The 221,629-nt window shown below is 70.0% G+C and carries 229 protein-coding genes, 5 tRNA genes, 3 pseudogenes and 1 riboswitch (1 of these 238 cut by a window edge); of the genes and pseudogenes, 126 read left to right on the top strand and 111 right to left on the bottom strand.

Annotated elements, in window-relative coordinates:
* Both ACBJ59_RS13470 and ACBJ59_RS13465 read left to right on the top strand, forming a co-directional pair.
* Positions 1-457, top strand: partial view of a helix-turn-helix domain-containing protein gene (locus ACBJ59_RS13470; RefSeq protein ID WP_375110483.1) — the end only. Its footprint begins 887 nt before the window's first position; the window shows 457 of its 1,344 coding nt (coding positions 888-1,344); its start codon lies off the left edge, out of view; the stop codon is at positions 455-457.
* 99 nt (positions 458-556) lie between these two features.
* The gene (locus tag ACBJ59_RS13465; protein WP_375110482.1) at positions 557-1,231 is read left to right on the top strand and encodes a FadR/GntR family transcriptional regulator; all 675 of its coding nucleotides are present in this window, start codon (positions 557-559) and stop codon (positions 1,229-1,231) included.
* A gap of 102 nt (positions 1,232-1,333) precedes the next feature.
* On the opposite strand, the gene ACBJ59_RS13460 is transcribed toward ACBJ59_RS13465, so the two are convergent.
* Complete coding sequence (locus ACBJ59_RS13460; protein ID WP_375110481.1) at positions 1,334-1,621, bottom strand: antibiotic biosynthesis monooxygenase family protein; 288 nt, start codon at positions 1,619-1,621, stop codon at positions 1,334-1,336.
* 60 nt (positions 1,622-1,681) lie between these two features.
* On the opposite strand from ACBJ59_RS13460, the gene ACBJ59_RS13455 reads away from it, so the two are divergent.
* On the top strand, positions 1,682-2,140 hold the full coding sequence (locus ACBJ59_RS13455) for a MarR family winged helix-turn-helix transcriptional regulator (RefSeq protein ID WP_375110479.1): 459 nt from the start codon (positions 1,682-1,684) through the stop codon (positions 2,138-2,140).
* Between the two features lie 3 nt (positions 2,141-2,143).
* Here the strand turns inward: ACBJ59_RS13455 and dnaN (ACBJ59_RS13450) are convergent, their stop codons facing one another.
* The 3 genes from dnaN (ACBJ59_RS13450) to ACBJ59_RS13440 all read right to left on the bottom strand — a co-directional run bounded on the left by dnaN (ACBJ59_RS13450) (position 2,144) and on the right by ACBJ59_RS13440 (position 5,398).
* Entirely contained in the window at positions 2,144-3,241 is a 1,098-nt protein-coding gene (gene dnaN, locus ACBJ59_RS13450) for a DNA polymerase III subunit beta (protein ID WP_375110478.1), read from the bottom strand.
* A 79-nt stretch (positions 3,242-3,320) separates the two neighbouring features.
* Positions 3,321-3,971: a response regulator gene (locus ACBJ59_RS13445; RefSeq protein WP_375110477.1), complete on the bottom strand. Its 651-nt coding sequence runs from the start codon at positions 3,969-3,971 to the stop codon at positions 3,321-3,323.
* The gene (locus tag ACBJ59_RS13440) at positions 3,968-5,398 is read right to left on the bottom strand and encodes a sensor histidine kinase (protein ID WP_375110476.1); all 1,431 of its coding nucleotides are present in this window, start codon (positions 5,396-5,398) and stop codon (positions 3,968-3,970) included. Before ACBJ59_RS13440 ends, ACBJ59_RS13445 begins: the two co-directional genes overlap by 4 nt.
* Before the next feature lie 109 nt (positions 5,399-5,507).
* Here ACBJ59_RS13440 and ACBJ59_RS13435 point away from each other — a divergent pair, with 109 nt between their 5' ends.
* Together ACBJ59_RS13435 and ACBJ59_RS13430 are read left to right on the top strand one after the other, a co-directional pair.
* Positions 5,508-6,413 carry an ABC transporter ATP-binding protein gene (locus tag ACBJ59_RS13435; protein ID WP_375110475.1) on the top strand — a complete coding sequence of 302 codons (906 nt, stop codon included), beginning with the start codon at positions 5,508-5,510 and terminating at the stop codon, positions 6,411-6,413.
* Positions 6,410-7,138, top strand: a complete 729-nt coding sequence (locus ACBJ59_RS13430) for an ABC transporter permease (protein ID WP_375110474.1) — start codon at positions 6,410-6,412, stop codon at positions 7,136-7,138. Before ACBJ59_RS13435 ends, ACBJ59_RS13430 begins: the two co-directional genes overlap by 4 nt.
* A 44-nt stretch (positions 7,139-7,182) precedes the next feature.
* On the opposite strand, the gene ACBJ59_RS13425 is transcribed toward ACBJ59_RS13430, so the two are convergent.
* Positions 7,183-8,097: an SMP-30/gluconolactonase/LRE family protein gene (locus ACBJ59_RS13425; RefSeq protein WP_375110473.1), complete on the bottom strand. Its 915-nt coding sequence runs from the start codon at positions 8,095-8,097 to the stop codon at positions 7,183-7,185.
* A gap of 56 nt (positions 8,098-8,153) precedes the next feature.
* Between ACBJ59_RS13425 and ACBJ59_RS13420 the strand changes: the two genes are divergently transcribed.
* The gene (locus ACBJ59_RS13420) at positions 8,154-8,585 is read left to right on the top strand and encodes an Lrp/AsnC family transcriptional regulator (protein WP_375110472.1); all 432 of its coding nucleotides are present in this window, start codon (positions 8,154-8,156) and stop codon (positions 8,583-8,585) included.
* Positions 8,586-8,594: 9 nt separating this feature from the next.
* On the top strand, positions 8,595-9,086 hold the full coding sequence (gene soxR / locus ACBJ59_RS13415) for a redox-sensitive transcriptional activator SoxR (protein ID WP_375110471.1): 492 nt from the start codon (positions 8,595-8,597) through the stop codon (positions 9,084-9,086).
* A 27-nt stretch (positions 9,087-9,113) separates the two neighbouring features.
* Here soxR and ACBJ59_RS13410 read toward each other — a convergent pair whose 3' ends face one another.
* Positions 9,114-9,575 carry a universal stress protein gene (locus ACBJ59_RS13410; RefSeq protein ID WP_375110470.1) on the bottom strand — a complete coding sequence of 154 codons (462 nt, stop codon included), beginning with the start codon at positions 9,573-9,575 and terminating at the stop codon, positions 9,114-9,116.
* Between the two features lie 116 nt (positions 9,576-9,691).
* Entirely contained in the window at positions 9,692-10,261 is a 570-nt protein-coding gene (locus ACBJ59_RS13405) for a hypothetical protein (protein ID WP_375110469.1), read from the bottom strand.
* Between the two features lie 94 nt (positions 10,262-10,355).
* On the opposite strand from ACBJ59_RS13405, the gene ACBJ59_RS13400 reads away from it, so the two are divergent.
* A complete protein-coding gene (locus tag ACBJ59_RS13400) occupies positions 10,356-10,916 on the top strand; it encodes a GtrA family protein (RefSeq protein ID WP_375110468.1) in 561 nt (186 codons plus the stop codon).
* Positions 10,917-11,010: 94 nt separating this feature from the next.
* Here the strand turns inward: ACBJ59_RS13400 and dnaB are convergent, their stop codons facing one another.
* Entirely contained in the window at positions 11,011-13,176 is a 2,166-nt protein-coding gene (gene dnaB, locus ACBJ59_RS13395; protein ID WP_375110467.1) for a replicative DNA helicase, read from the bottom strand.
* A 283-nt stretch (positions 13,177-13,459) separates the two neighbouring features.
* Here dnaB and ACBJ59_RS13390 point away from each other — a divergent pair, with 283 nt between their 5' ends.
* Positions 13,460-14,761, top strand: a complete 1,302-nt coding sequence (locus ACBJ59_RS13390) for an MATE family efflux transporter (RefSeq protein ID WP_375110466.1) — start codon at positions 13,460-13,462, stop codon at positions 14,759-14,761.
* A 69-nt stretch (positions 14,762-14,830) separates the two neighbouring features.
* The gene (locus tag ACBJ59_RS13385; protein ID WP_375110465.1) at positions 14,831-16,303 is read left to right on the top strand and encodes an APC family permease; all 1,473 of its coding nucleotides are present in this window, start codon (positions 14,831-14,833) and stop codon (positions 16,301-16,303) included.
* A 47-nt stretch (positions 16,304-16,350) separates the two neighbouring features.
* Here ACBJ59_RS13385 and ACBJ59_RS13380 read toward each other — a convergent pair whose 3' ends face one another.
* The 7 genes from ACBJ59_RS13380 to rpsF form a co-directional block, all read right to left on the bottom strand.
* Positions 16,351-17,115 carry an amino acid ABC transporter ATP-binding protein gene (locus ACBJ59_RS13380; RefSeq protein ID WP_375110464.1) on the bottom strand — a complete coding sequence of 255 codons (765 nt, stop codon included), beginning with the start codon at positions 17,113-17,115 and terminating at the stop codon, positions 16,351-16,353.
* Positions 17,112-17,951, bottom strand: a complete 840-nt coding sequence (locus ACBJ59_RS13375; RefSeq protein ID WP_375110463.1) for an amino acid ABC transporter permease — start codon at positions 17,949-17,951, stop codon at positions 17,112-17,114. The genes ACBJ59_RS13380 and ACBJ59_RS13375 overlap by 4 nt, the downstream gene beginning before the upstream one ends.
* Positions 17,948-18,802, bottom strand: coding sequence for an ABC transporter substrate-binding protein (locus ACBJ59_RS13370; RefSeq protein WP_375110462.1), 855 nt, complete (start codon positions 18,800-18,802; stop codon positions 17,948-17,950). The genes ACBJ59_RS13375 and ACBJ59_RS13370 overlap by 4 nt, the downstream gene beginning before the upstream one ends.
* A gap of 399 nt (positions 18,803-19,201) precedes the next feature.
* Positions 19,202-19,648, bottom strand: a complete 447-nt coding sequence (rplI, locus tag ACBJ59_RS13365; protein ID WP_364111643.1) for a 50S ribosomal protein L9 — start codon at positions 19,646-19,648, stop codon at positions 19,202-19,204.
* A gap of 14 nt (positions 19,649-19,662) precedes the next feature.
* On the bottom strand, positions 19,663-19,899 hold the full coding sequence (gene rpsR, locus ACBJ59_RS13360) for a 30S ribosomal protein S18 (RefSeq protein WP_020543048.1): 237 nt from the start codon (positions 19,897-19,899) through the stop codon (positions 19,663-19,665).
* A gap of 63 nt (positions 19,900-19,962) precedes the next feature.
* Positions 19,963-20,529: a single-stranded DNA-binding protein gene (locus ACBJ59_RS13355; protein ID WP_375110461.1), complete on the bottom strand. Its 567-nt coding sequence runs from the start codon at positions 20,527-20,529 to the stop codon at positions 19,963-19,965.
* Positions 20,530-20,607: 78 nt separating this feature from the next.
* Positions 20,608-20,898, bottom strand: a complete 291-nt coding sequence (rpsF, locus tag ACBJ59_RS13350; protein WP_106242878.1) for a 30S ribosomal protein S6 — start codon at positions 20,896-20,898, stop codon at positions 20,608-20,610.
* A gap of 200 nt (positions 20,899-21,098) precedes the next feature.
* Between rpsF and ACBJ59_RS13345 the strand changes: the two genes are divergently transcribed.
* On the top strand, positions 21,099-21,407 hold the full coding sequence (locus tag ACBJ59_RS13345) for a hypothetical protein (RefSeq protein WP_375110460.1): 309 nt from the start codon (positions 21,099-21,101) through the stop codon (positions 21,405-21,407).
* Positions 21,408-21,531: 124 nt separating this feature from the next.
* On the opposite strand, the gene ACBJ59_RS13340 is transcribed toward ACBJ59_RS13345, so the two are convergent.
* Positions 21,532-21,711, bottom strand: a complete 180-nt coding sequence (locus ACBJ59_RS13340; protein ID WP_375110459.1) for a hypothetical protein — start codon at positions 21,709-21,711, stop codon at positions 21,532-21,534.
* 73 nt (positions 21,712-21,784) lie between these two features.
* On the opposite strand from ACBJ59_RS13340, the gene ACBJ59_RS13335 reads away from it, so the two are divergent.
* Entirely contained in the window at positions 21,785-22,528 is a 744-nt protein-coding gene (locus ACBJ59_RS13335) for a deoxyribonuclease IV (protein ID WP_375110458.1), read from the top strand.
* 63 nt (positions 22,529-22,591) lie between these two features.
* Here the strand turns inward: ACBJ59_RS13335 and ACBJ59_RS13330 are convergent, their stop codons facing one another.
* The 4 genes from ACBJ59_RS13330 to ACBJ59_RS13315 form a co-directional block, all read right to left on the bottom strand.
* Positions 22,592-23,656 (bottom strand): mannosyltransferase family protein, encoded by a 1,065-nt coding sequence (locus ACBJ59_RS13330; protein WP_375110457.1) that lies wholly within the window; start codon positions 23,654-23,656, stop codon positions 22,592-22,594.
* Positions 23,653-24,975, bottom strand: coding sequence for a glycosyltransferase 87 family protein (locus tag ACBJ59_RS13325; RefSeq protein ID WP_364111630.1), 1,323 nt, complete (start codon positions 24,973-24,975; stop codon positions 23,653-23,655). Before ACBJ59_RS13325 ends, ACBJ59_RS13330 begins: the two co-directional genes overlap by 4 nt.
* Before the next feature lie 8 nt (positions 24,976-24,983).
* Entirely contained in the window at positions 24,984-27,485 is a 2,502-nt protein-coding gene (locus ACBJ59_RS13320) for a transglycosylase domain-containing protein (RefSeq protein ID WP_375110456.1), read from the bottom strand.
* 232 nt (positions 27,486-27,717) lie between these two features.
* Positions 27,718-28,104, bottom strand: a complete 387-nt coding sequence (locus ACBJ59_RS13315; RefSeq protein WP_375110455.1) for a DUF5318 family protein — start codon at positions 28,102-28,104, stop codon at positions 27,718-27,720.
* 133 nt (positions 28,105-28,237) lie between these two features.
* Here ACBJ59_RS13315 and ACBJ59_RS13310 point away from each other — a divergent pair, with 133 nt between their 5' ends.
* Together ACBJ59_RS13310 and ACBJ59_RS13305 are read left to right on the top strand one after the other, a co-directional pair.
* The gene (locus ACBJ59_RS13310; protein WP_364111624.1) at positions 28,238-28,828 is read left to right on the top strand and encodes a PadR family transcriptional regulator; all 591 of its coding nucleotides are present in this window, start codon (positions 28,238-28,240) and stop codon (positions 28,826-28,828) included.
* A 13-nt stretch (positions 28,829-28,841) separates the two neighbouring features.
* The gene (locus tag ACBJ59_RS13305) at positions 28,842-29,921 is read left to right on the top strand and encodes an inositol-3-phosphate synthase (protein WP_375110453.1); all 1,080 of its coding nucleotides are present in this window, start codon (positions 28,842-28,844) and stop codon (positions 29,919-29,921) included.
* Positions 29,922-29,942: 21 nt separating this feature from the next.
* On the opposite strand, the gene idi is transcribed toward ACBJ59_RS13305, so the two are convergent.
* On the bottom strand, positions 29,943-30,527 hold the full coding sequence (idi, locus tag ACBJ59_RS13300) for an isopentenyl-diphosphate Delta-isomerase (RefSeq protein ID WP_375110452.1): 585 nt from the start codon (positions 30,525-30,527) through the stop codon (positions 29,943-29,945).
* Between the two features lie 105 nt (positions 30,528-30,632).
* Between idi and ACBJ59_RS13295 the strand changes: the two genes are divergently transcribed.
* A complete protein-coding gene (locus ACBJ59_RS13295) occupies positions 30,633-31,919 on the top strand; it encodes an MFS transporter (RefSeq protein WP_375110451.1) in 1,287 nt (428 codons plus the stop codon).
* Here the strand turns inward: ACBJ59_RS13295 and ACBJ59_RS13290 are convergent.
* Positions 31,899-33,299: a CCA tRNA nucleotidyltransferase gene (locus tag ACBJ59_RS13290; protein ID WP_375110934.1), complete on the bottom strand. Its 1,401-nt coding sequence runs from the start codon at positions 33,297-33,299 to the stop codon at positions 31,899-31,901. The two genes, ACBJ59_RS13295 and ACBJ59_RS13290, sit on opposite strands and share 21 nt — an antisense overlap.
* Before the next feature lie 149 nt (positions 33,300-33,448).
* On the opposite strand from ACBJ59_RS13290, the gene ACBJ59_RS13285 reads away from it, so the two are divergent.
* The 8 genes from ACBJ59_RS13285 (at position 33,449) to trxA (ending at position 42,360) form a co-directional block, all read left to right on the top strand.
* Positions 33,449-33,973: a YbaK/EbsC family protein gene (locus tag ACBJ59_RS13285; protein ID WP_364111614.1), complete on the top strand. Its 525-nt coding sequence runs from the start codon at positions 33,449-33,451 to the stop codon at positions 33,971-33,973.
* Positions 33,974-34,023: 50 nt separating this feature from the next.
* Positions 34,024-36,120 (top strand): DUF6049 family protein, encoded by a 2,097-nt coding sequence (locus ACBJ59_RS13280; protein ID WP_375110450.1) that lies wholly within the window; start codon positions 34,024-34,026, stop codon positions 36,118-36,120.
* Positions 36,117-37,721 carry a murein biosynthesis integral membrane protein MurJ gene (murJ, locus tag ACBJ59_RS13275; protein ID WP_375110449.1) on the top strand — a complete coding sequence of 535 codons (1,605 nt, stop codon included), beginning with the start codon at positions 36,117-36,119 and terminating at the stop codon, positions 37,719-37,721. Before ACBJ59_RS13280 ends, murJ begins: the two co-directional genes overlap by 4 nt.
* Before the next feature lie 163 nt (positions 37,722-37,884).
* Positions 37,885-39,405 (top strand): protein kinase family protein, encoded by a 1,521-nt coding sequence (locus tag ACBJ59_RS13270; protein ID WP_375110448.1) that lies wholly within the window; start codon positions 37,885-37,887, stop codon positions 39,403-39,405.
* A 15-nt stretch (positions 39,406-39,420) separates the two neighbouring features.
* Positions 39,421-40,056, top strand: a complete 636-nt coding sequence (gene sigM, locus ACBJ59_RS13265; RefSeq protein WP_375110447.1) for an RNA polymerase sigma factor SigM — start codon at positions 39,421-39,423, stop codon at positions 40,054-40,056.
* A complete protein-coding gene (locus ACBJ59_RS13260) occupies positions 40,046-40,957 on the top strand; it encodes an anti-sigma factor family protein (protein WP_375110446.1) in 912 nt (303 codons plus the stop codon). Before sigM ends, ACBJ59_RS13260 begins: the two co-directional genes overlap by 11 nt.
* A gap of 144 nt (positions 40,958-41,101) precedes the next feature.
* On the top strand, positions 41,102-42,034 hold the full coding sequence (gene trxB, locus ACBJ59_RS13255) for a thioredoxin-disulfide reductase (RefSeq protein WP_375110445.1): 933 nt from the start codon (positions 41,102-41,104) through the stop codon (positions 42,032-42,034).
* A gap of 11 nt (positions 42,035-42,045) precedes the next feature.
* Entirely contained in the window at positions 42,046-42,360 is a 315-nt protein-coding gene (gene trxA / locus ACBJ59_RS13250; protein WP_364111600.1) for a thioredoxin, read from the top strand.
* 98 nt (positions 42,361-42,458) lie between these two features.
* Here trxA and ACBJ59_RS13245 read toward each other — a convergent pair whose 3' ends face one another.
* Positions 42,459-42,836 (bottom strand): helix-turn-helix domain-containing protein, encoded by a 378-nt coding sequence (locus ACBJ59_RS13245; protein WP_364111598.1) that lies wholly within the window; start codon positions 42,834-42,836, stop codon positions 42,459-42,461.
* Between the two features lie 107 nt (positions 42,837-42,943).
* Between ACBJ59_RS13245 and ACBJ59_RS13240 the strand changes: the two genes are divergently transcribed.
* Complete coding sequence (locus tag ACBJ59_RS13240; RefSeq protein WP_375110444.1) at positions 42,944-43,309, top strand: DoxX family protein; 366 nt, start codon at positions 42,944-42,946, stop codon at positions 43,307-43,309.
* A gap of 67 nt (positions 43,310-43,376) precedes the next feature.
* On the opposite strand, the gene ACBJ59_RS13235 is transcribed toward ACBJ59_RS13240, so the two are convergent.
* Positions 43,377-43,994 carry a GNAT family N-acetyltransferase gene (locus ACBJ59_RS13235; RefSeq protein ID WP_364111594.1) on the bottom strand — a complete coding sequence of 206 codons (618 nt, stop codon included), beginning with the start codon at positions 43,992-43,994 and terminating at the stop codon, positions 43,377-43,379.
* 176 nt (positions 43,995-44,170) lie between these two features.
* On the opposite strand from ACBJ59_RS13235, the gene ACBJ59_RS13230 reads away from it, so the two are divergent.
* The 3 genes from ACBJ59_RS13230 to ACBJ59_RS13220 all read left to right on the top strand — a co-directional run bounded on the left by ACBJ59_RS13230 (position 44,171) and on the right by ACBJ59_RS13220 (position 48,520).
* A complete protein-coding gene (locus tag ACBJ59_RS13230; RefSeq protein WP_375110443.1) occupies positions 44,171-45,496 on the top strand; it encodes a PLP-dependent aminotransferase family protein in 1,326 nt (441 codons plus the stop codon).
* A 204-nt stretch (positions 45,497-45,700) separates the two neighbouring features.
* The gene (locus tag ACBJ59_RS13225; RefSeq protein ID WP_375110442.1) at positions 45,701-46,663 is read left to right on the top strand and encodes a D-alanine--D-alanine ligase; all 963 of its coding nucleotides are present in this window, start codon (positions 45,701-45,703) and stop codon (positions 46,661-46,663) included.
* 810 nt (positions 46,664-47,473) lie between these two features.
* Entirely contained in the window at positions 47,474-48,520 is a 1,047-nt protein-coding gene (locus ACBJ59_RS13220) for a threonine aldolase family protein (RefSeq protein WP_375110441.1), read from the top strand.
* Positions 48,521-49,518: 998 nt separating this feature from the next.
* Here ACBJ59_RS13220 and ACBJ59_RS13215 read toward each other — a convergent pair.
* From ACBJ59_RS13215 to rpmH, 8 genes are all read right to left on the bottom strand, one after another.
* Positions 49,519-50,481, bottom strand: coding sequence for a ParB/RepB/Spo0J family partition protein (locus ACBJ59_RS13215; RefSeq protein WP_375110440.1), 963 nt, complete (start codon positions 50,479-50,481; stop codon positions 49,519-49,521).
* A 1,875-nt stretch (positions 50,482-52,356) separates the two neighbouring features.
* Positions 52,357-53,292, bottom strand: a complete 936-nt coding sequence (locus ACBJ59_RS13210) for a ParA family protein (RefSeq protein ID WP_375110933.1) — start codon at positions 53,290-53,292, stop codon at positions 52,357-52,359.
* A gap of 137 nt (positions 53,293-53,429) precedes the next feature.
* A complete protein-coding gene (gene rsmG / locus ACBJ59_RS13205) occupies positions 53,430-54,101 on the bottom strand; it encodes a 16S rRNA (guanine(527)-N(7))-methyltransferase RsmG (protein ID WP_375110439.1) in 672 nt (223 codons plus the stop codon).
* A 395-nt stretch (positions 54,102-54,496) separates the two neighbouring features.
* A complete protein-coding gene (locus ACBJ59_RS13200; RefSeq protein WP_364111584.1) occupies positions 54,497-54,985 on the bottom strand; it encodes a R3H domain-containing nucleic acid-binding protein in 489 nt (162 codons plus the stop codon).
* Positions 54,986-55,005: 20 nt separating this feature from the next.
* Entirely contained in the window at positions 55,006-55,956 is a 951-nt protein-coding gene (gene yidC, locus ACBJ59_RS13195) for a membrane protein insertase YidC (protein ID WP_375110438.1), read from the bottom strand.
* Between the two features lie 4 nt (positions 55,957-55,960).
* Positions 55,961-56,242, bottom strand: coding sequence for a membrane protein insertion efficiency factor YidD (yidD, locus tag ACBJ59_RS13190; protein WP_375110437.1), 282 nt, complete (start codon positions 56,240-56,242; stop codon positions 55,961-55,963).
* Positions 56,239-56,601, bottom strand: coding sequence for a ribonuclease P protein component (gene rnpA, locus ACBJ59_RS13185; RefSeq protein WP_364111578.1), 363 nt, complete (start codon positions 56,599-56,601; stop codon positions 56,239-56,241). Before rnpA ends, yidD begins: the two co-directional genes overlap by 4 nt.
* Before the next feature lie 59 nt (positions 56,602-56,660).
* Positions 56,661-56,798: a 50S ribosomal protein L34 gene (gene rpmH / locus ACBJ59_RS13180; RefSeq protein WP_020547366.1), complete on the bottom strand. Its 138-nt coding sequence runs from the start codon at positions 56,796-56,798 to the stop codon at positions 56,661-56,663.
* Positions 56,799-57,245: 447 nt separating this feature from the next.
* Between rpmH and dnaA the strand changes: the two genes are divergently transcribed.
* From dnaA to ACBJ59_RS13135, 9 genes are all read left to right on the top strand, one after another.
* Positions 57,246-58,826 (top strand): chromosomal replication initiator protein DnaA, encoded by a 1,581-nt coding sequence (gene dnaA / locus ACBJ59_RS13175; protein ID WP_375110436.1) that lies wholly within the window; start codon positions 57,246-57,248, stop codon positions 58,824-58,826.
* Positions 58,827-59,369: 543 nt separating this feature from the next.
* Entirely contained in the window at positions 59,370-60,509 is a 1,140-nt protein-coding gene (gene dnaN / locus ACBJ59_RS13170; RefSeq protein WP_364111874.1) for a DNA polymerase III subunit beta, read from the top strand.
* Positions 60,510-60,554: 45 nt separating this feature from the next.
* Positions 60,555-61,499 carry a phosphogluconate dehydrogenase (NAD(+)-dependent, decarboxylating) gene (gene gnd, locus ACBJ59_RS13165; RefSeq protein WP_375110435.1) on the top strand — a complete coding sequence of 315 codons (945 nt, stop codon included), beginning with the start codon at positions 60,555-60,557 and terminating at the stop codon, positions 61,497-61,499.
* Between the two features lie 65 nt (positions 61,500-61,564).
* Positions 61,565-62,809, top strand: coding sequence for a DNA replication/repair protein RecF (gene recF, locus ACBJ59_RS13160; protein ID WP_375110434.1), 1,245 nt, complete (start codon positions 61,565-61,567; stop codon positions 62,807-62,809).
* The gene (locus ACBJ59_RS13155; protein ID WP_375110433.1) at positions 62,799-63,461 is read left to right on the top strand and encodes a DUF721 domain-containing protein; all 663 of its coding nucleotides are present in this window, start codon (positions 62,799-62,801) and stop codon (positions 63,459-63,461) included. Before recF ends, ACBJ59_RS13155 begins: the two co-directional genes overlap by 11 nt.
* Positions 63,462-63,834: 373 nt before the next feature.
* Positions 63,835-65,757 (top strand): DNA topoisomerase (ATP-hydrolyzing) subunit B, encoded by a 1,923-nt coding sequence (gene gyrB / locus ACBJ59_RS13150; RefSeq protein WP_375110932.1) that lies wholly within the window; start codon positions 63,835-63,837, stop codon positions 65,755-65,757.
* 21 nt (positions 65,758-65,778) lie between these two features.
* The gene (gyrA, locus tag ACBJ59_RS13145; RefSeq protein ID WP_375110432.1) at positions 65,779-68,277 is read left to right on the top strand and encodes a DNA gyrase subunit A; all 2,499 of its coding nucleotides are present in this window, start codon (positions 65,779-65,781) and stop codon (positions 68,275-68,277) included.
* Between the two features lie 3 nt (positions 68,278-68,280).
* Complete coding sequence (locus ACBJ59_RS13140) at positions 68,281-69,057, top strand: DUF3566 domain-containing protein (RefSeq protein WP_375110431.1); 777 nt, start codon at positions 68,281-68,283, stop codon at positions 69,055-69,057.
* A 125-nt stretch (positions 69,058-69,182) separates the two neighbouring features.
* Positions 69,183-69,256, top strand: a tRNA-Ile gene (locus ACBJ59_RS13135).
* 592 nt (positions 69,257-69,848) lie between these two features.
* Here ACBJ59_RS13135 and ACBJ59_RS13130 read toward each other — a convergent pair.
* The 3 genes from ACBJ59_RS13130 to ACBJ59_RS13120 form a co-directional block, all read right to left on the bottom strand.
* Positions 69,849-70,541, bottom strand: a complete 693-nt coding sequence (locus ACBJ59_RS13130) for an aspartate/glutamate racemase family protein (protein ID WP_375110430.1) — start codon at positions 70,539-70,541, stop codon at positions 69,849-69,851.
* A 131-nt stretch (positions 70,542-70,672) separates the two neighbouring features.
* Positions 70,673-72,043, bottom strand: a complete 1,371-nt coding sequence (murF, locus tag ACBJ59_RS13125) for a UDP-N-acetylmuramoyl-tripeptide--D-alanyl-D-alanine ligase (protein WP_375110931.1) — start codon at positions 72,041-72,043, stop codon at positions 70,673-70,675.
* A 5-nt stretch (positions 72,044-72,048) separates the two neighbouring features.
* The gene (locus tag ACBJ59_RS13120; protein WP_375110429.1) at positions 72,049-73,005 is read right to left on the bottom strand and encodes a D-alanine--D-alanine ligase family protein; all 957 of its coding nucleotides are present in this window, start codon (positions 73,003-73,005) and stop codon (positions 72,049-72,051) included.
* A gap of 590 nt (positions 73,006-73,595) precedes the next feature.
* On the opposite strand from ACBJ59_RS13120, the gene lepB reads away from it, so the two are divergent.
* The 3 genes from lepB (at position 73,596) to ACBJ59_RS13105 (ending at position 75,371) form a co-directional block, all read left to right on the top strand.
* Positions 73,596-74,138, top strand: coding sequence for a signal peptidase I (gene lepB, locus ACBJ59_RS13115; RefSeq protein ID WP_375110428.1), 543 nt, complete (start codon positions 73,596-73,598; stop codon positions 74,136-74,138).
* 156 nt (positions 74,139-74,294) lie between these two features.
* A complete protein-coding gene (locus ACBJ59_RS13110; RefSeq protein WP_375110930.1) occupies positions 74,295-74,669 on the top strand; it encodes a VOC family protein in 375 nt (124 codons plus the stop codon).
* A gap of 174 nt (positions 74,670-74,843) precedes the next feature.
* Positions 74,844-75,371: a DUF1062 domain-containing protein gene (locus ACBJ59_RS13105; protein ID WP_375110427.1), complete on the top strand. Its 528-nt coding sequence runs from the start codon at positions 74,844-74,846 to the stop codon at positions 75,369-75,371.
* A 45-nt stretch (positions 75,372-75,416) separates the two neighbouring features.
* On the opposite strand, the gene ACBJ59_RS13100 is transcribed toward ACBJ59_RS13105, so the two are convergent.
* The 3 genes from ACBJ59_RS13100 to ACBJ59_RS13090 all read right to left on the bottom strand — a co-directional run bounded on the left by ACBJ59_RS13100 (position 75,417) and on the right by ACBJ59_RS13090 (position 77,757).
* Positions 75,417-76,238 (bottom strand): MOSC domain-containing protein, encoded by an 822-nt coding sequence (locus ACBJ59_RS13100; RefSeq protein ID WP_375110426.1) that lies wholly within the window; start codon positions 76,236-76,238, stop codon positions 75,417-75,419.
* 228 nt (positions 76,239-76,466) lie between these two features.
* Positions 76,467-77,030 (bottom strand): hypothetical protein, encoded by a 564-nt coding sequence (locus ACBJ59_RS13095; RefSeq protein WP_375110425.1) that lies wholly within the window; start codon positions 77,028-77,030, stop codon positions 76,467-76,469.
* Positions 77,031-77,115: 85 nt separating this feature from the next.
* Positions 77,116-77,757 carry a TetR family transcriptional regulator gene (locus ACBJ59_RS13090; RefSeq protein ID WP_375110424.1) on the bottom strand — a complete coding sequence of 214 codons (642 nt, stop codon included), beginning with the start codon at positions 77,755-77,757 and terminating at the stop codon, positions 77,116-77,118.
* Between the two features lie 152 nt (positions 77,758-77,909).
* Between ACBJ59_RS13090 and ACBJ59_RS13085 the strand changes: the two genes are divergently transcribed.
* Positions 77,910-78,296, top strand: a complete 387-nt coding sequence (locus ACBJ59_RS13085; RefSeq protein ID WP_375110423.1) for an ester cyclase — start codon at positions 77,910-77,912, stop codon at positions 78,294-78,296.
* Between the two features lie 34 nt (positions 78,297-78,330).
* Here the strand turns inward: ACBJ59_RS13085 and ACBJ59_RS13080 are convergent, their stop codons facing one another.
* Complete coding sequence (locus ACBJ59_RS13080) at positions 78,331-79,161, bottom strand: helix-turn-helix domain-containing protein (protein ID WP_375110422.1); 831 nt, start codon at positions 79,159-79,161, stop codon at positions 78,331-78,333.
* A 135-nt stretch (positions 79,162-79,296) separates the two neighbouring features.
* Here ACBJ59_RS13080 and ACBJ59_RS13075 point away from each other — a divergent pair, with 135 nt between their 5' ends.
* Positions 79,297-80,079, top strand: a complete 783-nt coding sequence (locus tag ACBJ59_RS13075; protein WP_375110929.1) for an NADPH-dependent F420 reductase — start codon at positions 79,297-79,299, stop codon at positions 80,077-80,079.
* Positions 80,080-80,205: 126 nt separating this feature from the next.
* On the opposite strand, the gene ACBJ59_RS13070 is transcribed toward ACBJ59_RS13075, so the two are convergent.
* From ACBJ59_RS13070 to ACBJ59_RS13055, 4 genes are all read right to left on the bottom strand, one after another.
* Positions 80,206-80,736 (bottom strand): hypothetical protein, encoded by a 531-nt coding sequence (locus ACBJ59_RS13070; RefSeq protein WP_375110421.1) that lies wholly within the window; start codon positions 80,734-80,736, stop codon positions 80,206-80,208.
* A 94-nt stretch (positions 80,737-80,830) separates the two neighbouring features.
* Complete coding sequence (locus ACBJ59_RS13065) at positions 80,831-81,583, bottom strand: class I SAM-dependent methyltransferase (RefSeq protein WP_375110420.1); 753 nt, start codon at positions 81,581-81,583, stop codon at positions 80,831-80,833.
* A 34-nt stretch (positions 81,584-81,617) separates the two neighbouring features.
* Positions 81,618-82,169: a hypothetical protein gene (locus ACBJ59_RS13060; protein WP_375110419.1), complete on the bottom strand. Its 552-nt coding sequence runs from the start codon at positions 82,167-82,169 to the stop codon at positions 81,618-81,620.
* Between the two features lie 151 nt (positions 82,170-82,320).
* Positions 82,321-84,705 (bottom strand): ATP-binding cassette domain-containing protein, encoded by a 2,385-nt coding sequence (locus ACBJ59_RS13055; RefSeq protein WP_375110928.1) that lies wholly within the window; start codon positions 84,703-84,705, stop codon positions 82,321-82,323.
* Positions 84,706-85,129: 424 nt separating this feature from the next.
* On the opposite strand from ACBJ59_RS13055, the gene ACBJ59_RS13050 reads away from it, so the two are divergent.
* A complete protein-coding gene (locus ACBJ59_RS13050; RefSeq protein ID WP_375110418.1) occupies positions 85,130-85,882 on the top strand; it encodes an SAM-dependent methyltransferase in 753 nt (250 codons plus the stop codon).
* Positions 85,883-86,007: 125 nt separating this feature from the next.
* Positions 86,008-86,712, top strand: coding sequence for a hypothetical protein (locus ACBJ59_RS13045; RefSeq protein ID WP_375110417.1), 705 nt, complete (start codon positions 86,008-86,010; stop codon positions 86,710-86,712).
* A gap of 439 nt (positions 86,713-87,151) precedes the next feature.
* Here ACBJ59_RS13045 and ACBJ59_RS13040 read toward each other — a convergent pair whose 3' ends face one another.
* The 3 genes from ACBJ59_RS13040 to ACBJ59_RS13030 form a co-directional block, all read right to left on the bottom strand.
* Positions 87,152-87,478, bottom strand: coding sequence for an antibiotic biosynthesis monooxygenase family protein (locus tag ACBJ59_RS13040; RefSeq protein ID WP_375110416.1), 327 nt, complete (start codon positions 87,476-87,478; stop codon positions 87,152-87,154).
* Positions 87,479-87,548: 70 nt separating this feature from the next.
* On the bottom strand, positions 87,549-88,013 hold the full coding sequence (locus tag ACBJ59_RS13035; RefSeq protein WP_375110415.1) for a GbsR/MarR family transcriptional regulator: 465 nt from the start codon (positions 88,011-88,013) through the stop codon (positions 87,549-87,551).
* Between the two features lie 110 nt (positions 88,014-88,123).
* Positions 88,124-88,750, bottom strand: a complete 627-nt coding sequence (locus tag ACBJ59_RS13030; RefSeq protein WP_375110414.1) for an FMN-binding negative transcriptional regulator — start codon at positions 88,748-88,750, stop codon at positions 88,124-88,126.
* 34 nt (positions 88,751-88,784) lie between these two features.
* On the opposite strand from ACBJ59_RS13030, the gene ACBJ59_RS13025 reads away from it, so the two are divergent.
* Positions 88,785-90,113, top strand: a complete 1,329-nt coding sequence (locus ACBJ59_RS13025; protein ID WP_375110413.1) for an aminotransferase class I/II-fold pyridoxal phosphate-dependent enzyme — start codon at positions 88,785-88,787, stop codon at positions 90,111-90,113.
* Positions 90,114-90,504: 391 nt separating this feature from the next.
* Here ACBJ59_RS13025 and ACBJ59_RS13020 read toward each other — a convergent pair whose 3' ends face one another.
* The 4 genes from ACBJ59_RS13020 to ACBJ59_RS13005 all read right to left on the bottom strand — a co-directional run bounded on the left by ACBJ59_RS13020 (position 90,505) and on the right by ACBJ59_RS13005 (position 94,303).
* Positions 90,505-91,650, bottom strand: coding sequence for a Dyp-type peroxidase (locus tag ACBJ59_RS13020; RefSeq protein WP_375110412.1), 1,146 nt, complete (start codon positions 91,648-91,650; stop codon positions 90,505-90,507).
* Complete coding sequence (locus ACBJ59_RS13015; RefSeq protein WP_375110411.1) at positions 91,647-92,153, bottom strand: copper chaperone PCu(A)C; 507 nt, start codon at positions 92,151-92,153, stop codon at positions 91,647-91,649. Before ACBJ59_RS13015 ends, ACBJ59_RS13020 begins: the two co-directional genes overlap by 4 nt.
* Positions 92,154-92,268: 115 nt before the next feature.
* Entirely contained in the window at positions 92,269-92,805 is a 537-nt protein-coding gene (locus ACBJ59_RS13010) for an MFS transporter (RefSeq protein WP_375110410.1), read from the bottom strand.
* 130 nt (positions 92,806-92,935) lie between these two features.
* Entirely contained in the window at positions 92,936-94,303 is a 1,368-nt protein-coding gene (locus ACBJ59_RS13005) for an MFS transporter (protein WP_375110409.1), read from the bottom strand.
* A 148-nt stretch (positions 94,304-94,451) separates the two neighbouring features.
* Between ACBJ59_RS13005 and ACBJ59_RS13000 the strand changes: the two genes are divergently transcribed.
* Positions 94,452-95,171 carry a hypothetical protein gene (locus ACBJ59_RS13000; protein WP_375110408.1) on the top strand — a complete coding sequence of 240 codons (720 nt, stop codon included), beginning with the start codon at positions 94,452-94,454 and terminating at the stop codon, positions 95,169-95,171.
* Between the two features lie 22 nt (positions 95,172-95,193).
* Here ACBJ59_RS13000 and ACBJ59_RS12995 read toward each other — a convergent pair whose 3' ends face one another.
* The 3 genes from ACBJ59_RS12995 to ACBJ59_RS12985 are packed head-to-tail and all read right to left on the bottom strand — an operon-like array spanning position 95,194 to position 101,230.
* Positions 95,194-97,782: a LuxR C-terminal-related transcriptional regulator gene (locus tag ACBJ59_RS12995; protein ID WP_375110407.1), complete on the bottom strand. Its 2,589-nt coding sequence runs from the start codon at positions 97,780-97,782 to the stop codon at positions 95,194-95,196.
* A 48-nt stretch (positions 97,783-97,830) separates the two neighbouring features.
* The gene (locus ACBJ59_RS12990) at positions 97,831-97,992 is read right to left on the bottom strand and encodes a hypothetical protein (RefSeq protein WP_375110406.1); all 162 of its coding nucleotides are present in this window, start codon (positions 97,990-97,992) and stop codon (positions 97,831-97,833) included.
* A 40-nt stretch (positions 97,993-98,032) separates the two neighbouring features.
* Complete coding sequence (locus tag ACBJ59_RS12985; RefSeq protein WP_375110405.1) at positions 98,033-101,230, bottom strand: BTAD domain-containing putative transcriptional regulator; 3,198 nt, start codon at positions 101,228-101,230, stop codon at positions 98,033-98,035.
* Positions 101,231-101,337: 107 nt separating this feature from the next.
* Between ACBJ59_RS12985 and ACBJ59_RS12980 the strand changes: the two genes are divergently transcribed.
* Entirely contained in the window at positions 101,338-101,856 is a 519-nt protein-coding gene (locus ACBJ59_RS12980) for a universal stress protein (RefSeq protein WP_364111512.1), read from the top strand.
* Here the strand turns inward: ACBJ59_RS12980 and ACBJ59_RS12975 are convergent.
* Positions 101,812-103,209: a PLP-dependent aminotransferase family protein gene (locus ACBJ59_RS12975; RefSeq protein WP_375110404.1), complete on the bottom strand. Its 1,398-nt coding sequence runs from the start codon at positions 103,207-103,209 to the stop codon at positions 101,812-101,814. The two genes, ACBJ59_RS12980 and ACBJ59_RS12975, sit on opposite strands and share 45 nt — an antisense overlap.
* Before the next feature lie 67 nt (positions 103,210-103,276).
* Here ACBJ59_RS12975 and ACBJ59_RS12970 point away from each other — a divergent pair, with 67 nt between their 5' ends.
* Positions 103,277-104,440 (top strand): MFS transporter, encoded by a 1,164-nt coding sequence (locus ACBJ59_RS12970; protein WP_375110403.1) that lies wholly within the window; start codon positions 103,277-103,279, stop codon positions 104,438-104,440.
* Here the strand turns inward: ACBJ59_RS12970 and ACBJ59_RS12965 are convergent.
* From ACBJ59_RS12965 to ACBJ59_RS12955, 3 genes are all read right to left on the bottom strand, one after another.
* Positions 104,423-104,614: a cation transporter gene (locus ACBJ59_RS12965; protein WP_375110402.1), complete on the bottom strand. Its 192-nt coding sequence runs from the start codon at positions 104,612-104,614 to the stop codon at positions 104,423-104,425. The two genes, ACBJ59_RS12970 and ACBJ59_RS12965, sit on opposite strands and share 18 nt — an antisense overlap.
* Positions 104,615-104,713: 99 nt before the next feature.
* Complete coding sequence (locus ACBJ59_RS12960) at positions 104,714-105,673, bottom strand: hypothetical protein (RefSeq protein ID WP_375110401.1); 960 nt, start codon at positions 105,671-105,673, stop codon at positions 104,714-104,716.
* A gap of 90 nt (positions 105,674-105,763) precedes the next feature.
* On the bottom strand, positions 105,764-107,095 hold the full coding sequence (locus ACBJ59_RS12955; protein ID WP_375110400.1) for an MFS transporter: 1,332 nt from the start codon (positions 107,093-107,095) through the stop codon (positions 105,764-105,766).
* Between the two features lie 372 nt (positions 107,096-107,467).
* On the opposite strand from ACBJ59_RS12955, the gene ACBJ59_RS12950 reads away from it, so the two are divergent.
* From ACBJ59_RS12950 to ACBJ59_RS12940, 3 genes are all read left to right on the top strand, one after another.
* Entirely contained in the window at positions 107,468-107,587 is a 120-nt protein-coding gene (locus tag ACBJ59_RS12950) for a DLW-39 family protein (RefSeq protein WP_020542320.1), read from the top strand.
* Between the two features lie 15 nt (positions 107,588-107,602).
* Complete coding sequence (locus ACBJ59_RS12945; RefSeq protein WP_364111502.1) at positions 107,603-108,331, top strand: HAD-IA family hydrolase; 729 nt, start codon at positions 107,603-107,605, stop codon at positions 108,329-108,331.
* A gap of 15 nt (positions 108,332-108,346) precedes the next feature.
* A tRNA-Ala gene (locus ACBJ59_RS12940) sits at positions 108,347-108,422 on the top strand.
* A 341-nt stretch (positions 108,423-108,763) separates the two neighbouring features.
* Here the strand turns inward: ACBJ59_RS12940 and ACBJ59_RS12935 are convergent.
* Both ACBJ59_RS12935 and ACBJ59_RS12930 read right to left on the bottom strand, forming a co-directional pair.
* Positions 108,764-109,396: a response regulator gene (locus ACBJ59_RS12935; protein WP_375110399.1), complete on the bottom strand. Its 633-nt coding sequence runs from the start codon at positions 109,394-109,396 to the stop codon at positions 108,764-108,766.
* Positions 109,393-110,532: a sensor histidine kinase gene (locus tag ACBJ59_RS12930; protein ID WP_375110398.1), complete on the bottom strand. Its 1,140-nt coding sequence runs from the start codon at positions 110,530-110,532 to the stop codon at positions 109,393-109,395. The genes ACBJ59_RS12935 and ACBJ59_RS12930 overlap by 4 nt, the downstream gene beginning before the upstream one ends.
* Before the next feature lie 112 nt (positions 110,533-110,644).
* On the opposite strand from ACBJ59_RS12930, the gene lgt reads away from it, so the two are divergent.
* Positions 110,645-111,445 (top strand): prolipoprotein diacylglyceryl transferase, encoded by an 801-nt coding sequence (gene lgt, locus ACBJ59_RS12925; RefSeq protein WP_375110397.1) that lies wholly within the window; start codon positions 110,645-110,647, stop codon positions 111,443-111,445.
* Between the two features lie 568 nt (positions 111,446-112,013).
* On the top strand, positions 112,014-112,964 hold the full coding sequence (locus tag ACBJ59_RS12920; protein WP_375110396.1) for a hypothetical protein: 951 nt from the start codon (positions 112,014-112,016) through the stop codon (positions 112,962-112,964).
* 66 nt (positions 112,965-113,030) lie between these two features.
* Here ACBJ59_RS12920 and ACBJ59_RS12915 read toward each other — a convergent pair whose 3' ends face one another.
* Positions 113,031-113,357 carry a hypothetical protein gene (locus ACBJ59_RS12915; protein WP_375110395.1) on the bottom strand — a complete coding sequence of 109 codons (327 nt, stop codon included), beginning with the start codon at positions 113,355-113,357 and terminating at the stop codon, positions 113,031-113,033.
* Positions 113,358-113,546: 189 nt separating this feature from the next.
* Between ACBJ59_RS12915 and ACBJ59_RS12910 the strand changes: the two genes are divergently transcribed.
* The 4 genes from ACBJ59_RS12910 (at position 113,547) to ACBJ59_RS12895 (ending at position 115,625) form a co-directional block, all read left to right on the top strand.
* The gene (locus ACBJ59_RS12910; RefSeq protein ID WP_375110394.1) at positions 113,547-114,053 is read left to right on the top strand and encodes a hypothetical protein; all 507 of its coding nucleotides are present in this window, start codon (positions 113,547-113,549) and stop codon (positions 114,051-114,053) included.
* Positions 114,054-114,172: 119 nt separating this feature from the next.
* On the top strand, positions 114,173-114,442 hold the full coding sequence (locus tag ACBJ59_RS12905; RefSeq protein ID WP_375110393.1) for a hypothetical protein: 270 nt from the start codon (positions 114,173-114,175) through the stop codon (positions 114,440-114,442).
* 180 nt (positions 114,443-114,622) lie between these two features.
* Positions 114,623-115,087, top strand: a complete 465-nt coding sequence (locus ACBJ59_RS12900) for a hypothetical protein (protein ID WP_375110392.1) — start codon at positions 114,623-114,625, stop codon at positions 115,085-115,087.
* Entirely contained in the window at positions 115,074-115,625 is a 552-nt protein-coding gene (locus ACBJ59_RS12895; RefSeq protein ID WP_375110391.1) for a DUF3995 domain-containing protein, read from the top strand. Before ACBJ59_RS12900 ends, ACBJ59_RS12895 begins: the two co-directional genes overlap by 14 nt.
* Here the strand turns inward: ACBJ59_RS12895 and ACBJ59_RS12890 are convergent.
* Positions 115,598-115,834 carry a helix-turn-helix domain-containing protein gene (locus tag ACBJ59_RS12890; RefSeq protein WP_375110390.1) on the bottom strand — a complete coding sequence of 79 codons (237 nt, stop codon included), beginning with the start codon at positions 115,832-115,834 and terminating at the stop codon, positions 115,598-115,600. The two genes, ACBJ59_RS12895 and ACBJ59_RS12890, sit on opposite strands and share 28 nt — an antisense overlap.
* Positions 115,834-116,448, bottom strand: coding sequence for a DUF2975 domain-containing protein (locus tag ACBJ59_RS12885; RefSeq protein ID WP_375110389.1), 615 nt, complete (start codon positions 116,446-116,448; stop codon positions 115,834-115,836). Before ACBJ59_RS12885 ends, ACBJ59_RS12890 begins: the two co-directional genes overlap by 1 nt.
* Positions 116,449-116,569: 121 nt before the next feature.
* Between ACBJ59_RS12885 and ACBJ59_RS12880 the strand changes: the two genes are divergently transcribed.
* From ACBJ59_RS12880 to ACBJ59_RS12855, 6 genes and pseudogenes are all read left to right on the top strand, one after another.
* Entirely contained in the window at positions 116,570-117,235 is a 666-nt protein-coding gene (locus tag ACBJ59_RS12880) for an HNH endonuclease family protein (protein ID WP_375110388.1), read from the top strand.
* Between the two features lie 49 nt (positions 117,236-117,284).
* Positions 117,285-117,923 carry a maleylpyruvate isomerase N-terminal domain-containing protein gene (locus ACBJ59_RS12875; RefSeq protein WP_375110387.1) on the top strand — a complete coding sequence of 213 codons (639 nt, stop codon included), beginning with the start codon at positions 117,285-117,287 and terminating at the stop codon, positions 117,921-117,923.
* A gap of 132 nt (positions 117,924-118,055) precedes the next feature.
* Positions 118,056-118,622, top strand: coding sequence for an RNA polymerase sigma factor (locus ACBJ59_RS12870; protein ID WP_375110386.1), 567 nt, complete (start codon positions 118,056-118,058; stop codon positions 118,620-118,622).
* The gene (locus ACBJ59_RS12865) at positions 118,615-119,802 is read left to right on the top strand and encodes a CU044_5270 family protein (protein ID WP_375110385.1); all 1,188 of its coding nucleotides are present in this window, start codon (positions 118,615-118,617) and stop codon (positions 119,800-119,802) included. The genes ACBJ59_RS12870 and ACBJ59_RS12865 overlap by 8 nt, the downstream gene beginning before the upstream one ends.
* Before the next feature lie 260 nt (positions 119,803-120,062).
* Positions 120,063-120,167 (top strand): annotated as a pseudogene (locus ACBJ59_RS12860) (cytochrome ubiquinol oxidase subunit I); the annotation flags it as partial.
* 181 nt (positions 120,168-120,348) lie between these two features.
* The gene (locus tag ACBJ59_RS12855) at positions 120,349-120,789 is read left to right on the top strand and encodes a protein-tyrosine phosphatase family protein (RefSeq protein ID WP_375110384.1); all 441 of its coding nucleotides are present in this window, start codon (positions 120,349-120,351) and stop codon (positions 120,787-120,789) included.
* A 4-nt stretch (positions 120,790-120,793) separates the two neighbouring features.
* On the opposite strand, the gene ACBJ59_RS12850 is transcribed toward ACBJ59_RS12855, so the two are convergent.
* From ACBJ59_RS12850 to ACBJ59_RS12840, 3 genes are read right to left on the bottom strand one after another with little or no spacing between them, the layout of a single operon-like run.
* Complete coding sequence (locus tag ACBJ59_RS12850; RefSeq protein ID WP_375110383.1) at positions 120,794-121,060, bottom strand: hypothetical protein; 267 nt, start codon at positions 121,058-121,060, stop codon at positions 120,794-120,796.
* Positions 121,060-121,392, bottom strand: a complete 333-nt coding sequence (locus tag ACBJ59_RS12845) for an ArsR/SmtB family transcription factor (protein ID WP_375110382.1) — start codon at positions 121,390-121,392, stop codon at positions 121,060-121,062. The genes ACBJ59_RS12850 and ACBJ59_RS12845 overlap by 1 nt, the downstream gene beginning before the upstream one ends.
* Before the next feature lie 16 nt (positions 121,393-121,408).
* A complete protein-coding gene (locus ACBJ59_RS12840) occupies positions 121,409-122,767 on the bottom strand; it encodes a hypothetical protein (RefSeq protein ID WP_375110381.1) in 1,359 nt (452 codons plus the stop codon).
* A 187-nt stretch (positions 122,768-122,954) separates the two neighbouring features.
* On the opposite strand from ACBJ59_RS12840, the gene ACBJ59_RS12835 reads away from it, so the two are divergent.
* From ACBJ59_RS12835 to ACBJ59_RS12785, 11 genes are all read left to right on the top strand, one after another.
* Positions 122,955-124,760, top strand: a complete 1,806-nt coding sequence (locus tag ACBJ59_RS12835) for a flavin-containing monooxygenase (RefSeq protein WP_375110380.1) — start codon at positions 122,955-122,957, stop codon at positions 124,758-124,760.
* Between the two features lie 33 nt (positions 124,761-124,793).
* Positions 124,794-125,252, top strand: a complete 459-nt coding sequence (locus tag ACBJ59_RS12830) for a hypothetical protein (protein WP_375110379.1) — start codon at positions 124,794-124,796, stop codon at positions 125,250-125,252.
* Positions 125,253-125,282: 30 nt separating this feature from the next.
* Positions 125,283-125,927, top strand: a complete 645-nt coding sequence (locus ACBJ59_RS12825) for a TetR/AcrR family transcriptional regulator (protein WP_375110378.1) — start codon at positions 125,283-125,285, stop codon at positions 125,925-125,927.
* 3 nt (positions 125,928-125,930) lie between these two features.
* Positions 125,931-126,359 (top strand): acyl-CoA thioesterase, encoded by a 429-nt coding sequence (locus tag ACBJ59_RS12820; RefSeq protein ID WP_375110377.1) that lies wholly within the window; start codon positions 125,931-125,933, stop codon positions 126,357-126,359.
* Between the two features lie 39 nt (positions 126,360-126,398).
* Positions 126,399-126,929: a hypothetical protein gene (locus tag ACBJ59_RS12815; protein ID WP_375110376.1), complete on the top strand. Its 531-nt coding sequence runs from the start codon at positions 126,399-126,401 to the stop codon at positions 126,927-126,929.
* An 83-nt stretch (positions 126,930-127,012) separates the two neighbouring features.
* Entirely contained in the window at positions 127,013-128,179 is a 1,167-nt protein-coding gene (locus ACBJ59_RS12810) for a sensor histidine kinase (protein WP_375110375.1), read from the top strand.
* A 22-nt stretch (positions 128,180-128,201) separates the two neighbouring features.
* Positions 128,202-128,843, top strand: coding sequence for a response regulator (locus tag ACBJ59_RS12805; RefSeq protein WP_375110374.1), 642 nt, complete (start codon positions 128,202-128,204; stop codon positions 128,841-128,843).
* Between the two features lie 39 nt (positions 128,844-128,882).
* Positions 128,883-129,677 carry an MBL fold metallo-hydrolase gene (locus ACBJ59_RS12800; RefSeq protein ID WP_375110373.1) on the top strand — a complete coding sequence of 265 codons (795 nt, stop codon included), beginning with the start codon at positions 128,883-128,885 and terminating at the stop codon, positions 129,675-129,677.
* A 184-nt stretch (positions 129,678-129,861) separates the two neighbouring features.
* On the top strand, positions 129,862-130,434 hold the full coding sequence (locus tag ACBJ59_RS12795; protein WP_375110372.1) for a PadR family transcriptional regulator: 573 nt from the start codon (positions 129,862-129,864) through the stop codon (positions 130,432-130,434).
* Between the two features lie 118 nt (positions 130,435-130,552).
* Positions 130,553-130,930: an SgcJ/EcaC family oxidoreductase gene (locus ACBJ59_RS12790; protein WP_375110371.1), complete on the top strand. Its 378-nt coding sequence runs from the start codon at positions 130,553-130,555 to the stop codon at positions 130,928-130,930.
* A complete protein-coding gene (locus ACBJ59_RS12785; RefSeq protein ID WP_375110370.1) occupies positions 130,927-131,277 on the top strand; it encodes a hypothetical protein in 351 nt (116 codons plus the stop codon). Before ACBJ59_RS12790 ends, ACBJ59_RS12785 begins: the two co-directional genes overlap by 4 nt.
* 7 nt (positions 131,278-131,284) lie before the next feature.
* On the opposite strand, the gene ACBJ59_RS12780 is transcribed toward ACBJ59_RS12785, so the two are convergent.
* Positions 131,285-132,661 (bottom strand): sensor histidine kinase, encoded by a 1,377-nt coding sequence (locus ACBJ59_RS12780; protein ID WP_375110369.1) that lies wholly within the window; start codon positions 132,659-132,661, stop codon positions 131,285-131,287.
* Entirely contained in the window at positions 132,658-133,329 is a 672-nt protein-coding gene (locus ACBJ59_RS12775) for a response regulator transcription factor (RefSeq protein WP_364111413.1), read from the bottom strand. The genes ACBJ59_RS12780 and ACBJ59_RS12775 overlap by 4 nt, the downstream gene beginning before the upstream one ends.
* A gap of 124 nt (positions 133,330-133,453) precedes the next feature.
* Here ACBJ59_RS12775 and ACBJ59_RS12770 point away from each other — a divergent pair, with 124 nt between their 5' ends.
* On the top strand, positions 133,454-133,891 hold the full coding sequence (locus ACBJ59_RS12770) for a hypothetical protein (protein WP_375110368.1): 438 nt from the start codon (positions 133,454-133,456) through the stop codon (positions 133,889-133,891).
* Here the strand turns inward: ACBJ59_RS12770 and ACBJ59_RS12765 are convergent, their stop codons facing one another.
* Complete coding sequence (locus ACBJ59_RS12765) at positions 133,892-134,968, bottom strand: hypothetical protein (RefSeq protein ID WP_375110367.1); 1,077 nt, start codon at positions 134,966-134,968, stop codon at positions 133,892-133,894.
* Between the two features lie 99 nt (positions 134,969-135,067).
* Complete coding sequence (locus ACBJ59_RS12760; protein ID WP_375110366.1) at positions 135,068-135,505, bottom strand: YtxH domain-containing protein; 438 nt, start codon at positions 135,503-135,505, stop codon at positions 135,068-135,070.
* Between the two features lie 222 nt (positions 135,506-135,727).
* Between ACBJ59_RS12760 and ACBJ59_RS12755 the strand changes: the two genes are divergently transcribed.
* Positions 135,728-136,264, top strand: coding sequence for a peptidylprolyl isomerase (locus ACBJ59_RS12755; RefSeq protein ID WP_375110365.1), 537 nt, complete (start codon positions 135,728-135,730; stop codon positions 136,262-136,264).
* A 124-nt stretch (positions 136,265-136,388) separates the two neighbouring features.
* Complete coding sequence (locus ACBJ59_RS12750) at positions 136,389-137,249, top strand: rhomboid family intramembrane serine protease (RefSeq protein ID WP_375110364.1); 861 nt, start codon at positions 136,389-136,391, stop codon at positions 137,247-137,249.
* Positions 137,250-137,283: 34 nt separating this feature from the next.
* On the opposite strand, the gene ACBJ59_RS12745 is transcribed toward ACBJ59_RS12750, so the two are convergent.
* Positions 137,284-137,529 (bottom strand): cell division protein CrgA, encoded by a 246-nt coding sequence (locus ACBJ59_RS12745; protein ID WP_364111401.1) that lies wholly within the window; start codon positions 137,527-137,529, stop codon positions 137,284-137,286.
* Positions 137,530-137,673: 144 nt separating this feature from the next.
* On the opposite strand from ACBJ59_RS12745, the gene ACBJ59_RS12740 reads away from it, so the two are divergent.
* The 3 genes from ACBJ59_RS12740 to ACBJ59_RS12730 are packed head-to-tail and all read left to right on the top strand — an operon-like array spanning position 137,674 to position 139,014.
* On the top strand, positions 137,674-138,285 hold the full coding sequence (locus tag ACBJ59_RS12740) for a class E sortase (protein WP_375110363.1): 612 nt from the start codon (positions 137,674-137,676) through the stop codon (positions 138,283-138,285).
* A 1-nt stretch (position 138,286) separates the two neighbouring features.
* Entirely contained in the window at positions 138,287-138,445 is a 159-nt protein-coding gene (locus ACBJ59_RS12735) for a hypothetical protein (RefSeq protein WP_375110362.1), read from the top strand.
* The gene (locus ACBJ59_RS12730; RefSeq protein ID WP_375110361.1) at positions 138,442-139,014 is read left to right on the top strand and encodes an anthranilate synthase component II; all 573 of its coding nucleotides are present in this window, start codon (positions 138,442-138,444) and stop codon (positions 139,012-139,014) included. Before ACBJ59_RS12735 ends, ACBJ59_RS12730 begins: the two co-directional genes overlap by 4 nt.
* Before the next feature lie 155 nt (positions 139,015-139,169).
* On the opposite strand, the gene pknB is transcribed toward ACBJ59_RS12730, so the two are convergent.
* From pknB to ACBJ59_RS12695, 7 genes are all read right to left on the bottom strand, one after another.
* Entirely contained in the window at positions 139,170-141,038 is a 1,869-nt protein-coding gene (pknB, locus tag ACBJ59_RS12725) for a Stk1 family PASTA domain-containing Ser/Thr kinase (RefSeq protein ID WP_375110360.1), read from the bottom strand.
* An 83-nt stretch (positions 141,039-141,121) separates the two neighbouring features.
* Positions 141,122-142,483, bottom strand: coding sequence for a serine/threonine-protein kinase (locus tag ACBJ59_RS12720; protein ID WP_375110359.1), 1,362 nt, complete (start codon positions 142,481-142,483; stop codon positions 141,122-141,124).
* A 21-nt stretch (positions 142,484-142,504) separates the two neighbouring features.
* Positions 142,505-143,965 carry a peptidoglycan D,D-transpeptidase FtsI family protein gene (locus ACBJ59_RS12715; RefSeq protein WP_375110358.1) on the bottom strand — a complete coding sequence of 487 codons (1,461 nt, stop codon included), beginning with the start codon at positions 143,963-143,965 and terminating at the stop codon, positions 142,505-142,507.
* On the bottom strand, positions 143,962-145,350 hold the full coding sequence (locus tag ACBJ59_RS12710; protein ID WP_375110357.1) for an FtsW/RodA/SpoVE family cell cycle protein: 1,389 nt from the start codon (positions 145,348-145,350) through the stop codon (positions 143,962-143,964). Before ACBJ59_RS12710 ends, ACBJ59_RS12715 begins: the two co-directional genes overlap by 4 nt.
* Entirely contained in the window at positions 145,351-146,652 is a 1,302-nt protein-coding gene (locus tag ACBJ59_RS12705) for a Stp1/IreP family PP2C-type Ser/Thr phosphatase (RefSeq protein ID WP_375110356.1), read from the bottom strand.
* Positions 146,649-147,119: an FHA domain-containing protein gene (locus ACBJ59_RS12700; RefSeq protein ID WP_364111383.1), complete on the bottom strand. Its 471-nt coding sequence runs from the start codon at positions 147,117-147,119 to the stop codon at positions 146,649-146,651. Before ACBJ59_RS12700 ends, ACBJ59_RS12705 begins: the two co-directional genes overlap by 4 nt.
* A gap of 17 nt (positions 147,120-147,136) precedes the next feature.
* The gene (locus ACBJ59_RS12695; protein WP_043619792.1) at positions 147,137-147,877 is read right to left on the bottom strand and encodes a DUF3662 and FHA domain-containing protein; all 741 of its coding nucleotides are present in this window, start codon (positions 147,875-147,877) and stop codon (positions 147,137-147,139) included.
* 199 nt (positions 147,878-148,076) lie between these two features.
* Between ACBJ59_RS12695 and ACBJ59_RS12690 the strand changes: the two genes are divergently transcribed.
* Positions 148,077-148,159, top strand: a tRNA-Leu gene (locus tag ACBJ59_RS12690).
* A gap of 317 nt (positions 148,160-148,476) precedes the next feature.
* Here the strand turns inward: ACBJ59_RS12690 and ACBJ59_RS12685 are convergent.
* Both ACBJ59_RS12685 and ACBJ59_RS12680 read right to left on the bottom strand, forming a co-directional pair.
* Positions 148,477-149,493 (bottom strand): hemolysin family protein, encoded by a 1,017-nt coding sequence (locus ACBJ59_RS12685; protein WP_375110355.1) that lies wholly within the window; start codon positions 149,491-149,493, stop codon positions 148,477-148,479.
* Complete coding sequence (locus ACBJ59_RS12680; RefSeq protein ID WP_375110354.1) at positions 149,490-150,839, bottom strand: hemolysin family protein; 1,350 nt, start codon at positions 150,837-150,839, stop codon at positions 149,490-149,492. The genes ACBJ59_RS12685 and ACBJ59_RS12680 overlap by 4 nt, the downstream gene beginning before the upstream one ends.
* 244 nt (positions 150,840-151,083) lie before the next feature.
* Here ACBJ59_RS12680 and ACBJ59_RS12675 point away from each other — a divergent pair, with 244 nt between their 5' ends.
* Entirely contained in the window at positions 151,084-152,349 is a 1,266-nt protein-coding gene (locus tag ACBJ59_RS12675; protein WP_375110353.1) for an LCP family protein, read from the top strand.
* A gap of 10 nt (positions 152,350-152,359) precedes the next feature.
* Here the strand turns inward: ACBJ59_RS12675 and ACBJ59_RS12670 are convergent, their stop codons facing one another.
* Positions 152,360-153,013, bottom strand: coding sequence for a GPP34 family phosphoprotein (locus tag ACBJ59_RS12670; RefSeq protein ID WP_375110352.1), 654 nt, complete (start codon positions 153,011-153,013; stop codon positions 152,360-152,362).
* 23 nt (positions 153,014-153,036) lie between these two features.
* On the opposite strand from ACBJ59_RS12670, the gene ACBJ59_RS12665 reads away from it, so the two are divergent.
* Positions 153,037-153,642: a TenA family protein gene (locus ACBJ59_RS12665; RefSeq protein WP_375110351.1), complete on the top strand. Its 606-nt coding sequence runs from the start codon at positions 153,037-153,039 to the stop codon at positions 153,640-153,642.
* Between the two features lie 42 nt (positions 153,643-153,684).
* Complete coding sequence (locus tag ACBJ59_RS12660; protein WP_375110350.1) at positions 153,685-154,563, top strand: Fpg/Nei family DNA glycosylase; 879 nt, start codon at positions 153,685-153,687, stop codon at positions 154,561-154,563.
* Here the strand turns inward: ACBJ59_RS12660 and ACBJ59_RS12655 are convergent.
* Positions 154,556-155,929 (bottom strand): MFS transporter, encoded by a 1,374-nt coding sequence (locus tag ACBJ59_RS12655; protein ID WP_375110349.1) that lies wholly within the window; start codon positions 155,927-155,929, stop codon positions 154,556-154,558. The two genes, ACBJ59_RS12660 and ACBJ59_RS12655, sit on opposite strands and share 8 nt — an antisense overlap.
* Before the next feature lie 130 nt (positions 155,930-156,059).
* On the opposite strand from ACBJ59_RS12655, the gene ACBJ59_RS12650 reads away from it, so the two are divergent.
* Entirely contained in the window at positions 156,060-156,479 is a 420-nt protein-coding gene (locus ACBJ59_RS12650; protein ID WP_375110348.1) for a winged helix-turn-helix transcriptional regulator, read from the top strand.
* Positions 156,476-156,799 carry a rhodanese-like domain-containing protein gene (locus tag ACBJ59_RS12645; protein WP_375110347.1) on the top strand — a complete coding sequence of 108 codons (324 nt, stop codon included), beginning with the start codon at positions 156,476-156,478 and terminating at the stop codon, positions 156,797-156,799. Before ACBJ59_RS12650 ends, ACBJ59_RS12645 begins: the two co-directional genes overlap by 4 nt.
* Before the next feature lie 231 nt (positions 156,800-157,030).
* Here the strand turns inward: ACBJ59_RS12645 and ACBJ59_RS12640 are convergent, their stop codons facing one another.
* Complete coding sequence (locus ACBJ59_RS12640; protein ID WP_375110346.1) at positions 157,031-157,453, bottom strand: hypothetical protein; 423 nt, start codon at positions 157,451-157,453, stop codon at positions 157,031-157,033.
* Between the two features lie 79 nt (positions 157,454-157,532).
* On the bottom strand, positions 157,533-157,721 hold the full coding sequence (locus tag ACBJ59_RS12635; protein ID WP_375110345.1) for a hypothetical protein: 189 nt from the start codon (positions 157,719-157,721) through the stop codon (positions 157,533-157,535).
* Positions 157,722-157,977: 256 nt separating this feature from the next.
* Positions 157,978-158,090: riboswitch (TPP riboswitch) on the top strand.
* On the opposite strand from ACBJ59_RS12635, the gene ACBJ59_RS12630 reads away from it, so the two are divergent.
* On the top strand, positions 158,081-159,418 hold the full coding sequence (locus ACBJ59_RS12630) for a purine-cytosine permease family protein (RefSeq protein ID WP_375110344.1): 1,338 nt from the start codon (positions 158,081-158,083) through the stop codon (positions 159,416-159,418). Its footprint overlaps the riboswitch before it by 10 nt.
* On the opposite strand, the gene ACBJ59_RS12625 is transcribed toward ACBJ59_RS12630, so the two are convergent.
* Positions 159,378-159,956, bottom strand: coding sequence for a methylated-DNA--[protein]-cysteine S-methyltransferase (locus ACBJ59_RS12625; protein ID WP_375110343.1), 579 nt, complete (start codon positions 159,954-159,956; stop codon positions 159,378-159,380). The genes ACBJ59_RS12630 and ACBJ59_RS12625 overlap by 41 nt on opposite strands.
* A 95-nt stretch (positions 159,957-160,051) precedes the next feature.
* Between ACBJ59_RS12625 and ACBJ59_RS12620 the strand changes: the two genes are divergently transcribed.
* Entirely contained in the window at positions 160,052-161,920 is a 1,869-nt protein-coding gene (locus tag ACBJ59_RS12620; protein ID WP_375110342.1) for an ATP-binding protein, read from the top strand.
* A 151-nt stretch (positions 161,921-162,071) separates the two neighbouring features.
* The gene (locus ACBJ59_RS12615) at positions 162,072-162,494 is read left to right on the top strand and encodes an ATP-binding protein (RefSeq protein ID WP_364111355.1); all 423 of its coding nucleotides are present in this window, start codon (positions 162,072-162,074) and stop codon (positions 162,492-162,494) included.
* Here ACBJ59_RS12615 and ACBJ59_RS12610 read toward each other — a convergent pair.
* From ACBJ59_RS12610 to ACBJ59_RS12600, 3 genes are all read right to left on the bottom strand, one after another.
* Positions 162,478-163,119: a membrane protein insertase YidC gene (locus tag ACBJ59_RS12610; RefSeq protein WP_364111353.1), complete on the bottom strand. Its 642-nt coding sequence runs from the start codon at positions 163,117-163,119 to the stop codon at positions 162,478-162,480. The genes ACBJ59_RS12615 and ACBJ59_RS12610 overlap by 17 nt on opposite strands.
* Positions 163,120-163,203: 84 nt before the next feature.
* Positions 163,204-163,404, bottom strand: coding sequence for a DUF6412 domain-containing protein (locus ACBJ59_RS12605; RefSeq protein ID WP_364111351.1), 201 nt, complete (start codon positions 163,402-163,404; stop codon positions 163,204-163,206).
* A complete protein-coding gene (locus tag ACBJ59_RS12600; RefSeq protein ID WP_364111349.1) occupies positions 163,401-163,571 on the bottom strand; it encodes a hypothetical protein in 171 nt (56 codons plus the stop codon). The genes ACBJ59_RS12605 and ACBJ59_RS12600 overlap by 4 nt, the downstream gene beginning before the upstream one ends.
* Positions 163,572-163,665: 94 nt before the next feature.
* Here ACBJ59_RS12600 and ACBJ59_RS12595 point away from each other — a divergent pair, with 94 nt between their 5' ends.
* Positions 163,666-164,361: a response regulator transcription factor gene (locus ACBJ59_RS12595; protein ID WP_375110341.1), complete on the top strand. Its 696-nt coding sequence runs from the start codon at positions 163,666-163,668 to the stop codon at positions 164,359-164,361.
* Complete coding sequence (locus ACBJ59_RS12590) at positions 164,358-165,464, top strand: sensor histidine kinase (RefSeq protein WP_375110340.1); 1,107 nt, start codon at positions 164,358-164,360, stop codon at positions 165,462-165,464. Before ACBJ59_RS12595 ends, ACBJ59_RS12590 begins: the two co-directional genes overlap by 4 nt.
* 16 nt (positions 165,465-165,480) lie before the next feature.
* On the opposite strand, the gene ACBJ59_RS12585 is transcribed toward ACBJ59_RS12590, so the two are convergent.
* Complete coding sequence (locus ACBJ59_RS12585; RefSeq protein ID WP_375110339.1) at positions 165,481-165,753, bottom strand: hypothetical protein; 273 nt, start codon at positions 165,751-165,753, stop codon at positions 165,481-165,483.
* Positions 165,754-166,063: 310 nt separating this feature from the next.
* Here ACBJ59_RS12585 and ACBJ59_RS12580 point away from each other — a divergent pair, with 310 nt between their 5' ends.
* The 4 genes and pseudogenes from ACBJ59_RS12580 to mptB all read left to right on the top strand — a co-directional run.
* Positions 166,064-166,411 carry an STAS domain-containing protein gene (locus ACBJ59_RS12580; protein ID WP_364111341.1) on the top strand — a complete coding sequence of 116 codons (348 nt, stop codon included), beginning with the start codon at positions 166,064-166,066 and terminating at the stop codon, positions 166,409-166,411.
* Positions 166,408-167,163: a glycosyltransferase family 2 protein gene (locus tag ACBJ59_RS12575; protein ID WP_375110338.1), complete on the top strand. Its 756-nt coding sequence runs from the start codon at positions 166,408-166,410 to the stop codon at positions 167,161-167,163. The genes ACBJ59_RS12580 and ACBJ59_RS12575 overlap by 4 nt, the downstream gene beginning before the upstream one ends.
* Before the next feature lie 51 nt (positions 167,164-167,214).
* Positions 167,215-167,754 carry a DinB family protein gene (locus ACBJ59_RS12570; protein WP_375110337.1) on the top strand — a complete coding sequence of 180 codons (540 nt, stop codon included), beginning with the start codon at positions 167,215-167,217 and terminating at the stop codon, positions 167,752-167,754.
* 368 nt (positions 167,755-168,122) lie between these two features.
* Positions 168,123-169,466 (top strand): annotated as a pseudogene (mptB, locus tag ACBJ59_RS12565) (polyprenol phosphomannose-dependent alpha 1,6 mannosyltransferase MptB); the annotation flags it as partial.
* A gap of 325 nt (positions 169,467-169,791) precedes the next feature.
* On the opposite strand, the gene ACBJ59_RS12560 reads toward mptB, so the two are convergent.
* A complete protein-coding gene (locus tag ACBJ59_RS12560) occupies positions 169,792-172,473 on the bottom strand; it encodes a hypothetical protein (RefSeq protein ID WP_375110336.1) in 2,682 nt (893 codons plus the stop codon).
* A 58-nt stretch (positions 172,474-172,531) separates the two neighbouring features.
* On the opposite strand from ACBJ59_RS12560, the gene ACBJ59_RS12555 reads away from it, so the two are divergent.
* The 4 genes from ACBJ59_RS12555 to serS all read left to right on the top strand — a co-directional run bounded on the left by ACBJ59_RS12555 (position 172,532) and on the right by serS (position 176,710).
* Positions 172,532-173,737: a glycosyltransferase 87 family protein gene (locus ACBJ59_RS12555; protein ID WP_375110335.1), complete on the top strand. Its 1,206-nt coding sequence runs from the start codon at positions 172,532-172,534 to the stop codon at positions 173,735-173,737.
* 22 nt (positions 173,738-173,759) lie between these two features.
* Positions 173,760-174,179, top strand: coding sequence for a DUF4446 family protein (locus tag ACBJ59_RS12550; RefSeq protein ID WP_364111331.1), 420 nt, complete (start codon positions 173,760-173,762; stop codon positions 174,177-174,179).
* Between the two features lie 163 nt (positions 174,180-174,342).
* Entirely contained in the window at positions 174,343-175,263 is a 921-nt protein-coding gene (pheA, locus tag ACBJ59_RS12545; protein WP_375110334.1) for a prephenate dehydratase, read from the top strand.
* A gap of 181 nt (positions 175,264-175,444) precedes the next feature.
* Positions 175,445-176,710: a serine--tRNA ligase gene (serS, locus tag ACBJ59_RS12540; RefSeq protein ID WP_375110333.1), complete on the top strand. Its 1,266-nt coding sequence runs from the start codon at positions 175,445-175,447 to the stop codon at positions 176,708-176,710.
* On the opposite strand, the gene ACBJ59_RS12535 is transcribed toward serS, so the two are convergent.
* Both ACBJ59_RS12535 and ACBJ59_RS12530 read right to left on the bottom strand, forming a co-directional pair.
* The gene (locus ACBJ59_RS12535) at positions 176,671-178,047 is read right to left on the bottom strand and encodes a hypothetical protein (RefSeq protein WP_375110332.1); all 1,377 of its coding nucleotides are present in this window, start codon (positions 178,045-178,047) and stop codon (positions 176,671-176,673) included. The two genes, serS and ACBJ59_RS12535, sit on opposite strands and share 40 nt — an antisense overlap.
* Before the next feature lie 160 nt (positions 178,048-178,207).
* Complete coding sequence (locus tag ACBJ59_RS12530) at positions 178,208-178,411, bottom strand: cold-shock protein (protein WP_043619750.1); 204 nt, start codon at positions 178,409-178,411, stop codon at positions 178,208-178,210.
* Between the two features lie 223 nt (positions 178,412-178,634).
* Here ACBJ59_RS12530 and ACBJ59_RS12525 point away from each other — a divergent pair, with 223 nt between their 5' ends.
* A complete protein-coding gene (locus ACBJ59_RS12525; protein ID WP_364111323.1) occupies positions 178,635-179,432 on the top strand; it encodes a Cof-type HAD-IIB family hydrolase in 798 nt (265 codons plus the stop codon).
* Positions 179,433-179,677: 245 nt separating this feature from the next.
* On the opposite strand, the gene ACBJ59_RS12520 is transcribed toward ACBJ59_RS12525, so the two are convergent.
* Both ACBJ59_RS12520 and ACBJ59_RS12515 read right to left on the bottom strand, forming a co-directional pair.
* The gene (locus tag ACBJ59_RS12520; protein WP_375110331.1) at positions 179,678-180,199 is read right to left on the bottom strand and encodes a bacterial proteasome activator family protein; all 522 of its coding nucleotides are present in this window, start codon (positions 180,197-180,199) and stop codon (positions 179,678-179,680) included.
* A gap of 5 nt (positions 180,200-180,204) precedes the next feature.
* Entirely contained in the window at positions 180,205-181,161 is a 957-nt protein-coding gene (locus tag ACBJ59_RS12515) for an NAD(P)H-quinone oxidoreductase (RefSeq protein WP_375110330.1), read from the bottom strand.
* A gap of 153 nt (positions 181,162-181,314) precedes the next feature.
* Here ACBJ59_RS12515 and ACBJ59_RS12510 point away from each other — a divergent pair, with 153 nt between their 5' ends.
* Positions 181,315-183,420 (top strand): AAA family ATPase, encoded by a 2,106-nt coding sequence (locus ACBJ59_RS12510; RefSeq protein WP_375110329.1) that lies wholly within the window; start codon positions 181,315-181,317, stop codon positions 183,418-183,420.
* Position 183,421: 1 nt separating this feature from the next.
* On the opposite strand, the gene ACBJ59_RS12505 is transcribed toward ACBJ59_RS12510, so the two are convergent.
* Positions 183,422-183,508 (bottom strand) — tRNA-Ser (locus ACBJ59_RS12505).
* 51 nt (positions 183,509-183,559) lie between these two features.
* On the opposite strand from ACBJ59_RS12505, the gene ACBJ59_RS12500 reads away from it, so the two are divergent.
* Positions 183,560-183,886, top strand: coding sequence for an STAS domain-containing protein (locus ACBJ59_RS12500; RefSeq protein WP_375110328.1), 327 nt, complete (start codon positions 183,560-183,562; stop codon positions 183,884-183,886).
* 82 nt (positions 183,887-183,968) lie between these two features.
* Here the strand turns inward: ACBJ59_RS12500 and ACBJ59_RS12495 are convergent, their stop codons facing one another.
* The 8 genes from ACBJ59_RS12495 to ACBJ59_RS12460 form a co-directional block, all read right to left on the bottom strand.
* Complete coding sequence (locus tag ACBJ59_RS12495; RefSeq protein ID WP_375110327.1) at positions 183,969-184,814, bottom strand: NUDIX domain-containing protein; 846 nt, start codon at positions 184,812-184,814, stop codon at positions 183,969-183,971.
* A 170-nt stretch (positions 184,815-184,984) separates the two neighbouring features.
* The gene (locus ACBJ59_RS12490; protein ID WP_375110326.1) at positions 184,985-185,326 is read right to left on the bottom strand and encodes a DUF6300 family protein; all 342 of its coding nucleotides are present in this window, start codon (positions 185,324-185,326) and stop codon (positions 184,985-184,987) included.
* Positions 185,323-188,877, bottom strand: a complete 3,555-nt coding sequence (gene dnaE / locus ACBJ59_RS12485) for a DNA polymerase III subunit alpha (protein WP_375110325.1) — start codon at positions 188,875-188,877, stop codon at positions 185,323-185,325. The genes ACBJ59_RS12490 and dnaE overlap by 4 nt, the downstream gene beginning before the upstream one ends.
* Before the next feature lie 111 nt (positions 188,878-188,988).
* Entirely contained in the window at positions 188,989-189,714 is a 726-nt protein-coding gene (locus ACBJ59_RS12480; protein ID WP_375110324.1) for a M15 family metallopeptidase, read from the bottom strand.
* A 29-nt stretch (positions 189,715-189,743) separates the two neighbouring features.
* A complete protein-coding gene (locus ACBJ59_RS12475) occupies positions 189,744-190,223 on the bottom strand; it encodes a universal stress protein (protein WP_375110323.1) in 480 nt (159 codons plus the stop codon).
* A gap of 13 nt (positions 190,224-190,236) precedes the next feature.
* On the bottom strand, positions 190,237-190,473 hold the full coding sequence (locus ACBJ59_RS12470; RefSeq protein ID WP_375110322.1) for a hypothetical protein: 237 nt from the start codon (positions 190,471-190,473) through the stop codon (positions 190,237-190,239).
* Entirely contained in the window at positions 190,470-190,895 is a 426-nt protein-coding gene (locus tag ACBJ59_RS12465; RefSeq protein WP_375110321.1) for a hypothetical protein, read from the bottom strand. Before ACBJ59_RS12465 ends, ACBJ59_RS12470 begins: the two co-directional genes overlap by 4 nt.
* Positions 190,892-192,700 carry an MDR family MFS transporter gene (locus ACBJ59_RS12460; protein WP_375110320.1) on the bottom strand — a complete coding sequence of 603 codons (1,809 nt, stop codon included), beginning with the start codon at positions 192,698-192,700 and terminating at the stop codon, positions 190,892-190,894. Before ACBJ59_RS12460 ends, ACBJ59_RS12465 begins: the two co-directional genes overlap by 4 nt.
* A 97-nt stretch (positions 192,701-192,797) precedes the next feature.
* On the opposite strand from ACBJ59_RS12460, the gene ACBJ59_RS12455 reads away from it, so the two are divergent.
* The 3 genes from ACBJ59_RS12455 to ACBJ59_RS12445 all read left to right on the top strand — a co-directional run bounded on the left by ACBJ59_RS12455 (position 192,798) and on the right by ACBJ59_RS12445 (position 195,949).
* On the top strand, positions 192,798-193,355 hold the full coding sequence (locus ACBJ59_RS12455) for a TetR/AcrR family transcriptional regulator (RefSeq protein WP_375110319.1): 558 nt from the start codon (positions 192,798-192,800) through the stop codon (positions 193,353-193,355).
* Between the two features lie 139 nt (positions 193,356-193,494).
* Positions 193,495-194,838, top strand: a complete 1,344-nt coding sequence (locus tag ACBJ59_RS12450; RefSeq protein WP_375110318.1) for a glycoside hydrolase family 6 protein — start codon at positions 193,495-193,497, stop codon at positions 194,836-194,838.
* 118 nt (positions 194,839-194,956) lie between these two features.
* Positions 194,957-195,949 (top strand): LLM class flavin-dependent oxidoreductase, encoded by a 993-nt coding sequence (locus ACBJ59_RS12445; protein WP_375110317.1) that lies wholly within the window; start codon positions 194,957-194,959, stop codon positions 195,947-195,949.
* On the opposite strand, the gene ACBJ59_RS12440 is transcribed toward ACBJ59_RS12445, so the two are convergent.
* The 5 genes from ACBJ59_RS12440 to ACBJ59_RS12420 all read right to left on the bottom strand — a co-directional run bounded on the left by ACBJ59_RS12440 (position 195,946) and on the right by ACBJ59_RS12420 (position 201,365).
* Positions 195,946-196,383, bottom strand: a complete 438-nt coding sequence (locus ACBJ59_RS12440) for a hypothetical protein (RefSeq protein ID WP_375110316.1) — start codon at positions 196,381-196,383, stop codon at positions 195,946-195,948. The two genes, ACBJ59_RS12445 and ACBJ59_RS12440, sit on opposite strands and share 4 nt — an antisense overlap.
* 9 nt (positions 196,384-196,392) lie before the next feature.
* Positions 196,393-197,457, bottom strand: a complete 1,065-nt coding sequence (locus ACBJ59_RS12435) for a DUF6745 domain-containing protein (RefSeq protein ID WP_375110315.1) — start codon at positions 197,455-197,457, stop codon at positions 196,393-196,395.
* Between the two features lie 96 nt (positions 197,458-197,553).
* Positions 197,554-198,003, bottom strand: coding sequence for a hypothetical protein (locus tag ACBJ59_RS12430; RefSeq protein WP_375110314.1), 450 nt, complete (start codon positions 198,001-198,003; stop codon positions 197,554-197,556).
* On the bottom strand, positions 197,993-198,793 hold the full coding sequence (locus ACBJ59_RS12425) for a PAS domain S-box protein (protein ID WP_375110313.1): 801 nt from the start codon (positions 198,791-198,793) through the stop codon (positions 197,993-197,995). Before ACBJ59_RS12425 ends, ACBJ59_RS12430 begins: the two co-directional genes overlap by 11 nt.
* A gap of 10 nt (positions 198,794-198,803) precedes the next feature.
* Positions 198,804-201,365 (bottom strand): glycoside hydrolase family 2 TIM barrel-domain containing protein, encoded by a 2,562-nt coding sequence (locus tag ACBJ59_RS12420; RefSeq protein ID WP_375110312.1) that lies wholly within the window; start codon positions 201,363-201,365, stop codon positions 198,804-198,806.
* 92 nt (positions 201,366-201,457) lie between these two features.
* Here ACBJ59_RS12420 and ACBJ59_RS12415 point away from each other — a divergent pair, with 92 nt between their 5' ends.
* Together ACBJ59_RS12415 and ACBJ59_RS12410 are read left to right on the top strand one after the other, a co-directional pair.
* Positions 201,458-201,676, top strand: a complete 219-nt coding sequence (locus tag ACBJ59_RS12415) for a hypothetical protein (RefSeq protein ID WP_375110311.1) — start codon at positions 201,458-201,460, stop codon at positions 201,674-201,676.
* Between the two features lie 86 nt (positions 201,677-201,762).
* Complete coding sequence (locus ACBJ59_RS12410; protein WP_375110310.1) at positions 201,763-203,070, top strand: vanadium-dependent haloperoxidase; 1,308 nt, start codon at positions 201,763-201,765, stop codon at positions 203,068-203,070.
* A 65-nt stretch (positions 203,071-203,135) separates the two neighbouring features.
* Here ACBJ59_RS12410 and ACBJ59_RS12405 read toward each other — a convergent pair whose 3' ends face one another.
* On the bottom strand, positions 203,136-203,681 hold the full coding sequence (locus ACBJ59_RS12405) for an SMI1/KNR4 family protein (protein WP_375110309.1): 546 nt from the start codon (positions 203,679-203,681) through the stop codon (positions 203,136-203,138).
* Positions 203,682-203,846: 165 nt separating this feature from the next.
* Here ACBJ59_RS12405 and ACBJ59_RS12400 point away from each other — a divergent pair, with 165 nt between their 5' ends.
* From ACBJ59_RS12400 to ACBJ59_RS12385, 4 genes are read left to right on the top strand one after another with little or no spacing between them, the layout of a single operon-like run.
* Positions 203,847-204,158, top strand: coding sequence for a trypco2 family protein (locus tag ACBJ59_RS12400; protein ID WP_375110308.1), 312 nt, complete (start codon positions 203,847-203,849; stop codon positions 204,156-204,158).
* Between the two features lie 13 nt (positions 204,159-204,171).
* Positions 204,172-208,212, top strand: coding sequence for an AAA family ATPase (locus ACBJ59_RS12395; protein WP_375110307.1), 4,041 nt, complete (start codon positions 204,172-204,174; stop codon positions 208,210-208,212).
* 56 nt (positions 208,213-208,268) lie between these two features.
* Entirely contained in the window at positions 208,269-209,273 is a 1,005-nt protein-coding gene (locus ACBJ59_RS12390; RefSeq protein WP_375110306.1) for an ATP-binding cassette domain-containing protein, read from the top strand.
* Entirely contained in the window at positions 209,270-210,106 is an 837-nt protein-coding gene (locus ACBJ59_RS12385; RefSeq protein ID WP_375110305.1) for an ABC transporter permease, read from the top strand. The genes ACBJ59_RS12390 and ACBJ59_RS12385 overlap by 4 nt, the downstream gene beginning before the upstream one ends.
* Before the next feature lie 1,680 nt (positions 210,107-211,786).
* On the opposite strand, the pseudogene ACBJ59_RS12380 reads toward ACBJ59_RS12385, so the two are convergent.
* Together ACBJ59_RS12380 and ACBJ59_RS12375 are read right to left on the bottom strand one after the other, a co-directional pair.
* Positions 211,787-212,977 (bottom strand): annotated as a pseudogene (locus tag ACBJ59_RS12380) (BTAD domain-containing putative transcriptional regulator); the annotation flags it as partial.
* Between the two features lie 530 nt (positions 212,978-213,507).
* Positions 213,508-213,580 (bottom strand) — tRNA-Arg (locus tag ACBJ59_RS12375).
* A gap of 190 nt (positions 213,581-213,770) precedes the next feature.
* Between ACBJ59_RS12375 and ACBJ59_RS12370 the strand changes: the two genes are divergently transcribed.
* Positions 213,771-214,814 (top strand): tyrosine-type recombinase/integrase, encoded by a 1,044-nt coding sequence (locus ACBJ59_RS12370; RefSeq protein WP_375110304.1) that lies wholly within the window; start codon positions 213,771-213,773, stop codon positions 214,812-214,814.
* Between the two features lie 805 nt (positions 214,815-215,619).
* Entirely contained in the window at positions 215,620-216,015 is a 396-nt protein-coding gene (locus ACBJ59_RS12365; protein WP_375110303.1) for a hypothetical protein, read from the top strand.
* A gap of 71 nt (positions 216,016-216,086) precedes the next feature.
* On the opposite strand, the gene ACBJ59_RS12360 is transcribed toward ACBJ59_RS12365, so the two are convergent.
* Positions 216,087-216,572, bottom strand: coding sequence for a hypothetical protein (locus tag ACBJ59_RS12360; protein WP_375110302.1), 486 nt, complete (start codon positions 216,570-216,572; stop codon positions 216,087-216,089).
* A gap of 160 nt (positions 216,573-216,732) precedes the next feature.
* Between ACBJ59_RS12360 and ACBJ59_RS12355 the strand changes: the two genes are divergently transcribed.
* The 14 genes from ACBJ59_RS12355 to ACBJ59_RS12290 all read left to right on the top strand — a co-directional run bounded on the left by ACBJ59_RS12355 (position 216,733) and on the right by ACBJ59_RS12290 (position 221,591).
* On the top strand, positions 216,733-216,939 hold the full coding sequence (locus tag ACBJ59_RS12355) for a helix-turn-helix domain-containing protein (protein WP_375110301.1): 207 nt from the start codon (positions 216,733-216,735) through the stop codon (positions 216,937-216,939).
* Positions 216,939-217,244 carry a hypothetical protein gene (locus ACBJ59_RS12350; protein WP_375110300.1) on the top strand — a complete coding sequence of 102 codons (306 nt, stop codon included), beginning with the start codon at positions 216,939-216,941 and terminating at the stop codon, positions 217,242-217,244. The genes ACBJ59_RS12355 and ACBJ59_RS12350 overlap by 1 nt, the downstream gene beginning before the upstream one ends.
* Positions 217,245-217,268: 24 nt before the next feature.
* Complete coding sequence (locus ACBJ59_RS12345; protein WP_375110299.1) at positions 217,269-217,463, top strand: helix-turn-helix domain-containing protein; 195 nt, start codon at positions 217,269-217,271, stop codon at positions 217,461-217,463.
* Positions 217,460-217,690, top strand: a complete 231-nt coding sequence (locus ACBJ59_RS12340; protein ID WP_375110298.1) for a hypothetical protein — start codon at positions 217,460-217,462, stop codon at positions 217,688-217,690. Before ACBJ59_RS12345 ends, ACBJ59_RS12340 begins: the two co-directional genes overlap by 4 nt.
* Before the next feature lie 11 nt (positions 217,691-217,701).
* Entirely contained in the window at positions 217,702-218,109 is a 408-nt protein-coding gene (locus tag ACBJ59_RS12335) for a hypothetical protein (protein WP_375110297.1), read from the top strand.
* A complete protein-coding gene (locus ACBJ59_RS12330; protein WP_375110296.1) occupies positions 218,106-218,438 on the top strand; it encodes a hypothetical protein in 333 nt (110 codons plus the stop codon). The genes ACBJ59_RS12335 and ACBJ59_RS12330 overlap by 4 nt, the downstream gene beginning before the upstream one ends.
* Positions 218,435-218,707 carry a hypothetical protein gene (locus ACBJ59_RS12325; RefSeq protein ID WP_375110295.1) on the top strand — a complete coding sequence of 91 codons (273 nt, stop codon included), beginning with the start codon at positions 218,435-218,437 and terminating at the stop codon, positions 218,705-218,707. The genes ACBJ59_RS12330 and ACBJ59_RS12325 overlap by 4 nt, the downstream gene beginning before the upstream one ends.
* Positions 218,704-219,120: a hypothetical protein gene (locus ACBJ59_RS12320; protein ID WP_375110294.1), complete on the top strand. Its 417-nt coding sequence runs from the start codon at positions 218,704-218,706 to the stop codon at positions 219,118-219,120. The genes ACBJ59_RS12325 and ACBJ59_RS12320 overlap by 4 nt, the downstream gene beginning before the upstream one ends.
* The gene (locus ACBJ59_RS12315) at positions 219,117-219,404 is read left to right on the top strand and encodes a hypothetical protein (RefSeq protein WP_375110293.1); all 288 of its coding nucleotides are present in this window, start codon (positions 219,117-219,119) and stop codon (positions 219,402-219,404) included. The genes ACBJ59_RS12320 and ACBJ59_RS12315 overlap by 4 nt, the downstream gene beginning before the upstream one ends.
* Entirely contained in the window at positions 219,401-219,643 is a 243-nt protein-coding gene (locus ACBJ59_RS12310; RefSeq protein WP_375110292.1) for a hypothetical protein, read from the top strand. Before ACBJ59_RS12315 ends, ACBJ59_RS12310 begins: the two co-directional genes overlap by 4 nt.
* Positions 219,644-219,651: 8 nt before the next feature.
* Positions 219,652-220,761 (top strand): DNA polymerase III subunit beta, encoded by a 1,110-nt coding sequence (gene dnaN, locus ACBJ59_RS12305; protein ID WP_375110291.1) that lies wholly within the window; start codon positions 219,652-219,654, stop codon positions 220,759-220,761.
* Positions 220,758-220,934, top strand: coding sequence for a hypothetical protein (locus tag ACBJ59_RS12300; RefSeq protein WP_375110290.1), 177 nt, complete (start codon positions 220,758-220,760; stop codon positions 220,932-220,934). The genes dnaN (ACBJ59_RS12305) and ACBJ59_RS12300 overlap by 4 nt, the downstream gene beginning before the upstream one ends.
* The gene (locus tag ACBJ59_RS12295) at positions 220,925-221,257 is read left to right on the top strand and encodes a hypothetical protein (protein ID WP_375110289.1); all 333 of its coding nucleotides are present in this window, start codon (positions 220,925-220,927) and stop codon (positions 221,255-221,257) included. Before ACBJ59_RS12300 ends, ACBJ59_RS12295 begins: the two co-directional genes overlap by 10 nt.
* Before the next feature lie 109 nt (positions 221,258-221,366).
* Complete coding sequence (locus ACBJ59_RS12290; RefSeq protein WP_375110288.1) at positions 221,367-221,591, top strand: hypothetical protein; 225 nt, start codon at positions 221,367-221,369, stop codon at positions 221,589-221,591.
* Positions 221,592-221,629 lie beyond the last annotated feature (38 nt).

Raw genomic sequence — 221,629 nt, 5'->3', positions numbered from 1 at the left:
CGAGGGGCTCGTCTCGGCGGCCGTCAAGGCGTTCGCCGTGTTCCCCGCCACCACGCGCGAGCACGGTGAGAGCCTCATCGTCCACGCGCGGGTCAAGCTGCGCGCCGGTGACCCGGCGGGCGCGGGCGAGCTGGCCGTGGTGGCTCTGGGGCTCGCGCACGACCGTTCTGGCACGACTCCCGCCGAGGCTCACCTCGTGCTGGCGACCGTCGCACTCGACCAGGGCGGCGACGCCGCGACGCACCTGCGAGAGGCGCACGAGCTGCTCCAGACGCTCGACCGGCCGGTGTTCGGATCCGACCGGCAGGCCGCCCGCTGCTGGCGCGAGCTGGGCGACCTCTACGGCAGGGTCGAGGCGAGAGCACCGCAGACAGCCGCATATCGTAAAGCCCTCGAAGCTGCCGGAGTTCGCTCCGCCATGGCAGGGGTGACGATTGACGCCACAGTGTCTCGCTGATCCTCCGGGAGCTCCAGATTTGGCTTTTTGAGTCTGGAATAATTAGGGTCGACCAGTCATTGACTCATAGGATGATTGGTTTCCCGGAGGAGGCGGACTGTGAGTCTGCGTACGGCTCAGCGGGCTTCGCTCGTCGACCAGGTGATCGATCAGCTCAAGGAGCAGATCACCTCAGGGTCGTGGCAGATGAACGGCAAGATCCCCACCGAGACGGTGCTCGCCGAGCAACTCGGGGTGGGTCGCAACACGGTTCGTGAGGCCGTACGCGCGCTCACGCACGCGGGGCTGCTCGAGTGCCGTCAGGGGGACGGCACTTACGTCCGGGCGACCAGCGAGCTGTCCGGCGCGATGCTGCGGCGGCTGCGCCAGGCGGAGCAGCTCGAGATCCTTGAGGTACGCCGTGCGCTGGAGGTCGAGTCCGCGCGGCTGGCCGCCACCCGGCGTACCGACGAGGACATCCGGCGCATCGAGGCGGCGCTGGCCGAGCGCGACCGCGCCTGGGAGCTGGACGACCCCGACTTCTTCGTCGAGGCCGACCTGGCCTTCCACATGGCCGTCGCGCACGCCACGCACAACCTGGTGCTGATCGACCTGTACGAGGACTTCTCGGCGGCGCTGCGGGCCAGCATCACGGCCGCCGGGACGTCGCTCAACAAGAGTTACATCCCGCACGACGCGATCGCGCGGGCCATCGCGGCCGGCGACGCGGCGGCGGCCGAGCGGGCGGGGCACGCCTGCATGGAGCACATCCTCATCGCGCTCACCGACGCCTGACCCTCCGGTCCCTCCCGTGAGGGTGCGGGCCCTCCCCCGGCGCGCCGTGCAGGGCCGGGTCGCGCACCCGGTGACCTCAGCACGGCTCGGCCGCACCGCCGGTCACTGGCTGGTCCCCTCCTCGCTGGAGACAAGCTCGTCGATCAGGTCGAAGAAGGCCCGGATGCCGGGCAGGTTGCCGCCCTTCGCGCGAGAGTCGGCGAAGTCGGCGCTCGATCGCCACTCCACGATGTCCAGCCACTCGTCATCGGACACGCGGACCAGCTTGGCCCCCAGGAACCCGGCCCTGTCGGCCTCGAAGTCAGCGATCATCCCGGCCCGCGCCGCGAGCAGCTCGCCGGCGCGGTCAGGGGCCACCCGGAATCTGGTGAGTTCCACTGTCGTCGTCATACCACGGACATTATAGTAAGAATTAGTGACAATCAAGATTAGTGACCATGTGGAGAGTGCGTGGTGCGCAGGAGCCAGCGCAAGCAGCAGGATCCCGATCTCGGCGTGCTGTCCGGGCGGACACTTTTCAGCCTGCAGCGGGAGTTGTTCGCCGAGCTGGCCGAGCAGGGGCACCCCCGGCTGCGGCCCCGGCACGGCGCGGTGCTGGCCTACCTGGACGAGGAGGGCAGCCGGGCCACGGACCTGGCCGCGCAGTCGGGCCAGCACAAGCAGGTGATCGGGACGCTGGTGGACGAGCTGGTCGAGCTCGGCTACGTGGAGCGGCAGCCCGATCCGGCCGACCGGCGCGCCAAGCTGATCGTGCCCACCGAGAAGGGGCTCGACCACATGGCCAAGTCGGACGTCATCCTCGCCGACATGGAGGCGGCCCACGCGCGGGCCGTGGGCGAGCAGGCGTACGCGGAGTTCAAGCGGGTGTTCCGGCTGGTCGCCGAGCGCCAGACGGGGACCGGCGCATAGGGCTCAGGTCTGGCGCAGCGACATGACCAGGTAGCGGAAGGCGGGCTGGGCGTCGCCCGGCACGTCCTGGATGAGGGCGGGCCTGGTGGGCGACTCAAGGTTGATCCGGGCCAGCTCGGTCTCGATGCCCGTCAGCCCGTCGAGCAGGAACTGCGACTGGAAGGCGATCTGGATGTCGTCACCGCGCAGCTCGCACTCCACCACCTCGGCTCCGCGCCCGACGTCGCCGCCGCCGGCCTGGATCAGCACCTGACCCTGGCTGAACGACAGCCGGATCGCGGTGTTGCGCTCGGCCACCAGGGCCACCCGCTTGATCGCGCCGACGAACGGCGCCACGGCCACGTCGGCCCTGATCGACCAGTCGGAGGTCAGCCTGGCGCGGTAGTCGATGAACTGCTCGTCGAGCAGCCGCACGGTGGTGCTGCGCCCGACGCTCTCGAACCCGGCCACCCCGTCGCCCATCGCGATCGAGACCTCGCCGCCGCGCAGCGACTTGGCCACCTCGACCAGGACCCGCGCCGGGACCATGGCGGAGACGGCGGCGTCGGGGACAGCCGGGCGCCAGGTGAAGTCGCGGGCCGCGATGCGGTAGCGGTCGGTCGCCGCCATGGCCACCGACTCGCCCTCGATGTCGACCCTGATGCCGGTGAGCATCGGCAGCGTGTCGTCGCGGCTGGCCGCCGGCGCGACCTGGCCGACGGCCGAGGCGAACACGCCCCCACCGATGGCACCGATGCTCGGCGGCATCGTGGGCAGGGTCGGGAAGTCCTCGACCGGCATCGTGATCAGCCCGAACTCGGCGCTCCCGCAGGTCAGCACAGCCTCGGGGCCCTCGGTGACGATCTCCACGTCGTCGCCGGGCAGGCTCCGGCTGATCTCGGCCAGCAACCGGCCGGGGATCAGCACGCGCCCCTCCTCGGCCACGTCGGCGTCGATCGCGGCCCGCGCCGAGACGTCGTAGTCGAACGCGGACAGCGTCAGCTCCTCGCCCGCCTCGAGCAGCAGCCCGGCCAGGACGGGCACCACGGGACGGCTGGGCAGCATTCGGGCAGCCCATGCCACCGCATCTGCCAGAACATCGCGGTTAACCCGGATTTTCACCTGATACCACCTCTTCGTCGCGCCGTGCCTCTATGAAAATAGCCGGTACCACCGACAAGTCAGGGCGCTTCGAAGCAGGCTAACGGCTGTTGAGGTAGGCGAGAACGGCCAGTACGCGCCGGTTGTCGTCGTCGGACGGGACGAGACCCAGCTTGGCGAAGATGGCGGCCGTGTGCTTGGCCACAGCGCTCTCGCTGAGGTAGAGGCGCTGCGAGATCGCGGCGTTGGAGCGGCCCTCGGCCATGGCCTCCAGCACCTCGCGCTCGCGCGGCGTGAGCTCGGCCAGCGGCTCGTGCCTGGCGTTGCTGGCCAGCAGTTTGGCGATGACCTCCGGGTCCATGGCCGTGCCGCCCTGGGCCACCCTGCGTACGGCGTCGATGAACTGCTCGGCGTTGAAGACGCGGTCCTTGAGCAGGTAGCCGATCGCGCCCGAGCCGTCGGCCAGCAGCTCGCGGGCGTACAGCTGCTCGACGTGCTGGGACAGCACGAGGACGGGCAGCCCCGGCAGCTGCTTCCTGGCCGCGAGCGCGGCCTGCAGGCCCTCGTCGGTGAACGTGGGCGGCAGCCGCACGTCCACGATCGAGACGTCCGGGCGCAGCTCCAGCAGCCCCTTCAGCAGCTCGGGCCCGCTCTCCACGGCCGCCACGACCGTGAACCCGTGGGCCTGGAGGAGGTGGACCAGGCCGTCCCTGAGCAGGTAGAGGTCCTCGGCGATCAGTACGCGGTTCATCGGCACCAGGGCTTCACGAGGGTTCCCTCCGCCATGAGGCTGTCGCGGTCGTGCATGGTCGGAATGCGGTGGGCCATCACGTACATGATGACGCCGAGCGAGATCATGCCAAGGATCACCGGCCACTGCCAGACCTCGGGGAGGTGCAGGGCCAGGAACCAGGACTTCTCGTCAAATCCGATGATCTTGAAAATGGCGGGCACGATTCCCTGCGGGAAAGTGGGGCACCAGGCCGTGGCCCAGAAGAGGACGACCGTGGCCGCCTTCCAGCGCGGCAGGTTCGGCAGGGTGCTCGTCCAGTGCACGGGAAGCACGCGCGGCAGCTGCATGGTCACGGTGGTGGGGCCGCCCGGCGGGCTGTTCAGGGCCATCAGGCCGTCGAAGGCGGCCAGCCGCCGTTCGATCCCGGCCAGGCCGCTGCCCCTGGCCGGGTCGGCGCCGCCGAGGCCGTCGTCGGAGACCGTGACGCGCAGGTCGGAGCCGTTGGAGCTGATGTCCACGACCGCCTTGGACGCGCCCCCGTGCCGGGCGGCGTTGGACAGCAGCTCGCTGACCGCGAAGTACACCGCCGCCTCCACGGGCGCCTCCGGCCGGTGCGGCAGGTCGACGTCCACGGTCACCTGCAGCGGGCTGTCCATGGCCAGCGCCCGGACGGCGTCGGCGAGGCCGCGCTCGGCCAGCACCGGCGGGTGGATGCCGCGGATGACCCGGCGCAGCTCCGTGAGCGTCTCCGAGGAGGCATCCCTGGCCTTGGCGAGCAGGGCCTTGGCCGCCTCCGGGTTGGTGTCGACGAGCTGCTCGACCGCGCCGAGCGTCATGCCGATCGCCACGAGCCTGGCCTGCGTGCCGTCGTGCAGGTCGCGTTCGATCCTGCGCATCTCGGCCGCCTGGGAGTCGGTGGCCAGGCTGCGGGTGCGCCTGAGCTGGATCACCTGGCCGGCCAGGCGGCTGGCCGCGGTCGCGCCGAGCAGCAGGTCGCTCCAGAGGCCGTACACGCGCAGGCCGCGCTCGGGGATCACCAGGAACAGCGGCGCCAGCGCCACCTTCACCACCGGGTCGAGCAGCAGCCAGGCCTCGTCCCGCCAGGTCGCCGGGTCGCTGATCAGCCACTTCCACCGGTTGTTCCAGGCCGGCATGCGGGGCGTCTTGTAGAGCGTGCGCTCCGACCGGTACATCCCGTCGGCCTGCGGGACCGGAGGCGGGGGCGGGGGTACGTAGGGGGGCTCCACCTCGATGCCGGACCACCGCGACACCAGCCGCCGGTTGTGCTCCGCGAGCCGCCTGACCATCATCACCTGCGGCGGGAACAGGAAGACCATGCCCAGCGCGAAGGTCAGGAGCAGCATGACAGCCGTCAGGGCGATCAGGGGCACCTGGACGAGGGCGAGCGCGAGCAGCGTCGCGATCTGGCCGTACCTCCGAAGCATGCTCTCAGTCTGCGTCACCGGGGCGGCGGCGGTCACTGCACCTAGGTACACCCTTGCCGGGCAGCTAGCGAGATTCCGGGACAGGAGGCGTGTTCCTAGCGTCTAAGACATGAAAATCATCGAGGTCAGGAACCTGCGCAAGCAGTACCCGAACCACCTCGCGGTCGACGACGTGTCGTTCGAGGTGGCGGAGGGCGAGATCTTCGGCATCCTCGGCCCGAACGGCGCCGGGAAGACCACCACCGTGGAGTGCGTGGCCGGCCTGCGGTCACGCGACGGCGGCACCGTACGGGTGGCCGGGCTGGACCCGCAGACGGACCGGGACGGGCTGCGCCAGGTGCTGGGCATGCAGCTCCAGAGCGCCGCGCTGCCGGACAAGATCAAGGTGTGGGAGGCGATGGACCTGTACGCCTCCTTCTATCCCGACCCCGCCGACTGGGGGGAGCTGCTGGACAAGGTGGGCCTGGCGGACAAGCGCCACACCTATTTCAGGCAGCTGTCCGGCGGCCAGCGGCAGCGGCTGTCCGTGGCGCTGGCCCTGGTGGGCCGGCCCCGCGTGGCGGTGCTCGACGAGCTGACGACCGGGCTGGACCCGGCGGCCCGCAGGGACACGTGGGAGCTGATCGAGCAGGTACGCGACACAGGCGTGACCATCGTGCTGGTCACCCATTTCATGGAGGAGGCCGAGCGGCTCTGCGACCGGCTCGCCCTCATCGACGCCGGCAAGGTGGTCTCCACCGACACGCCCGCCGGGCTGATCAGGCAGGTGGGCTCGGAGCAGCGGCTGCGGTTCCGGCCGTCCGCGCCCATCGACGACGCCGTGCTGCTGGCCCTGCCCGAGGTGCGGGACGTCACCAGGAGCGGCGACCAGATCGTGGTGAGCGGCTCGGACAACCTCGCGACCGCCGTCACCCTCACCCTGGCCAACCACCAGGTCGTACCCGCGAACCTGCGGATCGAGCAGGCCACCCTCGACGACGCGTTCCTCGCGCTCACCGGAAGGAAGCTGTCATGAAGTTGCTGATCGTGGAGGCCAAGCTGCACCTGCGGGACTGGCCGTCCCTGCTGTTCACCATCGGGCTGCCGGTCGGGCTCCTGCTCGTGCTGGGGCTCAGCATCCCGACCATGACGCAGCAGCAGGAGTCCGGCCAGCGGGCCGTGGACACGCAGATGCCGAGCATGATGACGCTCCTCGCGCTGCTGACGCTGGCCTGCACCGTCCTGCCCGGGGTGCTGGCGTCGTACCGGGAGCAGGGGGTGTTGCGGCGGATGTCCACCACGCCCGTGCACCCGGGGCGGCTGCTGAGCGTGCAGTTAGTGATCAACCTGGCGGTCGGGGCCGTGTCCACGACCATCCTGATCGTGACGGCCGCGGCGGTGTTCGGCTCGTCGCCGCCGAAGCAGTGGGTGGGGTTCGTCCTGGTCTTCCTGCTCGGCACCGCCGCACTGATGGCCATCGGGCTGGTGATCGCCGCCCTCGCGCCGAACGGCAAGGTCGCGCCCGGGATCGGGTCGGCCGTGATGTTCCCGCTGATGTTCCTCGGAGGGATGTGGCTGCCGCGCGACTTCATGCCGGACGCGCTGCGCACGGTCAGCGACTATTCCGTGGCGGGGCCGTTCGCCCAGGCGCTCCAGGACACCTGGGCGGGCCACGCGCCGCAGCTCGGGCACCTGGCGGTGGTGGCCGCGGGGCTGGTGATCTTCGGCGGGCTGGCGATCCGGTTCTTCCGGTGGGAGTGAGCCCCTGCGACGGCCCGCCGTCACAGGGGCACGGCGGGCCGTCGTCAGCGCCTGGCCCAGACCGGGCGCGCTCCCGTGACGTTGGTCATCAGGGAGTAGAGCGAGGACGACGCCGTGATGAACACCCGGTTGCGCTTGGGCCCGCCGAACACCAGGTTGGCGGTGGACTCGGGCAGCCGCAGCCGGGCGATCAGGGTGCCGTCGGGGTCGTAGCAGAGCACCCCCTTGCCGGCCGCGGTCCAGACCCGGCCGGCATCGTCAAGCCGCAGGCCGTCGAAGTTGTCCTTCTCGGCCCCCTCGGCGAAGACCTTGCCGCCACCCAGCGTGCCGTCGTCGCCCACCTCGAACACCCGCAGGTGCCTGGCCTTCGTGTCGGCGATGTAGAGCCGGCGCTCGTCCGGCGAGAAGGCCAGGCCGTTGGGCCGGACGAAGTCGTCGGCGACGATGCGCACCTCGCCCGTGACCGGGTCGGCCCGATAGACGTGGCAGCCGTCGATCTCCTGCTCGGCGGCCACGCCCTCGTAGTTGCTGAGGATCCCGTAAGGCGGGTCGGTGAACCAGACGGAGCCGTCGGAGTGGACGACCACGTCGTTGGGGCTGTTGAACCGCCTGCCCTGCCAGCGGTCGGCGATCACCGTGATGGAGCCGTCGTGCTCGGTGCGGGTCACGCGGCGGTTGCCCTGCTCGCAGGAGATCAGCCGGCCCTCGCGGTCGAGCGTGTTGCCGTTGGTGTAGCCGGAGGGCTGCCGGAACGGGCCCACCGCGCCGGTCATCTCGTCCCAGCGCAGCATCCGCTCATTGGGGATGTCGCTCCAGACGAGGAAACGGCCGGCCGGGAAGTAGACAGGGCCTTCCGCCCAGCGGGTGCCGGTGTAGAGGATCTCGACCTTGTCGTCTCCGCCGAACCCGGAGGCCCGCTCGTCGAGTACCTCGAACTCTGTGGGGATCGTGTCCGTCATAGCGCTAACCATACGTGGTTTGGTTCGACTGGCATATCTCCAGATAACATTTGGCTGTGGATGAAATCGACAGGATGCTGGTCGGGTTGTTGCAGGAGGATGCGACGCGGTCCTACGCGGTGCTCGGCAAGGCGGTGGGGTTGTCCAGCGGGGCCGCGCACGAGCGGGTGCGCAAGCTGCGGGAGCGTGGTGTGATCAGGCGCACCACGATCGAGGTGGACCAGGCGGCGCTGGGGCGACCCGTGACGGCGTACGTGCTGGTCGACGGGGGGTCGTGGATGGGCGGCAGCGCGGAGGGGCTGGCGGGGATCCCGGAGGTGGAGGAGGCGCACGTCATCGCGGGGCCCGCGTCGGTGTTGCTGAAGATCCGTACGGCCGGTACGCGGGAGCTCCAGGACGTGCTGCGCCGGGTCTTCGAGGTGGAAAGCGTGACCGGGACGCAGACGATCGTCGTACTGGAGACGTTCTTCGAGCGGACCCTCAAGTAATCTCCAGGTATGACGAAGGTCGCCTGGAACACCAAGGAACTCACCGTCGGCCAGCTCGCCGAGCGCAGCGGCGTCGCCGTCTCGGCCCTGCACTTCTACGAGGCCAAGGGGCTCATCAGCAGCCGGCGCACGGCCGGCAACCAGCGCCGTTACCCCCGTGACAGCCTGCGCAGGGTCGCCTTCATCAGGCTCGCCCAGCGCATCGGCATCCCGCTCAAGGTCATCAAGGACGCCCTGGCCGAGCTGCCGGACGAGCGCACGCCCACCAGGGACGACTGGGCCAGGCTGTCGGCGGCCTGGCGCGGCGAGCTGGACGACCGGATCGAGCAGCTCCAGCGGCTGCGCGACGACCTCACCGACTGCATCGGCTGTGGCTGCCTGTCGCTGGACCGGTGCCCGGTGGCCAACCCGCACGACCGGCTGGGCGAGGAGGGGCCGGGCGCGCGGCGCATCGACACCCGGCTGGCCCCGCCCCAGAACTGCTGCGCCACCGCTTCCTAGCCTGTCCGGCTGTTCCTCTGGCTGTCTCTAGCCTTTCCTGGACTGGTCCTTGGCCGGCGGGACGATGAGGGTCGGCCGGTGGGCGTGGTGCAGCACGTGGTTGGAGACGCTGCCGAGCAGCACCGACCGGACCCCGGCCAGGCCACGCGAACCCGTGACGATCAGCGAGGCGTCGATCTCGTCGGCCACGTCCACGATCGTCTTCCAGATCGACTCGTTGTCGGCCACCGCCCGGTAGGTGACGTCGGCGAGCCCGGAAGCGATCGCCAGGTCGGCGCCTTCCCGGGCGTGCTGCTCGGCCTGGGCGTGCGACTGGTCCTCCGTGTCCTGGTCGAGCACGCCGGCGGCCAGCGGGTATTTCTTGAGCTGGACCAGCAGCGGCTCCCACACCGTGACGACGACCGTGGGCTCGGCGGCGAGGTGCTTGGCGGCGAACTCGATGGCGGCGCGCGAGTCGGCCGAGCCGTCGTAGGCGACGAGGATGGTCATGGCGTTCTTCCCTTCGCTTCTCTCCCTCGTTAGAGCACCGGAGAGATCACCTGCCATCCCCGTGGCGAATGTCTACTTCGTCACATGCAGGGTTCCGCGTCCCTGGCCATCAGGCCTCACCAGTTGTCCCATCCATGGTGGCCGAACCAGCGACCGCCGACGTGGCGGTACTCGTCGTCGACGGTCTCCGCCTCCGGTTCTCCATGAGGCACCAAGAGGAAGCCGGTGTTACTGTCGATGACCCATTCTTCGGTTCCCAGGTAGGCCGAGCCCGGGACCGGTTCCGACTCGACGTAGTGCGGAGCCGAGTAGCACACCCGATACAGACCGACCCACTCGCAGGGCGCGTCGAACCGCGACTGCTCCTTCACCGTCGCGGCATACGCCTCCATCTCGGGAAGGGAGATCGCGAACCTCAGCTGGAAGGGCGCGTTCGTGACGATCGCGAGTATCACGGCCAGGACAAGCAGCGGGGCTACCAGCCATCGCCATGGACGACCGCTGACCTGGCCCTGCAGCGAGGCCGCAATGAGGCGGCCGATGTAGATCAGCGGGCCCAAGATGAAGACCCCGAGCACGAACATCTCGATGCCATACCAGAACGGCACGCTGGCCCAGTAGAGCACGAGCAGGCGGGGAGCCAGCAGTCCGCTCAGGAAGATCCACCCCGGCGGCTTGGTGATCACGGAGATCATTGCGACACCTTAGCCAGATCGCCACCTACGCTGACGCCCCCGGGCGAGCCGTCTCCGTCAGTCTTGTCACCAGGGTGTTCGCCTGGTGAGAAGATCGGGGGTGCTCCGAATAGCAAACGCAGTACGCGCAAGACTGCCGGAACCGCTGCACGCACTTGCACTGAAGCACCGTGAACTGCTGAAGTTCGCGGTGGTGGGTGGAACAGCGTTCTTGGTGGACAACACGGTGTTCTATGGGCTGAAGCTGACCGTTCTGGAACCGAAACCGGTGACCGCGAAGGTCATCGCGGTGCTCGTGGCGACGATCGTGTCTTACGTGTTGAACCGCGAATGGTCGTTCCGGACCAGGGGCGGCCGCGAGCGCCGTCACGAGGCGGCGCTGTTCTTCCTGGTCAGTGGCGTCGGTCTGGTGCTCAGCTCCGCGCCGCTGTGGATCTCCCGGTACGCGTTCCGCCTGGAAACCCCGGACGTGAGCCTGGTGACCCAGGAGATCGCCGACTTCGTGAGCGCGCAGATCATCGGCACGCTGATCGCCATGGTCTTCCGCTTCTGGGCGCTCCGGAAGTGGGTCTTCCCCGACGAGAAGGCCCGGTCCGGCCGCGTGCGGCTGGCTCCCGCTCCCGATCCCGCGGACAAAGCGGCTTGATGGCCACGAATCCGGAAGCCGTTTCGGCGGTCGACTGAGTTCATGCCGCTGCTGCGCCCCACGGGTGCAGGGACCGCGGAACCCACAGCCGACGCTAGTGCTGGGCCATGTCCACGAACCGGCTGTAGTGGCCCTGGAAGGCCACGGTGACCGTGGCGGTGGGGCCGTTACGGTGCTTGGCCACGATCAGGTCGGCCTCACCGGCCCTCGGCGACTCGCGCTCATAAGCGTCCTCGCGGTGGAGCAGGATGACCATGTCGGCGTCCTGCTCGATCGATCCGGACTCACGCAGGTCGCTGACCTGGGGGCGCTTGTCGGTGCGCTGCTCGGGACCACGGTTGAGCTGCGAGATCGCGATGACCGGGACCTCGAGCTCCTTGGCCAGCAGCTTGATGGCACGCGAGATCTCCGAGACCTCGTTCTGGCGGCTCTCGGTCTTCTTCGGCGAGCTCATCAGCTGGAGGTAGTCGATGACCACGAACCTCAGGTCGTTGCGCTGCTTGAGCCGCCGGCACTTGGCCCTGATCTCCATCATCGACATGTTGGGCGAGTCGTCGATGAACAGCGGCGCCTCCGCCACCTCGCTCATCCGGCGGGCCAGGCGGGTCCAGTCGTCGTCGCCCATCATGCCCGAGCGCATGGCGTGCAGTGCCACGCGGGCCTCGGCGGACAGCAGACGCATGGTGATCTCGTTGCGGGACATCTCCAGGGAGAAGATGACCGTGGTCATCCCGTGCTTGATCGCCGCGGAACGGGCGAAGTCGAGGCCGAGCGTGCTGTTGTGGGTGGGGATGCACGCCCTGCTCGCGAGGTAGAGGTGGTCGGCGTTGTCGACCTCGACGCAGCGGACGGGACGCGACGGGATCGGGCGTACGGCCACGAGGTGGTGGACCGGCGTGGCGGGGTGCTCGGACTCCTGGGGGACCGCGAAGTCGATCACGTGGCGGCTGCGGCCGCCGGCCGCCTGCTCGGTGCGCATCGTCGCCCGGTGCCCGAGGGTCAGGACGAGCTCCAACGCGTCGTCCGCCAGGCGCCGGCCGGTCAGGGCGAGCTGGACCTGCCCGCCGGTGCTGCCGGGTTCCGGGCCGAGCAGGCCTGCCAGCAGGTCGAGCCGCTGCTTCTCCGAGGCGCGCAGGTAGCGCTCGGGGATGTGCTTGTCGTGGCGGACGCCCAGCTCGCGTAGGAGGTCCTGAACAGCGCTGTCGCCCTCGCCGGCGGCCAGCCAGGCGCCGAGCGAGTACGGCGGCAGCGGTAGGTCCTGCTCGGCGAGCTCGAAGGGGGCCGCGACCGCCACGGCGTGGCCCGGCCGGTCGTCAGGTGTCGGGCCGCGGAGCGAGGCGGCGAGCTCCTCGGTGGTGAGCACGCTCCGGTGAGCGGCCGTCGTGCGCCACTGGTGCTGGGCGTCGGCGACGATCACCGTACCGTCGTCGAACTCCACCTCGTAGCACGGCCGCCCGTGCAGCACCTCGGTCGCCGCGACCACCCTGGTCGGTCTCCCGTCGGCGCCGATGAGCCGGTCGCCCACCTCGACCTCGCCCATCGTCGTCCAGCCGGTCGGCGTGGGCAGCGGGGTGTCGAGGTCGAGGGCCTTGCCGATCGCGGGCCGGGCGGCCACGACGATCATCTGGCCCGGGTGGAGGCCGTTGGTGAGCTGGTCGAGGTCCGCGAAGCCGGTCGGCACGCCGACCATCTGGCCGCCGCGGCTGCCGATGGCCTCCAACTCGTCGAGGGCGCCGGGCATGATGTCGGCCAGCGGCGCGTAGTCTTCCGAGGTGCGGCGCTCGGTGACCTTGTAGATCTCCGCCTGCGCGCGGTCGACGAGGTCGTCGACCTCTTCGTTCTGGCCGCCGTAGCCGTAGGAGACGATGCGGGTGCCGGCCTCGATGAGGCGGCGGAGGATGGCCTGCTCACGGACGATCTTGGCGTAGTAGCCGGCGTTGGCGGCCGTGGGCACGACGGCGGTGAGGGTGTGGAGGTAGGCGGCGCCGCCCACCCTGGCCATCTCGCCGCGCTTCTGCAGCTCGTCGAAGACCGTGACCGCGTCGGCGGGCTCGCCCCGGCCGTAGAGGTCGGTGACGACGTCGTAGACCATCTGGTGCGCCGGGCGGTAGAAGTCGTCGGAGCGCAGGATCTCCACGACGTCGGCGATGGCGTCCTTCGACAGCAGCATGCCGCCGAGGACCGACTGCTCCGCCTCGATGTTGTGGGGAGGTGTGCGTTCGAAACCTGGGCCTCCGCCGGCCTCTTCGTCAATGCTCACCGCGCCCCCTCAACAAACTTGCAGGCGGTCGCACCACCCCCACTTGTAGTCGACCGGTCTGACAGTTTCGCGGAGTCGCGGCTCGTCGGCAACGTGGCCTGTGGACAACCCTGTGGTCAAGCTGTGCACTATCGCGCCGAGGGTGTGAACGGCCTGTGGACGGGCCTGGGGATAACTCTTGCGGATATCCACCGAAGCCAGTGTGAGCAGGGCGAACGGTGTCCACCGGCTGTGGAGGAAAGAAAGTTGGCCCGACACGCCGTGTAATGGCCATAATGGACAAATGCCCATTACATCCAGAGACCGGGAGATCCTGCGGCTGGCCGTGCCGGCGTTCGGGGCGCTGGTGGCCGAGCCGCTCTTCCTGCTCGCCGACTACGCCATCGTGGGCCACGGACTCGGCACCACGGCCGTGGGCGCTCTGGGCGTGGCCGGCACGGTGCTGGCGACGTTGGTGAACCTGTGCGTCTTCCTCGCCTACGGCACGACGGCGTCCGTGGCGCGCCAGACGGGTGCGGGCAACCACGCACGGGCCATGCGCAGCGGTGTGGACGGCATCTGGCTCGCGCTGGCCATCGGGGTCGCGCTGATCGTGGTGTGCTGGCCGCTGGCGCCGGCGATCGTGGAGCTGTTCGGGGCGGTCGGGACGCAGGCCGCGCAGGCCGTGACGTACCTGCGGATCAGCCTGCTCGGCACGCCCGGCATGCTGGTCGTGCTGGCCGGGACCGGGGTGCTGCGCGGGCTGCAGGACACGGTGACGCCGCTGGCGGTGGCCGTGGGGTCGTTCGCGGTGAACGCGGCGCTGAACGCCTGGTTCGTGCTGGGGCTGGGGTGGGGCATCGCGGGGTCGGCGTGGGGGACGGTGCTGGCGCAGACCCTCGGCGCGGCCGTCTACCTCGTGGTGGTGGCGCGCGGGGCGCTGCGGCTGGGGACGCCGCTCATGCCCAGCATGAACGGGGTCAGGCAGGCCGGTACGGCCGGGTTCGCGCTGCTCATCCGTACCCTTTGCCTGCGAATCGTGCTGCTGGTGGCCACCGTGATCGCCACCAGGATGGGCCAGGCCGAGCTGGCCGCGTACGCCCTGGCCACCCAGGTGTGGACGCTGCTCGCCTTCGCCCTGGACGCCATCGCCATCGCGGGCCAGGCCATCACCGGGCGCTCGCTCGGCGCGGGGGACGTCGCCGCCACCAGGGCCGCGACGAAACGGATGGTGCAGTGGGGCATCTGGTCCGGCGCCGTGCTCGGCCTGCTCGTCCTGGCCGCCAGGCCGCTGCTGCCCGGCCTGTTCGACGCCGATCCGCAGGTCGCCGAGCTGCTGCTGGCCCTGTTGTGGCCGGTTGCGCTGTTCCAGCCGGTGTGCGGGGTGGTGTTCGTGCTCGACGGCGTGCTGATCGGGGCGGGCGACCAGCGTTACCTGGCCTGGGCGGGGGTGTGGACGACGCTCGCGTACCTGCCGGCCGCCCTGCTCGCCGCCGGTCTGGGGGTCGTCGCCCTCTGGTGCGCGCTGGGCGTGTGGATGGTGGCGCGCCTGATCACCCTCGTCCGCCGCGCGGCCGGCCCTGCCTGGCTGGTGACCGGGGCGTGACTGTTTCGTGCTTGCCGTTGTCCAAGGGGTGAGACATTGTGGGCGAGTTCCCTGAGCGGGGTGTGTCCCTTGTCCACGATTCTGCGAAGACTGCCACCTTCTGAAGCGACCGGCCTGCGCACCGGCGCGCGGCACAGCCTCGCCGAGCTCTACCGCCCGGCCGACCTGGTGGTTCTCGGTCTCGGCGTGATGATCGGCGCCGGCATCTTCAGCATCGCCGGGGAGCAGGCCGCCACCGCGGCCGGCCCCGGGGTGATCCTCTCCTTCATGATCGCGGGCATCGCCTCTCTGCTCGCCTGCCTCTGTTACGCCGAGCTGTCGTCCACGATGCCGACCTCCGGCAGCGCCTACACCTTCACCTACGTCATCTTCGGCGAGGTCTGGGCGTGGATCATCGGCTGGGCGCTGATCCTCGAGCTGCAGTTCGCCGCCGCGGTGGTGGCCAGGGCCTGGGCCGGAATCGCGGTCGGGGCGGTCACCGCCTTCGGCGTCCGCGTCCCCCAGGAGGCGCTCGTCCAGGACCTCCTCGTGCTCGCCATCCTGGTGCTGCTCACCGGCATCGTGGCGCTGGGCGCGCGGATCGGGCTGCGGGCGCTGTGGATCATGGTGTCGGCCAAGCTGCTGGCGATCGGCGCGGTCATCGTCGTCGGGCTGGCGTACGTCGACGTGGCGAACTTCGGCGAGTTCTACGTGCCGCCGAAGCCGCTGGACACCGCGCCGGCCACCGTGCTGGGGATTTTCGTCGGGGAGGGTCAGGCGTTCGGCTGGTTCGGGATCTTCGCGGCGGCCTCGGCCATCGCGTTCGCGTACATCGGGTTCGACATCGTGGCCACCTCGGCCGAGGAGACCGTGAACGCGCCCAGGGCCGTGCCGAAGGGCATGATCCGCAGCCTGGTGATCGCCACGGTCATCTACCTGGCGGTGGCGCTGGTCATGGTGGGCATGGTGTCGTACACGAGGATCTCCGCGCAGGCGCCGCTGGCCAGCGCGTTCCGGGCGGTCGGCGTGGACTGGATGGTGCACGTCATCGACGTCGGGGCGGTGCTCGGGCTCACCACGGTGATCCTGGTGCTGATCGTGGGGCAGACGCGGGTGCTGTTCTCGATGGCCCGTGACGGGCTCATCCCGCGCGGACTGGCCTCGGTCAGCCGCCGCTACCACACGCCCACGCGGGTGACGCTGGTGATCGGGCTGGTGGCGATCGTGCTGGCCGAGTTCGTACCGGTGATCCAGATGCGGGAGCTGGTGGTGATCGGGACGCTGTTCGCGTTCGCGTTCGTGGCCGCGGGGGTGATCGTGATGCGGCGGCGCATGCCGCACCTGGAGCGGGGGTTCCGGGTGCCGCTCTCGCCGCTGCTGCCCGCGCTGTCGCTGGCGGCCACGCTCTGGCTCATGGTCAACCTGCGCGTGCTGACCTGGGCCTGGTTCGCCCTGTGGATGGCCTTCGGCCTGGCCGTCTACCTCGCGTACGGCCGCCGCCACAGCCTCCTGGCCCGCCCGCGCACCCCGGAGAGGCCGGCACACGGGCGGCACCGCCGGTAAGAGCCACCCGGATCGCACCGGCGCCGGACACCGCCCATACGGACGCCCTAGAACCGCCGGGACTCCAGCACGCTGCGCAGGAACTCCTGGGTCCGCTCGTGCTCGGGTGCGGTGAAGATCTGCTCGGGCGAACCCTTCTCCAGGAGCACGCCGCCGTCGAGGAAGCACACCGTGTCGGAGATGTCCCGGCAGAAGCCCATCTCGTGGGTCGTGAGGATCATCGTCATCCCCGACTCCTTGAGCTCCCTGATGATGCCCAGCACCTCCACGACCAGCTCGGGGTCCAGCGCCGAGGTGACCTCGTCGAGCAGCATCAGCCTGGGCTGCGTGGCCAGCGCCCTGACGATGGCCACCCGCTGCTGCTGCCCGCCGGAGAGCTGGTCGGGGTAGGCCCGCGCCTTCTCCGCCAGCCCGAACCTGGCCAGCAGGTCGTACGCCTGCTCCTCCGCCTGGCCCCGCGCCACCCGGTGCACCTGCCGGGGCGCCAGCGTGATGTTGTCCAGCACGGTCATGTGCGGGAACAGGTTGAACGCCTGGAACACGATGCCCAGCCGCTTGCGCACGTCGTCCACGTTCGTGCGGGGGGCGGTGATCTCCTCGCCCTCCAGGTGGATGGCGCCGTCGTCCACCGTCTCCAGCAGGTTGACGCAGCGCAGGAGCGTGGACTTGCCCGACCCCGAGGCCCCGATCAGGCTGACCACCTCGTGCGGGCGCACCTCGAGATCGATGCCGCGCAGCACGTGGTGGCCGTGGAAGTTCTTCCACACCCCCTCGATCGTCAGCAGGCTGTGTCCGATTGCCGGCTCGCTCATGCTCCGCGCCTCCTGCGGGTGCGGGCGGCCAGGTGGTCGGTGAACCTGGCCAGCGGGATCGTGAGCAGGATGAACAGCAGCGCCGCAGCCAGATAGGCCGTGTAGTCGAACGTCCTGGCCACGTGGATCTGCGCCTGCCTGAGCGCCTCCAGCGGCCCGATGGTGGCCACCAGCGCGGTGTCCTTCTGCAACGAGACGAACTCGTTCAGCAGCGGCGGCACGACCCTGCGGGTGGCCTGCGGCAGGACCACGAACCGCATGGTCTTGGCGTGGCTCAGCCCGAGCGAGCGGGCCGCCGCCACCTGGCTCGGGTGCACGGACTCGATCCCGGCCCGGAACACCTCCGCCACGTACGCGCCGTACGAGAGCGTCAGCGCGATGATGGCCAGCGTCACCAGATCGGTCGGGATGCCCTGGAGCCGGAGCGCCGGCAGCCCGAACCCGATGAGGTACACCACCAGGATGGTCGGCACGCCGCGGAAGATGTCGGTGTACAGCGTGGCCAGCGCCCGGATCGGGAAGAACGCCGGCGTCCTGATGCCCCTGGCCAGCGCCACCAGCAGGCCCACGACGAGGATCAGCGGCTCGGCGATGAGGAAGATCTCGATGTTGACCAGGAAGCCTTCCAGCACCTTGGGCAGCGCCTCGGCGAACTCATCGGCGTCGAAGAACGTCTCCTGCACCCGGGGCCAGCCCGGCGAGCTGGTGGCCACCCACACGACCAGGACGACGAAGATCACCGTCGAGGCCGTCGCGATCGAGGCCGAGCGGCGACCGTGCGACCTGCGTACCCGCTCCCGCTCGGCCTGCCGCTCCGACTTGACCCACTCGCTCATCGGAGCTCGGGAGCGCCCGCCGCCGAGCCGAGCCACTGCTGCTCGATCCTGGCCAGCTCACCCTTCGACTTCAGCGCGTCGACGGCCTTGTCCACGCACGGCTTGAGCGCGCTGCCCTTCTCCATGACCAGCCCGAACTCCTCCGGCGTGCCACCCGTCGAGCTGAACTGGCCCACGATCCTGGAGTTCTCCACCTGCGCGGCCGTCACGTAGAACGCCGTCGGCAGGTCCACGACCAGCGCGTCCACCTGATTGTTCTTCAGCGCGTTCACGGCGTCGATCTGCTCGTTGTAGACGTTGGGGTCGTCGGCGGGCTTGATGACGTTCTGCACCGCGTCGAGCGAGGTGGTGCCGACCTGTACGCCGATCTTCGCGTCCTTCAGCTCGGCCAGGCTCTTCGCCCCCGCGAACTTGCCGCTCTCGACCGTCACGACGGCCTGCTTGACCGTGTAGTAGCCCTTGCTGAAGTCGACCGCCGTGGCCCGATCAGGCGTGATCGAGACCTGGTTGACGTCGAAGTCGAACTGCTTCTCCCCCGGCGCGAACGCGGCGTCGAACTTCACCGTGTTCCACTGCACCTCGCTGCGGTCGAAGCCGAGCTCCCCCGCCACCGCGAACGCCACCGCGCTCTCGAACCCCTGCCCGTTGCTCGGGTCGTCGTCCTTGAACCACGGCTCGTACGCCGGCTTGTCGGTCCCGATGGTGAGCTTGCCCGGGTTGATGAGCTGGAGTTGCTCCTTGGTGCACGCGGTGGACGTCGTGGGGGCGGCGGCCGTGGTGGCCGGGTCGTCGACCGGTGCGCAACCCACCAGGGCCACGGCCAGCGCGAGCAGCATCAAGGGACGGGCCATGGCCGTGCCTCCAGGGGGAATGCCGAAAGAACGAGGGCATTCTACGCCGCCCGGATAGGGAATTACGTCCCCGGGTGCCCGCTCGCCACGGCGATCGGCCCACGTGGGCTCGCGTGACGGCGACCGGCCGGTGAAGGGTCAGAGGCCGTTTCCTGGAAGGCGCTCAGCCGAAGTGCGGCGGGTGGGTGGCCACGGCCCGCCGTGATGAATGGTTGGCCCGGACGCCCAGAACGGCGCGACGAGCCGGCCGCGAGCACTGCGAAGACCGCGAGAACCGGCTCGGAAGACTGCAAGAACCGCGAACATCCGCGACAACCGGCTCGGAAGACCGCGAGGGGCCGGCGAAAGCCGCGGGAAAATGAAAGGCCCCCGCGCGGAGCGGGGGCCTTCCGGTCGAACTCAGCTGGCGACGACCTCGACGTCCACGGAGGCGGAGACCTCCGGGTGGAGCTTGACGGTCACGCGGTGGGAACCGACGCTCTTGATCGGGTTGACGATCTCGATGCGGCGGCGGTCGAGGATCGGGCCACCGGCGGCCTTGACGGCGTCGGCGATGTCGCCCGTGGTGATCGAGCCGAACAGGCGGCCGGAGTCGCCCGCACGGGTGGCCAGGCGGACGCGCAGCGCGCCGAGCTGGCCGGCGACCTCCTTGGCGGTGCCGAGGTCGCGGATCTCGCGAGCGTCGCGAGCCTTGCGGATGGTCTCGATCTGCTTCTCGGCGCCCCGCGTCCAGCGCATGGCGTAGCCGCGCGGGATGAGGTAGTTACGGCCGTAGCCGTCCTTGACCTCGACGACGTCGCCAGGGGTGCCGAGGCCGGAGACCTCGTTGGTGAGGATGAGCTTCATATCGACAGGCCTCCTTAGCGCGCGGTGCTCGTGTAAGGCAGCAGGGCCACCTCACGCGCGTTCTTGATCGCGGTCGCCACGTCGCGCTGGTGCTGGGTGCAGTTGCCCGTCACCCGGCGCGCACGGATCTTGCCGCGGTCGGAGATGAACTTCCGCAGCAGCGCCGTGTCCTTGTAGTCGACGTAGGAGATCTTGTCGTGGCAGAACAGGCAAACCTTCTTCTTGGGCTTGCGCAGTGCCGGCTTTGCCATCGTGGTGCTCCTTTCAGAGCCCCGCCTTCAGGGCGGGAATGGACTCGGGCTTGTGGACTGGATTTAGAAAGGCGGTTCGTCGCTGAAGTCGTTGCCGCCGCCGCCGAAACCGCCGCCGCCGCCACCGCTCTGCTGACCGCCGCCGCCGAAGCCGCCGCCACCGCCCTGGTAGCCGCCGCCCTGGGGCGGGGCGGGCGACGCGGAGGCCCACGGGTCGTCGGCCGGACCGCCGCCGAAGCCGCCGCCCCCGCCGCCGCCTTGGCGGGAGGTGCGGTTGACCTTGGCGGTGGCGTTGCGCAGAGACGGGCCGACCTCGTCGACCTCGACCTCGTAGACCGTGCGCTTCTCGCCTTCCTTGGTCTCGTAAGACCGCTGCTTGAGCCGCCCCTGCACGATGACCCGCATGCCGCGCTGGAGGCTCTCAGCGGCGTTCTCCGCCGCCTGCCGCCACACGTTGCAGGTCAGGAAGAGGCTCTCGCCATCCTTCCACTCGTTGGTCTGTCGATCCATGAACCGCGGAGTGGACGCGATGCGGAATCGAGCCACCGCTTGCCCCGTCGGGGTGAAGCGCAGCTCCGGGTCGTCGACCAGGTTGCCGACGATGGTGATTACGGTGTCGCCTGCTGCCATGGCTAGCGCTCGCCTTCCTGCACGCCTTCGCTTGGGTTACGGCTCAGAGTACGGGGCTTCCCCGACAAAAGCCGGAGGTTAGTGCACGTCCGGACGCAGGACCTTGGTGCGCAGAATGCCCTCGTTGAGGTTCATCTGCCGGTCGAGCTCCTTGACCGTCGCGGGCTGCGCGGACAGGTCGATGACGGCGTAGATGCCTTCGGACTTCTTGTCGATGTCGTAGGCAAGACGGCGACGGCCCCAGACGTCGACCTTCTCCACGGTGCCGCCGTCGTTGCGGACCACGGTGAGGAACTGGTCGAGGGACGGCGCGACGGTGCGCTCATCGAGCGAAGGGTCCAGAATGACCATTACTTCGTAACGACGCATGCGGGACTCCAACCTCCTCTGGACTCTTGCGGTCACGACACTCTGCCGTGACAGGAGGACGCTGACGTCTGAACCCGGGCGGCCCCTTTCGGCACCCCGGGGCGATGGATCACCCATCACAACGCAGCTTGCCCAGGTTACCAGCCGCGAGTAGGTGGGAAGGCCTGTAGGAAACCAAGGGGGTGATGGTTGTGCCACACGTGCTTCAACCCTCCGAGAGGGAGCGGTTCAAGCTCACGCTCAACACCGACGGACGCCCACACCCGGTCGAGAACATGCTGGCCGTCGCCACGCTCGTGTGCGGTGTGGTCGCTTTCGTCGCGACGTTCTGGTCCTCGGCCCACATGATCGCGTCGTGGTTCGGCACGCTGGGTTTCGGTATGGGTCTCTATTCGCAGTACGTCTCGGCGACCACGCCGCAGCGCTCGCTCAACGTCGTCGGGCTCGTGGGCTCGTTCGTGGGCGCCGCGCTCGGCATCGCCCACGGCGGTTTCCTTCCCCACCCGTAAGCCCGCCCGCCCGTGAGCCCGTCCGTGAGCCCGTCCGTAAGTCCGCCCGTAAGTCCGCCCGTGAAGCTCGGCTCGCACAGCGACGGCCCCGGTGTACGTTCCCCGGGGCCGTTTGATATGTGACTCATCCACCGATGTGCAGATCTATCCCGAGCAGCACCAGGAACCACAGGAAGACCGCGAGCAACGCCTCCGCGAGATCCCTGAGCAGGCCCGGCGTGATGTAGTCGTACACCCAGGCGACATAGATGCCGATGATGACGTAGACCAATACGATCAGCGCTCGTAAGCGCCAGCGACTCATATGGCTTCTCCTCGGTAGGGGGTGCCAGCCGACTGCCCGTGGGCGCCCCCGCGAAACGGATAAGCTCGTTGACATGGTGCGCATCGGAGCTCATGTCGGTCAGGACGACCCCGCCGCCCACGCCGCCGAGGTGGGGGCCGAGGTGGTGCAGTTCTTCCTCGGCGATCCCCAGGGCTACGACAAGCCCGTGCTGCCCGCCAAGCCGGTCGAGGGCGTCGACATCTACATCCACGCCCCCTACCTGGTCAACGTGGCGACCACCAACAACCGCATCAGGATCCCCAGCCGCAAGCTGCTCGAGCAGCACCTGAAGGCGGCGGCCGGGCTCGGCGCCAAGGGCCTGATCGTGCACGGCGGCCACGTCAACAAGAGCGACGATCCGCAGATCGGCTTCGACAACTGGCGCAAGGTGTTCGAGCGCATGGAGTGCCCGATCCCCGTGCTGATCGAGAACACCGCGGGCGGCGGCAACGCGATGGCCCGCAAGCTGGATCGCATCGCCCGCCTGTGGGAGGCGCTCGACGGGTTCGACGTGGGCTTCTGCCTCGACACCTGCCATGCCCACGCCGGCGGCGAGGAGCTGATCGACGTGGTCGACCGGGTCAAGGCCATCACCGGCCGCATCGACCTCGTCCACTGCAACGACTCGCGCGACGACTTCGACTCGGGCGCCGACCGCCACGCCAACCTCGGCCAGGGAAAGATCGACTCCGAGCTGATCCTGGCCGTGTGCCGGGCCGCGGGGGCGCCGATCGTGGTCGAGACGCCCGCCGAGGGCCAGGCGGACGACATCGCCTTCCTGAGGAAGAACCTCTAGCGAATACACACAGCCTGTGGATAACTTCCCTGGATTACCAAGACGAGGAAACGGGTATAGAGATCAGCCCGCCCACGCGCCATCCAGGAACCTCAGGGCGTTCAGCAGCATGAGCGGCCCGGAAACAGCCGCATAGAGGACGAAGACCCACGCCCTCCTGGTCCCGACCTTGGCGAGCAGCACCCACAGCGGAAACCACAGCAGCAGCGAGCGCGGGATCGACAGGTAATAGGCCGACGTCATCAGGGCCGCCGCCTGCGTGCCGGTGTAGACGGCCTCGCTCCACCGCCGCAGGACCAGCAGCCACACCAGCGCGGCCACGACCACCACGACGCCGACAATCTCCATCCGGAAGGCCACCGAGAAGTCGTCGGAGCCCATGGCCGAGCGCCAGGTCGTCCGCCACGCCTCCCAGGGCCAGGCGAAGTCGCGTCCCCAGCCGGCCTCCTGGGCGTGCTTCCAGGCCAGCCAGTCGCCGGTCCGGCCGTACTGGTAATACGAGTACGCGGCCAGCGGCAGCACCGGCACGACCAGCCACCCGGCCCGCCGCACCGGCTCCGCCCGCATGACGAACTCCACCACCAGCGCCGCCGCGAGGAACAGCCCGGTGATCCGCACGCACGACGCCCCCGCGGCCAGCAGCACCGCCGCCGGCCAGCGCCCCTGCCGGGCGGCCAGCCACGCCGGGATCGCGAAGGCCAGGAAGAGCGACTCGCTGTAGCCCGCCGACAGGAACACCGCCATCGGGAACAGCAGCAGCCCCAACACGGCCATCCAGCCGTTCGCGCCCTCCAGCTCGGTCAGCCGGGCCAGGGCCACCATGGCCACCGCCCCCGCGACCAGCGAGACCAGCAGCCCGGCCGCCGCCCAGTCGTCCACCACGAGGTGCACGACCCGCAGCGCCATCGGCAGGCCGGGGAAGAACGCCGGCAGCCCGTCGTCCACAGGCCGGCCGGGCTCGCCGTCGTAGCCGTACTGGGCGATCGTGATGAACAGCGTGGCATCCCACTTGCGCCACCTGTCCGCGTACCCGGCCAGCGTCACGCCGAGCAGCGTGGCCACCAGCAGGCCGAACCGCGATCCGAACCAGAGCAGCAGCGCGTCCCGGCCGGCCGAGCGGGTGATCATTTGGTGACGGAGGCCAGCGTGAACCGGTCGGGGGCGTCGTCGAACACGCCACCCGCCTGGTCGTCGATGTCGGCCTGGCGTACCACGTCCTTCTCGGGACGCAGGATGTCACGCACCACGAACGCCATCATGATCCCGATCGTGATGATCCGGCCCCAGACGGCGGTGAAGTAGGTGTCGTCACCGATGCCCAGGTCGTCGCGGTCGAGCGGCGGCTGGGAGAGCAGGTAGAGCCAGATCGCGGCGAAGTACCAGACCTCGGCGAGCTGCCACAACGCCAGCGGCTTCCAGTTGGGCCTGGCCAGCACGGCGAAGGGCACCAGCCACAGCACGAACTGCGGCGACCACACCTTGTTCGTGATCATGAAGGCGGCCAGCGCCAGGAAGCAGATCTGCGCCAGCCGGGGCCGGCGCGGCGCGGCCAGCGTGAGCACGGCGATGCCCAGGCACAGGAGGGCGAGCGACACCATGCCCATCGTGCTCACGTCGCCCTCGCCCAGGACCGGCGTGCCCTTGGTCTGGAAGAACAGCCAGGCCGAGCCCCAGTCCACCCCGCGTTCCTGGGAGAAGACGTAGAACCTGCTCCAGCCCTCCCACGCGAAGATCATGAACGGCAGGTTGACCACGAGCCAGGCGACCGCGGCCGACCCCATCGTGACCAGGAACGGCCGCCATCGCGCGGTGCGCAACGTCAGCAGGAACAGCGCCCCCACGAACATCAGCGGGTAGAACTTGGTCGCGATCGCCAGCCCCAGCAGCACCCCGGCCGGCACCTGCTGACGCCGCTTCCAGGCCAGCAGCATGCCCATCGACAGCGCGCCGGCGACCAGATCCCAGTTGATGTAGGCGGCCAGCACCACGGCGGGCGAGATGGCGTACCAGAGCGGGTCCCACCGCCGCGTCGGCCCCGCCACCGCGGCCATCAGCAGCACGCCCACCACGAGGCAGATGCCGAGCAGGATCACCGTCAGGTCGTAGAACCGGACCGCCTGCGCGACCTTGTCCGGCGTCAGCGCCCGCGCGATCCAGCTGATCACCTGCATGACCTCGCCCAGGACCACCGGGTACTCGACCTGCTTGTCGAACGGCACCTGGGCGAAGTACGGGTTCTGGGTGTCCAGCGCCCGGTCGAAGTAGAGCGGGTAGATGTCGGTGTAACAGAAGTTGGTGTAGGTGGAGACCTGGTCGTTCCACCCGCCGGTGCGGCACGGCAGCCGCACCACGTACGCCAGGCTCGCCCCCAGGGCGGCGATCAGTCCCAGAGGCAGGTAGGGCACGGCACGCGCCACCCAGGGGGCGCGTGCCTCAGTGCTCGTCACTGGACTTGTCACTGGTCCTCTGGCCTGGTGGACCTCGGCTGCGTGCCGCTGGTTCTCGGGTCGGGCGCGGAGCCGCCGCCCGCGACCCCCGAGTCGTCGGCGGTCTGCGGGAAGCCGCCGCCGTCGTCGGTGGTCACGTCCTCGTCGGGAACGGTGGCGTCGCTGTCGTCACAGCCGATGAGGCAGTCGCCGTCGGTGCCGTCGTCGAACGGGTTGTCGCTGTCGAACGGGTTCTCGTCCGGCGTCGGCGTCGGCGTGGGCGTCGGGCTCGGCACGATGTTCTCCGGCACGCCGACCTCGGCCCGGTCCGGGAACTGCTCGACGGGCAGGCCCTCGTGGGCGAGCTGCATGAACTTCTGCCACACGATCGTGGGCGGGCCCGCGCCCTCGAAGCCCAGGGAGACCTCCTTGGGCATGGTGTACGGGTTGGTCGGGCCGTACTTCTTGCTGCCCTTGCGGCTGCTCGGGCAGTTGGAGTGCTGGGGCGGGACGACCTTGCCCGCCTTGGTCACGCACTGCTCGCGGTAGAACCCGACGGCGGTGGAGATCTGCGGCGTGTAGCCGACGAACCAGGCCTCCTTCTCGTCGTTGTTCGTGCCGGTCTTGCCGGCGGCCGGCCTGGAGCCCAGGCCCTTGCCCGCCGCGGTGCCCGACTTGAGCACCTCCTGCATGGCGATCGTGGAGTCGGCGGCGACGCCCGGGTCGATGACCGACTTGGCGGCGAGCTGCTCACCGTAGGCGAGCTTGCCGTTCAGCTTGACTTCCTTGACCACGTGGTAGCGGGTGTACTTGCCGCCGTTGGCGAAGATGGCGTAGCCCGCCGCCTGTTCCACCGGCGTCACCAGCGCGCTGCCGATGGCGAACTGGTAGTGGTGCACCTTGACGTCGTCCTGCATGCGCTTCTCGTTGAAGCCGGCCGCCTCGACCAGGTTCCTGACGTCCTTGAGCTGGTTCGGCAGCGCGTACGCCATCGACACGAACGCCGTGTTGACCGACTGGGCGGTGGCCTTGATCACGTCCACGGCCGCGCCGACGTTGTGGCTGTTCTTGATGCCGCCCTCCTGCTGGCCCGGCAGCTCCTTCGGCACCGTCTGGTTGCCCGGCACGTAGCTCTTGAGCGAGTAGCCGGCCTGCAGCCAGGCCGCCAGCACGTACGGCTTGAACGCCGACGCGGCCTGCTTGGTCGACTGGAAGGGCTCGTTCCAGGGGTCGGTGAGGTAGTCGTCGCCGCCGTAGAAGGCCAGCACGCGCCCGTGCTTCGGGTCCACCGCGGCCAGGCCGGCGTGGAACTCCGTGGACATGTTGTAGGCCTGCATCGTGCTCTTCACCGCGGTCTTCGCGGCCTGCATCAGCTCCCTGTCGAAGGTCGAGATGATGTCGTAGCCACCGCTCCTGACCTCGTCACGGGTCAGGCCGCGCCCCTCCAGCTCCTTCAGGACCTCCTCGACCATGTAGCCCTTCATGCCGGCCATCTCGTTGTTGCCGGCGGACTTGCGGGTCTTCGGGAACTGGGCGGTCTGCGGGAGGTTGCCGTACTTCTCCGGCCACTGCTCGGCCATGTACTGGATGACGGTCTTGAACCGTTCCTTGAGCTCGGGGGCGTCGTGGTCCCAGTTCGGCTGCTGGATGCGCGCGGCCAGGTAGGCGCCCTGCTCGGGGGTCAGCTTGGCGGCGGTGACCTTGTCGCCGAAGTACGCCTTCGCGGCGGCCTCGACGCCGTACGCGCGGCCGAAGTTGATGGTGTTGAGGTAGTTGGCCAGGATCTCGTCCTTGGTCAGGGTCTCGTCGAGCTTGACCGCGACGAAGATCTCCATGACCTTCCGCTTGATGGACACTTCCTGGCTGAGGCCGTCGTAGTAGTTACGGGCCATCTGCTGGGTGATGGTGGAGGCGCCCTGGAGCTGCTGCCCGGTCGCGGTCATCCACACGGAGCGGAACATGCCGGAGATGGAGATGCCGGAGTCCTCGTAGAACGTCTTGTTCTCGATGGCCACCGCGGCGTCCTTGACGTTCTGGGACATCCTCGAGATGGGCACGATCTCGCGCTTGAAGCCCAGCTGGGCGATCTCGTGCTTGCCGTCCCGGAAATAGATGGTGCTCTGCTGGGCCGTCGCCTCGGCCTGGGCGGTGGTCGGGACCGGGGTGTTGGCGTACGCCACCATGATCATGCCGAAGAAGCCGGCCGCGAGCACCACGACGCCGACCACGACGATCTTCCAGCTCGGGACGAATCTGCGCCAGCCGCCCCGGCCGCCGCCGCCCTTCTTCGTCGGGGGCCCCGGGGGGACGGGTGGCTCACCCTGCCCGCGCCGGCGCGACCGCCGCGGGGCGTCGCTAACGATCGTCTCCTGGTTACTCACCGTGTTCGTGTCCTGCCGGGCGCGGGAGCGCGCCGGCGGCTGCTCGGCGTGGCGCTGCGGCGGCTCCGGGCGGACCGGATATCGCTCGGTGCGGCCGGGCTGCTGCTCCTCGCGCCTCGGCGGCTGCTGGTCATAAGGCTGCGCGGCCATGGCGCCGGTCTGCTCATAAGCGGCTTCCGGACGACGCGGCGGGGCCGCCGCACCCCAACCCGACTCGCCGGTTTGGGGTGCTGGACCCTGGGGCAAAGAACGGGATGAGCTGGAGCGACGGCGCCTCCCCGGGCGAGCCGTCCCCTCGTTCATGCTGTTACTCACACGTCCTCGCAACGTCGTCGGAACAAAAACGGCGGTTGGGCGTGAGGTTTCTCGCCGCCCTCGATCTTCACGCTTGGCCGACGAGGTCAGGCGGTCCGTTCCCGAGGACGTACGAAACCGTCAGGTGATTCCAGGAACAACCTTGGCAGACCTCGACAACGTACACCCGGAACTCATCGTAATCATGAGCCATGGCGACGAGTTCTGATGTGACCTTTGCCTGACCGGCATGCCGTCCGAGGGACTCCCCGTAGACATAGGTCACGTTGGTGACGTTCTCCTTTTCGCAGACCGGGCAGAGGCGTTCGGTCGGCTCGCCGAAGTGGCGCGCCGCGCGAAGGAGGTAGGGCTGTGCGTCGCAGATGTCGCCGCGCGAGGCGTACCCCGCGCGCAGGGATCGGACCACCGCCCGTTTCGCGAGGCCGTAATCCACCACCCCTCTCTGTGACCACATGAGCGCCAGACTACGGCGTTTTACGGGTTCATCCCAACGGCTTGGCAGATTCGTAGATTGCGGCCATATAGCGACTCGACGTATCCTCAGGATGTATCGGCTCGATACATCGACGCGAGAGGGGGCGGTTCCATTGGCCAGCGGACAGGGCAGGGTCTTGGAACTGGCCGTGCTCGGGTCGCTGCACGAGACGCCGCTCCACGGCTATGAGCTGCGCAAACGGCTCAACGCCCTGCTGGGGATGTTCCGTGCGTTCTCCTACGGGTCGCTGTACCCCTGTCTGCGATCACTTCTGGCTCAGGGCCTCATCGCGGAGGAGCAACCCGCTCCCGCCACGATCGTCGGCGGCAGGTCGAAGATCGTCTACAAGCTGACCGCCGAGGGCAAGGAACGGCTGCAGGACATGCTGACCCAGGCCGGTCCCTCCGCCTGGGAGGACGAGAGCTTCGGCGTGCACTTCGCCTTCTTCCGGCACACGGAGGCCGAGGTGCGGCTGCGCATCCTCGAGGGCCGCCGCAGCCGGCTGGAGGAGCGCCTCGACGCGGTGCGCACCGCGCTGGCGCGCACCAGGGAGCGGCTCGACAGCTACACGCTCGAGCTGCAACGTCACGGGCTCGAGTCCGTCGAGCGCGAGGTGCGCTGGCTGAACGAGCTGATCGCAACAGAGCGTCGGGCCTCGTCAGAGGAGAGGCCCGAAAGAGATACCACGTCAACTGATGAGTAAGGGAGCGAGTGCGATGGGTTCGGTTCGCGTGGCCATTGTCGGTGTCGGCAACTGCGCGTCGTCGCTGGTCCAGGGCGTTCACTACTACAAGGACGCCGACCCGGAGACACGGGTGCCGGGCCTGATGCACGTGAAGTTCGGCGACTACCACGTCGGCGACCTCGAGTTCGTCGCGGCGTTCGACGTGGACGCCAAGAAGGTCGGCCGCGACCTGTCCGAGGCGATCGTCGCCAGCGAGAACAACACCATAAAGATCACGGATGTGCCGCCCACGGGGGTGACGGTCCAGCGTGGCCACACCTTCGACGGCCTGGGCGAGTACTACCGGGAGATCATCGAGGAGTCCGACGAGGAACCCGTCGATGTGGTCCAGGTCTTGCGTGACAACCAGGTCGACGTCCTCGTGTCGTACCTGCCCGTGGGTTCGGAGGAGGCCGACCGCTTCTACGCGCAGTGCGCGCTGGACGCGAAGGTGGCGTTCGTCAACGCGCTGCCGGTCTTCATCGCCTCCGACCCGGTGTGGGCGGAGAAGTTCACCCAGGCCGGGGTGCCGATCGTCGGTGACGACATCAAGTCGCAGGTCGGCGCCACCATCACGCACCGGGTGATGGCCAAGCTGTTCGAGGACCGCGGGGTGGAGCTGCTGCGAACGTACCAGCTCAACTTCGGCGGCAACATGGACTTCATGAACATGCTGGAGCGCACCCGCCTCCAGTCGAAGAAGATCTCCAAGACGCAGTCGGTCACCTCGCAGATCCCGCACGAGATGAGCAAGGCCGACGTGCACATCGGGCCGTCGGACCACGTGCCGTGGCTGGACGACCGGAAGTTCGCGTACGTGCGGCTGGAGGGCCGGTCGTTCGGTGACACCCCGCTGAGCCTCGAGTACAAGCTGGAGGTCTGGGACTCGCCCAACTCGGCGGGGATCATCATCGACGCGGTACGGGCGGCCAAGATCGCCCTCGACCGCGGGACCGGCGGGCCGATCCTGTCGGCCTCCTCCTACTTCATGAAGTCGCCGCCGAAGCAGTTCTCGGACGACGAGGCCCGTGACTACGTCGAGAAGTTCATCCGGGGTGAGGTCGAGCGCTGACCCCCTGCCGGCGGCGCGTCCTCAGAGGCGCGCCGCCGGGGGCAGCTCGTCCCGGGAGGCGGGCTGCCAGGTGAGCGGGTCGCAGCCGAGCTCCGCCAGCAGCGGCACCTGCTCCCGGCACCACGGCGAGATCGCCAGCAGCCCGTTCTGCGCCGCCTCGGCGAACTCCTTCCACGGCATCCACCACGTCTCCCCCACCTCCTCGGGGTTGGGCGAGACGGGCGAGTCGACGACGACCCGATAGACGGGGCACAGCTCGTGCTCCACGATGCCGTTGGCCATGACGGCGCGGTAGGAGAAGGCGGGCAGCAGCAGGTCGGCGCCGCCGGCGGTGAGCCCCAGCTCGTAGGAGAGCCGGCGCACGACCGCCTGGTCCAGCGGCTCGCCGGGCATCGGATGGCCGCAGCAGCTGTTGGTCCAGACACCCGGCCAAGTGATCTTGTGATCCGCCCTCCTGGTGAGCAGCACGCGGCCTTCACGGTCGAAGACGTAGCTGGAGAACGCCAGGTGGAGGGGGGTTTCCCGGCCGTGCACCGAAGTCTTGGGCGCGGTGCCGAGTGCGTGGCCGGCACGGTCAACCAGCACAACGTGTTCCTCGATCGTCACGCTATGAAGCGTACGAGATCATGGGCACCGCTCGGAACCCGTTGTTCACCTGCCGCACCAACCTCCGCGGATCCTGAAGGACTGGTACGGAGCTAGGCTGACGGCGTGTCTTTTGTCGCCGATCTCCGCGTCGTCCTGCGGGGCAGGGACTTCAAGCGGCTGTTCGGCACCCGGCTGGTCTCCCAGTTCTCCGACGGGATCTTCCAGTTCGGCGTGACCGGATTCGCCTTCTTCAGCCCTGAGAACCAGACGACCGCGCTGGAGGTCGCCGCCGGCCTGGCCGTGCTGCTGTTGCCGTACAGCGTGCTCGGTCCCTTCGTCGGCGTCTTCATCGACCGATGGTCGAGGCGGCAGATCCTGGTGGTGGCGCCCTTCGTACGCGGGCTGCTGCTGCTCGTGGCCGCCGGGCTGGTCGCCGCCGACGTGCCCGATCCGGCGTTCTACGCGGCGGCGCTGCTCGTGCTCGGCGTCAACCGGTTCTTCCTGGCCGCGCTCGGCGCCTCGCTGCCGCACGTGGTGCCCGCCGAGCGGCTGATCGCGGCCAACGCGGTCACGCCGACCTCGGGGACGGTGGCCACGTTCATCGGCGCGGGCGTGGGGTTCCTGCTCCGGGAGGTCCTGGGCGGCGGCGACCTGGGGGTGGCGCTGCTGCTGGCCACGTCCGGCGTGGTGTTCACGCTGAGCGCGCTGGTGGCGCGGACGATGGACCGTCAGCTCCTCGGCCCGTGGCCCGATCCGAACCGGCCGCAGGCGCGCCAGGCCCTGCGCAACGTGCTCACCGGCCTGACCGACGGCGCCAAGCACCTGGTGGGGCACCGGGTGGCCGCCGCGACGATGGGCGCGATGGCCACTCACCGCTTCCTGTTCGGCATGTCCACCGCGCTCGGCATCATTCTCTACCGCTACTACTTCACCGACGGTGACGCCGAGGCGGCGCTGCGCGGGATCAGCCTGGTGGTGATCGGCGCCGGCATCGGCACCGCCCTCGCCGTGATCATCACCCCGTACACGACCGAGTGGTTCGGGATCGAGCGGTGGGTGCAGATGGCGCTGGCCGGGGCCGGGGTCCTGACGGCGGCGCTGGTGCTGCCGTTCCAGGAGTGGGGCCTCCCGGTGGCCGGGTTCGTGCTGGGGCTGGCCGGGCAGAGCGTCAAGATCTGCGCCGACACGACCGTCCAGCGCGACGTGGAGGACATCTACCGGGGCCGCGCGTTCTCGATCTACGACATGCTCTTCAACGGCATGTACGTGCTCGCCGCGGCCCTGTCGGCGACCATCCTGCCGGCGGACGGCAAGTCGTACGTCGCCGTGGCGATCATCTCGCTCGGCTACCCCCTCGCGGCGCTGGGCTACCGGATGATCACTACGGCGTCACGTGCCAAGGCTGTTTGACCTGGCCCACTCCAGCAGCGCCTCGGTGGCCGCCTCCTTGCCGATCATGCCCTTGTCGAGCCTGAGGTCGAGCAGGAACTTGTAGGCCCGCCCCACCACCGGCCCCGGCCCGATCCCGAGCACCCGCTGGATCTCGTTGCCGTCGAGCTCGGGGCGGATCTTGGCCAGCTCCTCCTCGTCGGCGAGCCGGGCGATGCGCTCCTCGAGCTGGTCGTAGGTACGCGACAGCGCCGCCGCCTTGCGCTTGTTGCGGGTGGTGCAGTCGGCCCTGGTCAGCTTGTGCAGCCGGGCCAGCAGGTGGCCGGCGTCGCGCACGTAGCGGCGCACGGCGCTGTCGGTCCACTCGCCGGTGCCGTAGCCGTGGAAGCGCAGGTGCAGCTCGACCAGGCGGGAGACGTCGGCCACCACGTCCTTGGGGAACTTCAGCTCCGTCATCCGCTTCTTGGTCATCTGCGCCCCGACCACCTCGTGGTGGTGGAACGAGACCCGCCCCCCGGCCTCGTGGCGGCGCGTCTTGGGCTTGCCGATGTCGTGCATGAGCGCCGACCAGCGCAGGATCCGGTCGGGCTTGCCGTCCTCCTCCAGCGCGATGGCCTGGTCGAGCACGGTCAGCGTGTGGTCGTAGACGTCCTTGTGGCGGTGGTGCTCGTCGATCTCCAGGCGCAGCTTGGGCAGCTCGGGCAGCACGTGCGCGGCCAGGCCGGTCTCCACCAGCAGCCGCAGGCCCTCGCGCGGGTTGGCGCCGCAGATCAGCTTGTCGAGCTCGTCACGGATGCGCTCGGCCGAGACGATCTCGATGCGGTCGGCCATCGCGGTCATCGCCGCCAGGGCCTTGCCGTCCACGGCGAAGCCGAGCTGCGAGGCGAACCTCGCGGCCCGCAGCATGCGCAGCGGGTCGTCGTCGAAGGAGCGCTCGGGGGTGCCCGGCGTGCGCAGCAGCCTGGCGCGCAGGTCGTCGAGACCGCCGTACGGGTCGACGAACTCGTGGCCGGGCAGGCGTACCGCCATCGCGTTGACGGCGAAGTCGCGCCGCTCCAGGTCGGCCTCGAGCGTCTCGCCGTACATGACCTCGGGCTTGCGCGACTTGGGGTCGTAGGACTCGCTCCGGTAGGTCGTGATCTCGATCAGCCAGCTCCCCTTGCGCAGGCCGACCGTGCCGAAGTCGATGCCGATCGTCCAGACGGAGTCGGCCCAGTCCCTGACGATCTCGAGCACCCGCTCCGGGCGGGCGTCGGTGGTCAGGTCGAGGTCATTGCCGATGCGGCCGAGCAGGAGGTCGCGCACGGGCCCGCCGACCAGGGCCAGCTCGTGGCCCTGCGCGGCGAACAGGCGGCCGAGCTCGTCGGCCACCGGGGCGATCTTGCGGAACAGGTCGGTCATGGCCTGCTGCTGGCTTTCGGTCAGAGTTGAGTCGGACAAACTCAGTCGGTCCTTTTGCTTCCGGAACATATCCCCCGAGCCACACCAGGTCCGGGTTACCGTCGGTCAAGGGACCGTCGGGGGCCATGGAACAAGGCAAGGAGGACTATATGAAGGACGCCCTCGCGATCCACCGCTGGCTCCTCGCACACCAGGTCCATCATGAGATCGTACGCCTTCCGCGTCCCATGACATGCGCGGAAGAGCTGCCGGAGACGGTCTCCGCAGCACCCGAGAGGTGCCTGATGGTCACGGTGCTCGAAGTCACCACCAGGGTCGGCAGCGAGGTCGTCGTCGGGGTCACCTCCCCCGTCTCGTCGCCGCCCACGCCGGGAGCCGTCGGAGGGTTGCTCGGCGCGCGCCAGGTACGTCCCGCACCGGCACACGTGGTCAACACGACCACCGACTACGCCGACGGGCTGGTGTGCCCGCTGCTCCTGCCGGAGTCGCTCCAGATGCTCATCGACGATCGGCTGTCCATGGACACCGAGCCGATCTTCACCGCCACCGGCGAGCGGCACACGGCCCTGTGCATACGTGCGCTCGACCTGCTGGCCTTCCTGCCAGGCAAGATGGTCGACCTGAGCGGATCGCGCCCGAGAGGATCACGTGGGGCGGTCGCGCGACGGCACTGAACCCGTACCATTGCGGGCGTGCGTCGTCGTAGTCAAGCCCGGGCATCCGCGTGATCCGTAAGGCCACGCTGCTCGCCGCGCTGTCCGTCGCGTTGCTCGCCCCGGTGGTGGCGGCGGCGCCAAGCACCGCTGCCACGAAGGCGAGCACCGCCGCTCGGCAGACGCTCTCCGTGGCGATCACGTCGATCACGCCGGAGGTGCCGAAGAACCTGACCGATGTGATCAAGTTCACCGGCACGCTCCGCAACGACACGGGCTCGCCCCTCTACAACGTCTTCGTACGCCTGCGCTACGACGCGCAGCCGTTCACCGACCGCGCCGCCATGGCCGCCTACCAGGCCGACCAGAACACCGCGACCCTGCCGCGCAGCGTCTCCTCCAACTCGTCGACGGTGATCGCGTCGCTGGCCCCCGGCGCCTCGGCGCGCTGGGAGTTCACCGCGACCCCCGTGCAGCTCGGCTACCGCTCGTTCGGCGTCTACCCGGTCGCCGTCGACGTGGCGCCCAACGGCGTGTCCATGCAGACCCAGCGCACCTACCTGACGTACGCGCCGGCCACGGTGCCGAAGCCGCCGCGCAACAAGCTGGCCGTCGCGCTGCCCGTCATCGACCAGCCGCACCGGGCCACCGACGACGCCGTGTTCGTGGACGACAAGCTGAGCCAGTCGCTGGCCGGCAAGGGGCGCCTGGCCGACCTGGCGACCATCGCGCAGTCCGCCCCGAGCAGCGTCACCTGGGTCGTCGACCCGGCGCTGCTCGACGACCTCAACATGATGACCAAGGGCTACAAGGTCAAGACCAAGGACGCCGAGGAGGCCAAGCCGGCCAGCACGGCGGCCTCGCAGTGGCTGACGACCATGCGCACGGCGCTGGCCTCCTCTCCCGTGGTCGCGGTCCCGTACGCCGACCCCGACGTCGCGGCGCTGGCCCACCAGGGGCTGGACACGCAGACCAGCCGGGCGATCGAGCTGGGCGGGCAGACCGCCAAGGCGCTGCTCAGCGACAAAGCGAAGACCAACGTCAACTGGCCGGCCGCGGGCGTGATCGACGCCGACGCGCTCGACCTGCTCTCGGTCAGCAAGGTCGACACCGTCCTGCTCAACTCCACCAACCTGCCGCCGCAGCAGCCCGTCACCACCACGCCCGACGCCGCCGCGCGGCTCGACTCGGTGACCGGCCCCGTCACCGCCCTGGTCGCCGACGCCGAGCTGAGCCGCCTGTTCGAGCCGGCCTCCAGCACGTCGGTGCTGCTCAGCACGCAGCGCTTCATCGCCGAGACCGCGATGATCGCCACCGAGCCCGGCCAGACCAGGCCGCGGTCGCTGGTCGTCGCCCCCTCGCGGCGCTGGGACCCCAACCCGGCGCTCGTCACCGCCCTGCTGAAGGCCGCCACCCGACTGCCGTGGCTGCAGCTCACCACGCTGGAGTCCATCAAGCCGAGCAAGGCGTCCGTCCCGCGCGCCGGCCTGGCCTACACCGAGCAGAACCGCGGCGAGGAGCTGACCCGCAAATATCTGGCGCCGGTCAAGGACGCCTGGTCGAAGGCGCAGCTCACCGCGCTGATCAAGGAGGTGAAGACGAAGTCCGCCTTCGACGCGGCGGTGCTGCGGCTGACCTCCTCGGCCTGGCGCAACAGCACGCGCGCGGGCCGCGCGCTGACCAAGACGGTCAGCGCGGCCGTCAACGCCAGGACCGCCGCGATCCAGATCACCGGCCCCGACCGGCCACGCACGCTGGCGGGGAGCAACGGAGTGGTGCCCATCAGCGTGAAGAACTCGCTGAGCACCTCCGTCGAGCTCTACATCGACGTCAAGTCCAACAACCCCGACCTGCTGCAGGTCGACTTCGTGCAGGAGGAGCCGCTGCCGATCGGCGGCGGGCAGAGCGGCACCGTCCAGGTGCCGATGAACGCCTCCATCAGCGGCGACGCGACGGTGACCGTGCAGTTGCAGACCGCCGACGGCCAGCCGTACGGCGAGCCGCAGCGGCTGACCATCCGCACGACCGGCTACACCGGCATCGCGCTGGTGATCGTGGGCGCGGCACTGACCGTGATGCTCGCCGCCGTGGTCACGCGGCTGCTGCGGCGCAGGTCGGAGCGGAAGGTCGCGCGGGCCGCCAGGAACCGGGAGAGTGAGACCGTATGAGCCGCATGCTTCGGGCCAGCGCCATCATGGCGGCGGGCACCATGGTGTCCAGGGTCACGGGGTTCGTGCGGACGATGGTGCTCGCCTACGCCATCGGCACGGCGGCGCTGGGCGACGCCTACAACGCGGCCTACGCGATCCCCTACAGCATCCTCGACCTGCTGCTCCTGGGCGTGCTGAGCAGCGTCGTGGTGCCGATGATCGTGCGCGCCCAGCAGCACGACGAGGACGGCGGCCGGGCCTACGAGCAGCGGCTGCTGACGATCTCCACGGTCGCGCTGGTCGTGGTCGCGGCGGCCGCCGCGCTGGTCGCCCCGCTGCTGATCGACCTCTACACCGACTGGGACGCGGGCAGCAGGAGGTTCGAGGTCGCGGTCACGCTGGCCCGGTTCATCCTGCCGCAGCTCGCCTTCTTCGGCGTGGGCGCGGTGGCCGGCGCCATCCTCAACACCCGCGACCGCTACGGCGCCCCCATGTGGGCCCCGGTGGTCAACAACCTGGTCGTCATCGTGGTGTTCGTGATCTACGCCGTGATCGGCACGGGCGGCGACATCGACAAGGTGACCGACGGCGACCTGGCGCTGCTCGGCCTGGGCACCACGGCCGGCATCGTGGCCCAGGCGGTGGTGCTGATCCTGGCGCTCAGGCGGGCCGGGTTCTCCTTCGTGCCCCGGTTCGACCTGCGCAACGCGCGGCTGGGCGAGATGGCCAAGGCCGGCGTCTGGACGATCGGCTACGTGGTGGTCACGCAGCTCGGCTTCGTGCTGACGACCAACCTGGCCAGCTCGGCGGGCAACGTGGTCGATGGGCACGGCATCAGCCCGTACACGCTGGCGTTCCAGCTTTTCCAGCTCCCGTACGGCGTCATCGGCGTCTCGGTGATCACCGCCATGCTGCCGCGGATGAGCCGGGCGATCGCCGAAGGGCGGTTCGGGGACGTGCGCGGCGAGTTCGGGTCCAGCGTCCGGCTCGTCTGCTCGCTGATGGTGCCCGTGTCGCTGCTGCTGATGGTGCTCGGGCCGGCGATCACCGTGCCGATCTACGGCCACGGCGCCAACAGCGTGGCCGACGCCGTCTACATCGGCAACGTGCTGCAGGTCTACGGGCTGGCGCTGGTGCCGTTCGCGGTGTTCCAGCTCCTGCTCCGGGTGTTCTACAGCTTCGGCGACACCCGCACCCCGGTGTTCATCGGGGCGGGCACCACGGCGGTCAACGCGATGCTGATGGTGCTGTTCTACGTGGCGCTGCCGGCCCGGTACGCGGTGATGGGGCTGGCCCTGGCGTACGCGATCGCGTACGCGCTCGGCGCGGTCCTGGCCTGGTGGCTGGCCAGCCGCCGCGTCCAGGGGCTGGGCGGCTGGACCGTCGGCATGGCGCTGACCAGGATGTACATCGCGTCACTGCCCACGGCGGTGCTGGCGCTGGCGGCGGTCTGGGTGGTCACCGGGGTGTTCGGCGGGCTCGGTTTCCTCAACTCGATCATCGTGCTGGCGATCGGCGGCGGGCTGGGGATGTTGCTCTATCTCGGCGTAGCCCACAGAATGCGCATCCCGGAGGTCAACTCGATCGTTGGGATGGTCGCGAGGCGGGTAGGTCGGTAAAGAACGCGGGCGGAATCTACTCGGCACTACCATGGAGCCCGACACGCGCGAATGGAAGCAGGAGGGGCGTGGGCGGATCCACCCGGCATAGCGTGCCTTCGTGGGACACCACGCAGGTGAGACGAGTCATGAACACGCCCGATCGGCCTAGCGGAGTGAGCCAGTGAGCAGCACGTCGGCCGTGGAACCCGGCACCCGTCTCGCCGAGCGCTTCAGGCTCGAGGACCGCGTCAGCGAGTCCGACGGCGCCACGTTGTGGAAAGCCATCGACGAGATCCTTGCCCGCCCCGTGGCGGTGCACACCTTCGGACCCGACTTCCCGCGCGTCCACGAGGTCGTCACGGCCGCCCGCGCGGCGAGCAGGCTGACCGACCCGCGCCTGACCCAGGTCTTCGACGCAGCCGAGGACGACAAAGCCTCCTACGTCGTCAGCGAGTGGGTCACCGGCGAGTCGCTGACCGACCTGCTGAGCTCGGGCCCGCTGGAGCCCGAGCGCGCCGCCGGCCTCGTCGCCGAGGCCGCCGAGGCGCTCACGCACGCCCACGAGGCCAACCTCTACCACCTGTGCCTGCGCCCCTCCCACCTGGTGTGGACGACCGGCAACACGGTCAAGGTGCTCGGCGTCGCCGTGGACGCGGCGATGTACGGCCTCACCACCGACCACCCGGCCCTCGACGACGCCGAAGGGCTGGGGCGGCTGCTGTACGCCGGGCTCACCGGTCACTGGCCGGGCGACGAGGAAGAGGGCGGCCTGCCCGCCGCTCCCATGATCGACGGCCACTTCTGCTCGCCCCGGCAGGTCACCGCCGGCGTGCCCAGCTATCTCGACACGGTCACCGTGCGGGCCTGCCTGCCCGAGTCCCGCCGTGGGCAGAGCGCGCTGGCCAGCCCGTCAGACGTCGCCGAGGCGCTGGCCGACGTGGCCAGGCCCATGCCGATCCCGATCTCCTACCCCTCGACCCCCGCGGTGGCCTCCGCCTCCCACACCGAGGGCCTGGACATCGCCCACCGGCAGAAGTCCTCCTCTCCCCCGCGGCCGCCCTTGCCGCCGCGCCGGGTCTCCAACGGCGGTGGCGGCAGCACGCTCAACCGGGTGCTCATGACCCTCGTGGTGCTGCTGGTCATCGCCGCCGTCGGCGTCGGCGCCTGGACGATCGGCCGCAGCCTGGGCAGCCCGACCGCCTCCCAGACGGCCAGCGCCAGCCCCACGTCCTCCGCGTCGTCCTCGGCCGCCGCGGAGTCCGTCAAGCCGGACAAGGCCCAGGGCTTCGACCCGCTCGGCGACGGCGACGAGAAGTCCGACATGGCGAAGCTGGCCATCGACGGCAAGCCCAGCACACTGTGGAAGACCGAGACCTACACCAGCGCCGACCTGGGCCGCCTCAAGGACGGTGTGGGCCTGCTGGTCGACATGGGCAAGTCCATGCAGATCAGCGATGTGGTGGCTACGCTGTCGGAAGCCCAGGGCGCGACCGTCGAGCTCAAGGTCGGCGATTCCCCCGAGCTCAGCGCGCTGAAGACCGTGGCGACCAAGAAGAACGCCGCAGGTAAGACCACTCTCACGCCTGAACAGGCGACCAGCGGTCAGTACGTTTTGATCTGGTTTACGCGTGTTCCGACGGATGCAGGCACTTTTCATGGCACCATCTATGAGGTAGTGGTGCACTCTCCCGGATCGGCATAATCAGGAATCTCTCTTGTGAACTCCCCACCCGAGACACCCTCAGCAGCGGAGCGGCCGGCGGTCACAGACGCCGAGCTGCTCACCGCGCATATCAACGGGGATCCACACGCCTTCAGCGAAATCGTCAAGAGACACCGCGACCGCATGTGGGCGGTCGCCCTGCGTACGCTCGGTGACCCCGACGAGGCCGCCGACGCCGTGCAGGACGCCTTCGTCTCCGCATACCGCAAGGCCGCCACGTTTCGCGGCGAGGCGGCCGTAACCACCTGGCTGCACCGGATCGTGGTCAACGCCTGCCTCGACAGGATGCGCCGCAAATCGGTCCGCCCGGTCGCCGACGACGAGCTCATCGAGGCCGCGGAACGCGAGACCCCGCTGCCGGACCAGACCGTCGAGCGCGAGGTCTCGATGGAGGTTTCGGCTGCTCTCAAGCTGCTGCCCCCCGACCAGCGGGCAGCGTTGGTACTGGTGGACATGATGGGCTATTCAGTCGAAGACGCAGCTCAGGTGCTCCAGGTGCCGAGCGGCACGGTGAAGAGCCGGTGCGCCCGAGGGCGCGCGAAACTTGCCCCAATTCTTTCGCATCTGCGGAACCGAACGGACCTCAACCGCGTCTCATCCGCGAAGGGAGCAGAACTTCGTGACGGGTGATACGCACTACGATCTTGAGATCCTCGCCGAGTTGGCCGAGGACCTCTTGGACGTCGACACGGCGCGCCAGGTCCGCGAGCATCTCGCGGTCTGCGACCCCTGTGGGGAGCGGCTGGCCGACCTGGCGGCGGTTCGCGAGGTGCTGGCAGCGACCCCCACTCCGGCAATGCCGATGGGTGTCGCACTGCGCATCGACAAGGCCCTGGCCGCCGAGGCGGAGTCCAGGCGGGGCGGGGGTGTCGGCCTCGCGGAAACACCGGACTGGGATGAGCTCATGCGGGACGCCCCGTGGGAGCGGTCGGTTCCCGAGCCCGCGCGGCTCGGCTCCGACGAGGTCCACGAGCCGGTGCGCCTGGGCGTGGTCTCCGACGACGGCACCATCGTCCCGGCCAGGAGCCGTACATCGCGGCGACGCCGGTGGGCGATGCCCGCGGTCGCGGCCGCGGCGGCAGCCGTCGTGGTCGGCACGGCCGTGGCCTCCGCCAACTTGCTGCTGGCCAGCGGTGGTGACGGCGGCAGCACGAGCGTGGCGCCACCGGTCGCCCAGCCGCAGTCGTCCGAGCCGGCCAAGTCGCCGCTGAAGGCCAGGGCGTACGCGCTGACGGACAGCGGCCACAACTACAGCGACCCGGAGCTGCGGCAGCCGCTGGGGAGCTACCTGGCTCCCGCGCCCGCCATCCAGGGCGGCTCCGGCGACGCCGACCAGGTCGCCAAGTGCGTCACCGCGGTCTCCAACCGGTCCAAGCTCGACGTGTTCGCGGTGGACCAGGGGCAGTACAACGGGCAGGAGGCGCTCATCGTCGCCTCCTGGAAGCAGCAGGCCGCCAAGAGGGTCCGCATCGACATCGTCGATCCGTTCAACTGCAAGAACCTGCGTAAGCCCACCCTGGGCCGCTGGTAACGAAAGCCCACGTCAGGGCCCGCTTCGGCGGGCTCTTTCGTTTTGTCTCGGCGTCGGTTGAGCGTTGCTGGGTAGGGCTGGGAATCACGGCGGCCTAGGATCTGTTGACGCCGGTGCAACAGCAGACGAGGAAGGCGTGGAGCGTTGAGCGACGTTCGTAACGTGATCATCATTGGGTCCGGCCCAGCTGGCTACACCGCGGCCGTCTACTCCGCGCGCGCCGAGCTCCAGCCGCTGGTCTTCGAGGGCTCCGTCACGGCCGGCGGGGCACTCATGAACACCACCGACGTGGAGAACTTCCCGGGGTTCCCCGACGGGATCATGGGCCCCGACCTCATGGACAACCTGCGCAAGCAGGCCGAGCGGTTCGGTGCCGAGCTGGTGGCGGACGACGTCATCGAGGTCGACCTCAACGCCAACCCCAAGGTCGTCAAGACCCACTCCGAGACCTACTACGCCAAGTCGGTCATCCTGGCCATGGGCTCCGGCTACCGCGAGCTCGGCCTGGACAACGAGAAGCGGCTGTCCGGTCACGGGGTGTCCTGGTGTGCGACCTGTGACGGGTTCTTCTTCCGCAACAAGGACATCGTGGTCGTCGGCGGCGGCGACACCGCGATGGAGGAGGCCACGTTCCTGACCAGGTTCGGGCGCATGGTGACGGTGGTGCACCGCCGCGACACGCTGCGGGCCAGCAAGATCATGCAGGACCGGGCCCTGGCGAACGACAAGATCCGCTTCGTGTGGGACTCCGAGGTCGTCGACGTGCTCGGTGACACCAAGGTCGAGGCCGTGAAGCTGCGCAACGTCAAGACCGGCGAGGAGTGCGAGCTGGCGACCGACGCGCTGTTCCTGGCGATCGGCCACGATCCCCGTACGGAGCTGGTCAAGGGCCAGATCGACCTCGACGACGACGGCTACATCAAGGTGGCCGCCCCGACCACGGCGACCAACATCGACGGCGTGTTCGCCGCGGGTGACGTCGTGGACCACACCTACCGCCAGGCCATCACCGCGGCCGGCACCGGCTGTGCGGCCTCGCTCGACTCCGAGCGCTGGCTCGCCAACAACGAGAAGTAAAGGAGCGCACCGTGAAGGCTGTCACTGACGCCACTTTCGAGTCCGAGGTCCTCAAGAGCGACAAGCCCGTGCTGGTCGACTTCTGGGCCGAGTGGTGCGGCCCGTGCCGTCAGGTCTCGCCCATCCTGCAGGAGATCGCCAACGAGCACGGCGACAAGCTGGAGATCGTCAAGCTGAACATCGACGAGAACCCCGAGGTCCCGCGCCAGTACGGTGTGCTGCAGATCCCGACGATGAACGTCTACAAGGGCGGCGAGGTCGTGAAGCAGATCATCGGTGCCAAGCCGAAGGCCATGCTGCTGCGCGAGCTCGAGGGCATCATCTAACGGTGATCTCTTTTCGGGCGCGCTTCGACCCGTAGGTCCTCACATGCGAAGAGGCCCCGGCCCATTGTGGCCGGGGCCTCTTCGCGTCTTTCATGAGGTCATCCGGTCCGGGTCTCGTAGGCGGTTCTGCTGGCCTCGATGTCCGAGATGTGGTCGATGGCCCAGCTGGCGAGGGCCAGCGCGGGCGGGATGAGGCTCCGGCCGGTGGGGGTCAACGCGTACTCGACCCTCGGGGGGACCTCCGCGTACGCCGTCCGGGAGACCAGGCCGTCGCGCTCCAGGTTCCGCAGCGTCAGCGTCAGCATCCGCTGGGAGATCCCGGGGATCTGCCGATGCAGGTCGGTGAACCGCAGCCGCTCCTCGTCGAGCGTCGCCACGACCAGCAGGGTCCACTTGTCGCAGATCCGGTCGAGGATCGTGCGGATCGTCCGGCCGCCGTCTCCGCGGATCATGCAGGTGTGCTCGTACTGCGACATGACAGCCCCTTGTGCCTGACGCACACGCGTGTGCCTTTTGTAAGGCTCTCAATAGTGACGCATCATGAGGCAACTTACGAACGGTAACCAACTACCTCGGAGCCCACATGAACGTCGCTTACTGGATCGTTGCCGCGCTTCTGGCGGTGATGTACCTCTACGCCGGAGGCAAGAAGGTCGTCCAGAGCAAGGAACGGCTCCAGCCGATGATGGGCTGGGTCGACCGCGTTCCCATGCCGCTCGTCCGGACCATCGGCGTGCTGGAACTCCTCGGCGCCATCGGTCTCATCCTGCCGCCGCTCACCGGGATCGCGCCCTGGCTGGCCGTCGCCGCGGCGATCGGCCTCTTCCTGATCCAGGTCGGCGGCATCGCCCTGCACCTCTCCCGCGGGGAGGCCCGGCTGATCGGGCTGAACATCGTTCTGCTGGCCGCCGCGGGCGCGGCCGTCTGGCTGGGGACCACCTGGCTCTGAGCCGGTTCCTGGCCGGTGGCGGCGCTCCCCCGGCCAGGATCTTGGTCCGTGCGGCTCTGAGCGGCTCTCAGACGGGACGTAGGGCGCGTTCCGGGCTCATGGACCCCAGGAGCCGCTCCAAGGCCACCTCGACGTCCTCGCGCCATGAGACGGCGCTCTTGAGTTCCAGCCGGAGCCGCGGAAATCGCAAATGCGGACGAACGGTCTTAAACCCCACAGAAAGCAAGTATTCCGCTGGTACTACGCAACTAGGCTCTTCCCACTTGAGGTCCCCAAAAGCTTCAATGGCTTTCACCCCGCGCCGCGTGAGGTCTTTGGCCACTCCCTGGATCAGCATCCGCCCGAGCCCGCCACCCGAGAACTCGGGAATGATGTGCGCCGTCATCAACAGCACCGCGTCGGCGCTGACCGGGGAGGTGGGAAATGCCACGGAACGCGGCGTGTACAGCGGCGGGCTGTAGAGGACGAACCCCGCCGGCACCCCGTCGACGTAGGCGATTTTCCCGCAGCTCCCCCACTCCAGCAGCGTGCCGGAGAGCCAGGCTTCCTTCTCCAGCGTGGGATCGCCCGACTCCACCGCGCGTTCGCCGCTCATAGGATCGAGCTCCCAGAACACACACCTACGGCAGCGGCGGGGTAGATCTTCAAGATTGTCCAGGGTTATGTTGACCAGCCGGCGCGACAACTACGGCCCCTATCGTTGACCCGGAAAAGCGCGCGAAAACCGCGTCTACAGGTGGCATCGTAGCTCAGTGAAGATGCCGCCAGCGGACACCACGACGGTCGAGCCCGGTCACGTGCGACATGTCCGTCTGGCGTAATCTGGTATTTCAGTCCGATATGACACCTAGGAGGTGGGCCGTGACGGAAGAGCTGGATCACGGTCAGACACCCGCGACCCAAGGGTCGCGCATCGACGCATACGTCGATCGGTACGCCGCGCGAGCTACCGGGATGGTCGCCTCCGAGATCCGAGCTCTCTTCGCCGTCGCGTCGAGGCCCGAGGTGGTCTCGCTCGCCGGCGGCATGCCGTACGTCACGGCTCTTCCCCTCGACATGGTCGGCGAGCTGGTCTCCGACCTCGTCACGCGGCGCGGCCCGGTCGCGCTGCAGTACGGCTCCGGCCAGGGTGATCCGCATCTGCGGGAGCAGATCTGCGAGGTCATGCGGCTTGAGGGGATTCACGCCGGGGCGAACGACGTGGTCGTCACCGTCGGTTCGCAGCAGGCCCTCGACCTGATCACCCGGATCTTCATCGACCCGGGCGACGTGGTGCTGGCCGAGGGGCCCTCGTACGTGGGGGCCCTGGGGACGTTCTCCGCTTACCAGGCCAAAGTCGTACATGTCGCCATGGACGATCAGGGCATCGTGCCCGAATCTCTGGCGCAGACGATCTATGCCCTGGAGACGGCGGGCGCGCCCATCAAGTTCCTCTACACGATCCCGACCTTCCACAACCCCGGCGGCGTCACGCTGAACATCGCCCGCCGGCAGCAGGTGCTCGACATCTGCCAGCGGGCCGGGATCCTGATCATCGAGGACAATCCGTACGGGCTGCTCGGTTTCGACGGGGAGCCCATGCGCGCTCTGCGGGCCGACAACCCCGACGGCGTGGTCTACCTGGGCTCGTTCTCCAAGACGCTCGCCCCCGGCTTCCGCGTCGGCTGGGCGCTGGCGCCGCACGCCATCCGCGACAAGCTCGTGCTGGCCATGGAGTCCGCGGTGCTGTCCCACTCCTCGTTCACGCAGCTCGCCGTGGGCCAATACCTGACCACGCAGCCGTGGCAGGAGCAGATCAAGACGTTCAGGGAGCTCTACCGCGAACGCCGGGACGCGTTGCTCGACGCGCTCGAATCGCTGATGCCGCCCGAGGTCACGTGGACGCGACCTGGGGGCGGCTTCTTCGTCTGGGCGACGCTGCCGGAAGGGCTCGACTCGAAGGCGATCCTGCCGCGGGCCGTGGCCGAGCGGGTGGCGTTCGTGCCCGGGACCGGGTTCTTCTCCGACGGCAGCGGGGCCCGGCACATGCGGCTGTCGTACTGCTACCCCGAGCCCGACCGCATCCGCGAAGGGGTGCGCCGGCTGGCCGGGGTGATCGACCAGGAGATGCAGCTCAGGGACACCTTCGGAACGGCCACCGCGCGCGACCACCAGGGCGTGGACACGCCGGGGCCTGACCTGGCCTAGCCACCCACCGCCTCTCAGGGCCGGCGTCGCGCAAACCGCACGACGCCGGCTCTCTTTCACTGACGAATTTTCCTGGCGAACTCCAAGAATCCCTCTACCGTATGGCTGAGATGGGCTGGGATCGCCGGAGAAAGCACCTCCCGTACACCATTCGCCCCCGACGCCGGTACGGTTGGACAGCGTGCGATCAGCGAAGGAGATGTGATGAGCGATCTGGGCCACGTGCTCGTGCTGGCCGGAGGCCTCTCCTATGAGCGAGAGGTTTCCCTGCGCTCGGGTCGCAGAGTCAGTGAGGTGCTGCGCGCGGCGGGCGTCGACGTCGAGGCCCGCGACACCGACGCCTCCCTCGTCCCCTCCATCCTGGCGGACCCGCCGGACGCGGTGTTCGTGACGCTGCACGGCGGCGCCGGTGAGGACGGCGCCATCCGTTCCGTGCTGGAGCTCCTCAACGTCCCCTACGTGGGGGCCGACCCGGACGCCTGCCGGGTGGCCTTCGACAAGCCCACCGCCAAGGCCGTCGTCCGCTCGGTCGGCCTGCGTACGCCCGAGTCCGTGACGCTGCCGAAGGAGACGTTCCACGACCTCGGCGCCACGGTGGTCCTCGGCCGCATCGTGGAGCACCTCGGCCTCCCCCTGTTCGTCAAGCCGGCGCGCGGCGGCTCGGCGCTGGGCGCCTCGTTCGTCCGCACGGCCGAGGAACTGCCCGCCGCCATGGTCGGCTGCTTCGCGTACGGCGACACGGCGCTGATCGAGCGGTACGTCGAAGGCGTGGAGGTGGCCGTCTCCGTCGTGGACCTCGGGAACGGCCCGGTGGCCCTGCCCGCCGTGGAGATCGTCCCCGACGAGGGCGTCTACGACTACGCGGCCCGCTACACCGCCGGCCACACGGAGTTCTTCGCCCCCGCCCGCCTCTCGGCCCAGGCCGCGGCCGCCTGCGCGGAGACCGCGGTAACCGCCCACACCGCTCTCGGCCTGCGGGACATCTCCCGTACGGACCTGATCGTCGACGGTGACGGGGTGCCGCATTTCCTGGAGGTCAACGTGGCGCCCGGCATGACGGAGACCTCTCTCCTGCCGATGGCCGCCGAAGCCGCCGGCCGCGACCTGGGCGAGCTCTGCCGTACCCTCCTCCAGATCGCCGCCACCCGCACCCACACCACCCCCTGACCCCTCGGCTCTGACGCGGGCCCGCGCCCGCGGTACACGGCGCCATTTTCGGCACGCGCCACACCCCAACGCGCGGATCCAACACTCGGGTCGCAGAGCTAGGGCAACACCACGCAAGCAGCCACCGCGAACAACCCACCGCCCACCGTCCACCGCCCACTGCTCCCCAGCCGCCCAACCCGAGCCTTCCCACCGCCCACCACCCCAGCCACCCAACCCGAGCTTCCCACCGCTCCGAGCGTTCCGCCTCCGCCGCCCCCGCCTTCCGCCGACCTCAGCTCGCCTACCCGCCTCCCCTGCGTCTCCAATTCTGCGACTCATCCCCCCGCCGCCACCTCGCGCCACCGCCACAAGCCACCGGCCCCCTCTGCCGTCGTAAGCCACCGCCCCATCCGCCGCTCCAATCCACACTGCCATCTGCGCCCTAACCCACCGGCCCCAACCCCCCACCAAAGCCTTCCGCCGGCGACCAGACTGACTTGCGCTTGCCCGCCGCTTCCATCTCGCGACCCCCGCGACCTCGCTACCCACCACCACCCAATTTCCGTCACCACCGATTCCCCGCAGCCCAACCCCGCCACCGCCCGATGCCTCTCCCCCACACCCCCTTCGGCCGCCACCAAAGCTCCGCACGGCGCCGCATCCAACTCCGCCGCCACCTCTCCCACACCGGCGACTGCCACCCATCCCCCGTCGTCTCCCACCGCTACGCCAACCCACCAGCACCGGTCGGTCACCAGGGCAGGAGGCACCTGCCAGGACCGGCAGCCGCAGAGGTGCAAGCCACACCTCTGTAAGTAGCCTTACCGTGTGCTGATCGATTCGATGTACCCCAAGAGCTTCGCCAGCGACAACCACGCAGGCGTACACCCGGCGATCCTCGAAGCCATGGCCGCGGCGAACCACGGAGACGCGCCAGCTTACGGCGATGACAGTTGGACGTCGGCGTTCGAAGCCAAGATCAAGGAGACGTTCGGCCCAGGCGCGGACGGTTTCGCGGTCCTCAACGGCGCAGGCGCCAACATGGTAGGTCTGGCCCTGATGCTCGGCCGCTACAACGCCATCATCTGTGCCGACAGCGCCCACATCGCCACCCACGAGGCCGGCGCGGCGGAGCGTCTCCTCGGGGTGAAACTCATGACGGTCGCGACCCAGGACGGCAAGCTCCGCCCCGCCGACATCACGTCACGCCTGGGCGGGATCGGCAATCCCCACGAAGTGCAGCCGACGGTCGTCTCCATCTCCCAAGCCACGGAACTCGGCACCTGCTACTCCCCCGCCGAGATCGCCGCCCTCGCCGAAGCAGCACACGAGTCGGGCCTACGCCTCCACGTCGACGGCGCCCGGCTCGCCAACGCCGCCGCCTACCTTGAGTGTGACCTGAGGGCGATCACCACGGACGCCGGGGTGGACGTGTTCAGTTTCGGCGGCACCAAGAACGGCGCCCTGGCCGCCGAGGCCGTGGTGGTTCTCGATTCGTCGCTCGCACACGCCGTGCCGTTCCTGCGCCGCCAGTCTCTTCAACTCGCCTCGAAGATGCGCTTCATCTCGTCCCAACTCTCCGCTCTCCTGACGAACGACCTGTGGCGCCGCAACGCGCAGCACGCCAACCAGATGGCCGTACGCCTCGCAGATGGACTGGCGGACATCCCTGGCGTCTCGCTGGCGTACCCGGTCGAGTCCAACGCCGTCTTCGCGACCCTCCCGCCCGCCGTCGCCGAGACGCTCAGACAGCGTTACCTGTTCCACTACTGGGACGAGGCCGCCGGCACGGTTCGCTGGATGACCGCCTTCGACACGACCCCGGAACACGTGGACGACTTCCTCGACGACATCCACAAGGCCGCCGCCGTGTAACCCAGCCACCCTCTCCGCCGCCCACCAACCCCGCTGTTTCACGTGAAACACGCCGCCTTCCAAGGGCCGCTCTCCCACCGCGGCCACCACTTCCGTTGGCACACCAACAACGCCCCGACCCGGCCCAGCGACCGCGAACTTCGTCGCCCTCCACGCGCCCGGTCACTCCGCATGTTTCACGTGAAACGCCTCCACCTCCTCAGGCCGAGAAGGTGGCGCACAGCCGTCCAGCTCTTCAGCGAAAGCACTCAGCAGATTCCACAAGGGGACCCGGCACGCGCCCGCCCGCCAGCGAGCTGAGCTACCGCGCAACTCGCAACTCGCAACTCGCAACTCGCTCGCGCCATACCTCGCATCCCCGGCGAGTTACGGCGTCCGCCGTGAGGGATTGATCCACCGGGAGAGCTGTGGCATCCGAAAGTCCATTGCGTTCGGCCATCATCCGGTGGGGGTGAGCCGTAAGCCAAAGCACCTCAACCCACGTCCCTCGGCAAGGCATAACAACTGCCGAGCTACGCCGTTCCCGGTCGGAGACGCGGCACCCGACCGAAACGCGGCACTCGACCAGAACGCGGTACCCACCGGGACGCGACGCCCCGACCGGGACGCGACGCTCGGCGAGATCCGCGACGCCCGGTGAGGGGGTGCAGCTGCAGACAAGAGACGCGGCTCCCGGTGAGACGTTGCCATCCGCCGAGATGCTTGGCCCCAGAACTCATCGACCGGTAACGCGGGGAAGCGTCGCCAGACAACAACAGGGCAACCAACCCAACAACCACTGACGAAGAACCCTCATCCACGGCGACACTCGGGCCGGGGCGACTTGGCGGCGTGTTTCACGTGAAACAACGGAAAGCCGACCCCAGCCCACTAACTAACCAGCCCGCCCGCCAGTCCCATCAGCGCACCCACCCATCACCACATCAACCGCCGCATCAGCCGCCCGCTTCGTCAGCCCGCCAACCCACCCACCCATCGACTCACCCCACACCGGTCAATCAGTCCTCGGTTTCCCGCATCGCTCGAACTGCTTCCGGTGCCATGGTGCCGATGATGCGCTCAAGGTCGTCAATCGTGGCGAACTCCACGACGATGCGGCCCTTCCTCCGCCCCAGATCCACCTTGACCTTGGTCTCGAAGTGGTCCGAGAGGCGGTCGGCGAGATGGGTGAGGCCCGGCGCCGTGGGCTTGGCCGTCTGGCGCTCACGAGGCGCCTTCTGAGCCGCCTCGGCACTGCCCATGGCAACGATCTCCTCCACCGCCCGGACCGAGAGAAGCTCCGCCACAATCCGCTTGGCGAGCTTGATCTGCTCTTCCGGGCTGTTGAGCCCCAGGAGCGCCCGGGCGTGGCCGGCGCTGATGACCTGTGCGGCAACCTTGCGCTGGACTTCAGGGGGGAGGTTCAGAAGGCGGAGAGTGTTGGTGATGTGGGAGCGAGAGCGACCGACCTTCTTGGCAAGCTGATCGTGGGTTGCCTGAAAGTCGTCAAGAAGCTGCTGATACGCCGCCGCCTCTTCAAGAGCGTTCAGCTGCTCGCGCTGAAGGTTCTCGATAAGCGCGTCTCGGAGAAGGTCAGTGTCCTGGGTGTTGCGGACGATCGCGGGAACCGGATCCAAGCCAACCCGCTGGCACGCCCGCCAACGCCGCTCCCCCATGATCAACTCATACTGCCCGCCACCCACAGACCGGACCACGATCGGCTGCAGAAGACCGACCTCTTCGATGGATGCCGCCAACTCCTTGAGGCGCTCCTCATCGAAGACCTGACGCGGCTGGCGCGGATTGGGGACGATCGCTGCTAGAGCAACCTCCTTGAAGTACGCACCCGCAATCGGCTTCGGACCAGTCTCCCCCGTTGAACCGTTAGCCGGAGACGGCACCGCCCCCGTGCCGTCAACGATAGGACCGGTCGGGATGAGCGCCCCGAGTCCTTTGCCCAATCCCCGCCGCTGCTGACTCACTGCGTCTCCTCATCCACCCGGTCGATTCCGGTCACTCCAGGAGAGGTTACCGTCGCAGACCCGACGAGGCGTCTTCTCGCCACACACCGTCCCGTTGGATTTACACCGACACGGTCACAAATCTGCCCAACTCGTGACTGAGCCCCAAGATGCCCCGCCCTCGACCCAGCCATGCCCCAAAACCACCCCCCGCTCCGCAACTCCCACCATCCACCTTTGGGCCGACCTACGAAGGTTGGGTTGGCCTGAGCGGACGGTGCGGCGCCCGAGGATGGTGGGTGTGAGGCGATTGGAGTGGTCGGCACTGGTGGGATGGTGCGCTGATGGTGGGCCAGTGTCGAGGCGTCAGGACGGCGGGGGCGTCAGGACGGCGGGATTGCTAGGACAGTGAGGCGTTAGGACGGTGGGTGTGGCAGGGCGGTGGGTGTGTCAGGACGGTGGGTGTGTCAGGACGGTGGGTGTGTCAGGACGGTGGGTGTGTCAGGACGGTGGGTGTGTCAGGACGGTGGGTGTGTCAGGACGGTGGGTGTGGCAGGGCGGTGGGTGTGGCAGGGCGGTGGGTGTGGCAGGGCGGTGGGTGTGGCAGGGCGGTGGGTGTGGCAGGACGCTCAGTCCGCTCGGGCCGACGCGCCATCTCCCCTCTCCTACCGCCCCACTATCTCCCGGGACGGGCCGCCGCCCCTTGTTCCAACGCACCGGCCCAGCCTGCTCGCCCCCATCCCGGCTCGGTTCTGTCGTGCGAGGGGTCGGTTCGTTGTTGCCAGGCTGTGACCGCGCTCCGGCTCCCCTTTCATCCGCCGACTGCACACGCCGCACCCGGCGATGCACCGCCCCGCCCACTGCCAGCCACCCGACCAGTCGACGGCCGGCTGGGGCGGTACGTGCCCGCTCCGACCGTCCGGCGGATCACGGTCGGATGCCCCCGTCCAGACAAACGCAGCCAGCCAAACGCGGCGGGGGCGCGGCAACCGCGCGGAAGCGGCCGGACGGGAGCAGCCGGGCAAGGGCAGTCGGGTAGGGACAGCGGGGCAGGGGCAGTCGGAACGGCTACAGCCGCGCGGGAGTGGACCGAGCAGGGAGAGCCGCCAAGACACAGCCGCGCAGGAGCGGCCGGATGGGGCAACTGAACGGAGGCGGAAGTTGGAGGGGAACGGCCGGATGAGAGTAGCCCGGCTGACGTTGCTGGGCTGCCGGCCGTGCGCATGTCAGCACAAGTCCTGGATGATCGACGCACTGCCCTTGTGCCGTCGCGCAGCCTGACCCCGGCCTCGCAAGGCCCCTGCCAACGACAATGACCGCTACGCGCCTCCATGGTCACCACCATCAGCACCACCATCGACACCGCGAGCACGCAAGCTCACTCGACGACGCTCTACCCGTCACCACCCAGCGCAGCCCGGTATCGCTCCGGCTCGGTTCGTCGTGCCCCTGCGATTCACACCATCCGTCACGCGTGGCAGACAGCACCTCACGACGCCCCCGCGGCAGGCGTCCAGCTCCGGCGCCGCCCGGCCTCACCAGTTACGGGTCGGCCAGACCGCCGTACTCCCCCGCCCCGTCGCAAGCGTCAGGCAGATCACGTGAGACCGCCGCCCGTCGTAGCGTGCCGGCCAGGGCGCCCAGTCCTCCGTACGCGCCCGACTAGCCTCGCCTTGCTCCCCCGCCACACCTCATCGCCGTCGCCGAGCCCAACCCCTCTGAGCCAACCCCTCGGGCATGCCCGCACGACACCCCGCGGCCCGGCCACCGACCGAGACCGGACCGAGAGAAGGCCTCAGGCAGGCCGGGCGGCCGAAGCGTTCAGGCCGTCGCCGTGCGGCCTGCCCAGAGGGAGAAGTGACAAGATCGGCTCAGAGAAGGATCCCCGCAGAAAGGTCAGGCGACCATGGCGCGGTGGGCGATCTCGCGGGCCGCGTCCATGTACGCCATCGCTCCGCTGGACCCCGGATCGTACGTCATCACAGACTGCCCATAGCTCGGCGCCTCCGACAGCCGGACGCTGCGCGGGATCACCGTGTTGAGCACCGTGTCCCCGAAGTGCGCCCGCACCTCGTCCGCCACCTGCGAAGCCAGCCGGGTACGGCCGTCGTACATCGTCAGGACGATGGTCGAGAGCCGCAGCGTCGGGTTGAGGTGGGCCTTGATCAGGTCCACGTTCCTGAGGAGCTGGCCGAGGCCCTCCAAGGCGTAGTACTCGCACTGGATCGGGATCATGACCTCGTCCGCGGCGACCAAAGCGTTGACGGTCAGGAGGCCGAGGGAGGGCGGGCAGTCGATGATGATGTAGTCGAAGTCCATCGCTTCGTACGCCGCCAGCGCGCGCCGGAGGCGGGCCTCTCTGGCGACCAAGGAGACCAACTCGATCTCGGCACCCGCCAGGTCGATCGTGGCAGGCGCGCAATAGAGGTTCGGCATTTCCGGCACCTGCTTGACGATGTCCGCCATGGGCAGGTCGTCAACAAGCACCTGGTACACATCTGGAACGTCGCCACGGTGCTCCGTGGCCAGAGCCGTGGAGGCGTTGCCCTGCGGGTCGAGGTCCACCACAAGGACGCGCTCGCCATGCATGGACAGGGCGGCGGCGATGTTGACCGAGGTGGTCGTCTTGCCCACGCCACCCTTCTGGTTGGCCACCGCGATCACTCTCGTCTTGGACGGGCGCGGCCAGGTGCCGTCTCCGTCGCCAGCTGTCTCGCCGGGCTGGGCGGCCGTCTGGGTTGCAGATGTTTCACGTGAAACCACTGAGCTGAGCGCCTCTCGTACCAACGGCGAATCACCGGGGTTCAGGGGGGTCTGGGTCACGATGGCCATCCTTTCAACCAGTGGTGTGCCGGTGCCGGGAATTTGCTGTCGCGACACGCCCATTTCGGGCCAGCCAACCCCGGTTGGACTCTCAGACGGACGGCTGTCCGGCCAGCCAAGACCGCTTGACGCGACTGGCATAACCGTCACCTCCTTCGTCGCCGCCTATCTCGCTCCGGCGCGCGACCCGCTACCACCCGAACCAATGTTGCAGGCGGCTCGACCTTACCGTGCCCGACGGTCACAAGCTCGGCCGTTCGGGCTCCGCTGGCCCGCAATTGCGCCTCCGCCTCGGCGAGCTCGCCGGCGGCCCGCTCCCCCTTCATGGCGATCAGCTCGCCGCCCTCACGGAGCAGCGGCATGGCCCAGGTCAGGAGGCGGTCGAGTGGCGCCACCGCACGAGCGCTGGCGACGTCGAACTCACGTTTGCCCGCCAGCTCCTCGGCCCGGCCGCGCAACACCTCGACGTTGTCCAGCTTGAGCGCCTCGACGCATTCCTCCAGGAACACGGTACGGCGCAGCAACGGCTCCAGCAGCGTCACCCTGATGTCCTGCCGGACGATGGCCAGGACCAACCCGGGCAGCCCGGCACCGGAGCCGATGTCCACCAGCTGTACGTCCGGCGGCACGACCTCGGCCACGACCGCGCAGTTGAGCAGATGGCGATCCCAGATCCGCGGCACCTCCCGCGGACCCAGCAGCCCGCGGACGACACCGGGGCCCGCCAGCAGCTCGGCGAACGCGTGGGCACGATTCCAAGCCTCCCCCGCGAAGACGTCCCGCGCTATGTCCGGCGGCTCCGGAAGCTGATCGCTCACTGGTCGGTGGCCCTTTCTGGGGCTGGTGGCCCTTTGATCGGCGTGTCGGCACGGGATCGTCGCCCGGCTTCGATGATTCAGGGACAGGTCTAAGGATTCGAGTCCGGTCTCTACCCAAGGCTAAGGGTGAGATCACAAGGGAAGACTAGCGGGCCGGGGTAAAGGTGGCCGGTGAGCGCGCCGTCCGCACGGCTCCGCGCGGGAGCGTTAACAACGACATGTCAGCATTTAAGAGAGCATGAGCACAGCAAGCGCCTTACATGGGGACGAAGGCCCATAAATGCGAAACGGCCGTCTACCCCGCGCGACGGCGGGCAGACGGCCGGATCGAAGACAGGTGGCGGGCATCGAGTGGAGCCACCACGCCCTCAGTCGACGAGGCGAACCCCCGGCCCTCAGGCCGGCATCACCACGACGTACCGCTGCGGCTCCTCGCCCTCGGACTCGCTCCGGAGCCCGGCGGCGGCCACGGCGTCGTGGACGATCTTGCGCTCGAACGGGGTCATCGGGTGCAGCGACTTCGGCTCCCCCCGCTCCTTGACCTGGCTGGCGATCTCGGTGCCGAGCTTGGTCAGCTCCGCCCGCCGACGCTCGCGGTAACCGGCCACGTCGAGCATCAGCCGCGAACGCTCCCCCGTCTGCCGGTGCACGGCCAGACGGGTCAGCTCCTGCAGCGCCTCCAGGACCTCTCCCGCGGGCCCGACCAGCTCAGTGCCCTTGAGCCCCACGACGGAGACCAGCGCGCGGTCGCCCTCGACGTCCATGTCGATGTCGCCGTCGATGTCGGCGATGTCGAGAAGGCCCTCGACGTAGTCGGCAGCGATCTCGCCCTCCTGCTCCAGCGCAGTGAGATCAGGAGCCTTCTCCTGCTCGGCCTCGGTCATGGCCGGCCTCTCCTTCGTGTTCAAGACTTCTTGCTGCCGGTGCGCTTGCTGCGGGACTGCCTGCTCGGCTGCTGCCTGATGATCTTAGGCTCCGGAGGGGGCGGAGGGGCCTGTTCTTCCGGAGTGGTCTTGCGAAGTTTCGCGAGCAGACCGGGCTTCTCCTCGACCGGGATCACGTTGCCCTTGGCGTCGTACTGCGGCATCGGGTGCCGGCTGTAGAACCAGTGCTGCTGACCGAGCGTCCACACGTTGGTGGTGACCCAGTACAGGATCAGACCGAGCGGGAAGTTCAGGCTGAAGAACGCGAACAGCGGCGAGATGTACATCAGGATCTTCTGCTGTTGCGCCATGGGGTTGTCCGGCATCTGGGCGATGGAGCGGGTGACGCTCTGCCGAACGGTGAGGAACGTGGTCAGCGAGCTGACCGCGACGAAGATCGCCAGGACCACCTTGGTCTGTACGACGCCCGCGTCGAAGCCCGCGATGTCCGCGGAGGACATGAAGAAGTTGGCGGGCAGCGGCGCGCCGAAGATGTGCGCGGACCGGGCGCTGTCGACCAGCTCCTTGGTCATGCCGTACTTGGCGTGACCGTTGGCCATGTTCTGCAGCACAGTGAACATGGAGATGAAGATGGGGAACTGGGCGACGACAGGGAGGCAGCCGCCGAGCGGGTTGGCGCCCGCGCCCTGGTAGAGCGCCATGACCTCCTGGTTCATGCGCTGCTTGTCGTTCTTGTAGCGCTTACGCAGTTCCTGAACCTTGGGGGCGAGCTCCTGCATCTTCCGCGACGAGCGCATCTGCTTCAGGAAGAGCGGGAAGATCAGGATCCGCATGAACACGGTAAGCGTGATGATCGTCAACGCCCAGGTCAGCCCGCTGTCCGGGTTGAGGACCGTGCTGTATGCAGTATGGATCCAGATGATGACTTGGGCTACGGCTTGGTACAGCCAGCTCAGCCAGGACAGCTCCACCGAGCTATCTCCCTTGCGTTTCGTGGGACCGGACCGGGCGTGGGGGCACCGGGTCTATACCTCCGGGATGGAATGGGTGGCACCGCCCGATGCGCCGGACAGTCAGCCATGTGCCGCGCAATGCTCCATGTACGGCAATCGCCTCGAGTCCGTAAGCACTACACGACGGATAGAACCGGCAGCGTGGACCGAGCAGCGGGCTGATGAACGCCCGATAGAACCGGATGGGGATGATGAGCACCCGAGCAGCGATGCTCGGTGCCACCCCTAGCGGTTGCTCCGTCATATTTGTCCACCCGTCGAGGACTCGCGCCGCCTGAGCAAACGATCCAGCGCGACGTCGAGTTCGGCGGCCAGTTGCTCGAATCGCGCGGACGCGGCCGGTGGGTTGGCGCGTACCACAAGCAGGCTACCTCGCGGCAGCCGGTCGAGACGGTCCCGCATCAGGTGTCGGAGCCGTCGTTTGACCTTGTTCCGGGTCACGGCGCCACCGACGGCCTTGCTCACCACGAAACCCACCAGAGGTTGGTCTTCCCCGGAAATGGTGAAATGCACCACGAGAGTCGGGCGACCGGCGCGCTTGCCGCGCCTGACCGCCGCCTCGAACTCCTCCCCGCGTCGCATGCGGGATTGACGGGACAGCACCGTATACGTCTAACGCCCGCCGGCGTGAACCGCCGGCGGGCTGTTGTCGCGCAGGGCGATCAGGCCGACAGCTTCTCGCGGCCCTTACGGCGACGAGAGGCGAGGATGGCGCGACCGGCCCGGGTGCGCATCCGCAGCCGGAAGCCGTGGGTCTTCGCGCGGCGACGGTTGTTCGGCTGGAAAGTACGCTTGCTCACGGGTGGGCTCCAGGCTTGATGGTGCGCCGCAGGGGCGCCTAACACACATGGGTGGCCTGCCAAAGAAGCGAGGGCACGCGAAATAGCCGTCGCGTGACAAGCCGACCGTCGTACGTTACGGGCCAAGCACCGCCCAGGTCAAACCGGACGGGTCATCCACTATTCCACAGGCCACTTTTCCACCGGTGGCCCCACGTCCACAGTATGTGCACCCTCGTGCCACTAGGCTGTGGACAACGTCTTGAACACAGCTGTGCACATAGATACTGTCGGCCCTTTCGGGCCCGCTCAACCCCTGTGGACAGCTTGTGGATCTCCTGTGGAGGGCGTGGGCGGGAAGCCCGGCCGCCACGTGTGGACGAAGGGGTCGCCGAGCATCGTGGGCGGCCGTGCCATGTGGATAAACGATCGCGGGGGGCCGCGAGAGGAAGGAGGGGGAGCCGCACCATGAACGGTGTCGACCTCGGCACGGTATGGGCGAGGGCCCTGGGCAACTTCCTCAACGAGAACGTGCCGATCCAGCAGCGCACCTGGCTGTCGATGGTGCGTCCGATCGCGCTGGCCAACGACACGATCGTGCTCGGCGTCCCCAACGACTTCCTCAAGGACCTCATCGAGGGCAAACTGCGCCCGCTGGTCGCGCACGCGCTGTCGCAGGAGCTCGGCCGGACCATGCGGCTGGCCGTGATGATCGACACGACGGCCCCCGAGCAGCCGGCCATTGACCCCCATCAACAGCCTGTGACTCAGAGTTATCCCCAAGGTGTGGAGAGTCAGCTGCGTTATGCACAGCCGGTGCAACCGCAGCACAACCAGGCTTCGGAGCCGCCGCAGTTCTATTCTCCACAGCCGGAGCCACCCCAGATATCCACCGAATATCCACAGCCGGGCTTCTCTTTTGAACAGGCGCAGCCGTACACACCGCCTGTGGAGAAGGCGCCGGAACCGGCGCCGAACCGGTGGGAGGCGAAGAGCAACAAGCCCAGCGAACCGGCCAGGCTCAATCAAAAGTACACATTTGAGACATTCGTCATCGGTGCCAGCAACCGGTTCGCCCATGCGGCGGCCGTGGCCGTGGCCGAGTCGCCGGCGAAGGCGTACAACCCTCTCTTCATCTATGGAGACTCGGGGCTGGGGAAGACGCACCTGCTGCACGCGATCGGGCATTACGCCCAAAGCCTGTACGACGGCGCGCGGGTCAGATACGTGAGCTCCGAGGAGTTCACCAACGACTTCATCAACAGCATCCGCGACCACAAGGCCGACGGGTTCCGCGGCCGCTACCGGGCGATCGACATCCTGCTCGTGGACGACATCCAGTTCCTGGAGGGCAAGGAGCAGACGCAGGAGGAGTTCTTCCACACCTTCAACACGCTGCACAACGCCAACAAGCAGATCGTCATCTCCAGCGACCGGGCGCCCAAGCAGCTCATCACGCTGGAGGACCGGCTGCGCAACCGGTTCGAGTGGGGCCTGATCACCGACGTCCAGCCGCCGGAGCTGGAGACCCGCATCGCCATCCTCAGGAAGAAGGCCATCCAGGAGGGCCTGGCCGCGCCGCCCGAGGTGCTCGAATACATCGCCAGCCGCATCTCCACCAACATCCGCGAGCTCGAGGGCGCGCTGATCAGGGTGACCGCGTTCGCCAGCCTCAACCGGCAGGGCGTCGACCTGCAGCTGGCCGAGGTGGTGCTCAAGGACCTGATCACCTCGGAGTCCGACACCGAGATCACGATCGCGGCCATCATGAGCGAGACCGCCCAATACTTCGGCATCAGCATCGACGACCTCTGCGGCACCTCGCGCAGCCGGGCGCTCGTCAACGCCCGGCAGATCGCCATGTATCTGGCGCGCGAGCTGACCGAGCTGTCGCTGCCCAAGATCGGCCAGCAGTTCGGCGGCCGCGACCACACCACCGTCATGCACGCCGAGCGCAAGATCCGGTCGCTCATCGCGGAGCGCAGGTCGATGTACAACCAGGTCAACGAGCTGACAATGCGGATCAAGCAGACACAGCGTGGATCTTGAAGTCATACACAGCCTGTGGAAAACACTGTGGACCAGCGCAAACGCGAAAAGACGGCCGACGTTCGCCCCACAATGCCGGGAAAAATCCGTCCACATTGGCTGGGGACAGTGCTGGGGACATCCTGGGGAGAACTTGGGGACTACCAGTGGACAACGTGTGGACGGACTGTGAACAGTCGATCTGGGGCTCCAAAAGCGCCCCTTTTACCCCGTGGACAACCTGTGGAAACCTCGTGGATAACCCCCGGTTGGCCGTGGATGAAGGCACCAAGATCTGGGGACGGCCTGTGGGCGAAGAATCTCCATCCCCAGGCGCGAGAGTTCTCCCCAGGCTTCACCCACATCCCCAGTGGATGAAAATAGGGCCGCTGACCAGCCAGGACGCCGGTTGTCCACAGTTCCCACAGCCCCTAGTGTGATGACCTCTTATCTCTCTAACTAAGAAACTCAAAGACCCATAGAGGGGTTCTCCCGGAGCGCGAGTCCGGGAGGGTGGATCCTTGAGATCCTTGAATCAACGACGAACCCAGGAGGCTGATGACCGTGATGTTCCGAATCGAGCGAGACGTCCTCGCTGAGGCGGTGGCATGGACGGCACGCAGCCTCCCGGCGCGTCCGTCGGTGCCCGTACTCGCCGGCATGCGCCTGGAGGTCACGGAGGAGCAGCGGCTCAAGCTGTCCGGCTTCGACTACGAGGTCTCCGCCGAGGTGACGCTCGAGCTCCACACCGGCGAGCCCGGCGTCGTCCTGGTCTCGGGCAAGCTGCTCGCCGAGATCACGCGCGCGCTTCCCGCACAGCCTGTGGATTTCGTGGTGGAAGGCGCCAAGGCGGTCGTCACGTGCGGCAGCGCGCGATTCACACTCCTCACCATGCCTGTGGAGGACTACCCCTCCCTCCCGGCCATGCCGCCGGCCGCGGGCCGGGTCGGGAGCGACGTGTTCGCCTCGGCCGTGGGCCAGGTCGCCGTCGCCGCGGGCCGGGACGACACGCTGCCGATGCTCACGGGCGTACGCATGGAGATCGAGGGCGACACGGTGACCCTCGCCGCGACCGACCGCTACCGCCTGGCCGTACGCGAGCTGAAGTGGCAGCCGGGCCAGCCCGACTTCGCCGCCATCGCGATGATCCCCGGCAAGACGCTCGCCGACACGGCCAAGGCCCTGGGCGCGACCGGTGCCGAGGTGGAGGTCGCGCTCAGCTCGGCCGGCGGCACCGGCGAGGGCATGATCGGCTTCTCCAGCGCCGGACGGCGTACGACGACCCGCCTGCTCGACCCCGAGTTCCCCAAATACCGCTCGCTGCTGCCCACCGAGTTCTCCGCCCGCGCCGACTTGTCCACAGGCCCGTTCGTCGAGGCGGTCAAGCGCGTGGCCCTGGTCGCCGAGCGCAACACCCCGGTACGTCTGGCGTTCAGGAGCGGCGAGGTCGTCCTGGAGGCCGGCAGCGGCGACGAGGCGCAGGCCGTGGAGGCGCTGCCGGTGGACTACGAGGGCGAGGAGATGAACATCGCCTTCAACCACCAGTTCCTGCTGGAAGGGCTGGGGGCGATCGACTCCGACGTCGCGCGGCTGCAGATGACCACATCGACGAAGCCCGCTATCCTCACCGGTGGCAAGCCTGTGGAGGACGGAGCCGTTACCGACTACCGTTACCTGATCATGCCCATCCGCCTGTCAGGCTGAACCTGTCATCGGGGATGATGGAAGTCTGACAAGGGGGTAGGAGACATGCAGATCGGCATGGTCGGACTCGGCAAGATGGGCGGCAACATGGCCGAGCGCCTGCGCCGCGGCGGTCACGACGTCGTCGGTTACGACCGCGATCCCGCCATCAGCGACGTGGGCAGCCTGAAGGAGCTCGTGGAGCGCCTGGAGGCGCCGCGCGCGATCTGGGTCATGGTGCCCGCCGGCAAGCCCACCCAGACCACCGTCGACGACCTCGGTGAGCTGCTCGACGAGGGCGACATCGTCGTCGACGGCGGCAACTCCCACTACGTCGACGACCAGAAGCACGCCGCCGAGCTGTCCACGAAGGGCATCGGTTTCGTCGACTGCGGCGTCAGCGGCGGCGTCTGGGGCCTGAAGAACGGCTACGCGCTCATGTGCGGCGGCGACAAGGCCAACGTCGACCGGCTCATGCCGATCTTCGAGACGCTCAAGCCCGAGGGCGAGGACGGCTTCGTCCACGCGGGCGAGGTCGGTGCCGGCCACTTCGCGAAGATGGTCCACAACGGCATCGAATACGGCATGATGCAGGCGTTCGCGGAGGGTTGGGAGCTGCTCGAGGCCTCCGACGTCGTCAAGGACGTCAAGGGCTCGTTCAGCAGCTGGCGCACCGGCACCGTGATCCGTTCCTGGCTGCTCGACCTGATGGTGCGGGCGCTGGACGACGACGAGCACCTCGAACAGCTCCGCGGTTACGCACAGGACTCCGGCGAGGGCCGGTGGACGGTCCAGGCGGCCGTGGACCACGCGGTCCCGCTGCCGGTCATCACCGCCGCGCTCTACGCGAGGTTCGCCTCCCGCCAGGACGACTCCCCGGCGATGAAGGTCGTGGCGGCGCTGCGCAACCAGTTCGGCGGCCACGCCATCACCTCGGCGGAGGGCAGCACCGGCAAGGGCGCCGACGCGCCCGGCGCTGACGTGACACCGCCGCGCGAGATCGATCGCTAACGGTTTTCCACAGGAACGCATGCCGGTGACCCCGGTGACCCGCGGGGCCCACTAACCTTCGTGGGGTGCATGTCGCCCACCTCTCGCTGACCGACTTCCGGTCCTACGCGTCCGTGGAGCTCGGCCTGGAGCCGGGCGTCACGGCGTTCGTGGGGCCCAACGGCCAGGGCAAGACCAACCTGGTCGAGGCCCTCGGCTATGTCGCGACGCACTCCAGCCACCGGGTGGCGAGCGACGCGCCGCTCGTGCGGCAGGGGGCCGCGCGGGCGATCGTGCGCTGCGCCGTCCAGAGGGACGACCGGCGGGCGCTGATCGAGCTGGAGATCAACCCGGGCCGGGCCAACCGCGCCCGGCTCAACCGCTCCCCCGTGCCCAGGGCCCGCGACGTCGTCGGCCTGCTGCGCACGGTGCTGTTCGCCCCCGAGGACCTGTCGCTGTCCAAGGGCGACCCGTCCGAGCGCCGCCGCTTCCTCGACGACCTGCTGGTGGCCAGGACCCCCAGGTTCGCCGGCGTGCGCGCCGACTACGACCGGGTGCTCAAGCAGCGCGGCGCCCTGCTGCGCACGGCCGCGCAGGCCCGCAGGGGCGCCAGGAGCCCCCGGCGGCAGGAGAGCGACAGCGGGTTCGCCTCGGCGGGCGCTGGAGACGTGCTGAGCACCCTGGAGGTGTGGGACGCCCACCTCGCCCGGCACGGCGCCGAGTTGTTGCGGGCGCGGCTGGAGCTCATCGAGGCGCTGCGCCCGCTGGTGGCCGGGGCCTATGCCGCGCTGGCCCCGGCGAGCGCTCCCGCGACGCTGGCCTACCGCAGCACGTTGTCCACAGGTGGGGATGCGGCTGAGGGTGAATCGGAGGGCGAAGTCCCCGGTGAGCGGGGATCTTTCGATACACAGACGTTATCCACAGACTTGGGGAAAACCCTTGAAGAACGTCTGCGGGAGCGGCTATTGGAGGTCCGCCCGGCGGAGCTCGAACGAGGCGTGACGCTCGTCGGGCCGCACCGCGACGACCTGATCCTCGGGCTCGGCGATCTGCCCGCCCGGGGCTACGCCAGCCATGGGGAGTCGTGGTCGTTCGCGCTGGCGCTGCGGCTGGCCGCCTACGACCTGCTGCGGGCCGACGGAGGTGATCCCGTGCTGATCCTCGACGACGTGTTCGCCGAGCTCGACAGCCAGCGCAGGCGGCGGCTGGCCGAGATCGTCGCGCCGGCCGAGCAGGTGCTGATCACGGCGGCCGTGCCGGACGACGTGCCGCAGGAGCTGGCCGGGGGCAGGTTCGACGTCGCGGAGGGGAGCGTGACCCGTGTCCGGTGACGACGTGAACGGTTCGTCGAGCGCGCGTCCTGGGTCCGGTGACGGTCAGGCGGGTTCCGCGCGTACCGGGCGTGGCGAGGGGCAGGCGGGTTCCGCGCGTACCGGGCGTGGCGAGGGGCAGGCGGGTTCCGCGCGTACCGGGCGTGGCGAGGGCCGGGGCGGGGAGAACGCGACGGCCAAGGGCGTGGCCATGGCCAGGGAGAAGCTCGCGCAGGCCAAGGCCGACGCGGCCAAGCGCGGCCAGCTCCCCCGGCGCGAGCCCAGGCGCAAGAGCAGGGGGCCGAGCCGGGAGGGCGGCGATCCCCAGCTTTTCGGACGCGCGATCGCCGACCTGCTGGCCGATCGCGGCTGGGAGCGGTCGGCGGCGGTCGGCGCGGTGTTCGGGCGCTGGATCGACATCGTCGGCCCTGACCTGGCCGCCCACACCAAGCCCGAGTCGTTCGACGACGGCGAGGTGCTGGTGGTGGCCGATTCGACGGCGTGGGCGACGCAGGTGCGGCTGCTCGCGCGCACCCTCGTACGCAGGCTGAACGAGGAGCTCGGCGACGGAACGGTCAAGAAAGTCAAGGTCAGAGGCCCGCAGAACGCTCCGCGTCCATCTGGTGGATTGCGGGTGACCGGAAGCCGAGGCCCCGGCGACACCTATGGATAGCAGCGTCCAGCTGCTGCCCGCAGCAGGCACTTCCAGTGCCACGGTTAGGCGCCGAGGGGCGATCAGACAGCCGCAGACGCGAGAAGCCCCCTTTCCGGAGGGGGGATGCTTGCCTGGGGGCAAAACGAGCTAGAGGGCATCACAGGCGCGTTCATTGCCACTTTGGCCCTCCGGAAGCGGTAGAATGAAAAAGGATTCCGGACACGTCCGCTTGCGTGTCACCCCGGCAGCAAGCCGACTCCCCTGGGTGACCGCGCATCGGGGCACTCACGACGGTGACGGGCACGGCAGGGGCAGCTTTTGCAATCGATCGCCTCCCCCGCCGCGTGTCCGCGGCAGGAGGATTTCGCAGTTGTCCTACGACGCTAGCTCAATCACCGTACTCGAGGGGCTTGAGGCGGTTCGCAAGCGCCCGGGTATGTATATCGGCTCCACTGGTGAGCGCGGCCTGCACCACCTCGTCCAGGAGATCGTGGACAACGCGGTGGACGAGGCCCTGGCCGGTTATGCCAGCAGGATCGACATCACGTTGCTCGCCGACAACGGCGTTCGCGTGATCGACGACGGGCGCGGCATCCCCACCGGCATCCACCCGGTGGAGAAGCGCTCCGCCGTCGAGGTCGTGCTGACCACGCTGCACGCGGGTGGCAAGTTCGACAGCCAGTCCTACGCGGTCTCCGGCGGTCTGCACGGCGTCGGCTCGGCCGTCGTCAACGCGCTGTCCACCGCCATGGAGGTGGAGGTCAAGCAGAACGGCCACTACTGGCGCCAGCGCTATGAGATGTCCAAGCCCACGGCCCCCCTGGCCAAGGGCGAGGAGACCGACGAGACCGGCACCACGATCACGTTCTGGCCCGACCCCGACGTCTTCGAGACCACGACGTGGAACTACGAGACGCTCTCGCGCCGCTTCCAGGAGATGGCCTTCCTCAACAAGGGCCTGACGATCACGCTCACCGACGAGCGTCCCGACCACATCAACGGTGAGTCGCACACCGTCACCTACCACTACGAGGGCGGCCTGGCCGACTTCGTGCAGCACCTCAACGCCAAGAAGGAGCCGGCGCACGCGTCGATCATCTCCTTCGAGGAGGAGGGCGACGGGCTCGCGGTCGACATCGCGATGCAGTGGAACAACTCCTACTCGGAGTCGGTCTACAGCTTCGCCAACGTTATCAACACCGCGGAGGGCGGCACCCACGAGGAGGGCTTCCGCGCGGCGCTGACGTCGATCGTCAATCGCTACGCGCGCGAGCAGAAGTTCCTCAAGGAGGGCAAGGACGACAACCTCTCCGGTGAGGACGTCCGCGAGGGGCTGACCGCGATCATCTCGGTCAAGCTCTCCGACCCGCAGTTCGAGGGCCAGACCAAGACCAAGCTCGGCAACACCGAGGCCAAGTCGTTCGTGCAGAAGGCCTGCAACGACCACCTGCGCGACTGGTTCGAGCGAAACCCCGGCGAGGCCAAGGACATCATCTACAAGTCCCTCCAGGCCTCCCGCGCCCGCATCGCGGCCCGCCAGGCCCGCGACCTGACCAGGCGCAAGTCGCTGCTGGAGTCGGGCAGCGGGTTGCCGGGCAAGCTGGCCGACTGCCAGTGGAACGACCCCGAGAAGTGCGAGCTGTTCATCGTCGAGGGCGACTCGGCCGGCGGCTCGGCCAAGGGCGGCCGCGACTCGCGCTTCCAGGCGATCCTGCCCATCCGCGGCAAGATCCTCAACGTCGAGAAGGCGCGGATCGACAAGGTCCTCAAGAACAACGAGGTCCAGGCGCTGATCACGGCTCTGGGCACCGGCGTGCACGACGAGTTCGACATCGCCAAGCTGCGCTACCACAAGGTCATCCTCATGGCCGACGCCGACGTCGACGGGCAGCACATCAACACGCTGCTGCTGACGCTGCTGTTCAGGTTCATGAGGCCGCTGATCGAGGCCGGTCACGTCTACCTGTCGTGCCCGCCGCTGTACAAGATCAAGTGGGACCGCAAGGGCGAGGACGCCTCCTACGCCTACTCCGACAGCGAGCGCGACGCGGTCATCGCGGAGGGCATGGCCAACGGCAAGCAGGACCCGCGGCCGCGGGACAACGTACAACGCTTCAAGGGTCTGGGCGAGATGAACGCGGGCCAGCTCTGGGAGACCACGATGAACCCGGCGACCCGGCTGCTGCGCCTCGTCACGCTCGACGACGCGGCGCAGGCCGACGACCTGTTCAGCGTGCTGATGGGAGAGGACGTCGAGGCGCGGCGAGACTTCATCATCCGTAATGCCCGCGACGTGCGCTTCCTCGATGTTTAGCCACTAGAAGGACCTTTACCTGTGACGGACGTGAACACCACTCCCCCGGCTGACCGCATCGAGCCTGTGGACATCCAGTCCGAGATGCAGCGCAGTTACATGGACTACGCGATGTCCGTCATCGTGTCCAGGGCGCTGCCGGACGTGCGCGACGGCCTCAAGCCGGTGCACCGCCGGGTGCTCTACGCGATGTACGACGGTGGCTACCGTCCCGACCGCGGCTACTTCAAGTGCGCCCGCGTGGTCGGCGACGTGATGGGCACCTACCACCCACACGGCGACACCTCGATCTACGACGCGCTGGTCCGCCTGGCGCAGTCGTGGTCGCTGCGATACCCGCTGGTCGACGGGCAGGGCAACTTCGGCTCGCCAGGCAACGACCCGGCGGCGGCGATGCGCTACACCGAGTGCAAGCTCGCGCCCATCGCCATGGAGATGCTGCGGGACATCGACAAGGACACCGTCGACTTCCGCCCCAACTACGACGGCAAGTCGCAGGAGCCCGACGTCCTGCCGTCCCGTTTCCCGCAACTGCTGGTCAACGGCTCCGGCGGCATCGCCGTCGGCATGGCCACCAACATCCCGCCGCACAACCTGCGCGAGGTCGCGGCCGCGGTCAAGTGGGCGCTGGAAAACCCCGAGGCCGGCGACGAGGACCTGCTCGAAGCCTCCATCAGGCTGGTCAAGGGGCCCGACTTCCCGACCAAGGCGCTGATCGTGGGCCGGCGCGGGATCGAGGACGCCTACCGCACCGGGCGCGGCTCGATCACCATGCGGGCCGTGGTCGAGGTCGAGGAGGAGAAGGGGCGGCAGGCCCTGGTCGTCACCGAGCTGCCGTACCAGGTCAACCCCGACAACCTCGCCCTGAAGATCGCCGAGCTGGTCCGCGAGGGCAAGCTCACCGGCATCGCGGACGTACGTGACGAGAGCTCCTCGCGGGTGGGGCAGCGCCTGGTCATCGTGCTCAAGCGCGACGCCGTCGCCAAGGTCGTGCTCAACAACCTGTACAAGCACACCCAGCTCCAGGACACCTTCGGCGCCAACATGCTGGCGCTGGTGGACGGCGTGCCGCGGACGCTGCGGCTCGACCAGTTCATCCGGCACTACGTGGCGCACCAGATCGAGGTCATCGTCCGCCGGACGCGCTACCTGCTGCGCAAGGCCGAGGAGCGGGCGCACATCCTGCGCGGCCTGCTGAAGGCCCTGGAGCGGCTCGACGAGGTCATCGCCCTCATCCGGGCCTCGGAGTCCGCCTCGCACGCCCAGCAGGGCCTCATGGCGCTGCTGGAGATCGACGAGGTGCAGGCGCAGGCCATCCTCGACATGCAGCTGCGCAAGCTGGCCGCCCTGGAGCGGCAGTCCATCCAGGACGAGTACGACTCGCTGATGACGCAGATCGCCGAGTACAACTCGATCCTGGCCAGCGAGTCCCGCCAGCGGGAGATCATCAACGACGAGCTCGCCGAGGTCGTCGGCCGCTACGGCGACGAGCGCAAGACCGAGATCATCGCCTACGACGGCGACATGTCGATCGAAGACCTCATCGCCGAGGAAGAGATCGTCGTCACGATCACCCGGGGCGGCTACGCCAAGCGCACCAGGACCGACCTCTACCGGGCGCAGAAGCGCGGTGGCAAGGGCGTACGCGGTGCGCAGCTGCGCCAGGACGACATCGTCGACCACTTCTTCGTCACCACGACGCACCACTGGCTGCTGTTCTTCACGAACAAGGGCCGCGTCTACCGGGTCAAGGCATATGAGCTGCCCGACGCCGGTCGCGACGCCCGCGGCATGCATCTGGCGAACCTTCTCGCCATGCAGCCCGACGAAACAGTCATGGAGGTTCTCGACCTACGCGACTACAACGTCGCCCCCTACCTCGTCCTCGCCACCCGCAGCGGGCTGGTGAAGAAGACGCGCCTGGCCGAGTACGACTCCCCCAGGTCCGGCGGTCTGATCGCGATCAACCTGCGGGATGACGACGAGGTCATCGGAGCCCGCCTGGTCTCCGAATCCGACGATCTGCTGCTCGTCTCCAGAGGAGCGCAGTCGATCAGGTTCACCGCCTCCGACGAGGCACTTCGTCCCATGGGACGGGCGACCAGCGGTGTTATCGGCATGAGGTTCCTCGAAGGTGACGAACTTCTCGCCATGAATCGGATCGCCGACGGTCAAGATGTGCTTATCGCCACTAAGGCTGGGTACGCAAAACGGACGCCAGTGGAGCAGTATCCAGTTCAAGGACGTGGCGGTAGAGGCGTGCTTACTGCGAAAATCGTATCTTCCCGTGGCAAGCTGGTCGGAGCCGTCATGGTCAACCCAGAGGACGAGGTCTTCGCGATCACGTCTGCCGGCGGGGTGATCCGGACGAGTGCCGGCGAGATCAAGCAGTCCGGCCGCCAGACCATGGGAGTGCGATTGATGAATCTCGCTGAAGGCGACAGCGTGGTGGCCCTCGCCCGGAATGCGGAGTCGATGGAGACTTCGGTGGAGAGTGAGGAAGACGGGGGAGGAGAGTAGTTCATGAGCGCCCAGGGTGGCACCGCCAGGACAAAGGCGGCTTCGGGTAACGGACAGCAGCCGAAGAAGCCCACAGAACCCGAGATCTTCGACGCGGTCGACGAAGGTAAGGACACCTCGCCCGCACAGGGCAGGCCCAGGCCCGGCAAGGAGGACCACAAGCCTTCGCCGCCGCAGCAGGCGGGCCCGCCCGGTGCGGGCCCGGGTCCCGGCCCTGTCTCCGGTCCTGTTTCCGGCCCCGGCCCGTCCGGGCCGGGCGCGCCGCCTGCCCCGCCGCAGGGCGGGCAGCAGCCGGAGGGCAACGACACGGTACGCATCCGTCCGTCGCTGGCCACCGAGGCCCCGCCGGCCCTCGAGCTGTCCTCCAAGAAGAAGTCCTCGAACTCCGGCGGGGGCAGGCTCCCCCGCAAGGCCCACCTGGTCCTGCGCCGCGTCGAGCCGTGGTCGGCCATGAAGTTCAGCTTCGTGGTCTCCCTGGTCTGTTTCGTGGTGCTGTTCGTGGCGGTCGCCGTGCTGTACGGCGTGCTGTCGGCCCTGGGCGTGTTCGACTCGGTCGTCGACCTGGTCAACCAGCTCGGCCAGGGCGAGCAGGGGCAGAGCTCGATCCCGATCGACATCGCCTCCTGGTTCGAGCCGGTACGCATCCTCGGCTACACGGCGCTGATCGGGGCCGTGAATGTCGTACTGATCACTGCGCTTTCCACGTTGGGGGCGGTCATCTACAACATCGCCTCTGACCTGGTGGGCGGCGTTGAGGTGACCTTCAGCGAGGCCGAGTAGGCCCGGATGCTCGCGCCGTGCCTTCGGTTGGCACGGCGCGAGCAGCCTGCCGGACGCGGTAAGCTTTTCCTCGTCCGAACAACTGGTTCGCCTCCGTCCGACGGATGCGATAACGTTCGGTGCGCGGGGCTATAGCTCAGACGGTTAGAGCGCTTCCCTGATAAGGAAGAGGTCCCAGGTTCAAGTCCTGGTAGCCCCACAGAGTTTTCCAGTTCAGAGGCCGTTTCCCGGAGATCGGGAGATGGCCTTTTGCTTGTTTGCCACCAATTTGCCGCCAAGATCGTTTGGCATTGCCGGGGCTTGGATCAGTCGACAGGGTCCTCGACCGGTGGCGCGTTCGGTCGAAGCAACGCGCCCTACCTCCCGTCGATCAACGGCAAGAAGACGACCTTCAGCGTCTCCGTTTGCGTCACCCACCGCGTCTGAGAGCCGCCATTCGGGCCGCGTCACTCTTTGATGTTCGCCTTCGATCGGTACCTGTCCGGTCTACGTGGGCGGGCCCTGGCCGTGGAACTCGGGCGTCACGTTTCTGGGCGACGAGCTCGTAGGACCGGTTGGTGGCGGTGGGGTTGACGTTTCAGTGGTCCCCTGGATGCGCGCGCGGGCCCGCTGCTGGACTTCAGGGCGGTTGAATCGTCCGGTCACCCACGCGAACGCGGCATCCAGGCCCGGCCTGCAGACGAGCGGCGCTGAGATGTTCTACCTGGCCAACGCGGCCATCGCTTGATCTTCGGATCCATCACAGTGGTGATCCACCTCGGCCGCCACATCGCGTCGCGGCCGAGGGTGTGTCAGTCGGCCAGCGCGAAGCCCGCCGCTGCCTCCGCGTGCAGCCGGGCGCTCGGCAGCAGCGGGATGGCGGTGTCCTTCTCGCTGATCAGGAGCTCGATCTCCGTGCAGCCGAGGATGACGCCTTCGGCGCCGTCGGCTGCCAGATCGGCGACTATCCGGGCGTACGTGTCCCTGGACGATTCCCGGATCACCCCACGTACCAGCTCGTCGAAGATCACGCGATGGACGAGATCGCGCTGCTCACGCCGCGGGACGACCACGTCGAAGCCGTGGGCGGCCAGCCGGTCCCGGTAGAAGGGCTGCTCCATGGTGAAGGTCGTGCCCAGCAGGCCGACCTTGCGCATGCCCCTGGCGCGTACCTCGGCGCCCACGGCGTCGGCGATGTGCAGCACGGGTACGGTCGCCGCCCGCGCCACGTCGTCGCTCACCCGGCTGAAGGTGTTGCTGCAGACGAGCAGGACCTCGGCGCCGAGATCCTCCAGTTTCCGGCCCGCACCGGTCAGCAACGTGCTCACCTCGTCCCAGCGGTCGGCGAAGATGAGGTCCTCGACGGTCGTGTAGTCGACCGACCAGATGAGGCTGTTGGCGGAATGGCTGCAGCCGAGTCGCTCGCGTACCCGCTGGTTGATGATCTGGTAGTAGATCACCGTCGATTCCCAGCTCAACCCGCCGATGAGACCGATCGTGCGCATGGAACTCCGTTTCGCTAGCTTGTGCCGGCCGGCCGGTGCCGGCCGCGGTGAGGGTGCCGCCACTGGTCCGGTCGAGGTCGAGGTCGAGGTCGAGGCCGCGCAGGGCGGGCACCTCGGCGATGCCCCAACGGTCAGGCGACGGCCAGCGCACGGGCGCAGGCACTGAGTCCGATCTCGCTGGAGGCCTTGACGAGCACCACGTCTCCCAGTTCGAGAAGCGCGGTGGCCAGCCTGATGGCTTCGGGTACGTCCTCGACGGTGTGGACGGTCACGCCCTGGTCCGACGACTTCGCCGCCTCCGCCATCGCGAGCGGATCCCCTGCTCCGACCGCGATCAGCACGTCGAAGCGGAGGTCGGCGACGAGCCGGCCGATCTCCGCGTGCCGGGCGCGGGAGGCGTCCGCCTGCTGCCCCATCGCGCCGAGCACGGCGACGGTACGACGGGTGCCGGCCAGGGCCTTGGCCGCCCGCAGGCCGGCCCGCATGGACTCGGGGTTGGCGTTGTAGGCGTCGTTGACGATGGTGATGCCGTCGGGTCGTTCGACGATCTCCAGCCGGCCGGCGGAGCGCCGCTGTGCGGCGTTCAGCCCATCGGCGATGTCGGCGGCGCCCAGACCGAGCGCGGTGGCGACGGCGGCGGCGGCCAGGGCGTTGCTCACCTGGTGCTCGCCTATGAGGTCGAGCTCGACCGGGGCGCGGCCGGACGGCGTCACCAGCTCGAACGCGGTTCGCGCCCGATCGTCCATCCGCACGGCTTCGGCCCGCACCTGTGCCTCCGACGACCTGCCGTACAACAGGATCGGGGCCTTGGTGCGGCCGGCCATGCCCATGACGTACGGGTCGTCGGCGTTGAGCAGTGCGAACCCGTCGGCCGGAAGCGCCTCGACCAGCTCGCCTTTGGCCTCGGCCACGTCGGCCAGCCCGGCACCCATACGCTCCACGTGCGCGGTGCCGACATTGAGCACCAGCCCGATCTGGGGCGGTGCGAGCCCGGTCAGATACGTCAGATCGCCCTTCCGGCCCGCGCCCATCTCCAGCACCAGGTATCGGGTGGTGGCATCGGCACGTAGCACGGTGAGCGGCAGCCCGAGCTCGTTGTTGAACGACTTGTCGGTGGCGACCGTCGCGGCGTGCCGTTCGAGCACCTGGGCCAGCAGGTCCTTGGTCGTGGTCTTGCCCACGGAGCCGGTCAGGCCGATCACGGTCGGGTTGATGTGTTCGAGCAGGTGCCTGGCCAGCAGACCGATCGCGAGCTCGACGTCCTCGACCACGAGTGCGGGCACGCCGACGGGCCTCGATGCCAGCACGGCGACGGCGCCGCTCGCGACGGCACCGGCCGCGTAGTCGTGGCCGTCAACGCGGGCGCCGACCGTCGCGACGAACAGCCCGCCAGGCACCACCTCGCGGGAGTCGACCGCCGAGGGCGCCGTCACCAGCGCCTGCGGTTCGCGTACGTCGTGCAGGCTCGCGCCGACAACCTGCGCGATCGTGTTCAGCGTCATGGGGATCACGAGCCGCTCCTGGCGAACGCGAGGTCGATGAGGCGGCGCAGCAGGTCCGGGTACGGGACGCCGCTTTCGGCCCAGGCCCTGGCGTAGACGGACCGGGAGGTGAAACCGGGCATGGTGTTGATCTCCAGCACGTACAGGCGGCCCGTGTCCTCCTCGTAGAGGAAGTCGACGCGGGCCAGGCCGTAGCCATCGATCGCCCGGAAGGCACGCAGGGCCAGCTCACGCACGTCCTCGGCCACCCGTTCCGGCAGCACGGCGGGGATGGTGGCGATCTCGGCCTGGCTGAGGTACTTGGCCTCGTAGTCGAGCCAGTCGCCGGGCACGAGGAGCTCGCCGGGCACCGAAGCATCGGGCGTGTCGTAGTCGCCGAGCACGCCGCAGATGACCTCGCGCGCGGTCACGCCCTGCTCGACGACGACCACCCGGTCGTAGGTGAGCGCCAGATCCACACCCACGCGCAGTTCCTCCATGGAGGTGACGCGTGAGATGCCGATGGAGGAGCCCATGTTGGCCGGTTTGACGTACATCGGCCAGTCGAGCGACTTCACCAGACCCCAGTGGTCGGTGGTGGTGCGCCATTGGTGCTCGGTGAACCACACGTGCGGGGTGACGGGAATGTCCTCCGCCAGGAACGTGCGCCGCATCGCGACCTTGTTCATGGCCACGGCGGAGGCCATGACGCCGCAGCCCACGTACGGGATGCCCAGCGTCTCCAGGTGACCCTGGACGACGCCGTCCTCGCCGAACGGTCCGTGCAGCACGGGGAAGACCACGTCCGCCAGATCGCGTCGCAGCTCCACCGGCCACCTGCCCTGCCGGTCGATGATGACGGGGACGGGCTCGTACAGCTCCCTCGGCAGAGCGTCGAGCACAGCCTGCGCCGACTGCAGCGACACCTCATGCTCGGCGGACGGCCCACCCGCCAGCACAGCCACGCGCACGCGTTCGGTCACGATCAATCAGCCTTCCTCAGCGGGACGGAGACGGCCGGACCCGGCGCTTGCGAACAGGCGCCGGTCAGCCCATTCACTGTCGGCCGACCGTGTCCCCGCCTCGTCCGCGCCGTGTCATGGTTGTGTCACGGTCGCGCCGACCGCCGTCATCCCCGCTGGACGGCTCGACAGCGATCTCCTCGGTCCCGCGCAGCCGGTAGCGCAGGATCGCACGGTGGATGCACCGGCTTGCCGCGGTGAGCGTTTGATGTCGTCCGTGTTTGTCGAGGAGCTGTCGTGGCGCTGGCGCCGGGCGGCTTGGGCCGTTCTGCGGCGGCGCGGTCAGGTGTCGAACGGGACGGATCGCTCGTGGGCAGGTTGCCGATCTGGCCGGCGGACTGCGTGGTCTCCGGGGCTGCCCTGGCGCTGTCGGCCCAGGGGCCTCGTTGGCTCCCGAGGGCAGCGGCCAGGCCAGGGGGTGCAGCTGTTTTCCTCTGGTGTGTGTTCGATTGAGGAGGAGGAGAGCCGCCCCTGTAGGCCTGTGGCGCAGACCAGGCGATCACGTGCCGACGAGGGATGTCGTGGCACATCTCGTACGGGACACTGTTCGGGTGATTCGTCGACTTCCGGCAGTCCTGATCCTCGTTCTGCTGATGCTGCTGACCGCCAACTGCACTGTCGTCGACAGCGCTTTCGGCACCCTCACCATCACCTGGTCCAGCCAGTCCATGGAGCCGACGATCAAACAAGGCACGAAGGTGTCGGCGCGGCGCACCGAGGGCGGCTACACACCGCGCCGCGGGGACATCATCGTCTATCGAGCCCCCGAGGACTGGACCGCCCACCGCGCCGGCGGCACTTACCTCTCCCGGGTCATCGGCGTGCCAGGTGACAGAGCGGCATGTTGCGATAACCCCTCAGCGGCGCTTCAGGTGAACGGCGTACTCGTGAAGGAGCCGTTCATTACGCGTGGGGCAGCATCGGCGAGGTGGTTCGACATCACGGTGCCACCAGATCGCATCTGGGTCATGAGTGACAACCGCGATATCGCCCTCGATTCTCGTGCCGAGATGGACAAGGCCGGCGGCGGCACCATCGAGCGTTCGGCCGTTCTCGCCGTGGTGGAAGACGAGGACACACACCACGTCCCGTAAATCGCGCACCCCGGTAGATCATCGTTCGGCTACCTTCGTCAGGTTGCGGTCCATCCCGCGTCCGGGCGGCCCGCTGCTCCCGAGTGCCGGTGCGTGGCGGTCCTGGGCCGATTAAGGGTTGGCTGCGTGCGGTTGATGCCCGGTACTGTGCCGATCGTGGCTTGTCGTATTTCTGAACTGATAATCCCTTGCCGGGATCCGCAACGGCTGGCGGCGTTCTGGTGCGAGGTGCTGGGCTTCGTCGTGCTCGACACCGAGGACGACGGCGCGGTGGAGATCGGGCCACGGGAAGGGTTCGGCGGACTGCAGCCGACTCTGGTCTTCAGTCCCACTGCCGAGCCCAGGGCGGGCAGTCTGCGGCTGCACTTCGACGTCAATGCCACCGATCGCGATCAGGACGCCGAACTCGAACGCCTCCTCAAGCTCGGGGCGCGCCCGGCCGACGTCGGCCAGACCGGCGAGGAGTCCTGGCACGTCCTGGCCGACCCCGAGGGCAACGAATTCTGCCTTCTGCGAGCCCGCCTGAGCTGAGCATCGGCTCGCACCGGCAAACGACCCCTATGTGAGGACTTCGCGCGCATGACGCCGCCTGCTCTTTAGACCTGACACCTTCCCTGCGCATCGGTCGCCGACGACGCCGTCGGCTCTGTTTTCCGTGCTCTTCGTCAGGTCTTCAGAGAGATCATGTCTTCACATCCTCATATCGTGCTGCCCTGGGCGGTGCGGCGCACCCGCCTGCCTCTGATCGCCCTCCGGTGCGTGGCCTGCCCTTCCGGCCGCGCCACCATCGGCAACGGCAGGTTCCGCGTCAACGCCAACGGCAAACTGCTCGACGTCTGGCTCCTGGTCAACTGCGTTTCCTGTGGCCGGACCAGCAAGCTCACCGTCCACGATCGCGTCCCCGTCCGCTCACTGCCCGCTGACCTGCTGGCCGGTTACTCGGCCAACTCGCCTTCCCTCGTCGTGGACACCCTCCTCGACCCGTTGATCGCCCGGCGCAACCGGTTCGCGCTCGATTGGGACGGGTGCTGGGAACTCGACGCACCTCCCGTTCCCGAGGGTCCGTGGCCCCTTCGGATCACGGTCACCTTCCACGATCCCGTGCCGGTCCGTCCGGAACGGCTCATCGCTCATGGGCTGGGCATCAGCCGTCATGAGATCACTCGCAGGGTCAAGATCGATATCCCGCTGAACCGCAGGACGAAACTGGGCTTCTCCTTCGTCCTGGTGTAGTCGGTCCGCCAGAAGGTACGGCAAGCCCTGCGACGTCTATCCGTTTCAGGCCAGGACGGTGACCGGGTCGCCGAGTCGTAGTTCGCCTCGGCCTCGGGGGACCAGGCGGATGCCGAACCAGGTCTTGCCGTCCCAGCGGCGGTGGCGGGCGAGGGTGCGCAGGGGTTCCTTGCCCTTCTGGAAGGTGACCGGGTCGTAGGTGGTGGCGGCGCAGCGGTCGCAGTGTTCCGAGACGCGGAAGGCGACCGGGCCGATGCGGATCTCGCGCCAGCTGTCCTCGGCGTACGGGGGTGCGCCGTCGATCACGAGGTTGGGGCGGAATCTGGCCATGTCCAGGGGGGCGGGCGGGTCGTCCTGGCGTTCCATGGCGCCTTCGAGGATCCAGTCGTCCAGGTGGCGCAGTGAGGAGCGGGAGGTGAGCAGGATGGGGGCGTCCCCGGCGAGGCTGACGACTTCGCCGGGCAGGCCGCCGTGGGACGCCGGGACGGCGCAGCGGTTGGGGTCGTCGAGCCAGACCAGGCGCGCCGGTTTGCCGAGCAGCCGGGTGAACCAGGCGTGCGCGTCGGGGTCCGCGAGCACAACGCTGTCCACTTCGGCGAACCCCACGGGAACGCTTTCCCCGGTGGCCGGGGGGACCTTCAGCTGGGGCAGCCCCGGCGCGTCGAGCAGCAGCCCGTCCTCGTCCGTGACACTGGCGACGACGGACAGCAGCCGGGGGTTCTCCCCGAGCCAGTGAATATCGCCCTGCTCGTCCACGACGGCCCAGCGGCGGTCCTCCGCCAGCCCCCAAGGCTCCACGACCGCCGAATCCACCACCCACCCCGAAACCGACTTCACCGGATATTTCCGGATCTCAGCTAGCTCCATCCCGACACCGTACGTCCGAGAGAGCCCTTTCACGAGTGGGTTGGCAGCTGCCCGGGCGCACCGTCCGGAGGCCGCCTGTGCATATGTCGACCGTCTCGAACGGATGAGCTCCGGTCTTCTCGCGGCGACGTTGCTGCCGGAGCGGGTTCCGCGCGGGCGCCGTCCGAGTCGTGGCCTGAAAGGTTCATGGAGCCGCTGCGTGTCCTTCCGGTGTTCGGCCCCGCCGTTCTATTCCGGTGGATCTCCGCCGACCGCATGGAGCGCATCGATGTACCCGCCGCCGACGTCGAACCGGGTGATGTCCTTCGTCTTGTTCGTGCGGCACGTGAGCGCCCAGTCCGCCGCTGGGCCGATCTCCTGGAGACGCAGTCGCTTCTTCCGGGAAATCCCGCGGGCACGACCGATGTAGCAGACATGGGGGTCGATCTTCTCGATGTAGACCCCTAGAAGAGGAAACGCTGTGGTCAGGGTTTCGATCAGGCCCTTGGTGGAGTCGAGATCGATGTCTGGCAGAGGCCGGCACTGCTCCCCGCGAAGGGCGATGGCAAGGTGGGCCGTCATCGCGCCCTTCCAGCCCGAGCGCGATGCGCGCTCGATGTCGCGGAGGCGGATGGCCGCGTGGCCGTCGAGACGGAGTTCGTCGGTGACGGTGTGCAGCAGCACCCACTTGCGGCCGATGCCCGCCACGTAAGCATCGAGTCGATCCGCACCGTCGATCTCACGGCGGACTCTCACGGGCTCACCGGAACTTCTTGCCCCCTTCAGGTCCTTGAGCGCCGTTCCCTTGGCCATGATCCCGGATCATCCCAGTCTGGGTGCCTGATGCTCATCCGGTTTTCTGAGGGCAAGGCCGCTGTCCGCGATTCGGGGAGCGGCCTTACCCGCGGTTGTCGTCCACAGGGTTGTGGATACCCAGATGCGGTGCCTGGCGGGACTGGGGGCGCAGCCCGTCGAGGATGAGCTGGGCGATGTGCGCTGAGCGCGTGCGGCTGGTTTCGGCGCCGGCGTGGCGGATCGCGGCGAAGGCGCCGGCGACCAGTGCCATCACCTCCTCGACGGTGAGGTCGGGGCGTACCGTGCCGGCCGCGTGCGCGCGATCCAGCAGGTCTGCGACGTGGCGCGTGAGGTCCGCCGCGACGTCCGGTGCGGCGGTGCGGAGGTCGAACTCGGCGGCCACCAGCGCGCTCTTCACCGCCACGTTCTCGGCGCCGCCGGCCATCATCGCGGACAGCAGCGTGAACAGGGCCGCCGGATCGCTGGTCGTGGCAAGGGCTTCCGCCTGCGCCACCAGTTGCCTGAGCTGGTCGGTCGCGACGGCGAGATACAGCGCTTCCTTGGCCGGGAAGTGCCGGTGGACGGTGCCGGGGCCGACGCCTGCGCGGCGGGCGATCTCGTCGAGCGAGACGCCGAGCCCCTCCGTGGCGAACAGCTGCTGCGCGGTCCGCAGGACGCGCTCGCGATTGCGGCGCGCGTCGGCTCGCAGCTCCCGGTCGGTCCCGTGGGCTGCCGTCGGGTTCACTGGGGGCGGCTCAGGCGGTTGGTCGGACATGGCGGTATCAGCATAACCGGGGCGACGCACCGTATAGTGTGGCACTAACCGGGGCGGCGCACCGGTTAGGCTTCGCGCCGCTCATCATGGCGCGATTCGTCAGTCACGAGGAGACCAGGCCGATGACCACACGCGAGGACGCGAGCGCTCTGGTGCGCCGGATGCACGAGTGCTTCAACAGCCGGCAGTTCGACCAGGCCGCCGACCTGCACACCCCCGGCTTCTTCAGCCATCCGCTCGGCGCCACAGGGTTCGAGGCAGGCAAGGCCGCCTGGCACACGCTCGTTGCGCGGTTCCCCGGCATGCGCGTCGTCGCCCGGGACATCCTGGTCGACGGCGACAAGGCCGCCGTCCGCTCGACGGTCGAGGGGATCGCTGTCTCGGAGGGCGATGCGCAGCCGATGCTGTTCGAGATCTTCCGCATCGACGATGGCCGGTTCGCGGAGATGTGGGGGGCCAGTACGGGATTCCCGCCCGCAGCCAGCCCCGAGGACTTGGCCGTGGGGTGAGCTGATCGGTCGCCCTTCGCCCGCGCGGCGATTGTTACAGGCTGCCGAGTTTCCGCAGTGCCTGTTCGGAGGCGGAGCCCGGTTCGGCGGCGAACAGTTCGAGCCCGTAGCAGGACGGCTCGTCGGGAAGCTTGACGAGCTCGCCGTGCAGGGTCAGTTCGCCCACGACCGGGTGGCGCAGCGCGTACGTCCGGGACCGGGCCTGTGCGACCGGGTGTTCCGCCCACATGCGTGCGAAGTCCGCGCTCAGCTCCTGTAGGTGGTCGATGTGCGCCGCGAGTGCCGGGTCGCCGCGATAGCGCCCGTGCAGGACGCGGAGATGCGCCACGTGCTCGCGCGCCGCCCGTTCCCAACCCGTGTGGTGCAGCTCGCGCAGGTGGGGCTCGGTGAACAGCAGGTGCGAGAGCGTGCGGCGGCTCTCCGGCAGCGCCGGGAAGTCGCCGAACACCGCCACGGCGAGCTGGTTCCAGCCGACGATCTGGGTGTGCCGGCCCACCACCAGCGCGGGCGTCATCACGAACGACCGCAGCAGGTAGCGCAAGCTCGGAGGCACCGTCGGTGACCCCGCGGTCGCCGTGCACGGCTGGGGGCGCCGGGCGATCCGGTGCAGGTACGCCAGCTCGTCGGTGTCCAGCCGCAGCGCCGCGCCGATGGCGTTCAGAACCTCGTCCGAGACGCTGTCGCCCTTGCCCTGCTCCAGACGCGTGTAGTGGGCGATGCTCACGCCCGCCAGCCGGGCCAGCTCCTCACGCCGCAGGCCCGCGACCCGGCGCGGCCCGCCGTAGTCGCGCAGCCCGACGTCCTCCGGGCGCAGACGGGCACGGCGTGATTTGAGGAACCCGCTCAGCTCGGTCCGGTCGTCCACGCGACAACCCTACGTCCGAGCATCCGGCGGGTGATCACGCCGTGAGTACGCATACCACGGGCCTGGCCGGGGCACTCGCGGCGGCGCCACGCTGTCAGGCGAGCCGGCCACCGTACGCGACCGGCGCGCCGGCTCCTGTCCCGACATCCACCCGAACGAAGCGGAGAGACCGTGCCTCGAACACTGGGAATCATCGGCAGCGGAATGATCGGTTCTTCCGTTGCCCGCCTGGCCGTCGCGGCGGGCCTCGAGGTTGTCCTGAGCAACTCGCGCGGCCCGGAGACGCTTGCCGATCTGGTCGCCGGCCTGGGCGGGCGTGCCCGAGCGGCCACACCGGCCGAAACGGCGCGTGCCGCGGATCTGGTGGTGGCGGCCATCCCGCTGAAGGCGTACGGACTGCTCCCCGCCGAAGCGCTGGCCGGCAAGACGGTGCTGGACACGGCGAACTACTACCCGGAGCGGGACGGTCACCTGGCCGAGCTGGACGCGGGCGAGCTCACCTCCAGCGCTCTCTTGCAGCGCCACCTCGCGGGCTCCCGGGTGGTCAAGGCGTTCAACACCATCACCCCGCACCAGCTGGTCTCCCTCGCCCGGCCCACGGGCGCGCCGGACCGCAGCGCCCTGCCCATCGCCGGCGACGACGCGCCGGCCAAGGTGGAGGCCGCCCGGCTGCTGGACGTCCTGGGTTACGACCCGGTGGACATCGGTACGCTCGCCGGCAGCTGGCGCAGCGAACCGGACACGCCGGTCTACATCCGGCCCTATCTCGGTGACGTGCCCGCTCTGAACGTCGAGGACTTCCTCCGCTGGACCGCCCGGACGCCCGGCGTCGTCGTTCCCGCGGCGCAGGTTCGTGAGCTCGTCGAGATCGCGGTTCGCCGGCCGGCGGGCGAGGCCAGGCTCCCGAGCGACGCCTGACCCCGGGCACGGGCGATTACGCTGCTCGGGTGAGCCGTCGCCGACCTCGCCCCTGGTCTGGCCGAGCCACTTCCGGTTGCCGATCTGGAGCGGCGCGCCAGGCTCCTCGACGAGGTCCTGGCCTGATCACGGCTCCAGACGACGCATGTACCCGCCCAACCGCGCGTCCAGGTGTCTCAGCACTCGTTCGTGGATGACCCGGCGGATGCGCTTGCCCAGGTCGCCGATTCCGCGAGGCTGTGGACGCTGCTTGATGACGACTGTGGGCCGGTGAATCTCGACGTGCCTCAAGCGCTTCTTCTTGTGCGCCACGGCTCGCTTCGGCTGCCGGACCGGGGCGGGTTTCGACGTGGCCGTTGGTGTTCGGGCAGCGACCGGGCTCGAGGCAGCCGGGGTGGGAGCCGGTTTCGCCGGGGCGGGGCGGGCGACGGCGTGGCCCGGCCGCACGGCGTGGCCGACGGAGAAGCCGAGACCGGTGCTGAATGCCATGCTGACGGCGAACGCGAGCGCGATACAGATGGGTCCACGGGCTCGCCGGGGGTCGGCCGGCGCACTACGGACGAACGCGGACGGTGGATATTCACACATCTTGCCCCCCGAGATCGTGGCTTCCTCACGGAAGGTGATCACAGCGCGCTGTGCTGCATAGATCTCCATACGCGGGCGGCCGCAACCCTCGTTTGAGGACGTCCATACGAGATCGACGGGAGAGTTTCACCCGGCCGCCGGCTCCGTCGATGGGTGAGAGCGGTCAAGCGGCTCGGCGGGCGAGGCTGAGGTCGGTGACGAAGGTCATCTCCACGCCGTCGCCCAGCAGCCCGGCCAGCTCTCGCAGCAGGGGTTCCCGGAGGGCCGGGGCGAGGATTCGGTAGGCGGAGATGGTGCGGACCAGGTCCAGGTAGCGGTCGGCCGTGTACCGCTCCGTCCACGAGTAGGAGCGCTCGTCGAGGTCGGTGAAGCGGGGGTCGCCGGCCAGCAGGTGCTGGGATTCGTCGGCGCGATCCGGCTCTTCCTGGTGGAGGCTGGAGCTGGTCACGCCGTGGCGGTGGTCGGCTTCGGCGAGGGCGGCGCGCAGGCCGGGATCGTTGACGAGGTAGCGGTTCCAGAAGAGGGCCAGGGCTCCCGAAGAGGCCAGGGCTGCGTGGGCCAGGTCCCAGCGCCGCTCCGGGTCGACCCAGTGCCAGGCCTGCGCCGAGTAGAGCAGGGCGAACTGCCGGTCCGGGGTGTAGTCCTCAAATATCCCGTTTTCGACCCTTGCCCTGGGGCACTTCGCTGCCAGCGTCGCCGCCATCCTGGCGTCGGGCTCGACACACGTCAGGTCGACCCCGCGGGCGGCGAAGGCGGCCGTGGCCTTGCCCGTTCCGGCCCCGACCTCCAGCACCGGCCCGGCGGGCGCGTACGCCAGCACCTCGGTGATGAGTTGCTCGGGATATCCGGGTCGGGCCGATTCGTACAGGTCGACCGCTTCGCCGAACACCACACTTCGCTCACGGTCCACGGTCATGACACTCTCCCTAGCCAGAAGAGTGCCGATTCAATCACGCCGGCCTGAGCGTCCAGTTCTGGTCACCGTTCGTGGGGTCGCACGGGCTGCCGAAGACCTCGTTCCGCCGGCCGGCGTGCAGGCACGTCTCCTGGACCGGGCCCTGCCACTTGAGCGGTCGGCCCTTCCACTTGATCACGATCCGGTCGCCTCCCCACGCCTTCTGCACGGTGACGAAGGCGATGCGGTGGTTCTTGAGGTCGATGCCGCAGCGCTCCATCCGTACGAGGCCAGGGTCCTTGTTCGGCCGGCCGACGCACAGCTTGTTCCCGCTGTAGAGGCTGCGCAGCTCCGAGCGGGAGTTGCGGGTCCACACGTAGCCGTCCCTGGTGCCCGTGGGCTGGCAGTGGAAGGTGCGCAGGGAGTATTTCGCGCCGCTGTCGACCGGGGCCAGGCCCCAGGTCAGGCACATCGTGGTGCCGACGTTCCTGATCATGAACGTCTTGGGTGCGGCGAGGGCGGTGGCGGAGGCGGAGGCGGGTGTGGTCGCGGGGAAGACGGCGATGGCGATGGCGATGGCGAGCGTGCTGGATAAGCGTCCCTTCATGGGGCGGCATGGTAGCGACGGGGCCGGGGTGAGGTGGGAAACGCGGATTACCAGAGGAAGACGGACGGCTCACCGGTTCCGGTGGCGGGCCGGCAGGAGGGCGCGGGTGACGGCGTGAGCAGCCCGCGGGCCGGGCCCGCGGGCTGCTGCGTCAGGCGCCGACGTAGGCCGCGAGGTGCTCGCCGGTGAGGGTGGAGCGGGCGGCGACGAGGTCGGCGGGGGTGCCCTCGAAGACGATCCGGCCGCCGTCGTGGCCGGCGCCGGGGCCGAGGTCGATGATCCAGTCGGCGTGCGCCATGACCGCCTGGTGGTGCTCGATGACGATGACCGACTTGCCGGCGTCGACCAGCCGGTCGAGCAGGCCGAGCAGTTGCTCGACGTCGGCGAGGTGCAGGCCGGTGGTCGGCTCGTCCAGGACGTAGACGCCGCCCTTCTCGGCCATGTGGGTGGCCAGCTTGAGCCGCTGCCGCTCGCCGCCGGACAGCGTGGTGAGCGGCTGGCCGAGGCTGAGGTAGCCGAGCCCGACGTCGGCGAGCCGGGTGAGGATGGCGTGCGCGGCCGGCGTGCGCGCCTCGCCGGCGCCGAAGAACTCCGCGGCCTCGGTCACCGGCATCGCGAGCACCTCGGCGATGTCGCGGCCCCCGAGGCGGTATTCCAGCACCGAGGCGTGGAACCGCTTGCCCTCGCAGTCCTCGCAGGGAGTGGTGACGCCGGCCATGATCCCCAGGTCGACGTAGATGACGCCGGCGCCGTTGCAGGTGGGGCAGGCGCCCTCGGAGTTGGCGCTGAACAGCGCCGGCTTCACGCCGTTGGCCTTCGCGAACGCCTTGCGGATCGGGTCGAGCAGCCCCGTGTACGTGGCGGGGTTGCTGCGCCGGGAGCCGCGGATGGGCGCCTGGTCGACCGAGACCACGCCCGCCGAGGCGGGGACGGAACCGTGGATCAGCGAGCTCTTGCCGGAGCCGGCGACGCCGGTGACGACGCAGAGCACGCCGAGCGGGATGTCGACGTCCACGTCCTGCAGGTTGTGGGTGGTGGCGCAGCGGATCTCCAGCTTGCCGGTGGGGGTGCGCACCGACGGCTTGAGCGAGGCCCGGTCGTCGAGGTGGCGGCCGGTGATGGTGCCGGCGGCCCGCAGACCTTCGAGAGGCCCCTCGTAGCAGATGGTGCCGCCCGCCGTACCGGCGCCGGGGCCGAGGTCGACGACGTGGTCGGCGATCGCGATCGTCTCCGGCTTGTGCTCCACGACGAGCACCGTGTTGCCCTTGTCGCGCAGCCGCAGCAGCAGGTTGTTCATCCGCTGGATGTCGTGGGGGTGCAGGCCGATGGTGGGCTCGTCGAAGACGTACGTGGTGTCGGTGAGCGAGGAGCCGAGGTGGCGGATCATCTTGACGCGCTGCGCCTCGCCGCCCGACAGCGTACCCGCCGGCCGGTCGAGCGAGAGGTAGCCCAGCCCGATCTCCACGAACGAGTCGAGGCTCTGCAGCAGCGCGGTGAGCAGCGGCGCCACCGACGGCTCGTCGAGGCCGCGGATCCATTCGGCGAGATCGGTGATCTGCATCGCGCAGGCGTCGGCGATGTTGACGCCCTTGATCAGCGAGGAGCGCGCCTCCTCGCTGAGCCGGGTGCCCTTGCACTCGGGACAGGTGGTGAAGGTGACCGCCCGGTCCACGAACGCCCGGATGTGCGGCTGCATCGCCTCGCGGTCCTTGGCGAGGAACGACTTCTGGATCTTCGGGATCAGCCCCTCGTAGGTGAGGTTGACGCCGTCGACCTTCACCTTGACCGGCTCCTTGTAGAGGAAGTCGTGCAGCTCCTTCTTGGTGTAGTCGCGGATCGGCTTGTCGGGGTCGACGAAGCCCGACTCGGCGTAGACGCGTACCGTCCAGAAGCTGTCGGACTTCCAGCCGGGGATGGTGAACGCGCCCTCGGTGAGCGACTTGGAGTCGTCGTAGAGCTGGGTGAGGTCGAGATCGGTGACCGCGCCGCGGCCTTCGCAGCGCGGGCACATGCCGCCGATGCGGGTGAAGGTCTGCTTCTCGGTCTTGCGGGCGCCGCGTTCGACCGTGATCGCGCCGCTCGCCCGGACCGTGGGGACGTTGAAGGAGAAGGCCTGGGGTGAGCCGATGTGCGGCTGCCCGAGCCGGCTGAAGAGGATGCGCAGCATCGCGTGGGCGTCGGTGGCGGTGCCGACCGTGGAGCGGGGGTCGGAGCCCATCCGCTGCTGGTCGACGATGATCGCGGTGGTCAGCCCGTCGAGCACGTCGACCTCGGGCCGCGCCAGCGTGGGCATGAAGCCCTGCACGAACGCGCTGTACGTCTCGTTGATCAGCCGCTGCGACTCCGCCGCGATCGTGCCGAACACCAGGGAGCTCTTGCCCGAGCCGGAGACGCCGGTGAACACCGTCAGCCGGCGCTTGGGGATCTCGACGCTGACGTCCTTGAGGTTGTTCACGCGCGCGCCGTGCACGCGGATCAGGTCGTGGCTGTCGGCGACGTGCGGCGCCGGCGACTGCGTGTCCGTCCTCGTGGCCATGCTCATCGTTTCTCCATCTGTTGCGCGGGGCCCGGCCCTCGCTGACCAGCTCCGAGCAGGGTACGTCCGGTTTTCGGTTGTTCCGGCCAGCGGCGCTCATCGCCGGGACGGCCTTCATGGCCTGGATGCCGGGGTCACCGGTCGCTTCCGGGGTCGTTGACAGCCAGGCTAGGCGCGGCACGGGAGGCGGCGCTTCTCGAATCCTGACCGGTTGGCTCCGGCGCGGTGGAGTCGCGGTTCCGCACGCCGGTTCCGCCGCGCCAAAACCGGTGGACGGGAGGAGGGCGGCTGCTCTAGCGTCGCCCGGACGACAGGTTCCTGCCACGTGAAGAGGTGCATTTCATGAAGGTCCAGGCGCGTTCGGCCGGTGTCGTCCGGCCGGTTCTCGTACGTATCGCGTCTTCGACCGTAAGGAACCTCAGAAGTGGACCTTCCACGTAGCTTCACCATCCGCGAGAGCAGCCACTGCGTCCTCAACCCCATCACCGTTGACAAGCTCGCCGTCCTGGGCCACGCCCTCGACCTGCCGGCCGGCACCCGGATGCTCGACCTGGCCAGCGGCAAGGGGGAGATGTTGTGCACCTGGGCGCGTGACCACGGCGTGGCCGGCGTCGGGGTCGACATCAGCACCGTGTTCACGGCGGCGGCCCGGGAACGGGCCGTGCAGCTGGGCGTCGCCGACCGCGTCGCGTTCGTGCACGGTGACGCGTCCGGTCACGTCTCCGACGAGCCCGTCGACGTCGCGTCCTGCATCGGCGCCACCTGGATCGGGGGCGGCGTGCCGGGCACCGTCGAGCTGCTCGAACGCAGCCTCCGTCCCGGCGGGACGCTGCTGATCGGCGAGCCGTACTGGCGGCTCGACCCGCCGGACCAGGCCACCGTCGAGGGCTGCCACATGAGCCGCAAGGACGAGCTGCGCGACCTGCCCGGGCTGCTCGAACGGTTCGGGGAGCTCGGCTGGGACGTCGTCGAGATGGTCCTGGCCGATCAGGACAGCTGGGACAGGTACGCGGCGGCGCAGTGGCTGAACGTCCGGCGCTGGCTCGATCGGCATCCCGACGACGAGCTGGCCGGCGAGCTGCGGGCGGAGCTCGCGACCGCTCCGGTGCGGCATGCCCGTTACCAGCGTGAATATCTTGGCTGGGGGGTTTTCGCGCTCATGCGGCGCCCCGGCTGACCTGGTCGGGTCGGTGGTAGAGGTCCCGGTTCCGCCGGGGCCTCCGCCCGTCTCTTCGAGAATTTTCGATCTGAGCCGGGCGGTTGGCGGGCGGCGGTAACGTGCGGCCGGTGATGATCCAGAGGATGAGGCCCGTCGCCGTCGTGGGTGCCGTGGCGGCCACGGTGCTCGCGGGGATGACCGCGCCCGCTCAGGCGGCGGAGAACTACGGCGAGTACTCCCGGTTGGCCGAGCGCAGCGCCGGGCAGCACTGGGCGGACGGGCAGGCGGCCGGGCAATGGACGTGGAAGCCGCTTTCGTCCACGACGTCCGAGATCAGTTGGGGTGACCCGAAGAGCTGGCCGCCGGACTACGCGGAGAAGTTCGTCCGCGGTGGCGACTGGTTGCTGCTGGACGGGTGGCGGGACAACGGGACCTACTACACCCTCAGGGTCACCAAGGAACAGATCGGCGACGCCAAGTGCGGAAATTTGCGGACATTCGCCACCTCTGGCCGGCAGCACTACGTCAAGTGGGACATTCCTCCGCAGGGGTACTGCCTGAAGGCGTGGGGGACGATCACCGAGCAGTCCTCGGGCAAGGTCGTCGACTTCGGGCACACCCAGATCTGGTCGCCGCCCGCTCCCTGCTCGAACCGGTACCTGAGCCACCAGACCTGCATCAAGCAGTGGGAGTCGTGGTGGGACAACAACGGCAGTCCAGGCAAACCGATCATCCGGAAGCTTGAGCGCGACCAGTACATCGCCCGGGGGAAGGGGATGGCATTCATGATCCAGCAGTACTTCCCCAAGGAGTGGAAGTCGGAGGCGCGGTCGTACTGGAACTGGTGATCCCATTCCGATGACGGGGCGGGGTCGCGCGACCCCGCCGCGTGGTCTTTCACCACGTCGGCGCGTGCGGTCGTCCACAGGGTGTGCCTGCCGGGCGGTGAGCCTCTCGGGATGGGTGGCGGGGGAGTGGCCCGGCGTCGTCCGATGGTGGGATGAAGGGCTGCGGAGGTGTGGTAAAAGACGCCCCGGCCGTGCCGCCATGGCCGGTGCGACGGTGGGCTGCGGTGCTCTGGCCATGCTTTTGACCTGGGGAAACGTGCCGTCGGTGGGGTCGGGGGCCGGCTCGCGGGAGCGTAGTTCCGGACGGCTCCGGGGGCGCGGGTGGAGGCGCCGAGTTTCGTCCCGGTTCGGGCGCCGCCGGGCAGGTGGGCGGCCTTGTCGTGGGGTGCGGCGTTGTGAGGTTATCCACAGTCTGAGGGTGTTATCCACAGGTTGTGGGTCAGGGGGCGCCGGGCGGTTCCGGTGCGGCGATGATGACGTCGTGATGGCTGACGGTGGTGCCGTAGGTCAGGAGGGCGGCTTGGGCGTCCGGCTCGACGACCGCTGTGTCGATGCTCTCCCCGGCGAAGCCCTTGATCGCTTCGAGCGACTCCCAGAGGGTGACGACCTGGAGCTCGATGTGGTCTCCGGCGGCGCGCTGGAGGAGGTAGGCGCCGCGGTGGCCGTGGACGCCCTGGAGTTCGGGGAGGACGGCGTTGCTGAAGTGACGCTGATAGACCTCGGCTCCGGTCGGCGTGGCGGTGGCGTGCCAGATCCCGGCGATCATCTTCGACTCCTCTGCCTTCAGCCCGCTGGGTCGCGACGGGAGGGTCTCGTGCGGGGTCAGTCGTGCGGGGTCAGTCGTGCGGGGCCGCGGTCCGGTCGAGCGCCTCGGCCAGGGCGGCCATGGAGGTCCTGGCCGAGCGGATGCGTGCGGTCTGCGCCTCGTCGGTCCACCCCAGCCGCAGGCCCTCGGCCGCCAGCTCGTCGAACGCGGTGAACGCGGCGAGCTGCTGCCGGATGACCTTGGACCAGGCGTCGTCCTCGATCTGGTAGTAGACGTTGCGCTCCCCGGGCTTGCGGAACCGGCGGATGAGCTTGATGGACGTCAGGAGGTGCAGGTTCGTCGTCAGCGACGCGCGGCTGGCGCCGATGGCCCCGGCGATGTCGCCGGCGGTCTGCTCCGGCGGGTCACAGGCCATGAGCCAGCCCAGGACGCGGCCGGTGATCGGGGCGAGCCCCCACTCCGCGGAGACGAACGTCGCCACCCGCTCGACCCATTCGAGCACCTGCTCGCGCTCGGGGCCGTCCAGCGCACTCATGCGATCAGCCTAACCGTCACTGTTCTCACCAGTCGTTTCAGGCCGGGCTGAAACAACTGGCAGACAGGGAGGTGGCGGGTGACCCGGCCTGGCCGAAGGCCGGCGCGGGGTCAGGTGGTGGTCGTGGTGCTTCGGCGGCGCTGCTGGGTCAGGGCGCCGGCGTCCCCGGGCAGGGCGCGTTCCGTGAGCCCGGCGGCGACGCGTTCCCGGAGCTCGGGCCGGTGGTCGTCATACTTGAACTTGGCCCGCACGTCCAGCACCCGCAGCCGCAGGCCGCGGATCGCCGACAACATCTTGTGGTACGGCCCCGCGCCGGCGGACATCTCGCCATGGTCGCCGGCCGGCTGGTGGTGGGCGAGCTGGCGGCGCAGGATCTCCGCCTTGCCCTCCCTGTCGTCCACGATCTCGGCCCGGCAGACGAGCTGCACGGAGGCGTAATAGCTGGTCGGCACGCCGGTCTCGGGGGAGTCGGCGCGCCAGCCGGACGGGATGTAGGCGTAGTCGTCGTGCACGCTCACCACCGCCGTCGGGTTGGCCTCCAGCGCCGCCCAGATCGGGTTGGGCCTGGCCAGGTGGAGCACCACCTCGCTCTCCCCGTCGAACAGGAAGTGGGTCGGCACCACCACGGGCGCCGCGCCGTCCACACCGTTGACCGCGATCTGGCCGAAGTCGCGCGTACGCAGCCAGCTCCGCCACTCGTCGTGGTCGCGGGCGGCGTCCCAGGGGTGAATGAGCACACGAACCTCTTTGTATTAGTACATAATAAATTTTGTGCTAGGAACATACACGATCGCTGGTGAGACAGCCAGTGAGATCGCCGCGGGTGTCGAGGTCGCCGTGTCGGAAGGGCGGCTGCCGCCTGGGGCGATGTTGCCGCCGGTCCGTGAGGTGGCGGCGCGGGCCGGGGTCAGCCCCGGGACGGCGGCGGCCGCGTACCGGCTGTTGCGCGAGCGGGGCGTCGTGGAGACCGCCGGGCGGCGGGGGACGCGGGTACGGCCCCGGCCCGCCAGCACGTTCCGCGAGGAGATCCGTATCGACGTGCCCGCCGGGGCGCGCGACCTGGCCAAGGGCAACCCCGACCCCCGGCTGCTGCCGCCGCTGCACGAGGCGCTCGCCGCGGCGGCCCGGGCGCACGAGGAGCGGCCCGCCATGTACGGGACCGGCGACGACGACGAGCTCATCGCCCTGGCCGGCGAGCGGTTGCGGGCGGACGGCGTGCCCCCGGGGTCGCTGGCGATCACCTCCGGCACCCTCGACGCGGTCGAACGCGTCCTGGCCGTACACCTGCGCCCGGGTGACGCGATCGCCGTCGAGGACCCGGGCTGGACGGCGCTGCTCGACCTGGTCGCCGTCCTGGGGTTGCGCCCGGTGCCGATGCGGCTGGACGACGAGGGGCCGCTGCCGGAGGAGCTCGGCCGGGCGCTGAGAGCCGGGGTCCGGGCCGTAGTGATCACCGCCCGCGCCCAGAACCCGACGGGCGCCGCCGTCTCCGCCGCGCGGGCCGAGGCGCTGCGGGGGCTGCTGGCGGCCTACCCGGAGGTGCTGCTGATCGAGGACGATCACGCCTCCGGGTTCGTGGAAGTGCCCCTGCATCCGCTGGGCGGCGTCACGACGCGGTGGATCCTCACCCGGTCCACGGCCAAGGCGTTCGGGCCCGATCTGCGGCTGGCACTGATCACCGGCGACCCGGTCACGCTCGACCGGTTGCGCGGGCGGCAGCGGCTGGCCGCCGGGTGGGTGAGCCACCTGCTGCAACGCGCCGTCGCGCACCTCTGGCGGACGGGCGCGGTGGACACGGCGGCGGTGGCGGCGTCGTACGCGCGGCGCCGGGACGGCCTGGTGTCGGCGCTCGCCGGGCGCGGCGTACCGGCGCACGGCCGCAGCGGTCTGAACGTGTGGATCCCCGTCGCCGACGAGGCCACCGCGATCACCCGGCTGCTGGCCCGAGGGTGGGCGTGCGCGCCGGGCGCCCGCAACCGGATCGGCGCGCCGCCCGCGCTGCGCCTGACCGTCTCTTCCCTGGACCTGGAGGAGATCGAGCCGCTCGCCGACGACCTGACCGCCGCCCTCCGCCCCACCCTGACCGGCCGGTACGGGTAGGGCGTCCGCGTGTGCCCCGCTTGGCCCGCCCGCCCGCCAAGGCCGCCGCCCCGCCGCCCCGCCGTCTGCCCCGCCGCCCCGCCGCCTGCTCCGCAGGCCGCCGGAGCGGACGGCGGTGACCAGGCCCGCCGCAGCCTGGTCTGCCGCCTCCCCACCAGCCGGAGACGCGCTCCAGCCGAGGGTGCGGCCCGGCCGAAGGTCGCGTGATCCGGCCGGGCCGCACCCCCGGTCCGGCCGGAGGGCGCGTGGTCCGGCCGGGGGAGCGGCGCCCGGCGAGGCGTGGTCCGGCGGCGGGCCTGGGGGAGGGCGCCGGAGACATGGCCGGGGAGGCGGGTCCGGTGGCGGACCCGGGGGAGGCGGGAGGCGACCCTTCTCCCCGGCCGCCCGGCTGTCAGGTCAGTAGGCCCTCCCCGATCCAGCCGCCGGGTGCGCAACCCGGCGGGATGGCGAAGACGGCCGACCCGATGGTGGTGACCCACTCGTTGAGCAGGTCACCCTCGGCCAGCCGGCGCTGTACGGGGACGAACTGCCGGGCAAGGTCCGCCTGGTACGAGGCGAACAGCAGCCCCGAGTCCGACTCGCCCTTCTCGGTGAGGCCCTCGTCGTAGTTGTAGGGCCGCCGGAGCAGGCGCAGCGCGGGATCGGTCACGTGGGCCCGCCTGATGTGGGCGTACTCGGAGATGACCGGGAACCCGAGGTGGTTCTTCCGGGCGTAGTCGGGTTCGTCGGTCTCCGCCGCGCCCGTCAGCGGGGCGCCGGTGCCGAGGCGGCGGCCGATGGTGAACTCCCTGGCCACCCGGTCGGCCGCGTCCCAGGTCTCCAGCTTCATCCGGATCCGGCGCAGCACCATCGTGGTGCCGCCGCGCAACGGGCCCTGGCCGATCCACACGGCCCGGTCCAGCCGGTCGGTGGGGTTGACCGTGCCTTCGAGCTGGCCCATCAGGTTGCGCCGCGTGCCGCTGCGGAACCCGCGCTGCGTCCACCGTACGCGGGTGAAGGACCGCGCGTCCTTGACGATCATCCGTACGGCGTGCGCGACGGTCACGGCGTCGTCCGCGCACACCTGGACGAGCAGATCGCCCCCGCTCCACCGCTTCTCCAGCCGGTCCGTCCCGAACGCGGGCAGCGCGGCGACCGGCGATCCCACCCCGGCCGCCGTGAACAGCCCCGGCCCGAACCCGAACGTGACCGTCAGCCTGGCCGGGTTCGTGGCCAGCTCGGGCTCGGTGTCGGCCAGCGCCGGTCGCCCCTGGGTGAGGCGGGCCGCGTCGTCGGTGAGGAGCCGCAGCAGCCGTACGATCGCCTCCCGGCGGGTGTCCGGCAGCAGGTCGAAGCCCAGGAACACGGCGTGGGCCTGCGGCGTCGTGGCCACGCCCGCCTGGTGCGCACCGTGGAACGGCTCGACGCGCCCGGGCGACGGGACCTGGGCCTGCGGCCGTGCCGGGGCGGGCGGCTCGGCCCGCGCGGAGGACTCGGCCGCGAGGGCGCCGGCCGCGGTGGCGGCGCCCCCGGCGAACAGCCCTCTGCGGCTGATCACTTGTGCCCCGGCTGGTAGTCCTCCTCGCCGCCGGCGAAGTCCTTGCCGACGGCGGTGAACTCCAGTGGCTCGCCGTCCTTGACCTGGAGGGTGAACGGGATCCTGGCTCCCGGCAGCACCTCCTTCGTGACGCCCATCAGCATGATGTGGTCGCCGCCGGGCTGGAGCTCGTGGGTGCCGTGCGCGGGCACCACGAACCCGCCCTCCTTGGGCCGCATGACCATCTTGCCGCCGGACTCGACCACCTCGTGCAGCTCGATGGCCGGGGAGAGGGGTGAGGCGCCGGACACGACGGTGATCGGCGAGTCCCCGTTGTTGACCAGCGTCCCGAAGGCCGCGGTCATCCCCTTCCTGGTGGTCTTCACCCAGGGATCGGTGATGCTCAGTCCGGCGGTGACCGAGGCGGACACCGTGGGAGCGGCGGTCGGGGCGGCGGCGGGGGAGCCGCAGCCGGCCAGCGCCACGATGGCGGCGGCCAGCACGAGGGCATGACGAGAGAACATGGCAATGCCTTTCTCCGCCCGGCATGCCGAAGCAGACCCTGCCGGGCGGCGGGGGTCGTCTGAGAGAGGGACGTCTGCCTGCCCCCATGGCCAGGCGGCCGGAAGGGGAAGGGGGTCAGGCGGTGACGGCCCTTGGCGGGCCCCTTCTGCTGACGACGTGCCGCAGCACGGCCGAGCGCAGCACGGGCGGCTCGGTCGTACCCAGGGAGGTGGAGAAAGGTGTGGTGAGGAGCGGCAGGCAGATGACCAGCAGCCGTACGGCCAGGCGGCGCAGCAGCGCCCAGAGCGCGGCCTCGCCGCGCGCCAGCCACAGCGCGGTCAACCCGACCGCCAAGCCGTGGGCGACGAGCATGCCCGCACCGGGCACGAGCCCGGAGTGCAGGTGGGACGCCGGCATCTGCGGCGAGGCGGCGTGTGACAGGGAGAACAGCAGGTGGAGCAGCACCTGCAGCCCGGCGAGCAGCGGCAGGATCACCGTCAGCGACCGCTCGCGCCCGGCCAGCGGGTACGCCGCCGCGAACGCCAGCCCCAACGCCGCCACCATGGCCGGAGCCGGCACGGAGGCCCCGCCGAGCAGGTGCGCCGCCACGCCCAGCCCGAGACACGCCACGGCGAACACCGCGGTGCGGGCCAGACGGAACGGCACTGCCATACGCCCAGCATTCCACGCCACCCACGCGGTCCGGGCGCCGATCCCGCCCCGGGTCCCCGCCCCGGGTCCCCGCCCCAGGTCCCCGCCCCAGGTCCCCGCCCCGGCCTCAGACCCGGCCTCAGACCCGGCCTCAGACCCGGCTTTGATCGTGCTTCACGTGAAACCCCGTGTTCGCCGGGGTTCGGGGAAGCCGGAGAGCCAGCAGGCCGAGTGCCGCCGCGAGGAGCATCGTGAGTGCGGCCAGCGCCGCCGCGTCCCACCCACCGCCCAGCGCCCCGAAGAACACCGCCCCGGTGGCCGTGCCGCCGAGCACTCCCCCGGCCTCCTGCACGGTCCCGAGCACGCCGGCCGCCGCCCCCGCCCGCGAGGGCCGTACCGCTGACAGGACGGAGGAGAGCAGCGGCGACATCATCCGCCCCATCCCGGCCCCCGTCACCAGCAGCGCCAGCCCCACCTGGTACGGCTCCGCCGCCCCCGCCACCACGAGGTACAGCAGCCCCAGCCCCAGCACCAGCACCGGCGCCCCGAAGCGGCCAGGACGCAGGGAGGCCACGAAGAAGCCGGCGTTCAGCGCGGTGCACACGGCGCCGGCGGCGAGCGGGCCGAGCCCGAGCCCGTCCTGCAGATACAGGGCGAGCACGAACGACAACCCCGCCGACGTGCCGAACAGCAGCCCCACCGCGACCAGCCCCCAGGCGAACCCCTTCTCCGCGAACACGGCAAGATCGAGCAGCGGCACCCGGCCGGAGGCGGTCAGGTGCCGCTGGCGGCTGACGAAGGCGGCCAGCAACGGCGGCGCGGCGGCCAGGCACAGCCAGGTCCACAGCGGCCAGCCCTGCTCCCGCCCCTCGGCCAGCGGCAGCACCACCGCCACCAGCCCGGCCGCGACCAGCGCCGCCCCGGCCACGTCGAGGTCGCCGCGCGAGCCGCCGGTACGGGGGAGCAGCCGCCGGGACGCCGCCAGCGCCACCACACCGATCGGTACGTTGACCAGGAAGCAGGCCCGCCAGCCCAGCCCCAGGGGATCGGCCGCCACCAGCAGCCCGCCGACCACCTGGCCGCTCACCCCGGCCAGCCCGACGGCGGTGCCGTACCAGCCGAACGCCCTGGCCCGGTCCGCGCCCTGGTACAGCACGCCGAGCAGGGCAAGGACCTGCGGGGCGAGCAGCGCCGCCGCGACGCCCTGCGCGACCCTGGCCGCCACCAGCACCGTCGCGTCACCGGCCAGCCCGCACCCGGCCGAGGCCAGCGTGAACAGCGCCAGCCCGGCGGCGAACACGCGCCGGTGCCCGAACAGGTCGCCGAGCCGCCCGGAGAGGATCAGCCCGGCCGCGTACGCCAGCCCGTACCCGGCGATCACGAGCTGGACGGCGGCGTCGCCCGCGCGCAGGTCGGCGCGGATGGAGGGCACGGCCAGGTTCGCGACGAAGAAGTCGAGCGTGGTCACGAACACCGCGACCAGCAGCACGGGCAGGGCCGCCCAGCGGCGGGCAGTCATGAGGACTCCAGGGAGGCAGGGGAAAGGGGAGACAGCTGAGTGAGGCGGTGGGAGAACACCGGCAGGCGGCGGACGGTTGAGCTCACCCTGGAGCCGGAGCGTTACGATTCCCTGCGGATCCGCTACGGATCGCCGCATAATCAACGCGATGCCGAAATTTCAGGACCTGTCGGAATATGCGGCGGCACTCGCCCCGATCACCGGCGCAGTCCACGTCAACGTGCACGCCTCGGCCGCCAGAGCCGTCGCCGAGCTCGCCGAGACGTCGGGCGTGACCCCGGGACTCCTGTCCGACCTGCGGTTCACGCTCCCCCTGCGCCCCCTGACCCGGCCGGGACTGGCCACGATCGACCGGTACGCCGACGCGGCCGCCCGCGAGCGCGGCCTCCAGGAGCACCTGCGCGAGGGCACCCTGGCCGAGGACGGCGACGGGGTGCTGCGGCTGACGGGCAAGGGGCTGGAGTTCGTCCACCGGCTGTACGAGATCCACGCCGCCACGGCCGAGCGCGTCTGGGCGGGCAACGACCTGCCAGGGCTGGCCGGGCTGATGGGCAGGGTGCTCGACGGGGCCGAGCGGGTGCCGGGTGGGGCGCTGGCGCTGGTGGCGCCGCCGTACGAGCCGGACGGGGCGGCGCCCGGGTTGCTGCTGTTCAACCGGCTCGCCGCCGTCCGCTACCACCGCGCCGACGCCCACGCCGCGGCCTGGCAGGCGGCGGGGTTGTCCGCGGCCGAGATCGTCGGCCTGGCGGACGGGCCCCTGCGCGCCGGGATCGAGGCGGAGACGAACCGGCGGGCCGCGGCGCCGTACCGGATCCTGTCCGCCGGGGAGCGCGAGACCCTGCACGACGGGCTGCTCAAACTCGTCTAGAACAGCCCGTCGCCGGGCTCGGTCAGAGCACCGCGAGCAGGCGGCCCACCTGCGTGCGGTCGTTCACGCCGAGCTTGTCGTAGGCGGCCTGCAGATGGTTGGCCGCCGTCCGCGTGGACAGCGTCAGCCGGTCGGCGATCTGCCGGTTCGTCAACCCGGCCGCCGCGAGCTGGACGATCTCCCGCTGCCGCGGCGTCAGGTCCGGCGCGGCCAGCTCGACCAGCGCCGGGGTCGAGACCCCCGAGCAACCCCGGGCCAGCGCCCATGCCCGCGTCTGCGCGCCCCTGGCCAGGGTGCCCCGGCCGGCCTCCCGATGCGCGGCGGCCTCGTGCGCCGTGGCCTCGGCCGCGTACAGCGGCAGGCCGAGCCGCTCGAACTCGCCCGCCACCGCCCGCAGCGCGGACGCGTCCCCGAGCGCGTGCCCGTGCCGGGCGAGCACCTCGACCAGCGGCCCCTCCATCTGCCCGGCCAGCGCCCCGAGCCGCTCCACCGCCGGCTCCGGAGCGCCCAGCCGCACCAGGTCGTGCAGCGCGAACATCAGGTTGCCGCGCAGCTCGTGCCGCTCCGCGTGCTCGGCCGCCACCAGGCACAGCCGCACCGCCTCGGCCAGGTCGCCGGCCGCCGCCGCCACCCAGACCGCCGCGTGCAGCACGTGCTGCCGGGTGAACGCCCACCTGGCGGTCAGCTCCTCGGCCTCGGCCAGCGACTCCCTGGCCTCGTCGAGCCGCCCCAGCAGCGCGAGCGCGTGGGCCTGCTCGGCCACGCACCGCCCCAGGTACGGCTCCCGCTCGGGCAGCCGGGCCATGTCCTGCCGGCACCAGCGCACCGCCTCCTCCGCGTCGCCGCGCAACCTGGCCACCATCGCCCGGTAGGCCGCGAACCCGGTCACCGACAGCTCGGCGGCGGGCAGCTCCATGCCGCGCTCCGCGGTGCGCGCCGCCGCCTCCAGCCGCCCGGAGAACGTCTGCGCGGCGCACAGCGCGTCCAGGAACGTCGGCAGCGCGTGCGGGGCATCGTCCTGCCAGTCCTCGACGGTCGCCATGGTGCGATCGGCCACGGCCAGGCTGCGTTCGGTCCGGCCCGCGTACGCGTCCACCCACGCCTCCAGGGAGGCCGCGTGCGCCACGCCCCGCGGCGTCCCCGGCTCGCACGCGCGGGCCCTGGCCAGCGCCTGGGCCGCCCCGGTCAGGCGGCCGGCGAAGCAGTCGGTGACGGCGCGGTAGACGTACGCCTCCTGCCGCCAGCCGGGATCGGTCAGCGTCTCTGCGGCCACGTCGAGCACCCGGCACGCCTCGGCGTCCGCGCCCGCCCACGCCAGGTTCACGCCCAGGCTGTAGGCGTGCTGGGCACGCTCGCTCTCGGTCACCGCGTCCCTGGCCGCCAGCCGCAGCGCGGTCACCGCCGCGTCCGCGTCGCCCAGCACCATGAGCACCTCGCCGAGCAGCGCGACCGCCGCCACGCCCGCCCCGGCGTCGATGGCGGCCCTGGCCAGCCGCTCGGCCAGCCGGGGGTCCTGCCGGCCCCAGGCCAGCTTCGCGGCCGAGGCCAGCATCGCGGGGTCGGTGACCGAGCCGCTGTCCAGCCGCCACACGGCGGCCCGCAGCTCGTCCTCGCGCCGCCGCAGCCCGGTGGCCTCCAGCGCCCCGGCCAGCATCCGCAGCCGCCGCCGCGCCCGCAGGGTGCCGCAGTCGCCGCGGACCACCTCGCCGTAGAGCGGGTGGCCGAGCCGCAGGTGCTCCCGCCTGCCCTCGCCCATGGCCACGACCAGGCCGCGCGCCTCGACCCGCTCGACGGCCGCCGCCGAGGTCAGCCCCTCCAGCAGCTCGGTGCCCAGCGGCTCCCCGAACGCCACCAGCTCCAGCACCTCGCGCTCCGCCGGGTCGAGATGCCCGATCCGGTCGCCCACCAGCTCGCGCAGCCGGGTCGTCATGGACACCTCCCCCCGCCAGCGCCACACGCCGTCCCGCTCGGCCAGGCAGCCGGAGGCGCGCCCCGCGTGCACGACCTCGCGCAGGTACAGCACGTTCCCCTCGCTGACCCCCGCCAGATGCCGGACGGTCTCCGCCGCCACCTCGCCGCCGAGCGCCCCCGCGAGCACCTCCCCGACCTCCTCCACGGTCAGCGGCGGGAGCTCGATCCGCTCCAGCAGCTCGTCCTTCCACAGCGCGGTCACCGGGTCCGGCTGCGGCTCCCCCGACCTGACCGTCACCAGCAGCCGCGCCTGCCCGTTCCCGGCCAGGTAGTGCACCAGCGCCGCCGAGGCCGGGTCCAGCCGGTGCGCGTCGTCCACGCTCACCAGCAGCCGGTCGCGTCCCGCCCGGTCGCGCAGGTGACGCGCGGCCCAGCGCAGGAGGTTCTCGCCGCTGCGCGGCGGCCCCGTCAGGACGTGCGCGAACGCCCCGAACGGGATCATCGACGCGGTCTCCGTGCCCAGCGCGCGCACGACCGAGTACCCCGGTAACCCGGCCAGCGACTGCGCCGCCAGCCTGCTCTTGCCCACTCCCGCCGCTCCGGCGATCATCATGCCCGCCCCCGACCGCAACGCCTCCCGCACGGTCGTGAGTGGCCCCCCTCGCCCGACGAACGGCCAACAGCTCCCCTGCTCGCTCATCGTGCCTCCTCTCGCCACCCATCGTGGCGAGCGAGGTTCGCGGGAGGTTCAGGCCGGATCCCGGTCCAACCCGGCGGCGGACATCAGCAGGTCGATGACGGCTTCGGGGCCGCTGAACGGCACCGGCTCGCCCCCGACCTCTTCGAGCAGCCCGCGGAGCTGGCCGCCGGATTGCTCGGGCTCGACCAGCCGGACGATGACCGTTCTCATCTGAGCACGATCTCCCCGGGCGGTTCAGGTCTGGTTCAGGTCAGCCCGGATAGGGGGCGGGCTCGACCTCCAGCTCGCGCATGAGCTCCGCGTACAGCTGGTAGCGCCGGCGCGCGTCGCCCCGCCGACCCGCCAGGTCGAGGACGCGTACCAGGCCGAGGTGGGCGCGCTCGTCGTAGCGGTCGCGCTCCAGCAGCCGCAGCCAGTAGCGGGCGGCCTCGTCGTAGCGGTGCTCATCGGTCCTGGCGGTGGCGAGCCTCGCGGCCGCCTGCACATACGCCAGGCGAGCCTGCTCGCGCAGCCCGACCGCCCAGTCCGCGTACGGGTCCTCCTCGCAGAACTCCCCGCCGTACGCGCTCTCGGCCGCGGCCCACCGCTCCAGCGCCTCGGCCGCCCTGCCCGCCTGATCGAGCCGTACGCCCTGAGCCACCAGATCCAGAAATTTCTCGACATCGACCTCGACGTTGGACAGGTCCAGCCGCAACGTCCCCTCGTCCGACACCACGATCTCGTCGGCCGGCCACTCGTGCTCCGGGTCGAGCACGGCCCGCAGCGTGGACACCATGACGTTCAGCCGCCGCAGCCCGACCGCCTCGCCCTCCTGCTCCGGCCAGAGGATCTCGACCAGCCGCTCCCTGCCGATGCCGCTCCCCCTGCGGCTGACGAGGATCTTCAGCAGGTCACGGGCCTTGCGCGACTGCCAGGCCGTACGCGGCACCGGCACGGACCCCCGCGACACCCGGAACGTTCCCATGGTCTCGACGGCCACCCGAGCCCCGCGCGGGGGAGCGGCCCGGGCGACCAGCGCGTCGATCCGGCCGTCGAGGGCCCGGCAGCCGATCGCGTGCATGCGCTCGCGCACCGCCGCGGCCACCTCCCCGCCGGTCGCCGGATCGGCCAGGGCGGCCCTGACCAGCTCGGCCCTGGCGAGCCCGATCGGGTCGCCGAGCCGGGCCCACCGGCGTACCGCCTCGTCGGCCGCCGCGGGGTCTCCGTCGAGCTCGGCCCGCAGCTCCGCGATGACGGCCTGGGCGGCGTGGTCCCGGCGGCTCACCGCGACCGGTTCGGCCTCGTCGAGCAGCGCCCTGGCGTCCTCCCGCCGGCCCGCGGCCAGCGCCACCTGGGCCGCCACGACCCTGGCGGACACCCCGGCGATGCCCTCCACGTGCTCCAGCGCCCGCCGGGCCACCCGGGCGGCCTCCTCGGGATCGTCGTCGGCGAGCAGCTCCGCGAGCCCGTTGAGCGCCAGCGACAGCGCCTGGACCTCCCCCGACGGCTCCGACTCGGCGATGACCCGCCGGTAGAGGGCGGCCGCCGTCCCGCGGTCGCCGCGCAGGGCGTGCACGGTGGCCAGCCGGTTCAGGCCGGCGCCGGTCAGCCTGGAGCCCATCGTCTCCCACCTGGCCGCCGCGTCGGCGGCCTCGGCCGCGGCCTCCTCCAGGCGGCCCAGGCCGATCAGGGCCTTGGCGCGGTTGGCCACGTTCAGGGCGGCGAAGGGGGCGAACGGCACCAGGTCCGACAGCCGGCCGGCGATCTCCGTCTCGGCCAGGGCTTCGGCGTACGCGGCCTCGTCCAGGTGGCGGGAGGCCCGGTTGGCGTGGATGCGGATGAGCTGCACCATGTCGCCGGCCCGCTCGGCGTAGGCCAGGGCCCGCAGGTAATAGGCGTCGTTCGCGCGACGGTCGCCGTCGAGGGCGGCGAGCATGGCCAGGACCGTGTTGGCCATGGCCAGCGCGCCCGGATCGCCCAGGCTGCTGGCCTGCTCCATGGCCTTGTCCGCCAGCTCGGCGCAGCCGGAACGGTCGCCCTTCAGCCAGTGGACCGACGCCATGGACGCGGCGCACATGGCGGCGTCGGCGGGTGGCAGGCCGTGCGCGTAGCCCCGCTCGTACATGGCCAGGGCGGTGTCGAGCTCGCCGCGCATGTGGTCGATGAAGGCCAGCCGCCGGGCCACGTACGCGTCGAAGGCGGGGCCCTCGGCGGCCTGGGCGAGCAGCTCGCGGGCCCTCGTCCAGTGGCCGCGGTTCTGCTCGGCGATGCCGGCCAGCCTGAGCATCGGGGGAGAGCGCCGGGCGGGCTCGGGTAACAGGTCCAGCGCGGCCAGCACGTCCCCGCGCTCGGCCAGGGCCGGGCCGTGGGCGTCGAGCAGGGAGGCGGCCAGGGTGGTGTGGGCGGTCGCGACGGCGGCGCGCAGGGCCAGCTCGGGCCGGTCGTGCTCGGCGTACCAGCGGGCGGCGACCGCCGCCACGTCGTGGGCCTCGTGCCGGTCGAGGGGAGCGTGCCTGGCCAGCACGTGCCCGCCGGTGGAGGTCAGGCGGTGGCCGTCCTGGCCGGGCTCCAGGAAGATGCCCCGGCCGGCCAGCGAGTCGAGCGTGTCGGGCGGCGCGCCCAGCGTGGCGGCCAGGCCCGGGGTGAGCACCGGCAGCACGGTGGCCGCCCGCAGCAGCTCCCGCATGGGGGCGGGCAGGTCCTTGTACGCGGCCAGCGTCAGGCGTTCCAGTGTGGCGGAGCCCGCCGTCAGGCCCGCCACGATGCCGGGCCAGGTGGCGGGGTCCTCGCGGACCAGGGCGTCGAGCGCGGCCTGCACGGCGGCCGGCCAGCCGCCGCAGGTGCGGTGCAGCTCGGCGGCGATGGCCGCGCCCGCCTCGCCCAGCAGGTTCCGCGCCCACGCGGCCGTCTCGTCGGGGGCGAGCGCGAGGTCGATGGCGTCGAGGTCGAGCACCTCGTGGTCCTGCCGCAGCCGCGCGGTCGGGAACGGCAGCGGCGCCCGTGACGCGGTGACCAGGTGCAGGTGCCTGGGCGCGGCCCGGACCAGCGTCTCCACGTAGCGCACCGGGCCCGGCGCGCCCACGATCGCCTCGACGCCGTCGAAGACCAGGACGAGCCCGCGCCGCAGCCGCCCGGCCAGCGCCTGGGCCAGCGCGCCCGCCAGCGCCGCGGCCCTGGACAGCTCGTCGGCGTCGGGGCCGAGTGGGGCCGCGGCTGCGGTCACCAGATCGGTGGGCAGCTCGGGCACCTTGCCGGACAACGCGGAGGCCACCGCGCCGGCCAGCGTGGGCAGGTCGCGGTCGGCGGGCCCGAGCCGGTGCAGCACGCCGCCCACGGCCCGGCTCCAGCCGGTCAGCGCGGTCGTCTTCCCATAGCCCGTGGTGGCCACGAGCGAGGTGAGCCTGTGCGCGAGAGCCCCGTCGAGCCGCCGGTCGAGGGCGGGACGGGGATGCACCCACCCTCGTTCCACCCCCGCATGCTACGCGGGGTCCGTCAGGGACTCCAGAGTTCGCAAATTGCCACCTCCCGGTAACCGGTGGGTAGGCGCACTATGGTCGTACTTCGACAGGAGGCACCGTGGAACAGGATCTGCCCGGCGGTGCGCGGCTCATCGTGGGGGTCGACGAGTCCCCGGCCGCGCGCTGGGCTCTGGCCTGGGCCATCGGCGCGGCCAGGCTGCACCGGATGGCTCTCGTGGCCGTGCACGTCAGCCGTGCCCCCGTCCATCCCTTCCCCGAGGCGCTGCCCGTGCAGCACGCGGTCAGGCTGGGCGAGGAGGCGCGTTGCAACGAGGTGATCACGGGCGTGTTCGAGGACGTGGCGGGCGGGGTGCCCGAGGATCTCACCGTGGCCGTCGTCGGCCGGGTCGGCGATCCTGGATACCACCTCGTCGACCTCGCCCGCGAAGGCGACCTGCTGGTGCTCGGACGGGGGCGGCGCGGCCTGCTGAGCCGCATCTTCCTGCCCTCGACCAGCATGTACTGCGCACGCCATGCGCGCACGACGGTCGTGATCGTGCAGCAGCCCTCGCCGCCCGACGACCCGGAGATGTCAGGGGAGCGCAACCGCCGCTTCTGGACCCGCCGACATCCGTGACCTGAGCAGGCGCAGTCCCTCGGGGATGGCGTCCCGGCCGATCGCGCCGTAGCCCAGGACCAGGCCCGGCTGGGCCGGGGTCTGGCCGCAGTACGCCTCCAGCGGCTCCACCGCCAGGCCGGGCGCGGGACGTACGGTCACGCCCGGCGCGAACCGGGCACACAGGTGCAGGCCAGCCGTGGACGGGACAAGGCGTAGGCGCTCGTCCCCGGTCAGGGCCTCGGCGATCAGGGCGTGCCGGGCGGCGTACTCGCGGGTGGCCTTCCTGATGTGCCTGGCCAGCAGGCCCTCGTCGATGAAGCGGGCCAGGGCCGCCTGCGTGGGCAGCTCGCCGTGCCAGTCGGAGAGCTGCCTGGCCGCGCGCAGCGCCGGGCCGAGCGAGGCGGGGGCGACCAGGAAGCCGAGCCTGAGCATGGGGAGCAGGGTCTTGGAGAACGAACCCACGTAGACGACGCGGCCCGCGCGGTCGAGGCTCTGGAGGGGTTCGAGCGGGCGCTCGCCGAAGCGGAACTCGCTGTCGTAGTCGTCCTCGATCACCACCGCCCGGCGGGCTTCCGCCCAGGCGAGCAGGGCGGCGCGGCGGGCCAGCGACATGGGCGTGCCCAGGGGGAACTGGTGCGACGGGGTGACGTACACCAGGCGGGCCGAGCGCGGGAGGGCCCCGACGTCGAGGCCCTCGCCGTCCACCGGCACGCCGACGACCCGGGCGCCCAGCGAGCGGAACAGCAGCCGCGCCGGCGGGTAACCCGGCTCCTCGACGGCCACCACGGCGCCCGGCTCGATCAGGACGCGGCCGACGAGGTCCAGCGCCTGCTGCGCGCCGTTGGTGATCAGCACGTCGCCGGGGCCCGCGTGGACCGAGCGGCTGAGGCCGATGTGCCGGGAGATGGCCTCGCGCAGCGGCTCGTGCCCGGCCGGGTCGCCGTAGCCGGCGGCGCTCACCCGCAGCTCGCGGGCCACCAGGCGGCGCCACGTCTCCATGGGGAACAGGCGGGCGTCAGGGACGCCGACGCGGAAGTCGTACCGGGCGGGGGTCATGCCCTTCGGGAGTTCCAGGTCCTGCCAGACGGCACGCGGGCGTACGACGCCCTTCGGCGCGGCCCGGCCCCTGACCGGCTCCGCCGACACGAACGTGCCCGCGCCCGCCCGCCCCACCAGGAACCCGTCCGCGACCAGGCGGTCGTAGGCGAGGGCGACCGTGTTCCTGGAGATCTCCAGGCGGCCGGCCAGCTCCCTGGTCGGGGGGAGCCGCTCGCCCGATCTGAGCCGGCCGTCGAGTATGGCGTCGAGGAGCTGCCGGTAGACCTGTGCGGCCAGGTCACCACGGCCTTCGAGGCTGATGTGAACGTCCAACTTGGCCCAATCATCTCGCCGGAAATTGGAGCTTACACCGGGACAAGATGGCTTCGATGATGAGCATATGTCGAAATATCGGCGCATCTTGGCCCAGGCGCAGCTGGCGAACTCCATCGGGGACGGCGTCTACCTCGTCACCTCCGCGTTCTACTTCTCCACGATCGTCGGCCTGTCGGCAACCGAGATCGGCCTCGGCCTGACGCTGGGCTGGGCCGTCGGCGCGGTGGCCGGCGTACCGCTCGGCCACCTGGCCGACCGGCGCGGCCCGCGCGGCGTCGCCGTGCTGCTCGCGCTCACGACCGCCACGGCGGTCGGCTCGTTCCTGTTCGTACGCTCGTTCGCGCTGTTCGTCCTGGTGGCCTGCCTGTACGGCACCGCGCAGACCGGCCTGTCGGCCGCCCGCCAGGCGCTGCTCGCCGCCCTGATCGAGCCCGCCGAGCGGACCGCCGTACGGGCGGTCCTGCAGGCCACGCTCAACGCCGGCCTGGCCGTCGGCGCCGCGCTGGGCGGGCTCGCGCTGCATCTCGGCACGCGGGAGGGCTACCTGGCCGTGCTCACGCTCGACGCCGTCAGCTTCCTCGCCGCCGCCGCCCTGCTGCTCGCCCTGCCGCCGGTACGGGCGGTGGGGGCTCCGTCCGGGCCCCGGCTGGCGGTGCTCAGGGACCGGCCCTACGCGCTCATCACGCTGATCAACGCGGTGATGCTGTTCTACATGCCGCTGCTGAGCCTGGTCGTGCCGCTCTGGATCGCCGCCCGTACCAGCGCCCCCACCTGGGTGGTCTCGGTCCTGCTGCTGATCAACACGGGCGGTGTCGTGCTCTTCCAGGTTCGGGTGGCCAAGCGGGTGACCGGGCTGCGGGACGCCTCGGCGGCGGTGCGGCAGGCGGGGCTGGTGATGTTCGCGGCCTGCCTGGTATTTGCGCTGAGCCCGTACGGGTGGGCGTTCCTGCTCGTGGCGACAGTCCTGCAGGTGACCGCCGAGATGCTGCTGGCCTCCGGCGCCTGGGAGATCAGCTTCACCCTCGCCCCCGACGACCGGCAAGGCCAGTACCAGGCCTTCTTCGGCACCGGCGTGGCCGTGGCCAGGATGCTCGGGCCCGTCGTGCTCACCACGCTCGTGCTGGACGGCGGGACGCTGGGCTGGCTGCTGACCGGCACCATGTTCGCGACGGCCGGCGCCGCGATGGCACCGGCCGTCAGGTGGGCCAGGTCACTTCAACCGGCGTAGCCGCAGCACCGCCGTATACCCGGCCTTCTGCACCTCCGCGACCGGCACCGCGGGATCCACCCCGCGCGGAAAGCTGACCCGCGCCTGCTCCGCCGCGCAGTCCACCGTCGCCGTCACGCCGGCCAGCTCGTTCAGCGTGCGCTCGATCCGGTCCGCGCGGGACGCGCACGTCATGCCATCGGCCACCGGCCACCGGCCGCCGATCGCCGATCGCCGGCTCGACGGCCCGGCCCTCGGCGTTCGCCGTGAGGGAGGACATCACCTCTCCCCTCCTCAGTGCGTGTGGTCGTGCGTGGCGGAGGGCGCGTGCCCGTCGGACAGGGTGGCCGTGGCCGTGAAGGCCGCCGTACGGACCTTGCCCTCGTGCTGGAAGTCGAGGAACAGGCGGTAGTCGCCCCGGCTGGGGGCCTCGGCGTAGAACGTGATCTCCGGTCCCGCCTTGTCGCTCTTTTCCGGGTGCACGTGCAGGTAGGCCAGGTCACCGGCGCGGAGGGCGACCAGGTGACCGTACGCGCCCAGGTAGGGCTGCAGGTCGGTGACCGGCTCGCCGTCCTTGTTGATCGTCAGGGTGAGCTTCCCGGCCCGGCCGGGGACCAGATCTCCCGCGAGGTTGACGGTGTAGTCGTCGACGGCCGCCGTACGGCTGACGTGGGGCAGGGGCTCGGGCCGGTAGTCGCCCGCGGCCTGCAGGTCCGCGCCGAGCGTGAGCTTCTCCCCGCCCTTGGGGACGAAGTCGGCGAAGGCCTTGTACGCCCCCGCCTTGGGGAGCGTCAGCCTGACCGACCAGGTGCCGTCGGCGGCCAGGTCCGGGTGCACGTGCTGGAAGCTCGTCAGGTCGCGGGAGGCGACGATGAAGTGCAGCTTCTTGTCGTGCTCGACCTGGTAGTCGGTGACCGCCCTGCCTTCGGGGCCGATCACGGTGAACCTGAAGTCCGTCGGCACGCCGGTCGTGATGGAGGTGATCGGGTTGAGGGTGTAGCCGTTCTGCGACACTTGGAGCCCCCCGGGGGTATCGCTCGTCACTGGTTGCTGTGTGGCATGCTCGGCACCGGTGTGGCCGGTGGCGTGGTCGTCACCGGCGTGACCGGCGGCTTGGTCGTCACCGGTCCGGGTGTCCGCCGCCGTCGTGGTGCCGGCCGCCGTCGGCGTGATCATCCTGCCCACGCCCAGGGCGCCGCCGAAGACGACGGCAAGCCCCAGGGCGTACGAGCCGAGCTTGGCGGCCGTCCTCATGACCGGCCCGCCATGTCGTGGCCGCTGGCCGCGGTGCTCATCGCTGTCCGTCTCCTCGACACGTCTCTACCTCGTTCCGGGTCCAACACTTCAGATCGTGCTCTCCACTTGAGATACGGCCGGCTTGCGCATGAAGGCGGCACTGAGCACGGCACCGATTACGGCGATCACCGCCGCGCCCGCGAAGGCCGGCTGGAAACCGCTGGTCTGCGAGGTGAAGACGGCGGTCATGGCAGCCAGGCCCAGCGCGGAGCCGACCTGGTAGGTCGTGTTGACGATGCCCGAGGCGAGCCCGGCCTCCTCCGGCCGCGCGCCGGACATGGCCGACATCATCGCCGGGATGTACGCCAGGGACATGCCGACCGCCGCGACCAGGCTCGCCGGGAGCACGTTCGTGACGAAGCCGCCGGTGAACTGGAGCCCGGCCACGCCCGCCGCCAGCACCGCCAGCCCGGTCACGATGAGCGGCTTGGCCCCGAACCTGCCCAGCAGCCTGGCCGTGATGCCGATCATGAAGATCATGATGGCCACCGTCATCGGCAGCAGCGCCGCGCCGGCGGCGAAGGCGCCGTAGCCGAGGGACTGCTGCAGGTAGAGGTTGAGGAAGTACCACATCGGGATCCAGGCGGCGCCGAGCAGGGCCATCGCCAGGTTGGCCGTGGCCAGGCCGGGGGTGCGCCAGATCCGCAGGGGCATGAGGGGGTTCCTGGCCGTACGCTGCACGAGCAGGAACAGGGCCAGCAGCGCCGCGCCGGCGATCCCGGCGGGCCAGTTCGTGGCCACGATGGCGTACACGACGAGTGCGATGCCGGCCGTGACCGAGACCGCGCCGACGAGGTCCACCGAGCCGCGCCGACCGGCGGCCGCGGGGAGCAGCCTGGTCGCGGCCAGGGTGGCCAGGCCGATCGGGATGTAGATGATGAACACCCAGGGCCAGCTCAGGTACTCGGTGATCACGCCGCCCAGGAACACGCCCGCGGTGCCGCCCGCCGGGGCCGCGGCGCCGTACAGGGCCATGGCCTTGCCCAGCTCGCGCGAGTTGTGCCCGAAGAGCATCATCAGCAGCGTCATCGCGGCCGGCGCGATCAGCGCCCCGCCGACGCCCTGCACCGCGCGTCCCGCCACCTCTACCCAGGCGGTCGTGGCGGCCGCGGCGACCACGGAACCGCCGATCAGCACCGCCCATCCCGTGACGAACACCCTGCGCGCCCCGAACAGGTCGGCCAGCCGCCCGCCGAGCAGCAGCAGGCCGCCGAAGGTGACCACGTAGGCGTTGAACACCCACTGCAGGCCGCCGGGGGAGAAGCCCAGGTCACGCTGCATGTCGGGCAGCGCGACCCCGATGATCGAGGTATCCATGATCACCATGAACTGGGCGGCGGCCAGCACGACCAAGGCCCACCAGCGCTTGTTGTCAGTCATGTTCCTTGCCCTCCTTCCTTACCCCCTAGGGGTATCTGTCGGATCGCGAGGAACGTAATATACCCCTAGGGGGTATGTCAAGCCCGCAAGTCGGCCCCCTTGGCGGACCCCCGCGCTGCGCATCCCGGCTGGATATTTGGCATGATCGAGCTGTTGTCCACGTTGGGGTGCCCGGAACGTTGTTGACTGGGATGTTGTCCAAGATGGGACGGGTATAGCGGCCCCACCAGGGGTTGAACGCCCGTCCTTCGCACATTCCACACATCTGGTCCGTGCGCAACACAGGGAGCGCAGCCATACCTTGCTAGGCTGCTTGTCAACCGTTGGGTCTCACCCCGGCAGGTGAGGCCGTCGAAGAAGTGGGGTCACACCGTGAAGAAGCTGCTCGTACTGGCGCTGATCGCCCTTGGGGGGTTGCTGATCTGGCGTAAGGTGCAGGCCGACCGCGCAGAGCTCGATCTCTGGACCGAGGCGACCGGCAGCGAGAACTAACCGACCGGCGAGGCGATGAGTGACGTCGTCCCCATCAAGCTGGCGTGCCTGGACCTGGCAGGCACCACAGTCGGTGACATCGCCATGGTCGAGCGCGCCTTCGCCGAGGCGATCGCGACCCAGGGCATAGTGCCCGGGACCGGAGCGTACGCGCGTGCCATGGTTCACGTGCACCGGTCCCGGGGCTGCCCCAAGATCGATGTCTTCCGCGGGATCTTCCCTGGCAACGAGGCGCAGGCGCAGGCGGCGAACCTGACGTTCGAACGCTCCTACGAGGGTGCGTTGGAGCGGGCGGGTCTCGTACCCATGCCCGGAGTCCTGGAGGTCCTTGACAAACTCCGCGGCACCGGCATCAAGCTCGCCCTGATCACCGGCTTCAGCCGCACGACCCTGAGCCGGGTCCTGAGTGTCCTGGGCTGGCACGACAAGATCGACCTGGCCATCTCCCCCGAGGACGCCGGCGGCCGCGGCCGCCCCTGGCCGGACATGGTCCTGCACGCGGTGCTCCGACTGGGGGTGGATGACGTACGCCAGGTGGCCGTCATCGGCGACTCGGAGAGCGACATGCTGTGCGGCAAGCGCGCGGGAGCCTCGATCGTGGCGGGGGTGATGACGGGGGTGCACAGCCGCGAACGCCTGCTGAAGGGCGGGGCTACGCACATCCTGGACTCGATCGCGGATTTCCCGAGCTTGGTCCTTAGTGACGACCTTGGTACGACGCAGGTGGCTTCTTCCGCCCGGTAAGCTATCTTCGTCGAAGGGGCCTTAGCTCAGTTGGCAGAGCGCCTGCTTTGCAAGCAGGAAGTCAGGAGTTCGAATCTCCTAGGCTCCACCAGCGAAGGGGTCGGGTAGGTGGGCCGGGCTCACCCACCCGTTGCCTGGTTACACGGTGGGTTGGCTGGTGCCCGCCCCGAGCGGTCCTCGCTGTCGCTCGGGGTGTTCTTCCTGGGGCGCACCTCCGGCGCGCACAACGGTCTTCCCATGGGCGCTTCACACACGGAGCCCAGCCGTTGCTTCCAGTCGAGTGGAGCCTCCAACTTCGTATGCCTTCCCCTCGCTCAGACCCCCTCCCATATGCGCTTAGATCGTTCGCTCGTCCATGGTCCGTAGCCCTGGCCGGCTGGCAGCAAGCGCCCGGGAAACTGAGCAGGTCGGCGGAGGCTCGCTTGTCGCCCGTTATCCGCCGAGCCGGATGATGCCGCGGGAAGCGGCGACTGTCACCGCGGCCGTCCGGTCAGCCACGCCAAGCTTGGCGAAGACGTGCAGCAGGTGGGTCTTGACCGTGGCCTCGCTGATGCACAAGTGCCCGGCGATGGCCTTGTTGCTCATCCCTCGGGCGACCGCGCCGAGGACCTCGATCTCGCGGCCGCTGAGCGTATCGGGCGCGTCGGCGCGTGCCCACGACAGCACTCGCGTCACGATGGGCGGCGACAGGGTGCTCTCGCCTCGCGCCGCTGCCCGGATCGCGTCGAACAGCTGCTCCCGGCCGGTGTCCTTGAGCAGGTAGCCGATGGCTCCGGCGTGGATGGCGCGGGAGATGTCGCCGTCGGTGTCGTAGGTGGTCAGGACGATGACCTTGGCGTCCGGGTCGTGCTCACGGATCCGGCTGGTCGCCGTGGCGCCGTCGATCTCGGGCAACTGCAGGTCCATCAGCGTGACGTCGGGCCGCAGGGCGCACGCCAGGCGTACCGCGTCCGTGCCGGAGATCGCCTCCCCGACCACTTCCATGTCGTCCTGGGTGCCGAGCATCGCGCGGATGCCGTCGCGGACCACCGGGTGGTCGTCGACGATCAGGACCCTGATCGTCATCGTGCTCCGCTCAGCGCCACCGCGGGAAGGCGGGCCACGACCGTGGTGCCCGCCCCTGGGGCACTTTCCACCAGAAGGGTGCCGCCGAGGCGTTCCATGCGCTCCCGCATGATCGAGAGGCCGTGTCCGGAGGCAGCCCGTAAGGGCTCGAAGCCGTCGCCGTCATCGTGAACGTCCAGCACGATCAGATCCTCCATGTACGAAAGGGTGAGTGTGACCTGACCGGCGTGGGCGTGGCGGCGGGCGTTGGCGACCGCCTCCTGCGCCACGCGCAGCAGCTCCTCCTGGACCTGGGCGTCCAGCGGCCGGACCGTACCGGTGATCACGGTGTGCGCGTCGACGCCGGTCTCGTCCGACAGGCGGCCGGACAGCCCCTGCAGGGCCTCCGGCAGGCCGCACTCGTCGAGCTGGCCGGGCCGCAGGGCGCGTACCACCCGGCGGCTCTCCGCGACGTTCTCTCGCGCGGCCCGCAGCGCCTGGGTCAGATGCTTGTTGTCGGGCAGGGTCGCCTGCGCGGCCTCCAGCAGCATCACCACGCTCGCGAACCCCTGGGTCAAGCTGTCGTGGATGTCACGGGACAGCCGTTGTCGCTCGGCCGCCACACCCGCCTGCCGTTCGGCCGCCGCCCGCGCTTCCTGCGCGGCCTGCAACTGCTCGATGAGCCGCTTGCGCTCGGCGCTCTGCCGCGACACCGAACTGAAGTATCCGACCGCGGTCGCCGTGCTGATCGCGATCAGGCTGGCGATGGCGATCTCGGTCCAGGTGACCGCCCCGGTCGCGTGAAAGCGATGCCACAGCCACCCACCGGCGCACGACACCACCGCGACACGACCGACCCGCACGGCGTCCATGCAGTACGGCACGAGCACGGTCAGCGCGACCACCAGGAAGGAGGAGTCGATCACGAACAGCCCCAGCCAGATCAGCCCGCCGCCGAGCACGTACGGCAACGGCACGTCGTCCAGGGGCGGGGTGCGCAGCACGAACCACACGGCGTACCAGGCGGCCAGGCCGGCGACGAGCACCACCGGCAGCACCTGGCCGGCCTCCGTCAGGGGCCCGGCCGAGGTGAGCACCAGCCACGAGACGAAGAAGGCATGCTGCCACCGGCGCCGCGACCGCTCCCAGGTCTCCACACCGCTGAACATAATCAGCTGCCCGTCTGCCCGCCATCAACCAGTCGACTGATCGGTGAATCGGCGGACCGCTCGATGTGCGCGTTGCCGTGCCGGAACCAGACTCGATCCCGTGATCGCCATCCCCAGCCCCAGCCAGGCCGTCTGGCACCTCGGCCCGATCCCGATCCGCGCCTACGCCCTCCTGATGCTGCTCGGCGTCCTCGTCGGCATCTGGGTGACCCGGCGCCGCTGGGTCGCTCGCGGCGGCGAGAGCGGCACGATCGGCGACATCGCCACCTGGGCCGTGCCGTTCGGCCTCGTCGGCGCCCGCCTCTATCACGTGGCCACTGCCTGGCAGCAGTATTTCGGTCCCGGCGGGGAACCGCTGCGCGCCCTGGCGATCTGGGAGGGCGGCATCAGCATCTGGGGCGCCGTCGCCGGCGGCGCGGTCGGCGCATGGCTCGCCTGCCGTCGACGGGGCATCCCGTTACGCGACTTCGCCGACGCCGTCGCACCCGGGCTCGCGCTCGGCCAGGCGATCGCCCGCTGGGGCAACTGGTTCAACCAGGAGCTGTACGGCGGGCCGACGACCCTGCCCTGGGCGCTGGAGATCGATCCCGCGCACCGGCCCCCGGGCATGGAGTCCACGGCCACCTACCATCCGGCCTTCCTGTACGAGTCGCTGTGGAACCTGGCCGTGGCCGGATTCGTCGTGTGGGCCGAACGGCGATTCCGGCTCGACCGTGGCCGGACATTCGCGCTCTACGCCGCCGCCTACACCACCGGTCGCGCCTGGATCGAGTGGCTCCGTATCGACCCCTCCCCGCACCTCCTCGGCCTGCGCCTCAACGACTGGACCGCCCTGCTCTGCTTCACGGCCGCGATCATCTACCTCACCGTGAACCGGCCGCGGTCGTCCACCCTGTCGTGAGCTGTCCTTTGTATGCCATCGCTACGATGTGCCTGCTCGGCGATCTTCAGGGCGGACACCTTGTACGTGATTTATCGATCGTGGAATCAAGGGATATTGGGCAAGTCGGTACGGCACCTGGCCGAGCCGACGGTGCTGGGCTGGATCCGCGACGTTTGGCACGACGTTTCGGCCGAGGACGCCTATGACTGGCTCAACCGCGAGCTCGGCACGACCGTCTATGGGCTGGACGACCTTTTCTCCAAGGGAGAACCACCCCCGCAATCCATGCAGGAACTGCGTACCCTGGCCAGAACCCGGCTCCCGGACACCTACCAGTGCAACGTCGACGAGCACAGCATGCGCGTTCTCGCCAACGGGCTCGACTACGACGTGGCCTATTACCTCATGGATGACGCCGCCGTCGCGGCCGATCCCGAACGGTGGTCCTTCGCCGTACATGACGGGCCGCTACCCGAAGCGGCCGGCCCCCCGCCGGGGGCCGCGGCGTTCACGGCACCGACAAAGGTCACCGAATTGACCGACCGCCCGCCGCCCGCCGTCCGCGGAAGCGGAAGTGGAAGGGGAAGTGGAAGGGATCGTGTACGCCGTTCTGCTCACCTGCAAAGCAACGCACGACAGCATCGGGTGGAATCCCACTTACGCATTACCGGGTGTCCGACTCCCGCAGTTCGGCGCGGCGCTGCGCGATCTCGACACGTCCACCGAAGAATGGCCACTGGAACTGAAAGTTCTCCGCCTGCTGATCGGGCCCGCCGAGGACGGCATCGCGACCGCGCTCGAGCGTTGCAACCGCTGGCCTGACTACAGGGAAATCTCCAAGGACCAGCCTGGCCCGCCGGACTCCCATGCCGCGGCACTGCGCCTCATCGAGACCGTCCCACCCGAGCTTGCGAATCACCGCGAACGCACCGTCATCCAGGTGGGCGAGCAAGTGGCGCAGATGTTGATCCAGGACGGCCACGACTGCTTCGAGCAGTGGTTCTTCTTCGACGATCGATGGGCCGGCGCCCACCCTGACCTGGCCGCATCGCTGATCTGGTTCGCCTACCACTGGGATCCGCTCTGCTCGCGCCCTCACCTGTATCTGACCCCATGCTCCGACAACCGGATCCGGTACGTGGCCGTGGTCGGCGAAGACGGTCAAGCGTACGTTCGAGAGGCCGAGCCCCGGGACGAGCCGGGGGTGTGGGACCTTCGCCGATGGTCCTACGAGAATCGACCACCGGGGGACGTGACCACCGGGGAAGTGCTCGGCACCGTGGAGATCAAGCTCCAGGAGCCGTCACCTGACTCAGGTAAGTTCACCGAGTTCGAGATCACCCGCACCCGTCACGGGCAGGCAGTCGCCGCGATGCTCGCCCGTCATGTCCTCCGCGACCTGCAACGCGCCGGCGTCGCCCGCATCACCGGCTGGCTCCCCGACGACTCCCGATATCCGCACGGCCGCCGCTTTCTCCGCATGCTCGGTGAGATCCACAAGCCCGATGACGGGCGCAGCGTTCTGGTCATCCGGTAACGATTGGCGGGAACAGGGGTTGAGGCCCAGGCTTACTGCGGCCTCATCACGGGAAACATTGCAAGCTCACCCAAGGTTATTCTGTTGATATCTTCCGATCTCGCTGCGCACCTTCTGCGCCAGGTCCCCGTACTTTCTGATGGCTCCCATATCTTTTTCCCCACTCGCAGTAAAATCGCATTGGATGTCCTCGACTAATCCGAGTAGAAATTCAGCCACCGCGCGCCGGTCGGCGGCTTGTTCGATGAGAGGGAAGTTCACCCCCACCACATTGATATGTTCGTCGAACTTTTCACGGTCGGCCGGGCGCATCGAGGTGGCGGTTGAACGCTCCAGGATGGAGTGCCAGTTGTACGAGTTGATGAACCAAGGCTCATCTTCTGTGAAGATCACGACCGCGGACATCATGCAACCATCTCTGAGTATGGGGCTTCTCTCCTGGCCTTGGCATGGTAGCTGGCGAGAGCGGCAGATTTGCGGCCCCGGGCAGGGAGTGCTGACCACGGCTTTGGGTGTCGTGGCCATGAATGCGTGGATGGCCGGCCGCCAATTCGTGGCGACAGCCTGTGGTTTACTGGCGCGATGATCAAGTCGCCGCCGGCTCAGGGAATGACGAGGAACGTCTGGCTGATCCTGGTCCTCATCGGACTGAGCGCCGTCTTCCCTTCGGGCTGCACGGTCTTGGAGGTGGCTGTCGGCGAGGACCTTTGTCAGGAACGGGCGGATTACGAGAACGCCCTTGTTCGGGAGGTTCTTGGTCCCGTTCTTGCCCAGGCGGGATTGGCCGCGTCCATGGAAGACCAGAGCGACTGCGATTCCTCAACGTACGGATCGCATGTCTTTGTTCAGATTGAGAACGTGAAGCCGAAGGAGGTCGTGGCGGCTTTCCGGAAGGCCGGCTGGAGCAGCAGACCTGCCTCCGAGCGCGGCCAGGGCTGCGAGGCGGGTTGCGACGCATACGACCTGGCCAAGAAGTTCGGGGAGCGGGTTGTCGAGGCATCGATCGAGGGATCCCGCGAGGTGAATATCTGGTCCTCGGCGGCCGACGACTGCTGGGATTCCGACGGCTATAGGTGCCCCAACGGGTAGAGGCGCCCCGCCTTTGCTCCGTACGTGAATATGCGAGGGAGACCGAGACTGCCGCCGCATCCTGCTTGCTGGAACGGGCCCGCGAGCGGGAGGGAGTTGCTGGATCGGCCCTGCCGTGCGTGTCCGGCCGGCACGTCGGCCTCGAAGGCTACGACTACGCGCACCACGGCCGAGCAGGCACTCCCTCAACCGGCTTCGTCCCCGCCGGGATCGTCGACCAGGTCTGCCCGCTCGGCCGGTGCCCGCGCGTGTGGCTTCTGTCCGTTCTCGCGTCTCTGCACCTGAACGACGCCCTGACCGCCGCGTCGCAGCGCGGAGCCGCGATTCTCGGGATCGCAACCTCGGCGGGCGCCCGGTTCGAGTCCTTCGCCGAACCCTTCTCCCCGTGACCGAGGTCCGCCGGAAGGCCATCGAGCAGGGGGGGGCTGAATTTCGCCGCCGCGCGTAGGGCATCGGTGTGGGTGGCGGGTGGCCAGTGGCAGGACGTGGCGGCAATTCCCCCGTACAGGGGAGGTGCCTCCCTCTCGCACGGGAGTGAGGTCGCACGTGCGGTGGTTACGGTCGCAGGCATGGCTGATTCCGTTCGTCCACAGGCACGTTCGCGACGCTGGCCGGCGTACGCGCTGGCGGTGCTCTTCCTCGGGTACGCCGCCGGCAAGGCCGTCTTCGCCCTGCAGGCCCGGCTCGGGTTTCCGGGTGGGCCGCCCGTGTCGGCGGCCGAGACCGCGGGCTACTTCATGGACGCGGCCGTGGGGCAGTGGCTGGCGAGCGCGTCCGGCCTGCTCGCGGCCTGTGTGGCCGTCGCCACGGTCACGGCGTCGGGGCGCAGAGTGCCGAGAGGTTTGATGGTGTTCGTCCTGGGCGTGCTGCTGCTGGCCGTGATCGGTGGTGGGGGGACCATGGCTTTGGACGCGTTCGTCGGGATCGGCGTGGGGTGGCAGTGGTACCACGGGGTTCTTGGGGCGGTCGCGATCGGGCTGTCCCTGGAGATGGTCAGGTCCTACGTGGTGAGGACCCGACGTGGCGTGGCGTGATGGGGCGCGGCTGGGTGCGTACGGGGCGGCGGTGTGCTCCGCGCTCTACGGAGCGATGAAGCTCGCGCAGGCGTTGGGGGCCGACGCGCTGGCCGACAAGGATCCGCTGCCACCTGAGCTGCGCGAGCGGCTGCTCGCCCGTGATCCGCTGTTCGTGACGAGCCACTGGGTGCTGGCGGGTGCCGCGGTGGCCGGGATCATCGTCGCGCTGGCCACCGTACGGCCCTGGGGTGCGGTCGTTCCGCGCCGGCTGCTGCTCGCGATGACATGGACGGTGGGGATCTTCATGATCGCCCGGGCAGTCGGGGTCGTGGGGTTCGGCTTCGTCGGGGACACGTTGCTGCTGACCGGGGTCCGCCCCGCACCGGCCGGGCAGGCGGCACTGGCTGGTGAACTGGCACGCTGGGATCTGCTGCTGTGGTCGCCGTTCTTCCTGCTGTGGGGCGCCTGCTGGATGGCGGCTGGGCGGGCGCGGAGCGCTCACCGCGAGGGCGCGCGCCATCGCTCCGGTCAATCGGGGGAATCGGGGCAATCGTAGTGAAGGAGATCGCCGGGCTGGCAGTCCAGCTCGCGGCAGAGCGCGGAGAGGGTGGAGAAGCGGATCGCCCGCGCACGACCGTTCTTCAGGATCGACAGGTTCACGATCGTCACACCGACCCGCTCGGCCAGCTCGGTCAGGGTGAGCCCGCGTTCGGCCAGCAGCTTGTCCAGGTGGACGGTGATGCGGTGGTCGTCTTCGGGTGGCATCAGACCAGACCCTGGAGGTCGGCGCGGAGCCTGCTGCCCTGGCGGAAGAACTCGGCCAGGGCCAGGACGCCGAACCCGACGAACATGGCCCAGCGGTAGTCCTCCGCGGCGTGCAGGTCCGTTCCCTGCAGCGGGGTGCCGGCGACCAGCGTACGAAGGACCCATTCGTCCACTCCTGGGATCGCGGCGACGCCGAGCACGAGAAAGCCGATCACGGCGAGCCTTCTGGCGTTTTTCGGCGTGAAGGGATCGCCCGTGTGGAAGCTGCGCATCAGCCGGAGGAGGAACACCGCGACGACACAGAGCAGCAGCGTCAGCAGCAGCTCGGGCAGGATCAGGAGGAAGCTCTGCCAAGGGGTCGGCTCGGTGATGGTCAGGGTGGCGTTGAAGGCGGGCCTGACGAGGCTGACGGTGCCCGGAGGGCTGCTGGTCAGGGGTGCCGGGTCGCCGGCCGTCGTGGCGTTCGCGTAGACGTCGGTGGAGACGTGACGCGTGCTGGTCCTGGACTCGCTGAAGATCGCGTAGAAGGCGCCCAGGAGCATGACCATGGCGAAACCCAGTCCCAGCCAGGCGCTCAGTTCGAGGATCCGGATGCTCGTCGGTGGTTTGGCCATGGCGGGGCTCCTACGCTCGTATATCGACCATCGATAACAACGATAAACGATAATTGCCGCTGATGTGGGCTATCGCGACGGCGGCCGAATATCATCGGCGCCCGCGGGGATGTCGCTAGGCATGGGGAATAGCGCGAGCCTTCTGACGCGGGCAGTCCAGGTCGTCGTACTCACTCTTCTGATCAGCCCGATCACCGTGGTCCTCGCCACCGGGCGGGCGGCGGCGGAGCCGTACGAGCGATCCCGCGCCGCGGCCCTGGCCGCCCGCCAACTGGCCCAGCTGAAGGTCGCCAGGCCCTTATCCATCCGCGGCTACAGCCGCAAGCGGTTCCAGCCCCTGTGGGGACACCACAAGGGGAAGTGCGACACCCGCGAGACGGTCCTGGCGCGGGACGGGCGGCACGTACGCAGGAACGCCGCCTGCCACCCGGTGAAGGGCACCTGGTACAGCCCGTACGACGGCAAGCGCCTCAAGAGCGAGAAGCTGGTGGACGTCGACCATGTCGTGCCACTGGCGTACGCCTGGCGTTCCGGCGCCAAGAGGTGGAGCCCGGCCCGGCGCCGCGCCTTCGCCAACGACCTCGTCCGCCCCGAACTGATCACCGTCAGCCACTCCGCCAACATCGCCAAGGGCGGCCAGGGCCCGCAGAGCTGGCGCCCGCCGCGCCGCGCCTACTGGTGCCGCTACGCGACCTCGTGGATCACGGTGAAGCACCACTACCGGCTGTTCGTGACGCGGAAGGAGAGGACCGCCCTGCTCAACATGCTCCGCACCTGCCGCACCTGACGGTCGCACCGGCCAGACCAGAAGCTCCCACGTTGTTACGATCCTCCGCATGCGCAGCGCGGACACGGCGGTCGACGGAGAGGACGTGCGTCGAATCGTCATGCTGGCCATCGACGCTCTGAGGGGCACGGACCCCCAGGCGTGGGACGCCAAGGCCGGCACCCTGGAGTGGACGTGCTGGGAGACGCTCGAACATCTGGCCGACGACCTGTTCACCTATGCCGCCAGGTTCGGGCCGGCGAAGCCGCCGATGTCCGCGTTGCTGCCGTTCCGGACGAGCAGCGACCGGACCGGCGGACCGGCGAACGTCTTCTTCGTCGACCGGGCCGCGGGCCCCGATGGCCTCATGGCCATCGTGGAGGCGTGTGCCGGCCTGCTCGCTTCCGTCCTGCGCACCGCGCCCTCGACCACCGTCGCCTACCACGTCTTCGGCCCGTCGGACCCGGCGGGCTTCGCCGCGATGGGCGTGGTCGAGACCCTCGTCCACACCCATGACGTCGCTCAGGGGCTGAACGTCGAGTGGTCACCGCCGAGGGAGCTGTGCGAGCGGGTGCTGAGGACGCTCTTTCCCCATGTCGCCATCGACGGTGACACCTGGGAGGTCCTGCTGTGGGCGACCGGCCGCGTCGCCCTTCCCGACCGCCCGCGACTCACCGAGTGGCGCTGGTACGGCACGCGGCGCGGATGACCGCCCGCCACGCGGCCCCACGAACGAACGCAACCCGCGAGCCCCCTTCGGGATAGAGAAGGTGTCCAGCACCCTCAACACGGAGGAAGCGCTCATGAAGGGACCCACCACCCCACGGCTACGGCGAGAGTGGTGAGTCGGCCCGCGGAGAAGCTCGACGACGCGGAAATCGTCGCCGCCTCCTTGGAGGACCCCGAGGCGTTCGGCGAACTGTTCCGCCGCCACGCGCCGCGACTTCACGCCTACCTCAAGCGCCGCCTCGGGCTCGCGCTCGCCGATGACGTCGTGGCGGAGGCGTTCGCCACCGCGTTCCGGCAGCGGGGGCGGTTCGACGGGCGGGCGGAGTTCGCCGCGTGGCTCTGGGGCATCGCCGGCAATCTGATCGCCAAGCACCACCGGCAGGAGACCCGGATGTACCGGGCGTTCGCCCGAACGGGCGTGGACCCCGCGGAGGACGGCGTCGCCGAGCTGGTCAGCGACCGGATGGCCGCCGCGGCGTACGGCCCTCGCCTGGCGAAGGCGCTCGCCTCACTGAGCTCCCAGGACCGCGACGCCGTTCTGCTGCTGGCCTGGGGCGAGCTGTCGTACGCCGAGATCGCGGCGATCCTGGAGCTGCCCCTCGGCACCGTCAAGGCCAAGATTCATCGGGCTCGGACGAAGCTCCGCAAAGCCCTACCCGGGGAGAACAACGATGGATGAGCTCGACGCGCTCCGGCAACTGCGGACGACCCTGGCCCGCGAGGAGACCCCCGAACGCCTCGCCCTGCGTACGAACTGGCGATCCGACCCCCCGCCCCGCATCCGCCGCACGCTCAGAATCTCCCTGGTGAGCGCGATCGCGACGGCCGCCCTGGTCGCGGGATCCATGGCCGCCGTCTCCCTGGCGCCGCCCGGCGACCGGCCGATCCGGCCGATCCGGCCGAGCGAGAGTCCGCCCGGCAACGCGCTGCTGGTGGCCGCCGCCAACGTACGGAAGGGTCCGCTCGGCGCGTACTGGCACACCACCCGTATCACCGGAAAGATCTACGCGGTCGGCGACAGCGCGGCGGACCACTACAAGGTCGAGTCGAGGATGCGGTACGACACGTGGACCGACCGCAGCGGCGCGGCCTGCCGCACCCACGAGGACCTGCCCGCCCGCCCGTGGACCGCCCACGACAGGCGGAAATGGCAGGAGGCGGGGTCCCCCATGAAGGTACGGGTCCCGACCCCGCAGGGGCGGGGCACCCTCTTCCTGGAAGCCGCGAACCGGGAGCCGGCCTGCCGCAGGGCCGCCGATCAACGATTCTTCGGCCTGACACCGCGGCAGCTCGCCGCCCTCCCCACCCAGCCGGAGCAGCTGGAGAACGCCCTGCTGAACCTCAAGGGCGACTGGGAGGCGTACGCCCCGAAGGTCACGAGGCAGCCGATCCGGGCCCTGCCGGAGGACAAGCGCGTCCGGGCCCTGAGCGACGTGGCCGGCACGCTGCTGGCCGGGGCACCCGTCCCGCCGGAGGTGCGGGCGGCCGCGTTCCGGATGCTCGCCACCCTGCCCGGCGTAAGGGTCGAGGGCAGGGCGGCCGATCCCTTGGGCCGCCCCGGAGTGGTGATATCCCTCCCGCTGGAGACCACCATCCCCCTCGGCCTCTCCACCGCCCCCGAGCAACTGGGCACCTACCGACGCCAGTGGATCATCAACCCCGACGACGGAACGCTGCTGGCCATGCGGGACCTCGTGGCCACCCCGCCCCGGGGCTCCCGGAGCCTCCCGCCGGGCGACGACGGCCGGCCCCGCCGCCTGACCGTGGGAAGCCAGCCGGACCGCTTCCACCAGCCTGGCGAGGTGTCGGAGTACGAGACGTACGAGATCACGGAGTGGACCGACACGGCACCGAACTGAACGGCGACGGCTTCGTACGGTGTCTGCTCGTTGATTTCGTGAAGGCGGCACGTCCTCGATCGTGACGGCGTAGGTCGCCGGTGGGGTGGTGACCTGGGGGAACGGCGGCGCTCCCGGGAAGTCCTCCGGGGCGGGCGCCCGGCCGCCGAAACGGTGAGAATTGCGCCGGCGGGCCCGGTGCTGGAAGAAGTAGCAGGCCACGGACACGGCGTGCAGGGGCGCCCACGGCTCCCGTGTTCCGGCGGGCCCGGCGCTGAGGCATGGACGCGCTCTCCCTGGCCCGGCTGGAGTTCGGGCTGACGACGAGCAGGCATTTCCTGTTCGTCGCCCTGACACTCGGTCTCGCGCCACTGATCGCGTTCCTGCAGACCGTCTGGGTCGTGCGGGGCGAGCCCCACTACGAACGGCTGACGAAGTTCTGGGGGGCAGATCTATCTCGTCAACTACGGCCTCGGCATCATCTCCGGGCTGTGCCGGGCAGTGGGCCGTTTTCGCCCTGCGATGAAGCCCACCGGCCGGGCCGTGGCGGGCGGCTAGCCTCGCAGCATGACCTGGGAGCCCACCGCAGCCGGCGTGCTGCGCCTGCCCTCGGGCCGCCTCGTCCGCGGCCGGGGCCTGAGACACCCGCTGCCGCCCGGCCCGCGACCCACCTTCGCCCTCTACCTCCTGGGCAAGCGCCCGTCGCAGGTCGAGTGGGAGCACCGGTGGGTGCGCTGGCCCGACTTCCGGCTCCCCACCGATCGCGAGGCGGCCGCCGAGGCCCTGCGCGAGGTGTGGGAGCGGGCCGCCTCCGAGCGCGTCGAGATCGCCTGCGGCGGCGGGCGCGGCCGCACCGGCACCGCCCTGGCCTGCCTGGCCGTGCTCGACGGGGTCCCGAACGACCAGGCGGTGGCCTACGTGCGCGAGCACTACGCGAAACAGGCGGTCGAGACCCCGTGGCAGCGCCGCTACGTCACCCGATTCCCACCGACCACGAACAGCCTGTGACCGGCTACTCGACCGTCCGTAAGATCTTCTCGATCGCCGCCGCCCGGGAGCGCAGCTCCGCCAGGTCGGCGGCCACCCGCTGCTGGGCGTCCATCGTGTTCTCGGCCAGCTGCTCGAACCGTTGCACGAGGCGGCGCAGGTCGTCGGCCTGGTCGGCCTGGAGCCTGGCCTTGCGGGCGTCGAACATGCCCACGACGAACAGGCTGATCAGGAACGTGACCAGGATCAGCACGCCGAGGTAGAAGATCACCTCGGGCCAGGACAGTGCCATCAGGAGCCCTCCTCCGGGTCCGGTCTGGTGAGTGTCTTGGCCGCCTCGGCCAGCGCCGGCGCGGTCAGGTGCAGACTGAAGTCGGTGACCTCGTAATACTTCATGGCCTTGCCGTCGTTCGACAGCTCCAGGCTGCCGGTGATCAGACCGGCGGCCTCCAGCCGGCGCAGGTGCATGTGCAGCAGCGGGCGGCTCACCCCGATCACGCGGGCCAGGTGGCTCACGTAGTCGCGCCCCTCGGCCAGCTCAGCGATGATGCGCAGCCGCAGCGGGTTGGCCAGCGCCGCCAGCATCTCGACCAGGGCGTCGCCCGTCGGCCCGGCCTCGGTCATGGCATCCCGTCACGTGTCAGCGCTGCTGTACACGTGAAACCGTAGCAGCGGGCGCCGATGATCGACCATCTGCGCGGGCGGCCCGGAACGGCGTCCGGGCGCCGAGCGTCAGCCCCACCGCCAGGCACACCAGCGGGATCGCCGGGATCACGTACCGCACGTCGAAGGCCGCCAGGAACGGCGGCGAGACGACCAGCGCGAGCGCGGCGACCCCGGGCAGCAGCGCGTCCCACCGTCGTCGGACCAGCGCGGCCACCAGCGTCCCGCCCAGGGCCAGCATGAGCAGCGGGAACGGCACGTACCCGAACCGCTGGTACGCCCGCAGCCACCCGGCGAACGGCTCCACCACCCGCGTGGCCGCCGGACCCCCCTCGTACGACTCAGCCACGCCCCGCACCGACTCGCTCAGCGGCCGCTCGGCGGAGGGAAGCTTGTACGGCGTCTTCTCGTCCACGGCCGTACGCTCCCAGCGCAGCAACTGCTTGAGATCGGTCGCGACCGCCCCCAGGTAGTCACCCGGCTGCGCGAGGATCGCCGCCCTGGCGAACTCCCCGGCGAGCTGGTTGCGGTTGGCCGTCCCGGGCACCTTGAGCAGCGGCGAGAAGCTCTCCCACAACCAGTACGGCGGATAGGGCCGCTGCTCGACCGGCATGTTCGGGCACAGCACGGCCAGCCGCTCGGGCGGCTTGATCACCGCGCAGTCGGCGAAGCTCATGGTCCTGGACCACAGGAAGTTCCCGTCGGCCTCGGTGAGGCCGAACTTGTCCTTCTCCACCTTCATCCAGGTGGCGTACGCGCCCAGCGGGATCGCCCCGGCCACCAGCAGCGCCACCAGCGGACGCCAGCCGTACCGCCTGATCAGCAGGTACGCGGCCGTCAGGAGCAACAGCGGCAGGCCGACCGTCCTGGTGATCCCGGCCAGGCCGAGCAGCAACCCGCCCACGGCGGCCGTCGTGGGCGTGACCCGCCAGACGATCAGCGCGATCGCGACCGTGATGAGCGCGACGAAGATCGCGTCCGCCATGATCATGTGTTCGAGGAGCACGAGGAACTCGTCGTACAGCAGCGGCGTCACCAGCAGCGCGGCGCCCCAGCCGGGCAGGCCGCGGCGGCGCAGCAGCGCGTACACCGCCACCGCGAGCGCCAGTCCCAGCAGGTGCTGCAGGACGGTCACCAGGGTGAGGCTGTGCGCGGGCCGCAGCAGGGCCAGGAGCAGGGAGTATCCCGAGGGCCGTGTCGTCCCGGGCGTCAGCTCCTCGCGCAGGAAGGCGAAGGAGTCGCCGTAGAACAGCAGCGCCGGAGGGAAGCCCAGGACGGCGAGCACGCGCAGCCCGATCGCGGGCAACATGGCGATGACCAGGGCGCGATGGGACAAGACAGATCCGCTTCCTCGTGTGTCGGAGCCCCCACCCTACGGAACCCCCACAGTACGGGCCCCCACAATAGTGGACAGAACCCGCCGATCGGCCGGCGCCGTTGCCGCCCGGAGAGCCTTGTCGCGGACATTACCGAATGACATTCTGGAATTGAGTATGGTGCCGCGCAATCCTCCGGAGGGATGCATGACCGTCGCCGACCGTCCCAGCATCGACAAGGACGCCCTTCGCCGGAAATATCGCGAAGAGCGCGACAAGCGGCTTCGACCGGACGGCAACGACCAGTACCTCCGCCTCACCGGCCGCTTCGCCCACTACCTCGACGACCCGTACACCCCCGTCACCGAACGCGCCCCGAAGACCGACCACGTGACGGTCGCGTTCATCGGCGGCGGCTTCGCCGGGCTCGTCACCGGCGCCCGCCTGAGGGAGGCCGGGATCGAGGACGTGCGCATCGTGGAGAAGGGCGGCGACTTCGGCGGCACCTGGTACTGGAACCGCTACCCGGGCGCGCAGTGCGACACGGCCTCGCTCGTGTACATGCCGCTGCTCGAGGAGACCGGCCACATGCCGACCGAGAAGTACGCGCACGCCCCCGAGATCCTCGAGCACTGCCGCCGCATCGGCAAGCACTTCGGCCTGTACGACAACGCGCTGTTCCACACCGAGGTGGTCGACCTGACCTGGGACGAGACGCGCTCACGCTGGACCCTGCGGACCAACCGCGGCGACGCGTTCACCGCCCAGTTCGTCGCCATGGGCATCGGCCCCCTCCACGTGCCCAAACTCCCCGGAATCCCGGGCATCGAGGACTTCCGCGGCCACTCGTTCCACACGAGCCGCTGGGACTACGCCTACACGGGCGGCGACCCCTCGGGTGCGCCCATGGACCGGCTGGCCGGCAAGCGGGTGGCCGTCATCGGCACGGGCGCGACGAGCGTGCAGTGCGTGCCGCACCTGGCGCGGGCCTGCGAGGAGCTGTACGTCTTCCAGCGCACCCCGTCGAGCGTGGACGTGCGGGACAACCGGCCGATCGACCCCGGCTGGTTCGCCACGATCGCGACGCCGGGCTGGCAGCAGCGCTGGCTGGAGAACTTCACGGCCAACCAGACCGGCGGCCCGGCCGACGAGGACCTGGTCATGGACGGCTGGACCGACATCTCCCGCCGCTTCCGCAGCAGGATCGGGGCGATCCCGCCCGAGGAGCTGACCCAGGAGAACATGCTGGCCGCGTTCGAGGACGCGGACTTCGAGAAGATGGAGGAGATCCGCGCCCGCGTGGACGCCGTCGTCGCCGACCCGGAGACCGCGCGGGGGCTGAAGGCCTGGTACCGCCAGCTCTGCAAGCGGCCCTGCTTCCACGACGAATACCTCCAGGCGTTCAACGTCCCCGGCACCCACCTGGTCGACACCGACGGCAAGGGCGTCGAGCGGATCACGGAGAAGGGCGTGGTGGCGGCGGGCCGGGAGTACGAGGTCGACTGCGTCATCTACGCCTCGGGCTTCGAGGTCGGCACCCACTACACCCGCCGCGCCGGCTACGACATGACCGGGCGCGGCGGGGTCCGGCTGTCGGACCACTGGGCGGAGGGCATGCGCACGCTGCACGGCATCCACGTGCACGGCTTCCCGAACGCCTTCCTCGTACAGCCGACGCAGGGTGCCAACCTCATCTCCAACATCCCGCACAACCTGACGGAGGCGGGCAGGACCATCGCCACGACGGTCAGGCATGCCCTCGACCACGGCTACGCGGTGGTCGAGGCCACGGCGGAGGCCGAGGAGTCCTGGGTGCAGCTGATCCTGTCGGGGGCCGGCCGGCTCCTGGGCTCCCCGGACTGCACGCCCGGCTACTACAACAACGAGGGACAGGAGCTGGGCAGGCAGGGGCAACTCTTCGTCGGCCACCCGCACGGGGCGATGGCGTACTTCGCCTTCATCGACCGGTGGCGCGCCTCGGGCGCGTTCGAGGGCCTCGAGTTCAGGCCCTAGCGGAGCCGGCCCCGGCTAGTACCTTCGTCCAGCATGAGCTACGACCTGTATTTCGCGCGCCGCGAGCCCGGCCAGTCCTGGGACGCGGCGCTGGAGGCGATCGACGAGCGGGAGGAGCCCCTGCCGCCCGACCTCGCCGCCTGGGACAAGATCGTCACCCGGACCCGCGAGCTGCTCGGCGAGGTGCGCATCGTGGAGTACCCGCCGAACTGGGAGCTCGATCACGAGGCGACCGGCATCTCGGTGAACCACTGGGAGGGCGACTGGGAGATGAGCGTTCCCTACTGGACCCATGGCGACGAGGCGCGCCGGGTCCTCGGGCTGCTGTACGAGGTGGCGTCCGTGGTGGAGCGCGAGTCCGGGCTCGAGTGCTTCGACCCGCAGCTCGGGATGCCGGTGTCGGAGGTCACGGACCCGGGGCGGGCGGTGGCGATGTTCGACGCCGTGGCGGACCGGTTCGGGCGGCGGGGGAGCGTGGAGGCAGGTATCTGAACGATCGGTCGTTCATGTAGACTCCGGGGCATGGCGGAGAGCAGAGAGGACGGCCGGCGCGAGCGCGGCCGGCGCAGCCGGGAGGCGATACTCGCGCAGGCGGTGTCGCTGGCCTCGGTGGACGGGCTCGACGGGCTCACCCTGGGCAGGCTGGCGGCCGCCGTTGGGGTGAGCAAGTCCGGATTTTTCGCCCATTGGCGGGATAAGGAGCAGCTCCAGCTCGACGCCGTCGAATGGGCCGCCCGCCAGTGGGTGGACGAGATCGTCAAGCCCGCGCTGCTGACACCCCCGGGCGTGGGCCGCGTCCTGGCCCTCCACGAGGCCCGCCTGCGCTTCTACGAGGCGAAGGTCCTGCCCGGCGGCTGCTTCTTCTTCGTGGCCCAGGTCGAGTTCGACGACCGCCCCGGGCCCGTGCGCGAGCGCGTCGCCAGAGCGCTGACCGACTGGCTCGGCCTGGTCGAGCGGGTCGTGCGCGAGGCGGTGGAGCTGGGCGAGCTGCCGGCTGACACCGACACGGCGCAGCTCGCGTACGAGATCGACGCGCTCGGCGAGGCCTCGATCACCCACTCGCGCCTGCTGGGCGGCGACAGCGGCACCTACGACCGGGCCCGTCGCGCCGTGCTGCGGCGGCTGCGGGCCCTGACCACCGACCCCACGCTCCTCCCGGAGGGCTGAACGTTGCCGGAAACCCGTCCCGCCCAGGTCCACTTCGACGACCTCGACGCCATGGGCCTGCTGCACAACTCGCGCTACGCCCTGCTCGTCGAGCGCGCGATCTCGGCCTTCTGGGCCGAGCAGGGCTGGAACTTCGACCCGGCGGTCTCCCGCTTCAAGGACGTCTACCTCGCCGTACGCGAGTTCAAGATCACCTATAACGCGCCCATCGTGGGGGCGGGCGAGGTCCTGGTGGACTTCTGGATGGACCGCATGGGCCGCACCAGCGGCGTCTACGGCTTCCGCGTCCTGTCCCCGGACCGCTCGGTCGTGCACGCCGAGGGCTACCGCGTGAACGTCAACCTCGACCCCGCCACCTTCCGCCCGGCGCCGTTCAGCTCGGAGCTGCGCGCCGCGGCCGAGCCCCTCCTGCTGCCCGCCGCCATCGGTTGAAAGCCTGACCCCGGCGTTCGACAAACATATCCGCGGGGTGTGCATTTCGTGCGCGCGGCGATCCGGCGGGGTAAAACCGAGAATGTGACTAATGGAAGCCGGAAAGCTGCGCGCGAAGTCGACGGCCGCCTTTATGTACGGTTCCAGGTCCGCTATTACGGACGGCTGGGCGTGCCGGTGGGCATCTTCGCCGCCTGCCATCACCTCCGCCACGGCGGCCGCCTCACCCCGGAGGACGACGAGTTGTTCACGGAGGTGGACGACTGGTTCCTCGCCCATTTGCCATATCCACCCTTTTATGCCGATGGAAACACCGTCCGCGCGGTCCCGTGGTTCAAGCCGAACGCGACCGACCTCATCGCCGCCCTGGCCCCCCTGGAGGACCTCCTCCATCGTTATGCCGTGCCGTACGACGTCGTACGCTCGCCCGACCCCGGGACGATCATCTACGAGGACGAATTCCAGATAGGCGTCCTGCCCTACGCCAGAATGGCCGGAGAAACCCGCATTAATTCCCCGGCCGGCGGGGGAAACGGCCGGCTGGATTCGCGTTACGCGCCGTACGAATGAGCGGCCGCCTCCGAGCGGCACCACCGTGAAACCTACACCCAGCACTAGTGCCCGCCCCTGTCACCAGCGGATACGGTCACAATGTGCTCAACAGGACCGCGCTGGAAGCCCTTACTCAGCGACCCATTCCGTTCCTCGCCTCGGCCTGGCCGTGGCGCAGCGCGGCGTACCTGATGTCCAGCGTCGTCCCGGGCGTGGCCGCCGGGCTCACGGCCGCGGCCGCCGTCAGCGGCACGCTCGTCTCCCCGGCGCTGGGCATCGCGGCGGGGCTGGCCGCCCTGGCCCTGCTCATCCCGCTCATCGCCCCCTTCGAACGCCTCCGGCTCCGCCTCGTCGACGTCGCCCCCCTCCCCACGGCGCCGGACCGGCGCAGGCGGGACGCCGGGCTGGCGATCATGACTGTGCTGGCGATGTGGTGGATCGACCTGGTCATGCTGGCGTTCACCATCGGCGGCCCGCTGGTGCTGGCCCTGTCCCCGATCCTGCAGCCCAGCGTGGCACCGCTGATCGGGGTCCTCGCCTTCGTCGCCGGACTCCTGCTGTTCCCCGTCGCCGCGTACACGATCACCGCCTGGGGCGGTGCCAGAGGGGCCATGGTGCGGGCGATGCTGGCCCCGCAGAGCACCCAGCTCAACGAGGTGCTGCGGTCGCGGGCGCGGCTGGTGGACGCGTTCGAGATGGAGCGCCGCAGGATCGAGCGCGACTTGCACGACGGCGCCCAGCAGCGGCTGGTCGCCCTGTCGATGACGCTCGGCCTGGCCAGGCTGGACCTGCCCGGCGACTCCGAGACGGGCCGGCTCATCGGGCAGGCCCATGACGAGGCCAAGCAGGCGCTGGCCGAGCTGCGCGAGCTGATCAGGGGCGTGCACTCCCAGGTGCTCACCGACCGGGGGCTGGCGGCGGCGGTCCACGACGTGGCGGGGCGCTCGCCCGTGCCCGTCGACGTGCGGATCGACCTGCCGGGGCGCCTGCCCGCCCCGGTCGAGGTGACCGCCTACTACGTCGTCAGCGAGGCCCTCACCAACCTGACCAAGCACAGCCGGGCCGGCCGCGGCCTGGTCACCGGCCGGGTCGAGCGCGGCACGCTGGTCGTCGAGGTACGCGACGACGGCATCGGCGGTGCCGATCCGGGCAAGGGGACGGGGCTGACCGGACTGGCGGACCGGCTGGCCGTGGTCGGCGGGAGACTGTCACTGTCCAGCCCGGCCGGCGGCCCGACCCTCCTCCGGGTGGAGATTCCCGGCACATGACCAGGATGGAGATGAAGAGCCCGTGCGCGTGGTGATCGCCGAGGACGCCGTCCTCCTCCGTGAGGGCCTGGTGGGGCTGCTCGAACGTTTCGGCCAAACCGTCGTCGCCTCCGTGGGCGACGCGCCGGCGCTGATCGAGGCCGTCGCCGAGCACCGCCCGGAGGCCGTGGTGACCGACGTGCGGATGCCGCCGGGCTTCTCCGACGAGGGGCTGCGGGCCGCCCTGGAGCTGCGGGCGCGGCACCCGGAGCTGGCGGTGCTGGTGCTCAGCCAGTACGTGGAGCAGACGTACGCGGCGGAGCTGCTCGAGTCGGGCGCCGGCGCCGGCATCGGCTACCTGCTCAAGGACCGCATCGGCGACATACGCGAGTTCGTGGACGCCCTCGACCGCGTGGCCGCCGGCGGCACGGTGGTGGACCCGGAGGTGGTGCGCCAGCTCCTGAGGCGGCGGCGCGACCCGCTGGGCCGGCTCACCCCGCGCGAGCAGGAGGTGCTCGGCCTGATCGCCGAGGGACGGTCGAACGCGTCGATCGCCAAGGAGCTGTTCGTCACGGAGGCGGCCGTGGCCAAGCACATCGCCAACATCTTCACCAAGCTCGACCTCCCGCCCGCGGCCGACGGGCACCGGCGGGTCCTGGCGGTGCTGACGTACTTAAGGGATTGATCACGACAAAAGTAGGCCGGAAAAGTAAAGTCGAGTGGCATGAACGAGCAGTGGCAGGAGGTCGGCGACCGGGTCTACGTGCGGCGGCACCAGTCGTTCGACCTGAACACGGGACTGGTCGTGGGCGACGGGCACTGCCTGGTGCTCGACACGCGCGGCTCTCACAGGGAGGCGGCGGACCTGATCGCGGCGATCCGGAAGGTCACCGCCTACCCGTGGACGGTCGTCAACAGCCACTCCCACTTCGACCACTACTTCGGCAACGCGCTCTTCCGCCCCGCCGAGATCTGGGCCCACGCCAGGTGCGCCGAGGAGATCGAGACGTACGGCGAGGAGCACCGCGCCGGCCTGATCGAGCACCGGCCGGAGCGGCGCGAGGAGCTGGAGGAGGTGACGATCGTGCCGCCGGACCAGACGTTCACGGCCGCGGCCGGCCTGGACATCGGCGGCCGCATCGTGCACCTGCGGCACTTCGGGCTCGGGCACAGCAGCAACGACATCGTCGCGCACGTGCCGGACGCGGGCGTGGTGTTCGCCGGGGACCTGGTGGAGGAGGGGGCGCCGCCGGCGTTCGGTGACTCGTACCCGCTGGACTGGCCCGCCACCGTCGCCGGCATGCTGGCGGAGATGCCCGAGCCGGTGATCGTGCCGGGGCACGGCGCGGTCGTGGACCGGGCGTACGCGCAGGCGCAGCACGCCGAGCTGGCGCTCGTGGCCGACCTCGCCAAGCGGGCCCACGTGGAGGGGCTGCGCGACGTGATCAGGCACTTCCCCTACCCCGAGGACGTCTCCCGACAGGCCATCGCCCGCGCCTTCATGCAACTCGACGCCTGACCCCACGGCCCGTCCCTCTCGCCCGCCCGCTCCCCGGAACCCGCCCGCTCCCCGGAACCCGCTCGCTCCCCGGAACCCGCCCGCTTCCCCGGACTCGCGCGTTCCCCTCGCCCCTCCTCCCATTCGCTCGACAGACTCGGCGCGCCCGCGTTATAGTGCATTTTGCAATATAGAGGGAGGCGCTATGGCGAGACGCCACGACCTGGTCGGCCTGACCGTGCTGGCCCTGCTCAGCGTCCGTCCCAGCCACCCCTACGAGCTGCACCGATTCATCGTCGACACGCACAAGGACTACATCACCGGCCTGCCCCGCAGCCTCTACCACGCGGTCGAGCGACTGGCCAAGGACGAGCTGATCGCCCCCGCCGGCACCGGCCGCGAGGGCCGCAGGCCCGAGCGCACCGTCTACGAGATCACCGGCGAGGGCCGCGAGGAGCTGCGCACCCGCCTGCGGCAGCTCCTGGAGAAGCCCGATCCCGACCGGCGCGCGTTCGTCGCGGCGGTCTCGCTCATCGGCTGCCTGCCGCTCGCGGAGGCGCAACGCGCGCTCCGGGCCCGCGCGGCCACCATCGAGGGCCTGCTGGCCGGGATGGAGGCCCACCTCCGCGCCGTGGCCGACAGCGGCCTGCCCGCGATCCTCACGCTGGAGGTCGAGATCGAGCGGGCGCTCTACACGGCCGAGCTGAAGTGGATCAAGGACCTGTTCGACCGCCTCGACAAGGGCGAGCTCGACTGGGAGACCACGATCGAGATGTAGGAGAAGAAACGGCCGCCAGGGTGCGCCAACACCCCGGCGGCCGGAAATCCGAACAAGGCGCCTGCCCTGCCCGAACTCGCATTCACAGGATAGGCGCCGCGACAGAGGGAGCAGTGCCATGTCCACAGAGATCGTCCGCCTGCTCGGGCGGATGGCCGAGACCTGGAACGCCGGCGACGCCGCGGGCTACGCCGGCCTGTTCACGGCGGACGCCGACTACATCACGTTCTTCGGCCTGCACCTGCGGGGCAGGCAGGCCATCGAGGAGACCCACCGGGAGCTGTTCAGGACCCCGATCAAGCTCACCGGGGGCGGTGGCGAGCCGGTGATCAGGCCGCTCACGGAGGACGTCGCCCTGGTGATCTCGGGCGGCTCCTCGTCGGTGGACGGCCGGCCCGATCCTGGCCGGGATTCGATGATCACGCTGACCGCGCTGCGCACGCCCGAGGGCTGGCGCTTCGCCTCCTTCCAGAACACCCGGGTGAGCCGGCCATGAGGAAGACGCTCATCACCGAGGTCGCCGGCGTGGTCGAGGCGCCCGTGGAGCAGGTGTGGCGGATCCTGCTCGGCGACCGCCCGGAGCACGAGACGAAGGTCGAGCTCGGCGAGCACACCGTCGCCTACCAGGGCGGCTGGTGGTACCGCGGCGAGTGGTCGGTCGCCCCCGACCCGGAGGGCACGCGCGTGGTGCACCGGGTCTACAACGTGGCCGAGTGGATGCGCTGGGGTGTTCCGCTGGCCAACCGGTTCTTCATCGGGTTCGACGAGCGCACGCGCACGGCGTTCGCCGACGGCCTGGCCCGCATCGGAACCCGGCTGGGGTGCCCGGCCCGGCTGGCCTGACCGGGGCCTAACCGCCGTGCAGGGGGAACCGCGCGACGAAGCCGGAGCCGTCGTACACGAGTGACCCCTCGTGCAGGAGCGCGATGTCACGCGCGATCGGCAACCCGAGCCCGGCCCCGCCCGCATCCCTGGCCCGGGCCTCGTCCAGCCTGGTGAAGCGGTCGAACACGGCCTCCCGCTGCTCGGGCGGGATGCCGGGGCCGTCGTCGCGCACCTCCAGCACCGCCCGGTCCGCCTCGGCGGCCACCCGCACCCGTACGGTCGAGGCGGCGTGCCGCACGGCGTTGTCGGCCAGGTTCGTCACCAGGCGGTCGAGGTGCGCGCTCGAGCCCTTCATCACCACGTCGGGCTCGACCTCCAGCTCCACCCGCACCTCCGGCCGCCGCCTGGCCCGCAGCGACGCCTCGGCCGCCACCTGGCCCAGGTCCAGCTCCTTCGCGCGCAGCGGCTCGCCCGCGTCCAGCTTGGCCAGCAGGAGGAGGTCGGCGGCCAGGGACTGCAGGCGTTCGACGTCGGCCAGGGCCTCCTTGGTGAGCTCGCTGGGCTCGGCCAGCTCCAGCCGGGCGCGCAGGGTCGCGATGGGGCTGCGCAGCTCGTGCGCGGCGTCGGCGACGAACCTCTTGTGCCGCTCCACGGCCGTCTCCAGCCGGTCGAGCGTGCCGTTCACGGTGGTCGCCAGCGCGGCGATCTCGTCCTTCGAGCGTGGTACGGGCACCCGCTGGTTCAGGTCGCGGGCCGTGATGTCGGCGACCTTGGCCCGGATCGCCGCCACGGGGTTGAGCGCGCGGCCCACGGAGAACCACGTCATCCCGGCCACCACGGCCAGCAGGGTCGGCACACCGGGCAGCAGCATGCCGTACAACGTGTGCAGCGCCTGCTCCGCGCCCTCCAGCGAGGCCCGCCCCCACACCATGGCGGGCCCGGCGGCGGTGGCCACCTTGACCCCGGCGACGGCGTACTCGCCCGGCTGGGCCCACTCCGCGGTCGAAGCCACCTTCTCCCCGGTCAGCAGGACGTCCTTGTCGACGAACCGCGCCACCGTCCCGTCGACCAGGTACACCTGCCCGTTGACCTTCTCCAGCCTCTCGGCCGGAGCCATCTCCCCGGGGGGCAGGGCCCTCGTCGGCTCCGTGCCGAAGGGCCCCATCTGCAGCGTCTTCGCGTACGGTGCCGCCTCCGAGGCCTTCTTGGCCGCCTCGGCGTCGGCGCTGCTCACCAGGCTGCTGCGCAGCACCACCACCAGCACCAGCGCCGCCACTCCCAGGGCGAGGGCCACCACGAGCGTGGCCGCCGCGGTCGCCCGCAGCCGCACGGAGGAGAGCCCCGTCGCCGGCGCGGGCAGCCGCAGCGAGGCGAGCCCCGCCGGCATCCGCGGCCGGATCACGCTGCCTCCAGCCGGTACCCGGCCCCGCGGACCGTCATGAGCGTCGTCCTCCCGAAGGGCAGGTCGATCTTGCGGCGCAGGGCGCTGATGTAGACCTCGACGATGTTCGGGTCGCCGTCGTAGGAGAAGTCCCACGCCTGCGCCAGCAGCTCGCTCTTGGAGACCACCTCACCGGGCCGGCGCGCCAGCGCGTGCAGCACCGCGAACTCCTTCGGCGTCAGCCCGATGTCCACCTCGCCCCTGCGGCAGCGCAGCCCGGCCGGATCGATCACGAGGTCGCCCACGTTGATCGACACCGGCCGCTCCCGCCCGCCCCGCCGCACCAGCGCGCGCAGCCTGGCCAGCAGCACCACGTACGAGAACGGCTTGGCCAGGTAGTCGTCGGCCCCGTTGTCCAGCGCCTCGGCCTCGTCGTAGATGCCGTCCTTGGCCGTGAGCATCATGATCGGCGTCCAGTCGCCCGCCTCGCGCAGCCTGGAGCAGACGGCGTACCCGTTCATCCTGGGCAGCATCACGTCCAGGACGATCACGTCGTAGGCGTTCTCGGTGGCCATCCACAGCCCGTCGCGCCCGTCGTGGGCCACGTCCACCGCGAAGCCCTCGCCCGCCAGCCCGCCCTTGACCAGGTCGGCCAGCCGCTCCTCGTCCTCCACCAATAAGACTCGCACGCTGTCCAGAGTGCCTCAGCGGACCTAAAGCCAACCTGAAGATCATTTAGGGCCTCTTCAGGGTCGCTTCAGGTAGCACGCGCCAGGCTCGGGGCGTTCGATCGCACCCCATTGAGGAGAATCCATGTTCAAGCGTCGTCTCGCGGTGCTCGGCGCCGTCGCCGTGCTCGCCATCACCGGCCTGGCCGGCTCGGCCATGGCAGACGAGCCCGCTCCCACGGCCGGCTCGAAGGTGGTCTGCACGACCAGCGACGGCACGACCATCGAGCTCACGGAGGCGTTGCCGGCCAAGAAGGGCATCGTGACCAAGCGCGAGGGAAAGGTGATCGTCGCGCCGGACGGCACTCCCTCCGAGGCGGTCAAGGTCGAGGATCTCCCTGAGGGCGTGGAGCCGGGTGAGATCAAGAAGCACGTGCTCGAGCCGGGGGACAAGGCGGAGGCGGTGCCCGCCCTGCCCGCTCTGCCCGCCGAGCCGGGGGACATGGTCCAGTTCGGCGACGGCCAGGCCCCGCCGGAGGGCACGGCCAAGACCGTCAAGATCACCTGCAAGAAGCCGGAGTAGTCACCCGGTGAACGACGGGTGCGGCCCCAGGGCCCAGTACTCGTAGAGCCCGTGGCCCACGAGCCCGTCGTACTCGAAGCGCCCGACGGCGTCCACCAGGCCCCACATCCTGGCGGCGTCGTCGGGCAGCCGGTACGTCACGCCCTGCACGACGGGCCCCTCACCCTGGTACATCCCGTGGCGCCACTCCTGCTCCAGCCCGTAGCCGGTGCCGACCATGAGATGCACCGGCAGCAGCGGCGTACAGCGCACGTCGAACGGCTTCCCGCCGGGCGGCGCGAACGTGATCGTGGCCTCGACGACGTCGCGGGTGCCGGGGGCGTAGACCGGGCGGTACTCCGGTCTGCCGAGGTATTCCTCCTCCCGGCCGTCGGACCACACGCGGACGGCCTCCTCCAGCATCCGCCGGCCCCGCTCGTCCTCCTGGATGATGCAGAGGATGGCGTGGTCGTCGAACCGCATGGGCGTGTAGAGCCAGTAGAACGTGCCGGAGTTCTTGGCCTGGATGCCGGGCGGCTCGGGCTCGCCGACGGGCCTGATGCCCCAGCTGCGGTCTCTGGTGCCCATCCAGCGATCGGGGGTGACCGGTATGTCCTCATCACCGATCCTGATATTTCCGGACCACTGCCCAGTCTGCGCCAGGCGTACGGAGTCGAACACCACCCGCTCCTGCCACCGCAGGAAGTGCCGGGGCTCCAGCACGGCCGGGATCGTGCCCTCCCACAGGAGGTCGAAGGACAGGCCGTGCTCGTTCGGCTCCAGGACCACCCTGAGCCGCTTGAGCCCTTCGACGACCTCGACGCGGAAGGGGCCGACCCGGGTGTCCATCCGGTCGGCGCCCAGCTCGCGGGAGGCCCGTACGACGCGGTGCACATCCGGCGTGCGCAGGCAGGCGAAGGCGTCGGTGACGCCGAGGTTGGGGTACTGGCCGAGGCCGACGATCAGCATGAGCTCGTCGGAGGCGGCGTGGCAGTTGAAGTAGTAGCGGTCGTAGAAGTTGCGGTCGCCGGTGGTCACGTGCCGCATGACCTGCGCGGCCTGGTGCACGGGATAGTCGTCGAGGGGTGACAGCGCCATGCCCCGGGTTGTAGCAAGCGCTTGGTCTTACGTCAACAGTCCCCCGGAGACGGCGAAGCGCGCCCCCGTTCCGGTACGAGGGCGCGCTTCCCGGCGGAATCACGACATCTTGCGAGACGCTTCATCCGCTCTGTTCGACACGTTGGCCGCCATTCGGTCCGCGGACTCCGAAGTCCTGTCCGCCTTCTCATTGACCCAACGTGAGGCATCGGAGGCGGAGTCCTTCATGTGCTCGGTCCACTGCTGTGCGTTGCGGCGGTAGAACATGTAACCGATCGTCCCCACCGCGAGGCCGGTCAGCAGCATGAACATCGGCCACCGCCTCGACCGTGACGGCGTGGGATCGATCTTCCTGGCGGCCGTGGTCAGCATCGAGCTGACCCGCGGTGCCACCTGGTCCTCGAACCCGTGCGCCGCGGACTCCAGCCGCGGCGCCGCCCAGTAGCGGGCGTCTTCGATGCGCTGGGCGGCGACCACTTTGGCCTGGTCCGCCATCGGCGCCATGCGTTGGCCGGTGTGTACGGCCCGGGCCTTCACTCGGCCCATCCACGTGGCGGGTATTTCTATGACCACGCGGCGTCTTCTCAGTGTCAGGGACACGACAACCTCCCCTGTCGTTGGGGCCCCGAGCCTGACCTTCCCTGGACAAGGCGGCTCAATCATGGCCGTCCATGGGAGGATGGCTCGGAAGGCCCTTAGGGCCATAGTCCACAAAACATCACAGAACCAACCCTGTGCATAGAGGGGGGCAGCTGTCTCGTGGCTGAGAAGCTGATCGCAAACCTGCAGACCAACCGCGGCAATATCAAGGTAGAGCTCTTTCCCACCAAGGCGCCGAAAACGGTACGGAACTTCGTCGAGCTGGCTGAAGGCTCCCGCGAATGGACGCACCCGGGCACCGGCGAGAAGAGCACCGGCCGCTACTACGACGGCACGATCTTCCACCGGGTCATCTCCGGTTTCATGATTCAGGGCGGTGACCCGCTGGGCCAGGGCATCGGCGGCCCGGGCTACGAGTTCGACGACGAGATCCACCCGGACCTCTACTTCAACCGGCCCTACCTGCTGGCCATGGCCAACGCGGGCATCCGCTTCGGCAAGGGCACCAACGGCTCGCAGTTCTTCATCACGGTCGTGCCGACGCCGCACCTCAACGGCAAGCACTCCATCTTCGGCGAGGTCATCGAGGGCCAGGACGTCGTCGACGCCATCGCCAAGACCCGTACCGACCGCCGCGACCGGCCGGCCGAGGACGTCGTCCTGGAGTCGGTCACCATCGACCGCGTCCCCGCCTGACCCCGGCGGAGCCGGCCCCCCGCCGTACCCCCTCCTGACGGGGCACGGCGGGGTGCGGAGGCCCGCGGCGGCCGGCGGTGGAGAGGCCACGCGGCATGCCCGCACAAGCCATAGGCTTTCGGTCATGACCAGCCAGCCGCCGCCGCCCCCGCAGCCCGAGCAGCCCGCTGAGGCGGTGCCCACGTGCTACCGGCACCCCGACAGGGAGACCTGGGTCCGCTGCCAGCGTTGTGAGCGTCCCATCTGCCCCGACTGCATGCGTGACGCGGCGGTCGGCTTCCAGTGCCCCGAGTGCGTGGCCGCGGGCAACAAGGGCATCCGCCAGGCCAGGTCCACGTTCGGCGGCAACGTCGTACGCACGCCGATCGTCACCTACGCCATCCTGGTCATCAACGTCCTGGTCTTCGGCGGCCAATATCTCAGCGACGCGATCGTCGGCCAGCTCGCCATGTGGCCCGCCGGCGTGGCCCTGGGCGACCAGTACTACCGCCTGATCAGCGCGGCCTTCGTGCACGGCGGAGTTTTCCACATCCTGTTCAACTGCTGGGCGCTCTATGTGATCGGCCCCTACCTGGAGCGCGCCTTCGGCCACGTCCGCTACACCGCGCTCTACCTGATCAGCGCGCTCGGCGGCTCGGTGCTGGGTCTCTGGCTCGACCCGCTCACCCAGCCCACCGTCGGCGCCTCCGGGGCCATCTTCGGGCTCTTCGGCGCGGTGTTCGTGGTGGGCCGCAGGCTCAACTTCGACGTGCGCGGCATCGCCGTGCTCATCGTGATCAACCTGGCGATCACGTTCCTGGTCCCGGGCATCAGCTGGACCGGGCACATCGGCGGGCTGATCACCGGATCGCTGCTCGCGGGCGCGCTGGCCTACGCCCCCAAGAACAACCGGACCCTCTGGCAGGTGCTGGTGATCGCGGGAGCGCTGGCGGTGCTGGCCGTGCTCGTGATGGTCAGAGTTTCGGCCATCCTGAGCGCGGCCTAGCTTCCCCAGGCTGTGGAAAAGACTGTGGAAAGAACTAACGCCAGCGGGTGGAAAGAACCACACCGAAGATGATGAAAACAAACCCGATCAGCAGGTTCCAGTTCTGGAGGTCGCTGAAGAACGGCGCCTGCGGTGCGACGTAGTAGATCGCGATCCACAGGATGCCGACGATCCATGCGACGACCATCGTGGGTGCCAGCCAGCGCGGGCTGACCTTGACCTGCTGAGATCTCTGCGGCGGGGTGTAAACCGCCTTCTTGCGAGCCTTGGACTTGGGCACTGGGTAACTCCTGCTGAGGGCCTGGGCATCCGGATCGTCCACAGGCTCTTCGTTAAGCGTAGTTGAAGCGTGCCCCAGGATAGTCGCCACGCGCACGACATGGCGATCCCCAGGGGCCCTATCGTGGCCGAATACGCTGATCGGATGCGGGCCACGCTCCGGGCCGTGGGGGAGACCAGCATCACCGCGGGCCTGATCCTCATGCTGTTCTGCGCCTACCTGCTCTGGGGCACCGGCGCCTACACCGAGAGCCGGCAACTGCTGCTCCAGCGCGAGCTGGCCGCGAAAGACCGGGGCCGCCTCGACCGGATCGAGCCCGGCCAGGCCCTCGCCCTGCTGCGCATCCCCGAGCTCGGCCCCGACTACCGGTACGCGGTGATCGAGGGCGTCGGCGCCGCGCAGCTCAGGAAGGGCCCGGGCCACTACCCCGACAGCGCCATGCCGGGCCAGGTCGGCAACTTCGTCCTGTCGGGGCACCGCACCACGTACGCGGCCCCGTTCAACGAGCTCGACGAGCTCGAACCCGACGACGAGATCGTCGTGGAGGCCCGCGAGGCGCGCTACACCTACCGCGTGACGTCCCAGGACATCGTGCGGCCCGACGAGGTCGACGTGCTCGCCCCCGTGCCCGGCAAGCCCGGTCTCCGTCCCGTCCGCGCCCACATCACGCTGTCCACCTGCCACCCCGAATACTCCGCCGCCGAGCGGCTCATCGTGCACGGCGTCCTCCAGCGGAGCGAACCCCGCGAGGAGTGACATGTACGCCTGGCTCTGGCGCAAGCTCCCCGGCCGCCCGCTCATCCGGGCCCTGACGGCCGCCGTGCTGGTCGCCGTGGCGGTGGCCGTACTCTGGTATGTCGTGTTCCCGTTCCTGGAGCCCCTGGTGACGCTGGACGAGGTGACGGTGAGGAAATGAGCCGCGTGCTCGTCGTGGACAACCACGACAGCTTCGTGCACACCATCGTGCAATACCTGCGCGAGCTGGGCGCCGAGTGCGACGTGCGGCCGCGCGACGACGTACGCGTCCACGACGCCGACGGCTTCGACGGCGTCCTCATCAGCCCCGGCCCCGGCACACCCGAGGCGGCCGGCGTGAGCGTCCCCCTGGTCCACCACGCGGCCGTGAGCAACCGGCCGCTGCTCGGCGTCTGCCTGGGCCACCAGGCCATCGCCATCGCCTACGGCGCCACCGTGGCCCGCGCGCCCGAGCTCTTCCACGGGCAGACCAGCGCCATCTCCCACGACGGCAGGGGCGTCTTCGAGGACCTGCCCTCACCCGTGCTGATGACCCGCTACCACTCCCTGGCCGTGCTGCCCGAGACCGTGCCCCAGGTGCTCGACGTGACCGCCCGCACGGACGACGGCGTCATCATGGGCCTGCGGCACCGCGTGGCGCCCATCGAGGGCATCCAGTTCCACCCCGAGTCCGTGCTGTCCGAGCACGGCCACCGGCTGCTGCGGAATTGGCTGCGCGAAATCTTGTAACAAACGTCTCGCGTAGAGCGACGTACAAGTGAGCGTCCCCGCCGTTGCCCCCGAGCGGCGGGGGCGTTCTTTGTTTTCCGCAGGTCTTCCCTCAGCAGCACGGAGAAGGGCCGCCCCGGAGGGCGGCCCTTCCGCGCGTGCGGGACGTGCCGGGCTCAGCCGCCCACGCCGCCACCGAGGCCGTCATCACCGATCGGGTTGTCCTCGGTCGGCTCGTCCGACGGGAAGTCGTCGGTCGGCTCGTCCGTCGGGACGTCCTCGGTCGGGAAGTCGGTGTTGGCGGGTGGCGCCGTGTCCTCGGGGCCGGTGGACACCACGATCGTGACCGTCGTGTTCGCCGGGTATTTGGTGCCCTCGCCCGGGTTCTGCTGGACGACCGTGCCCTCGGGCTCGTTGCTGGACTGCTCGGAGACCTTGACCTTGAAGCCGGCGGACTTGAGCTGGGCGGTGGCGTCCTCCACGGTCAGGCCGATCACGCTGGGCACCTCACCCAGCTCCTTCGGGATGAAGAGGGTGACCGTGCCGCCCTTCTCGACCTCAGCGCCGGCCTTGGGCTCGGTGGCGATGACCGTGCCCTGCGGCCTGCTGGAGTTTCTGGTCTTGATGACGCCGCGCAGCTCGTTCTCCTCCAGGAGCTTGGTGGCCTCCTCCTGGGACAGGCCGACCAGCCCGTCAGGAACCTTGATCTTCTCCGTGCCCTTGGAGACGACCAGCTTGACCGTCGACTCCTTGTCGACCTTGGTGTTCTCGGCGGGCTCCGTCTTGATCACGGCGCCCTTCTCGATGTCGGAGCTGAACTCCTGCACCACCTGCACGTTGAGCCCGAGCCCCTTGAGCTGGTCCTCGGCGTACTGCCGCTCCTGCGAGGCGAGGGACGGGATCGTCACCTGCGTGTCGGTCGGCGTGTCCTTGCCGCCGAAGACCATGTAGCCGACCGTGATGAAGCCACCGATGATCAGCAGCGGGATGATGACCCACAACGCGGTCTTGACGGCGTTGTTGCCGCCGCCTCCCGCCCGGCGCCGGCCCCCGCGGCCACCACCGCCGTCACCGTCGCCGTAGTCGTAAGGCGGGATCGCGCCCGTGCGCTGCGTGGCCGGGCCGGCGGCCGACTGGGTCGCGGTCATCATGCGCGTGCCCTGGCCCATGTTGCCGGACATCGCCATCGTCTGCGCGTCGGTCGGCATGCCGGACATCGCCCGCTGGATGTCGGCCCGCATCTCGCTCGCGTTCTGGTAGCGGTGCGCCGGGTCCTTGGCCATGGCCTTGAGCACGATCGCGTCGGCCCACGGCGGGATGTCGCGGTCGATCTGCGACGGCGGGATGGGCTCCTCGCGCACGTGCTGGTAGGCGATCGCGACCGGGGAGTCGCCGGTGAACGGCGGCTGGCCGGTGAGCAGCTCGTACAGCACGCAGCCGGTGGAGTAGATGTCGCTGCGCGCGTCGACCCGCTCGCCCCGCGCCTGCTCGGGCGACAGGTATTGGGCGGTGCCGATCACCTGCGCCGTCTGCGTCATCGTGGCCGCCGAGTCGGCCATCGCGCGCGCGATGCCGAAGTCCATCACCTTGACGTCGCCCGCCCGCGTGATCATCACGTTGGCCGGCTTGATGTCACGGTGCACGATGCCGCCGCGGTGGCTGTAGTCGAGCGCCCGCAGGATCCCGTCCACCAGCTCCACCGCGCGCTCGGGCAGCAGCCGCCGGTCCTGGCGCAGCAGGTCGCGCAGCGTCCTGCCGTCGACGAACTCCATCACGATGTACGGCACGGGGGTGCCGTCGGTGGCATCCTCGCCGGTGTCGTAGACCGCGACGACGGCCGGGTGGTTCAGGGAGGCCGCCGACTGCGCCTCACGGCGGAACCGGGCCTGGAAGGTGTGGTCACGCGCCAGGTCGGAGCGGAGGGTCTTGATCGCGACTATGCGGTCCAGCCGGATGTCTCGGGCGCGATACACCTCGGCCATGCCGCCGCGCCCGACGACACCGTCGAGCTCGTAACGACCTCCGAGTAGCCGAGGCTGAGTCATTTCCTGCACTGTCCCTTACCGTTCATCTTGGGTACCGGCCTGCTCGGGGGGCCGCCGGTGTCCATCATCGACCCCATAGCGCATCACGTCTCCTCTTTGGGCGGGTTTGTATCACCCGGGTCCGGCGAGGCGGTAGGTGTCGGAGTTGTGGGTGAAGTGGTGGGCGTTGGGGTCGGGGTGGGCGTAGGGGTTCGGGTGGTCGGCGTCGGTTTCGGTGTCGGCTTCTTGGTAGGAGTTGCCGACTTGCTTACCGTAGCCGAACGCGAGGGTATCGGCCTCGGTGACTTCACCGGAACCACCGGAGGTCGCCGCGTGCGCGTTTTGGTCTTCGTCGGTCTGACCTGATCGGGCGGCGGCGCCACCGTCGCGGACCCGGACGGCTCGGCCACCTCGGGCTTCGGCGCCGGCGGCTGCCGGTCGGCGAACGTGATGGCGGTGAGCCCCACCGCCGCCACGCAGCCCGCCGTGGCGACCAGGGCCAGCGTCCGGGCGCCCTTGTGCCGCTTGCCTCCAGGCCGTTCCTGCAGCGTGGTGGCCCGAGGGAGGTTGTCGGTCTCCCGCTCGTCCTCGGGGGCCGGCTCGCGTACCCGGAAGCCCCCCGGGTCGGTGAGCATGCTGAGCTCGGCGCCGTGCTCGACGGTGGCCAGCGACTCGCGCAGCACGTATGCCCGGTCGGCCACCTCCAGCGCCGTGGCCGGGCGCTGCTCGGGCTCCTTGGCCAGCAGCGCCATGACCAGCTCACGCACCGGCGCGGGCACGTCCACGCCGAGCGGCGGCGGCTGCTCGTTGAGGTGCTGCAGCGCGATCGCCACCTGGCTGTCCGCCCGGAACGGCGTGCGCCCCGCCAGGCACTCGTACGCCACCACGCCCAGCGAGTAGAGGTCGGTCGCCGGAGTGAGCGGGAAGCCCTGCGCCTGCTCGGGGCTGACGTATTGGGCCGTGCCCAGCACGGTGCCGGTCTGCGTCACCGGCGCCGCCTCCAGGGCGCGCGCGATGCCGAAGTCCGTCACCTTGATGGTCCCCTCGGGGGTGACCAGCAGGTTGCCGGGCTTGATGTCGCGGTGGATGATCCCGGCGGAGTGGGCCGCGTGCAGCGCCTTGGCCGTCTGGTGCACCACGTCGAGCGCCACCTCGGGCCCGATGGCGCCGTTACGCGCCAGGATGGCCGACAGCGGCTCGCCGTGCACCAGCTCCATGACGAGGTAGGCCACGTCGCTCTGCTCGCCGTAGTCGAAGATCTGCGCCACTCCGGGGTCGGCCAGTGCCGCGGTGATCCGGGCCTCGTTCCGGAACCGCTCCCGGAACGTGAGGTCGGCGTAGATGTGGCTGCGCAGGATCTTCACCGCGACTTCGCGCCCGAGCAACTCGTCACGGGCACGCCACACCTCTCCCATACCGCCCGTGGCGATGCGGGAGAGCAGGAGATAGCGGTTACGGAGCCGCATGACCCAGCAGGTTACCGTCACTCACTTGTTCAGCACCGCCTCCAGCACGGCCTTTGCGATCGGCGCGGCGGTGTGCCCGCCGGTCGCCTCCGCGCCGACCTTGGCCGCTCCGGACTCGACGATGACCGCGAGGGCCACCTTCGGGTCCTCGGCGGGCGCGAAGGAGATGAACCAGGCGTGCGGAGGCTGCCCGTTCGAGGTCTCCGCAGTGCCTGTCTTACCCGCTACTTGGACGCCTGGGACCTGCGCCAGGTTGGCGGTGCCGTTGTTCACGACGCTCACCATCATCTCGCGCAACTTGCCCGCCGTCTCGGAACTGACCGCTTCGGTCAGCTCATCGGGCTTGGCCTCCTCGATCGTCTCGCCCTTGGCGTCAGTGATCTTGTTGACGAGGTACGGCTTCATCACCGTGCCGTCATTGCCGATGCCCGCGGCGATCATGGCCATCTGCAGCGGCGTCATCCGGTTGCTGCGCTGCCCGATCGAGGCCATCGCCAGGGCCGCCTTGTCCTCCTCGGGACCGAAGTCGCTCGCGGCCACCGACATCGGCACGGCGAGCGGCTCGCCCATGCCGAACTTCTCGGTCTGCTCGTTCATCTTGGCGTAGCCCAGCTCCATGCCCATCGAACCGAAGGGCGTGTTGCAGGACCTCTCCAGCGCGTAGATCAGGGTGACCTGGCCGCTGCCGCAGGCCGCGCCGCCGTAGTTGGGCAGGCTGATGTTGGTGTTGGGCAGCGGCAGCCGCTGCGGGGCCTCCACCGTGGTGTCGGGGCCGCGCGAGGGGTCGTCCTCCAGGAACGCCGCCGCCGTCACGACCTTGAACGTCGACCCGGGCGGGTATGTCTGGCCGATGGTGCGGTTGAGCAGCGGCTGGCTCTTGTCCTTGGCCAGCTCGTCATAGCGCTGGAAGACCGGGCCCTTCTCGGTGCCGGACAGCTCCGCGGGGTCGTACGTGGGCAGCGACACCATCGCCAGGATCGCCCCGGTCTTCGGGTCGAGTGCCAGGACGGCCCCGCGCCTGCCGCTCTGCCGCAGCGCGTCGTAGGCGGCCTTCTGCGCCTTGGGGTTGATCGTGAGATCGACGTTGGCGCCCTTGGTGGGCTCGCCCGTGAACAGGTCGATGCTCCGCCGCAGCAGCAGGTCAGCGCTGGAGCCGTCGAGCAGCTTGTTCTCGGTGCCCTCGATCGCGCTCGCGCTCTCCGGCGAGAAGAAGCCGGTGACGTGCGCGTAGAGCTTGCCCTCGGCGTATTTCCTGACGAACCGGAAGTTGTTGCTGTCCGTCTCGACGGACTGCGCGATCACCTTGCCGCCGGCCGTGATGCGGCCGCGCTCGATGGCGTAGCGGTCGTAGTAGTTGCGGGTGTTGCGCGCGTCGGTACGCAGCCCCTCGGACCGCACGGCCTGGACGATGTTCACGTTGATCATCAGGAGCGCGAACATGGCCAGGCAGGCCACGGCCACGCGCTTCAGGGTGCCGTTCATCGCTGGAACACCTGCGTCAGTCCTTCGTTCTGGATCGCCTGGGGTGGGGGGCGTCTCGCGGCATCTGACGTTCGTACCAGGAGCGCGATAAGGATCCAGTTAGCGAGCAGCGCCGAGCCGCCCTGGGACATGAACGGGGTCACCAGGCCGGTCAGCGGGATGAGGTTGGTCACGCCGCCGACGATGATGAACACCTGCCAGGCCAGGATGAACGACAGGCCGCCCGCCAGAAGCTTCGAGTAGGGGTCGCGGGCCGCGAGCGAGGTGCGCAGGCCACGCTGGACGATCAGCGCGTAGATCATCAGGATCGCCATCAGCCCGGTCAGGCCGAGCTCCTCGCCGGTGGCGCTGAAGATGAAGTCGGAGAAGGCCAGCGGGATCAGGTCGGGGTGACCCTGCCCCAGGCCGGTGCCCAGGATGCCGCCCGCCCCGAGGCCGAACAGGCCCTGCATGATCTGGAAGCTGCCGCCGAACCTGCGCTCGTAGTATTCGCTCGCACCCGGGTTGAGCCAGACGTCGAAGCGGTCGCCCACGTGGGAGAAGATCTGACCGGCCAGGAACGCGCCGCCGACGAACAGCAGGATGCCGATCAGCACCCACGAGGTGCGCTGGGTGGCGACGTAGAGCATCACCACGAAGCCGCCGAACAGCAGCAGCGACGAGCCCAGGTCCTTCTGCAGCACCAGCACGCCGATGGCGATCGCCCAGGTGATCAGCACCGGACCGAGGTCGCGGGCCCGGGGCAGGTCGATGAACAGCAGCCGCCGCCCGGCCAGCGCCAGCACGTCACGCTTGGCGACCAGATAGCCGGCGAAGAAGATGACCAGCGCGATCTTGGCGAACTCGGCCGGCTGGATCGTGGCGGCGCCGAACCCGATCCAGATGCGCGCGCCGTTGATCTCCTTGCCCAGCCCCGGCACCAGCGGCGAGATGAGCAGCACGACGCCGATCAGCCCGGCCGTGTAGGTCAGCCGCTGCAGCGTGCGGTGGTCGCGCAGCACCAGCAGCGTCACGGCGAAGAGCACCACGCCGATGCCGGTCATGATGATCTGGTTGGTGGCCGAGGCGCCCGCCTGCATACTGGCGCCGGAGTTCTCCAGCCGGTAGATCATCACCAGGCCGATGCCGTTGACCAGCGTCACCAGCGGCAGGATCAGCGGATCGGCCCACGGGGCGAACTTGGCGAGCACCAGGTAGGCGGCCAGCATCAGACCGCCCAGGCTCAGGCCGTACGTCAGCATGCCCGCGGGCACCCGGCCGTCCATCGCCAGGCCCACGTTCGCGTACGCGCCCATGACGATCAGCACCGCGAGCGCGAGCATGACCAGCTGAGCCCCGCGCCGTTTGGCCGGCATCGGGACGGGGGAGACGGCGACTTCGCTCATCTACTGCTGTTTCGTCTTGGTCGCGGTGGCGGTGGGCGTGGGGGTCGCGCTCGCCCCCGTGGAGGTCTCGCTGTCGTCCTTCGTTTCCTGGGAGAACTTCAAGCTGTTGATCCTCGTGATGCCTTCGGCGAGGGTGGTGACGGGAATGCCGCTCTTGATCAGCGCCTGGTCGGCCTCGGACAGCTGGGAGAGCTGCTTGCCCGTGGGCTTGGAGACGTGGAAGAGCGGGAACGGACCGACCTCCCTCTTGATCCCCTGGTACACGACCACTTCGTCGCCCCTAGCGCCGACGAAGAACTGGTCCTGAGTCCACTGGTATCCAAAGTAACCGCCGACGCCGGCGCCGACGATGCCTATGCCGAGCACGGTGACCAGCACGGGCCACACTCGACGACGCTTCCGGGACCGCCGGGGCGCCGTCTCGGCGACCGGCTCATCGAATTCGTCGTCGGTGAGCACCGGCTGGGGTGCGGTCACCGCGCCGGCTCGCCCCGGCGAGGTGTCCTGCGGATTCCCGCGCAGCCGGTTCATCCCCGCGGCGCCGACGACGGCGGCCTCCACGGGCACCAGCTGCCCATCGGTGATCTCCAGCACGTCGGCCAGGACACAGGTGATGTTGTCGGGCCCGCCACCCCTGTTCGCCAGGTCGATGAGCTGGCGGACGACCTCCTCCGGGTCGTCGATGTTGGTGAGCGTGGCGTGCAGCGTCTCCGCGCTCACCACACCGGACAGGCCGTCGGAACACAGCAGGTAGCGATCGCCCACCTGCGCCTCGCGGAGCGTGAGATCGGGATCGACCTCGCCGCTTCCGTCGAGCGCGCGCAGCAGGATCGAGCGCTGCGGATGTGTGGCCGCCTCTTCCGGCGTGATGCGCCCGTCGTCGACGAGTTGCTGCACCAGCGTGTGGTCATGCGTGATCTGGTAGAGCTCCCCGCGTCTGAGCAGGTAGGCGCGCGAGTCGCCGACGTGCACCAGGGCGACCTGGGTGCCGTGCCAGAGCATGGCCGTGAGAGTCGTGCCCATGCCTTTGAGGCTGGGATCCCGCCCCACCATTTCGTGCAGCTTGCGGTTGGCGTCGCGTACCGCTGCCTCGATGGCGTTGAGCAGGTCACCCCCCTGTTGGGCCTCTTCCAGAGAGGCCATGGCGGCGATGGCGACTGAGCTCGCCACCTCGCCGTGTGCGTGCCCGCCCATGCCGTCGGCGACAGCGAGCAGGCGGCCGCTAGCGTACGCCGAGTCCTCGTTCCCTTCGCGGAGGAGGCCGACGTCCGAGCGGGCGGCGTAGCGGAGTGCGATGGTCATTTGCGCAATTCAATGACTGTCTTGCCGACGCGGATCGGAACACCGAGCGGCACCGGGGTCGGGCGGGTGACTTTCGAGCGGTCGAGATACGTGCCGTTGGTGGACCCAAGATCTTCCACGATCCATTGACCGTCCTGAGGGAAGAGCCGGGCATGCCGGCTGGAAGCGTAGTCGTCGGTGACTACCAGCGTGGCGTCATTGGCCCGGCCAATGGTGATGGGCGTCTCCGTGAGGTTAATGGTGGTGCCTTGGAGAGGGCCACCCGTAACGATGAGCTGGCGTGGCTCGCCCTTTTTGCTCTTGGGCTTGGCCACCGGTTTGGCGGGTTTCACGGCTTTGCGTGCACCCGCGGAAGCCGTGCGTGAACCGAACAAGTCAGTCCGGATCACGCCGACTGCGGCAATGACGAAGAACCACAGCACCGCCAGGAAAGCGAGCCGGATCAGCAGCAGCGTGAGCTCGGACATGGACCGTCTGTCTACCCCTAATCGCGCCGGAACACCAGAGTCGTACGCCCCAGAGTCACTCGCGTGCCGTTCTGGAGCTCGATCCTGCGTACCGGCTGGCCATTGACAAAAGTACCGTTCGTCGACCCCAGATCGACCAGGACCACGAGCTGGCCCTCGACGCGTAGCTCCGCGTGGTGCCGCGAAACGCCGGGATCGACCAGACGAAGATCGCAGTCGGTGCCCCTGCCGAGCAAGGTCACCGGAGTGGTCAGCTCGTAAGAGCGGTCACCCTGCGGGTCGTCCTGGGTGGAGACGAGCAGCCGCGGCCGCCCGTTGAACGCGTGCGGTCTCGACGGAGGCAGGTCGCTCGCCGGCTGGCGGATCTCGTCCTGCTCGACCGTCGCGCCGCGGATGACCCCCGACCGGATGCGGAACAAGCCCACAGCCAGATCGCCGGCGGTCTCGAAGCGGACCCGGACCGGTCCCACGAAGGAGTAGCCCTGCTCCTTGGCGTACTCCCTGGCGAGGTTGGCCAGTTCGTGGCTGATGCTGTCGGCGTAGACCTCAAGCCGTTCGCTGTCGGTCGTGGACAGCTCAACCACGAAGTCGTTGGGCACGAGCGTGCGACCTTGAGCGACGATCGCCGCACGCTCATCCATCTCCCGCTGAACCGCGCTGGCGACCTCGACCGGCTGAAGGTCAGATTTGAACGCCCGCGCAAAGGCTCCCTCAACCAAGCCTTCGAGCCTTCGCTCGAAGCGCTGAAGGACTCCCACCGGGTACCTCCCTTCCTCCGTGCATATGATCGCGGCCCCCAGACGCTTCCGGCGCCCGGTTTCCGCCCGTTCCACGGGACGGTGTCCCTGGCGCTCGTCGGCAGTCGCGCCCAGCTCCTCCGCTCCCGTGTCTTATGCGATCGTATCCGGGTTCAGTACCAGTGGCTGTTCCGTGCTAATGTTCTTTCCGCACCCACAAGGGCGGGTGGCGGAACGGCAGACGCGCACGGTTCAGGTCCGTGTGTCCGAAAGGACGTGAGGGTTCAAATCCCTCCTCGCCCACTCGGTGACTGGGGACTCTTGGTCGCGAGCCTTATGGCTTGCTCCCTCGGGTCCCCTCGTCATATCCAACCGGGGGATGACCCCCGGACCCCCAGCATTTATCGCTGGCGCTCCTGGGGACTTTCGCCCCCAGACCCCCGACACACCCTCGCGGTTGCGTCCTTGGCAGCTTGGCGAAGTGCTGGGCGGATCGCAAGGGTGCGGGTCTTTCTTTTCAAGAACCTGTTGGTAACGGCTGTGGCCGCCCTTCGGACTGTAGGGCCGGGTGGTTGCAAGGTGGTTTCTTGGCACTTGCGTCCTGCCCGGCCCTCTGTGTTTTAGGTCACAGCCGCTCTTGTGTCCAGTAGTTCGCCCACCAGGTCGGTGAGGCTCACCATTCCGATGACTGTCTTCTCCTGATTCGTCACCAAAGCCAGGTGGGATCTCTGCTCCTGCAAGATCGTCACTGCTTCCGGGACCTGGGTGGTGCAGGGGAGCTTCGGCAGGGGCCGCGACAGGTCGCTCGCCTTGCTCGAGGGGTTCAGGAGGGCGTCTCGGGCGTGCAGGGCGCCCTCCACGCCTGTCGGGCCCTCCACCAGGAGCCTCAGGTGGGTGCTGCCCGCTGCGGTGGATCTGATCTGGGCCGCCGTCGCGGTCAGAGGGACCTTCGTCGCCTGGTCTATGGGGACCATCAGGCGTTCTATGCCCTCGTCGTCCAGCCTCAGGGCTCTGGTCAGGAGGTCGTGCTCCTCCCTGTCCAGGAGGCCCATCCGGCCTGATTCGCCTACCAGCATGGCCAGCTGGCGAGGGGTTCTCGTGGTGGCCAGTTCGTCTCTCGGCTGGACGCCGAAGAGGTGGAGGATGAGGTTGGTCAGGGCGTTCAGGGCCGAGAGCAAGGGGCGCATCGCCGTGGTGAAGGCCCTGAACGGGAAGGTCAGGAGCAACGCCGCGCGCTCCGGGTGGGTCAGCGCCCATGACTTGGGGGCCATCTCGCCGATGACCATGTGCAGGAACGTGACCAACGCCAGGGCTATCACCAGGGCGATCGGTACGCGCATGGCCTCCGGGATCCCTATGGCGGCGAAGACCGGCTCCAGGTAGTGCTCGATCGCCGGCTCTGTCACCTGGCCCAGGCCCAGGGTGCACAGGGTGATGCCCAGCTGGGCGCCCGCGAGCATCAGGGAGAGCTGGCGGCTGCCGCCGGCGGCCGATTTCGCGGCCAGCCTGACCAGGCGGTTGCCGCCCACCGCCATCTCCTCCAGGCGGTGGCGCCGTGAGGAGACGAAGGCGAACTCGGCCGCCACGAAGAGGGCGTTGAACGCCAGGAGGGCGAGGCTCAGGATGATCATGGTCATCGGCGGGTCGCCTCCGCGTGCTGGACCGGTGTCAGGCGGACCCACTCGGGGACCCTGCGGTTCAGCGACATCACTGTCAGCTCCGCCAGGTGCTCACCCGTGTCCTGGGTGAACGGATCCGTTTCCGGGGTCACCGGGACCGTGATCGTGTCGCCGGCGTTCGGCATCCTGCCCAGCCTGGCCAGGACCAGGCCGGCGAGGGTGTCGTAGTCGCCGCTCTCCGGGAGCGCGATGCCCGTCGCGCGTTCGACCTCGTCCAGGCGCAGCCGGCCCGGGACCTCCCAGATGCCACCGGGGTGCTCCACCGCGCCGGCCGGCTCCGGGTCGTTCTCGTCCACCAGCTCGCCGACCAGCTCTTCCGCCAGGTCCTCGACGGTGATGACGCCCGCCAGGCCGCCGTACTCGTCCATGACGCAGGCTATGTCGTCCTTCGACGCTCGCATCCGGTCCAGGACCGCCGGCAGCGGGACCGAGTCGGGGACCAGGAGCGCGGGGCGGGTGATGGTGGCGATGCGGCCCTCGTCCAGGCCCGAGGCCAGGAGCTCGCGGACGCCTGTCACGCCCACCACGTCCCCGTCGTCGCCGAGGACCGGGTAGCGGGAGTGGCCGCGGGTGCGCATGGCGTCGAGGAGGTCAGAGATGGGCTGGGAGGCCCGCAGGACCACGACACGGGGGCGCGGGACCATGATCTCCTCCGCCGTGCGGTCGCCGAACTCCAGGGCTCGTTCGAGGAGGTCGGAAAGTCTCGGTGGCAGCTCGCCGGCCTGGGTCGACTCCGCGATGATGCGGGAGAGCTCCTCAGGGGTGGCGCCGTGCTCCACCTCCTCGATGGGCTCGATGCCGACGCGCCTGAGCAGGCCCGTGGCGGCCGAGTCGAACAGCCGCACCACCGGGCCCACGACCGCGAGGTAGACCAGCGTCGAACCGGCCAGGAACTTGGCCACCGGCTCCGGCCTGGCGATGCCCAGGTTCTTCGGGGCCAGCTCGCCGAAGACCATCTGCACGACGGTCGCCACGAAGACGCCCAGCGCCACCGAGATGCCGGTGACCATGGCGTCGGACAGGCCCGCGTCGGTCAGCCACGGCCGTACGAGGGTGGCGATCGCGGGCTCGGCCAGGAAACCGACCAGCAGTGCCGTGACCGTGATGCCCAGCTGGGCGCCGGAGAGCATGAAGGACAGGCGCGAGGTCACCTGGAGCGCCTTCGCGGCGGCGGCGTCACCCGCGGCGGCCTGCTCACGAAGCAGGCCGCGGTCGGCGGCGACGAAGGCGAATTCCTGGGCGACGAAGTAGCCGGTCGCCGCGGTGAGGAGCAGGAGGGCCAGCAGCCCGAGATAGGCGCTCACCGTGGTGAGCCCTCAGAGGAACCCGTGCCAGAGCACGGGCGAAGACTCCAGGGGTCCGGATCGGACACGATCATCCCTTCGATAGAGGTCGTCCATAACCGTAACGATGCTGGTGGCATCTATGTTTCCGCAGTGACTCTCCGCTGGTTCCGCGTACTTTTCCGTGGGAAAACCTTGGCGGAACGTCTTCACTGCTGGGGGGTTGGACGTAGCGTTTATGACAAAGCGAAGGGAAGAAGGCGAAGTGACCGAGGACGACCGGACACGAGCCATGCGCTCGCCAGGCGACGGCCGCCCGCTGCCACCACGGCCTGGTGACGGCCTGCGTTCCGGGGGCGCGCCCGCGCACCGGATGCCCGCCGGAGGGCCGGGAGCACCCACGCACAAGCTTCCCGCCGCCTCCCCGATTCCCGCGGAAGCCCCACCCGGGGCGGAGCCGCCCAGGGGCAGCTCGCGGGTGTACGGCCGGGAACGCGCCGGCAGCAGCCCCGTCAAGCCGTTGAAGTCGCGTGGCGAGCCCACCCCGAAGGGGCCGCGGGGGCCGCGCAAGCGACCGTCGGGGAAGACCATCCTGACGATCGTCGCCGGGTTCCTGGTGGTGGTGCTGGTGGCCGCCGTGGGCCTGGTCTTCTGGATCGACTCCAGGCTGTCGGGCATCGACGGCGTGCTCGACGACTACACGGGCCGGCCCGCCGACACCCCGGGCACCAACTGGCTGCTCGTCGGCTCCGACAGCCGCAAGGGCCTGACCGCCGCCCAGCGCAGGAAGCTGGCCACCGGCCGGGCCGCCGGGCAGCGTACGGACTCGATGATGCTGCTGCACATCCCCGAGGGCAGCGACAAGCCGACCCTGGTCAGCCTGCCGCGCGACTCGGCGGTCACCATCCCGGGCAAGGGGCGCGACAAGCTCAACTCCGCCTACGCCATCGGCGGCCCCAAGCTCCTGGTCCGCACCGTCGAGACGGTCACCGGGGTGCATGTGGACAACTACATGGAGATCGGCTTCGCCGGGTTCGTCGAGATCGTGGACGCCGTCGGCGGGGTCGAGATCAACGTCCGCGCGGCCGTGGACGACCCCAAGGCGGGCCTCAAGCTCAAGAAGGGCACGCAGCTGCTCACCGGCGGCCAGGCCCTCGGATACGTACGCACCCGCAAGGGTGGCGCGCTGCCCGACTTCGAGCGGACCAAGCGGCAGCGGCAGTTCCTCGGCGCGGTCGTGAAGAAGGCGGCCAGCCCGGGAGTGCTGCTCAACCCGTTCACCGCGATCCCGCTGGCGATGAGCGCCACTGACGCGGTCGTGGTCGACTCGGGCACGGGCGTGTTCAACATGCTCTCGCTGGGGCTGGCCATGGGTGACAGCCCGGTGACCACGGTCGTGCCGTTCGGCGGGAACGAGGTCATCCCCGCCGGTGGCACGGCGGTCAAGTGGGACCGGGCGAAGGCCCTGGCGCTGTTCAACGCCCTGAAGGAGGACAAGCCGGTGCCCAAGGAGGTCGTGGACGCCGGCTGAGCCGGTTTCGTCAGCTGCTGCCGGCGGCCCCCGCCGTGGCCGCCGCGGTGACGGCGACCATGGCGGCGGCGTTGATGGCGGCGATGGTCTTGGCCACCGCGTCGGCCGCCCAGGCGCCCTCGGCGATCTCCTTGATGCGCGCCTTGTCGGCGCCGGGGAACGCCTTGCGGTCCAGCTTGGCCGCGTGCGTGATCGCGATCAGGACGGCCGTGCGGGCGTCGGGGTCGGCGCCCGCCAGGACGGCGGAGACCCGCTCCCTGACGTTCGCCTCGACCCCGGGGTGGGCCTCCGGCCAGCGCGAGACAGGGAAGATGCCCATCACCTTGACCCGCTCCTCCGTCAGCACGCCGGATGCGGCGAGGCGGGTCAGCAGGCGGTTGCGCAGCTTGCCCGACTGCAGCTTCTGCACCCACCAGGCCGGGTTCCTGGTGCCGCCCTTGGCGGTGATGAGGGCCAGGGCGGCGTCGAGCTCCTCGTCACCCAGTGGGGTCGGGTCCTTGACCGCCAGCTTCTTCTTCGACAGCTCCACCCGGTCGTGGACGGCCAGCTCGGCCAGGATCGCGCCGGCGAGGGCAGGATCGAGCTGGATGGCGCTGATCAGCGGCTTGCCCTGGTCTTCGCTGTGGGCCAGGAGGAGGAGCTCCTCGGCGATCGTCACCGTCATGCTTCGACACTAACCTCCCAGCCATGACCATCTCCGAAAAGTTGCACGCCATCGGGCGCCCGCTGCTCCAGGCCCAGATCGAGCACCCCACGGTGGCCGGGATCGGGCGCGGTGACCTGCCCGAGCCGGTGTTCCGGTCGTGGCTGGAGCAGGACTACCTGTTCCTGCTGGACTACGTGCGGGTGTTCGCCCGGCTGGCCTGGCAGGCGCCCGCGGCGCATCTGGGCGATCTCGTGGATCTGGCGCACACCACGTACCACGACGAGCTGAGGCTGCACCGGACGATGTCGGCGGAGTTCGGGGCCGATCTGGAGGGGGCGGTGAAGGGGCCGGCGTGCGCGGCGTACACGGCGTTCCTGCTGGAGTCGGCGGGGTCGTACGGGGAGGGGTTGGCGGCGCTTTATCCGTGCATGTGGGGATATTCGAGTCTTGGACGGATTTTGGCGGAGAATCCGCCCGCTGAGCCGAGATATCGGGCCTGGGTGGACACGTACGCCGACCCCGGGTTCGAGGCGCTCACCGTGCGGATCGCGCAGATGATCGACGAGGCCGATCCCGACCCGGCGCGTGCCGAGGCCCTGTTCGCGGCGGGGATGGCACACGAGCTGGCCTTCTGGGACGTGCCCTAGACAGTACGGCCGGCACCGTACCCGGCACCGTAGTCTGGTGGCATGCCCGAACTTCCCGAAGTGGAGTCTCTCACCCACTTCCTGCGCGAGCGGGCGGTGGGCCGCACGATCCTGGGGGTCGACGTGGTCGCCTTCCAGGCGCTCAAGACGTTCGACCCGCCGGTCACGGCGCTCGGCGGGCTGACCGTCACCGGCGTGACCAGGCACGGCAAGTTCCTCGACCTCGACTGCGACGGCCTGCACCTGGTCATCCACCTGGCCCGCGCGGGGTGGCTGCGCTGGCGCGACGACCTCTCGGGCGCCAAGCCGGTGCGCCCGGGCAAGGGGCCGCTGGCGGTGCGGGTCAGGCTGGCGCCCGACGAGGAGGGCCTGGCGCCCGGGTTCGAGCTGACCGAGGCGGGGACGCAGAAGCGCCTCGCCGTCTACGTCACGAAAAATCCGGACGATGTCCCCGGCATCGCCGCCCTCGGCCCCGACCCCCTGGCCGATACGTTCACCGTCGACGCGCTCAAGCACATCGTGGGCGGCAACCGCACCCAGATCAAGGGGCTGCTGCGCGACCAGAAGATCATCGCGGGCATCGGCAACGCCTATTCGGACGAGGTGCTGCACGCGGCGAAGATGTCCCCGTTCAAGATCGCCGCGACGCTGACCGACGTGCAGGTCGCCGACCTGCACGAGGCCATCGTGACCACGCTGAGAGACGCCGTCGAGCGCGCGCACGGGCTGGCGGCCAAGGACCTCAAGGCGGAGAAGAAGTCGGGGCTGCGCGTCCACAACCGTGCGGGACAGCCCTGCGACGTGTGCGGCGACACGATCCGCGAGGTCTCGTTCGCCGACTCATCGCTGCAGTACTGCCCCACGTGCCAGACAGGCGGCAAGCCGCTGGCCGACCGCCGCCTGTCCAAGCTGCTCAAGTAGCGCTGCCGCTCAGCACCCGGTTCTCGTCGCGGACCCGGGAACGCAGGCCGGCGGCGGCGATGATCGCGGCCAGCAGGGTCGCCGTCACGGGCACCACCAGGGCCGTCCGCATCGCGGCCAGGCCCGCCTCGGCGCCCGTCGCCGTGCCCAGGGCGGCCACGTTGACCGCGGTCACCAGGGACAGACCCAGGGCCGCCCCGAACTGGAACGAGGAGTTGATCAGCCCGCCGGCCAGGCCCTGCTCGTGCTCGGCGATACCGTCTGTGGCCACGATCGTCAGCGGGCCGTAGACGAAGGCGAACATCAGGCCGATCAGCAGCATCGACGGCAGCATCGCCGCGTACGCCCAGTCCAGGCCCACCCCGAGGAACAGCGCGTACGCCAGCAGGCCCGACAGCAGGCCACCGAGCACGACCTTGGCGTTGCCGAACCGGTTGACCAGCCACGGCGTGAGCGTGGGCGCGAGCACCACGTCGGCGGCGGCCGCCAGCAGGGCCAGGCCCGTCTGGATGGTGGACCAGCCGCGCAACTCCTGGAGGTAGAGCGTGACCAGGAACTGGAAGCCGAAGAACGAGGCCGTGAGCAGGGCGGCCGTCAGGTTGGCCCGGACGAGCGGGCCCGAGCGCAGGATGCCGAGGCGGACCAGCGGGACGGCGGAGCGGCGCTCGACGGCGACGAAGGCCGCGACCAGCGCCAGGCCGGCGGCGAAGACCGCCACGGTCAGGGGCAGGCCGTCGGACGGGTGCTCCAGGCGTACGACACCGTAGACCAGCAGCATCATCGCCCCCGTGATGCTCACCGCGCCCGCCACGTCGAACCCCCGCACCGCGGGGCGGTCCGTGGCCGGCTCCTTGAGCAGGGGGATCGCGGCCAGCAGGATGACCAGCGAGAGCAGAACGGGGGCGAAGAACACCCAGCGCCAGCCGATCGCGGTCAGCAGGCCGCCGATCACCAGCCCGAGCGCGAACCCGCCCGCCGCCGTGCCCGCGTAGATGAGCAGGGCCCGGTTGCGCTGCCTGCCCTCGGGGAAGTTCGTGGTGATCAGGGACAGGCCGGCCGGGGTCATGAACGCGGCGGCCACCCCCGTGACGAACCTGGCCAGCAGCAGCACCCAGCCCTCGGTCGCGAAGCCGCCGAGACCGGAGAAGAGCAGGAACACCACCAGCCAGAGCAGGAACATCCGCCGCCGGCCCAGCAGGTCGGCCGCCCGGCCGCCGAGCAGCATGAAACCGCCGTACCCCAGCACGTACGCGCTGACGACCCCGCTCAGCATGCTGGTGGAAAGCCCGAGGTCGGCCCGGATGGACGGGAGGGCGACGTTCAGCATGGCCACGTCGATGCCCTCCAGGAAGATGGCACCGCACAAAACGATCAGTACGCCCCAGGAACGGGCGGGCACAGACACAACAAACCCCCGGTTACTTCTCGGCATGTCAGTTCTCTCTTGTAACCGTCCACATCATGGGCCAGGATGAAATGTCGTGGAAGACGGCACTTTGAGATCACTCAGTTACTGCGAAGGCACCGTGGACGACGACTACGACGTACGCCAGTGGGACACCCGCGAGGACTGCGAGGTCCGGCAGATCCTCGACCGCATCGCGGACAAGTGGTCGCTGCTGGTGATCGCCCTGCTCGACTGCCAGAGCCTGCGCTTCACCCAGCTCCGCCGCGAGATCGACGGCGTCAGCCAGCGCATGCTCAGCGTCACCCTGCGCCAGCTCGAACGCGACGGCCTGGTCACCCGCACGGTTCACCCCGTGGTGCCGCCCCGGGTGGACTACGCGCTGACGCCGCTCGGCCGTACGCTGCACCAGACCATCAAGTCCCTGGTCACGTGGACCGAGGAGCACCAGGCGGAGATCGCGGAGGCGCGTGCGGCCTACGACTCGCGGCGCGAGATGATGGAGCCATGACCGTTCCTGAGATCGAGGCCAACGCCGTTCCCGCCGACGCTTACCTGCTCGACGTCCGTGAGCAGGACGAATGGCTGGCCGGGCACGCGCCCGAAGCCGTGCACATCCCCATGACGCAGATCCAGGGCCGGGTCGACGAGGTGCCCGGCGACCGGACGGTCTACGTCGTGTGCCGGGTGGGCGGCCGTTCGCTGCAGGTCGCGGCCTGGCTCAACCAGCTCGGGCGCGACGCGGTCAACGTCGGGGGCGGCATGCAGTCGTGGGAGTCCGCGCGCCGGCCGATGGTCAGCGAGACGGGCCAGGAGCCCTTCGTGGCATGAGGCGGCGTTACCGCGGTGCGGCACCGGGCCCGGTCGATGGAGATCGCCTTCGAGTAGTTGCAGCGCGAGATTCACCATCCACGCCGCCTTCTCCTCCGACGGCGAGGCCGAGCTCGGCAGGCCGGCGGCGTACGTTCCAGCTTCGCTTCCGGTCACGGCGAACTCGCCCTGCTCGCCGACGCCTTCGGTTACCGCCTACGCCGACCAGCTGAGAGCCTGAGCGTCAGCGGCTCAGGTGTACTGGTTGTCTCGGGACAGGCTGTAGTCGCAAGCCAGGTGCTGGCCTGATCGCTTGTAGATGCACACCCTCACGCGGACCACCCGTATGGGTTTGGGGCCGGTGCGGACGAAGTTTCCGAAGTTGGTGCCGTGGGAGCCGCAGCTGGTGTCCACCTTCCAGGCGCTGTACCCGGTGGTCAGGTCGGTGTGCGTCCACTCCATCTGGGCCCGCACCCCATGGTTGTCAGCGGGGCAGATGTCGCGCACCGTGAAGTTCCGAAAGACGACCCTCGTCCGGCTGACGAAGTCGACGGTCGTCCGGACGTACCCGGCGCCGGCTCTGTCCGGGTTTTCCACGCGGGCGGAGGACACTCCGTCGGCCGCCTGCGCCGGGCTTGCCACCAGCAGCCCGCTCAACGCTGCGATTCCCAGCACGGCGCCCAGAATGCGTGTCTTCAACAGTCCTCCAGCAAGAGATGTCTCGGTTGGTTCGGTTGGCCGTGGAACGTGAACTTCAGCTCTCCCGCGTGGCCGCGGGGGAGACGTGCGAGGTGACGTCTTCGAAGGCGGTGAGCACCGCACAGGTGGCGCCGGGGTGCCGGATGTCGTCGTCTCTGATGACGATGGGCTTTCCGGCCACACCCGGGCGGGTCAGGGTCGCCTCGCCTGGTTCCAGGGGGGTGGAATACGGCCCGAGGTTCACCGGAGCGATCGTTGCACTCCTCGGCAGCACCGTGGAATATGCCGGGAATATGCCTGGTCGCCCGGCAGTGATGTACAGCGTGGCTTGGAGAATGCGTGCGTGGGCAGCCCGCCGACGCGGTGCGAGAGGCCAGCTGTTCGTCCTGCGGACCTGCACGGACTCTCCCGAGGGCGCGATGGCAGCTACCCGGTGGTGGCCGATCTAGGACGAATGGTGCATCATGGGGGCGCGAGCTGGGATGATCCCGGCTTCGTGTACCAACCCCCGCGGGAGCTTGGGGCAACCAGGCTGAGAGGGTAGCTACTGCTGCTGCCGACCGCATGAACCTGTCCGGGTAATGCCGGCGTAGGGAGTGTGCGATGACGCATGGCGTCGAAGAAGTTCCGCTGACCCTCGAAGGCCGCCCGCCGAAGACCCTCGGCGTGCTCGACCAGGGCGCTCTCTGGGCGAACCTCGGGGTCAGCCTCCTCGGCTTCTCCGGAGCCCTGCTCCTGCTCAACCCGCTCGGCGACGCCCCGCTCAGCCTGGCCGCGGTGCTGGTGGCCACGGTGGTGGGCAGCCTGATCGGCACCGCCATGGTGGGCCTGTCCGCCATCCCCGGCACGCAGACCGGGCAGCCGGCGATGGTGCTGCTGCGCGGGCTGTTCGGGGCCAGGATCTCCTACGTGCCCACGGTGCTGAACATCGTGCAGATGATCGGCTGGGGGGCCTTCGAGCTCTGGGTGATCGCGAAGGGTGCCACCGCGATCTTCGGCTCGGTGCCGTACCAGGTGTGGGTGGTCGTGGCGGGGGTGCTGACCACCGCGCTGACGATCTGGCCGCTCGGGTCGATCCGGCTGCTGCGCCGGTACGTCACCGTCGGCGTGATCATCGCGATGATCTGGTTCACGGTGTTCTTCCTGCGCGACGCCCCCTCCCCGGAGGGCGGGAGCTGGACGGCCTTCCCCGCCGCGGTCGACTACGTGATCGCGCTCTCGGTGTCCTGGGTGCCGATGGCCGCCGACTTCGCCCGCCACTCGCGCTCCAGCAGGGCCGCCTTCACCGGCGTGGTCGGCGGATACACCCTGGCCCAGGTGGCGTGTCTGGGGCTGGGCGTGTACGCGGTGGCCCTCGCGGGCGCCGCCGGGGTGCAGGCCGACCAGACGTCGGTGTTCGGGCCGTTCGTGGCGGTGCCGCTGGGCGCGCTGTTCTTCGGCATCCTGGTCCTGCGCGAGACCGACCAGTCCTTCGCCAACGTCTACTCCACCACGGTCTCGCTGCAGAACCTGATGCCGCGGATGGACCGGCGCGTCTTCTCCGTCGGCATCGGCGTGCTCACCGTGGTGATCGCCCTGCTGGTGGACGTCACCTCGTACGGGGTGTTCCTCGGCCTGATCGGGGCGGTGTTCGTGCCGATGTTCGCGGTGCTCGCCGTGGACTACTTCCTGCTGCGCCGCGGCACGGGCTGGAACACCGCGGAGGACGCGCCCTCGCGCTGGTCGATGCTGGTGCCGTGGGCGCTGGGCTTCGCCGCCTACTGGCTGACGACCTCGACGCCGACGATCCCCCAGTGGGACGCGTGGTGGGCGGGCGTGCGCGAGGTCCTCGGCTTCGTCCGGCAGCCGTGGATGAACGGCGCCCTGGGCGGTGCCTTGGTGGCCGCGCTGGTGACGCTGCTCATCGGGCTGCTGGCCCGGCGGTCCGCCGCTCGACGTTGAGCAGGTGCTGCTTGGCGGCCGCGCCCCCCGCGTAGTCGCCGAGCGCGCCGTCCTCGCGCACCACCCGGTGGCAGGGCACGATCACGCAGATGGGGTTGGAGGCCAGCGCGTTGCCGATCGCCCGCAGCGCGCGCGGCCGGCCGATGCTCTCGCCGATCTGCTCCAGCGTGGTGGTGGTGCCATAGGGGACCGCCATGGTCTTCTGCAGCACCGTGCGCGCGAAAGTCGTGGCCAGCGTCAGGTCCACCGGCGTGGCGAACGCGCGCAGCCGCCCCGAGAAGTAGGCGTCGAGCTCCCTGCGCACCGGGTCGAGGCGTCGCGCGTCGGGCCCGATGAACCTGCCCACATGCCTGCTGACCAGCTCGAAGACGTCGTTTTCCGGCTCGAAGCTGCAGGCGGCGATGCCCTTGCCGGTCACCGCCAGCACCATCCTGCCCACGGCCCCGTCGTAGGTGCCGAAGGCGATGTCCGGTGGTGTGTCACCCCGATAGGTGCTGGAGGTCACCCGCAGCAGGGCATCGAGATCGTTGCTCGACATACCCCTCACCCTCCCACCCGCCAGGAATTACCGTGACCGCAGCGTATCGGACGGATCGCCCGACGCACCCACCGCGCCACGTGCACTATGGAGGTGTGGGGGACGAATGGGCCGGTAGTGACGATGAGATCGCTCGCGCGGCGCTCGCCAGCTCGCCCAACGCCGTCGTGGCGCTCGATCGGGACCAGAGCGTGCTGGTGTGGAACGCCGCGGCCGAGCGCGTGTTCGGGTGGCCGGCGGAGGAGCTGCTCGGGCGCAGGGCGCCGATCGTGCCTGACGAGCTGACCGCCGAGCACAACGCCGTGCTGGAACGCGTACGCACGGGGGAGCCCGTGTCGTTGCGCACCAAGCGCGTGCGCAGCGACGGCACGGTGCTCGACCTGCGGGTGGACATCAGCGCCCTGCGGCTGGGCAACGCCGTGGGCGGTTACGTGTGCGTCTACCACCCCGCCCGGGCCGACGAGGTGGCCAGGAACCGGATGGCGCGCCGGGCCAGGCTCGTGCGCCGGCTGACCGACGTGGTCGGCGACATCAACTCCGAGCTGGAGCTGTCGGCCGTGCTCGACCGGATCTCCGCCAACCTCACCGAACTCACCGGGGCGGACGCGGGCGGGTTCGTGCTGATCGAGGGTGACAGGTTGCGGGTGGTCAGCACGTACCAGTTGCCGGACACGATCAGGGGCGCCACCAGCGACCTGCGTACGAGCCTCGTGGACAAGCTTTTACGCACCGGCAAGACCGTGATGCTGGAGTCCGACGGGCTCGACGACCTGGTGTGGGCGCGGCTCAACGGCCTGCACACGATCGCGCTCGGCCTGGCGGCGGTCGGCGGGCGCCCGTACGGCGCGCTCTACTCGCTGTTCGCCCGGCGCAGGCCGGGGCACCTGGAGCTGGAGCTGCTGGAGCTGCTGGCCGGGCATGCGGGGATCGCCGTCGGCAACGCGGTGGCCTACCAGGAGGCGGTGCGGCAGCGGGCGCACGAGCGGGCCGTGTTCGACGCCAGCGCCGACGGCATCGCCGTGCTCGACCAGGCCGGCCACGTGGTGCGGTGGAACCCGGCCGCCGCCGAGCTGACCGCGTTGCCCGCCGCGTCCGTGATCGGCGGGCCGCCGCCGTTCCCGCTGCCCAAGCCGGGCGAGAAGGTCACCTCCCAGATGGACAACGGGCGGTGGCTGGACGTGGTGAGCGCGCAGATCGAGGAGACCGGCGAGGTGGTCGTCGACTTCCGCGACGTGACCGCGGCCAAGGAGCTGGAGGAGGCCAAGGACCTGTTCCTGGCCACGACCAGCCACGAGCTGCGTACGCCGATCACGATCGTGCGGGGGTTCGCCAGCACGCTGGACTCGCGCTGGGACAAGATGGGCGACCCCGAGCGCCGCTCCGCCGTGCACACGATCGCCGAGCGGGCCAGGTCCCTGGGCGAGCTCATGGACCACCTGCTGCTGGGCGCCAGGGCCGGGGCCGACGAGCTCAAGGTGCGGATCGAGGAGTTCGACCTGGCCGAGCGGATCGACGCGGCCACGCTGGGGCTGCCCGCCCTGTCTGACCGGCACCGGGTCGAGGTGGTCATGCCGGACGGGCTGCCGTACGTGCTGGGCGACGCGCTGGCCACGGACATCGTCCTGGGGCAGTTGCTGGAGAACGCGTTCAAGTACTCGCCGAAGGGCGGGCTGATCAGCGTCGAGGCGTGGCCGGAGGACGACAACGTCGTCGTGGTGGTCGACGACGAGGGGGTCGGCATCGCCCCGGCCGACAGGGAGCGGATCTTCGAGCGCTTCGTCCAGGTGGACAGCGGCGACCGAAGACGGTTTGGTGGAGTGGGGCTCGGTCTCTACATCGTCCGCAGTCTCGCCAGGGCGCAGGGCGGAGATGTCAGCGCTCATCCGAGGCCTGGAGGAGGCACCAGAATGCGGCTCGTACTGAGATGCGTTTCCACTATCGGATCCGACACACCGATGCGGTAACGAGGTGGTCACGGTTGAGCTGATCTATCGTCCAATGTGTACAAGCTGTGATCGAGATGCGGTTTCTGGGATTGAGTAACGGGGCATTTCGGTCGTACCGGGGAGTGTTCCCGCGGGGGGCACAGGTAACGGGGAGGTGGGTGTGTCAAGCGTGGTGCTGCTGCCGTACGCGCCGTCCAGCGTTGCCGTCGCCCGCCAGCGTCTGAGCACTGACCTGCAGGACAGTGGGGTCTTTTCCGCCGCGATCGACGATGCCGTGCTGGTGGTGAGCGAGTTGCTGAGCAACGCGCTGCGGCACGCGCATCCGCTGCCGTCGGGCATGGTGAGGGTTGCCTGGCTACGCAGTGACGATCACATCGAAGTGGCGGTGAGCGATGGGGGTGCGGCCACCGAGCCGCGGGCGGGCCGCCCGACCCTGTCCTCGCTCGGGGGCCGGGGGCTCGGCATCGTGGAATACGTGGCCGAGAGCTGGGGGGTCAGGCACGACGGGGACACGACGACCGTATGGGCCATCCTGCCCGCCCCCAGTCAATCGATGAACGGGCAGGTGGCGGCACTCAGAGAGGCCGGCTAGCGAGCACGGCCCGCTCGCTGACGGTCCAGGCCGTGGAGACGAGCAGATAGAGGCCGGCCGCCAGGGGGAGCACCAGAGCGGCCAGCACGGAGCCGTACGGCAGCAGCCGCATGATCTTCTTCATCAGCTCCGGCTGCTCTTCCTGAACCTTGATCTGCCGGGCGGAGAACCACGCCACCGCCACGATCAGCAGAATGACCAATACAAAGACCAAAACCGGCATGCTGACCAGACCGTAATTGGCTACCAACCCCGCCACCTGCTGCCCCAGCGGAGCCCCGAAAAGGTCGTGCCCGGCGAGCGCGGTCGGATGCGTGGCCACCCGGTACATCAGCCACATGAACGGCAACTGCGCCAGCATCGGCATGAACCCCGCGAACGGCGACGTGCCTTCCTTGGCGTAGAGCGCGGACAGTTCCTTCGACAGGCGCTCCGGGTTGCGCCCGTGCCGCTGCTGCAGCTCGCGCAGCTTGGGGGCGAGCCGCTCGCGGATCTTCATCGTACGGGCCTGGCGCACGTTGAGCGGCAGCAGCAGAAGGCGTACGGCCAGCGTGAACAGCACGATCCCGAGCGCGGCGCTGCCGCCGGACATGCCGATGACAAAGGTGACGAGAGAATCGATCATGAGCCCTTGTTCCCTAGGAGAGGCGGACGAGGGGCTCACTCGTCTCACAGAGGGAGCCCCGCCTTACTGGAAAGCGGGGCATGCCTAGGGGGCTCGCGGGCGCGAACGACCGGCCGCGTCCGGATCGCGCTGCCGCTGGAAGGCCGTGCGGCGCGCATAGGTCAGCGGGAAGCTCGGCGGCTCTCCGCTGAGCGTGGGCAGCAGCGTGGCCGCCCACGTGGCCAGCAGCAGGATCGCCACCATGGTGATCCCCACCAGCCACGGATCGAACAGGATCTGCGTCACTGCGAGCGCGACTTGCCCACCACGGTGACCGCGACGAAGACGAGCAGAGCGACCACACCGACGATCAAAGCGAGCTTGACCAGGCCGACCAGCATCGGCAGCAAGAAGTTGAACAGCACGAAGAGACCCAGCAAGGTCCCTATGACGAGCATCACGACTCTACCCATGAGGCAACCGTACGTCCTGGGGACATGATCCGCGAGCCTTACGAACCAATGACGTACATGTCACTTACGTGCACCACGGCCGTACCGTGAAGTCGTGAACACGCGCATCCTGGTGGTGGACGACGATCCCACGGTCTCCGAGGTCGTGGCGCGCTATCTGGAGCGCGACGGGCACGAGGTCGAGTGCGTCGGCGACGGCGTCGAGGCGCTGCGCAGGGCGCTGGCGAACCCGCCCGACCTCATGGTGCTCGACCTGATGCTGCCCAAGATCGACGGGCTGCAGGTGTGCAGGAAGCTCAGGGAGCGCTGGCCGGTCCCGGTGATCATGCTGACCGCGCTCGGCGAGGAGATCGACCGGGTGGTCGGGCTGGAGACCGGGGCCGACGACTACGTCACCAAGCCGTTCAGCCCGCGCGAGCTGGCGCTGCGCGTGCAGTCGGTGCTGCGGCGGGCGCGCGGGGCCTCCGTCACCGGGGGCACGGGGGTGCTCCGCGACGGCGACCTGGTGGTGGACGTGGGGGCCCACGAGGTACGGCGGCGCGACGCCGAGGTGATGCTGACGGCCCGGGAGTTCGACCTGCTGGCCTACCTCATGCGTAACCCGCGGCAGGCGTTCAGCCGGTCGGCGCTGCTCAACCAGGTGTGGGGATGGTCGTTCGGCGACTCGTCAACCGTGACCGTGCACGTGCGGCGGCTGCGGGAGAAGATCGAGCCCGACCCGACCGAGCCGCGCAGGATCGTCACGGTGTGGGGGGTCGGCTACCGGTACGAGCCGCTGGAGGGCCCATGATGCCCAAGCCGGGGGACCTGCCCATGGTCGTGGGCGTCACGGCCGGGCTCGGGCTGCTGGTCGCGCTGGCGGGCATCTGGGTGATGTGGCGGCTGCGTACCAGGTCCATCGGGGTGATGCTGGCCGTGGTCGTGGTGGTCGCGGTGGCGGCCACGCTGGCGGGCGTCGTGGCGATCATCACCAAGATGATCATCGAGGGGCCGACCAAGGACTTCGTGCTGAGCGTGGTGGCCGTGGGCGGGCTGGTGGGGCTGGGGGTGGCGTTCGTGCTGGCCAAGCGGGTGGTCGGGGAGAGCAGGCGGCTGGTGGCGGCCGTACGCGACCTGCCGTTCGTCGCGCCCCAGGGGCTGCCGGCCGAGCTGCAGACGATCGCGAACACCCTTGAGGAGGCGTACGCGCGGGAGCGGGCCCTGGAGGGGGCGCGGCGGGAGCTGGTGGCGTGGGTGAGCCACGACCTGCGTACGCCGCTGGCCGGGATGCGCGCCATGGCCGAGGCGCTGGAGGACGGGGTGGTGTCCGACTCCGGGACGGTCGCGCGCTACCACAGGCAGATCAGGCTCGAGGTGGAGCGGCTGTCGGGGATGGTGGACGACCTGTTCGAGCTGTCGCGGATCCACGCCGGGTCGCTGCGGCTGTCGCGGGCCAGGATCGGGCTGGCCGACCTCGTCGCCGACACGCTGGCCGGGGCGGAGCCGCTCGCCCGGGCCAAAGGGGTGCTGCTCACGGCCGAGGCGGCGGCCGCGGTGCCGGTGGAGGCCGACGCGGGGGCCCTCGGCCGGGCCCTGGGCAACCTGGTGGTCAACGCCATCCGGCACACGCCGTCCGACCGGGCCGTGGTGCTCAGGGCCGGGGTGGATGCGGAGGGGATGGCCTGTTTGTCGGTCACGGACTGTTGCGGGGGGATACCCGAGGAGGATCTGCCTCGGGTGTTCGAAGTGGCCTTCCGGGGGGAGGCTGCTCGTACTCCTACCGCCGATGGAGGGGCCGGGCTGGGGCTGGCCATCGCGCAAGGGATCGTGGAGGCGCACGACGGGGTGATCGGGGTGGTCAACGACGGGCCGGGGTGCCGGTTCGAGATCCGGCTTCCCCTGGTCAGCGGCTGACGGCCGGTCTTGCCCCTCAGGCGCTCTCCGGCAGATCCCGCGATGCACCGAAGGACTCCGACATTGCCCGAAATGTCGGGCAAGGCCAGCGCCACATGCAGCTCCGGCACCGCAGGATCGGGTGGGCGGTGTCGCTCGTGATGCCCCCCGCGTCCCGCGGCTGGTGGAGATCGAGCAACCTGAGCCCCAGCTCCGTGAACCTGAGCAGCTCGGTGCGCGCCCCGGCGAGGAACTCCAGGTCCTCGATGGCGAGCCGGGTGCGGATGGGGACGTAGCCTTCGTGGTTCACCAGGCCGCGCAGGCGCCCCGCTTGGTCATGCCATGACGTCGCCTTCTCTGTGCTGATGAGGATGGTCTCCAGGCGTTCTCGGAGCCCCTGACGCTGTGGATCTTCGGGTTTGTCGGCCTTCATCGATGCGGGGCCCGTCGCGCGTGCCCCAGCCCCTCCCTCTCCGTGAAGCGTTGCCGGTTCCGGTGTCACGCTGTCAAGCTTCGCGTACTCTCCGTTTTCATGGAGCCCAAACGCAGGACAAAAACCTGTCGTTCCCCTATCGGCGTGACAACGTGACCGGAAGCCTTCGCGCCGCTAGCCTGCCCATGTGGAGCTCAAGGTCTCGACTCGATCACATGCCGGGTGCGCGCTAGTCGCGGTCACCGGAGAAATCGACCTCTACACGGCGCCTCACCTGCAGTCCGAGTTCACTCGGCTGCTGCAGGAGGGGCCCAGCCGGGTGGTCATCGACATGTCCGCCGTGGATTTCTGCGACTCCACGGGGATGAACGTGCTGCTCTCGGCGCTCAAGCGCATGAAAGAGCAGGGAGGGTCGCTCGAGGTGGCTTCCCCGCGTCCCGCCGTACGCAAGATTCTGCAGGTCACCGGGCTCGACTCGGTGTTCACCGTGCACGATGAGGTGCCGCAGGAGTTCCTCATAACAGAGGGATCATGACGGAACCTCTGAGTGCGGATCGGAGCGGCGGCGACACGGCGGTCATCATCCCGGCCGCCAATGAGGCCGACCGCATCGCGGCCACCGTCAAGGCCGCCGCGGCGCTGCCCGGGGTCGATCTCGTCGTGGTCGTGGACGACGGCTCGGCGGACCAGACCGGCAGGGTGGCCCGCGCGGCCGGGGCCCGGGTGGTGCGGCACAGCCGCAACCGGGGCAAGGCCGCCGCGATGGAGACGGGGGCCGAGGCGGTGCGCCTCCTCGACGAGGACGCCACCCCCCGCCACCTGCTCTTCCTCGACGCCGACCTGGGCGGGACGGCCCAGGCCGCGGCGCCGCTGATCGAGCCCGTACGCCAGGGCACGGCCGACATGACGATCGCGGTGTTCACGACGAGGGTGAAGCTCGGCGGGCACGGCTTAGTCGTCCGCCTCTCGAAAGAGGGCATCCGCCGGGCCACCGGCTTCGACCCGGCCCAGCCGCTCAACGGGCAACGCTGCCTCACCAGAGCGGCCTTCGAGGCGGCCCGGCCGCTGGCGCACGGGTTCGGGGTGGAGACGGCGCTGACGATCGACCTGCTGCGCAAGGGCTACCGGGTGACCGAGGTCGAGGTGGACATGTCGCACCGGGCCACGGGCACGGACCTGCGGGCCCAGCTCCACCGGGCGCGGCAGTTGCGGGACGTGGCGCGGGCGCTGGCCGTACGCGAGCCTCTGGTCGTCCAGAACCTCGACCGGCTCCGTCCGAAACGCTGACCCGATTTGGCCGCAGGGCTCTGTTCGCCCTGGACCCTAAACTCACCGCCCATGACCGATATTGACGAGCAGGGCCGTCCCGAGCCTCCCCTCGCGGCCGACGAGACCGACACTCTCGTGGGCTACCTGGACTATCAGCGCGCCACCCTGGCGTGGAAATGCTCCGGGCTGGACGAGGCCGGGCTGAGGGCGACCGTCGGGGTGTCGTCGATGACGCTGGGCGGGATCCTCAAGCACATGGCCTTCGTCGAGAACCACTGGTTCGCCCGCTACCTGCACGGGCGCGAGGGGCAGCCGCTCTGGACCACGGTGGACTGGGAGGCCGACCGTGACTGGGAGTGGAACTCGGCCGCCCAGGACTCGCCCGAGGAGCTGCACGCGCTCTGGGAGGACGCGGTTTCGCGGTCGCGGGCGCTGGTCGAGGAGGCGCTGGCGGGCGGCGGTCTTGGACAGCCGGCCCGGCGAACGTGGCCCGACGGCCGGGCGCCGAGCCTGCGGTGGATCCTCGTCCACATGATCGAGGAGTACGCCCGGCACAACGGACACGCCGACCTCATCCGGGAGTCGGTGGACGGGCTCACCGGGGAGTAGCGGGGGCGCTCGCCGCCACCGGGCGGCCCAGCCGTTTGCCGAGCCGCCCGTCCAGCCCTTTTGCCGGCCCGCTCGCTCAGCCGCCCGTCGGGACCTTTGCCGGCCCGCTCGCTCAGCCGCCCGTCGGGACCTTTGCCGGCCCGCTCGCTCAGCCGCCCGTCCGGACCTTTGTCCACAGGTATCCACAGGCCAGATACCAGGGAGGACGGGGGTTGGGGACCTGGTTATCCACAGGAAGTCACAGCTCGGCCCCGTTATCCACAGGCAGGACCGGATCGGGCGAAGGTGTCTTGCGGGTGTGCTGGAATTTCCCGGTGACTTCGGAGACGCGGCACGGACAGGCACGAGGCCGGCTGGCCGGGGCGGCCATGGCGGCGATCGGCGTCTCGATCCTGCTGACGGTCACCATCGGGCTGCTGGGCCCGTCACCACTGGTCCCAACCCTGAGCGGCCCCGCCTGGCACCCGCCCTATTCCCTCGACCTCAACCCAGAGCCTCATCTGACGGTCGCCCTGGCGGCAGCCGCCCTCATCCTCGGCGGCCTCGGCCTCCTGACCACCCTGCTGCTTCTCCGCCGCCCTGGCGGGCGAGACCCCATCACCTCACACCCGCCTGCCGCAGAGCCGGGAGACCCCTCCGCGCCCACCCGAGGTGCCGCCCCCGCCACACCGGCCCAGGGCGGTTCGTCCGGGCAAGAGCCGGACGGTGGATTCCCGGGACGACGGGGGCCGGATACCGGCTCGGTCGGGCAAGGCTCCGGCGATGGAGTCGAGCGAGGCCCGGGCGCTGGATCCGCTGAGCCACCCCTGACCGGCGAACCGTCCCATATGCCCTCCGGGTGGCCGTGGCGCCTGTCGGCCGGCGCTCGGTGGCTGCCCAGCGCCCGGTTGCTGGTCCTCATCGGCTGCGTGGCCGCCGGCGTCCTGGCGTTCCTTCCCCCGTCGGGCTCCGGCGACCATCTCAACTACGCCGCGTACGGCCGCATGGTGACGCTGGGCCTCAGCCCGTACACGCATGGCGCGGCGGACCTGCCGGGCGATCCCGTCGCCGACGCGGTGGAGGAGCCGTGGCGTGAGGAGCCGAGCGTCTACGGGCCCGTGGCCACGGCCGTGCAGGCGGTGGCGAGCTGGGTGGGCGGCGACTCGCTCCGCCTGACGATATTCGTGCTGGCCCTGTTCAACTCCGCCGCGTTCATCGTGACGGGCCTGCTCATAGACCGTTTCACCAGGGACGACCCGGCCAGACGCCTCAGGGCGGCCCTGCTGTGGACGGCCAACCCCCTTCTGCTCTACCAGCTGGTCGCGGGCCTGCACGTCGACACGCTGGCCATCGCCTGCATGGTGGCCGCGCTCCTGGCCAGGAGCCGGCCTGTCGGCTCGGGCGTCCTGCTTGGGCTGGGGGTGGCGATCAAGGTCAACGCCGGCCTCGTGGCCCTCGGTCCGGCCTGGGAGCTACGGCGTCGGCCTGCCCGCCTGGCGCTCATGGCGGGTTGCGCCGTCGTGGTGGTCGCGGTCGGGTACGCGATCGTCGGCCCGGACGCGATCGCGCCGATGACCCGGACGAGCAAGTCGATCTCCCATGCCTCGTTCTGGAAGCTCGTCCAGGGCTGGCTCCAGTCGATCGTGGGCACCGGGAGCGCGTACCGGGGGGAGATCCAGATCGGCTCGCTCCTGGTGCTCGGGCTCATCGCCTGGTCCCTGCTGCGCTGGGCCGCCCGCCGAAGGTCGTCGACCGGCGACCCGGTGCGTGGCGCGTCGGTGGGCGGCGGTTCATTGGGCGGCGGCTCATTGGGCGGTCGGCCCTCGGGCGGGGGGTTGGGCGCGCCGGTCGTGGCAGCGGGGCTGGTGGTGGCGTACGTGTTCGCGACGCCGTACATCCTGCCCTGGTACGACGGGCTGGCGCTCGGGCTGCTGGCGCTCGTGGGGGCCTCCGCGCTGGACGGGTTCGTGGTCGCGCACCTGCTGGTGCTGTCGCTCGCGTACCTGCCGGCCAGGGTGGAGGGTCAGCCCGCCGACCTGGAGTGGCTCAGAACCGTGCTCAGGCCTCAGCTCGCCTGGGTGCTGCTCGCTCTGGCTGCGGCGCTGGTGGTGTGGGCTTGGCGAGCTGCAGGGCCCGAACGCAGGCCGCGAGCGTCAGCGGCACCGCCACCGTCAGTGCCATAGCGGGGATGGCGATGCCGGAGTCGTTCATGAGGAAACCGATGAAGGCGCACGTGAGGGCGCCGAAGAGGCCGGCCCTGAGCGTCGGGGCCAGCCTGTAGGCCTGGCCGAGGGCGGAGGCGCCCCAGCGGGAAGGACGGGCCAGCACCAGGAACAGGAAGGCCAGCGCGACCAGCGAGAGGAGGGTCAGTGACCAGTTGCCGACGGTTACGCCGATCATGGCGCCGAACTTGCGCCCGATGACGGTCCAGGCCTGACCGTCGATGATCTGCTGGACGAAGTTGCCCAGGTGGGTTCGCTGGGCGTCGGGACGCAACCAGTCGAACACCGAGAGGGCACCCACGAGCACGGCCCCGATCAGGCCCACGATCAGGAGCCTCAGCAGGGACACCCGTTTGCCGGAGAGCAGGATCAGGAAAACGGCCAGGCCGACCACGAACGCCGGGACACCACCGAAGTCCGCGCCCCAGGAGGGCCACCCGTCCGCGAAGACCGCGAATCCCCCGTACAACCCGCACAACGTCACCACCACAGCCCTCGACATCCCCCTGCCCAGCAGCCACTGAGCCACCCCGGCCAGGCCGAGGACGGTGCCCGTGGCGTAGACGGCGAAGGCGATGTTGCTGAAGCCGTAGAAGCGGCCGCCGGTCACGGGCTCGTAGCCGGTGACGGCGTTCACCTGGAGGCTGGAGCCCGTCATGACGTCGAGGAGGAGGGCCAGCGAGGTGATGGCGGCGACGGCGGCGAGGGGGCCGAGCACGTGCGCCCGCCAGGGGCCGCCGAAGGCGACGGCGGTGATGAGACCGGCGATGGCCAGGATCGTCAGGATCACGGAGAGCATGGGCACCGGCAGGGTCCACCAGGGCACCAGCTGGGCCAGGAACGTGGAGACGGCGATGGCACCGCTGACCACGGCGACGACCTGGATGGAGATGAGGAGCTTGGAGGTGCTCGCGTCTTCCACGGGGGTGGTGGAGGGCGTTGCCGTGGTGGCCGACTTTTCGTGGCGTTTTTCGGCCTTGGCGCTGTCTCCAGGGTGTTCTGCGGTGGCGGTGTCTTCGGGGTGTTCCGCGGTGGGGGTGTCTTCAGGGTGTTCCGCGGTGAGGGCGGCGGGTGTCGTGGTGGCGGCGTTCCGCTCGCTCTTCGTGGCGGTGGCGGTGGCGGCGGGATGCCTTGAGGGGTTTGGGCGGGTGGTTGAGCGGCGGCGGCGGAGGGCGAGGGCGGCGAGGGCGTAGAAGAGGAGCTGGAGCGTGACCAGGACGGTGAAGAACGGGCCGCGTACCTCTCGCAGGACCTGGCTGGCCAGGTCTCCGTCCGCCAGTTCGGTCACCGTGCCGGACGCGGTGGCCGGGGCGGAGCCGCCGGGTTGCCAGGGGCGGCCGACGACCTGGCGCGGGGCGGGCAGGCCCAGGAGCTGGATGGTCGTCGCGGTGAGGTCGGTGATCGTGACCAGGGCGTCCTGGCGGGTGGAGGTGGCGGTGAGATAGCCGTGTGGGTACGGCGTTCCGTCCGGGCCGGGGCCGACGGCGATCGCCACGTGGAGGTGGGCGTTCGGGGTCACGTCCGAGACGCCTGCCAGCAGGACCGTGGTGTCGGCGGGAAGCCGCTCGACCAGGGTGCCGATCTGCCGGTCTGCCCGGGTGACGGCGGCCTGGCGGGCCGCCGGGGTGAGGGAGGTGGGGACGCCGTACTCGTCGGGGGGCTGTTGCAGCCAGGCGTTCGCGAGGTCGGCGGCTTCGAGGACGATCAGGTTGTAGGGGGTTGGATCGCCCAGGGCATCGGGAGTGGGGGCGTATTTGGCGATATTTCCGGACTTGTCGGCGGCGGCCAGCGCGGCGCCCGGGCCGATCGCGGCGACCTTCCCGCCGTTGTCGGTGACGAGCTGGCCCAGCGTGCCCAGTTGGGCGTCGTAGCCGGTCTCCGACTGGTGCGCGGCCAGGGCCTTCCAGTCCTGGATCGTGGCGCCTTGGCCTGTTTGCCCGTCCTGCCCGGTTTGCTGATCGGGCTGGGGGGTGGGTGGAGGCGGGCAGCCCTTGCCCGGCGTGCCTGCTCGCTGGCCCGCTGAGACGGTGAGCCATCCGGCGGTGGGGCAGGTGGTGCCGCGATCCGGGGGTGGTACGGCTCGGGTCGAGAGTGAGGCGGAGGCGCCTTCGCCCACGAGGCGCCACAGGTTGGGAGTCCTGGTCCGGTCCAGGTCGCTCCACTCCAGGCCGGGAACGCCGATCAGGGCCACTCGTCCCCGGGGTGCGGCGGGGGCGGCTGCCGCATGCGTGCCGCCGGTGATGGCCGATCTGAGGTGCGGGGTGGTGGCGATGTTGGTGCGAGTGCCGTCGGAGGCCGGATGAGCGGTCGTGATGGGGGTTCTGGGGGCGGTCGCTGCGTGGAGGGAGGCTTGAGGGGCTGCGGTGGGCGCGTAGGTGGCTTGGGCGGGGGCGGTGGTGAGGAGGGTGGTCAGGGGCACGGTGAGGAGGGCGGAGGTGAGGGTGCCGGCGATGCGGCGGCCGAGGTGGTGGCGCTCCGCGTACCGGCCCTGAGGCGGGTACGGCGTGGCGTTCGGCATGTACGGACCCCCAGTGTGTGCCCCTCGATCAACAACAGCCACGGTAACGTGCCACACCGTGACAAGTGGCGAGGTGCGGGTGATGCGGCGGCAGTGGTGGGCATGGGTGCTCGCGGCGCTCGTCGTCGTGGCGGCCGTGGCGCCGCTGGTGTACGGGTGGCTCACCAACCCCGACGACCAACGGCTCGTCGACCTGGACGTTTACCGTACCGGGGGGCAGATGCTCCTCGAAGGACGGCCGGTGTACGACTACGTCACGCCAGCGCCGCAGTTGTTGCCGTTCACCTACCCGCCCATCGCCGCGATGCTGGCCGTGGTGCTGGCGAAGATGTCCTGGCTCACGGCGCAGTGGGTGTGGACGGCCGGGATTTTCGTGGCGCTGGCCGTGACGGTGTGGTTCTCGTTCCGTCAGGTGCTGGAGGGGGAGACGCTCAGGAAGTACGCGCCCTGGGTGTTCGCGCTGCTCATGGTGCTGTGCACGTACCTGATGCCGATCAGGGACCAGGTGCGGTTCGGGCAGGTGGACATCCTGCTGGTCGCCCTGTGCGTGGCCGACTGCGTGGCCCGGCGGCCCTGGTGGCCTCGCGGGTTCCTGATCGGGCTGGCCACGGCGGTCAAGCTGACTCCGGGTGTCTTCCTGATCTATCTGCTGGTCACCAGGCAGTGGCGGACGTTCTTCATGGCGGCGTTCGCGGCGGCGGTGCTCACGCTGCTGCCGTTCGGGGTGATCCCGCAGGACGCCTCCGACTTCTGGTTCTCGGCGCTGCTCGATCCCGAACGCCTCGGCGCGAACGCGGCCACCACCAACCAGTCGATCCGCGGCATGCTGATCCGGCTGTACATGCCCGACCTGCTCACCTCCGCGATCTGGGTGGTCATCGTGGCCGTGGTCGGGTGGTACGGGTTCAGGGGGGCGCGGGACGCGTACAAGGCGAATGATCCACTCACCGCGGTCGCGCTCGTCGGGCTGATGGCCGTGCTGCTCTCGCCGGTCGCCTGGATCCACCACCTGGCCTGGGTGGTCGTGGTGCTCGCGGCGATCGTGGGCGACGGGCGCGACACGGTCAGGCTGCGGGTGGCGGCGGTCGTGTGGCTGTATTACGTGATGACGGTCCCGTGGTGGGGCGTTTCGCTCAAGCAGGCCGACATCCCGGGGGTGAGCCTGGTGCTGGGGAAGATCGTTCAGAACGGGTTCGGGCTGGGGGCGCTGGCTCTGGTGTGGATGTTGGTGTCCTGGCTGCCGAAACGGCGCGAGCCGGCTTGACCGAACCATTACTCTCGGTGCCGTGCTCGTTACCACATGGGTGATCGTGGGCGTCGTCGCCGGGGTCAGTGGCGTATTGATCGGTTATCTGGCGCTGCGGCAGGCCAGAGCGACGGTGGAGGACTGCCAGCGCATGCTCTCCCGGCAGATCAGCGAGGGCCGGGGCGATCTCAAGGCCATCAGGGACGTCGCCGTGTGCCGTTATGACGCGCTCTCGGAGATGACCGGGCGGTTGTCGTTCTCGGTGGCGATGATCAACGGGCTGGGTGACGGGATCGTGCTGACGTCCATCAACGGGCGTAGCGAGACGCGTACGTACGTGCGGCCCGTGGTGGGCGGGAAGGGGCAGCAGCAGCTGTCGCCGGAGGAGGAAGAGGCGGTACGCGCGGCCAGGCTCGGCCTCGGGCCCCTCATCGCCTCCCGGGCCTCCGAATCGTTGTGAGGGGTTTCCCAGGGAAGGTCCCGAGCTGTCCGAGGAGCTTCCAGGAGGTGCCGCGAGTCGTTTGCGAGGAGGTCAGGAGGCGGCCCGTGCCCCGGATCGGCCGCGGATACGCCGTCGGGTGAAAGGGCCGCGTGCCCCGTTCACCTGCGGATACTCTGTATGCATGCCCAGACTCGCCTATCTCGGACCCGAAGGGACCTTCACCGAAGAGGCCCTGCGGCTCCTCGACCCCACCGCCGAGCGGTTGCCCTGCGCCAACGTGCCCGCCGCGCTCAACGCCGTCCGCACCGGTGACGCCGACGGCGCGGTGGTGCCGCTGGAGAACTCGATCGAGGGTGCGATCACCACGACGCTCGACGAGTTCGCCTGGGGCGACCCTCTGCTGATCAACGCCGAGTTGCTGCTCCCGGTGCAGTTCTCGCTGCTGGCCCGGCCGGACACCGAGATTCGCCACATCAAGCGGGTCTACACGCATCCCGCGGCCACCACCCAGTGCCGCGCCTTCCTCACCCGCGAACTGCCCGACGCCGTCGTGGTGGCCGCGCCCTCGACGGCGGCCGCGGCGCAGGAGGTCTCGCTGCCCGGCTCGCCGTACGACGCCGCCATCGCCGCCCGCATCGCCGGCGAGCACTACGGGCTGGTGGAGCTGGCGGCCGACGTCGGTGACAGGTCCGACACCGTGACCAGGTTCGTCAAGGTCGGCCGTGCCGGGCCGCTGCCGGAGGCGACCGGCTCCGACCGCACGACGCTCGTGGTGTTCCTGGCCGACGACCACCCGGGCGCGCTGCTGGAGATGCTGACCGAGTTCTCCGTGCGCGGGGTCAACCTGACGCGCATCGAGTCGCGGCCGACCGGTGACGGCATCGGGCGCTACTTCTTCCACTTCGACTTCGAGGGGCACATCGCCGACGCCCGGGTCGGGGAGGCCATCGCCGGGCTGCACCGCATTTGTGGCGAGGTGCGCTTCCTCGGCAGCTATCCGCGGGCCGACGGCATCGCGCCGCAGATCAAGCGCGGCACGTCGGACCCGGACTTCGCGGAGGCGGGCGACTGGCTGGCGAGGATTCGGGCCGGGCGGGTCTGACGGTTCCGAGGCGGGTTCGGGCGGGGCGGGTTCGGGCTGGACGGTCTGACGGTTCCGGGGCGGGTTCGGGCTGGCGGGGCCTGGGGTGTGGTGCCGGGCGCAAGGGCTTCGGGACGGGTCCTGGAGCGAGGGCCGAGAATCCAGGGGCGGGGCGCACCCGTACGCCGGTAGCCTTTTCCTTGTGATTGACCTGCGTACCCTTCGTGAGGACCCCGACCGGCTACGGGCGTCGCAGCGTGCCCGCGGTGAGGACGACGCCGTCGTCGACACGCTGCTCGACCTCGACGAGCGTCGCCGATCGGCGCTGACCTCGTTCGAGTCTCTGCGCGCGGAGCAGAAGAGCATGGGCAAGTCGGTCTCCAAGGCGCAGGGCGAGGAGAAGGCCGCGCTGCTCCAGCGGGCCAAGGACCTCTCGGGCCAGGTCAAGGCGGCCGAGGCCGAGGCGGAGAAGCTGGCGGCCGAGCTGGACGAGGTGCTCCAGACGGTGCCCAACATCGTCGAGGAGGGCGCGCCGGCCGGCGGCGAGGACGACTACGTGGTGCTCGAGACGTACGGCGAGCCCCGCACGTTCGACTTCGAGCCCAAGGACCACCTGGAGCTGGGCGAAGGGCTCGACTGCATCGACATGGAGCGCGGCGCCAAGGTGTCGGGCTCGCGGTTCTTCTTCCTCAAGGGCGTCGGCGCGCGGCTGCAGCTCGGCCTGCTCAACATGGCCATCCAGCAGGCGATTGAGGCCGGGTTCATCCCGATGATCACTCCGGTGCTCGTCAAGCCGGAGACCATGCAGGGCACCGGCTTCCACGTGGCCCACGACAAGGAGATCTACCGGCTGCCCGAGGACGACCTCTACCTGGTCGGCACCTCGGAGGTGTCGCTGGCGGGCTACCACGCCCAGGAGATCCTCAACGCCGACGACCTGCCGCTGCGTTACGCGGGCTGGTCGTCGTGCTTCCGTCGCGAGGCGGGCTCGTACGGCAAGGACACCAGGGGCATCATCCGGGTCCACCAGTTCGACAAGGTCGAGATGTTCTCCTACGTGCGTCCCGAAGACGCTCACGAGGAGCACCTGCGCCTGCTCGCCTGGGAGAAGGAGATGCTGGCCAAGATCGAGGTCCCCTACCGGATCATCGACACCGCGGCCGGCGACCTCGGCATGTCGGCCGCCCGCAAGTTCGACTGCGAGGCGTGGATCCCCACCCAGGGCCGCTACCGCGAGCTGACCTCGACCTCCAACTGCACCGAGTTCCAGGCGCGCAGGCTCGCCGTCCGCTTCCGCGACAAGGACGGCAAGCCCCAGCACCTGGCCACGCTCAACGGCACGCTCGCCACGACCCGCTGGATCGTGGCGATCCTGGAGAACCACCAGCAGGCCGACGGCTCCGTGGTGGTTCCCGAGGCGCTGCGCCCCTACGTGGGGCTCGACGTGCTGGTGCCGTCGAAGAAATAGGCGTTCGCGCGGCGGGCGTCGTTCCTGATGAGGACGGCGCCCGCCACCACGACGAGGGCGGTCAGCAGCATGGCGAGCGCGGCCGCCACGAAGTATGACTCCGGCGTGCCCTGCGCCCAGCCCGAGAAGGGCAGGTAGACGCTCGCGTAGACCAGCGGCGCCCCCAGCAGGCCGACCGCCGCCGGCACGGGCCGTGCCCGGCCCGCGATCGCCAGCACGAAGCACACCACGGTGCCGATCAGCAGCGCCGTCAGGCCGACGAGGGGGAGCGGGAACGCGCCCGTGTCGACGTACGGGAAGTCGGTGTCCGTCCCGACCAGGGCCAGGAGGCCGAGGCAGGCGGCCGTCGCGAAGCCCGTGTACACCCCGGTGAACTGACGCAGGCCCGCCCCGGCGCCGCCGAACAGCATGCAGGCGGCCAGGAAGAGCGCCACGCTCCACTCGGGGTCCAGGTCCACCGCGGTGGCCTCGGCCCCGGGCCAGCCCACGCGCCGCCACGTGCCGGACGGGTCGCGGACCACGATGCCGTCCACGCCGTTCGCCACGACGACGACGTGGCCGCCCGGTCGCGCCTGTACGCCCAGGGCCATGGCACGCAGGTCGCCCGGCTGTTCGTGCTGCCTGGTCAGCCGCTTCAGGTCGTCGCCCGACAGCGCCCAGGACGGCTGCCACGTGCTGCCGCCGTCGTCCGACTGCTCCACGGCCATCCGGTCCTGGGCCACCCGGTAGCACCGCGTGGCCTGGCCCGGCGTGCACTGGGCGCTCTGGCCCGGTCCGGTACGGTCCGCGGTCGTCTCGTCCCAGGTGCGGCCGCCGTCGTGGGAGACCCACGACGTCGTGGTGTTGGTGTGGACGACGATCCGGCCGCCTCTGTCCACCTCCACGGCCTCCGCCGAGGCCGGCGGCGCGGCAGCCGCCGTGGCGGTGACCGCGAGCACGGCCAGCGGCATCGTCACGATGATCCGCAACCGGGCGAGCCTCGACCGCAGTACGCGGGGGCGGTCGGGCGTGCGGCGGCGTACCCACCAGGCCAGGGCGAGGGCAGGTAGGGCCAGGAGATCCGTAGGATCGGCCAGGACGCGCGACGGACCCGCCACGAGGGTCCAGGCCTGGGTGGCGACCTCAGCGCCCGTCTCCGTGCATTTCACGACCGCGAAGAGCGCTCCCGTCAGTACGGTCGCCGCCAGGTCGGCCCGCCGCCAGAACACCAGCGCCACCAGAGCGGGCGCCACCAGGAGCCCCGCGACGTCACTGAGCTTGCCCGTGACGAACCCGGGCCAGGCCTGCTTGAGCAGGTGGTCGTTGACCAAAAGCACCAGTACCCCGGCAACGGTCACGGGGTGACATAACCACGCGTACCTCATACACAGGTCGATGGCTGGACGGGCGCGACGGTTCAAGGGGTGTGTGAGTCGAGTCACACCCGTGACCATCCCGACACACGCAAAAGACCGGAGCCCGCTGGAAGCGAACTCCGGTCTGTCTCGCTGCTACAGGTCAGATGGCTCGGACCTGAGAGGCCTGCGGCCCCTTCTGGCCCTGCGTGATCTCGAACTCGACCCGCTGGCCGTCTTCAAGGCTGCGGTAGCCGTTGCCGACGATCTCGGAGAAGTGCACGAACACGTCCGGCGCACCGCCGTCCGGGGCGATGAAGCCGAAGCCCTTCTCGGCGTTGAACCACTTGACGGTTCCCTGAGCCATAAAAGCTCTCCCTCAGGATGTGAATCTATGGGACCCACACCTCGTGGGTCCCGGTGTGTCGTACAGCAAGCACCCGGGGTGGCTCAGACAAAGTCATGCTGGTTTTCACTACGGGATCAGCTAATACAACGCCATCACATCTAACACCATTCTGGCGCGTTGGTGTTCCCGTCCCTAGGAAGATTTCTGTCAGGCGGCATCACCGGGCAAACTGGAACCTGTTATGCAGAGCCTTCCCGCGCCCCGTCTTGTGGCCACCGACCTGGACGGAACCGCGTTGCGCACCGACGGAACCGTGTCTCCCCGCACGGTTGCCGCCTTCGGCAAAGTCGAGGAATCCGGGGCTGTCCTGGCGTTCGTGACCGGACGTCCGCCCCGGTGGATGGGTGGGGTGGCGGGTGCCGTGCGTCACCGTGGGCTGGCGATCTGTGCAAACGGAGCGCTGATCTACGATCTCCATACCGAACGGATAGTGGAATCTCACCTGATCACCACGGACGTACTCGAGGAAGTCGTCGCTCAGCTAAGAGCGAACGTGGCCGATCTCGTATTTTCGGTCGAGTATGAAGCCGGTTTTGCGCATGAGTCAGATTTCCTGCTCGGCGGCTTGGACCGAGGGGCCGGAGCAGCCCGGGTCGCCTCGGTGACCTCGCAGCCGTGCGCCAAGTTGCTGGCCCTCCACCCGGCCATGGGCGCGGACGAGCTCCAGGCGACCGTGCACGAGCTGGTGGGGCATCTGGTGACGGCCACGCACTCCAGCAGCAGGGGCCTGATCGAGATGAGCGCACAGGGCGTGACGAAGGCGACGGCCCTGGCGGCGCTCGCGGCACAGCACGAGATCAAGCCCGCCCAGGCGGTGGCGTTCGGTGACATGCCGAACGACCTGCCCATGCTGAGCTGGGCAGGCACGTCGTACGCGGTCGCGAACGCCCACCCCGACGTGCTGGCGGCGGTCGATCACGTGACCGCGACCAACGACGACGACGGCGTCGCCCGAGTGATCGAGAAGCTCTACGGATAGCCGCCGCGTCCAGCGGCTGTCCACAGCGGGCGCGCAGACCTCCTGTGGATGGCCACGCTCAGCGGCTGTCCACAAGCGGGTGCACAACCCGTGCCACGTCCAGCCACTGTCTGCAACAGCCGCTGGACCCGCTCCAGATAGCCGCGTTCAGTGGCTGTCTGCAGCAGGCGCTGCACCCCGCTCCAGATGGCCGCGTTCAGCGGCTGTCCGCAGCAGGCGCTCCGCGCCGCTCCAGATGGCCCCGACTACAGATAGGGCCCCGACCCGCCGTGCGGTCGCTGGCCGGGCTCGTCGCCCTGCGGCACGCCCGGCAGCGCTCTGCGCATCTGCTCAAGCTGCGCCCGGGCCGCCATCTGCTGCGCGAACAGCGTGGTCTGGATGCCGTGAAACAACCCTTCGAGCCATCCGACCAGCTGGGCGTGCGCGATGCGCAGCTCGGCCTCGCTCGGCGGCGTGCCGTTCTCGTCGGTGAACGGGAGCGAGAGCCGCTCCAGCTCGTCGACCAGCTCCGGCGCCAACCCGTCCTCGAGCTCCTTGATGGAGGACTCGTGGATCTCCTTCAACCGCTTGCGGCTGGCCTCGTCGAGAGGAGCCGCCCGGACCTCCTCGAGGAGCTGGCGGATCATGCTGCCGATACGCATCACCTTGGCGGGCTGCTCGACCAGGTTGGTGACCGACCGATCGTCCTCGCCGTTATCGCCCTGACCGCCTTGGAAGTCGGGGCCCACCACCACGATGTGGGGGGTGTTGTTGTCCTCAGCATTCATAACACTCACCGTACTAGCAGGATCTTGCCGACGTGCTCTCCTGAATCCAACATTCGGTGAGCTTCGGCGGCCTCGGACATGGGGACCTCGGCGTACACGACGGGCCGCACCGCACCCGCCCCGACCAGGGGCCAGACGTTGTCGACGACACTTCTTACGATGACGCCCTTCTCGTCCACGGGACGCGAGCGGAGGGCCGTGGCGTGCACGGAGGCGCGCTTGGCGAGCATGGCCCCGAGGTCGAGCTCGGCCTTGCGGCCGCCCTGCAGCCCGATGATCACCAGCCGGCCGCCGGTCTTGAGCGCCTGGACGTTGCCCGCGAGGTATTTGGCGCCCATGATGTCGAGGATCACGTCGGCGCGTACTTTGTCGGCGAAGTCCTCTTCGCGGTAGTTGATGATCTCGTCGGCGCCCAGCTCCTTGACCCGCTCGCCCTTGGCGGCCGAGCCGACGGTCGTGATGACGTGCGCGCCGAGCGCCTTGGCGAGCTGCACCGCGAACGTGCCGATCCCGCTGGCCCCGCCGTGCACCAGCAGCGTCTCGCCCTTGCGCAGCCGCCCGACCATGAACACGTTGGACCAGACCGTGCACGCCACCTCCGGCAGCCCGGCGGCCTCCCGCAGGGACACCCGCTCCGGTACGGGCATGACCTGCTGCCAGGGCACGGATACGCGCTCGGCGTAACCGCCGCCCCCGAGCAGCGCGCAGACCTCGTCCCCGGGTGTGAACTGCTCCACGTCCTCCCCGACCTCGACCACCACGCCCGAGACCTCGAGCCCCGGGTACGGTGACGATCCTGGAGGCGGGTCGTAAAATCCTTGCCGTTGCAGGACATCGGCACGATTCACCGCCGAGGCGACCACGTCGATGAGCACGTCTCCGCGCTCGACGTGCGGCTCCGGCACTTCGTGCCACTCCAGCACCTCTGGTCCGCCCGGCCTGGCGATCTCAATGGCTCGCATGCGAACCACGGTAGCCGGGCAAAGAAGTTGTGGGTTGCCGGGCTGCGCGGTAACCGGTCACGTTAACCTGCAATGTATTTGCTGCCCCTTTAGACCCACCCGAGGGGGAACACGGTGGCAAGACACGATCGAGAGGAATCTCTCGAGGAACAGTTGGCCTGGCTGGATGCGATCAAGGAGACGGAGGAGGCGCCCGTTTCGGTGACCGCCTCGGCCGCTCCGGTCGAGGAGCCGGTCGCTTCGCCGTACCCCCCGGACCCGTGGCGACTGGTGCCGCAGCAGCACGAGACGCCGACGCCGCCGCTGTTCCGCGCGGCCGTCGACTCCGTGTACGGTGCCGCGGCGGCCGAGGATGTCCCCGAGGCGGAGAGCGAGGCCGGGGAGTGGCTCGGCCGGGCCGGCGTGAAGGAGGAGCCCCAGGCTCCCGAGCAGCAGCTCGACGACCCCTTCCTCGCCCCGCTGAAGCCGCTCCCGCGCCCCGACGACACCGACACCTATGCCGTCCTGCCGTTCCCTCCGCCGGAGCAGGTCACGGACAAGCCGGAGCAGGCCGAGGAGCAGGAGGAGACGTCCTGGGCGACGTCCGACTGGTCGCAGCGGCTCCCCATCGAGACGGAGGAGGCGCAGGGGCCCGGGCCCGCCGAGGAGCCCGCCGTCGCGGAGCACCCGACTCAGCAGCCCGGGACGCAGCAGCCCGGGACTCAGCTGCCCGTGACGGAGCAGGCGGCGAAGGAACGGACGCTCAAGGAGGAGCCGGCGAAGGAAGGGCCGGCGAGGGAGGAGCGGGTCGCCTGGGCGGACACCCAGCCGCGCGCCGAGCGCCCGAAGTGGGGGGATCAGCCGCCCGAGGACGACTCCTCCCTGACGCGGCCGCACACCGATCGTTCGCTGTGGTCCGAGTCGTCGCACACGCTGCCGCGGAACGAGCGCCCGCAGTGGACCGATCCGGAGGTCCGTCCCCAGGAGCCCGAGCGTCTGCAGAGGTCGGAGCAGCAGCCCGAGCAGCGTCCGCAGTGGTCGGGCCAGCAGCCCGAACAGGGCCCGCAGTGGACGGACGAGCCGGAACACCGTCCCCAGTGGACGGAGGAGCCGGACCAGCGCCCGCAGTGGACGGACGAGCCGGAGCACCGCCCCCAGTGGGCCGAGGAGCCGGAGCACCGCCCGCAGTGGACCGAGCAGCAGCCTGAGCAGCGCCCGCAGTGGAGTGAGCAGCAGCCCGAGTGGCGGCCCGCCGAGCGGGAGATCCCGCCGGAGCCGCGCCCGCGCCGCCGCCCGGCCCCCATCCCCGTGTTCACCGCCCCGCCCAGGCCCCCGGTCACCGGCCGCCCGACCGCCGAGAGCCTCGACCCGGAGTCCCTGCTACGCGGACGGCGTAACGCCCCCTCCAAGGGCTGGCGCCGCCTGATCTACAAGGCGTCCGGCGGCTGGATCAAGCCGGGCGAGCCGCCGGAGGTGCGCCGCCGCCGCGAGCTCGTCTCCAGGGCCCGCACCCCGGTCACCGCGGGACACCACCGCGTGGCCGTGCTGAGCCTGAAGGGCGGCGTGGGCAAGACCACGACCACGGTCGGCCTCGGCGCCACCCTGGCCCAGATGCGCGGCGACCGCGTCATCGCCGTGGACGCCAACCCCGACCGCGGCACCCTGTCCGACAAGCTCGTCCTGGAGACCTCGGCCACCGTTCGCGACCTGCTCAACGAGCGTGACCAGGTCAAGCGCTACGTGGACATCAGGGCGTTCACCTCGCAGGCTCCCTCGCGGCTGGAGATCCTGGCCTCCGACCGCGACCCCTCGGTGTCGGAGGCGTTCAGCGGCGCCGACTACCAGTCCGTCTCGCAGGTGCTGGAGAACTTCTACTCGATCTGCATCACCGACTGCGGCACCGGGCTGCTGCACTCCGCGATGGGCGGCGTGCTCGGGCTGGCGGACCAGATCGTGCTGGTCAGCTCCCCGTCCGTGGACGGCGCCCGAGCGGCCTCCGCGACGCTCGACTGGCTGGAGGCGCACCACTACGGCGACCTGGTGAAGAACGCGACCGTGGTGCTGTGCAGCGTCCGGCCGCGGTCGAAGTCGGCGGTGGACATCAAGAAGCTGGAGGCCCACTTCGCCGCCAGGTGCCGCGCGGTGGTCCGGGTGCCATATGACCCGCATCTGGAGGAGGGGGCGGAGATCGACCTCGACCGGCTCCAGGAGCCGACCAGGGAGGCCTATCTGCAGCTCGCCGCCTCCGTGGGCGACGGCTTCGCGGGCCTCCGCGAATGAGCGGAGGGTGTGGGATTCGAACCCACGAGGCCATCGCTGACCTGGCCGCTTTCAAGGCGGCTGCACTCGTCCACTATGCGAACCCTCCTGTGCGGAAACCACGATAGCGGCTGTGATGGCAGGGGTGTACGTTCAGGAGGTGGCGGATCTCAGCGTCGAGGTGCAGCGCGGTGGCTGCGGTGCGCTCGTGCGCGTCATCGGTGACCTCGACAAACTCACGGCGCCACTGCTGAAGGACGCTCTGGTGCAGCTGTTCACCGAGGGGCGCATCGAGATCGTGATCGACGCCGGGGAGCTGGAGTTCTGTGACTCCAGCGGCCTGTGGGTGCTGGTGGAGCACCAGCGCCGGGTCGCCTCGCAGGCCGGTTCGTTAGGCATCGTGGGGGTGCACGGCGTGCTGCAGCGCGTGCTCGACGTGACGGGGCTCAAGGCCGCCTTCGACCGCGTGGTCCCCGCCGAGTTCTGACCCCGCCAACCCGCCGAGTTCTGACCCCCGCCGACCAGCCGAGTTCTGACGCCCGCCGACCCCGGCGGCTTCTGGCGCCCGCTCACCCGCCGAGCTGTGACAGCAGCCATTTCGGGCCCATGGTTTCGGCCCCCAGCTCGCCGACCCGCTCCTTCAGCGCCCGGTCCGCGGTGACGACGACCACGCGCTCCCACGGCCTGGCCTGGCGTACGACGTCCACGATGGCGTCGTCACCGCTGCCGGTGGCCGCCACCACCTGGATCCCGGGCACGGCCGGTGCGCTCCTCGCCGCGCCCTCCACGACCGCCACCATCCGCGGATACCACTGCGCCAGCATCGGATGCGCCAGCCGCAGCCCCGAGATGTCATACAGCAACCGGGTGGCCGCCCCCAGCCGGTCGCGCCACCAGCCGTGCTCGGCCCGCGCGCCCACGATGTTGGCCACGTCGAGCACGATCGTCTCCGGCCTGATCGCGCCCTGGAGGTCGCTCCACGTCGCGGCGAAGCCGGGGTGCAGCTTCCGCGTGGTGACCTCGGGCAGCGGCAGCCAGCGCAGCTCGGTGCTCTCGCGGTTGGCCGGGGCGGCGGCCAGCAGCTCGGCCGACTCCGCGATCACCGTCTCGAACGCCCACCCGCCGTGGTCGTCGAGGTAGACGCCCTGCACCCGCAGGCTGTCACCGCCGAGCGCCGCCTCCTCGTGGGCCTCGCGCAGCGCGCCGGTGACGGCGTCCTCGTGGCTGTCGCGCGCCCCGCCGGGCAGCCCCCACGTGCCGCCGTGGTGGCTCCACCAGGAGCGCTTCTGCATGAGCACGTACGGGATGCCGAGCTCGTCATGGTGCACGACGAGGAGTCCTGAGGCACCGTGGATCCCCCAGTGCCTGTGGCCTTGGGAGCACTCGGTCCAGCCGTCGCCGTCCTTAGCCGCCATGAGGGGATTCTCTCAGCCTCCGCCCTTGGTGAGATGCCGCTGCTGCCGCCCGGGGCGCCGCGGCGTGTCCGAAACTCAGGATATCCGCGTTGACGTGCGTAAACGCCCTCGGCGCGCGCATGGAGAAGGCCGGTCCCCAAACGCGGGACCGGCCTTTCGCCCAGGCGCGGCTACAGCCCGCCGCGCCTGCGCTGCTCGACCTCGGCCTCCAGCGCCCGCTCGTCCAGCATCGGCACGAACACGCCGGCCGCCCACGCCACGAGCAGCCGGACGAACTCCTCGTCCCCGTCGTCCGCCTGGCCGTTGACGTGGAACCACGTGATCAGCGGTGCCGCGTGCGGCTTGTCAGCGTCGCATTCCGGGCACAGCACGACCCCGCCGTAGCCCCGCACCCGCCGGCCCGCCGCGTTGGTCCAGGTGTGCGGCACCCGCGAGTGGAGCAGCCCCGGACCGCCGCAGCGGGGGCAGTCGGGCGCGGCCTCCGCGGTGAGGACCTCGATGCGGCGGTTCACAGGGAGATCGATTCGGGCCCGAGCAGGGCCTTGATGTCGGCGGCGAAGCTCGGGGCGGCGTTGACCGGCCACTCCGGCAACGACATCACCATGATCTTGCCTGCCGGCCGGCGTACGTTGATGTGCAGCGGGACCTGGCCCTGGTGGATCTTCAGCACTTGCCGCAGCTCCTCCAGCAGGGTCGGGGTGATGCGCTCCTCCCGCAGCTGCAGGGTGACCGGGGCGCCGGACTCGCTGTTGACGCCGGACACGTCGATGAGGGTCATCTCCTGGGCGAAGATCGAGATGGCGCCGTCGCGGTTGTTGATCTGGCCGCGTACGGACACCACGATGTCCGGCCGCAGCTCGGGCCCGTACAGCTCGTAGTTGCGCGGGAAGAACAGGCATTCGACGGCGGCGTCCATGTCCTCGACGGTGAGGATGGCCCACGTGTTGCCCGCCTTGTTCACCCGCCGGTCCACCTTCGTGACCAGGCCGGAGACCTGGACGTCGCCACGGTCGTCGCGGCCGCTGTCCAGCAGGTCGGCGATCGTGGTGTCGCGGTTCCTGGCCAGCAGCCGCTCGGCGCCGGCCAGCGGGTGGTCGGAGACGTACAGGCCGAGCATCTCCCGCTCGAAGTCGAGCTTGGTCTTCTTGTCCCACTCGCCGTCCGGGACGGCGATGGAGAACACCTCGTCCTCGCCGTCGTCGGCGAGCCCGCCGAACAGGGAGTCCTGGCCGTGCGCCTCGTTCTTCTTGATGTCGATGACGGACTCGACGGCCTGCTCGTGGATCATCAGCAGGCCCTTGCGCGGGTGCTCCATGGAGTCGTACGCGCCCGCCTTGATCAGCGATTCGATGACGCGCTTGTTGCAGGCGGTGAGCGGCACCTTGGCGAGGAAGTCGTTGAAGTCGGTGAAGCGGCCCTTCTCGGTGCGCGACTTGACGATCCCCTCGACGACGTTCTCGCCGACGTTGCGGACCGCGCCCATGCCGAACCGGACCTGGGTGTCCCCGACCGCGACGAAGTCGAGCTGGGAGTCGTTGACGTCGGGCGGGAGCACCTGGATGCCCATCTTGCGGCACTCGGCCAGGTAGATGGCCGCCTTGTCCTTGTCGTCACCGACCGAGGTGAGCAGGGCGGCCATGTATTCGGCGGGGTAGTTGGCCTTCAGGTACGCGGTCCAGTAAGCGACCAGTCCGTAGCCGGCGGTGTGGGACTTGTTGAACGCGTAGCCGGAGAAGGGCAGCATGACGTCCCACAGCGCCTGGATGGCCTCGTCGCTGTAGCCGTTGCCGCGCATGCCGGCCTGGAAGTTGGCGAACTCCTTGGCCAGGATCTCGGGCTTCTTCTTGCCCATGGCCCGGCGCAGCAGGTCGGCGCCGCCGAGGGAGTAGCCGGCCAGCTCCCGGGCCACGGCCATGATCTGCTCCTGGTAGACGAGCAGGTGGAAGGTGGGGCCGAGGATGGGGTCGAGCGCGTCCTTGAGCTCGGGGTGGATCGGCTCGATGTCCTGGCGGCCGTTCTTGCGGTGGGCGTAGTTGGTGTGCGCGTTGGCCGCCATCGGGCCGGGCCGGTAGAGGGCGAGCACGGCGGCGATGTCCTCGAACCGGGTCGGCTCCATCAGCTTCAGCAGCGAGCGCATGGGGCCGCCGTCGAGCTGGAAGACGCCGAGGGTGTCGCCCCGGGCCAGGAGCTGGTAGGTCGTGGTGTCGTCGAGCGGCATCGTCAGGGTGTCGAGCTCGATGCCCCGGTTCTGCTTGATGATCTTGATGGCGTGGTCGATGATGCCCAGGTTCCGCAGGCCCAGGAAGTCCATCTTGACCAGGCCCATGTCCTCGCAGGACGGGTAGTCGAACCCGGTGATGACGACGCCGTCCTTGTCCCGCATGTGCATCGGGATCAGGTCCAGCAGCGGCGTCGACGACAGGATGACGGCGGCGGCGTGCACGCCGGTGCCGCGGATCAGGCCCTCGATGCCGCGGCCGGTGTCGATGACCTTCCGCACGTCGGGGTCGTTGTCGTAGAGGGCGCGCAGCTCGGTGCCCTCGTTGTAGCGGGGGTGGCCCTCGTTGAAGATGTCCGCGAGGGGGACGCCCTTGCCCATGACGTCCGGCGGCATCGCCTTGGTGATCTTGTCGCCCATGGCGAACGGGTAGCCGAGGATCCGGCTGGCGTCCTTGACGGCGGCCTTGGCCTTGATCGTGCCGAACGTGTTGACCTGCGCGGTGTATTCGCTGCCGTACTTCTGGGTGACGTAGGCCACCATGCGGTCGCGCTGGCGGTCGTCGAAGTCGAGGTCGACGTCCGGGGGGTTGATGCGCTCGGGGTTGAGGAACCGCTCGAACAGCAGGCCGTGCTCCAGCGGGTCGAGCTCGGTGATGCGGGTGGCGTACGCCACGATCGAGCCGGTGGCCGAGCCACGGCCGGGGCCGACCGGGATGCCGTTGTCGCGGGCGTATTTGCAGATGTCGGCGACGACGAGGAAGTAGGAGGAGAACCCCATCGGGCCGATGACCTTCATCTCGGTCTCGTACCGCTCGATCACCTCGTCGGGGACGGGGTTGCCGTAGCGCATGACCAGGCCGCGCTCGACCTCCTTGCGCAGCCACGACTCCTGCGTCTCCCCCTCGGGCACGTCGGGGTAGTCGGGCATCCGGTCCACCTGGGCGAACACGTCGCCGTAGTCGCCGATCATCTCGGCCACCAGCAGCGTGTTGTCGCAGCCCTCGGGCAGCTCGGGGAACAGGGCGTACATCTCTTCGGCCGGCTTGAGGTAGTAGCCCGAGCCGTTGAAGCGGAACCTGTTGGGGTCGTCCTTGTTCTTGCCCACGCCGACGCACAGGAGGCTGTCGTGCGCGTCGGCCTGGTCCTCGGTCACGTAGTGGGAGTCGTTGGTGACCAGCAGGGGGATGTTGAGCTGCTTGGACAGGCGCAGCAGGTCCTCGCGCACCTCGCGCTCGATGCTGATGCCGTGGTCCATCAGCTCCAGGAAGTAGTTTTCCTTCCCGAAGATCTCCTGGTATTCGCCGGCGACCCTGACCGCCTCGTCGTACTGGCCGAGCCGGATCCGGGTCTGCACCGCGCCGGACGGGCAGCCGGTCGTGGCGATGATCCCGCTCGCGTACTGCGAGATCAGGTCCTGGTCCATGCGCGGCTTGGAGTAGTAGCCCTCGAAGCTGGCCAGGGACGACAGCCGGAACAGGTTGCGCAGGCCGTCGGCGTCCTTGGCCCACATGGTCATGTGGGTGAACCGGCCGCCGCCGGAGACGTCCTTGCCGCCCTCGCCGTCGGCCACGCCGGTCTCGGCCCGCTGGCCCCAGAAGACCGGCTTCTTCACGAACCGGTTCTCCGGCGCGACGTACGCCTCGATCCCGATGATCGGTTTGACCGGGGAGCCCGACGCCACCTTCTGGAACTCGTACGCACCGAACATGTTGCCGTGGTCGCTCATCGCGATGGCCGGCATCTCCAGCCGCTCGGCCTCCTTGAACAGGGGTTTCAGCTTCGCCGCCCCGTCCAGCATGCTGTATTCGGTGTGTACGTGCAGGTGCACGAAGGACTTGCTCACCCGGTCCCCTAACGCTCGCCCCGCCAGACTTACCGCAAGAGCCTATTCCGTCTTATGGGGCTGTTGGGGCATCACGCGTGAGGCATGCGCGGGATCACCGGAGAGCCGTGCTCAGCCTCCGCCCTTGGAGAAGTGCTGGTAGTCCTTGGTCCCCGACCAGTAGCCGCCCCACTCCCAGCCGACCTGCGCGAACGCCTTGACGACCTTGTCGCCGGGGTTGATCACACCCCTGCCCTTGAGCGGGCGTTCGGTGAACTTCTTGGCGTTCTGGTGGGCGGTGCCGCCGTCTGCGGTGACATATGGGTTTTCGCGGGGATTGATGTCTACTGCTTCCCCGTAGGCGTGGTTCGACCAGTTGCTGGACCCGGTCGCCGGGCGGCAGTTGAAGGCCGAGGTGTTGTTGGCGTCGATCGAGTCGAAGTCGTCGCCCTTGAACACGTCCACCAGCTTCATCTGCTTGATGGGCCAGCGCCAGTCGTACAGCTTCCTGAAGACCGTCTCGATGTCGTCGGTGACCGTCTTGCGCACGACCATCTCGCCGGTGTGCGGCTTGTTGTCGAAGCCCCAGTACGTCATCGTGATCAGCCGGAGATCCCGGTAGTGGACCGGGCAGCCGGGGCGCCACGAGTAGGGCAGGCGGTCACGGGAGACCCGCGAGACCTTCGAGCTGAACGCGGGCGGGCCCGTCGGGGTCGGCGTGACCGAGGTGGGCGTGGACGTGGGTGATTCCAGCGTTGCGTGGTCGGGAGCCGACGGCGCGGGCGCGGCGACCGGCTCCCCCGCGCCGCACGAAACGGACGCGAGCACCACGAACGCCATGGCGGCAGCACGTTTCATCTAGCCACCATATGCGACGTCAGCCCTGGTCAGGGGACTATCAGCAGGGTACGGCGAGCCCGTTTCGCCAGCCGGGCGGAAACCGAGCCACGCCAGAGGGAACGACGCGAGCGCCCCACCACGATGGCGTCGGCCATGTACGCGCTGGCCAGCGTCTCCAGCTCGCGTGCCGTGTCCCCGCGCACGCTGACGAACTGCCACGGCACCCCGGCGCCGCGCAACTCGTCCCTGAGGTCCTCCGTCAGGTCGGCCGCCGAGTCGGGGATGATCGGCGACCCGGCGTAGAACCACGTCGGGGTGGTGTTGAGGGCCTCGACGAAGGCGATGAGCAGGGCGGCGTGGTCCCTCCGGGCGAGCCCGGCCGCGTACGCGAGTGCGTTGCGGCTCGGGCCCGATCCGTCGAAACCCACCACCAGCAGGCCGGCGCCGTCCTTGCCGATCTCGAACTGCCCTGCGGGAAGCCTGCCTGCCAGCGGCTCCCACTGGGGGTCGGTACCACTGCCGAACACGGCATGACTCGCGTCAGGCGTCGGCGTGCTTGCCGCGGCGGGCCAGCTCGCGCAGGGCGTCCGCCGCGTAGATCACGAGAGCCACGAACGAGAGCCCGGCGAGCCCGCCGCCGACCCACAGGTCGTTGACCGTCGCGTCCACGTACGCCCCGCCGCGCGGCTGGTAGCCGACCGCGAACGGCGCGGCGACCAGCCAGAGGCCGCCGAGGAACAACAGAACGAGGGCCGAGACGCCCACCTTGGCCCTCATCGGGTCTCCTCCATGCCAACCAGGGAAGGCTTGCCGTTCTGGCGGTGCTCGCCGGAGCGGGGGCCGGTGTTCAGGTCCGCACGCAGCGCCTCGACGAGCGGCGCCAGCAGGCCGGCCAGCTCGGCGGAGGACGCCTGCGGCGCGGCGGCCGGCACGGGCTCGGGCTCCGGCTCGGCCGGGCGCGGCTTCGGGACCACCAGCCCGCGCACCACCAGGTCCTCATGAAGGGCCAGCACAAAGGCGATCGCACCCGCGAGCGCCACGACGGCCACGCCCAGGCCGGTGAAGAACTCGGACTGGGTGGCGTTCGTCCAGTCGGCGCCCTCCGGCTGGGTGCCGAGGGCGAAGGGCGCGATCATCAGCCACAACCCGGCCAGGACGGCCAGGGTCGCCGCGACGACGCCCACAAACTTGCGAATCATTGCGAGATTCCTCCTGTTACGAGGTCTTTCTGTGGTGGCGTGGCCTGCGCGATCAGGGCGCGCGAGGTGGGCCGCAGCACGTCCTGGACGACCGACCGGGCCCGCTCGCGCTCCGGGCGATCGTCGGGCGGCGCCATCCTGGCGACCGCGGTCAGCAGCGCGGAGTGCTCGCCGTTCACCCGCTCGATGCGCTGGGCGATGAGCTCCAGCAGGAGGCCGGCCAGGACGAGGTCGTCCTTGTTGAGCGGCTTGGCCTCGGGGACCGCCGGCACGCTCGCGCCGCGCAGCGGCAGCTCCTTGAGGAAGAGCGTGGCCACGAAGCCGAGCAGCGCGATGGGCACGCCCACGATGAACACGGTCTCCAGACCGCGGGTGAACGCCTCCAGCACGATGTTCTTGATGGGGGTCGGCAGCTGCTGGATGGCGCTGGGGCTGCCGAGCTGGACGCCCGAGCCGCCGGGCACCGAGATGTGCGCGGCGGCGAGCATCGCGGTCATCTCGTCCCTGAGCCGGTTCGTCAGGATCGCGCCGAACGCGGCCACGCCGACGGCGCCGCCCAGGGACCGGAAGAACGACACGCCCGACGTGGTCGAGGCCATGTCGCGCGGCTCGGAGCCGTTCTGGGCGGCCAGGATGAGCATCTGCATGGACAGGCCGAGCCCGACGCCCAGCACCGCCACGTCGAACCCGATGAGCCACTCGCTGGAGTCCACGTGCAGCCTGGACAGCAGGAACAGCCCGACGGCCACGATGAGCAGGCCCGCGACCGGGAAGATCTTCCACTTGCCGGTCTGGGTGACGATCTTGCCGGAGATCACGCCGGCCAGGAACAGCGCGACCACCATGGGCAGCGTCATCAGGCCGGAGTTCGTCGGGCTGAGCCCCTTGACGATCTGCAGGTACTGCGGCAGGTAGATCATCGCGCCGAACATCGCCATGCCGACGAACAGCGAGGCGAGGCTGGTGAGCACGAACGTTGGGTTGCGGAACAGCCGCGGCGGCAGGATCGGGTTACGCGCGGTCCGCTCCGACAGCACCGCCAGCGCCAGCGCCAGCAGGGCGATCGCGACCAGGAAGTAGGTCCAGAACGAGTTCCACTCGAACTCGGTGCCGCCCAGCGTCAGCAGCAGCATGAGCGCGCTCGCGCTGGCCGTGATCGTCGTGGCGCCCCAGATGTCGATCGAGGTGCTCCGCTTGATTCGCGGCAGCTTCAGCACCTTCTGGATCACCACGAAGGACACCAGCGCGAACGGCACGACCACGTAGAAGCACCAGCGCCAGCCCAGCCAGTCGGCGTCCACGATGAACCCGCCCAGCAACGGCCCCGCGACCGTGGAGATCCCGAAGACGGCGCCCATGTAGCCGGAGTAGCGGCCGCGCTCCCTGGGCGACACGATGTCACCCAGGATCACCTGCGACAGAGCCGACAAACCACCGACACCCAGGCCCTGTACGGCACGCGCGGCGATGAGCTGTCCCATGTCCTGGGACAGTCCGGCCACCAGTGAGGCCGCGACGAACAACCCCAGAGCGGTCTGGAAGAGCAGCTTGCGCCCGAACAGGTCGGACAGCTTCCCCCACAACGGCGTGGACACCGTCATCGTCAGCATGGTCGCGCTCGCGACCCACGAGTACTGGTCCTGACCGCCTAGTTCCCCCACGATCGTCGGCAGCGCGGTGCCCACCACGGAAGTCGAGATCATCGACGTGAGCATCGCGAGCATGAGCCCGGACATGACCTCGAGGATCTCGCGGTGGGAGTAGTGCCGCTTCGTGGGAGACGCGGCCTGCGCCTGGGCTACCAAGACACCACATCCCCTTCTTACAGTTTTATCCGAGTTGAGTATACGCATGTTTACTAGCCGCGCGGCAAGTGGGGTGTTCGTTGAGTAGAGTGCGGGCATGAGTCCCCAGGTGACTGAGGCCAGGCCACGCGACCGTGAGGCCACCCGGGAGCGGATCCTGCACGCGGCTCGCACGCTTTTCGGCGAGCAGGGCTACGAGCAGGTGACCGTACGCATGATCGCGTCGGCGGCGGAGGCCAACATCGCCCTGGTGGGCCGCTATTTCGGGTCGAAGGCGGGGCTGTTCGGCGCGGTCCTGCAAGGCGAGCCCACCTTCAGCGCGCTCTTCGAGGGCGACCCCGACGCCCTGCCCCGCCGGCTGGCCGAATACGCGGCCGAGCGCATGATGCACCCGCCCGACAGCGCCATCCTGCGCACCCTCGAACGCTCGGCCGCCCACCCCGAGGTGCAGGCGGTGGCCAGGGAGCGGCTGATCTCGGCGGTGCTCAAGCCGCTGGAGGCCCAGCTCTCGGGGCCGGACGCGCACGCGCGGGCCCGCATGGCCACGGCGGTCTTCCTCGGCATCAGCGCCACCCGCCGCCGGATCGGCCCCGAGCAGCCCACGCCCGCCGACGTCGATCGCCTCACCGCGGTCTTCGAGGCCTGCCTGCGCTGAAAGTTTCACCGCTTAAGGCGGCTCCGACCTGCGATGACACCCTAAAGATCGATCCGATGTCTTTGAGCGGGCGGCGCGGCTCCCTACGATCCGGGGGAGCCGGTGGGAGCGCTCCCACATGACGGACGGAGTAAATTCCATGTCTCGCAGAAGGCCCATGTTGGCGGTGCTCCTCGCGGCGGCCGCCACGGCCGCGGCGGGGGCGGTCGTCCTCTCCTCGTCCACCGCCCAGGCCGCCGACTCCGCTTTCTACGTGGATCCCCAGACCAACGCGGCCAAGTGGGTGGCCGCCAACCCGAACGACAGCCGTACCGCCGTGATCAGGGACCGCATCGCGGCCGTGCCGCAGGGGCGGTGGTTCGCCACGTACAACCCCACGACCGTGCGGAGCCAGGTGGACGCGTACGTGGGCGCGGCCGCGGCGGCCGGCAAGATCCCGATCATGGCCGTGTACGCCATGCCGAACCGCGACTGCGGCGGCCCGAGCGCGGGCGGCGCGCCCGACCACGCCGCCTACCGGGCCTGGATCGACCAGATCGCGGCCGGTCTCGGCGGCCGGCCCGCCTCCATCGTGCTCGAACCCGACGCGCTGGCGATCATGACCAACTGCATGAACTCCGCCGAGCAGGCCGAGGTCAAGGCGTCCATGGCCTACGCCGGCAAGAAGTTCAGGGGCACGTCGTCGCAGGTCAAGGTGTACTTTGACATCGGGCACGACGCCTGGCTGTCCGCCTCGGAGGCGGCCTCCAGGCTGACCGGCGCGGACGTGGCCAACAGCGCCGACGGCATCGCGGTCAACACCTCGAACTACCGCTCCTCGGCGGGGCTGGTGTCGTACGCGAAGAGCATCATCTCGGCGACCGGCGTTTCCCGGCTCAAGGCGGTCATCGACACCAGCCGCAACGGCAACGGCCCCGCCGGCAGCGAGTGGTGCGACCCCGCCGGCCGCGCCACCGGCACGTGGAGCACCACGAACACGGGTGACTCCGCGATCGACGCCTACCTCTGGGTCAAGCCGCCGGGCGAGGCGGACGGGTGCATCGCGGGGGCCGGCCAGTTCGTGCCGCAGCGCGCCTACGACCTCGCCATCGCCGCCCCGCCGCCCACCGGCACGCCGACCGTAACTCCCACCGTGACCCCGACCGTAACCCCCACCGTGACCCCGACCGGAGGGCCGGGCGGCTGCACCGCCACGTACACGGTGACCCGCCAGTGGACGGACGGCTTCCAGGCCGAGGTCACCGTGCGGAACACGGGCACGTCCGCGATGAGCAGCTGGAGGGTCGGCTGGACGTTCCCGAACGGGCAGACGATCTCCCAGCTCTGGAACGGCACCCTGTCCGGCAGCGGCGGCACCGTCAGCGTCACGAACCTCAACTGGAACGGCGCCGTGGCCGCGGGCGCGACGGCCACGTTCGGCTTCCTGGCCGGCCACACCGGCCAGAACGGCACTCCGTCCACGGTCAGCTGCACCGCCTCCTGAGGCCCCGCGACACCATGGAGCCCCGCGGCGCGGGGGCTCCATGCGGTCATGAAATAACGGCGCATTCGCGGCTGTTGCACACAGCCAGGTCACACCGCACTGCGAAAGGCGCGTACTCATGGCTCTGCCGCTGTCCATCCTTGATCTGGCGCACATCGGCGAGGGCGAGACGGCGGCCGACAGTTTCGCCGCCAGCGTGGCCCTCGCCCAGCGGGCCGAAGAGCTGGGATACCGGCGGATCTGGTACGCCGAGCACCACAACATGGCGAGCATCGCCTCCTCCGCGACCAGCGTGCTCATCGCCCACGTGGCCGCACACACCCGGACGATCCGCCTCGGAGCGGGCGGCGTCATGCTGCCCAACCACTCCCCGCTGACCATCGCCGAGCAGTTCGGCACGCTGGAGACGCTTCACCCCGGGCGTATCGACCTCGGCCTCGGCCGCGCCCCGGGCAGCGACCAGCAGACCATGCGGGCCCTGCGCCGCACCCACTCCGCCGCGGACACGTTCCCGCAGGACGTGCTGGAGCTGCAGGGCTACCTGACCGGCGAGTCCCGCATCCCGGGCGTGGACGCCACGCCCGGCAAGGGGACCAACGTGCCGCTGTACATCCTCGGCTCCTCCCTGTTCGGGGCCCAGCTCGCGGCCGCGCTGGGGCTCCCGTACGCGTTCGCCTCGCACTTCGCGCCCGCCGCGCTGGAGGAGGCCGTCGAGGTCTACCGGCAGGAGTTCAAGCCGTCCGCGCAGCTCGACCGGCCGTACGTGATCGCCGCGCTCAACGTGATCGCGGCGGAGACCACGGAAGAGGCGGAGGAGCAGTTCCTGGCCTCGAAGCGGCTCAGGGTGAGCAGGTTCCTCGGGCGGGGGCGCACGTTCACCACCGAGGAGGCCGACATGATCCTCGAATCGCCGGCCGGACAGCAGATCGTGCAGATGGCCAGGTATTCGGCCGTGGGGAACCCGGCCGAGGTGAAGGCATACGTGGACCGGTTCGCCGAGCACGCGCGGGCCGACGAGCTGATCGTGGCCTTCTCCGCGACCGACCGGAAGGCGTGGATGCGCTCGGCCGAGCTGCTGGCCGAGGTGCACGGGGCCGGACAGCTCGCCTAGTCGGCGACGAGCCGGGCGCGGTGGCCTTCGTGCTCGCGCTGGCGGCGGACCACGTACGTGCCCGGTGCGCATCCCGAGCCCCCGTGCTCGGGATGAAGCAGATGGACGACGGCCGTGGCGGTGAACATGCCGATCGCCAGCCTGTCGCTGTCCGTGACCTGCGTGGTCCAGCGGCAGGTGCCCGGTTCGGCGACGAGCGTGTGCGGGTTGCCGCCGGCGGCGCCGCGCAGCAGCTCGACGCCCTCGGGGGGGACGTGCTGCCAGCGGGCCTCGGGCCGGGCCTGCACGGAGCCGGCGACGACGGGGAGCGGGATGACGATGAGGTCGCCCTGGGCCTGGAGGCCGTCGACGACGGGGATGCGTACCGACTGCTCGAGGTGGTCGAGCACGGCGAGTCCGGTCTGCCGGGAGAGGGAAGCGAGCGTAACAGTCATGGAATCACCTCAGGTTCTGCGTAGGAGTCTGGAGTACTGCTCGCCGGACAGCCCGTAGGTCCAGCCGGCGGCGGAGATCGGATCGTCGAAGTAGGCGGGGACGGTCAGCCCGTACTTCCGCCGGCGGCCGTCGCGCTCGACCGATCCGTTGACCGCGAGGAGCACCCTCAGGTCCCGGCGCATGTCGTAGAGCCGCAGCTCGGAGCCCGGGTTGCCGGGGTCGGGCGCCGTGGCGAGCAGCCGCAGCCCGGCCTGCTCGATGTACGCGCCCCAGCCCAGCTTCTCGATCGCGCACCGCCTGACCTCGACGTTGCGCTCGCCCGCGATCCGCTCGACGGTCGGGTCCTCGATCACCCAGGACGGCACCACGGTGCCGTGCCAGGCGTGCACGGACCACCCGTCCCCGTACCGCACGGCGGGGCCGCCAGCGTGGTGCAGCCAGGCCCCGCCGTCGCCGGTCTCGGTGTGCAGGGCCACCGGCCGCTCGGACACGACGCACACGTGCTCGCCGGGCCACCACCAGTGGCACGACCGGGCCACGGCCGTCCACAGGTCGAACTGCCGCCGCTGGTCGTCGGTGAACGCCACGCCGGCGACCCGGTGGAGGGCGTCGTAGTAGGCGACCCAGTTGACGTACTGGACGTTGTACCAGGTGGTGTGGTGTTCCCCGCTGTGCGCCCGCTGCAGGGACGGGAGGAGGCAGCGGCTGACGGAGCCGAGGAGCGAGAACTGCACCTCTTGACGGAGGGTCCGGTCGATCGGGAGCTGCGCCGGTCGCACGAGGGCGTCGATGCTCCCGCAGAGCCTGGCCTTGACCTCGGAGAAGCGGGCCCGCAACGGCCACTCGTGCACGCGCTCGGTGCTCTCGGAGGGCCGGAGCCCGACGGGGGCGGTCGCCAGGGCGGCGAGGGGCGAGGCGACCCAGTGGAATCGGGGCGGGGGTCGCCCGATCAGCCGGTAAAGGGCGGAGATGGCGGCCTCTGCGGCCGGACGGTCGGCGGGCAGCGTCGAGAGCGCTCGGCCCAGCCATTGTGCGCGGATCGCGGCAGCTTCCAGCTGCACGAGATCAGTCACCGGACGAGGGCGGTGGCGCCCTCCCTTCGCATGATCATGTCAACGATGGTGACAGAAGGGAGCGGCGCTTGTCCACCGTCATTCGTCTCGCCGTGTTCATTCCGCCGGCGGGTGCCGGCGTTGGTAGGGGCCCGTGGTCTCGGAGGAGGGCGCTGGGGCCAGGCCCGCCGCGAGGAGCTGGGCGCGCAACGTCAGCACCGTACGTTCGAGCGCTCTGATCTGCGCCTGGAGCCGGCGGATCTGGTCGCGCATCGAGGTGGAGGCGTCCTGCTCGGTGGCCAGGTCGGCGCCCACCTGAGCGGCCTGGCTCTGCATCCGGGCGAGCTGCTTCTCCAACTGGCTCAGGGCGTCCTCGTAGATCGTCTTCGCCCGCAGGAAGGCGTCGGCGTCGACTTTGGAGCGCTCCAGCTCGGCCTGGCGCTCCACCTGGAGCAGCGCGGTCTGGTGCGTCTTCCGGTTCGCGTCGGTGGCGGAGCGGAAGGCGAGGTACGCCACGCCGAGCGGGACGATTCCGATGGCGATCTGGATGAGCACGTCAGTCAGCATCGCCGCCTCCTATGGGCCGGATGACCCCGGTGTAGGCGATGCCGTCGTCGCTCTGCCAGGCGTTGACGCTCAGCGCGATGCCGAACTCGCTGCCGTCGCGCCGCACGCCGACCAGCGGGATGACGCGCCCGGCCAGGTCGGAGCGGCCGGTGGCGAGCACCCGGCTCAGCCCGGCCACGTGCTGCTCGCGGAAGCGCGGTGGCATCAGGATCGTCAGGGGTCTCCCGACCGCCTCCTCGGTGCTCCACCCGAACAGCGCGGCGGCCTGGGGGTTCCACGACTGGATGATCCCTCCGGCGTCGGCCACGACGACGGCCGCCGCCCCGGCCGGCGTGGACCCGGGGAACCGCCCCGGCGGCGGGGTGGCCTCAGGCCAGGTGGCGATCAGCGCGATCCAGCCGCCGAACGCCAGCCACACCGCCCCGGCGACCCAGCCGCGCGGGTTGGCCCCGGTGAAGGTGGAGATCAGATTGATCAGGCCGTAGAGCAGTACCAGCGCCGTGGCGGCGGCGAAGGCGATCCGGTCGGACCGCCCGAACATCTGCACCAGGCACAGCACGCCGGTGACGCACCAGGCCAGCGCCCATAAGTTCAGCGGCGCGACGGAGGCGAGCACGGCGTAGCCCGGGGTGGCGCGCTGGCCGGCGGGCGCGAACGCGAGAGAGGCGGCGATGTCCAGGCACAGCAGGCCCACGAAGGCCAGCGACGCGCCACGCCGTCCGATGCGGTGCAGGATGCGGGAGGTGGTACGGCGGAGGAGGGCCGAACCGGCAGCGTCACCGTTACTCACGGTCGCAAGACTAATGCATATAGTTAGCCTTAGCTGGGAATATCGGGGGCTCCATCAAGACGCGCGGCCCGAGATTCCAGGCGTCGAGCAGCACGCGGCGGTCCTCGGGCGGCACGCCGTCCCACTCGCCGCGCAGGACGCGCTCCTCGCCGGGCAGCAGATCGATGGCGTTGTCGTCCCAGCGCACCCAGCCGGGCTCGGTGGCCGGGCGGGCGTCGAGCAGGCGCAGGAACGGGACCGCCGGCCCCTCCTCGTGCCTCAGCCGCAGCGTCCACGCCGTCCCGTGGGGCTCCACGTGCGCGCTGACGCGGGCCTCGGGCAGGGCGAGCAGGTCGCGGAAGTCGGTGCCGGCCGTGAGCAGGTACCGGTTCGTCGCCGTACGGTCGCCCGCCCGTACGGACAGGTCGAGCAGGAAGGTCTGATCGACCGCGCACCTGAGCTCGCCGACCTGGCCGGGAGCGGCAGGCGTCCAGCGCTCCTCCGCGACCCGGCTTCCGTCGAGGCGGAGGACCCGCGCGGTGACGGCGGCCGGCCCGCCGTCCCACCAGGCCCAGACCGCCGCGCTCAACTCCCCGCCCGTCACGCGCGGCGCCGGGAGCCGCGCGCTCACATGGACCTGCCGGTACGCGCGGCGCACGTAGTGGTAGGCCGCCTTCGGCTCGCCGAAATAGTCGACGGCCGCGGTGCACCACCCGTTGGGGAAGGACTCGTTGAGCTGCCAGGGCAGCACGCCGCAGCACGAGGGCCGGCGCCGGTTGGCCTCGATCGCGTACCGCAGGCCGTCGGCCTGGAGGAACTGGCCGGCCCGGGACATCGTCGCCAGATCCCCGATGGCGCCGCCGAACGCCTCCTGCACCAGCGGCTCGTTGTTCCACCAGCGGCCGAGATGGTCCCAGACGGGGTTGCGGGTGGTCGGGAGCCGTCGTTCGGGGGCGGGCACGACGGACTCGATCGCCCGCAGGTTGCTCATCCCCTCCACGCCGAACTCGCTCAGCAGCAGGCCGCGGCCCTCGTCGTAGAGCCGGTAGTGGTCGGAGAGCCCCTGGTGCTCCCAGGGCCCGTGCACGTCGTGCTGCTCCGGGCTCGTGCGCACGCTCTCCAGGGTGTTGCCGAACACCGGCCCCGACGGTGAGGTCGGCAACCAGTGCCGGTCCGGGTCGAGCCGCGCCACCACCTCGTGCAGGGCCGCCAGCACCGGGGAGTCCTCGTCCTTCAGCGGCACGCCGTCGGCCCGCTGCAACTCGTTGCCGCCGCACCAGACGGCCAGGCTGGGATGGTTGCGGCGGGTGGGGACGATCCGCTCTGCCTCGGCCGCCATCCGGGCCACGAACACCTCGTCGTCGCTGGGCAGGCTGCGCATGCCGGAGCTGGACTGGGCGAACTCCTGCCAGACGAGGATCCCGTACTCGTCGCACAGGTCGTAGAAGGTCTCGCTCTCGATGAGCCCGCCGCCCCAGACCCGCAGCATGGTCACGCCGGCGTCGCGGGCGAGGGTGAGGAGGTGGCGCAGCTTGGCCGGATCGGTGGCGCCGTAGAGGGCGTCGGCCGGGACCCAGTTCCAGCCCTTGATGGTGGTGGGATGGCCGTCGACGGTCAGGCGGTAGGGCAGGGCCGTGGGCGGGGCTTCGGGGTCGCGGGTGAAGCGGAGGTCGCGGAAGCCGAGGCGGAGGCGGTGCTCGTCGCTCCCGTGCCTCCCCTGCCTCCCGTGCCTCCCCTGCCTCTCATGGACGGTGGTGGTGAGCGTGTAGAGGTGCGACTGCTCGCCGGTGCCGTTGAGGTGCCAGCGGCGGGGGGACTCGACCTGGAGGGTGATCTCGGCGGCCGGGTCGCGGCCGTCGAGGGGGACGGTGGCCTCGGCCACGATCTCGCCGTCGGCCGTACGCAGGGTGCACGTGGCGGTGCCCTCGCCCTTTCCCTCCGTCGCCAGGCTCACCCGGACCTGGCCGGTCCCGCCGGTGATCACGGGCCTGGCCCACACGTCGGTCACCCGCAGCGGCCCGGTCGTGCGCAGGCGTACCGGGGCCCACAGGCCCTGGTGGACGAGGCGGGGGCAGAAGTCCCAGCCGTAGCCCATGCGGCCCTTGTGCACGTCGACCTTGGCGGTGTAACCGACCTGGGGTTCGCTGACGGGCGCGGGATCGATGACGACCGCCAGCGTGTGCTCGCCGGGGCCGAGGAGGTCGGTCACCTCCACGACGAGCGGGACGTACGTGCCCTCGTGGGTCGCGATCCGGTGCCCGTCGAGGTAGACGGCGGCCGCGTAGTCGATGCCGTCGAACTCCAGGAACGCGCGCTCCGCGGGGGCGAGGGCGGGGGTGCGCAGGCGGGTGCGGTACACCCAGGTGCGCTGCGGCACCCATTCGGAGAGCAGGCTCTGCCGGCCCACGTACGGGTCGGGCACCTGGCCCGCGGCCAGCAGGTCGGCCAGGACGCTCCCGGGGACCCGGGCGGGCACCCACCCTCCGGTGTCCCGGCCGTCGCGGGCGTGCAGCTGGGCGCGGTGCAACTGCCAGTCGTCGCCGAGGTAACCCCGCAACTCCCAGCCCTCGTCGAGAACGGAGACGGACGTCATGCTCCGTACGATATGGCATCGTTCCCACACGATCCAGGGGCTCTCGTTCCGGCCTCTGGACCGGCTCCCGGCCCGGCCGCTAGAGTAACGACATGACTACAGTGGGTCACGATGTCGATGCACTACGGACCGCGTTCCCCAATTGGTCGTTCTTCTACAGTGACGAGGGCGTCCTCTACGCGACCCGGCGCGGTGTCCGGCTCGCGGACGACGAGATCCACAAGGGCCTCCACCAGACGGTCAGCGCCGACGACGTCGCCACGGTCCTGAGCCTCCTCGAGGACCAGGAGCGGGTGGCATCGATGTCATAAGCATTTCGGAATTTCGGTCAAGCCATTATCGATATTCCAAATTCCGGCCGCTGTAACGCGTGTGACCTGAAGAGTAGTTTGCTCGCATGCTTGAATCACGTGAGCCGGGCAGGGCGGCTGTCCTGCGGCGCAAGGCCATTTGCTTAGCCGTCGCGGGAGTCGTCGCCGCGGGGACGCCGATCGGACTCGGCTCGTCGTCGGCGCACGCGTCGGATTCTCCCGCGCCGGAGAATGCCGTCATCGTCTGGGACAGAAACGCCGAGACGGCGATCTGGGACATCGCCCGTCAGCAGCCGCAGGTCCAGGCGCGCAGCTTCGCCATGGTCCACGGGGCCGTCTACGACGCGGTGAACGCGATCGCCGGCACCCCCTACCGGCCGTACCTGGTCGCCCCGCCCGCCGGCGGCACCGCGTCGACGCCCGCGGCCGTCGCGACCGCCGGCTTCGGCGTGCTCAGCGCGCTGTTCCCGGCCCAGGAGGTGAGGCTGCGGGCGCAGTACGACGAGTCGCTGGCCGCCATCCCCGACGGCGCCGCCAAGCAACGCGGGATCGCCGTGGGCAACCAGGCGGCCGCCGCGATGATCGCCGCCCGGGCGAACGACGGGGCCTTCGGCAACCAGACCTGGACCGTCGGCACCCAGCCGGGCCAGTGGCGGCCGGCGCCTCCCACGAACGCCTCCGACGGGGCCTGGGTCGCCCACCTCAAGCCGTTCCTCCTGCCCAGCGCGTCAATGTTCCGCACCTCCGGCCCGCCGTCGCTCACCAGCGAGCGCTACACCCGCGACTTCAACGAGGTCAAGGCGATCGGCTCGGCGACCAGCACGGTCAGGACGGCCGACCAGACGCAGGCCGCGATCTGGTGGCACGACCGGCACCTGGCCGAATGGGAGATCAAGCGCCAGCTCGCCACGAAACAGCGGCTGAGCACGCTCCAGACGGCGCGGATGTTCGCGATGGTCGACATGGCCGAGGCCGACGCCACGATCGCCTGCTACAACGAGAAGGCGGCGTGGAACTTCTGGCGGCCGGTCACCGCGATCCAGCTCGCCGACGACGACGGCAACCCGGACACGGCGGGCGATCCCGGCTGGATGCCGTTGCTCGTCACGCCGCCGCACCCCGACTTCACGTCAGGACACACCTGCTTCACCGGGGCGAGCATGTCGGCGCTGGCGCACTTCTTCGGCCGGGACAACATCCCCTTCAGCGGCTACAGCGCCGACTCGGGCACCACCCGGCACTTCCGTAGCTTCTCGCAGGCGCTCGCCGAGGTCGTCAACGCCCGCGTCTGGGGCGGCATCCACACGCGTACGGCCGACGTGGCAGGCGCGAAGATCGGCAAGCAGGTCACCGCGTACATGGTGAGGCACTACTTCCGGCCCGACGGCCACTGACCGCCGTCACCCGCAGGCCCTGGGCGGTCCCGGACGATGCACAGCTGGTGGCGTGGACGGCCGGATCACGAAGCCTCCGGCGCGAACTCCGGACACATGCGCGTCATGAGATCCCAGAACGATCGGTATTCGAGCACTCCCGGATGCCAGGTGGCGAAGTCCCACGCCTGCCATTCCCCGTCGGGCGCCACCACGCCCGGAAAGAGAAGACAGACCTGGCCGTCGATGTACTCCGAGAGGTAGAGGGTGTCGCCCATGGGGTCGCCCCATATCTCAGCGAGGTGAGGGTCAACGTCACGGGTCCAGCCGACCTCGGCCAGAGGCAGCAGATGCAGACACGAATAGCTCTCCACGTCCCAGCCGTTGGAGATCTGGAGGAATTCCCGATAGCTCGGTGGCAGGCGGATGCCGAGCCGTTCTTCGTGCCGCGCCAGCTCTTCTTCGCCGACACCCGTCGTCCCCAGCCATTCCGGAGGACGATGTGCTTCCACGAGGTGCCGGGACCGCGGCGGCGCGGAAGCCACGCTTCGTTCATGCCGCTCGTGAATCCTGCGGTTCACGGTACGGAGAAGGCCGGCCCAGGGGTGACGCGGACCGTCGGGGGTGATCATGGCGTACACCGTACGACACCCCGACGACATGAACGTGCGGCGTTTTCCATCGCTGAAGATGGAAGTCGGCGGTGGCTGGAGGGAGCGGAAGACCGGGTGCCGGGGGCCGTCTTGGGTCACCATTGGGATCATGTCCGGCGGACCTGACCAACGATGGGTGATCTGATGAACGAGTCCGAGGGTGTCCCCCTGGCCGACTACATCCGCGTGCTTCGCGACCAGCTGGAGACGGCGCAGGAGGATGGGCAGGGGCGGGGGGTGAGGTTCGGTGTCGGGGCCGTGGAGCTGGAGTTCGAGGTCGCTGTGACGCGGGAAGCGGGCGGGAAGGGCGGGCTGAAGCTGTGGGTGGCCGAACTGGGTGCTGAGGGCAAGCGGAGCGGCGTCCGGACCCAGCGGGTCCGGATGACCCTCACGCCTACCGACGAGGACGGCCGTCCGCTCTCGGTGACCGACCGGTTGCCCGAGCTGCCGCGTTGAGACGGTGTCCCGCATGGTCGGCTCGCTCGTCGGACGGTGCGTCGAGGTCCTGGTCGAGCGGCCGGGCGCGACGGGGTACGGCTCAGGGCTGCGGCTGGCCACGTCCCTGGTGGTGACGGCCGGGCACGTCGTCGAGGGCGGGACCGCGGTCAGCGTACGGCTGTTCGGAGGCGGCCCGGAGGAGATCACGGTGGCCGGCCGGGCCGTCTGGAAGGGCGTCCGGGCGGACATCGCGCTGGTCGAACTCGCCCCAGACGTCCGCCTCGGCGAGCTCGCTCCCGTGGCCGTCGGGGTCGTCCCGGAGGGCTCCCACGGGCGGCTGCCGTTCACCGCGGTCGGGTTTCCCCGCCACCGGACCTGGAGAGACGGCGACAGGGCCACCTGGCGTGACAGCGACCAGATCGACGGGTTCATCCCGCTGGGTTCGAGCGTGAAGCGGGGGCGCCTGGCCCTGCATCGGGCGGACGGGCGCCTCCTGGAGGCGCGTGACTGGAGCGGTTTCTCGGGTGCCGCCGTCGTCTGCCAGGGTTCGGCCGTCGGCGTGGTCGTGGAGTCGGCGCACTCCGGCGGTCTCGAAGCGGTACGCCTGGCCGCCGCGATCGGCATGTACGAACCGCGTGCGGAATCCGAGCGGGAGCCCGATCCGAGCACCGCGGCCGCACGCGCGCTCCTGGCCGGCCACGGCGTCGTACCGGAGCGGATCAGCGTCCCCGGTCCGGCGGAGGAGCGGCGTCGCCCGGCCTACGAGGCGCTCCTGCGCCAGTACGCGGCCCGCTGCCCGGAGCTGACCGGGCGGGAGGAGGAGCTCGCCGAGCTCACCGCGTTCGCGACCGGGCCGGAGCCGTACCTGCTGCTCGTCGCCGGGCCCTGGGCGGGAAAGACGTCACTGGTCACGCATTTCGCCACGGGTGCCCATCCCGAGATGGACATGGTGTCGTTCGTCATCTCCCGGCGTGACGGGCAGATGCGGGTCCAGCAGTTCCACCGCGCGGTGTGCGAGCAACTGGCGGCCCTGCTGGGTGAGTTCCCGCCCGCCGAACCGGACGCGGCCGCCTTCCTCAGCCTCTGGGAACGCGCGGTGCGGGACCACGAGCGGCGCGGACGTCCCCTGGTGCTGATGGTCGACGGCCTGGACGAGAACGACTTCCGGGAGCTGGCCGAGCCCAGCATCGCCTCGCAGCTGCCGACCGGCCTGGGAACGACGGCGCACGTCCTGGTGACGAGCCGCCACCCCCACGTTCCCCTGGACGTGGACGGGAGCCACCCGCTGCGCGGCTGCCGCCGCCGGGTCCTGGACCCCTTCCCCCTGGCGACCAGCCTGCTCCTGCGCGCCCGCCAGGAGCTGGATCACGTGCTCACCGAGCCGCTGCCGCGCCGGGTCCTGACCGCGACGGCGGTCGCCGGCGGCGCGCTGAGCAGCAGGGACATCGCCTCGCTGACCCACGACGCCCCGCTGGCGATCCGCCGGACCCTGGAACGGGAGCTCTCCCGCGTGGTGGAGCCGCGGCCCGGCCGGACGACCAGGTACACGCTCGCGCACGACACCCTGGTGGCCACCGTACGGGAGGATCTGGACCAGGAGGAGGTCGCGCACACCCGCGCCGCCATCGACGCGTGGGCGCTCGGCTTCGCCGAGGCCGGGTGGCCCGACGAGACGCCGGACTACCTGACCGACGCCTACCCGACCCTCCTGCTCGCCGAGGGCGCCGGCCACACCCTGGCCAGGCTGGCTTCGCCCGAGCGGCGTGCCCTGCTCCGCCGCCGGACCGGTGGCGATCTGGCCGCGTTGTCCGAGGTGTCGCACGCGTCCAGGCTGCTCGCGGCGGACCCGGGCTGCGACCTCACCATGCTGGCCCGGGTCTCCCTGCTGAGGATGCGCATCGAGGACGACAGCCGCCGGGTGCCCTCCTCGTATCCGCTGCTCCTGGTACGGCTCGGCCGGACCGAGGAAGGGGTCCAGCTGGCCCGTACGCTCCAGAACGCCTATTCGCGCGCGGACGCCCTGCTGGCGGTCGGGGAGTCCCTGTTCGGCTCCCGGCCGGTCGAGGCCCGGAGTCTCGTCCTGGAGGCGATGGCCGTACCGGGAAGGCTGGAGCTGGAGCGCGTGGAGCATGCGATGCACGCGGCCCTCGCCCTGGCACGACAGGGCGAGCCCGATGCCGCCGGCATCGCCCGTCGAATCGTCACCGATCATCTGCACGGCCAGTCCGGTCATCAGCGGGCCTGGTCGATCGTCACGGTCGCCGGTCCCCTGGCCGAGATCGACCCGGAGCTGACGCGGGACCTGGTCGGGGAGGCCGTCGTCCATGCCGATGACGAGGATCGGCCGGATATATACGGCTATCTCGCCCAAGCGTGCGGTGCCCTCGGCGAGATGGACCGCCTGTTCCGCCTCCTCTCGGCCCTGGACCGAGATGACCGAAGAATCGCCCTGCTGCGCGCCTGCGAAGACCATTTCGCCAAGGGAGGACGCCGGAACGTACCGGAGGTGCTTCTCGCCGCGCTGAACCGTGAGTTCTCCGCGGCCGAACTCGTGGAGTCGGCGGCCTACCAGGACGAGGAACGGGCTCGGCACCTGCTCGACCTGCTGCCCCCGGATGCGGCGGCCGTCCAGTTCCACGATCCCGGCAGGCTCGTCCACACCACTCTCGCCGCCCATGGTCACGATCCCCGGCAGAGCGCGGCCGCGACGCCCGCAGAGCGCGACGACCTGCTGGCTCAGGCCGCGGCGTCCGCCCGGAACAACGGGCACCTGCTTCTGGCGACCTCCCTCGGACGGGACATCGCCGACCCCGTCATCCGGGCGGAGTCCCTCTCCGAAACCGCGCTGGCCATCCTCGACAGCGGCACACCCCAGGACGCCGCCCCCGTGGTGGGAGAGATCGGCGCGGCACTCGAGGAGAGCGTGAGCGCGGCGTCTCCTGCCGTCCTGGCGGCATTCGCACGCGCCGCCGATGGCGCCGGGAGGACGGAGCTGGCTGAGGCGGCCATGGACCTGGCGCTGCGCACGGTGCTGAGTGACGTCAATGACCACAAGGCCAGGTGGGAGGCGACCCCGGTGGCGACGGCGGCCGCGTCCCTCGGCCGTCTGGAGCACACTCTCGCGATCGCCGCGGCGTTCCAGGCGGAGGAAATGGACCGGATCGACATCCTCCTGGGCACCGCCGAGGCCCTCGGCGACCGCCCGTCAGCCGACCTCGACCTGCTCATCGACCTGGTGCTCGAAGGCGTCGAGAACGTCGACGAGCCGGGCACGGGCGGATGGCGATCCCGCGTCCGCGGCGATCTCGTCGAACTGCTCCTGCGCACCGGGCGCATCGACCAGGCGATGAACCTGGCCGCGAACGCGGGCGACCCCCGGGCCCTTGCCCTCAGGGTGCGTGGGCACCTGTTGTCGAATGACATCGCCGGAGCGATCTCGCTGCTGCGCGAGTCAGGCGCCGGTTCCCCTGTTGACGTCGCGCGCCGGCAGGAGCGGGTGGCCGCGATGGTCGTCGAACTCTGCGACTCCGGTCACCAGGCCCTGTGCCGCGACTTCACGGCCGAGCTCACCCGAATCGCGGACCTGCCCCTGACCTTCGATGACGGCATCTGGGCCCGTCCATGGCTGGCCGCCGCCTGCCGGGCCACCGGGCTCGCCGAGGAGCACCGGACGCTCCTGGACCTGGCGCAGCACGCCGCTCTGGTGACGGGAAGCGTCGCGACGACCGTGACCGTGCCGGTGGAGGCGGTCGTCCGCCTGCGTCTGTGGGACCGTTACCGCGTCGAAGCCGGCCGGCTGGCCGAGGTGCCGGCCGGGAGCGTGCTCACCGGGCTGGTCGAGGCGATGCTCGAAGCAGGGCTCCAGCGCGAGGCGGTCGCCGTCATCGACGACCTCGACGAGGACGCGGCCTACTGCCTGGCACTCGCCGCGGCCACCGGTGGCCGGCCGTCCCCCGACCTGGTCAGACGTTCACTCGCCCGCGGCTTCGTCAGCGAGATCATCACCCCGCTGGCCGGGCTGGAGCCCCGGTGCCTGGACGAGATCGCGGCACAACTCGGGGTCGGTCCGTAGAACCGGTGAAACCTGGCCGAGGGTGCCGTGAAACCGGGGCCGCCGAGAGTGAAGCCATGAGCACCACAGAACTCGAACGTACCGGGGACACCGACCTGGCCGTACGTGCGGAGGGGCTGGCCAAGACGTTCGGCGAGCACCGAGCCGTCGACGGGATCGACCTCGAGGTACGCCCCGGGGAGATCTTCGGCGTCCTCGGCCCGAACGGCGCCGGAAAGACCACGACACTACGCATGCTGGCCACCCTGTTGAAGATCGACGCGGGCCGGGCCGAGATCTTCGGGGTCGACGTGGCCGGCAACCCGCACGTGATTCGCCAGCTGGTCGGCGTCACCGGACAGTACGCGTCGGTCGACGAGAACCTGACCGCCCGCGAGAACCTCTGGCTCTTCAGCCGCCTGCAGGGCATCGCCGCGCCGCGCGCCCGGCGCATCGCCACCGACCTGCTGGGCCAGTTCGGCCTGGAGGAGGCCGCCGACAAGCCGATCGCGCAGTTCTCCGGCGGCATGCGCCGGCGCCTCGACCTGGCGGCCAGCCTCATCACCAAGCCACCGCTGATCTTCCTCGACGAGCCGACCACCGGGCTCGATCCGCGCACGCGCGGCCAGATGTGGGACACCATCCGCGGCCTGGTCGCCGACGGCTGCACGGTGCTGCTGACCACCCAGTACCTGGACGAGGCCGACCAGCTCGCCGATCGCATCGCCGTCATCGACCACGGCCGCAAGGTCGCCGAGGGCACCCCCGACGAGTTGAAGACCGCGGTCGGCAACTCCGCCCTCCAGCTGCTGCTCGCCGATCCGGACGAGGTGCCCACCGCCGTGCGGGTCGTACGGCGCGTCCTCGGCTCCGACCCGGTGCTCAGCCCGGAGCAGGGCCGCCTCAACGTCGCACTCGACCAGGCCGACCTGGCCGCGGACGTACTGATCGCGCTGCGCACCGCCGGGGTGTCGATCTCCTCGGTCAGCGTGGCCAAGCCCAGCCTGGACGAGGTGTTCCTCGTCCTCACCGGCCACGAGACGGACGGCGACGGCCGGACCGGCACGGAGGAGAACCGATGAGCACCACGATCGCACCCGCCCGCGAGGCCGTCCGGGCCGCCGACCGCGTGGCGTCCGCCCACCGGCGCGTCTCCCTGGGGGAGACGGTCGGCCAGACCCTGACGATGGCGTGGCGGGCGCTCAAGAAGATGCGCCGGAACCCGGAGCAGTTCTTCGACGTGGCGCTGCAGCCCATCCTGTTCACCGCGATGTTCGCCTTCATCTTCGGCGGCGCCATCGCCGGCGACGTGGAGAGCTACCTCCCGCTGATGATCCCCGGCATCCTCGCCCAGACCGTGCTGACGACGTGCATGGCCACGGGCACGCAACTCCGCGAGGACATGGAGAAGGGCGTCTTCGACCGGTTCAAGTCGTTGCCGATCGCCCGGATCGCGCCGCTCGCCGGCCCGATGGTCGCCGACCTGCTGCGCTACACGATCGCGGCCACGCTGACCTTCGCCATGGGCCTGGTGATGGGCTATCGTCCGGGCGGCGGAGTGGGCGGCGTGCTCGCCGCGATCCTGCTGGCGATCGTCACGGGCTGGTCGCTGGCGTGGGTCTTCACCTGGGTCGGCACGATCGCCCGCAGCGCCCAGGCCGTCCAGGGCATCTCCATGATGATCTTGTTCCCGCTGACGTTCCTGTCGAACGCGTTCGTCCCCGTCGAGACCCTGCCCGGCTGGCTGGCCGCGTTCGTCCGGGTCAACCCGGTCTCACACCTGGTCACGGCCGCCCGCGACCTCGCCAACGGCGCCCTCGTCAGCGGGGAGGTGGCCTGGACGCTCCTGGCGTGCCTGATCGTCATCGCGATCTTCGCGCCCCTGTCGGTACGCAGCTACAAGCGGCACATGTGACCCCCGCCCGCCACGGCCGGAGACCTGCTCGACGAGATCCCGCGCCTCGTCGAGCAGGTCGGAGCCGCGCCGGTCGCCGTACCCGGCTCGCACGGTGGCGATCATCCCCGGCGCGGCCCGCTCGGCGTACGGCTCGATCCGCTCGAAGGTCATGCTCGGCACGATGCCGTTGTACGCGAACCGCTCGGCCAGCACCAGCAACCGGATCGCGTCGCCGGAAGGCATGGCATCCCGCAGCAGCCCCCAGGCGCCGAGCGCGAAGAGCATGGAGCCGCACAACGGGTAGTCGATGACGGGGCTTTCCGCGGACAGCACGTCGTGGCCGCCGACGAGGGAGAACAGCTCCTCGCCGTACCGGACGGCTTCCGGTGGGGCGTGGTACGCGTACGCCGTCAGGGAGACCGACTCCGCGACGATCGTCCACGGCATGGAACCCTCGTGCGGTATCCCCGGCAGGCGCAGGTCACGCGCCCGCTGGACGGCCCGGCGATATTCCGCGAGCGCGGCGGCCGTCTCGCCGCGGGCCAGGGCGAGCTCGGCCGTGCACAACGAGACCATCGCCATCCCGCCGAGCACGGCCTCGTTGTCGTTGATCCGGCTGATCGCGGCGAGCTCGGCCTCCGCGGCGCCGAGGTCGCCGTCGGCCAGCGCGGAGGTCAGCAGCAGCGCGCGGAGCTGGGTCTCGTCGTCGGCGGCGCCGAGCCGGCTCAGCACGGGAATGGCGGTTCGAGCGTGCCCGACCGCCCGTCGCCGGTCGCCGAGATGCATGACCAGGTGGGCCAGCACGGCATGCATGATCGCGGGGAACCACGGCCCGTCGTCCTCGCGGAGCATCGTCAGGGTCCGCTCCGCGGCCTCGATCGCCCCGGCCACGTCTCCCGCGTTCTCCAGGACGTGAACGCTCGCGTGCGTCGCCGCCAGGGCCACGTCATAGTCGGGGCTGCGGCGCAACTCCGACAGCACGCGTCGCAGGTCGGGGCCGTCGGTCGCGAGCGCCACCGTGGCCATCGCCGCCACGCGGGAATCCGTCGCGTCACTGATCGGCAGCGCGCCGAGGAGATCGCGCAGCGGATCGTCCCGGCGGTCGGTGATGATCATGATGTTCATGAGCATGATCAACGTGGCGGCCCTGGTCGCCTCCACGAGGTGTGGTGGGGGCAGCCAGCCGGTGATCACCTGGGTGACGGCGTCCCGGTGAGCGAGGATCCGGGGATGGTCGCCGCGGATCGACCACAGCGCGCCGACGCCGGCCAGCAACTGGATCGCCGTGCCGGGATCGGGCTCGCCGAGAGCCTGCCGGAGCAGATCCGCGAGGTTGCTCTCCTCGGCACGCAACGCGTCGGCCGCGGCGAACTGCGCCGGGCCGAACAGCTGGGTGGCGTGACCGAGCGCGTACGCCGTGGCCCACTCCCGCTGCGCCGCCCGAGCGGCCGCCTCCTCGCCGGCCTCCCTCAGCCGCATCCGCCCGAACTCCCTGACGGTCTCCAGCATCCGGTAGCGCAGGCCGTAGGCCGTCTCGCGGACGCTCAGCATCGACTGCTCGGTCAGCGCGTCCACGACGTGCAGGGCGTCCGGGCCGAGTACGTGCTCGGCCGCGGCCAGCGTGAAACCGTCGCCGAACAGCGACAACCACCGCCACGCCCGGCGTTCCGGCTCCTCCAGCAGGTTCCACGACCAGTCGATGACCGCGAGCAGCGTCTGGTGCCGGTCGGGAGCCGTACGGTTCCCGCCGCGCAGCAGGGCGAACCGGTCCGCCAGCCGCCGCGCGATCTCCTCCACCGACATCACCCGCACCTTGGCCGCGGCCAGTTCGATCGCGAGCGGCAGCCCGTCGAGTCGGGCGACGACCTCCTCGACCGCGCCCTCGTCGATCCGCACCCCCGGGCGGGCGGCCGTGGCGCGCTGGCGGAACAACTCCACCGCGTCGTCCGTCGGCAACTCGCCGAGCGGGTAGACGCGTTCGGCGGGGATCGACAGGGGGGCGCGCGAGGTGACGAGCACCCGAAGATCGCGGGTCGTGACCGTCAGGAACGCCACCAGGTCGGCGACGGCCTCGATCACGTGCTCGCAGTTGTCCAGGATCAGCAGCGCCGGAGCCTGGTCGAGATGCTGGGAGATCCGGGCGCGTACGTCGGAGCGCTGCTCGGCGGTCAGGGCATGACGCCCGCTGACCGAGTCGCGGACCCCGAGCGCCGAGCCCACCTCGCCCACCACGCCCTCCGGCGAGGAGACGCCGACGAGCTCGACGAAGTGGGCGATGGGCTGCGTGGCGTTCCTGCCCACGACATGGGCCAGCCGCGTCTTGCCCAGCCCGCCGGGACCGACGATGGAGACCACCCGGTTGGTCTGCAACAGGGCGTGCACCGCGCGGATGTCGCCGGCACGGCCGAGCAGCGAGGAACCGTCGAACAGGATGCCCGCCCGCACCGGCCGGTCCGCGACGAGGAGCTCGGCGTACACGCGGGCCAGCTCGGGCCCCGGTTCGGTGCCGAGCCGCGCGACCAGGCCCGCGCGATAGCGCTCGTAGCGCTCCAGCGCGGCGGCGGCACCGCGTACGGCGGCCTCGCTGCGCAGGAGGCAGGCGAGCAGCTCCTCGTCGTGCGGCCGATCGGCCGCGACCTCCTCCAGCAGCGGCAGCGCGCTCTCGTGGGCACCGCTCCTGCCTTGCGCGATCGCCGCCACCCGCCGTGCCTCGCTCACCCACCTGGCCGCGACGCTCCGCAGCTCAGCGAGCGCACCGGCGGCACCGTCCAGGTTGCCGTCCAGGAGACCCATGGCTTCTTCCGCGCGGTGCCGCGCGAGCGCCATGTCGTCCTCGCCCAGCGCGGCCCGTGCCTGCTCCACCAGGGTGCCGAGCAGCAGCGCGTCCACCTGATCGGCGGGCAGCCCGAGCCGGTAGCCACGGGGGATCCGCACCACGACGTCGGCGCCTGTCGCCGCCCTGGTCCGCGAGACGACCACCTGCAGCGCCTTCGTCGGGTTGGCCGGCGCCTCGTCCGGCCACAACTCCTCGACCAGGCGCTCGTCACTGACCCCCGCCCGCCCGTGCAAGGCCAGCACGGCCAGCAGGGTGTGCGCGCGATCGCCGACCACCCGCCCACCCCGCCAGCGGACGCCGTCGAGCAGTACCAATGCGGGGGACACCCCCTCAGCTTACGGACGTGTCACAGGTGAGGAGCGAGGCCGGACGAGTATCTCGACGAGCGAACCGAGGCCCACGCGATCCGAACCCACTCTCCATCCCGCAACCGACCCGACCACGCACCTCGGCTTCCCGCCGTCTCGCGGATCACATCACCAGAGGCCCGCAAGGCCCTCGACCGACCGGAATCAGCTGCTTCGGCCATACGGAAACCAGAAAGGCCCATTCCCGTTGCCGGGAATGGGCCTTTGAGCTGGAGCGCGGCCGACAGGAGTCGAACCCGTAACCTTCTGATCCGTAGTCAGATGCTCTATCCATTGAGCTACGGCCGCTCGCTGCTGCTGCCTTGACCTGCCGGTTCGGGCAACGACGTCAACGATACCAGAGTCGTACGGTGCTTATTACCCGTCTGATCGCGTACCCGCCGGTTGCGGTACGACGCAAGACGACGCACAATGGCACACGACGGCGCGACACATTCCCGAGCGGGCGCCGCAGCTCCACCAGAAAGGGATCTGACGCGTGTCCAACGTCGTCGAATTCAACCGCGACCGCCCCACACGGAAGCGACGAACAAGCGCGGCCTCCCGCGCCATCCCCGTCCCGCGCGGCGCCCACCTCCAACACTGTCTCGAATCGTGGGAGCTGTCCCTGCAGGCGAAGAACCTCGCCGAGAAGACGTTCCGCTCCTACACGGATTCGGTGAAAGCGTTCATCGCCTACCTCGACGGCCACTCTCTGCCGTGCGATGCCGAAGCCGTCGACGCCGCGCACGTGCGCGCATTCATCGTCCGCGAAATCCACCGCACCAGCCCGGCGAGTGCGGACGTCCACTACCGGAATTTGCGCGTGTTCTGGAACTGGCTGTGCTCGGACGAGGGCGGCCCCGAACGCACCACAGCGTCGCCGGTGCTGAAGGGCGACCGGCCGAACGTGCCGTCGAAGGTGAGAAAGCACATCGGCGAGGACGAGCAGCGGCGCCTCCTGGCCACCGCGCGCTCCAGCTCGTTCGAGGACCGGCGGGACCTGGCCCTGTTGACGGTCCTGTACGACTCGGGGCCTCGCGCGTCCGGGCTGATGAACGTCCGCTACACGCCGCGGACCCCGGACACCCACGACGTCGACCTGAAAGGCCGGCGGGTTCGGATCCGGTTGAAGGGCGGCAACGAGCACTGGGTGCCGCTCGGCGCCGAATCGGTGCGCGCCCTGGACCGCTACATCCGGGCCAGGAGCGCCCACAGCCGGGCTCTCACGTCGCCGTGGCTGTGGCTGGGCATCCAGGGCCGCAACACCGCCCACATGAGCCCTGAAGGTCTCAGGGACATGCTGGCGCGGCGCGGCGTCCTGGCCGGGATCGCCGGGAAAGTCCACCCGCACCGATACCGGGGGACGGCCACACACCAGCTGCTCGCCGCGGGCGCCTCCGAGGGTGACGTGCAAGAGGTGATGGGGTGGCGGACGCGCGACATGGTGGCGCTCTACGGCCGGGATCTCGCCCAGGAGAGAGCTCGCGAGACTCACGCCAGGCTGTCGCCGGCGGACAGGCTCGCCCAGGGCAGCCGATGACAGATCGGTGACGGATCCGTCATAGCCAGGATTCGCACCCCCACCTGCACGAACATCCTCCCCCCGTTCATGATCGTGACGGATGACAGGTTTTCCCGCATTCCCCTCTTACGCGTGTACGCGGGCGTGTGACGCGGGCGCGCAATGGAGGGGAACGAGAAGAAATCTGTCATCCGTCACGATCTTGCAATTGGTGGCAATGTTTTCGCAGGTCGCGCCGCGTTTCCCGGCTGTGACGGATGTGTCATGGCCGGAACGGTGGCGGGTGGTGCGGTAGAGATTTGTTCTACTGGGTAGAAAAATTCTCACCTTTGTTCGATTCGGGCGTGACTCCTGGCGTTCATTTAGTTACGATGCGATTTCTGGCAGGACGTTGCCCGAGGTAGGACCCTCAAGCACCCGCACGGCGGAGGGGGCCGCACCTCCCAGGCAGCGGCGCCCCCTCTCGCCGTGCGGGGCCACGCACGGGATACGACCTCGGTGGTGCGAGGTCGACCCCGTGCACACCCGAGGGGTTACCCCGAGATCGTTCGCCCCTATGTGCCCTAACCGGACGGATAGCCTTTCCTGGCCTGTAATCGGATTATGCAAACCGAAAACCCCGGCATTCCGTGCATAACGGTCACTGCGCAACGTTTGCAGTGGCGAGTGCACGAGAGGCGTGTGAAAGTCAAGACGGCTTTCCTGTGGATCGTTGCATCTTCAATTTCGTACAGGGGGGCCGTAAAGTGGCGGAGCCGCTGCCTGGGAACACGGCAAACCGGCCTCACCAGCGCTGTTGAGGCCGATGGGGGAAGGAAAGTAGTTGGCCCGACACACCCTCATCCGGATCGCGATCGCCGGCACCGCTCTCCTGTGCGCGGTAACGGTCGCAACGGCTGTCACCGGCCATGGCTCGGATCGGCTGCACATGACGCTCCTCACCGGGAGTCTCGCCGCCGTCCTGGCCACGGTCGGCTACGCCGGCATCTATGCGCGTACTCGCATCATCTCCGCGAAGCTGAACAACATCGAGGCGCGGCTCCGCGACGTCTCGACAAACCTGGACAACGCGGTCTGCCAAGTTGCCGACGAGTTGCACACCGCGGTCGAGGTGCAGAGCAAGACTCTGCAGCGCGACCGGATAGCGGCGGTGCGCATCCTCGCCACCCACCTGCGTAAGCCGCCGCCCGCCGATCGGGGCGACGGCCAGGTGGCATAGCCGGCTGCCGATGGTGGCGGGCCGCCATCTTCCCCACCGGCCGCCGTCGCAGCGCTTCCTGCCGGGAGGCCTTACCTGGGCTTCCCGGCAGCGTCGTCTTTGGTGAGCTCCAGCTCCTCCGGTTCGGCCAGGCCGACGATGACGAGCGCATCCCCGAGCGTCCGGCCGGCCTCCTCGGCCGCCTTCCGGAGCGCGTCGAGCTGCTGTTCGGCGGCGGCCCGGTGGAAGTGGCGCACCTGGAGAAGGATTCTGCCTTTCGGCCCTTGAACGATCAGGTCGGCGCCGGAGCCGGCAGGTGCGGCGACCGCCTGGCCGTCGAGAAGGCCGGCCAGCTGCATGGCCTCCTCGATGGGCATGCCGATCCGGTCGGCGATCTTCTTGACGGTGCGGGTGATCGGCGGATTCTCTTGCGTGGTCAGCCGGTCATAACTTTTGCGGCCGATGCCGATCTGGGCGATCCACTCGTACTTTTGGATGCCCTCTTCGACGCGCTTCTGTTCGCTTGCCCGCCACAGGGGCAGGCCAGGCGGCACAGTGCGTCGTCCCTGCTCCGTCATGCGTCGCATTGAATCACAGTGCGTCATTACGAAGCCAGTTAGGGGTTGTAAAGACTTACCGGTGCGCCATGCTCCGTCATGTATCGTCTTGCGCCGTCACGCGCCTGTATGTATCGTCTTGCATCGTAAGGGTTCGATCCTGAAGCGTTCCGAGGTTCCATTGCTGACGATCTCCGACGTATGCGACCGGCTGCACCTGAGCAGGTCGACCGTTCTGCGCAAGCTTCACGCCGGCGACCTCGCCGGCGCCGAGAAGCGGCACGACTGCGGGGCTCTGTGCTCCGCGCCGAACACGTGCAAGCACGGCACCTGGCAGATCCCCGAGACGGCCGTGTCCGCCCTCGCGCCCTCCGAGACGGGGCGTTGATGGCCGCCAAGGATCCGACGAGGCGCCGCCAGATCGCGGTCGACGCCGTCCGCACGTCGTGGGTCAACACGACGGACCGGACGGCCCGCACCGCGGCCGCGACGAAGGCTTCGCCGGTGTCGCTCGACTACTGGGTTGAGCGGCTGCGGTCGGAGCGCGAGTACGCGACCGAAGCCGACCTGGTCGCGGCGGCCAAGACGGCGCTCGCGCTCGAAATGACCCGCCGCGGCCGGGCCGGCGCCGAAACGCGCCGCCGCAACAAGCAGGCCAAGCAGGAGGCTGCCCGCCTGGCCGCCTCCGCATAGACCACCTTCTGGGAGGGAGGAACCGTGTCGAACACCGACACCGACACCCGCGAGCGGCGGTACACGCGCCAGCAGGCCGCCGACTTCTGCCAGGTACACCACCAGACGATCACCCGGTGGGCCAACGCGGGCAAGCTGCCCACCGTCCGCACCCCGGGCGGCCACCGCCGCTACCGCGAATCCGACCTGGTCGCCGTCATGGAAGGGGAAGCGTCGTGACGTTCTCCGAGCTGCTGCCGGGCCAGCTGGCCCGCATTCCGCGCCCCCACGCCGAGCTGGGGGAGCCGCTGCCGCCGGTCGTCCGCATCGAGCTGCACCCGTGCCCGTGCTCGGGCCCGCACTGCAGCTGCTGGATCGCGTTCGGCCGCGACATCGAGACCGGCCGACTCAACCCGTACCACCGCGAGCCCGGGTTCGCGGTCACCGTCGTCACCCCCGCCGCCTGAGGAGCAACCCCGTGGTTTCTGACCTTCACATCGACATCCTGCGCCAGCAGGTCGCCCACTTCGAGCAGGTCACCGCCGGATGGCGGTACCTGCTCGCGCACGCCGAACAGGTGGCGCGGGCCGGCACCGTCATGCCGGACCCGATGATGCCGGACGGTGTGCGCTGGCCTGACCCGCCCGCCAACGGCTGGGGAGCGCCCGAGGGGACGCCGCTGTTCGACGCCGTCAACGGGCACGCCGCCGGCGGGCAGGTGCCGAACGGCGTCCAGCCGTACCCGGCGCCGAACGGGGCCGGCGTGTACGACGGCACGCTGCCGCCGGAGAAGGAGAACGCGCTCGGCACCCTCACCTCCATGCACGACGCCTACGCAGCCACCCCGAAGGCGCGCGAAGAAGAGCAGGAATGGAGGCAGGCGTGAACCGCGGCACGATCAGCGTGGGCCGCGTCTACTTCGGCGCCAACGCCAAGATGCACGAGAAGACTCTGGTCACCGTCAACGGGATCCTGGTTCGGCGCGAGGGCCGCCGCATCTTGACGCTCGGCAAGAACTGGCCGGTCGAGACGGCCCGCATGGTGGCCGCCGCCCTCCTGGAGCTGGCGGAGGCGGCCGAGGCCGAACCCGACCCCGAACTTCTCCAGGACGTCCAGGACGCGCTGATGAGCGCCATGAACGACTCCTGCCTGGTCGAGGACATCGCCCGCGGCGTCCTGGCCGCCTTCAAGGTCGAGAAGCGGAGGCAGCCGTGAACGCGGCCGTCGTGTTCGCGCTCGTTGTAGGCGGCCTGGCCGCCGTCCTGTTCGATGCGTCGCTTCGCGCCCGCCGGTGGCTGGAGGCCGGCATCAGCGCCGGAGCCATGGCCGTCTGCTCCATGCTCGCTGTCGCCGCCGGCCTGCCTGCGGTCCCGCTGTGGCTGCTGATCCTGGCCGTGTGGGTTGTGGTGGTGCTGGCCGGTTTGGCCGCCTGGTCGTTCCTCCGCCACCGCGAGAAGACCCGCACAGGGGAGGAGACGCGGTGACCGTCTACGGGTTCGGCGTCCAGCTCAACACGTCGGGGTCGCGCGTGTGGATGGTCGGGCTGCCGCCCGGCCTGGACGTGCTCAACGCCAACCAGCGGCTGCACTGGCGGAAGAAGGCCCCGATCACCCGGGAGCTCCGTCAAGCCGCCGCGCTGCTGGCCCGCCAGGCAAGGATTCCCACCCTGGCCCGCGCCCACATCGTGGGCGAATACCGGCCGCCCGACCGGCGCCGCCGCGACGTCGCCAACCTGTACCCCAGCTTCAAGGCGGCCATCGACGGACTCGTCGACGCCGCGGTGCTGGAAGACGACGACGACACCCACCTGGTCGGCCCCGACATGCGGCTCGGCCCGATCGTGGCCGGCGGCCAGCTGGTACTCCACATCGCCGAACTCCCCGAGGTGGTCGCGTGACGACGACTGTGACGGTGGAGTGCGCCTGCTGCGGCAGCGCCGGATTGCATGACGGCCGCAGCCTGTGCCACTCCTGCTACCACTGGCATCACGCCAACGGCACTCTCGGAAAGTATCCGCCGCTCCGCACCTGGCTCGCGACTCTGGCCAGGATCGAGGATTTCGCCGAACTGCGCAGGGGCGGCCTGTCGGTGCGGGCGGCGGCCGCCAGGGTGGGCGTCACCAAACGCTCCGGCGAACGGTACGAGCGCAGGCTGAAGGCCAGGCAGGTGGCCGCGTCGTGAGCGTCGCCGGATGGATCCGCCCGTGGTTCCCGGCCGGCCTGGTCGGCCACATCTACCGCGACTGTGCCCGCCTCCTGAAGTGGGTTTCCGAGCCGGTCGAGGGACCGGGCTGGCTGGACCCGCGCGCCGACTCCGAAGCCCGCAGCCGCGGCTACTTCACCAACACCCGCACCTGCCCCGACTGCCTGACCAGGTATGACCCGAAACTGGCCGCCGAACTCGGCGTCACCGACGACTAGGAATCCTGATGAAGTTCACGATCATGTCCGGCGACCTGGCCGAAACGGTCGGCTGGGTCGCACACGCCCTCCCGAAGCGGGCCGCGACGCCCGTGCTCCTGGGCATCCTGCTCGACGCCGGCGATGACGGCGTCACGTTCTCGGCGTTCGACTACGACACGTCGCGGCAGGCCGCCGTCGAGCTCGACGCCCCCGTCGACCCCGGCAAGATTCTCGTGCCCGGCCGGCTCGTGGCGGACATCGTCAAGGTGTTCCCGAAGGGCGAACTCGTGGACGTCGCCGCCGACGACCGCGAGGTGACCATCCGGTGCGGCAAGGCCGAGTACGCGCTCCCGCTCATGCCGGTCGACGACTTCCCGACCCTGCCGAAGCCGTCGGCCGCGATCGGGTCAGTGGCGTCGAAGACGTTGGCGGACGCGGTTGCCAAGGCCATCAGCGCGGCCGGGAAGGACGACACACTGCCGATGCTGACCGGGCTGTATCTGGAGGTCGGCGACGGGCTCATCGACCTGGCCGCGACGGACCGCTATCGGATGACGTGGAGGACCGTCGAATGGACGGCCGCCGTCGACGCGCCCGCCGAGTTGAAGGCGCTCATCCCCGCCAAAATCGTCCACGACGTGGCCCGCGGCCTGCCCGCCGGCACCTCCGTCGAAGTCGGCGTAAACGCCGGGCTGGCGGCGTTCACATGCGATGGCCGTGTGACCACGGTCCGCCTGTTGGACGGCGGGTTTCCTCCGTTCCGCGACCATTTCGCCAAGCAGGCGGACGCCAAGATCGTAGCCGAGTTCGATGCGGGCGCGCTTAGCAAGGTGGTGAAGAGGGTCGCGTTGATGGCCGAACGGTCCGCGCCGGTCCGCCTGTCGTTCACGCAGGACGGCGTGCTGGTGGAGGCGGGCGGCGCAGACGTCGGGCGCGGCTCCGAGCAGGCCGACTGCACCCTGGACGGCGAGGACATCACGATCGCGTTCAACCCGCCGTTCCTGTCGACCGCTCTGGCCACCTTCGCCGGCCCGGTGCAGCTGCGCATGACGAAGCCGACAAGCCCGGCCGTCCTATCGACGCCCGGCGACGACAGCTACCGGCACCTGATCATGCCGATCAGGTTGACGAAGTGACCGGCCAGCAAGCCGCCGGCGCCACCATCACGGTCACCATGCGGGACGGCCGCCAGGTCACCGCCATCACGTGGAACGCGTGCACCGGCGTCGGCGCCTTCGTCGCATCGCTGCTCGGCCAGCCGGCCGCCACCCACACCGCCACGCTGAAGGAGGAGGAGCTGTGTCCCTGACCGACTGGTTGCGTGACCGCCGCGACCTGATCGACGAACTCACGGAGGCGCGCGAGCAGGCGGTCGCCGCCGGCCGCCAGCTGCAGGACGCGGCCGCCGACCGCGACCACTTCATGGGGCTCGCCCGGAAGGAGCGGGAGGCGCACGAGCAGACTCAGCGCATCCTGGAAGCCCTCGAATCGGACGGGTGCCCGGACGTGTTCGGGCCGGCCATCCCGCGCACCCCTGGCGAGGAGTGGGCGGCGAGGGAGAGGCACGTCGCCGCCTTGGAGGAGCAGGTGCACCGGCTGCAGCAGGCCAACATGGCCGCCGACCGCCGCTGACCCGCACGCCGGATTTTCTCAGGAAATGTCATGCGTCGTCTTGCGTCGTTCTGCGTCGTCTTGTATCGTTTCTCTTGTCAGGGAGTGCGGGAGACGCCGGGAGAACAAGATGACCGACCAGCAGATGGCCACCATCACCGACCAGATCATGAAGGCCGCGGCCAAGGGCGACCGGGCCCGCGTCGAGGACCTGGTCGAGCACCTGCTGGAGAAGGGCCGCGAGGCCGGCAAGAACGACCTCCTCATCGACCTGGTCGACGCCGACGAGATCAGCCCGCAGGCGGTCGAGTTCGCGGTCGAGAACAACGGCTGCACCGACCCGCGCAACAAGTAGCCCCCCTGGGCGGCCCCCAGATCGGGGGAGGGGCCGCC

This window comes from Nonomuraea sp. MTCD27, from assembly GCF_041950495.1.
In the GTDB taxonomy this organism is placed as follows: domain Bacteria; phylum Actinomycetota; class Actinomycetes; order Streptosporangiales; family Streptosporangiaceae; genus Nonomuraea.
Note: the sequence above shows the minus strand (reverse complement) of the source record. Positions and strands in the feature narration are given on the sequence as shown.

Bases quoted from the DNA above. Each gene is read 5' to 3' on its own strand.
- ACBJ59_RS13095 (WP_375110425.1), bottom strand. From the start codon at position 77,030: ATGGCCAAGGGAACGGCGCTCAAGGACCTGAAGGGGGCAAGAAGTTCC.
- ACBJ59_RS13130 (WP_375110430.1), bottom strand. From the start codon at position 70,541: ATGCGCACGATCGGTCTCATCGGCGGGTTGAGCTGGGAATCGACGGTG.
- ACBJ59_RS12625 (WP_375110343.1), bottom strand. From the start codon at position 159,956: ATGTCGAGCAACGATCTCGATGCCCTGCTGCGGGTGACCTCCAGCACC.
- ACBJ59_RS13225 (WP_375110442.1), top strand. From the start codon at position 45,701: ATGAGCGATCTGGGCCACGTGCTCGTGCTGGCCGGAGGCCTCTCCTAT.
- ACBJ59_RS13035 (WP_375110415.1), bottom strand. From the start codon at position 88,013: ATGAGTGCGCTGGACGGCCCCGAGCGCGAGCAGGTGCTCGAATGGGTC.
- ACBJ59_RS13060 (WP_375110419.1), bottom strand. From the start codon at position 82,169: ATGAAGGGACGCTTATCCAGCACGCTCGCCATCGCCATCGCCATCGCC.
- ACBJ59_RS12800 (WP_375110373.1), top strand. From the start codon at position 128,883: ATGAACGAGCAGTGGCAGGAGGTCGGCGACCGGGTCTACGTGCGGCGG.
- ACBJ59_RS12715 (WP_375110358.1), bottom strand. From the start codon at position 143,965: ATGAACGGCACCCTGAAGCGCGTGGCCGTGGCCTGCCTGGCCATGTTC.
- ACBJ59_RS12525 (WP_364111323.1), top strand. From the start codon at position 178,635: ATGCAGAGCCTTCCCGCGCCCCGTCTTGTGGCCACCGACCTGGACGGA.
- pheA (WP_375110334.1), top strand. From the start codon at position 174,343: ATGCCCAGACTCGCCTATCTCGGACCCGAAGGGACCTTCACCGAAGAG.
- ACBJ59_RS12445 (WP_375110317.1), top strand. From the start codon at position 194,957: ATGGCTCTGCCGCTGTCCATCCTTGATCTGGCGCACATCGGCGAGGGC.
- ACBJ59_RS12730 (WP_375110361.1), top strand. From the start codon at position 138,442: ATGAGCCGCGTGCTCGTCGTGGACAACCACGACAGCTTCGTGCACACC.
- ACBJ59_RS12570 (WP_375110337.1), top strand. From the start codon at position 167,215: ATGACCGATATTGACGAGCAGGGCCGTCCCGAGCCTCCCCTCGCGGCC.
- ACBJ59_RS12960 (WP_375110401.1), bottom strand. From the start codon at position 105,673: ATGAGGACGGCCGCCAAGCTCGGCTCGTACGCCCTGGGGCTTGCCGTC.
- ACBJ59_RS12700 (WP_364111383.1), bottom strand. From the start codon at position 147,119: ATGTCCGAGCTCACGCTGCTGCTGATCCGGCTCGCTTTCCTGGCGGTG.
- ACBJ59_RS13015 (WP_375110411.1), bottom strand. From the start codon at position 92,153: ATGTTCTCTCGTCATGCCCTCGTGCTGGCCGCCGCCATCGTGGCGCTG.
- ACBJ59_RS12770 (WP_375110368.1), top strand. From the start codon at position 133,454: ATGTTCAAGCGTCGTCTCGCGGTGCTCGGCGCCGTCGCCGTGCTCGCC.
- ACBJ59_RS12705 (WP_375110356.1), bottom strand. From the start codon at position 146,652: ATGACCATCGCACTCCGCTACGCCGCCCGCTCGGACGTCGGCCTCCTC.
- ACBJ59_RS12520 (WP_375110331.1), bottom strand. From the start codon at position 180,199: ATGAATGCTGAGGACAACAACACCCCCCACATCGTGGTGGTGGGCCCC.
- ACBJ59_RS13330 (WP_375110457.1), bottom strand. From the start codon at position 23,656: ATGATCACCCGCTCGGCCGGCCGGGACGCGCTGCTGCTCTGGTTCGGA.
- ACBJ59_RS12955 (WP_375110400.1), bottom strand. From the start codon at position 107,095: ATGACTGACAACAAGCGCTGGTGGGCCTTGGTCGTGCTGGCCGCCGCC.
- rplI (WP_364111643.1), bottom strand. From the start codon at position 19,648: ATGAAGCTCATCCTCACCAACGAGGTCTCCGGCCTCGGCACCCCTGGC.
- ACBJ59_RS12850 (WP_375110383.1), bottom strand. From the start codon at position 121,060: ATGGCACTGTCCTGGCCCGAGGTGATCTTCTACCTCGGCGTGCTGATC.
- ACBJ59_RS12835 (WP_375110380.1), top strand. From the start codon at position 122,955: ATGACCGTCGCCGACCGTCCCAGCATCGACAAGGACGCCCTTCGCCGG.
- ACBJ59_RS12710 (WP_375110357.1), bottom strand. From the start codon at position 145,350: ATGAGCGAAGTCGCCGTCTCCCCCGTCCCGATGCCGGCCAAACGGCGC.
- ACBJ59_RS12360 (WP_375110302.1), bottom strand. From the start codon at position 216,572: ATGACGGAGCAGGGACGACGCACTGTGCCGCCTGGCCTGCCCCTGTGG.
- dnaA (WP_375110436.1), top strand. From the start codon at position 57,246: ATGAACGGTGTCGACCTCGGCACGGTATGGGCGAGGGCCCTGGGCAAC.
- ACBJ59_RS13290 (WP_375110934.1), bottom strand. From the start codon at position 33,299: ATGACCGACCTGTTCCGCAAGATCGCCCCGGTGGCCGACGAGCTCGGC.
- ACBJ59_RS12420 (WP_375110312.1), bottom strand. From the start codon at position 201,365: ATGACGTCCGTCTCCGTTCTCGACGAGGGCTGGGAGTTGCGGGGTTAC.
- ACBJ59_RS13200 (WP_364111584.1), bottom strand. From the start codon at position 54,985: ATGACCGAGGCCGAGCAGGAGAAGGCTCCTGATCTCACTGCGCTGGAG.
- ACBJ59_RS13285 (WP_364111614.1), top strand. From the start codon at position 33,449: ATGAAGGACGCCCTCGCGATCCACCGCTGGCTCCTCGCACACCAGGTC.
- ACBJ59_RS13425 (WP_375110473.1), bottom strand. From the start codon at position 8,097: ATGACGGACACGATCCCCACAGAGTTCGAGGTACTCGACGAGCGGGCC.
- ACBJ59_RS12670 (WP_375110352.1), bottom strand. From the start codon at position 153,013: ATGACGGTGACGATCGCCGAGGAGCTCCTCCTCCTGGCCCACAGCGAA.
- ACBJ59_RS12890 (WP_375110390.1), bottom strand. From the start codon at position 115,834: ATGCCACCCGAAGACGACCACCGCATCACCGTCCACCTGGACAAGCTG.
- ACBJ59_RS12480 (WP_375110324.1), bottom strand. From the start codon at position 189,714: ATGAAACGTGCTGCCGCCATGGCGTTCGTGGTGCTCGCGTCCGTTTCG.
- ACBJ59_RS12995 (WP_375110407.1), bottom strand. From the start codon at position 97,782: ATGAGCGAGCAGGGGAGCTGTTGGCCGTTCGTCGGGCGAGGGGGGCCA.
- ACBJ59_RS12720 (WP_375110359.1), bottom strand. From the start codon at position 142,483: ATGCGGCTCCGTAACCGCTATCTCCTGCTCTCCCGCATCGCCACGGGC.
- ACBJ59_RS12560 (WP_375110336.1), bottom strand. From the start codon at position 172,473: ATGCCGAACGCCACGCCGTACCCGCCTCAGGGCCGGTACGCGGAGCGC.
- ACBJ59_RS12785 (WP_375110370.1), top strand. From the start codon at position 130,927: ATGAGGAAGACGCTCATCACCGAGGTCGCCGGCGTGGTCGAGGCGCCC.
- gnd (WP_375110435.1), top strand. From the start codon at position 60,555: ATGCAGATCGGCATGGTCGGACTCGGCAAGATGGGCGGCAACATGGCC.
- ACBJ59_RS13005 (WP_375110409.1), bottom strand. From the start codon at position 94,303: ATGACTGCCCGCCGCTGGGCGGCCCTGCCCGTGCTGCTGGTCGCGGTG.
- ACBJ59_RS12630 (WP_375110344.1), top strand. From the start codon at position 158,081: ATGACGCATGGCGTCGAAGAAGTTCCGCTGACCCTCGAAGGCCGCCCG.
- ACBJ59_RS13305 (WP_375110453.1), top strand. From the start codon at position 28,842: ATGGGTTCGGTTCGCGTGGCCATTGTCGGTGTCGGCAACTGCGCGTCG.
- ACBJ59_RS12395 (WP_375110307.1), top strand. From the start codon at position 204,172: ATGGTCGGCTCGCTCGTCGGACGGTGCGTCGAGGTCCTGGTCGAGCGG.
- ACBJ59_RS12855 (WP_375110384.1), top strand. From the start codon at position 120,349: ATGACCTGGGAGCCCACCGCAGCCGGCGTGCTGCGCCTGCCCTCGGGC.
- ACBJ59_RS12885 (WP_375110389.1), bottom strand. From the start codon at position 116,448: ATGGCCAAACCACCGACGAGCATCCGGATCCTCGAACTGAGCGCCTGG.
- ACBJ59_RS12590 (WP_375110340.1), top strand. From the start codon at position 164,358: ATGATGCCCAAGCCGGGGGACCTGCCCATGGTCGTGGGCGTCACGGCC.
- ACBJ59_RS12400 (WP_375110308.1), top strand. From the start codon at position 203,847: ATGAACGAGTCCGAGGGTGTCCCCCTGGCCGACTACATCCGCGTGCTT.
- ACBJ59_RS12910 (WP_375110394.1), top strand. From the start codon at position 113,547: ATGATCAAGTCGCCGCCGGCTCAGGGAATGACGAGGAACGTCTGGCTG.
- ACBJ59_RS12735 (WP_375110362.1), top strand. From the start codon at position 138,287: ATGTACGCCTGGCTCTGGCGCAAGCTCCCCGGCCGCCCGCTCATCCGG.
- ACBJ59_RS12430 (WP_375110314.1), bottom strand. From the start codon at position 198,003: ATGCTGACTGACGTGCTCATCCAGATCGCCATCGGAATCGTCCCGCTC.
- ACBJ59_RS12665 (WP_375110351.1), top strand. From the start codon at position 153,037: ATGACCATCTCCGAAAAGTTGCACGCCATCGGGCGCCCGCTGCTCCAG.
- ACBJ59_RS13320 (WP_375110456.1), bottom strand. From the start codon at position 27,485: ATGGCCGCGCAGCCTTATGACCAGCAGCCGCCGAGGCGCGAGGAGCAG.
- ACBJ59_RS12660 (WP_375110350.1), top strand. From the start codon at position 153,685: ATGCCCGAACTTCCCGAAGTGGAGTCTCTCACCCACTTCCTGCGCGAG.
- ACBJ59_RS12965 (WP_375110402.1), bottom strand. From the start codon at position 104,614: ATGACGTGCGCGTCCCGCGCGGACCGGATCGAGCGCACGCTGAACGAG.
- ACBJ59_RS13245 (WP_364111598.1), bottom strand. From the start codon at position 42,836: ATGTCGCAGTACGAGCACACCTGCATGATCCGCGGAGACGGCGGCCGG.
- ACBJ59_RS12405 (WP_375110309.1), bottom strand. From the start codon at position 203,681: ATGATCACCCCCGACGGTCCGCGTCACCCCTGGGCCGGCCTTCTCCGT.
- yidD (WP_375110437.1), bottom strand. From the start codon at position 56,242: ATGACGGAGCAACCGCTAGGGGTGGCACCGAGCATCGCTGCTCGGGTG.
- ACBJ59_RS12455 (WP_375110319.1), top strand. From the start codon at position 192,798: ATGAGTCCCCAGGTGACTGAGGCCAGGCCACGCGACCGTGAGGCCACC.
- ACBJ59_RS12900 (WP_375110392.1), top strand. From the start codon at position 114,623: ATGGCTGATTCCGTTCGTCCACAGGCACGTTCGCGACGCTGGCCGGCG.
- ACBJ59_RS13370 (WP_375110462.1), bottom strand. From the start codon at position 18,802: ATGGCCCGTCCCTTGATGCTGCTCGCGCTGGCCGTGGCCCTGGTGGGT.
- ACBJ59_RS13410 (WP_375110470.1), bottom strand. From the start codon at position 9,575: ATGACCATCCTCGTCGCCTACGACGGCTCGGCCGACTCGCGCGCCGCC.
- ACBJ59_RS12515 (WP_375110330.1), bottom strand. From the start codon at position 181,161: ATGCGAGCCATTGAGATCGCCAGGCCGGGCGGACCAGAGGTGCTGGAG.
- ACBJ59_RS12290 (WP_375110288.1), top strand. From the start codon at position 221,367: ATGACCGACCAGCAGATGGCCACCATCACCGACCAGATCATGAAGGCC.
- ACBJ59_RS12415 (WP_375110311.1), top strand. From the start codon at position 201,458: ATGACTACAGTGGGTCACGATGTCGATGCACTACGGACCGCGTTCCCC.
- ACBJ59_RS12945 (WP_364111502.1), top strand. From the start codon at position 107,603: ATGAGTGACGTCGTCCCCATCAAGCTGGCGTGCCTGGACCTGGCAGGC.
- ACBJ59_RS13040 (WP_375110416.1), bottom strand. From the start codon at position 87,478: ATGATCGCCGGGATCTGGCACGCCACCGCCACGCCGACCGGAGCCGAG.
- dnaN (WP_375110291.1), top strand. From the start codon at position 219,652: ATGAAGTTCACGATCATGTCCGGCGACCTGGCCGAAACGGTCGGCTGG.
- ACBJ59_RS13435 (WP_375110475.1), top strand. From the start codon at position 5,508: ATGAAAATCATCGAGGTCAGGAACCTGCGCAAGCAGTACCCGAACCAC.
- ACBJ59_RS12865 (WP_375110385.1), top strand. From the start codon at position 118,615: ATGGATGAGCTCGACGCGCTCCGGCAACTGCGGACGACCCTGGCCCGC.
- ACBJ59_RS13340 (WP_375110459.1), bottom strand. From the start codon at position 21,711: ATGAGTCGCTGGCGCTTACGAGCGCTGATCGTATTGGTCTACGTCATC.
- ACBJ59_RS12845 (WP_375110382.1), bottom strand. From the start codon at position 121,392: ATGACCGAGGCCGGGCCGACGGGCGACGCCCTGGTCGAGATGCTGGCG.
- ACBJ59_RS12450 (WP_375110318.1), top strand. From the start codon at position 193,495: ATGTCTCGCAGAAGGCCCATGTTGGCGGTGCTCCTCGCGGCGGCCGCC.
- ACBJ59_RS13045 (WP_375110417.1), top strand. From the start codon at position 86,008: ATGAGGCCCGTCGCCGTCGTGGGTGCCGTGGCGGCCACGGTGCTCGCG.
- ACBJ59_RS12740 (WP_375110363.1), top strand. From the start codon at position 137,674: ATGCGGGCCACGCTCCGGGCCGTGGGGGAGACCAGCATCACCGCGGGC.
- ACBJ59_RS13460 (WP_375110481.1), bottom strand. From the start codon at position 1,621: ATGACGACGACAGTGGAACTCACCAGATTCCGGGTGGCCCCTGACCGC.
- ACBJ59_RS12935 (WP_375110399.1), bottom strand. From the start codon at position 109,396: ATGACGATCAGGGTCCTGATCGTCGACGACCACCCGGTGGTCCGCGAC.
- ACBJ59_RS12495 (WP_375110327.1), bottom strand. From the start codon at position 184,814: ATGGCGGCTAAGGACGGCGACGGCTGGACCGAGTGCTCCCAAGGCCAC.
- ACBJ59_RS13355 (WP_375110461.1), bottom strand. From the start codon at position 20,529: ATGGCAGCAGGCGACACCGTAATCACCATCGTCGGCAACCTGGTCGAC.
- ACBJ59_RS12765 (WP_375110367.1), bottom strand. From the start codon at position 134,968: ATGGCGCTGTCACCCCTCGACGACTATCCCGTGCACCAGGCCGCGCAG.
- rpsR (WP_020543048.1), bottom strand. From the start codon at position 19,899: ATGGCAAAGCCGGCACTGCGCAAGCCCAAGAAGAAGGTTTGCCTGTTC.
- ACBJ59_RS12470 (WP_375110322.1), bottom strand. From the start codon at position 190,473: ATGAGGGCCAAGGTGGGCGTCTCGGCCCTCGTTCTGTTGTTCCTCGGC.
- murF (WP_375110931.1), bottom strand. From the start codon at position 72,043: ATGACGCTGAACACGATCGCGCAGGTTGTCGGCGCGAGCCTGCACGAC.
- soxR (WP_375110471.1), top strand. From the start codon at position 8,595: ATGACGAAGGTCGCCTGGAACACCAAGGAACTCACCGTCGGCCAGCTC.
- pknB (WP_375110360.1), bottom strand. From the start codon at position 141,038: ATGACTCAGCCTCGGCTACTCGGAGGTCGTTACGAGCTCGACGGTGTC.
- ACBJ59_RS13140 (WP_375110431.1), top strand. From the start codon at position 68,281: ATGAGCGCCCAGGGTGGCACCGCCAGGACAAAGGCGGCTTCGGGTAAC.
- ACBJ59_RS13375 (WP_375110463.1), bottom strand. From the start codon at position 17,951: ATGAGCGAGTGGGTCAAGTCGGAGCGGCAGGCCGAGCGGGAGCGGGTA.
- ACBJ59_RS13430 (WP_375110474.1), top strand. From the start codon at position 6,410: ATGAAGTTGCTGATCGTGGAGGCCAAGCTGCACCTGCGGGACTGGCCG.
- ACBJ59_RS13210 (WP_375110933.1), bottom strand. From the start codon at position 53,292: ATGGCCATCGTGACCCAGACCCCCCTGAACCCCGGTGATTCGCCGTTG.
- ACBJ59_RS12575 (WP_375110338.1), top strand. From the start codon at position 166,408: ATGACGGAACCTCTGAGTGCGGATCGGAGCGGCGGCGACACGGCGGTC.
- rpsF (WP_106242878.1), bottom strand. From the start codon at position 20,898: ATGCGTCGTTACGAAGTAATGGTCATTCTGGACCCTTCGCTCGATGAG.
- ACBJ59_RS13315 (WP_375110455.1), bottom strand. From the start codon at position 28,104: ATGTGGTCACAGAGAGGGGTGGTGGATTACGGCCTCGCGAAACGGGCG.
- ACBJ59_RS13335 (WP_375110458.1), top strand. From the start codon at position 21,785: ATGGTGCGCATCGGAGCTCATGTCGGTCAGGACGACCCCGCCGCCCAC.
- ACBJ59_RS12610 (WP_364111353.1), bottom strand. From the start codon at position 163,119: ATGATCGATTCTCTCGTCACCTTTGTCATCGGCATGTCCGGCGGCAGC.
- ACBJ59_RS12390 (WP_375110306.1), top strand. From the start codon at position 208,269: ATGAGCACCACAGAACTCGAACGTACCGGGGACACCGACCTGGCCGTA.
- ACBJ59_RS12465 (WP_375110321.1), bottom strand. From the start codon at position 190,895: ATGATTCGCAAGTTTGTGGGCGTCGTCGCGGCGACCCTGGCCGTCCTG.
- ACBJ59_RS12970 (WP_375110403.1), top strand. From the start codon at position 103,277: ATGTCGAAATATCGGCGCATCTTGGCCCAGGCGCAGCTGGCGAACTCC.
- ACBJ59_RS13010 (WP_375110410.1), bottom strand. From the start codon at position 92,805: ATGGCAGTGCCGTTCCGTCTGGCCCGCACCGCGGTGTTCGCCGTGGCG.
- ACBJ59_RS13000 (WP_375110408.1), top strand. From the start codon at position 94,452: ATGCCGAAATTTCAGGACCTGTCGGAATATGCGGCGGCACTCGCCCCG.
- ACBJ59_RS13380 (WP_375110464.1), bottom strand. From the start codon at position 17,115: ATGAGCGAGCCGGCAATCGGACACAGCCTGCTGACGATCGAGGGGGTG.
- ACBJ59_RS12600 (WP_364111349.1), bottom strand. From the start codon at position 163,571: ATGGGTAGAGTCGTGATGCTCGTCATAGGGACCTTGCTGGGTCTCTTC.
- ACBJ59_RS13055 (WP_375110928.1), bottom strand. From the start codon at position 84,705: ATGGCCACGAGGACGGACACGCAGTCGCCGGCGCCGCACGTCGCCGAC.
- ACBJ59_RS13065 (WP_375110420.1), bottom strand. From the start codon at position 81,583: ATGACCGTGGACCGTGAGCGAAGTGTGGTGTTCGGCGAAGCGGTCGAC.
- ACBJ59_RS12880 (WP_375110388.1), top strand. From the start codon at position 116,570: ATGGGGAATAGCGCGAGCCTTCTGACGCGGGCAGTCCAGGTCGTCGTA.
- ACBJ59_RS12830 (WP_375110379.1), top strand. From the start codon at position 124,794: ATGAGCTACGACCTGTATTTCGCGCGCCGCGAGCCCGGCCAGTCCTGG.
- ACBJ59_RS12530 (WP_043619750.1), bottom strand. From the start codon at position 178,411: ATGGCTCAGGGAACCGTCAAGTGGTTCAACGCCGAGAAGGGCTTCGGC.
- ACBJ59_RS13100 (WP_375110426.1), bottom strand. From the start codon at position 76,238: ATGGAGCTAGCTGAGATCCGGAAATATCCGGTGAAGTCGGTTTCGGGG.
- ACBJ59_RS12385 (WP_375110305.1), top strand. From the start codon at position 209,270: ATGAGCACCACGATCGCACCCGCCCGCGAGGCCGTCCGGGCCGCCGAC.
- ACBJ59_RS13085 (WP_375110423.1), top strand. From the start codon at position 77,910: ATGACCACACGCGAGGACGCGAGCGCTCTGGTGCGCCGGATGCACGAG.
- ACBJ59_RS12825 (WP_375110378.1), top strand. From the start codon at position 125,283: ATGGCGGAGAGCAGAGAGGACGGCCGGCGCGAGCGCGGCCGGCGCAGC.
- ACBJ59_RS13445 (WP_375110477.1), bottom strand. From the start codon at position 3,971: ATGAACCGCGTACTGATCGCCGAGGACCTCTACCTGCTCAGGGACGGC.
- ACBJ59_RS12350 (WP_375110300.1), top strand. From the start codon at position 216,939: ATGGCCGCCAAGGATCCGACGAGGCGCCGCCAGATCGCGGTCGACGCC.
- ACBJ59_RS12410 (WP_375110310.1), top strand. From the start codon at position 201,763: ATGCTTGAATCACGTGAGCCGGGCAGGGCGGCTGTCCTGCGGCGCAAG.
- ACBJ59_RS12645 (WP_375110347.1), top strand. From the start codon at position 156,476: ATGACCGTTCCTGAGATCGAGGCCAACGCCGTTCCCGCCGACGCTTAC.
- ACBJ59_RS12790 (WP_375110371.1), top strand. From the start codon at position 130,553: ATGTCCACAGAGATCGTCCGCCTGCTCGGGCGGATGGCCGAGACCTGG.
- ACBJ59_RS12875 (WP_375110387.1), top strand. From the start codon at position 117,285: ATGCGCAGCGCGGACACGGCGGTCGACGGAGAGGACGTGCGTCGAATC.
- ACBJ59_RS12750 (WP_375110364.1), top strand. From the start codon at position 136,389: ATGACCAGCCAGCCGCCGCCGCCCCCGCAGCCCGAGCAGCCCGCTGAG.
- ACBJ59_RS13390 (WP_375110466.1), top strand. From the start codon at position 13,460: ATGCCCATTACATCCAGAGACCGGGAGATCCTGCGGCTGGCCGTGCCG.
- ACBJ59_RS12795 (WP_375110372.1), top strand. From the start codon at position 129,862: ATGGCGAGACGCCACGACCTGGTCGGCCTGACCGTGCTGGCCCTGCTC.
- ACBJ59_RS13440 (WP_375110476.1), bottom strand. From the start codon at position 5,398: ATGCTTCGGAGGTACGGCCAGATCGCGACGCTGCTCGCGCTCGCCCTC.
- ACBJ59_RS13070 (WP_375110421.1), bottom strand. From the start codon at position 80,736: ATGGAGATCTATGCAGCACAGCGCGCTGTGATCACCTTCCGTGAGGAA.
- ACBJ59_RS13240 (WP_375110444.1), top strand. From the start codon at position 42,944: ATGAACGTCGCTTACTGGATCGTTGCCGCGCTTCTGGCGGTGATGTAC.
- ACBJ59_RS12440 (WP_375110316.1), bottom strand. From the start codon at position 196,383: ATGACTGTTACGCTCGCTTCCCTCTCCCGGCAGACCGGACTCGCCGTG.
- ACBJ59_RS12990 (WP_375110406.1), bottom strand. From the start codon at position 97,992: ATGAGAACGGTCATCGTCCGGCTGGTCGAGCCCGAGCAATCCGGCGGC.
- murJ (WP_375110449.1), top strand. From the start codon at position 36,117: ATGAGCCGCATGCTTCGGGCCAGCGCCATCATGGCGGCGGGCACCATG.
- ACBJ59_RS12685 (WP_375110355.1), bottom strand. From the start codon at position 149,493: ATGACCATGATCATCCTGAGCCTCGCCCTCCTGGCGTTCAACGCCCTC.